The 230,686-nt window shown below is 43.0% G+C and carries 190 protein-coding genes, 1 tRNA gene and 1 pseudogene (2 of these 192 only partly in view); 74 read left to right on the top strand and 118 right to left on the bottom strand.

What is annotated here, in order from left to right:
* The 16 genes from rplE to ABID99_RS01110 all read right to left on the bottom strand — a co-directional run.
* On the bottom strand, nucleotides 1–543 hold the 5' portion of the coding sequence (rplE, locus tag ABID99_RS01185) for a 50S ribosomal protein L5 (RefSeq protein WP_090529254.1). Its footprint begins 21 nt before the window's first position; 543 of the gene's 564 nt are visible here — the first part of the coding sequence; it begins with the start codon at nucleotides 541–543; its stop codon lies off the left edge, out of view.
* On the bottom strand, nucleotides 543–872 hold the full coding sequence (gene rplX / locus ABID99_RS01180) for a 50S ribosomal protein L24 (RefSeq protein ID WP_090529257.1): 330 nt from the start codon (nucleotides 870–872) through the stop codon (nucleotides 543–545). Before rplX ends, rplE begins: the two co-directional genes overlap by 1 nt.
* Nucleotide 873: 1 nt before the next feature.
* Nucleotides 874–1,242, bottom strand: a complete 369-nt coding sequence (gene rplN / locus ABID99_RS01175; RefSeq protein WP_090529260.1) for a 50S ribosomal protein L14 — start codon at nucleotides 1,240–1,242, stop codon at nucleotides 874–876.
* Nucleotide 1,243: 1 nt separating this feature from the next.
* Nucleotides 1,244–1,498, bottom strand: coding sequence for a 30S ribosomal protein S17 (gene rpsQ / locus ABID99_RS01170; RefSeq protein WP_090529263.1), 255 nt, complete (start codon nucleotides 1,496–1,498; stop codon nucleotides 1,244–1,246).
* A gap of 20 nt (nucleotides 1,499–1,518) precedes the next feature.
* Nucleotides 1,519–1,728, bottom strand: coding sequence for a 50S ribosomal protein L29 (gene rpmC / locus ABID99_RS01165; RefSeq protein ID WP_090529266.1), 210 nt, complete (start codon nucleotides 1,726–1,728; stop codon nucleotides 1,519–1,521).
* A gap of 124 nt (nucleotides 1,729–1,852) precedes the next feature.
* A complete protein-coding gene (gene rplP, locus ABID99_RS01160) occupies nucleotides 1,853–2,275 on the bottom strand; it encodes a 50S ribosomal protein L16 (RefSeq protein ID WP_090529269.1) in 423 nt (140 codons plus the stop codon).
* Nucleotides 2,276–2,325: 50 nt separating this feature from the next.
* Nucleotides 2,326–3,198, bottom strand: coding sequence for a 30S ribosomal protein S3 (rpsC, locus tag ABID99_RS01155; protein ID WP_090529273.1), 873 nt, complete (start codon nucleotides 3,196–3,198; stop codon nucleotides 2,326–2,328).
* Between the two features lie 6 nt (nucleotides 3,199–3,204).
* Nucleotides 3,205–3,633: a 50S ribosomal protein L22 gene (rplV, locus tag ABID99_RS01150; RefSeq protein ID WP_090529276.1), complete on the bottom strand. Its 429-nt coding sequence runs from the start codon at nucleotides 3,631–3,633 to the stop codon at nucleotides 3,205–3,207.
* Between the two features lie 6 nt (nucleotides 3,634–3,639).
* The gene (gene rpsS / locus ABID99_RS01145) at nucleotides 3,640–3,906 is read right to left on the bottom strand and encodes a 30S ribosomal protein S19 (RefSeq protein ID WP_022832979.1); all 267 of its coding nucleotides are present in this window, start codon (nucleotides 3,904–3,906) and stop codon (nucleotides 3,640–3,642) included.
* A complete protein-coding gene (rplB, locus tag ABID99_RS01140) occupies nucleotides 3,906–4,733 on the bottom strand; it encodes a 50S ribosomal protein L2 (protein WP_090529279.1) in 828 nt (275 codons plus the stop codon). The genes rpsS and rplB overlap by 1 nt, the downstream gene beginning before the upstream one ends.
* A gap of 8 nt (nucleotides 4,734–4,741) precedes the next feature.
* Nucleotides 4,742–5,032, bottom strand: coding sequence for a 50S ribosomal protein L23 (gene rplW, locus ABID99_RS01135; RefSeq protein ID WP_090529282.1), 291 nt, complete (start codon nucleotides 5,030–5,032; stop codon nucleotides 4,742–4,744).
* A 2-nt stretch (nucleotides 5,033–5,034) separates the two neighbouring features.
* Nucleotides 5,035–5,667, bottom strand: coding sequence for a 50S ribosomal protein L4 (gene rplD, locus ABID99_RS01130; protein ID WP_090529285.1), 633 nt, complete (start codon nucleotides 5,665–5,667; stop codon nucleotides 5,035–5,037).
* A gap of 1 nt (nucleotide 5,668) precedes the next feature.
* Entirely contained in the window at nucleotides 5,669–6,286 is a 618-nt protein-coding gene (rplC, locus tag ABID99_RS01125) for a 50S ribosomal protein L3 (RefSeq protein WP_090529696.1), read from the bottom strand.
* A 459-nt stretch (nucleotides 6,287–6,745) separates the two neighbouring features.
* Nucleotides 6,746–8,212, bottom strand: a complete 1,467-nt coding sequence (locus ABID99_RS01120; protein ID WP_373612616.1) for a hypothetical protein — start codon at nucleotides 8,210–8,212, stop codon at nucleotides 6,746–6,748.
* A 115-nt stretch (nucleotides 8,213–8,327) separates the two neighbouring features.
* Nucleotides 8,328–10,040, bottom strand: coding sequence for a hypothetical protein (locus tag ABID99_RS01115; protein WP_373612615.1), 1,713 nt, complete (start codon nucleotides 10,038–10,040; stop codon nucleotides 8,328–8,330).
* Between the two features lie 715 nt (nucleotides 10,041–10,755).
* On the bottom strand, nucleotides 10,756–10,896 hold the full coding sequence (locus ABID99_RS01110; RefSeq protein ID WP_175490012.1) for a hypothetical protein: 141 nt from the start codon (nucleotides 10,894–10,896) through the stop codon (nucleotides 10,756–10,758).
* 603 nt (nucleotides 10,897–11,499) lie between these two features.
* Between ABID99_RS01110 and ABID99_RS01105 the strand changes: the two genes are divergently transcribed.
* A complete protein-coding gene (locus ABID99_RS01105; RefSeq protein WP_229701648.1) occupies nucleotides 11,500–12,384 on the top strand; it encodes a hypothetical protein in 885 nt (294 codons plus the stop codon).
* 508 nt (nucleotides 12,385–12,892) lie between these two features.
* Here the strand turns inward: ABID99_RS01105 and ABID99_RS01100 are convergent.
* The gene (locus ABID99_RS01100) at nucleotides 12,893–13,348 is read right to left on the bottom strand and encodes a helix-turn-helix domain-containing protein (RefSeq protein ID WP_217633161.1); all 456 of its coding nucleotides are present in this window, start codon (nucleotides 13,346–13,348) and stop codon (nucleotides 12,893–12,895) included.
* A gap of 195 nt (nucleotides 13,349–13,543) precedes the next feature.
* On the opposite strand from ABID99_RS01100, the gene ABID99_RS01095 reads away from it, so the two are divergent.
* Nucleotides 13,544–14,266, top strand: coding sequence for a hypothetical protein (locus ABID99_RS01095; RefSeq protein ID WP_373612614.1), 723 nt, complete (start codon nucleotides 13,544–13,546; stop codon nucleotides 14,264–14,266).
* A 448-nt stretch (nucleotides 14,267–14,714) separates the two neighbouring features.
* Nucleotides 14,715–15,182 carry an SRPBCC domain-containing protein gene (locus tag ABID99_RS01090; protein WP_090529304.1) on the top strand — a complete coding sequence of 156 codons (468 nt, stop codon included), beginning with the start codon at nucleotides 14,715–14,717 and terminating at the stop codon, nucleotides 15,180–15,182.
* A gap of 98 nt (nucleotides 15,183–15,280) precedes the next feature.
* On the opposite strand, the gene ABID99_RS01085 is transcribed toward ABID99_RS01090, so the two are convergent.
* Together ABID99_RS01085 and ABID99_RS01080 are read right to left on the bottom strand one after the other, a co-directional pair.
* Nucleotides 15,281–16,075, bottom strand: coding sequence for a hypothetical protein (locus ABID99_RS01085; RefSeq protein WP_090529307.1), 795 nt, complete (start codon nucleotides 16,073–16,075; stop codon nucleotides 15,281–15,283).
* Between the two features lie 92 nt (nucleotides 16,076–16,167).
* Nucleotides 16,168–17,442 carry an IPT/TIG domain-containing protein gene (locus ABID99_RS01080; protein WP_373612613.1) on the bottom strand — a complete coding sequence of 425 codons (1,275 nt, stop codon included), beginning with the start codon at nucleotides 17,440–17,442 and terminating at the stop codon, nucleotides 16,168–16,170.
* Between the two features lie 332 nt (nucleotides 17,443–17,774).
* On the opposite strand from ABID99_RS01080, the gene ABID99_RS01075 reads away from it, so the two are divergent.
* Nucleotides 17,775–18,332 (top strand): hypothetical protein, encoded by a 558-nt coding sequence (locus tag ABID99_RS01075; protein ID WP_373612612.1) that lies wholly within the window; start codon nucleotides 17,775–17,777, stop codon nucleotides 18,330–18,332.
* Nucleotides 18,333–18,359: 27 nt separating this feature from the next.
* Nucleotides 18,360–18,770, top strand: coding sequence for a hypothetical protein (locus ABID99_RS01070; protein ID WP_373612611.1), 411 nt, complete (start codon nucleotides 18,360–18,362; stop codon nucleotides 18,768–18,770).
* Nucleotides 18,771–19,043: 273 nt separating this feature from the next.
* Here ABID99_RS01070 and ABID99_RS01065 read toward each other — a convergent pair whose 3' ends face one another.
* Nucleotides 19,044–20,303, bottom strand: a complete 1,260-nt coding sequence (locus ABID99_RS01065; RefSeq protein ID WP_091165348.1) for a prephenate dehydrogenase — start codon at nucleotides 20,301–20,303, stop codon at nucleotides 19,044–19,046.
* A gap of 130 nt (nucleotides 20,304–20,433) precedes the next feature.
* On the opposite strand from ABID99_RS01065, the gene ABID99_RS01060 reads away from it, so the two are divergent.
* Both ABID99_RS01060 and ABID99_RS01055 read left to right on the top strand, forming a co-directional pair.
* Nucleotides 20,434–21,180, top strand: a complete 747-nt coding sequence (locus ABID99_RS01060; protein ID WP_373612610.1) for a hypothetical protein — start codon at nucleotides 20,434–20,436, stop codon at nucleotides 21,178–21,180.
* A 155-nt stretch (nucleotides 21,181–21,335) separates the two neighbouring features.
* The gene (locus ABID99_RS01055) at nucleotides 21,336–21,959 is read left to right on the top strand and encodes an NUDIX hydrolase N-terminal domain-containing protein (protein ID WP_373612609.1); all 624 of its coding nucleotides are present in this window, start codon (nucleotides 21,336–21,338) and stop codon (nucleotides 21,957–21,959) included.
* A gap of 69 nt (nucleotides 21,960–22,028) precedes the next feature.
* Here ABID99_RS01055 and ABID99_RS01050 read toward each other — a convergent pair whose 3' ends face one another.
* The 4 genes from ABID99_RS01050 to ABID99_RS01035 form a co-directional block, all read right to left on the bottom strand.
* The gene (locus ABID99_RS01050) at nucleotides 22,029–22,712 is read right to left on the bottom strand and encodes a carboxypeptidase-like regulatory domain-containing protein (protein ID WP_354485880.1); all 684 of its coding nucleotides are present in this window, start codon (nucleotides 22,710–22,712) and stop codon (nucleotides 22,029–22,031) included.
* A gap of 210 nt (nucleotides 22,713–22,922) precedes the next feature.
* Complete coding sequence (locus tag ABID99_RS01045) at nucleotides 22,923–23,906, bottom strand: LiaI-LiaF-like domain-containing protein (RefSeq protein ID WP_373612608.1); 984 nt, start codon at nucleotides 23,904–23,906, stop codon at nucleotides 22,923–22,925.
* A gap of 4 nt (nucleotides 23,907–23,910) precedes the next feature.
* Entirely contained in the window at nucleotides 23,911–24,510 is a 600-nt protein-coding gene (locus ABID99_RS01040; RefSeq protein ID WP_176627919.1) for a PspC domain-containing protein, read from the bottom strand.
* 33 nt (nucleotides 24,511–24,543) lie between these two features.
* Nucleotides 24,544–25,248 carry an SDR family oxidoreductase gene (locus tag ABID99_RS01035; protein WP_373612607.1) on the bottom strand — a complete coding sequence of 235 codons (705 nt, stop codon included), beginning with the start codon at nucleotides 25,246–25,248 and terminating at the stop codon, nucleotides 24,544–24,546.
* Between the two features lie 167 nt (nucleotides 25,249–25,415).
* Between ABID99_RS01035 and ABID99_RS01030 the strand changes: the two genes are divergently transcribed.
* The 5 genes from ABID99_RS01030 (at nucleotide 25,416) to ABID99_RS01010 (ending at nucleotide 30,228) form a co-directional block, all read left to right on the top strand.
* The gene (locus tag ABID99_RS01030) at nucleotides 25,416–26,147 is read left to right on the top strand and encodes an ABC transporter permease (RefSeq protein WP_090529338.1); all 732 of its coding nucleotides are present in this window, start codon (nucleotides 25,416–25,418) and stop codon (nucleotides 26,145–26,147) included.
* Nucleotides 26,144–26,896, top strand: coding sequence for an ABC transporter ATP-binding protein (locus tag ABID99_RS01025; RefSeq protein ID WP_373612606.1), 753 nt, complete (start codon nucleotides 26,144–26,146; stop codon nucleotides 26,894–26,896). Before ABID99_RS01030 ends, ABID99_RS01025 begins: the two co-directional genes overlap by 4 nt.
* Nucleotides 26,897–27,028: 132 nt before the next feature.
* A complete protein-coding gene (locus ABID99_RS01020) occupies nucleotides 27,029–27,919 on the top strand; it encodes a class I SAM-dependent methyltransferase (protein ID WP_354485876.1) in 891 nt (296 codons plus the stop codon).
* 120 nt (nucleotides 27,920–28,039) lie between these two features.
* Nucleotides 28,040–29,113: a DUF4148 domain-containing protein gene (locus ABID99_RS01015; RefSeq protein WP_176627916.1), complete on the top strand. Its 1,074-nt coding sequence runs from the start codon at nucleotides 28,040–28,042 to the stop codon at nucleotides 29,111–29,113.
* Nucleotides 29,114–29,262: 149 nt separating this feature from the next.
* Entirely contained in the window at nucleotides 29,263–30,228 is a 966-nt protein-coding gene (locus tag ABID99_RS01010; RefSeq protein WP_373612605.1) for a Gfo/Idh/MocA family protein, read from the top strand.
* A gap of 173 nt (nucleotides 30,229–30,401) precedes the next feature.
* On the opposite strand, the gene ABID99_RS01005 is transcribed toward ABID99_RS01010, so the two are convergent.
* From ABID99_RS01005 to ABID99_RS00975, 7 genes are all read right to left on the bottom strand, one after another.
* Nucleotides 30,402–31,247, bottom strand: coding sequence for a metallophosphoesterase (locus ABID99_RS01005; RefSeq protein ID WP_176627914.1), 846 nt, complete (start codon nucleotides 31,245–31,247; stop codon nucleotides 30,402–30,404).
* Between the two features lie 95 nt (nucleotides 31,248–31,342).
* On the bottom strand, nucleotides 31,343–31,909 hold the full coding sequence (locus ABID99_RS01000) for a cupin domain-containing protein (RefSeq protein WP_373612604.1): 567 nt from the start codon (nucleotides 31,907–31,909) through the stop codon (nucleotides 31,343–31,345).
* A gap of 370 nt (nucleotides 31,910–32,279) precedes the next feature.
* Nucleotides 32,280–33,101, bottom strand: coding sequence for a glycerophosphodiester phosphodiesterase (locus ABID99_RS00995; RefSeq protein ID WP_373612603.1), 822 nt, complete (start codon nucleotides 33,099–33,101; stop codon nucleotides 32,280–32,282).
* A gap of 6 nt (nucleotides 33,102–33,107) precedes the next feature.
* Entirely contained in the window at nucleotides 33,108–34,205 is a 1,098-nt protein-coding gene (locus ABID99_RS00990; RefSeq protein WP_373612602.1) for an alkaline phosphatase family protein, read from the bottom strand.
* A 65-nt stretch (nucleotides 34,206–34,270) separates the two neighbouring features.
* Complete coding sequence (locus tag ABID99_RS00985; protein WP_176627910.1) at nucleotides 34,271–35,881, bottom strand: SusD/RagB family nutrient-binding outer membrane lipoprotein; 1,611 nt, start codon at nucleotides 35,879–35,881, stop codon at nucleotides 34,271–34,273.
* 17 nt (nucleotides 35,882–35,898) lie between these two features.
* Nucleotides 35,899–39,195, bottom strand: coding sequence for a SusC/RagA family TonB-linked outer membrane protein (locus tag ABID99_RS00980; protein WP_373612601.1), 3,297 nt, complete (start codon nucleotides 39,193–39,195; stop codon nucleotides 35,899–35,901).
* A 177-nt stretch (nucleotides 39,196–39,372) separates the two neighbouring features.
* Nucleotides 39,373–39,957: a phosphonate degradation HD-domain oxygenase gene (locus ABID99_RS00975; protein ID WP_090529368.1), complete on the bottom strand. Its 585-nt coding sequence runs from the start codon at nucleotides 39,955–39,957 to the stop codon at nucleotides 39,373–39,375.
* A 298-nt stretch (nucleotides 39,958–40,255) separates the two neighbouring features.
* On the opposite strand from ABID99_RS00975, the gene ABID99_RS00970 reads away from it, so the two are divergent.
* Nucleotides 40,256–40,834 carry a helix-turn-helix domain-containing protein gene (locus ABID99_RS00970; protein ID WP_090529371.1) on the top strand — a complete coding sequence of 193 codons (579 nt, stop codon included), beginning with the start codon at nucleotides 40,256–40,258 and terminating at the stop codon, nucleotides 40,832–40,834.
* 85 nt (nucleotides 40,835–40,919) lie between these two features.
* On the opposite strand, the gene ABID99_RS00965 is transcribed toward ABID99_RS00970, so the two are convergent.
* Both ABID99_RS00965 and ABID99_RS00960 read right to left on the bottom strand, forming a co-directional pair.
* Nucleotides 40,920–41,675, bottom strand: a complete 756-nt coding sequence (locus ABID99_RS00965) for an AraC family transcriptional regulator (protein ID WP_218117268.1) — start codon at nucleotides 41,673–41,675, stop codon at nucleotides 40,920–40,922.
* A 102-nt stretch (nucleotides 41,676–41,777) separates the two neighbouring features.
* Nucleotides 41,778–42,749 (bottom strand): aldo/keto reductase, encoded by a 972-nt coding sequence (locus tag ABID99_RS00960; protein ID WP_373612600.1) that lies wholly within the window; start codon nucleotides 42,747–42,749, stop codon nucleotides 41,778–41,780.
* Between the two features lie 233 nt (nucleotides 42,750–42,982).
* Between ABID99_RS00960 and ABID99_RS00955 the strand changes: the two genes are divergently transcribed.
* From ABID99_RS00955 to ABID99_RS00925, 7 genes are all read left to right on the top strand, one after another.
* A complete protein-coding gene (locus ABID99_RS00955; RefSeq protein WP_373612599.1) occupies nucleotides 42,983–43,669 on the top strand; it encodes an HAD hydrolase-like protein in 687 nt (228 codons plus the stop codon).
* 4 nt (nucleotides 43,670–43,673) lie between these two features.
* Nucleotides 43,674–45,011: a DUF5690 family protein gene (locus ABID99_RS00950; protein ID WP_373612598.1), complete on the top strand. Its 1,338-nt coding sequence runs from the start codon at nucleotides 43,674–43,676 to the stop codon at nucleotides 45,009–45,011.
* A 53-nt stretch (nucleotides 45,012–45,064) separates the two neighbouring features.
* Nucleotides 45,065–46,201, top strand: coding sequence for a TIGR03364 family FAD-dependent oxidoreductase (locus tag ABID99_RS00945; RefSeq protein ID WP_373612597.1), 1,137 nt, complete (start codon nucleotides 45,065–45,067; stop codon nucleotides 46,199–46,201).
* A gap of 184 nt (nucleotides 46,202–46,385) precedes the next feature.
* Nucleotides 46,386–47,870, top strand: coding sequence for an alkaline phosphatase family protein (locus ABID99_RS00940; protein WP_373612596.1), 1,485 nt, complete (start codon nucleotides 46,386–46,388; stop codon nucleotides 47,868–47,870).
* Nucleotides 47,871–47,919: 49 nt separating this feature from the next.
* Complete coding sequence (locus ABID99_RS00935; RefSeq protein WP_373612595.1) at nucleotides 47,920–48,942, top strand: phospholipase domain-containing protein; 1,023 nt, start codon at nucleotides 47,920–47,922, stop codon at nucleotides 48,940–48,942.
* A 383-nt stretch (nucleotides 48,943–49,325) separates the two neighbouring features.
* Nucleotides 49,326–50,279 carry a GNAT family N-acetyltransferase gene (locus tag ABID99_RS00930; RefSeq protein WP_373612594.1) on the top strand — a complete coding sequence of 318 codons (954 nt, stop codon included), beginning with the start codon at nucleotides 49,326–49,328 and terminating at the stop codon, nucleotides 50,277–50,279.
* Between the two features lie 180 nt (nucleotides 50,280–50,459).
* On the top strand, nucleotides 50,460–51,467 hold the full coding sequence (locus tag ABID99_RS00925; RefSeq protein ID WP_373612593.1) for a hypothetical protein: 1,008 nt from the start codon (nucleotides 50,460–50,462) through the stop codon (nucleotides 51,465–51,467).
* Between the two features lie 171 nt (nucleotides 51,468–51,638).
* Here ABID99_RS00925 and msrA (ABID99_RS00920) read toward each other — a convergent pair whose 3' ends face one another.
* Together msrA (ABID99_RS00920) and msrB are read right to left on the bottom strand one after the other, a co-directional pair.
* Nucleotides 51,639–52,307, bottom strand: coding sequence for a peptide-methionine (S)-S-oxide reductase MsrA (msrA, locus tag ABID99_RS00920; RefSeq protein WP_373612592.1), 669 nt, complete (start codon nucleotides 52,305–52,307; stop codon nucleotides 51,639–51,641).
* Between the two features lie 25 nt (nucleotides 52,308–52,332).
* Nucleotides 52,333–52,827 (bottom strand): peptide-methionine (R)-S-oxide reductase MsrB, encoded by a 495-nt coding sequence (msrB, locus tag ABID99_RS00915; RefSeq protein ID WP_373612591.1) that lies wholly within the window; start codon nucleotides 52,825–52,827, stop codon nucleotides 52,333–52,335.
* 362 nt (nucleotides 52,828–53,189) lie between these two features.
* On the opposite strand from msrB, the gene ABID99_RS00910 reads away from it, so the two are divergent.
* The 7 genes from ABID99_RS00910 to ABID99_RS00880 all read left to right on the top strand — a co-directional run bounded on the left by ABID99_RS00910 (nucleotide 53,190) and on the right by ABID99_RS00880 (nucleotide 60,265).
* Nucleotides 53,190–53,786 carry a sigma-70 family RNA polymerase sigma factor gene (locus ABID99_RS00910; protein ID WP_373612590.1) on the top strand — a complete coding sequence of 199 codons (597 nt, stop codon included), beginning with the start codon at nucleotides 53,190–53,192 and terminating at the stop codon, nucleotides 53,784–53,786.
* Nucleotides 53,787–53,796: 10 nt separating this feature from the next.
* A complete protein-coding gene (locus ABID99_RS00905; protein WP_373612589.1) occupies nucleotides 53,797–54,069 on the top strand; it encodes a hypothetical protein in 273 nt (90 codons plus the stop codon).
* 246 nt (nucleotides 54,070–54,315) lie between these two features.
* Nucleotides 54,316–55,032 (top strand): DUF4397 domain-containing protein, encoded by a 717-nt coding sequence (locus ABID99_RS00900; protein WP_373612588.1) that lies wholly within the window; start codon nucleotides 54,316–54,318, stop codon nucleotides 55,030–55,032.
* 143 nt (nucleotides 55,033–55,175) lie between these two features.
* Nucleotides 55,176–55,994, top strand: a complete 819-nt coding sequence (locus ABID99_RS00895) for a cytidylyltransferase domain-containing protein (protein WP_373612587.1) — start codon at nucleotides 55,176–55,178, stop codon at nucleotides 55,992–55,994.
* Between the two features lie 344 nt (nucleotides 55,995–56,338).
* Nucleotides 56,339–57,427 carry an Ldh family oxidoreductase gene (locus ABID99_RS00890; RefSeq protein ID WP_373615881.1) on the top strand — a complete coding sequence of 363 codons (1,089 nt, stop codon included), beginning with the start codon at nucleotides 56,339–56,341 and terminating at the stop codon, nucleotides 57,425–57,427.
* Between the two features lie 67 nt (nucleotides 57,428–57,494).
* Nucleotides 57,495–59,582 (top strand): DEAD/DEAH box helicase, encoded by a 2,088-nt coding sequence (locus tag ABID99_RS00885; protein ID WP_373612586.1) that lies wholly within the window; start codon nucleotides 57,495–57,497, stop codon nucleotides 59,580–59,582.
* Nucleotides 59,579–60,265, top strand: coding sequence for a DUF2290 domain-containing protein (locus ABID99_RS00880; protein WP_373612585.1), 687 nt, complete (start codon nucleotides 59,579–59,581; stop codon nucleotides 60,263–60,265). The genes ABID99_RS00885 and ABID99_RS00880 overlap by 4 nt, the downstream gene beginning before the upstream one ends.
* 221 nt (nucleotides 60,266–60,486) lie before the next feature.
* On the opposite strand, the gene lepB (ABID99_RS00875) is transcribed toward ABID99_RS00880, so the two are convergent.
* The 7 genes from lepB (ABID99_RS00875) to ABID99_RS00845 all read right to left on the bottom strand — a co-directional run bounded on the left by lepB (ABID99_RS00875) (nucleotide 60,487) and on the right by ABID99_RS00845 (nucleotide 67,967).
* Nucleotides 60,487–61,965, bottom strand: coding sequence for a signal peptidase I (gene lepB / locus ABID99_RS00875; protein ID WP_373612584.1), 1,479 nt, complete (start codon nucleotides 61,963–61,965; stop codon nucleotides 60,487–60,489).
* Nucleotides 61,966–61,987: 22 nt separating this feature from the next.
* Complete coding sequence (gene lepB / locus ABID99_RS00870; RefSeq protein ID WP_373612583.1) at nucleotides 61,988–63,127, bottom strand: signal peptidase I; 1,140 nt, start codon at nucleotides 63,125–63,127, stop codon at nucleotides 61,988–61,990.
* 184 nt (nucleotides 63,128–63,311) lie between these two features.
* Complete coding sequence (gene lepB, locus ABID99_RS00865; RefSeq protein WP_373612582.1) at nucleotides 63,312–64,766, bottom strand: signal peptidase I; 1,455 nt, start codon at nucleotides 64,764–64,766, stop codon at nucleotides 63,312–63,314.
* A gap of 16 nt (nucleotides 64,767–64,782) precedes the next feature.
* A complete protein-coding gene (gene dapB, locus ABID99_RS00860) occupies nucleotides 64,783–65,532 on the bottom strand; it encodes a 4-hydroxy-tetrahydrodipicolinate reductase (protein ID WP_090529435.1) in 750 nt (249 codons plus the stop codon).
* Nucleotides 65,533–65,555: 23 nt separating this feature from the next.
* Entirely contained in the window at nucleotides 65,556–66,233 is a 678-nt protein-coding gene (locus ABID99_RS00855) for a DUF5683 domain-containing protein (RefSeq protein WP_090529438.1), read from the bottom strand.
* A gap of 15 nt (nucleotides 66,234–66,248) precedes the next feature.
* Nucleotides 66,249–67,160 (bottom strand): ParB/RepB/Spo0J family partition protein, encoded by a 912-nt coding sequence (locus ABID99_RS00850; protein WP_188833442.1) that lies wholly within the window; start codon nucleotides 67,158–67,160, stop codon nucleotides 66,249–66,251.
* Nucleotides 67,161–67,163: 3 nt separating this feature from the next.
* Nucleotides 67,164–67,967: a ParA family protein gene (locus tag ABID99_RS00845; RefSeq protein WP_090529444.1), complete on the bottom strand. Its 804-nt coding sequence runs from the start codon at nucleotides 67,965–67,967 to the stop codon at nucleotides 67,164–67,166.
* Nucleotides 67,968–68,266: 299 nt separating this feature from the next.
* On the opposite strand from ABID99_RS00845, the gene ABID99_RS00840 reads away from it, so the two are divergent.
* The gene (locus ABID99_RS00840; protein WP_188833443.1) at nucleotides 68,267–68,788 is read left to right on the top strand and encodes an NADPH-dependent FMN reductase; all 522 of its coding nucleotides are present in this window, start codon (nucleotides 68,267–68,269) and stop codon (nucleotides 68,786–68,788) included.
* Between the two features lie 145 nt (nucleotides 68,789–68,933).
* Here ABID99_RS00840 and ABID99_RS00835 read toward each other — a convergent pair whose 3' ends face one another.
* From ABID99_RS00835 to ABID99_RS00795, 9 genes are all read right to left on the bottom strand, one after another.
* The gene (locus tag ABID99_RS00835; protein ID WP_373612581.1) at nucleotides 68,934–69,860 is read right to left on the bottom strand and encodes a hypothetical protein; all 927 of its coding nucleotides are present in this window, start codon (nucleotides 69,858–69,860) and stop codon (nucleotides 68,934–68,936) included.
* A 109-nt stretch (nucleotides 69,861–69,969) separates the two neighbouring features.
* Nucleotides 69,970–71,160, bottom strand: a complete 1,191-nt coding sequence (locus ABID99_RS00830; protein WP_090529452.1) for a M20 family metallopeptidase — start codon at nucleotides 71,158–71,160, stop codon at nucleotides 69,970–69,972.
* Nucleotides 71,153–71,617, bottom strand: a complete 465-nt coding sequence (locus ABID99_RS00825; RefSeq protein WP_373612580.1) for an SPOR domain-containing protein — start codon at nucleotides 71,615–71,617, stop codon at nucleotides 71,153–71,155. Before ABID99_RS00825 ends, ABID99_RS00830 begins: the two co-directional genes overlap by 8 nt.
* A 128-nt stretch (nucleotides 71,618–71,745) precedes the next feature.
* Nucleotides 71,746–75,057 carry a preprotein translocase subunit SecA gene (gene secA / locus ABID99_RS00820; protein WP_188833446.1) on the bottom strand — a complete coding sequence of 1,104 codons (3,312 nt, stop codon included), beginning with the start codon at nucleotides 75,055–75,057 and terminating at the stop codon, nucleotides 71,746–71,748.
* A gap of 394 nt (nucleotides 75,058–75,451) precedes the next feature.
* Complete coding sequence (locus tag ABID99_RS00815) at nucleotides 75,452–77,845, bottom strand: ABC transporter permease (RefSeq protein WP_373612579.1); 2,394 nt, start codon at nucleotides 77,843–77,845, stop codon at nucleotides 75,452–75,454.
* A gap of 90 nt (nucleotides 77,846–77,935) precedes the next feature.
* Complete coding sequence (locus ABID99_RS00810; protein WP_373612578.1) at nucleotides 77,936–80,296, bottom strand: ABC transporter permease; 2,361 nt, start codon at nucleotides 80,294–80,296, stop codon at nucleotides 77,936–77,938.
* Nucleotides 80,297–80,475: 179 nt separating this feature from the next.
* Nucleotides 80,476–82,851, bottom strand: a complete 2,376-nt coding sequence (locus tag ABID99_RS00805; RefSeq protein ID WP_373612577.1) for an ABC transporter permease — start codon at nucleotides 82,849–82,851, stop codon at nucleotides 80,476–80,478.
* Nucleotides 82,852–82,952: 101 nt separating this feature from the next.
* Entirely contained in the window at nucleotides 82,953–85,382 is a 2,430-nt protein-coding gene (locus ABID99_RS00800; RefSeq protein WP_373612576.1) for an ABC transporter permease, read from the bottom strand.
* A 188-nt stretch (nucleotides 85,383–85,570) separates the two neighbouring features.
* On the bottom strand, nucleotides 85,571–88,354 hold the full coding sequence (locus tag ABID99_RS00795; protein ID WP_255485392.1) for an ABC transporter permease: 2,784 nt from the start codon (nucleotides 88,352–88,354) through the stop codon (nucleotides 85,571–85,573).
* A gap of 472 nt (nucleotides 88,355–88,826) precedes the next feature.
* On the opposite strand from ABID99_RS00795, the gene ABID99_RS00790 reads away from it, so the two are divergent.
* Complete coding sequence (locus ABID99_RS00790) at nucleotides 88,827–91,325, top strand: M1 family aminopeptidase (RefSeq protein WP_373612575.1); 2,499 nt, start codon at nucleotides 88,827–88,829, stop codon at nucleotides 91,323–91,325.
* 184 nt (nucleotides 91,326–91,509) lie between these two features.
* Here the strand turns inward: ABID99_RS00790 and pyrH are convergent, their stop codons facing one another.
* From pyrH to ABID99_RS00755, 7 genes are all read right to left on the bottom strand, one after another.
* Entirely contained in the window at nucleotides 91,510–92,214 is a 705-nt protein-coding gene (gene pyrH / locus ABID99_RS00785; protein WP_373612574.1) for a UMP kinase, read from the bottom strand.
* Between the two features lie 125 nt (nucleotides 92,215–92,339).
* Entirely contained in the window at nucleotides 92,340–93,461 is a 1,122-nt protein-coding gene (gene nagA, locus ABID99_RS00780) for an N-acetylglucosamine-6-phosphate deacetylase (protein WP_373612573.1), read from the bottom strand.
* 157 nt (nucleotides 93,462–93,618) lie between these two features.
* Nucleotides 93,619–94,470: a translation elongation factor Ts gene (gene tsf, locus ABID99_RS00775; RefSeq protein ID WP_091165207.1), complete on the bottom strand. Its 852-nt coding sequence runs from the start codon at nucleotides 94,468–94,470 to the stop codon at nucleotides 93,619–93,621.
* Between the two features lie 172 nt (nucleotides 94,471–94,642).
* A complete protein-coding gene (gene rpsB, locus ABID99_RS00770; protein WP_090529482.1) occupies nucleotides 94,643–95,485 on the bottom strand; it encodes a 30S ribosomal protein S2 in 843 nt (280 codons plus the stop codon).
* A gap of 18 nt (nucleotides 95,486–95,503) precedes the next feature.
* Entirely contained in the window at nucleotides 95,504–95,890 is a 387-nt protein-coding gene (rpsI, locus tag ABID99_RS00765; protein WP_110587286.1) for a 30S ribosomal protein S9, read from the bottom strand.
* A gap of 25 nt (nucleotides 95,891–95,915) precedes the next feature.
* Nucleotides 95,916–96,353, bottom strand: coding sequence for a 50S ribosomal protein L13 (gene rplM / locus ABID99_RS00760; protein WP_090529488.1), 438 nt, complete (start codon nucleotides 96,351–96,353; stop codon nucleotides 95,916–95,918).
* A 535-nt stretch (nucleotides 96,354–96,888) separates the two neighbouring features.
* A complete protein-coding gene (locus ABID99_RS00755; RefSeq protein ID WP_354485804.1) occupies nucleotides 96,889–98,313 on the bottom strand; it encodes a S41 family peptidase in 1,425 nt (474 codons plus the stop codon).
* A gap of 194 nt (nucleotides 98,314–98,507) precedes the next feature.
* On the opposite strand from ABID99_RS00755, the gene ABID99_RS00750 reads away from it, so the two are divergent.
* Nucleotides 98,508–99,764, top strand: a complete 1,257-nt coding sequence (locus ABID99_RS00750) for a BamA/TamA family outer membrane protein (RefSeq protein ID WP_139159990.1) — start codon at nucleotides 98,508–98,510, stop codon at nucleotides 99,762–99,764.
* Between the two features lie 86 nt (nucleotides 99,765–99,850).
* Complete coding sequence (locus tag ABID99_RS00745) at nucleotides 99,851–100,537, top strand: PAS domain S-box protein (RefSeq protein ID WP_090529497.1); 687 nt, start codon at nucleotides 99,851–99,853, stop codon at nucleotides 100,535–100,537.
* Between the two features lie 59 nt (nucleotides 100,538–100,596).
* Here ABID99_RS00745 and ABID99_RS00740 read toward each other — a convergent pair whose 3' ends face one another.
* Nucleotides 100,597–100,995 (bottom strand): hypothetical protein, encoded by a 399-nt coding sequence (locus tag ABID99_RS00740; RefSeq protein WP_090529500.1) that lies wholly within the window; start codon nucleotides 100,993–100,995, stop codon nucleotides 100,597–100,599.
* Between the two features lie 115 nt (nucleotides 100,996–101,110).
* Complete coding sequence (locus ABID99_RS00735; protein WP_090529503.1) at nucleotides 101,111–101,596, bottom strand: ABC transporter ATPase; 486 nt, start codon at nucleotides 101,594–101,596, stop codon at nucleotides 101,111–101,113.
* Nucleotides 101,597–101,641: 45 nt separating this feature from the next.
* Between ABID99_RS00735 and ABID99_RS00730 the strand changes: the two genes are divergently transcribed.
* Entirely contained in the window at nucleotides 101,642–102,124 is a 483-nt protein-coding gene (locus ABID99_RS00730; protein WP_090529506.1) for a hypothetical protein, read from the top strand.
* Here the strand turns inward: ABID99_RS00730 and ABID99_RS00725 are convergent.
* A complete protein-coding gene (locus ABID99_RS00725) occupies nucleotides 102,119–102,916 on the bottom strand; it encodes a (Fe-S)-binding protein (protein ID WP_090529509.1) in 798 nt (265 codons plus the stop codon). The two genes, ABID99_RS00730 and ABID99_RS00725, sit on opposite strands and share 6 nt — an antisense overlap.
* 104 nt (nucleotides 102,917–103,020) lie before the next feature.
* Nucleotides 103,021–104,319: a 4Fe-4S dicluster domain-containing protein gene (locus ABID99_RS00720; RefSeq protein ID WP_373612572.1), complete on the bottom strand. Its 1,299-nt coding sequence runs from the start codon at nucleotides 104,317–104,319 to the stop codon at nucleotides 103,021–103,023.
* 206 nt (nucleotides 104,320–104,525) lie between these two features.
* Between ABID99_RS00720 and ABID99_RS00715 the strand changes: the two genes are divergently transcribed.
* A tRNA-Phe gene (locus ABID99_RS00715) sits at nucleotides 104,526–104,598 on the top strand.
* A gap of 236 nt (nucleotides 104,599–104,834) precedes the next feature.
* On the opposite strand, the gene ABID99_RS00710 is transcribed toward ABID99_RS00715, so the two are convergent.
* Nucleotides 104,835–105,242, bottom strand: a complete 408-nt coding sequence (locus tag ABID99_RS00710) for a winged helix-turn-helix transcriptional regulator (RefSeq protein WP_373612571.1) — start codon at nucleotides 105,240–105,242, stop codon at nucleotides 104,835–104,837.
* Between the two features lie 134 nt (nucleotides 105,243–105,376).
* Here ABID99_RS00710 and ABID99_RS00705 point away from each other — a divergent pair, with 134 nt between their 5' ends.
* The 5 genes from ABID99_RS00705 to ABID99_RS00685 all read left to right on the top strand — a co-directional run bounded on the left by ABID99_RS00705 (nucleotide 105,377) and on the right by ABID99_RS00685 (nucleotide 109,830).
* On the top strand, nucleotides 105,377–106,171 hold the full coding sequence (locus tag ABID99_RS00705; RefSeq protein WP_373612570.1) for an SDR family oxidoreductase: 795 nt from the start codon (nucleotides 105,377–105,379) through the stop codon (nucleotides 106,169–106,171).
* A gap of 20 nt (nucleotides 106,172–106,191) precedes the next feature.
* A complete protein-coding gene (locus ABID99_RS00700) occupies nucleotides 106,192–106,515 on the top strand; it encodes a nuclear transport factor 2 family protein (RefSeq protein WP_373612569.1) in 324 nt (107 codons plus the stop codon).
* A 636-nt stretch (nucleotides 106,516–107,151) separates the two neighbouring features.
* Complete coding sequence (locus tag ABID99_RS00695) at nucleotides 107,152–107,937, top strand: hypothetical protein (RefSeq protein WP_090529557.1); 786 nt, start codon at nucleotides 107,152–107,154, stop codon at nucleotides 107,935–107,937.
* 168 nt (nucleotides 107,938–108,105) lie between these two features.
* Nucleotides 108,106–108,858, top strand: a complete 753-nt coding sequence (locus ABID99_RS00690) for a DoxX family protein (RefSeq protein WP_373612568.1) — start codon at nucleotides 108,106–108,108, stop codon at nucleotides 108,856–108,858.
* Between the two features lie 195 nt (nucleotides 108,859–109,053).
* Nucleotides 109,054–109,830, top strand: coding sequence for a CHAD domain-containing protein (locus ABID99_RS00685; RefSeq protein WP_373612567.1), 777 nt, complete (start codon nucleotides 109,054–109,056; stop codon nucleotides 109,828–109,830).
* A 22-nt stretch (nucleotides 109,831–109,852) separates the two neighbouring features.
* On the opposite strand, the gene ABID99_RS00680 is transcribed toward ABID99_RS00685, so the two are convergent.
* Both ABID99_RS00680 and ABID99_RS00675 read right to left on the bottom strand, forming a co-directional pair.
* Nucleotides 109,853–111,862: a PAS domain S-box protein gene (locus ABID99_RS00680; RefSeq protein ID WP_373612566.1), complete on the bottom strand. Its 2,010-nt coding sequence runs from the start codon at nucleotides 111,860–111,862 to the stop codon at nucleotides 109,853–109,855.
* 214 nt (nucleotides 111,863–112,076) lie between these two features.
* A complete protein-coding gene (locus ABID99_RS00675) occupies nucleotides 112,077–114,800 on the bottom strand; it encodes a substrate-binding domain-containing protein (protein ID WP_373612565.1) in 2,724 nt (907 codons plus the stop codon).
* 419 nt (nucleotides 114,801–115,219) lie between these two features.
* Between ABID99_RS00675 and ABID99_RS00670 the strand changes: the two genes are divergently transcribed.
* The 7 genes from ABID99_RS00670 (at nucleotide 115,220) to ABID99_RS00640 (ending at nucleotide 125,762) form a co-directional block, all read left to right on the top strand.
* A complete protein-coding gene (locus tag ABID99_RS00670; RefSeq protein ID WP_188833460.1) occupies nucleotides 115,220–116,545 on the top strand; it encodes a sugar porter family MFS transporter in 1,326 nt (441 codons plus the stop codon).
* Nucleotides 116,546–116,557: 12 nt separating this feature from the next.
* Nucleotides 116,558–117,469, top strand: coding sequence for a carbohydrate kinase (locus ABID99_RS00665; RefSeq protein ID WP_090529578.1), 912 nt, complete (start codon nucleotides 116,558–116,560; stop codon nucleotides 117,467–117,469).
* A 29-nt stretch (nucleotides 117,470–117,498) separates the two neighbouring features.
* Complete coding sequence (locus tag ABID99_RS00660) at nucleotides 117,499–120,639, top strand: SusC/RagA family TonB-linked outer membrane protein (protein WP_188833461.1); 3,141 nt, start codon at nucleotides 117,499–117,501, stop codon at nucleotides 120,637–120,639.
* Between the two features lie 18 nt (nucleotides 120,640–120,657).
* Nucleotides 120,658–122,364 (top strand): RagB/SusD family nutrient uptake outer membrane protein, encoded by a 1,707-nt coding sequence (locus ABID99_RS00655; RefSeq protein ID WP_373612564.1) that lies wholly within the window; start codon nucleotides 120,658–120,660, stop codon nucleotides 122,362–122,364.
* A 122-nt stretch (nucleotides 122,365–122,486) separates the two neighbouring features.
* Nucleotides 122,487–124,019 (top strand): glycoside hydrolase family 32 protein, encoded by a 1,533-nt coding sequence (locus ABID99_RS00650; RefSeq protein WP_373612563.1) that lies wholly within the window; start codon nucleotides 122,487–122,489, stop codon nucleotides 124,017–124,019.
* Between the two features lie 254 nt (nucleotides 124,020–124,273).
* On the top strand, nucleotides 124,274–125,098 hold the full coding sequence (locus ABID99_RS00645) for a family 16 glycosylhydrolase (RefSeq protein ID WP_373612562.1): 825 nt from the start codon (nucleotides 124,274–124,276) through the stop codon (nucleotides 125,096–125,098).
* Nucleotides 125,099–125,363: 265 nt separating this feature from the next.
* Entirely contained in the window at nucleotides 125,364–125,762 is a 399-nt protein-coding gene (locus tag ABID99_RS00640) for a response regulator (RefSeq protein WP_373612561.1), read from the top strand.
* Between the two features lie 304 nt (nucleotides 125,763–126,066).
* Here the strand turns inward: ABID99_RS00640 and ABID99_RS00635 are convergent, their stop codons facing one another.
* The gene (locus ABID99_RS00635) at nucleotides 126,067–126,747 is read right to left on the bottom strand and encodes a hypothetical protein (RefSeq protein ID WP_373612560.1); all 681 of its coding nucleotides are present in this window, start codon (nucleotides 126,745–126,747) and stop codon (nucleotides 126,067–126,069) included.
* Between the two features lie 439 nt (nucleotides 126,748–127,186).
* On the opposite strand from ABID99_RS00635, the gene ABID99_RS00630 reads away from it, so the two are divergent.
* Together ABID99_RS00630 and ABID99_RS00625 are read left to right on the top strand one after the other, a co-directional pair.
* Nucleotides 127,187–130,507, top strand: a complete 3,321-nt coding sequence (locus ABID99_RS00630) for a SusC/RagA family TonB-linked outer membrane protein (protein WP_373612559.1) — start codon at nucleotides 127,187–127,189, stop codon at nucleotides 130,505–130,507.
* 11 nt (nucleotides 130,508–130,518) lie between these two features.
* Nucleotides 130,519–132,327, top strand: coding sequence for a RagB/SusD family nutrient uptake outer membrane protein (locus tag ABID99_RS00625; RefSeq protein ID WP_373612558.1), 1,809 nt, complete (start codon nucleotides 130,519–130,521; stop codon nucleotides 132,325–132,327).
* Nucleotides 132,328–132,492: 165 nt separating this feature from the next.
* Here the strand turns inward: ABID99_RS00625 and ABID99_RS00620 are convergent, their stop codons facing one another.
* Together ABID99_RS00620 and ABID99_RS00615 are read right to left on the bottom strand one after the other, a co-directional pair.
* A complete protein-coding gene (locus ABID99_RS00620) occupies nucleotides 132,493–134,160 on the bottom strand; it encodes an ArnT family glycosyltransferase (RefSeq protein WP_373612557.1) in 1,668 nt (555 codons plus the stop codon).
* Nucleotides 134,161–134,192: 32 nt separating this feature from the next.
* A complete protein-coding gene (locus ABID99_RS00615) occupies nucleotides 134,193–135,173 on the bottom strand; it encodes a glycosyltransferase (protein WP_373612556.1) in 981 nt (326 codons plus the stop codon).
* Between the two features lie 112 nt (nucleotides 135,174–135,285).
* Between ABID99_RS00615 and ABID99_RS00610 the strand changes: the two genes are divergently transcribed.
* Nucleotides 135,286–136,188: a tetratricopeptide repeat protein gene (locus ABID99_RS00610; protein WP_176627864.1), complete on the top strand. Its 903-nt coding sequence runs from the start codon at nucleotides 135,286–135,288 to the stop codon at nucleotides 136,186–136,188.
* On the opposite strand, the gene ABID99_RS00605 is transcribed toward ABID99_RS00610, so the two are convergent.
* From ABID99_RS00605 to lpdA, 3 genes are all read right to left on the bottom strand, one after another.
* A complete protein-coding gene (locus ABID99_RS00605) occupies nucleotides 136,189–136,629 on the bottom strand; it encodes a sterol desaturase family protein (protein WP_373612555.1) in 441 nt (146 codons plus the stop codon).
* 1 nt (nucleotide 136,630) lies between these two features.
* Nucleotides 136,631–137,251, bottom strand: a complete 621-nt coding sequence (locus ABID99_RS00600) for a TlpA family protein disulfide reductase (protein WP_373612554.1) — start codon at nucleotides 137,249–137,251, stop codon at nucleotides 136,631–136,633.
* Between the two features lie 112 nt (nucleotides 137,252–137,363).
* Complete coding sequence (gene lpdA, locus ABID99_RS00595; RefSeq protein WP_373612553.1) at nucleotides 137,364–138,767, bottom strand: dihydrolipoyl dehydrogenase; 1,404 nt, start codon at nucleotides 138,765–138,767, stop codon at nucleotides 137,364–137,366.
* Nucleotides 138,768–139,043: 276 nt separating this feature from the next.
* Between lpdA and ABID99_RS00590 the strand changes: the two genes are divergently transcribed.
* From ABID99_RS00590 to ABID99_RS00575, 4 genes are all read left to right on the top strand, one after another.
* Complete coding sequence (locus ABID99_RS00590) at nucleotides 139,044–140,900, top strand: CocE/NonD family hydrolase (protein WP_373612552.1); 1,857 nt, start codon at nucleotides 139,044–139,046, stop codon at nucleotides 140,898–140,900.
* Nucleotides 140,901–141,042: 142 nt separating this feature from the next.
* Complete coding sequence (locus ABID99_RS00585; RefSeq protein WP_373612551.1) at nucleotides 141,043–142,713, top strand: M1 family metallopeptidase; 1,671 nt, start codon at nucleotides 141,043–141,045, stop codon at nucleotides 142,711–142,713.
* Between the two features lie 12 nt (nucleotides 142,714–142,725).
* A complete protein-coding gene (locus tag ABID99_RS00580; RefSeq protein ID WP_373612550.1) occupies nucleotides 142,726–144,390 on the top strand; it encodes a M1 family metallopeptidase in 1,665 nt (554 codons plus the stop codon).
* Nucleotides 144,391–144,615: 225 nt separating this feature from the next.
* On the top strand, nucleotides 144,616–145,359 hold the full coding sequence (locus tag ABID99_RS00575) for a head GIN domain-containing protein (protein WP_373612549.1): 744 nt from the start codon (nucleotides 144,616–144,618) through the stop codon (nucleotides 145,357–145,359).
* A 209-nt stretch (nucleotides 145,360–145,568) separates the two neighbouring features.
* On the opposite strand, the gene ABID99_RS00570 is transcribed toward ABID99_RS00575, so the two are convergent.
* A complete protein-coding gene (locus ABID99_RS00570; RefSeq protein ID WP_373612548.1) occupies nucleotides 145,569–145,727 on the bottom strand; it encodes a hypothetical protein in 159 nt (52 codons plus the stop codon).
* A gap of 140 nt (nucleotides 145,728–145,867) precedes the next feature.
* Between ABID99_RS00570 and ABID99_RS00565 the strand changes: the two genes are divergently transcribed.
* Nucleotides 145,868–146,890, top strand: coding sequence for a proline iminopeptidase-family hydrolase (locus ABID99_RS00565; protein WP_373612547.1), 1,023 nt, complete (start codon nucleotides 145,868–145,870; stop codon nucleotides 146,888–146,890).
* Nucleotides 146,891–146,932: 42 nt separating this feature from the next.
* Complete coding sequence (locus ABID99_RS00560; RefSeq protein ID WP_373612546.1) at nucleotides 146,933–147,772, top strand: DUF2911 domain-containing protein; 840 nt, start codon at nucleotides 146,933–146,935, stop codon at nucleotides 147,770–147,772.
* A 216-nt stretch (nucleotides 147,773–147,988) separates the two neighbouring features.
* On the opposite strand, the gene ABID99_RS00555 is transcribed toward ABID99_RS00560, so the two are convergent.
* The 3 genes from ABID99_RS00555 to ABID99_RS00545 form a co-directional block, all read right to left on the bottom strand.
* Nucleotides 147,989–148,714 (bottom strand): DUF2490 domain-containing protein, encoded by a 726-nt coding sequence (locus tag ABID99_RS00555; protein ID WP_090534427.1) that lies wholly within the window; start codon nucleotides 148,712–148,714, stop codon nucleotides 147,989–147,991.
* A 141-nt stretch (nucleotides 148,715–148,855) separates the two neighbouring features.
* On the bottom strand, nucleotides 148,856–149,881 hold the full coding sequence (locus ABID99_RS00550) for a hypothetical protein (protein WP_090534425.1): 1,026 nt from the start codon (nucleotides 149,879–149,881) through the stop codon (nucleotides 148,856–148,858).
* A 10-nt stretch (nucleotides 149,882–149,891) separates the two neighbouring features.
* Nucleotides 149,892–151,613 (bottom strand): ArnT family glycosyltransferase, encoded by a 1,722-nt coding sequence (locus ABID99_RS00545; RefSeq protein WP_373612545.1) that lies wholly within the window; start codon nucleotides 151,611–151,613, stop codon nucleotides 149,892–149,894.
* Nucleotides 151,614–151,763: 150 nt separating this feature from the next.
* Here ABID99_RS00545 and ABID99_RS00540 point away from each other — a divergent pair, with 150 nt between their 5' ends.
* Nucleotides 151,764–152,243, top strand: coding sequence for a DinB family protein (locus ABID99_RS00540; protein ID WP_373612544.1), 480 nt, complete (start codon nucleotides 151,764–151,766; stop codon nucleotides 152,241–152,243).
* Here the strand turns inward: ABID99_RS00540 and ABID99_RS00535 are convergent.
* From ABID99_RS00535 to ABID99_RS00495, 9 genes are all read right to left on the bottom strand, one after another.
* Nucleotides 152,240–153,601 (bottom strand): hypothetical protein, encoded by a 1,362-nt coding sequence (locus ABID99_RS00535; protein ID WP_373612543.1) that lies wholly within the window; start codon nucleotides 153,599–153,601, stop codon nucleotides 152,240–152,242. The two genes, ABID99_RS00540 and ABID99_RS00535, sit on opposite strands and share 4 nt — an antisense overlap.
* Nucleotides 153,586–155,094, bottom strand: coding sequence for an FAD-binding protein (locus tag ABID99_RS00530; RefSeq protein WP_373612542.1), 1,509 nt, complete (start codon nucleotides 155,092–155,094; stop codon nucleotides 153,586–153,588). Before ABID99_RS00530 ends, ABID99_RS00535 begins: the two co-directional genes overlap by 16 nt.
* A gap of 6 nt (nucleotides 155,095–155,100) precedes the next feature.
* Nucleotides 155,101–155,385 (bottom strand): Bor/Iss family lipoprotein, encoded by a 285-nt coding sequence (locus ABID99_RS00525; protein ID WP_143020878.1) that lies wholly within the window; start codon nucleotides 155,383–155,385, stop codon nucleotides 155,101–155,103.
* A 203-nt stretch (nucleotides 155,386–155,588) separates the two neighbouring features.
* Nucleotides 155,589–156,704: a cyclopropane fatty acyl phospholipid synthase gene (gene cfa / locus ABID99_RS00520; protein ID WP_373612541.1), complete on the bottom strand. Its 1,116-nt coding sequence runs from the start codon at nucleotides 156,702–156,704 to the stop codon at nucleotides 155,589–155,591.
* 174 nt (nucleotides 156,705–156,878) lie between these two features.
* Nucleotides 156,879–157,427, bottom strand: coding sequence for a transposase (locus tag ABID99_RS00515; protein WP_354485748.1), 549 nt, complete (start codon nucleotides 157,425–157,427; stop codon nucleotides 156,879–156,881).
* 171 nt (nucleotides 157,428–157,598) lie between these two features.
* Complete coding sequence (gene recA / locus ABID99_RS00510; RefSeq protein ID WP_090534412.1) at nucleotides 157,599–158,621, bottom strand: recombinase RecA; 1,023 nt, start codon at nucleotides 158,619–158,621, stop codon at nucleotides 157,599–157,601.
* 156 nt (nucleotides 158,622–158,777) lie between these two features.
* Nucleotides 158,778–159,536, bottom strand: a complete 759-nt coding sequence (gene nth / locus ABID99_RS00505) for an endonuclease III (RefSeq protein ID WP_373612540.1) — start codon at nucleotides 159,534–159,536, stop codon at nucleotides 158,778–158,780.
* A gap of 246 nt (nucleotides 159,537–159,782) precedes the next feature.
* Nucleotides 159,783–159,977 (bottom strand): hypothetical protein, encoded by a 195-nt coding sequence (locus ABID99_RS00500; RefSeq protein WP_090534406.1) that lies wholly within the window; start codon nucleotides 159,975–159,977, stop codon nucleotides 159,783–159,785.
* A gap of 270 nt (nucleotides 159,978–160,247) precedes the next feature.
* On the bottom strand, nucleotides 160,248–160,832 hold the full coding sequence (locus tag ABID99_RS00495) for an RNA polymerase sigma factor (RefSeq protein WP_090534404.1): 585 nt from the start codon (nucleotides 160,830–160,832) through the stop codon (nucleotides 160,248–160,250).
* 508 nt (nucleotides 160,833–161,340) lie between these two features.
* Here ABID99_RS00495 and uvrA point away from each other — a divergent pair.
* The 4 genes from uvrA to ABID99_RS00475 all read left to right on the top strand — a co-directional run bounded on the left by uvrA (nucleotide 161,341) and on the right by ABID99_RS00475 (nucleotide 167,680).
* On the top strand, nucleotides 161,341–164,229 hold the full coding sequence (uvrA, locus tag ABID99_RS00490) for an excinuclease ABC subunit UvrA (RefSeq protein ID WP_373612539.1): 2,889 nt from the start codon (nucleotides 161,341–161,343) through the stop codon (nucleotides 164,227–164,229).
* A 240-nt stretch (nucleotides 164,230–164,469) separates the two neighbouring features.
* Nucleotides 164,470–165,063, top strand: a complete 594-nt coding sequence (locus ABID99_RS00485) for a glycoside hydrolase family 19 protein (protein WP_354485742.1) — start codon at nucleotides 164,470–164,472, stop codon at nucleotides 165,061–165,063.
* An 89-nt stretch (nucleotides 165,064–165,152) separates the two neighbouring features.
* On the top strand, nucleotides 165,153–165,950 hold the full coding sequence (locus tag ABID99_RS00480) for a Fic family protein (protein WP_090534398.1): 798 nt from the start codon (nucleotides 165,153–165,155) through the stop codon (nucleotides 165,948–165,950).
* An 89-nt stretch (nucleotides 165,951–166,039) separates the two neighbouring features.
* Nucleotides 166,040–167,680 carry an ABC transporter substrate-binding protein gene (locus ABID99_RS00475; RefSeq protein ID WP_373612538.1) on the top strand — a complete coding sequence of 547 codons (1,641 nt, stop codon included), beginning with the start codon at nucleotides 166,040–166,042 and terminating at the stop codon, nucleotides 167,678–167,680.
* Nucleotides 167,681–167,832: 152 nt separating this feature from the next.
* Here ABID99_RS00475 and odhB read toward each other — a convergent pair whose 3' ends face one another.
* From odhB to msrA (ABID99_RS00450), 5 genes are all read right to left on the bottom strand, one after another.
* A complete protein-coding gene (gene odhB, locus ABID99_RS00470; protein ID WP_354485740.1) occupies nucleotides 167,833–169,395 on the bottom strand; it encodes a 2-oxoglutarate dehydrogenase complex dihydrolipoyllysine-residue succinyltransferase in 1,563 nt (520 codons plus the stop codon).
* A gap of 61 nt (nucleotides 169,396–169,456) precedes the next feature.
* Nucleotides 169,457–172,273, bottom strand: coding sequence for a 2-oxoglutarate dehydrogenase E1 component (locus tag ABID99_RS00465; RefSeq protein ID WP_373612537.1), 2,817 nt, complete (start codon nucleotides 172,271–172,273; stop codon nucleotides 169,457–169,459).
* A gap of 172 nt (nucleotides 172,274–172,445) precedes the next feature.
* Nucleotides 172,446–173,747: a DASH family cryptochrome gene (locus ABID99_RS00460; protein WP_373612536.1), complete on the bottom strand. Its 1,302-nt coding sequence runs from the start codon at nucleotides 173,745–173,747 to the stop codon at nucleotides 172,446–172,448.
* Nucleotides 173,748–174,006: 259 nt separating this feature from the next.
* Nucleotides 174,007–174,813: a 5'-nucleotidase, lipoprotein e(P4) family gene (locus ABID99_RS00455; protein ID WP_373612535.1), complete on the bottom strand. Its 807-nt coding sequence runs from the start codon at nucleotides 174,811–174,813 to the stop codon at nucleotides 174,007–174,009.
* 270 nt (nucleotides 174,814–175,083) lie between these two features.
* Nucleotides 175,084–175,629 carry a peptide-methionine (S)-S-oxide reductase MsrA gene (gene msrA / locus ABID99_RS00450; protein WP_373612534.1) on the bottom strand — a complete coding sequence of 182 codons (546 nt, stop codon included), beginning with the start codon at nucleotides 175,627–175,629 and terminating at the stop codon, nucleotides 175,084–175,086.
* A 115-nt stretch (nucleotides 175,630–175,744) separates the two neighbouring features.
* On the opposite strand from msrA (ABID99_RS00450), the gene ABID99_RS00445 reads away from it, so the two are divergent.
* Both ABID99_RS00445 and ABID99_RS00440 read left to right on the top strand, forming a co-directional pair.
* Entirely contained in the window at nucleotides 175,745–176,137 is a 393-nt protein-coding gene (locus tag ABID99_RS00445; RefSeq protein WP_373612533.1) for a DoxX family membrane protein, read from the top strand.
* 11 nt (nucleotides 176,138–176,148) lie between these two features.
* Entirely contained in the window at nucleotides 176,149–176,889 is a 741-nt protein-coding gene (locus ABID99_RS00440) for a hypothetical protein (protein WP_373612532.1), read from the top strand.
* 83 nt (nucleotides 176,890–176,972) lie between these two features.
* Here ABID99_RS00440 and ABID99_RS00435 read toward each other — a convergent pair whose 3' ends face one another.
* Complete coding sequence (locus ABID99_RS00435; protein ID WP_373612531.1) at nucleotides 176,973–177,869, bottom strand: LysR family transcriptional regulator; 897 nt, start codon at nucleotides 177,867–177,869, stop codon at nucleotides 176,973–176,975.
* A 99-nt stretch (nucleotides 177,870–177,968) separates the two neighbouring features.
* Between ABID99_RS00435 and ABID99_RS00430 the strand changes: the two genes are divergently transcribed.
* The 5 genes from ABID99_RS00430 to ABID99_RS00410 all read left to right on the top strand — a co-directional run bounded on the left by ABID99_RS00430 (nucleotide 177,969) and on the right by ABID99_RS00410 (nucleotide 184,579).
* Nucleotides 177,969–178,607 carry an NAD(P)H-dependent oxidoreductase gene (locus ABID99_RS00430; RefSeq protein ID WP_354485731.1) on the top strand — a complete coding sequence of 213 codons (639 nt, stop codon included), beginning with the start codon at nucleotides 177,969–177,971 and terminating at the stop codon, nucleotides 178,605–178,607.
* The gene (locus ABID99_RS00425; RefSeq protein ID WP_090534378.1) at nucleotides 178,573–178,863 is read left to right on the top strand and encodes a putative quinol monooxygenase; all 291 of its coding nucleotides are present in this window, start codon (nucleotides 178,573–178,575) and stop codon (nucleotides 178,861–178,863) included. The genes ABID99_RS00430 and ABID99_RS00425 overlap by 35 nt, the downstream gene beginning before the upstream one ends.
* Before the next feature lie 1,210 nt (nucleotides 178,864–180,073).
* Entirely contained in the window at nucleotides 180,074–182,503 is a 2,430-nt protein-coding gene (gene galB / locus ABID99_RS00420) for a beta-galactosidase GalB (protein ID WP_373612530.1), read from the top strand.
* A 230-nt stretch (nucleotides 182,504–182,733) separates the two neighbouring features.
* The gene (locus ABID99_RS00415) at nucleotides 182,734–183,555 is read left to right on the top strand and encodes an SDR family NAD(P)-dependent oxidoreductase (protein ID WP_373612529.1); all 822 of its coding nucleotides are present in this window, start codon (nucleotides 182,734–182,736) and stop codon (nucleotides 183,553–183,555) included.
* Between the two features lie 133 nt (nucleotides 183,556–183,688).
* On the top strand, nucleotides 183,689–184,579 hold the full coding sequence (locus ABID99_RS00410) for a helix-turn-helix domain-containing protein (RefSeq protein ID WP_373612528.1): 891 nt from the start codon (nucleotides 183,689–183,691) through the stop codon (nucleotides 184,577–184,579).
* 80 nt (nucleotides 184,580–184,659) lie between these two features.
* Here the strand turns inward: ABID99_RS00410 and ABID99_RS00405 are convergent, their stop codons facing one another.
* A complete protein-coding gene (locus ABID99_RS00405) occupies nucleotides 184,660–185,109 on the bottom strand; it encodes a hypothetical protein (protein ID WP_373612527.1) in 450 nt (149 codons plus the stop codon).
* A gap of 149 nt (nucleotides 185,110–185,258) precedes the next feature.
* Between ABID99_RS00405 and ABID99_RS00400 the strand changes: the two genes are divergently transcribed.
* From ABID99_RS00400 to ABID99_RS00390, 3 genes are all read left to right on the top strand, one after another.
* Nucleotides 185,259–187,706: a bifunctional YncE family protein/alkaline phosphatase family protein gene (locus ABID99_RS00400; RefSeq protein WP_373612526.1), complete on the top strand. Its 2,448-nt coding sequence runs from the start codon at nucleotides 185,259–185,261 to the stop codon at nucleotides 187,704–187,706.
* A gap of 111 nt (nucleotides 187,707–187,817) precedes the next feature.
* Nucleotides 187,818–188,687: an aldose 1-epimerase family protein gene (locus ABID99_RS00395; protein WP_229701657.1), complete on the top strand. Its 870-nt coding sequence runs from the start codon at nucleotides 187,818–187,820 to the stop codon at nucleotides 188,685–188,687.
* A gap of 88 nt (nucleotides 188,688–188,775) precedes the next feature.
* Nucleotides 188,776–189,114 (top strand): hypothetical protein, encoded by a 339-nt coding sequence (locus ABID99_RS00390; RefSeq protein WP_090534362.1) that lies wholly within the window; start codon nucleotides 188,776–188,778, stop codon nucleotides 189,112–189,114.
* Between the two features lie 451 nt (nucleotides 189,115–189,565).
* Here the strand turns inward: ABID99_RS00390 and secG are convergent, their stop codons facing one another.
* From secG to ABID99_RS00350, 8 genes and pseudogenes are all read right to left on the bottom strand, one after another.
* On the bottom strand, nucleotides 189,566–189,934 hold the full coding sequence (gene secG / locus ABID99_RS00385; RefSeq protein WP_090534360.1) for a preprotein translocase subunit SecG: 369 nt from the start codon (nucleotides 189,932–189,934) through the stop codon (nucleotides 189,566–189,568).
* Nucleotides 189,935–189,943: 9 nt separating this feature from the next.
* Nucleotides 189,944–191,323 (bottom strand): hypothetical protein, encoded by a 1,380-nt coding sequence (locus ABID99_RS00380; protein ID WP_139160069.1) that lies wholly within the window; start codon nucleotides 191,321–191,323, stop codon nucleotides 189,944–189,946.
* 21 nt (nucleotides 191,324–191,344) lie between these two features.
* Complete coding sequence (locus tag ABID99_RS00375) at nucleotides 191,345–191,869, bottom strand: LptE family protein (protein ID WP_090534357.1); 525 nt, start codon at nucleotides 191,867–191,869, stop codon at nucleotides 191,345–191,347.
* Between the two features lie 5 nt (nucleotides 191,870–191,874).
* Complete coding sequence (locus tag ABID99_RS00370) at nucleotides 191,875–192,888, bottom strand: sigma 54-interacting transcriptional regulator (protein WP_373612525.1); 1,014 nt, start codon at nucleotides 192,886–192,888, stop codon at nucleotides 191,875–191,877.
* A complete protein-coding gene (locus tag ABID99_RS00365) occupies nucleotides 192,848–193,132 on the bottom strand; it encodes a sigma 54-interacting transcriptional regulator (protein ID WP_373612524.1) in 285 nt (94 codons plus the stop codon). Before ABID99_RS00365 ends, ABID99_RS00370 begins: the two co-directional genes overlap by 41 nt.
* A 112-nt stretch (nucleotides 193,133–193,244) precedes the next feature.
* A pseudogene (locus ABID99_RS00360) lies at nucleotides 193,245–193,529 on the bottom strand (four helix bundle protein); the annotation flags it as partial.
* 136 nt (nucleotides 193,530–193,665) lie between these two features.
* Nucleotides 193,666–195,159 carry a MiaB/RimO family radical SAM methylthiotransferase gene (locus tag ABID99_RS00355; RefSeq protein WP_090534351.1) on the bottom strand — a complete coding sequence of 498 codons (1,494 nt, stop codon included), beginning with the start codon at nucleotides 195,157–195,159 and terminating at the stop codon, nucleotides 193,666–193,668.
* Between the two features lie 147 nt (nucleotides 195,160–195,306).
* Nucleotides 195,307–196,164, bottom strand: coding sequence for a hypothetical protein (locus ABID99_RS00350; RefSeq protein WP_090534349.1), 858 nt, complete (start codon nucleotides 196,162–196,164; stop codon nucleotides 195,307–195,309).
* Nucleotides 196,165–196,418: 254 nt separating this feature from the next.
* On the opposite strand from ABID99_RS00350, the gene ABID99_RS00345 reads away from it, so the two are divergent.
* Nucleotides 196,419–198,221, top strand: a complete 1,803-nt coding sequence (locus ABID99_RS00345; protein WP_373612523.1) for a hypothetical protein — start codon at nucleotides 196,419–196,421, stop codon at nucleotides 198,219–198,221.
* Nucleotides 198,222–198,374: 153 nt separating this feature from the next.
* Here ABID99_RS00345 and sprA read toward each other — a convergent pair whose 3' ends face one another.
* The 14 genes from sprA to ABID99_RS00275 form a co-directional block, all read right to left on the bottom strand.
* On the bottom strand, nucleotides 198,375–205,385 hold the full coding sequence (sprA, locus tag ABID99_RS00340) for a cell surface protein SprA (RefSeq protein ID WP_373612522.1): 7,011 nt from the start codon (nucleotides 205,383–205,385) through the stop codon (nucleotides 198,375–198,377).
* A gap of 24 nt (nucleotides 205,386–205,409) precedes the next feature.
* Nucleotides 205,410–205,994, bottom strand: a complete 585-nt coding sequence (gene ruvA / locus ABID99_RS00335; protein ID WP_090534345.1) for a Holliday junction branch migration protein RuvA — start codon at nucleotides 205,992–205,994, stop codon at nucleotides 205,410–205,412.
* A 290-nt stretch (nucleotides 205,995–206,284) separates the two neighbouring features.
* Nucleotides 206,285–208,561 carry an NADP-dependent malic enzyme gene (locus ABID99_RS00330; RefSeq protein ID WP_354485710.1) on the bottom strand — a complete coding sequence of 759 codons (2,277 nt, stop codon included), beginning with the start codon at nucleotides 208,559–208,561 and terminating at the stop codon, nucleotides 206,285–206,287.
* A 146-nt stretch (nucleotides 208,562–208,707) separates the two neighbouring features.
* Nucleotides 208,708–209,076 (bottom strand): iron chaperone, encoded by a 369-nt coding sequence (locus tag ABID99_RS00325; RefSeq protein ID WP_373612521.1) that lies wholly within the window; start codon nucleotides 209,074–209,076, stop codon nucleotides 208,708–208,710.
* A 612-nt stretch (nucleotides 209,077–209,688) separates the two neighbouring features.
* Complete coding sequence (locus tag ABID99_RS00320; protein WP_373612520.1) at nucleotides 209,689–210,963, bottom strand: transglycosylase SLT domain-containing protein; 1,275 nt, start codon at nucleotides 210,961–210,963, stop codon at nucleotides 209,689–209,691.
* 68 nt (nucleotides 210,964–211,031) lie between these two features.
* The gene (gene gatA, locus ABID99_RS00315) at nucleotides 211,032–212,456 is read right to left on the bottom strand and encodes an Asp-tRNA(Asn)/Glu-tRNA(Gln) amidotransferase subunit GatA (RefSeq protein ID WP_373612519.1); all 1,425 of its coding nucleotides are present in this window, start codon (nucleotides 212,454–212,456) and stop codon (nucleotides 211,032–211,034) included.
* Nucleotides 212,457–212,559: 103 nt separating this feature from the next.
* On the bottom strand, nucleotides 212,560–212,733 hold the full coding sequence (locus ABID99_RS00310) for a twin-arginine translocase TatA/TatE family subunit (protein WP_175490113.1): 174 nt from the start codon (nucleotides 212,731–212,733) through the stop codon (nucleotides 212,560–212,562).
* 32 nt (nucleotides 212,734–212,765) lie between these two features.
* Complete coding sequence (locus ABID99_RS00305) at nucleotides 212,766–213,209, bottom strand: twin-arginine translocase TatA/TatE family subunit (protein WP_188833502.1); 444 nt, start codon at nucleotides 213,207–213,209, stop codon at nucleotides 212,766–212,768.
* A 59-nt stretch (nucleotides 213,210–213,268) separates the two neighbouring features.
* The gene (locus tag ABID99_RS00300) at nucleotides 213,269–214,579 is read right to left on the bottom strand and encodes a murein hydrolase activator EnvC (RefSeq protein ID WP_373612518.1); all 1,311 of its coding nucleotides are present in this window, start codon (nucleotides 214,577–214,579) and stop codon (nucleotides 213,269–213,271) included.
* A gap of 16 nt (nucleotides 214,580–214,595) precedes the next feature.
* Nucleotides 214,596–215,381, bottom strand: a complete 786-nt coding sequence (locus ABID99_RS00295) for a DUF4292 domain-containing protein (RefSeq protein ID WP_090534330.1) — start codon at nucleotides 215,379–215,381, stop codon at nucleotides 214,596–214,598.
* Nucleotides 215,359–217,059, bottom strand: coding sequence for a tetratricopeptide repeat protein (locus tag ABID99_RS00290; RefSeq protein ID WP_188833505.1), 1,701 nt, complete (start codon nucleotides 217,057–217,059; stop codon nucleotides 215,359–215,361). Before ABID99_RS00290 ends, ABID99_RS00295 begins: the two co-directional genes overlap by 23 nt.
* A gap of 175 nt (nucleotides 217,060–217,234) precedes the next feature.
* On the bottom strand, nucleotides 217,235–217,666 hold the full coding sequence (gene dut / locus ABID99_RS00285; protein ID WP_090534327.1) for a dUTP diphosphatase: 432 nt from the start codon (nucleotides 217,664–217,666) through the stop codon (nucleotides 217,235–217,237).
* Nucleotides 217,663–219,183: a polysaccharide biosynthesis C-terminal domain-containing protein gene (locus tag ABID99_RS00280; RefSeq protein WP_188833506.1), complete on the bottom strand. Its 1,521-nt coding sequence runs from the start codon at nucleotides 219,181–219,183 to the stop codon at nucleotides 217,663–217,665. Before ABID99_RS00280 ends, dut begins: the two co-directional genes overlap by 4 nt.
* Before the next feature lie 33 nt (nucleotides 219,184–219,216).
* Nucleotides 219,217–219,495 carry an acylphosphatase gene (locus tag ABID99_RS00275; protein ID WP_090534455.1) on the bottom strand — a complete coding sequence of 93 codons (279 nt, stop codon included), beginning with the start codon at nucleotides 219,493–219,495 and terminating at the stop codon, nucleotides 219,217–219,219.
* A 184-nt stretch (nucleotides 219,496–219,679) separates the two neighbouring features.
* On the opposite strand from ABID99_RS00275, the gene ABID99_RS00270 reads away from it, so the two are divergent.
* Complete coding sequence (locus ABID99_RS00270; RefSeq protein ID WP_090534323.1) at nucleotides 219,680–220,201, top strand: YceI family protein; 522 nt, start codon at nucleotides 219,680–219,682, stop codon at nucleotides 220,199–220,201.
* A gap of 276 nt (nucleotides 220,202–220,477) precedes the next feature.
* On the opposite strand, the gene ABID99_RS00265 is transcribed toward ABID99_RS00270, so the two are convergent.
* A complete protein-coding gene (locus ABID99_RS00265) occupies nucleotides 220,478–221,647 on the bottom strand; it encodes an amidohydrolase family protein (protein WP_090534978.1) in 1,170 nt (389 codons plus the stop codon).
* A 155-nt stretch (nucleotides 221,648–221,802) separates the two neighbouring features.
* On the opposite strand from ABID99_RS00265, the gene rlmN reads away from it, so the two are divergent.
* Together rlmN and ABID99_RS00255 are read left to right on the top strand one after the other, a co-directional pair.
* Nucleotides 221,803–222,870, top strand: a complete 1,068-nt coding sequence (gene rlmN, locus ABID99_RS00260; protein WP_090534977.1) for a 23S rRNA (adenine(2503)-C(2))-methyltransferase RlmN — start codon at nucleotides 221,803–221,805, stop codon at nucleotides 222,868–222,870.
* A gap of 23 nt (nucleotides 222,871–222,893) precedes the next feature.
* On the top strand, nucleotides 222,894–223,592 hold the full coding sequence (locus ABID99_RS00255; RefSeq protein WP_090534975.1) for a ComF family protein: 699 nt from the start codon (nucleotides 222,894–222,896) through the stop codon (nucleotides 223,590–223,592).
* Nucleotides 223,593–223,786: 194 nt separating this feature from the next.
* Here ABID99_RS00255 and ABID99_RS00250 read toward each other — a convergent pair whose 3' ends face one another.
* The 4 genes from ABID99_RS00250 to ABID99_RS00235 form a co-directional block, all read right to left on the bottom strand.
* The gene (locus ABID99_RS00250) at nucleotides 223,787–226,915 is read right to left on the bottom strand and encodes a PAS domain S-box protein (RefSeq protein ID WP_373612517.1); all 3,129 of its coding nucleotides are present in this window, start codon (nucleotides 226,913–226,915) and stop codon (nucleotides 223,787–223,789) included.
* Nucleotides 226,916–226,918: 3 nt separating this feature from the next.
* Entirely contained in the window at nucleotides 226,919–228,205 is a 1,287-nt protein-coding gene (glyA, locus tag ABID99_RS00245) for a serine hydroxymethyltransferase (RefSeq protein ID WP_090534972.1), read from the bottom strand.
* Nucleotides 228,206–228,395: 190 nt separating this feature from the next.
* Nucleotides 228,396–228,584, bottom strand: coding sequence for a hypothetical protein (locus ABID99_RS00240; protein ID WP_090534970.1), 189 nt, complete (start codon nucleotides 228,582–228,584; stop codon nucleotides 228,396–228,398).
* Nucleotides 228,585–228,601: 17 nt separating this feature from the next.
* On the bottom strand, nucleotides 228,602–229,348 hold the full coding sequence (locus ABID99_RS00235) for a ScpA family protein (RefSeq protein WP_176627815.1): 747 nt from the start codon (nucleotides 229,346–229,348) through the stop codon (nucleotides 228,602–228,604).
* Between the two features lie 240 nt (nucleotides 229,349–229,588).
* Here ABID99_RS00235 and dxs point away from each other — a divergent pair, with 240 nt between their 5' ends.
* A protein-coding gene (dxs, locus tag ABID99_RS00230; RefSeq protein ID WP_354486429.1) for a 1-deoxy-D-xylulose-5-phosphate synthase crosses the window boundary here: on the top strand, nucleotides 229,589–230,686 show its 5' portion. The gene runs 834 nt beyond the window's last position; only the first 1,098 of its 1,932 coding nucleotides appear in the window; it begins with the start codon at nucleotides 229,589–229,591; its stop codon lies beyond the right edge, outside the window.

Here is a 230,686-nt window from a genome sequence, read left to right as displayed (position 1 = left end):
TTTAAATGGTAAACCAAATTGTTTCAACAACTCCAATGCTTCAACATCGTTTGTTGCGGAGGTTACAAAGGTAATATCCATACCTTGGATTTTATTGATTTTGTCAATATTTATCTCAGGGAAGATAATTTGCTCAGTAATACCTAATGTATAGTTGCCGCGGCCATCAAAACCTTTATCGTTGATGCCTTTGAAGTCACGGATACGTGGCAGGGCTACAGCGATTAAACGATCCAAAAACTCGTACATTGTGTTGTCACGCAGGGTAACACGTACGCCAACCGGCATATTTTTACGCAATTTAAAGTTTGAGATATCTTTTTTAGATTTTGAAGATACTGCTTGCTGACCAGTGATGGTAGTTAACTCGGTGATGGTGTTTTCGATCAATTTCTTGTCGGTAGTTGCACCACCTACACCCTGGTTAATGGCAATTTTCTCCAATTTAGGAACCTGCATTACGCTTTTGTACTGAAATTTATCTTTCAGTGCGGTGCGGATTTCGTCCTTGTATTTTGATTTTAATCTTGGTACGTAAGTCATTACTTAATTTCCTCCCCTGATTTTTTTGCTACCCTTACTAATTTGCCGGCGTCATTTTTTTGACGGCCAACACGGGTTGTATTACCTGTTTTAGGATCAACCAGCATTAGGTTTGAAATATGTATAGCAGCTTCTTGTTTAACAATTCCGCCGTTAGGGTTAGCAGCATTAGGTTTAGTATGTTTTGATACCATATTGGCACCTTCAACAATAGCCCTGTTCTTATCTACCAAAACCTCAACGATTTTGCCTTGTGATCCTTTTGAATCGCCGGCGATAACTTTAACCAGGTCGCCTTTACGGATCTTTAATTTTACTTTCTTTTCCATGTTACAATACCTCCGGTGCTAATGATACAATTTTCATAAATTGTTTCTCGCGCAGTTCCCTTGCAACAGGGCCAAAGATACGTGTACCTCTTGGCTCGTCCTGGTTGTTTAACAACACAGCTGCGTTATCGTCGAAACGGATATATGAACCGTCTTTTCTGCGGATCTCTTTTTTAGTGCGCACAACTACGGCTTTTGATACGGTACCTTTTTTCACGTTACCTGATGGTAAAGCGCTTTTTACGGTAACCACAATTTTATCGCCGATTGATGCATACCTCTTACCGGTACCACCCAATACACGGATCACTAAAACTTCTTTAGCGCCGCTATTGTCGGCTACTGTTAATCTTGATTCCTGTTGTACCATCTTATTTAGCCCTTTCTAAAATTTCAACTAATCGCCAGTTTTTGGTTTTGCTCAGCGGGCGGGTTTCCATGATCAATACTGTATCGCCTACGCCACAGGTATTGTTTTCATCATGAGCCTTGAATTTGGTAGTTTTCTTTACGAATTTACCATAGATAGGGTGTTTCACCTTACGCTCAACGGCCACAACAATAGATTTTTCCATCTTGTTGCTTACTACGAGGCCGGTACGTGTTTTTCTTAAATTTCTTTCCATTTTTACTAATGTTTAAAAAATTAATTCTTTTCAGAAGCGGCCGCCGCTTTACGTTTTGTTAATTCAGTATTTAACTGAGCAATTCCTTTGCGTACTTTGGTTATACGGGACGGGTTCTCAATAGCTGAAACTGCATGAGCAAATTTCAATTTGGTAAGGGTAGCCCTTTCCTCGCTGATCTTAGCAACAATCTCTTCAGTTGATAGGCCCAAAATTTCTGAGTTCTTCATTTTTCTTTGTTATTTGTTGTCTGTTGGTAAGTTTAAACGTTGTATTGTTTTTATTTGAATGGTGAAATTCGGCATCTAACTTCACAACATTAAAACTTTACAACTCTTCAACTAACTCCTCAATTTATGCTTCTACGTAATCCCTACGTACAATAAATTTAGTTTGCACCGGTAATTTCTGTGCTGCAAGGCGTAAAGCCTCTTTAGCAACTTCCAAAGGCACGCCTTCGGCTTCAAAAATGATCCTTCCGGGGCGTACTACCGCAACCCAGTATTCAGGAGCACCTTTACCTTTACCCATACGTACCTCTGCAGGTTTCTTGGTTACAGGTTTGTCAGGGAATATCCTGATCCAAACCTGTCCTTCACGTTTCATAAAACGTGTTACAGCGATACGTGCAGCCTCGATCTGACGGCTGGTGATCCATGCCGCTTCGAGTGATTTAACACCAAAAGATCCGAATGAAAGTTCAGCACCACGGGTGGCTAAACCTTTCATCCTGCCTTTTTGCATCTTTCTGAACTTCGTTCTTTTTGGCTGTAGCATTTTCTTAAGCTTTTATATCGTTATTCGATATTTGTCTTGTACTTTAATTATTATCTCTTACCTGGGCCACCCGGACGGTTTCCACCTTGTCCACCCGGACGGTTTCCACCTTGTCCGCCCGGACGGTTACCACCGCCACGACGATCGCCACCTGGTTTCCTGTCGCCACGACGCTCACCGCCGCGCTCGCCGCCTCTTTCGTTACCACGGCCACCAAAGCCTGGTGCACCGCCCTCTGGCCTGCCACCTTTGCCGCTTGCGCTGCTGGTACCGCCAATGTTTGGAGAAAGATCGCGTTTGCCATAAACCTCGCCTTTGCAGATCCAAACTTTAACACCTATTTTACCATAGGTAGTTAATGCTTCTGCTAATGCGTAGTCAATGTCAGCACGGAAAGTGTGCAAAGGAATCCTGCCTTCTTTATATTGCTCGCTACGTGCCATCTCAGCGCCGCCTAAACGGCCTGAAGTCATTACCTTGATACCTTCGGCACCCATACGCATGGTTGCAGCGATTGTGGTTTTCATGGCACGACGGAAAGAGATACGTGCTTCTAATTGTTTTGCAATGCCTTCTGCAACTAATTGTGCATCAAGCTCAGGACGTTTGATCTCGAAAATGTTGATCTGAACTTCTTTCTTGGTAAGTTTTTTCAACTCTTCTTTGATCTTGTCAACTTCCTGACCGCCTTTACCGATCACAATACCCGGACGGGCAGTGTGGATAGTTACGGTAATGCGTTTTAAAGTACGCTCGATAACTACTTTAGATACACCACCTTTAGCAATACGAGCTGAAAGGTATTTGCGGATTTTTTCGTCTTCAACTAATTTATCGGAGTAGTTGTTGCCACCGAACCAGTTAGAATCCCAACCTCTGATGATTCCTAACCTGTTACCTATTGGATGTGCTTTCTGTCCCATTTCAAATTAATTGTTATCGTTTTTACTATCCACAACAAGTGTTACGTGGTTTGAGCGTTTACGGATACGGTATCCCCTTCCTTGCGGAGCAGGGCGTAACCTTTTTAACTGACGGCCACCGCCTACAGATACTTCCTTAACAAAAAGGTTGCTGTCTTCAACACGTTTGCCTTCGTTTTTTGCTTCCCAGTTTTTGATAGCTGATAACAAAAGTTTCTCTACACGAATAGCAGCTTCTTTGTTAGTAAATTTCAATATGTATAACGCTTTCTCAACGTTTTCACCGCGGATCAAGTCAACCACCAAACGCATTTTGCGTGGTGAAGTTGGGCAGTCCTGTAACTTAGCAACAGAAGCGCCGCCTACAAGAGCTTTCGCAGCTTCTTTTTGTTGCCTGATCAGTACAGACTTTTTAATTTTTGTTGTTGCTTCCATTGCCTGTTATTTTTTCTTTTCTGCGTGTCCGCGGAATGTACGGGTTGGGGCAAACTCTCCCAGCTTGTGTCCAACCATGTTTTCTGTTACGTACACAGGGATAAACTTGTTACCGTTGTGTACTGCGAATGTATGACCAACGAAATCAGGAGAGATCATGGAACGACGTGACCATGTTTTTACAACTGATTTTTTATTTGCATCATTCAGCACCATAACTTTTTTATCTAAGTTATGATCGATGTAAGGTCCTTTTTTTATTGAACGAGCCATTATTTCTTCCTTCTTTCAATGATGTAACGATCCGATGTTTTCTTCTTGTCACGGGTTTTGTAGCCTTTAGCTAATAAACCTTTACGTGAACGTGGGTGACCACCTGAGGCACGGCCTTCACCACCACCCATAGGGTGATCTACCGGGTTCATAGCTACACCACGTACCCTTGGCCTGCGGCCTAACCAGCGTTTGCGGCCGGCTTTACCTAACACAGCGTTTGCTCTTTCGCCATTTGAAACGGTACCGATAGTTGCCAAACAAGTTGACAGGATCATGCGGGTTTCGCCTGAAGGCAATTTGATGATAGCATATTTGCCATCACGTGCTGATAATTGAGCGTAAGTACCGGCGCTGCGGGCAATTACACCACCCTGGCCAGGGTTTAACTCAATGTTGTGAATGATCGAACCAAGAGGGATATTCTTTAATGGTAAGGTATTACCTACTTCGGGAGCTGCTGTTTCGCCTGCTGTTACAATTGTACCAACTGTTAAGCCTTCCGGAGCAATCATGTACCTTTTCTCGCCATCAGCAAAGTGTAGCAGGGCTATACGTGCCGAACGGTTAGGATCGTACTCGATAGTTGCAACTTTTGCCGGGATATCAAACTTATTACGTTTAAAATCAATTAACCTGTATGCTTGTTTATGACCACCACCTAAGTAGCGCATAGTCATTTTACCGCTGTTGTTACGACCGCCCGATCTTTTGTTTGATGCTACAACCAACGATTTTTCAGGAACGTTTGTTGTGATATCTGAATTAGATACATCAACTCTGAAGCGGGTACCCGGGGTAACCGGTTTAAATCTCTTTACTGCCATTTCTATAATTATATATTGCTGTAAAAATCAATTACTTCTCCGTCCTTCAACGTAATGATCGCTTTTTTGTAAGTAGCTGAACGGCCCTGAACGGCGCCTGCCTTAGTATTGCGAGTTTTAAGTTTGCCGACGTATTTCATGGTGTTTACCGCCGTAACGTTTACACCGTACATTGCCTCAATGGCACTCTTGATCTGAATTTTGTTAGCTCTGTGATCAACTTTGAAAGCATAACGGTTAAGCTTGTCAGTTAACTGAGTAACTTTTTCAGTAAGTAGGGGTTGTTTTAAAATTTCCATAATTACTTAGCTAATGCTTCCTCCAAAGTTTTAACAGCACCTGTAGTTAACAACAGCTTGCCTGCGTTTAACACATCATAAGTGTTAAGCTGCTCAACTGAAATTACTTTGCTTTTCTTCAGGTTCCTGCTTGATAAATACACATTGTTATTTTCGGCAGATGCTACTACTAATAATGTTTTTTCATTAGTAACATTCAGATCGGCCTCCAGCTTAATGTAGTTTTTAGTTTTGATGCTATCAAAGCTAAAATCCTCTAACACTAAAATATTGTTATCTTTTGCTTTGTATGATAAAGCTGATTTACGGGCCAGTGATTTAAGCTTTTTGTTTAATTTGAAGCTATAATCGCGTGGTTGCGGACCGAATACACGGCCACCACCGTTAAATAATGGTGATTTAATACCACCGGCACGGGCACCGCCTGTACCTTTTTGTTTGTATAATTTGCGGGTTGAACCTGCAATTTCATTACGCTGTTTTGATTTGTGTGTACCCTGACGCTGGTTAGCAAGAAATTGCTTAACATCAAGATAGATAGCGTGATCATTTGGCTCAATACCGAAAACCGACTCAGGAAGCTGCACCTTGGCACCTGTTTCTTTACCTGATACGTTTAATACGTTAACTTCCATCTTATTTATCCACTATTACGAATGAACCCTTAGCTCCGGGGATGGAACCTTTAACTACTAACAGATTCTGCTCCGCGAAAACCTTAACTACTTCAAGGTTTTGTATTTTAACACGGGCGTTTCCGGTTTGACCTGCCATGCGCATACCTTTAAATACACGTGATGGCCATGATGACGCACCCAAAGAACCTGGCGCACGTAAACGGTTGTGCTGACCGTGAGTTTGCATACCCACGCCGCCAAAACCATGACGTTTTACCACACCCTGAAAACCCTTACCTTTTGAGGTACCTACCACATCAACAAAATCTCCCGCAGCAAAAATATCGACAGTAACGGTGTCGCCTAATGCTTTTTGATCTTCGAAAGTTTTGAATTCAACCAGTTTACGCTTTGGAGCGCTACCGGCTTTCTGGAAGTGTCCTTTTAGAGGGGCAGAAGTGTTTTTTTCCTTTTTGTCGCCATACGCTAACTGAACAGCAGCGTATCCGTCTGTATCCACAGACTTAACTTGTGTTACCACGCAAGGGCCAGCTTCGATTACTGTGCAGGGAATGTTTTTCCCTGTTTCGTCGAAAATGCTGGTCATTCCTACTTTTTTACCAATAATTCCTGACATTTTTTTAATTGTTTTTGTGCCCATCGAAGCAGTAGGGCTTCGTTCAAGGCATATTTCTCCCCCGAAAGGGACGGCAAAGATAGAAACTTTGTATTAATTATCAAATAGTTAGTAAGTTATTTTTTTATAATTTTTGCATCCGCGTTTTAACATATGTTTGAAAGGTATTTGGCTAAGCATTAGCCGGTTTGATTTTTTCACTTTTCACAGCCATTTTGGGAGGTATGTTACAACATCATCCGGTTGACGGCGTAAAACTGAAGATGGGTTGGGAAAATTTTTGAGGATTGGGGCGAACTAAAGAGACGTTTGTAACCATTTTACGACATTAAAACACTCTATATCCCGATGACTGCCAGTTAACAGTGCATCAAGTTAGCTTAATATCACAAAAAACTAACAATCAACAACTTACATTTAAACCCACGCAAGGCTTTTATTCATTCCATACTATGGCAACTATTTTTTTTGAACAAGTGCATTGTCTTGCGCAAACAAGCTGAAGCGTACACCGCCGCGGGTTTCAAAACTGTCTTTTTTTATTAATTGCCTGTTTTTCAATAGTTCAGAAAGTTTCCGGGGTTGATCTTCAACGGAATATGTAAGTACCCACAAACGCTTAACCGCATAGGGAGGATGCGTATTTAAAAGGCCATCCCTATAGATTACATCGAGCCCCTCATTTATAATACCTAAATCTTTATAGTATTTTACCGGTAAGCCTGTTAAGTTACCGGTATAAAGGGCATCGCCTTTTTCAAATTTTTTATTGATGGCTTCAATCCCCCTTTTAATATCATCATGCTGCGTGTAAGGTGGATGGTGTATAAATATAACCCTGGCCATTAATGCCGGAAGCAGTAAAAAGATAAAAACGACGGCTTTTCCAAATCTCAGATGAGATAGCCTGGTGACTAAGAACTCATAGCTAAATACGCACGTAATGACCAGGCCAGGGGTTAAGTACAAATATAAGCGGGTTTCAAATGGATATAATTTAAGCCCGGATAAAACAAGATGGACGCAAACCGGCAGCAATGTTAATATCATGAGATCGTATCTTCTGTACCTAACCAACAGTATGACCCCCAAGCCGAATAATGCCATAATACAGCTCCCGATAAGTTGCCCGAAGTAAAAAAGAAAATAAAAAATGCCGTGAAAACGACCTGCTATCCAGCCCCAAAACGACGAATCAAGGGGCATAAAAGCACCCGCGTTTGACCAGTAACCAACCATTTTATGTTGTGTTGGATGGCTGTAGATAAACACAAAATAATATAAAGCAAAGAAAACACCCCAACACAAATTGGTGATTATAAAATGCCTGCCCAGGGGCCTATTTTCCGATCTCGATTTATAAAACAGGTATACATCAACCGTAAGCAGGATAATCGGTGTGATGTTGGAGAGATATATGCAGATTAAGCCCAGTACCAAAAGCTTATAGTAAAACCCCTTTAATGCTTTCTCTTCAATCAACAGATAATAGAATATGGTAATTACCAGAAGATCGACAATATACTGCTTGGCCTCGCTCGAGTAATAAATTATGGTTTGATTAAAAACAACCAGGCTCAATCCTAAAATAATGCTGTAAATGCTTTTGAAAAGCCTGCTTAGTATCCGGGCAAACAGAGGCAGGAACGCCAAATAGCAGATAAGTGGAAATACCTTAAGCGCATAATCAGATCTGGGCACCAGCGATATAAATGCTTTTTGAATAAGCAGGAACAACACAGGCGCAACCCCATTATAATCAAGAGGCCGGAACAGACCAACAGCATTACGGTGTATTAAATTAAGGGTTAATACAGCTTCATCAAGCCATACGCCCCGGTCGCTTAAAAATTGAATCCCCGCTAATATTATTGCGATTATAAAAAGGGCACTTAAAACAAATCTTTGGGTTAGGTATCTGTTCACTTAAATTTCGTTTAAGGCTTTTTAGATTTGAGTCTAAACTACAAAAGTATTTAGATTTTTCCCCGAAAGCTAACCAACAAAAACCGGCACCGCACCTGTCGCCCGGAACATTACCTTAATTCATAACCACCGAACTTACGGGCACCTCATCGGCATGCGAAAACGAGCGCGTGAAGCCCGCCTTGTAATAAGGCAACTTTTCAGTACGGTTTTGCGCCTTTAAACTTTGGTACATTCCCAGCATCGACCAGCCGTTACCCGGGTTACGTTCCAGGTCTTCGCGGAAAACTTTTTCGGCCTGCGGGTTATAATCGGTTTTGAGCAGGTAGGCCCCGAGAAACTGCCTTGCCGGGATAGGCCACTCGGCAGGCTCCGAGTAAATCATGTTATCTTCTGTTTGCACTGCTTTTTTTAAAGCTGCCATGCCATCATCAAACTTATTGCGGCCAAGTAAAATAGCACCATCCAATATATTTTCGGCAACAGTGGCGCCATCCAGCGCGATATTAAAAGGAATATGCCGCTGTTTTAAAGAGGCATCATCAAGCCTGCCACGCAATAAAGCAAGCTGGGCCACGGCCGAATCCTGCCCGCCCGTATACAGAAATGCCATTCCGCGGGCAAAATGGTATAACACCCGCGCATAAGCCCAGTCGCCATTGGGGCCAACGCTGTCTTTCAGCAGTTCGTGCCATTTACCAAGGCGCATCATGGTAAATACGGGCATCATGTACAGGTATTGCGAATAAGTATCACCTGCCGAAGGTTTTACCGCATTGCGGCAGCGTTGGGCCGCTTCCATCCCCCGCTCGTACATAGCCCCGTTAAAGGCACAAAGTGTTTCGACAGCGTAAAAATGAGAGTTTATTTTTGTGAGCTTTAAATTGGGCGCCAGGGCGGCATAAGTAACAATACATTTTGCTGCTTTTTCATTAACGTCAACACCCTGAAAATACAAACCGTTGCGCTGATAAACATGACTGGCCATATGCACCATATGCCCGATACCGGGGAACAACCTTTTTAAAGCCCCTGCATTGGCCAGCGCGGCGCCGGGGTTACGCGAAGCCTCGGTTAAATGGATATAATAATGCAGCGCCGCCGGGTGCTCCGGATTGGTATTTAAAACGCCTTTGCACAAGGTAACCAGTTCGGCTGTCCAGGGTTTATCGGTACCGTCGGGCGCCCAAAAATCCCAGGGGTGAATGAGCATTACCGCGTCGATATACAGCATCTTAAGGTCGGCATCGGTTGGGTAAGCCTGCATCAGTTTCTTCAGATCCTGTGCATAAGCTTCATTGTCGCTTGCGTTGGTGCCCCCCTGCGGGTAACGAAGGTTCATCGCCGCTATCAAGGCTTTTTCCTTTTCGGGGGCACTGCCGGCAACAGCGTTCATTTGTTTCAAAACAGCAGGCAAACCGGCGGGCGCAACATACGGCCCGCCTGCGTTATAGTAAGGGCCCTGGCTTAAAGCCTGCCCCCAGTAAGCCATGGCAGCCGAGGGGTCAAAGCGCGACGCTTCTTTGAACGACGCGAATGCCTCCTTCATGTGATAGCTGTAATACATAGTTAAGCCCTGGTTAAAATAAAACCGGGCGCTGTCATTATGGGCAGTTATGGCATAATTATGATGCCCCCAGCCGGGCAAGCGCTGTATAAATTTGCCGTTCCCCGCCGTATCTGCATCCTGCACTATACCCGATCCGCACATTACCGGGATTGCCGGTTTTGTTTTGCCCGATACTTTTAATTTTTTTCCCTGGAACGCAAACAAATAGGTAGCGAACAACACCACAGGGAACACAAATAACAGCGATACCTTTTTCATGTTCGACTTTTTAAAATGAGAAACCGGAATACAATTGGCTGGTTACGAAAACCTATACTAATATAAGGTATTATAGGCAGGAATGGATGAGGGAATTGATTTGGGCTGGATAGTATATTTTGTTGAGCTGAAGACAGATAAATGTAAATAAGAAGAAAGGGTGGAATCGTTTATTTAGGAACTCAGGGTTTTAATGAGATATTCAACCCCCTCCTGAAGCAGCTAATGGCGTTGCCTGCGGCCCGGGCTTTCCGCTGCAAATCCTCGCTTTGCCCCGATCACTAATGCCTGCCCAAGCTGTGGGTTTTCCGCTGCAATCCCTAACGTGGTAGGAAGTTTGGTCCCATCGCTGCTGCAAGCGTCCTCGTTTGTAGCCCGCGTTTAGGTTCAATGTAAAGACAGGGATTGACAGGTTGCACCAGAGGTGCAAAAGGTTTGTAGAAATCAAATAAACAGTGTTTTTAGTGTGCCAGAGGTACACAACTCCGGTGTTCCGTACCTCTGGCACGGTTGTGTTCGGTATAATATATTGCTACAACCGGTTCCCCCTTTGGGAATGTTCCATAACTTAATGACATTGCCTTACGGTAGCGGTGAAATTTATATTATTCTTAAATCGTAACCCGTGGCGGTTATTAAAAATGACAGCATTCAACATAAAAACAAAGGACCGGCTTCACCGGTCCTCTGAATAGCATACCAAAGCAAAATTTACTTAAGCGTAAATTACATCCAGTGAAATAGGCACATTCAAGGCTTTGGAGATGATACAATTTGCTTTTGCACCTTCAGCAATTTCTTTAAACTGTTGCTCACTAAGGCCGTCAATAGCAGTGGCTTTCAAGTTTAAAATCATCGCTCCCGCAAGCGTCCTCGCTTGTGGCCCGCGTTCAGGTATACAATGTGAAAAGCCCTCTTACAACTTAGCATGGTGCCCACAAGCGAGGACGCTTGCGGGAGCGGGGGACGCATCACACGCGTCTCTACAAAAAACATTTATTTATTCGTTTTACAACACGCGAAACATTCATTACCGTTGGCTTTAATGTTGTGCAACAGCCACTAAAACCAACGGCAATGATTTTATTAGGATACATAAATAATTCGATTCAATTTTAACAGCTTCATAGCTTACCAGGCTGCTGATCACGGACTCACTCACCTTCCCGTTGATACATGAGTGTCGCGTATATCAATACCATGTATAGATAACTAAGTTGATTGCAATAGATTGGCGAGACTCAATAAGAACACACACACGCGTGCGTCAGCAAATGGATATTATTACACGGGTTCTCAATCCTATTTAAAACCCGAAACGGAATAGTTGCAGGTATTTAAACTACCTTTAGCAGATCTGTTGAAACCACCAAAGCCCTTCAATCAATTAATTGCGTGCATGATAGCTTATTTAAGCAGGCTTTGTTATATTTGACGACTTAATTAACTTAAACATATCATGAACCAAATCTTAAGTTTCGGAGCTGGCCGAAATCCGTCCCTTCTGCTCTCATTTAAAACATTAGCTTTAATAATTTTCTTCAGTACTTTTTCACTGGTAAGCAAAGCTCAAGTTGACACAATTATTTCCAATAACGCCAAAATAGCCTGCAACGTAAAAGAGATCACACCAGATGCAGTTAAGTATTCCTATCCCGGCGAAGACTTACTAAATTCCGTTTATAAAAACACCATACAAAAGATAGTTTTCAAAAGCGGCCGTGTCCAGACTTTTGCAGAAGCTACGTCGTATAAAACCATTAACGGCGTTATGGATTATGATAAAGTTGCTATTACTGCTGTTGAAAGCGAAGTTCGGGGCCTTTATAAACTAACCGATGTAAGTTCAAAAGCTAAAGGAACAACCGTATTCTCCAGCCAGGAAAGAGTAAAAGACAGAGCATATCATAAAATGAAGATTCAAGCGGCCATGTTTGGAGCGAACATCGTTTATCTTACAAATCAACGTACGGAAGGCAATAAATACGGAGGTTATTTTCAAAGCGGTTCTACGGCCGAAACAAATCTAACCGGCGTAGGCTACTCTAATGTTTTACCGGATTATGAAAAGTTTAAACAGCTGATCGGATCTAAAACAGATTTCATTGCTGTAAAAAAATATGAATTAGGCGCCAGTGATACAGATGTATCATTAGATGATATCGAAAAGCCTTTCACACTATCTAATGTTACATTCGATAGCGGAATTGTATTAGTAACTGCTCAATTGAAGGGTGAAAGTAATAACAATGTATTTCAATTAGCAAGCTTTACAGATAGCACGTTTAGCGTTGCTTACAAACACAAAGGAACCGCATATAACATCGAAATAAAAGTTAAGTAGTAATACAGTTTTCAAACGCCAGGCTTACCTCCGCCTGGCGTTTTCTGCATTTAATCAAAAAATTCCTTTTTCCTTACATAATAAAGGCACGTCATGTATGCCGCAACATACGAGTGCCTTATTGATTGATAAGAAATTATTATCATAAGCCAAACCCTCGCCGGCGCACACGTGTCGCGTGCGCCTCGCACGTTAAATTTACGTCATCACCAACTCACAATCTTTCATTTCCGATAATAGTTCAGCTATAAAAAAGACAATACGTCGGATAAGGACACGCTTCCGCCAGCCTAAGGATCGACTACTTTGCTTCTGCGAAGCTGGACGATGTGGTACAGTGCCTAAGCAGGATCATTATTTAGGCCGACAGGTCATCCCCGTTGAGTTCGGGCTTTGGCCTCCCCTTAAAAATAGCTTGCCTGCACCTGGTTCATCTAATTTAATGAAAACTAAACTGCCAATGTCAGAGCAAGGAAAATTTGAAATTTCAGCACAGGATGTTTGATCATTAGGCGCTGGGAAGGTCCGGTTCTATCCTTGATTCCTTCCTTTGCCCGTATATCTCCAAATGTTTAGTCGCCAATGCCGATATAACACCTGCCTTGTCGTTTTTGAGTGCCGCCGTCAATTCCTTTTTGATCTCGGTGTTATTTTCTGAGACTCCCCAAAGGGCCATTTCCATAATGATCGGGATAAGCCCGACACCCCTCTCCGTAAGACAATAGGCCACCCTCGGTTTACCGGGAACCGGGTATTTCATAATGAACCCTTCGTTTTCCAGCATTTTTAACCGATCTGTTAACACATTGGTCGCGATACCCTCAGCCGACTGAATGAACTCTCCAAAGGTATTTTTATTGTTAAGCAGAATGTCACGGATGATGAGCAGCGTCCATTTATCACCGAGAAAGTCAAGGCTGAAGCTGATCGGACAAGCCGAACGTTTCTTTATTTTTTTTATCATATCGTCGTAATCGTCAACAACCATTGCGCTTGCTGATCACAAGCGCAAATTTAAATATAAAACGGGCGATAAAAAAATCAACGAAGAAATTTGCACTTGCAAATAACAAGTAAATATATCTATATTTGCACTTGCAAAAAGCAACTACAAATGCACGTTTAGTTTCTTTAGACAAACAAAGCAAATAACTCATATATGAACGACCTCTTGAAATTTACGATCGACGCCCATGGCGGCTTAGATAACTGGAAAAAATTTAAAAACATATCCGCGCACCTTAAGATTGGCGGTGTCACCTGGGCATTTAAGCAGGTACCGGGTATAATGGATGATATTAATGTCTTGTCAAGCACAACAAAGCAACATGTTTCTTTTTATCCTTTCTTAAAAGAAGATTGGCACAATACGTTTGAAGCACATAAAGTTGCCATCATCGACGACAATGACCTATTGGTTGATCAGCTTTATTTTCCGCGAAACAGTTTTAAGGGATATGTAACAGAAACCCCCTGGTCAAAACTCCAGGTAACTTATTTTAGCGGTTACGCAATGTGGACCTATTTAAATGCGCCATTTTGCCTTGCAGAGCCTGGGTATGAGGTAAAGGAACTGGAACCATGGACTGAAAATGGTGAGGTTTTAAGACGATTGCATGTTACCTTCCCCGAAGACATTGCTACTCATGGCAGGGAACAGGTATTCTATATTGATGAAACAGGCCTTCTCAAGAGACATGATTACAATGTCGAGATCCTTAACAATGCGGCTTCCGTGCATTATATGGCCGATTATACAGAAGTTCAAGGTATAAAGTTTCAAACAAGCAGGCATGTTTACAAGCGGAATGAAGATAATACCGCTTTGGTTCCTGCCCCGCTATTCATTTCCATTGAATTAAGTGATATAAAATTGAGTTAAGCATTGACCATGCTTTATAAGATAAAGCCGGCATTTGCTGGCTTTACCTTTTTAAAACGATTTTTTTCTGATCGCGCTATGTTTACCATATACGAGGCGCAATTAAGATGGCCAGCTCCCGATCCCCCTCGCTGGCGCGTGTGGCCCGCATGCTATTCTACATCATCACAAAACTCACGATCTTTTATTCCGGCAAATGGTTTGAGCTTTCAGCTTAACCTTGTGCTTATTACGCCCCATTCACGCCTGTCGCTGCCCCGCAAGGGTGTCTGTGCCAATACCCTCAATAAAAACACGCGACACACATCGCCCTCAAAATGAAGCAATAAAAAATTTCCAGAAAAAATTGCGTAACTCAAAAGTTACCTATACATTTACGTAACTTTGAAGTTACCCATTTTAACAAGGCCTGTTAAATAACGAATTATTCAACTTAAAGATCAAAAAAATGACAACTACAGATTTCACAACAACCTTATTGGTAAACCACAGCCCTGAAGAAGTTTTTGATGCGTTAAAAAATGTCCGGGGATGGTGGTCAGGCCTGCATTCGGAAATATTTGAAGGCGAGTCGGAAAAACTTGGCGACGAGTTTTCATTCTTTGCCGGCGACGGGGCGCACTACACCAAACAAAAACTTGTTGAATTGGTCCCCAACAAGAAAATAGCCTGGCTGATTACCGATAGCAAGCTAACTTTTACACAAAACCAAACCGAGTGGACCGGCACCAAACTTTGCTTTGAAATTTTTGCAGAGGGCGATGCGACAAAAATTGTATTTACCCACGTTGGACTGGTACCAGAATTTGAATGTTATCACGCCTGCGCACCGGCATGGACACAATACATCCAGGAGCGGTTGCTGAACTGGATAAATACAGCTACGGCAAGCAAAACAATGTCAGCGGCGCAGTAATGCGTGATTTGGTATATCTGTTTTCATATCATTGGCTCGCACATGTGGCAAGCCAATGATATATTTTTTTATACAGTGAGTAAATTTCTACTTCTGTATTATGAAACCATCCACTCACCAGCATACTCAATAAACGCTTTATTTACAAAAGGAAAAACTGTAACGTTTGGAATATGGTTAACTTCCAGCAGGTACCTTTCGCCGTTTTTACCAATAATGTAATCAACGCCCACGGTTTGGAGATTAAAGTGTTTGGCTATAGCCGTGCTATCAAGCAATAGTTCCTGATCTATCTCCATTTCCCATGAACCTTCGTTATGGATTGATTTTAGCCAGGTGTCGCCTGTAAGCCTGATCTGCCAGTTTTTATCACCCACTATCATGATGCGTACAGCTTCGCCATCAATAAATTCTTCAATAACGGATGTTTCTGTACTTGTCCAGTCGCCGTTAAATTTATTTTTATCTTCACCACAATGCCATATGCCCCATTTGGCAACAACTTCTGTTTCTGAATTGTATTCCTGCTCGCCGATAACCATTCCGCGTTTGATGCCCGAAAATTTCGATACCGACAAGGCCCTTACCAAGCCGGGGATGCGTTGGCGCAGATCCATCATGCCAAGCGCATTAGGCAGACATGGCCCGTTCCACATGGCCAATAGCGTAATGAAATCGAGATCATCCTTGTAAATACCATGAAATATCACTTTGTTAACGAGCAAATACTTTCCTGGTATAGATGAACTTTCAACATATAGCTGCCCCTCAATAAGTTTCACCTGGGGTACCAGGTCATAATGCACCATCAGGTAGTTAAAATTTAAACTTTGTTTAAGTGCATTTACTTCGGCTTCTTCCAGGCCAATTACCAGGATGCGTATCTTGTCCATAGCATTACTTTTGTTTATTGAATATTTACTGATCGGCCATCATTCTGGCAGAGTCAATTACGGCTATATAAAACCAATCGTTTCACCCCACCCTAATTAAAGGTGACCTTGCTTATTTTGTGTACCCCGGAGTTCACTATATAAAGATTTCCGGTAGAATCAAAGGCAAGCCCCAAAGGACGATTGGTAGTGGCTGTTCCAAGAGCGCCGTTAACAATGCCATTTGTTGTGTTACCAGAAATAAGGGTTATCACCTGGCCTAATTTATTGAGCATCCTTATCCTGTAGAGATGGTTTTCAAAATCAGCATCGCTAAAAAATATATTACCTTCTGCGTCTGATACCAATGATTGAGGACCGAATATTTGTGCATTTGTTCCCTCGCCATCGGTAAGGCCAAATGCTCCATTACCTATAACAGTACTAACTTCGCCCTCGGGAGTAATTTTACGAATTCGGAAATGATCGGCATCAACTATATAAACATTACCTGTTGGATCGGCAGTTCCTCTGGTCATAACACCAAACCTCGCAGCACTTCCTTTCCCGTCAACATATCCCTGCTCTCTGGTTTTACCACCTGCAATAATTGTAGCAACTCCTGCGGGAGTGACCTTAAACACACAACCGCCACTGCTTAGATAATACAAATTCCCTGCCGCATTAATAGGTAAATCAATTGACTGAGAACCTAATTTTGCAACGGCTCCAGCACCATCTGCTAATCCGGTACTGGTAGCACTACCAGCTAAAACAGATACATTTTTTCCGGGCGATACTTTCAATATCGTGCCTGCAACTGGTATGTATAAATTGCCCTGTTCGTCGGCAGCGAAACCGGTGAAATTACTCACAGAGGTATTAGTGTAATATACCTCTTGCGCACCCGGTTTTATTTCATACACGTTAGTACCGTCGGCACCAAACATACGTCCTGTGCCATCAAACTTAATTTGATCAATATTTATCGCTCCGAGAGATGCAAAATCAGTCATTGATCCTGTTGTAACGGTAAAACCTGTAGCCGACGCCGCCTTTTTTCCGTTACTAAGTAATTCTATTTTACCGGTGACTGCCGTTGCGGGTACCGTTGCTACAATTTGAGTTGCTGTTACCGAATTAATTTTGGCGGCAACACCGTTAAACGTAACCGTGTTGTTAGCTATAGTAGTGTTAAAGTTTGTTCCTGTTATAGTTACAACGGTATTGGGTAAGCCTTTTACAGGGGCAAATGCTGTTATAGTAACCGGCATTTCGGGATTAATGGGTGGCTTGGGTTGCGATTTTGAACAGGAGATGAGCAAAATTGAAAAAACGGATATAACAACGAGGTTTAAAATTGCTTTTACCGGATAAAAATTGTGCATATATAGTTTAGATTGGTTTAGGAAACAAATGTAGCTATTTATCGCCGGAAATAAGGACAGTCAGATAGGTGTCGCGCATAATTGAAATTATTAAGACTGACACCATCCTGTCAGTGTTCCACTTTAAAAGCACCAACCAGTAACGCGTTGATTATCAAAACACATCACTGGTTGAAGTTTAGCGATAGTACAAATCGTCCTAAAATAAGTTAAGCTTTCAGCTTAACCGGCCTTGCTGATCTATGTATACGACAACATTGTGAGTATCAATAACTGATCCCGATGGGAGAAGCAACATTAGTTTATTATATATTTGAGAAACAAATAACCTTATGACAATAAAGTTAAGCGACTTCTTCCCTAAGAAATCAGTAGATGAGCCGGCATTGGAACTTGACGACCCAAGATGGTCAACTTTAGAAGGCGGTTACAGAGGAACATTATATGATGCTTCAATAGCCTTGAAGAAACTTGAACTTGCAGACAATAAACAAACTGTTAACCAAATCTATCAAGAACTATGGAACAAGCTGCACCATCAGGGAGACGTTGGTTTAGCCTCATATTATTCAGTTCCTCATTTGGTCAGAACAGCTAAACAGAAACAAATTGTAGATTATAATATACTTGGGCTGGTTTCGGTGATCGAAATACAAAGGCATAAAGACAATCCACTTTTACCTAATAAATTAAAGCCAAATTATAAGAAAGCTATTGAAGATTTGGCAGAGCTTGCAAAACTTGCTATGAACCAAGATTGGGATTTAGATTTAGCAGCAACAGCATTAACAGCAATTGCATTAGCTAAAGGGCAAGTAAAATTAGCAAATGCTATTCTGAACATGGATAGTGAATATACTATAGATGAGTTCCTTGAATCCTATAGTTAGCCATTTGCTGATATATTCCCTGATACAATGAAGAAAAAACTTTGTGGCTTAGAATTTAATATAGAGAATATAGAGCAGATCATTAACATGGGCGGCCCATGGATTTGCTCTGTATACCTCGAAAACCATTTAATTTCAGACCATTGTGTTATCGACAATATTTTAGAACATCCTTCCTTTGAAAGAGTTTATTTCGTTAAATATCACCGTACCTCAAAATGGAAAGCAGATAACTTCTTTACTTTGAATTACTTTTCGGTTAATGATAATAAGATCTATCAATCAAAACGAAGATTTGAAATGCTCTATCTTAAAAAAATTTTGAATCAGGAAAGCATCGAGATATTCTATGCATTTCATGACAAAAACCAAGATAGAAGAGATGTTTTCGCAGTCTCTGAACAACAATTTGATATAATATCAGAATATTTGAAATGACCTTAGCTTTTCTGAAAGCTTACAACCAATGTCAGTGTTCAATTTTTCAAAAACAGGGTGTTCAACATTTTACGAGCCAAAATTACAACCCATTGATTATCAATACTAATCTGTTCAAAACAGCGAATAGATGATTTTACAGAATTTATAAACAACTGATTATCAACAACAATCAAATTACAAAAAACAACAAGTGTTCACACCTTAAAAAATTGAACACCTGCCAATCAATCCCTAACCTCTAATCTCCAACCTCTAATCACTAATACCAAATTACTCCATCATCAACCTGCGGATCAGCTCCGCGCTCTGGGCTTTGCCCTCTTCAAGCCGGTGGCTAAAGAATGCCTGCGTATCGTTAAAGTGTTTCTTATAACCCTCCATATCCCCATATCCAATAATAGCCGACCATTCCCTCACCGCCGAGTGAAATTCCAGGTCGTCGCCGCGGATGGTTTTATCGTACAGGGCTGTTTCCAGTGATTCTTCCAGCAGCTCTTCGTTCTTAAACAGGTATTCGGCAATACCCAAGCGCAGACGGAAGGGCGGGGTTTGGCAAATAAGGTTATCATACGGGTTAACGCCGAGGTGGTACCAGGCATCAACCATGCTCAGGATACTGAGGTGCGAGTTTGGCTTTTGATGATCGGCATGCTGTGACAGCGAAAACTCCTTCATCACGGTATCATTGAGCATAATAGGCTTGCGGCTCTCGTGAAAAACAAAGTCGCGCGCGCGGTAAAGGCGCTGCTTAAACGCATCGGCTTCTTCCTTGATCATCAGCTTAAACAACTCCGACTCCGATTCGGCATAACGTTTCACCTGCTGGCGGGCATATGGGTTGAGGATAGCCAACCCGGCGTAAACGTGGGCCTTATAGCTGAAGATGCGGAGGGTGGTCAGGATCTTCACATTATCTATCCCCCCAATATATGAAGCGTTTTCCCAGGGGAAAAACCCGGCCGATTTCCAGGCTGTGCCCATGCTCTCAAAACCAACGTGGGTAACGGCCTGGGTATCGGCTACGATGCGGTCGTGCTCGTGGTAGTCGGCAATTTCAACTATATTGCTGCCAATGGCCGTAAACAGGTCGTACATGCGCTGGTAGGCATCGGGTGTTGAGCGGTGCGGGATCAGGATGAGGGTTTGCCCGGCGGGTTCAAACCCCGGGCCGTGCATGCCATGAAAGGTAACTATCTGGGCATCGGCAGGCAGGTGCTTTTCAAAGGTGGCAATCTCCGGGGACTTAACCGAAGTTTGCCCGGCCACTATAGCGCCGTACTTGGTTGAAGGGCCATACTCTGCAACCACACGCTCCATGCTATCGGCCTCAACCGAATAGATGATCAGGTCGTTGATGCGGGCAACATCGCTGCCGTGATCCATTACGGTGATGCCGTGGGGCGTAAGCTCTTCTTCAAGCTTTTCACGGTTGGCAGGCAGATCGCAGCCCGAAACGGTGTAACCGGCCTTTGCGAAAGCCTTTGCGTAAAGGCGGCCCATATCACCTAACCCAATAATACCTATATTCATGCCGCTAATATAACTATGAGTAGGTTAATTACGTACGAAAGCTTATTTTAGCCTCAAAAACGCAGGGTGTATATAATAAAAACCGTAAACATCCTGTTTTGTTAATAGCATATACCTAATTTTACATTTGATGAACAAGCATTTACTACTTACGATAACGGTTTTAATAGCGATGATAACGGGCAGTGTTGCGGCAACTTTTGCACAGGACAGCACCAGGAAGAAAACCGCTGCCTTAAAGCCTAATGCTATTCCGCCCATTGTAAGATCGAGCCCGGCAGCGCTTAAAAATCCGGCTGTAACATCGCAACAACCTGCTAAATCTGCTTATACCCTGCCCAAAATCAGTGCTGCTGCCGATTCGGCCCTGCAAAAAGATAAAAGCCTTAATGGCCAGTACAAATACCTGCTCAGCAAACTATACCACTATCAGCAGCCGCTGGTTGCCGCCCTGTGGAAAAACATGAAGGATACCCTGAACACCGAGCGCCGCCAGCTTAAAGAGGCCCGGGCCAAACTTGCCGAACAGGGTAAAAATGTTGAAAGCCTTAAATCTGACGCAAGCAATAAGGAACAAGCCCTCAACGAATCAAACGCCAAACGCGATGAGATAAGCCTATTAGGCATTCCGTTTACCAAAGCAACATACAACCTGGTAATGTGGGGACTGGTTATTGTATTTGGGGTAGTTGCCGTTATCGTGATAGCCCGCTCGGGTGCACACAGCCGCGAAGCTAAATACCGCATCAAGCTTTACGAAGAGCTTGACGAAGAATACAAAGCCTATAAAGCTAAAGCCAACGAAAAAGAAAAGAAGCTTGCCCGCGAACTTCAAACCGAACGCAATAAGCTTGATGAGCTGTTAGGCAGAGGGTAATGTTTGATTTCGGAATTACACATACTTCATGTCATTGCGAGCGAAGCGTGGCAATCGCATACTATACAGGGCTGATATGCCTTGCTACGATTGCCGCGTCGCGCCATACACACAGGCAGCCCCGCTCCTCGCAATGACATAATTTTATAAACATCATGCCCAACACCAATCTCCTCTCCCTTATAACACAACTACGCTCCATTGCCGATACAGGTCTGCTATACGCCAAAAACGAATACGATATTGAACGTTACCAGGAACTGCAACACCTGAGCACTAAAATGTTTGATGAGGTAAGCGGCTATGGTGCAGAGACCATCAATATGCTATTTCCCCAGGCAACGGATTACCCTACTGCCAAAGTTGACTTGCGTGGCATCCTGCTTTCGCCGGATAATAAGATCCTGCTGGCTAAAGAGAGCGGGGATGGAAAATGGTCGTTACCCGGTGGATGGGGCGATATAGGCTATACACCTAAGGAAACCATAGTAAAAGAGTTTTGGGAGGAAACCGGTTTCCAGGTTACCGCCGACAGGCTGCTGGCCGTATTTGATAAAAAAATGCACCCGCACCCGCCACAGCCTTTTTATGTGTATAAAATGGTTTTCTACTGTAAAGCCATAACCACAGAAATTAATAAAGGCTTTGATGTGCTGGATGTTCAGTATTTTGACATCAACAATCTGCCCCCACTATCGGAAGACCGGATCCTGAAAAGCCAAATCGAACTGCTCTATCAAAAGATCATTACTAACGATATCAGCGTTTGGGCAGATTGATTAATGCTAACTGCGCCAACTCATATCTAACCCAAACTGCTACTGCAACTGTCGCTGCTACTAAAAAAACTACTCTTTCAAATCGGGCAGCGTACGTTTATCAGCCGGCAGTGCCAGATACTTCTTGTACGAATCATTGATATAAACCGCCAACGACGGACCACTGTTACTTTTGATGAACGCGTATGACGGCCTGTAAAGCGTCATGAAATTTTCAAGCTCCCGGCCACGCAACGGAATAATGCTTTGCACGTAGTTCATGGTAAACACTTCGTCTACATGGCGCTCTTCTTCTTCGTGCTTAAAGTATTTTTTTAAACGACGGGCGTCTTTTGCTTCCTTGCTAAACCATGAGGTTGGGGACAGGGGATAAATTTTACTCCGGGTGTATACCTCGGGATATTCTTTATGAGCATCAAAAGTTTCGCGTTTGGCGTTGATGTTAACCTGCTTTAAAGCTATGGTTTGAGCAACCAATTCTATTTTTTTGTTGGTAAAATCGGTAACATATAAGGTATCCGACACATAACCCGGAGAACTGAAAATAAGTGTATGCCCTGTTTCGGTACGGATACTGAAATTACCTTTGCTGTCGGTAATGGTCATTTGCCGGTTTTGGTTATCGCGCACAAAAACATCCCCCATTTTATTGTTTTTACCAAACTCAAAAACAGTGCCTTTTACAACGGTTTGGGCATTTACGGTGCAGGCTAAAAACAGTAATGCGGATAATGCAAGGTATCGGTATTTCATAGTAGATTATTTGTGCTGTAAATTAAACTTATTTTTTGTACCAAAGGTTTTCAATTTAACACTTTTTAACCCCACCCTTGTCTTAAATGACAAAACCCTGAACCAGCATTACCATATGGTGCAAAAAAAACGCTCCATCAAATTGATGGAGCGGATGGCAAGTCATTATTGTTGTATTATGTCCCGGTATCGTTTTACTCAGGATTTAGGTTAATATCGGTTAACTTTAAAATCAGAGATCCCACCACTCATATGGATCAGGATCCTGTTTTTTGCGGCATCAAAGCCATCGGTTTCGTAGTCGTTATCACTCTTTTTACTAAAGCCCTCAAACTCGTTTGATGAGAGGCCGGTATTGGAGGTGATACGGCATGCAGCGCCCTTTGGTACCCTTATAGTAACCTCCGACGCGCCGGTTGAAACCTCTATATTAGTATTGGCAAGAGGGGTTCCAAGCTTAACATCAAACGAGGCTGCACCGCCCTTTAAAGATAAGCTTTTTATTTTAAATTTTGAAAGATCAAAATTTAAATCTGTTGCACCTGTAGTTACGTCAATATCCCAAACCGGATTGGTGTTTAATTTGATGTCGGCCTTATTGTTTTTGCGGTCGTCGGAGTCAAAATGAAAACCTTTATTATTTTTCAAATTAAGGTTAAGCACATATACCGAATCATCCTTACTATGGTTAAAGGTATACTTACCGTAAAGTTCCTTCGTTTGGGCATTGAACAAATCGGCAGTGCTGTCGCTTAAATTATATATGGTACCGCCGCCGCTGATGTTAAGGCGGGCATGTTTAATATCCGCAGTATACTCCTGTTTAAAAGTTTTATCGCCGCCTATTTTAACCACGCCCTGATCGGTGTTGGTAGTATCGGTGTCGTCGTCATCGTCATTGTTATAATCATCGCTGTGGAAGGTCCATGCATTTGGCCAAAAATGGTAGCGTTTGCCAAAGTTGCCAAATACCAGCAATGCAAAGCAGCCTACTACAACCGCCAGCTTGAGAATAGTAGCCAATGGCGACCGGTTGCCTGCAAATACCAGGCTGATACCCCCCATTATTAAAAATATAGGCCATAGATACAGGAGGTTCATCCAGTCGAAATTTATTACGTGGAAGTTATCCAGCAGAAATACCACTCCCAACAATACCAGGATCGCGCCCGGAACAAGTTTATCGCTTCTCATAATATTATATAGTTGGAGGTGTATCTTTTGTTTCAGTTTCTTCTTTTGCAGGTTCGGCTTCCGGAGCGTCTGTTACCTCGTTAGCATGCCAGTTTTGTTTTTCCCATGGCTGTTTTTTTACTCCTGAAATTATCAGGGCAATACCGGCGCCTACCAGCATTACGGGCCAAAGGCTTTCAAAATCCCAGTCGGGCATCAGGTCAAGCTCGTTAAGCAGAAATATCGACCCCAAAAAGATCATCGCCACGCCAAATATTAACCCAACTGTTGAAGCCTGCTTTTTAGGAGGATTTACAAATGGCGGAGGATTAAAAGGCCGGCCGGCAAATTTCGGGTCGTAAAATGGTCCTGATTGTGGAGCACCTGTAAACGGGTTATCCTGCGGAGGTACCCTGTAATCAACGCCGGGGGTAAAGTCAAAGCCTTTCTTGGGCAATACTATCCATAGTACTATATATATAGGTAAGCTAAAGCCTTTTAAAATAAGGGTTACCAAAAATATCGCCCTGATAACTGCCACGTCCGTGCCAAAGTGCTCGGCAAGGCCCGCGCAAACACCGCCTATTACCTTTCGGTGTTCATCGCGATGAAGTTTCTTTTCCATAATTTATGTTCGTTTATGTTTTAAGTTGATTTATCATAACTGGCCCGGCGCAGGTTTGATGATGATTTCGTCGACATTGGCGCCGGGGCTCATCCTGTAAATATTGATGATTGCCGATGCTATGTCTTCGGGCAGCACCATGGTATTTGGGTCAACCACCGCGCCTTTCCATGAATCCGTTAACGTTGATCCCGGAATTACGGCCGTAACTTTTACACCATGCTCCTGCATCTCGAGCCTCATTACTCTTGTTAGACCTAACAACGCATACTTTGTTACACTGTAACTACCCGCTTGTGGCACCGGGTTTATAGCGGCTACCGAACATATATTAAAAAAGTGGCCTTTATGCGCCTTTGCCATAGTTTTGCCAAAATAACGGTACAACTCATAGGCCGGCATCAGGTTGGTATTCATCTGAATTGGAAGGGTATCCTCATTATCATCTAATATACTTGCGGGGATGAACGTGCCCAGGTTATTTACTACTACGTCAATAAAACCAAGTTCAGCTTCTGCTGCAGCTGCAAATTTCAGCAGTTCGGCTTTATTACTGCCATCGGCCTTCATAGCAAAAACCTTTACCCCGGCATCAAATTGTTCAAGCTCATCTTTAAAATTCAATAATTCCTGCTCGTTCCGCGAACAAATTGCCACGTTTAATCCTTCATTAGCAAAAGCAATTGCAATTGAGCGGCCCATGCCTTTAGTTGAACCGGTGATGAGTACGTTTTTCATATTGTTTAAATTAATTTTTATAGTTAGTGAAGCTTTATGGCCGCAATTTACGTAAGCATAATAATTGAACCGCTTATAAAATTGAATTTAAATGACTGGTTTTAACACCTGACCATTTAGGCTTAAAGGTAAAAAGCGTATTTTTAACCGATTTTTTATGCATCTACATGTTTCATAGCTTAGGAAAATATATACTCTTACTGCGTTTAAGTTTCAGGAAACCCGAAAAATTCAGTGTATACTGGGCCGAGATCATGCGTGAGATGGTTTCGGTGGGTATTGGCTCTTTGGGCATTGTTGCTATTATTTCGCTTTTTATTGGCGCGGTAGCTACCATCCAAACGGCTTTCCAGCTTATCAGCGATTTTATCCCCAAAACAGTGGTAGGCGGTATTACCCGCGATTCAACTATCCTGGAGTTTAGCCCAACCATATCGGCACTGGTATTGGCCGGCCGTGTAGGCTCGGCCATGGCATCGCAAATTGGCACGATGCGCGTTACCGAACAGATAGATGCCCTGGAGATTATGGGTGTAAACGCCCCTGGTTATTTGATATCGCCTAAAATCATTTCCGGTGTTACCATGATCCCCTTACTGGTTATTGTTTCTGTAGGTTTAGGATTAACCGGCGGCTATATTGCCTGCTGGGCATCTAATGATGTATCAACCAACGATTATTTGAGAGGACTGACCGACGGATTTAACCCGGTTATTGTCACCGTTTGCGCCGTTAAAGCGATATCGTTTGGCTTCGTAATTACCTCCATATGTTCATACCAGGGCTTTTATGTTAACGGCGGATCACTTGAGGTTGGCCAATCTGCAACACGCGGGGTGGTGTGGAGCTGTATCATGATCCTGTTTTGTGACCTTATCATTTCACGCCTGTTACTATGATCGAAATACAAGACGTATATAAAACCTTCGGCGAAAACGAAGTACTGAAGGGCATCACTGCAATTTTCCATCCCGGAAAAAACAACCTGATCATCGGCGGGTCTGGTTCTGGTAAAACCACCTTGCTTAAATGCATTGTTGGGCTGCATGAACCTACTAAGGGCGATGTGATTTTTGATGGTGAGAATTTTACCAATATGAATTTTGAGCAACGCGTGCCTATCCGTACTCAAATAGGGATGCTTTTTCAGAACTCTGCCCTTTTTGACTCCATGACGGTTGAGCAAAACATTATGTTTCCGCTTAACCTGTTCACCGATCAATCAAAAAGCGAAAAACTTGACCGCGCCAACTTTTGTCTCGAAAGGGTTAACCTTGCCGGCAAAAACAAATTATATCCATCCGAACTATCAGGAGGTATGAAAAAACGTGTGGGTATTGCCCGCGCCATTTCCATGCAACCTAAATATTTGTTTGTTGACGAACCTAACTCGGGCCTTGATCCGGTAACATCTATCCTGATAGATGAACTGATTGCCGAACTTACAGCAGAGTACAGCATTACTACCGTAGTGGTAACCCACGATATGAACTCGGTAATGGGGATTGGCGATCACATCATTTTCCTTCACCAGGGTAAAAAATGGTGGGAAGGATCGAATAAGGAGATAGCCAAAACCGACAACAAAGAGCTCAACGAATTTGTATTTGCCAGTCCGTTTATGCGGGCAGCGAAGGCTACTTTGTAATTGGCAGTTTTCAGTGGCAGTAAGCAGTGTGTGCAGAGTTATCTGCATGTATTTTTATAATAACTATATTTGCAACCAATTTATTGACTGGGGCATGCAAACTGCCAACAGCATACTGCAAACTGAATAAGAATGATCCAATTACTTACCCCAACGCACTGGAAAGATTACGAACTGATTGATTGCGGCGATTTTGAAAAGCTGGAACGCTTTGGGAACACCATACTTATCCGCCCCGAACCCCAGGCGGTTTGGAACAAAACACTGCCCGCTTCTGAGTGGCAGCGCTTACACCATATTAAATTTAAAGGCCGATCGGCAACCACAGGCGAATGGTTGAAAAAAGACCCTAAAACTCCCGACCGCTGGCATATCGAATATAAAAACAAGGAAGCGGCCATTAAGTTCAGGCTGGGACTAACCTCATTTAAACATGTGGGCATCTTCCCGGAGCAGGCTGTAAACTGGGATTATATCAGCCAAAATGTAAAACGCTTTAAAACCCCCGAGCCCAAAGTACTTAACCTGTTTGCCTATACCGGCGGCGCTTCATTAATTGCACGGGCAGCAGGTGCCGATACCACTCACGTTGACTCCATAAAACAAGTAGTTACCTGGGCCAATGAAAACCAGGAGATCTCGGGTTTGAAAGATATTCGATGGGTTGTTGAGGATGCTTTGAAATTTGTTAAACGCGAATTGAAACGCGGTAAAAAATATAACGGTATCATCCTTGACCCGCCAGCTTACGGCAATGGGCCCAACGGCGAAAAATGGAAACTGGAAGATAACATCACCGAAATGATGCGTGATGTAACCCAACTGCTCGACCCTGAAGAGCATTTCCTGATCCTGAACACTTACTCTCTTGGATTTTCATCTGTAATAGTTGAAAACCTCATTAAAAGCTCGTTCCCGCAGGTGCAAAACCTCGAAATTGGCGAGCTTTACCTGCAGGCCACAGCCGGGTCAAAACTACCTTTAGGGGTTTTTGGAAAGTTTCATAAAATTAAAAGTAATTAATTTCCAATATCTATCTTTGGCGGCGACCAAACCAACACAATTGCTGCTTTATAAGTAGCTGGAAATTAAATTAATTAAACACGCCTTACATACACCTGCATTATATTGAAAGTTAAAACAATGAAATTAAAAACGCTTGTACTATCCGCTACATTTGTGGCATCGGCAGCTTTGCTTTTAAACAGCTGCTCACAAAACGGCAGCAATGCCAAAACCGACGGTAAAAAAACCGCAGCTGCAGTTAAAGGTGATTCGGCCCAGGCTGAAACAGCAGATACCTTAAGCGTTAAAAAATCCACCTACCCTCCTATTGATAAAAAGCTGTACGATTCGTTGATGAAATTCAACGCGCATGGTGATACTACAGGCAGGTGGCCAGTAAAAAATACGCCTTATCCAATTGGTGGAGCTATTTTACCATTCAAACGTGTAGTTGCTTATTACGGTAACCTATACTCAAAAAGAATGGGCATTTTGGGCGAATTGCCGCCAAAAGAAATGCTTGCCAAATTAAAAGGCGAAGTAAAACACTGGGAAAAGGCAGATCCTAAAACTCCTGTTCAACCTGCGTTGCATTACATTGCCGTTGTAGCCCAGGGCGATGGCGGTAAAGACGGCAAATTCCGTTATCGTATGCCATTTAAACAGATCGACAGTGTATTGGTACTGGCTAAAAAAGCCCATGCTATTGTATTTTTAGATGTACAGGTAGCTTTAAGCAACATCCGCGCGGAATTACCACTACTTGAAAAATACCTGGAATTGCCACAAGTACATTTTGGTATGGACCCTGAGTTTTCAATGAAAGACGGAACTCACCCAGGTAAAAAGATTGGCACTTATGATGCCGATGACATCAACTACGTATCAGACTATCTTGCCAAAATTGTTAAGAAAAATGGACTGCCGCCAAAAATCCTGATAGTTCACCGCTTTACTAAAAAGATGGTGACCAATTATAAGAGTATCAAATTGCACCCGGAAATTCAACTGGTAATGAACATGGATGGCTGGGGCGAACCTGACCTAAAAACCGGCACTTACCGCTACTTCATTAACCAGGAGCCGGTACAGTTTACAGGCTTTAAATTGTTTTACAAAAACGATATCAAAAAACCACCTCACCACATGTTAACCCCTGAGGAGGTTTTATCAAGATACAAACCATACCCGATTTATATCCAGTATCAATAAGTTGGAAGTCTTAAGTCGAGAGTCTAAGTAGGAAGTTAAAAGTCCTGAGTAGGTAATAATATATTATTTACTCAGGGCTTTTGCATTTAAAGCCATATACTTGAAAAATCAATTTTTGACTTAGAACTCCGAACTTAAGACTTAGAACTATGTTTAAATGGGGCATTATTGGATGCGGGCGTATTGCACACAGATTTATGCAGGGTTTCGCAGTTGTTGATGGCGTTGAACTTGCAGCATCCCATTCGCGTAGAGCTGAAACTGTTGATGCCTTTGTTGCACAATATGGTGGTATAGCTTGTAGAAGTATCGATGAATTACTCGCCAGTGATATCGATGCAGTTTATATAGCTACGCTGCCTGACAGCCATGCCGCCTATAGCATTGCCGCGCTTAAAGCAGGTAAACATGTGCTTTGCGAAAAACCGGTTACCGTAAACCTTGCCGAGTTGGATAATGTACTTGCCGTTGCCAAACATACCGGCTTGCTTTTTATGGAAGGAATGAAACCGCCCTTCTACCCTTTATACAGTAAATTAAAAGAATATATTGCTGATGACCCTATAGGCCCGGTTGGTTATGTGCGTGCAGGATCGGCCGTGGCAGATTGCCCGCCCGGTCATCCAAATTACAATCTTGAACTTGTTGGCGGTAGCCTGATGGGCATAGCCATTTACGAAGCATTTTTAGCACTCGACTGGCTCGGCCCCATGCAGGACATCCAAGCCATGGGCAGGTTTGGTGAAACCGGGATCGACATGTTTGCCATTTTTCAAACCCTGCATCAAAATGGCTACGCCCAATTGTATTGCGGCTTTGATATGCATGGTAAAGGCGACGCATTGATAGTAGGTACGCTGGGGCATATTACCATCCACAAAAACTGGTGGAACCCGGCAAAGGCAACTATTAGTTATCTTGATGGCCGCACGATAGAACTGGATGAACCATTTGTTGGCGGAGGGCTTAATTATGAAATCATCCATTTTTGTGAACTTATAAAACAAGGCAAAACCGAAAGCTTGGTACTGCCTCATGATCTATCCAGGCAGATGATTGCCATGATAGATCAGGCAAGGGAGCAAATAGGGTTAAAGTATCCGGTGGAAAAGTAGAATCTATAATAAACTTTGCTGGCGCAAGTTTTGTGCGATAGCCGGAGCACGGCTAACTTGTGCCTTCTACGTCATGCAAAGGGACAAAGCAGGAAAAGCACAAGTCAGCCATCCACATACCCAGGGCTCAAGACTTTCGCTAAAAATACTCCATAATAAATCCGAAATTCTATTTACAGTTTAGCTGAGTTTAGCACCGGGTTTTGGCTTGCGTTTACCTGGTAGGTGTAGATAGCATTTTGCTCATCAACTTCAACTATGCGATAGCCTTTGTAGTCAGTACCCCAGTCACCGCCTATATGCGAATCAAAAAAATGTGGGAGTTTATCGGTATAACGTACGCCATCTAACAAATGATCATGCCCATGAAAAACAGCTTTAACGTTGGGATAAGCATGCAGCAATTGGATAGTTTCAGGGCAATCGACAAATACATCATTCTTAACCCATTTGGTAGGCGGGATGTGCAGTATCACAAAAACTATCTTTTTATCTGCAAGTTTGTCTAATGAAGCTTTCAGAAAAGCATTATTGGGGCATGTATAAACGCCTTTTGTATCAGCGGTGTGAGCCAGTACAAAACCTATATCGCCAAACTCTACCGTGTATTTATCCTCATAACCAAAGGCATTCTTCCAAACTGTGGCATCCGCAAAATCATGATTGCCGGGGATGGTATGGTAGGGGACATTTAATTTATCAAGGTATTTTGTTTTGATCTCCGGGAGCAGGTCCGGGCGATTGTGTACCAGGTCGCCGTTCACGATAACAAAATCAAGGTGGTTTTTGCTATGATCCTCGTTTAGCCATTTAATCATGTTGCCGGTGTGTAAAGCAAAGTCAGTTTCCGGCTGCCCGTAGTGAATATCAGATGCTAAAGCAAACCTTAATTTTAGTTTGGTTTTAGTGGCACGGCTATACCGGTTATTTTCGGCAGCAAAACTGTTAACAGCAGGTAAAAGACTTAAAGCGGCAACACCTGTTAAGGCAGTGCCAAAAAATTCGCGGCGCGAGGTCATAGGCTATTATTTTACGGCAAAGGTAGGCTTGGGGTGTTAAATGAAAATTAAGAAAACATCGAATTTGACGTGTATTGTAATATACCGTAAGAAGTTTACTCCAGTTTTAACGGCGGACCCACTATTTGCATATCATGGTCGTTAAAAATTTGGGCGAGTTCCTGTTTTGTTGGTTCATGATCCAATGCTTGCATTGTTACAAAAAAATCTTCAAGCTTACCAGCAGGTTGAAACGTAACCGTCATTTTTCCTTTTTCAGATACTTGTGTCCATGCATGTGGTACATTTCGGGGTAAAAAAACACTATCGCCTGTACTCAAATGGAACTTATCTTCACCAACCTGGAAGTAGTAGGCGCCATCTAAAACATAAAATATCTCGTCTTGCAAGGGATGCACATGCAATGGAGTACCCCGGCCTTGCGATAAACTTGTTTGTTCAAAAATAGCCAGGTCTCCGTCGGTATCACTGCCAGATACTTTCACATCCATTATATTTGAATTGACCCCTTTTAATTTAATATGCCCATGTATGCGGCCCTCTCCCGCACCTATTTTAAATCCTTTGTTTACCCGCATAAATCTCTTTACATCTATAGAAAAGGACGTTAAAGGCATTGCAGCAAAAGCTAACATGGCAGTAATGAAATTATTTCTTTTCATGGCAAAGCGGTTTTACATTGGTTTATAAAAAGAAACCCGTTAATATCTTACCTCATTGATATAAAAGTAGTTATAATTATTCAGTTACGCTAATCCTACGTATTCTTACGTAATCGGGGTACCGTTTTAGTTGATATATATATTCCGAGGGCTTTAATATTGCCTGCAACCTTTACCGGTTAGATGGGCATACCGAAAGGTCGCGGCGCGAGGTCATAGGATATTATTTCATTTGCAAACGTTGCTCTGTTATGGTAAATGACAGTTAAGAAACTATCTGAATCAGAATTTTCAAAATGCTTGAATTTTCAGAATTAAACACATCACATTCCGGACATTCTTAAATTCTGAAAATTCTGATTCAGACAATTTACCTCAACCCCTTTTCTTTTAAAAACTTCACCAAAGCGGCAGGATGGTCTGTTTGTAAACCTTTTAAACCTGCTACAAGGGCTTTGTTCCAATCCGCAGGGCCTTCACCTACACTTTGGATATCAGGCCAAACCGGGATGTGGTATTCTCCGGCCAAGGCCACCATATCAGCAGTGTATTGGTTATAAGATCCGTCAAGAATATCGGGGTGATACTGATCAATGAAGCTTTTCATGCCGGCAGTATTTTTAACACTATCGGGCAGGCTCAGCATCAGCGGCATTTTGGGGGCAGCTTTTCGCCAGCCTGTAAACTGAGCCGCGCTGTTGATATAAACCAATATCTGTTTTTCCATGCCATATTCTTTGATCGTTTGGTAAGCCTGTTCGGGGTCTGCAGCCTTAAAATCAAGGTAGATCCCTATCCGGTTTTTACACAATTGCAGGATCTGCTTAAAGGTTGGGATCCGAAATACCTCTTTGCTTGCAGTGTCCTTGCTTTTTACCTTTAACTGCAATAGCTCCGCAAGTGTAAAATCCTTCAGTTGGCCTTTGCCATCAGTCATGCGGTTAATGCTGCCATCATGCATGCTTACCAGCTCACCATCTTTGGTGGTACGCAGGTCTATCTCTACATAATCCGCCTCATTTTTTATTGCCTCCTTATACGCTTCAAGCGTGTTCTCCGGATAAATGACGTGATCGCCGCGGTGGGCAGCGACTATAAACTTATGCCTTGAAACAGGAGCCGGGTTGGCCTGCCACCCATCACCGGGTAGCAGCCATAGTAAACCCAAAATTGTTAATAGTTGAAAACGCATCGTTATTTATTTTTTACCTGTAACACTACTTATCGCATCCCCCACCTCATGACCTGCCGCGGCCTTAAAATTAAAGCCCAATAAATTGGCTATGGTTTGAGCCAGCTGCTTATGATAAGTTGTTTCACCTTGTTTCATTTCGCCCGAGGCAGGCGTATCCGGACCGATAACTGCAAACCAGGTTTGCTCTGAATGCAACACGTCCGACCCATGGTCATGCCATTTCTTCATCGGCTCATCTCCCCTGCCGTGGTCACAGGTGATGATCAGGGTAGTTTTGTTTTTATATGCCGGTTCTGATTGGATATAATCCCAAAGTTGTTTTATAAAGCCATCTTCCTGTTTAATGCGATCAAGGTAAAATTTATAATTGCCTGCATGGGCCATATCATCCGGTTCATCAAACGATACATATAAAGCACGCGGCTTGTATTGCACCATGTAATTTTTGGCAAACTCAAATGTCAGGAAGTCGATGCGGGTTGAATCGCTGATATAACGCGGTGCTTCCAATTGCAGTTCATTCAAGTATTTCAGGCGGTTGTTCATACCAGGAACATCCAGAGGCATAAAACCGGCGTTAACTAAAATACCGGCACGTTTCGGGCTTAAGATCTGCGAAAAACGTTCCCACGATGCAAATGCGGCTACCTTGTTTTCAAAACCTTTTTGCTTATTCAGAAATTCAAGCAGGTTCATGTTGGGGTTATAGATCCCATCGTTGGTATTCATGCGCTTATCCGGGAACCCAGTAAATATTTCATTATATCCCGGGTATGAAAAATGATAGGGGTTGGCTACTTCATCTTTACTCCCCAGATCGCGGTTTCCGTAAAGCTGACCTTTTTCAACCAAAGTACTCCAAAAGAAGGGCATCAGCAGTTTACGACGGTCAGCGGGTGCGTCGGCCCAGAAATTTTTACGCACCTCATTTTTATCATGCGTATCATTTGAATTGATGATGGCCGAATCGGCACCACGGAAAACCTCCTGCCAGCGTAAACCATCGATGGTGACAATAACTACATTTTGAGTTTTGCGCGTTTGCGCAAAGAGGGGGGTAAAAGATGCTGAAAACAGCATCACTAAGATCAGCTTTTTCATAGGTTGTGTTTAATCAATAAAGGCCCCAAACTAAGGGGCCTTTATATAGTGTTATTTACGGTTTGTTATTTAAGCAACCACATGATGCCATTGATATCATCACTGCCGCCAAACTGGCTTGTTAACGCCGCTTTGTAATTTGTAGCGTTAACAGTACGCTCTGACTGCGGATATTCAAAACGTGTAGGGATACGGCTGCTATTACCCGTCCCCGGCCCGGTAGTGAATGCAGGTACACCTGTACGACGATAAGTGAAATATGACTCAAGGCCTGAGTGACGGAACAACGCGAGATATTTTTGCTGTAATATTTGTGTAAGACCTGTTGCACCGTCGGCATATTTTACAGCAGGTTGCGCATAGTAGGTTGTCCAGTTAACAGTAACCGGGAACACATCATAGCTCGACTGATCGGCTGGACCTTTGGTTGCGCCCGGTCTGTAAAAGTATGCCGAAAATATACTTGAACCGGCAACTGTTGGGATACCATAATACTGGTACGATGCCTGGATACCATTAATATAATAGGTTTCGGCATTGCCTGTTGCCCAGCCGCGGTTAATACCTTCGGCAATATTGAACATCAATTCAGGGTAGCCTATCTGGATACTTGGCTCGCCTATATAAGTTGAATAAAAGTGTTTACGGTTAATGAACGAGTAGCGCTGTAAGGTTGCATTGTTATACATCACACCAAGGTCAAGACCCGGATCGGCACCTACAAATGAATCAAAACTTGTTGGGCTTTGTTTCAGCGTATCAACCAAATAACGTGAAGGCTCTGCAGTTACAAAAACCCTTGGATCTTTAAATTTAGTAAGCAAACCGATATAAGTTGCCGATGAGTTTTGCCTTGATCCGTTTTGACCAAAGTTATCCGGGTTTTGAGGATAGTAGTTACTCGGCGCTACAAATTTATATTGCAGGTTATCGTCATTGCTGGTCATCAGCGGGTATTTAGTTGGATTACCAACAATAGCGGCAAATTGTGCTTTTACATCAATATCAGCTGTTTTTTTACTTAATGCAAGTAATAACCTGATGTGGAAACTGTTTACAGTTTTTTGCCACTTTGTAAGATCATTACCAAAGTAGATATCGTTTGACAAAGCGGCACCAACCCCTGTACCGCCCGAATTTGGATCGGCAATCAGTTTGGTTAAGTCGGCATTAGCGGCTTCAAGCCATGCTAAACATTGTACCATTACATCTTTCTGCGCATCATATTTGGGAGTAAGGTTATCCAGGCCTTTCAACGCATCGGTCATTGGAATATCACCTTCTTCGAGGCTCATTTTGCTGAAGAAGTAAGCCCTGAAAAATTTACCCATAGCTTCATACGGGTTAACGGCAGCGCCACCGGTTGCTGCAGCACGCTGCTCCATTACTACTACGTTTTTTAACGTGTTGTAATAGTTATCGCCACCGTCGGCAAAGGCATCATAACGGTTATTGCCATAATAATCGTAGTTATAAAGGTAATATTGCGAATAGATCTCATTGCTTGATTGTGGCAAATCAGCCATCTTATTAAGGATCCCGTTGAATAATAATGATGCCGGCACAACGCTTGGTACATTATTATTTTTGGTAAGGTCCTCAAAACTTTTCTTACATCCGGTTACTGTTAGCAAAGCAAACGCCGGCAGTATTAAAATTCTAAATATCTTTTTCATAATCATCGTATGTTTTATTAGAATGATACATTTAAGTTAAAACCATAGCTACGTACTGTAGGCGACTGCAATACAGTTGAAGAAGTAGCATAGTTATACTGATCTAAATCCACATCCTTGAAGCGTTTGTCTCCGTAGAAGTATAGCAGGTTACGGCCATAAACCGATACCGATGCTTTTTTGATGAATGATTTATCAAGCCATGCTTTAGGGAAATCATAACCAAGGGTTACTTCACGAAGTTTTGAGAAGGTTTTGCTCATCAGGTTTGACTCGTCGACATTGTAATATTTACTTACATAGTCTTGAACCAATACTGTTTTGCCGTTAGGAGCATATTGCAAAGCACCGTAGTTAATAATTTTACCGGTAGCAGGGTCATAGTTTATAGCAGCACCGTTTGATACAGTTACACCTTGGCCCACATAGCTGCCGTTATAGCCTGCTTTGCCAAAGTTTTGCCAGTCTTTATAACGGGCATCACCCAAAGCACCTGTAGCGGTTTCGATGTTTGCACCGCCACGCATGGTTTTGTTGTGCATGTAGTCGATGATCACGCCACCAACCGAACCGTCAAACTGGAAACCGAAATTGATGTTTTTGTAATGCAGTTTGTTGGCAAAGCTCCATTGGTATTTAGCATTTTCGTTACCCAAATACTGGGCAACAGGTAATGCTAATGGTTTACCGGCGGCATCGTTGATGATTTGGCCCTGCGGGGTTCTTGCAAAAGCAGTTCCATATAGTTTGTCGGTACGGTCTCCTTTTTTGAAGAATGTTTTGTAAGCGTCCTGACCCGGAGGCAACTCTTCATAAACGTCTTTAAAGGTAGCTACGTTAACTAAAACATTCCAGCTAAAACCGCCAAGATTTTTGATAGGGGTGCCTTCTAATGAAAACTCATAACCGGTTTTCCTGGTTTTTAAAGCGTTAAGATATAAAGTGGTGTAACCAGTAGCCGTTGAAATTGAGTTAGCTAAAATTTGCGGACCGTCAATATATTGGAAAGTAGTAGCTGATAAACCTAAACGATTTTGTAAGAATTTGATATCGAAACCTTCTTCGTAGTTAACGCGAGTTGAAGTTTTGATATTTGGCTGATACAAAAAGTCAGATGCAGAAGCTGCCGGTTGGCTGTTATAGGGTTTACTGGTTAAGTAGAACGGGTTAAGCTGATAACTTGGGCCGTTATAAGGCGAGTTATAAGTACTGCCGTAACCAAGCGGATTTAAGAATAACGGGTTTGAATTTGGATTGCTGGTAGTTGTTGAACCGCCATAAACCGAAATAGCGTTAAATGGGGCAGGGCCAATTGTTGAACTTGAAGCATCGGCTTTTACTGTTGAGTAAGATGCCCTTGCTTTTAAGAATGAGATAACCTCGGGCAGTTTAACGTAATCAGAGATCACTGTAGCTGCCGATACACTTGGATAGTAATAAGTAGTTACGTTTTGAAAAGCCGACGATTTATCAATACGGCCGGTGCTTGATAAGGTAGCATATTTACCAAATGTAGCGTCAATTGAGTAGTAACCGCTTAACACACGTTCGGCTGATGAGAAGTTGGTTGACTGTACAGCGTTTTTCGAGTTACTGAAAGCGTAAACTTCCGGCACGTTCAAATAATCTGTTGATGTCCAGCTGGAGTTGTAGTTGAAGCTACGCAGGTTTGAACCAACTAAACCTGATAAGTTCACGAAGTTTTTGATCGTGTAGTTGTAGTTAACAAATAACTCGGTGTTGTTATCAAACAGGTTACGACGGTCTTCGCGGTAATCGCCCTGGTTACCTTCACGGCCATAAGGGTGGGCCGAAAATGGAAGGTCTTCAGTACGAAGGATGTTATACGTATCAATTTGTGAGCGCAAAGTAACATTTAAGTTATCGTTGATTTTGAAGTTACCTGACAAGTAACCGTAAACGTCGTTTTTGTAATGGCCGCGGGTCCATTTTTGAGTTAACAGGTAAGGGTTATGGTAACGGGTGTACTCGGCAAATACCGATTGTACGCCTTCTTTACCTGGCTGCCAAATAGCTTTGATATCCGGTGCGTTGATATTCCAGTCGGCACCTGTCCATACAGCAATGTTATAGATAATACTGTTAGGGCCGTATTGCACATCTGGAAAGTTATCAGTTGATTGCCTGTTAAAATCAACGTTCGCTTCAAATTTCCAACGCTTTGTAGGAGTGAACTGAGCGTAAAAGTTAGCATTGGCTATATCAAGGTATTGAGAAGGGATATAGCTTGTCTGGTGCTGTTGTGAAACTGAAAAACGGGTTACATAAGTATCACCAACCGAACCTAATGATATGTTATTGTTGGTTTGGTAACCGGTTTTCAAAAAGTTTTTCAGGTTGTCTTTACCACGTGCAACCCATGGAGTGCCCTGGCGCACGCCGTTAACAACCGGGCTGTCATATTGCGGGATTAACTGACCTGCAAAGTAAGGGCCCCAAACGTCGTAATCGCTGTCCACACCACCTGGTGCACCACCTTTACCATCAACAAAGGTATAAAAAGTGTTTTCACCCGGACCAAACAAGCTTTGGGTACGAGGGAAAGCAAGGAAGCCCGTATTCATTACCGTACTGCTGTTAATATCAACTGTCAAGCCTTTTTTGTTTTTCTCGCCTTTCTTAGTGGTAATTAAAATCGCACCGTTTTGTGCACGGCTACCATATAGTGCGGCTGCAGACGGGCCTTTTAACACTGTATAGGTCTCGATATCATCAGGGCTGATGTTATAGGTATCAGTATTAATAGGAAAACCGTCAACAACATATAATGTAACCGAGTTACCCCTGATCAATACAGATGGGTTACCCAAAAGTTCGGCCGAAGGGCCTACTGATAAACCGGCCACTTTACCTGTTAAACCTGTAATAGGGTTAGGGTCGCGGGCCATGGTAACATCGGCACCGTTTACTGATTGGGTTGAGTAACCGATACGCCTGGTTTCTTTCTTTACACCAAGGGCTGTCACAACAACCTCATTTAAAGCCTTGCTATCGCCAATCATAGTTACGTTTATGGTTGTTTTGTTATCAACTACAACGTAAACCGGCGCGTAACCTACAAATGAGTAAATGAGTGTTTGACCGGCAGTTGCCGTAATACTGTAACGGCCATCAATATCGGTAACAGTGCCTTTATTTTGTTCTTTAATTCTTACGCTTACGCCCGGCAGGGGCAAGTGTTTGTCATCGGTAACAGTACCGCTTATTTTGGTTTGTCCGAATAAAATAGATGGAGCTACGCAAAATAACAAAACCGTTATTACGGTTTTTAATCTCTGGTAAATCTTGTTCATCTGCTAAAGTTTAAGGGTGAAATAGTTAAATTTTTCATACAGCAATACTAAACTTTGTTTATTATTAGTAAACCAACTTAGTATTAAGCTATACTTAACTTGATGTTCACCCTGTGTTAAGCAGGTGATTTTTATAACAGGCAGATTATAAATTAATCACAAAAACTTAATATGATATTATTCATTTACCACTTGCAGATGCGCCAGGGCAATTGCTTTTAAATGATCAAGGTTATTTACGGGTACATGCATTTCCTTGGCCATGTCGTCCCAGTACCGCAGTCTGATGATAAGTTCAGCATCCTGGTTTAATTCAAATTCTGCAGCTTCGGCCGCAGTCATCACGCCTCCCTGAAATTCGAGGGTGGCTTTACTGGCATCCGACAGGCGATTATAGTATTCGGGATATTTATAAGTAAGATATCTTTTGGCAATTACATGGCCCTGCACCAGGTTGGCAACCCGTTCAGAAAACCCACGCTCCAACAGGTAATCGGCACCCAGGCGCTCATGGTCAACATTGCCCATGCCATCCATACTTCCTGCTTCTTCAGCATCAGCACAAAGATGCCCTATATCATGAAAAAACGCGGCAAGTACAACCTCATCGTCATAGCCCTCAGCCTCCGCAAGCGAAGCTGCCTGCGACATATGCTCCAGTTGAGAAACAGGCTCCCCTATATAATCGGCATCGCCAAATTTTTCGTATAAAGAAAACACTTCATCAACCACAGCGTTCGGATTATATTGAGATGGTGCCATGCAATTAAAATTTTTAGGTGCAAATAAACAGCATGCAGATTAGGTAATTATTAAATATTCATGAAATATATCAATCAGAACCCATATTTAACATTAAATTTTAATACAACAGGGCCGCTTATCTTGCTAAAGATAGGCAATTTCAAAACGCACGTATTGTTATTGAAACTTAACTAATACAACAATATTATATAAATATCCGTTAACATTTACACTATACTGTTCAAAGCGTAACAAAAAAATCATTTTGGATAAATAGCCTGATTAATTACTTTGCGCACCAAATAACCTGCTATAGATGGAAGAAGACATACTGATACAGATCAGTAACCGGATAAAAGAACGCCGCCGGGAAAAAAATATAACCGTACAGGAACTTGCTATAAGGGCTAACGTAAGTAAAGGCCTGATATCCCAAATTGAAAACAGCCGTACCATTCCATCGCTTATCGTACTGATAGATATTATTAAAGCACTGGAGATAGATTTGAACGAGTTTTTTAAAGATATGCGTTCAAAAAGCGATCATCTCCCAGTTTTGGTAAAGCGCAAACACGAATACGATCATTTTGAAAAAGAACATGCCGATGGTTTTCATTACCAGCGCATCTTTACACAATCAATAAGTCAAAGTACTGTTGATATCGTAATATTGGAGCTTGAACCCGATGCCTCCCGTCCGCTTGTTGAAACCGAAGCATTTGAATATAAGTATATCCTATCCGGCCAGGTTGCTTACCGGTTTAATGACGATACCGTAACCCTTAACCAGGGCGACAGCATGCTCTTTGACGGGCGCATCCCCCACACTCCAAAAAACATGGGCGATACCACGGCGAGCATGCTGGTGGTATACTTTTTTGAAGAGAAGAAGTAGTTTAGTGAATGGTTGATTGGGTTGATTAAGTGAGTGGTGAATTGGATATAGAATAATACACTTTTATCAACAGAAAAAACTCCGGTTAGTGCGTCCACTCGGTAGGTGCTTTGCCAAATTCTTTTTTAAACGAATGGGAAAAATGGGCCAGGCTTTCAAATCCTAAATCGAGGTAAATTTCAGATGGTTTACGGTTTTTGTTTTCGATGAGGTGGCGCGCCTCCGCAAGTCGCCTGGTTTGCAGCCAATGTCGGGGCGAAGTATCAAAAGTTTTTTGGAAATCACGTTTAAATCCCGCAAGGCTCCGGCCGGTAAGTTGCGCGAATTTCTCGACAGGTACGTTAAAATGAAAATTGCTGAGCATAAATTTTTCCAGGTCGATTTTATGAGGCTCCGAAAAATCGAACAGGAAATCTTTAAGCTCGGGCATAGTATGTAGTAATAAGTGTACGGCTTCCCTTACTTTCAGCATGCCCAGTTGTTTGGTTATTTTTTCGTTGGGATGGTGTACATAAGGAATCACAGATTGAAAAAAGCCCCGCAGAAATTCACTTTCGGGGATTTTGATATTGGGCTGACCGGTGTATTTCCGTCCCGGCTCTATCTGTTCTTCCAGGGCAAGCTGCCGCAGCATATCTTCTTTCAGGCAAATGATGATAGTTTGATAGTCACCGCCATCAACGGGCATTTTGACGAGTTCGCCCAATTGATTTTTACGGATCAGCATCATTTCGCCGCCCTTCATCGAAATTTTTTGATTTGCGGTTTCGATGCTGAATTGCCCTGAAACCTGTAATACCAGGGTGCTATGCTCAAAAAAACCTACCTTTTCCTTTCTCATCCTCGAGAAAAAAGAATAAAAGATTACGCCTGGAATTATTTCGGTTGGATTGGTCACTATGTAAATATATAAAACAGGAGGGGCTTATGCAGCCCCGTCCATTTATCGTTGCAGGTATGTACCACCTAATATTGCCCCCTGGGCAAAAGCGGTGTTGAGTGTATTCATTTCCTCAGCACTAAATTCAATTTGCATGGCCTGTATATTTTCCGGCAGGCGCGATCTGCGGCTCATGCTTACCAGCGGCATAATGTTATCGCCCTGAGCGTTTACCCATGCAATGGCAAGTTGGGTAGGCGTGTAGCCTTTGTCGCCGGCCATTTGTTTTAGTACTTCAACTTTTTCAAGGTTCTTCACCAGGTTTTCTCCCTGGAAACGTGAAAAGTGATTATGATAGCTATCTGCCGGAAGCGGCGCTTTCATATCGCCCGTAAGTAAACCTTCGGCGGTATTGGCAAATGCTACTACGCCAATGCCCAGTTCTTTAGCAGTAGGCAGCAGATCGTTTTCAATTTGCCTGTCAGCTAATGAGTAGCCTATTTCCAGCGCGGCTACCGGGTGTATGCTGTTGGCTTTGCGTAACTGATCGGCTGTAATTTCAGAAACACCAAGGTGGCGTACTTTACCTTCCTTAATCAGATCTGCAACGGTACCTATCACATCCTCCACCGGTACGCTGTTATCCAGGCGGCATGGCTGATACAGGTCGATAGTATCGATACCTAATCGCACTAACGAATAATTGATGAAGTTTTTAATAGCTATAGGGCGAAGGTCTAAGCCAAGCCATTGCCCATTATAAAAGATAGCGCCAAATTTTACGCTGATAAACGCGTCATCCCTGCGGCCTTTAATGGCCTTGCCTACCAATAACTCATTATGACCGGCGCCATAAAAATCGCCGGTGTTTAAAAAGTTAATGCCACTATCTAAAGCTGCCTGTATGGTAGCGATACTTTCGTTTTCATCATTGGCCTTGCTACCCCAAACTGATGACATGCGCATACAACCCAGGCCCAGTTTTGAAACCAGCGGACCGTTTTTGCCCAAGTTTATTTTCGTTATGTTCTCCATAGTTGATATTTAATTTAAAACAAAGATCAGGTATCTTGTTCATGGGTAAATTTCTTGCACGGCTCAATTTACTTGTCTGTATGGCTCAAATTTTTACGATAACTCTTTGTAAAACTCGCACACAAACTATGGGAACAAAATCGACCATTTACCACCTTAACCAAACCTTAACACTAACTTAGTTTAATTTTAATAAAATAAGTTTAGTATTGCTAAACATTATAAATGTTGTTATGAGTATAAAATTAGTGGTATTTGACATAGCCGGCACCACGGTTAAAGACGATCATGAAGTTAGCAAAGCTTTCAGGGCTGCCATGCAAAAGTCCGGTTATGAAGTTGGACTGGAAAAAATAGATCCGCTGATGGGGTATGAAAAAACCCTCGCTATCCGCAAAATGCTTACTGAACACGAGACTGATCAATCAGTTATTACGGACGAGCTGGTAACCACTATCCACAAAGAATTTGTGCAGCAAATGATTAACTTTTACCAGTTTGAGCCGGGTATTGAGCCGTTGCCAAACGTAGAGGAAACGTTTGCTAAACTGCATGAGCAGGGCGTTAAAGTTGGTATCAATACCGGCTTCTCGCGCGATATTGCTGATACCATTGTTAACCGCCTGCAATGGCAGGAAAAAGGGCTGATCGATTACGTTGTTGGATCGGACGAAGTTGAACTTGGTCGCCCGCACCCCTTTATGATCCAAAAAATGATGCTTGAGGCCGGCATAATTGATGCTTTGGAAGTTGCTAAAGTGGGGGATACCGAGGTTGATGTACGCGAAGGGCAAAACACCGGCTGCAAATACACTATAGGTGTAACCACTGGTATTTTTACCCGTGCCGAGCTGGAAACCTATGATCCTACCCATATTATTGACGATATTGCACAAGTAGTTGAGATCATAAACCAATAGTATAATGAGGCTGATTGAAAGTTTACGTGCAAAAGTAGCCCAATTGCCTTATACACTGATTTCAGTTTTGGCAGCGGTTTCAGCCTTCGGAACGTATACATCCATGTATGCCTTTCGTAAGGCATTTGCAGCGGCAACTTTCACAGGTCATGAGTATTTTCATGTTGATTATAAAGTTTGGCTGGTTATAGCTCAGGTTATAGGCTATATGAGCAGCAAATTTTACGGCATAAAATTTATAGCCGAAGTTAACAGCAAAACCCGCGCCCGTTATATTTTAACCCTTATCGGGATTGCCTGGGCGGCGCTGCTGGCCTTTGCTTTTGTACCGGCCCCATGGAATATCGTGTTTCTTTTTATCAACGGTTTCCCGCTTGGCCTTATCTGGGGACTGGTTTTTGGTTATTTGGAAGGCCGCCGCTCAACAGAGTTCATGGCCTCGGTATTATCCATCAGCCTCATTTTTGCGTCGGGTTTTGTAAAAACAACCGGACGAACTTTAATAACCGGTTTCCATGTAAACGAATACTATATGCCATTTTTAACAGGGGCGGTGTTTGTGTTGCCGCTTTTATTTTTTGTAGGTTGTATGGAGCTTATCCCTGCCCCTACCGCCGAAGATAAACGTCTGCGTTCGGAACGTACACCGATGAATGCAGCAGAGCGTAAACAATTCGTCATCCGTTTCTTGCCGGGTATTATCCTCACGCTCATTGTTTATGTATTACTCACCATTATGCGCGATGTGCGCGACAATTTTGAAGTAGAGATCTGGGCCAGCCTGGGCATTAAGGATAACAGCATCTTTACTACTACCGATATTAAAATTTCGCTGGTGGTTTTAGTCGCCATGAGTTTACTGATCCTTGTACGAAAAAACCTTCGTGCTTTTAGTATCATCCATTTAATGATCATTGCCGGTTGCGCGCTGGTAGGTATATCAACCATCCTGTTTACCCTTAAAATGGTAAGCCCAACCTTATGGATGACCTTGGTAGGCCTTGGCTTATACATGGGCTACGTTCCCTACAATGCTATATTTTTTGAGCGGATGATAGCATCGTTCCACTATAAAAGCAACGTGGGCTTTATCATGTACATGGCCGATTCGATGGGCTACCTTGGCAGTGTTAGTGTTTTGCTGGTAAAAGAACTTGGTCGCCCCTCAATAAGCTGGGGTGCCTTTTTCCGGGAAGGCGCAATGACGGTAGCCATTGTTGGTGGAATTTGCGGTATTTTATCGCTCATTTACTTTTTGCAAAGCGCTGCCCGTGATAAAAAAAAGATAATTGCAGATGAAACTGATGAGCAACAAACGCTAACTTTCAATCCAGCCAATTAAATCAATTGAGGTTTGAACAATTCAAACCAGTGAACTAATGAACTATTGAACTAATGAACAACAATAAAAGTGCAATAATCATAGGCGCAGGCATTGTAGGCTTGGCTACGGCCCGCGCTTTGGCCATTCGCGGCTATAAGGTAACGGTATTTGAGCGCAATGAACGCGCGGTGGGCGCTTCCATCCGTAACTTTGGTATGGTATGGCCGATAGGCCAGGCTACAGGGCCAATGTTTGAGCGCGCCATGCTATCAAAAAGCATTTGGAAAAAAATTTGTACCGAGGCTAAGATCTGGCATAATGAGGTTGGTTCGCTACACCTTGCTTATCACGATGATGAACTGCAGGTAATTGAAGAGTATGTAGATGTAAACAAGCAATACCGTGATTGCGCTGTGCTAACTCCAGGCGAAGCTGTTTCAAAATCGCCGGCAATCAATACCGATGGATTGAAAGGCGCCCTGTGGAGCGGTGAGGAAATGATTGTTGAATCGCGGGTAGCCATCGGGCAGGTGGCAGCTTACCTCGCCGAAAAATTCGGTGTCGAATTTCACTGGAACACCGCTATCAGCCGCATTGAACATCCAAAGGTAAGTTCAGGCACCCAAAGCTGGGAAGCCGACGAGATCTATATTTGCAGCGGCGCCGATTTTGAAACGCTTTATCCTGAACTATTCGCGCAAACACAGATCACCAAATGCAAACTCCAAATGATGCGTCTTGTTACTCAACCTGATGAATGGCGCATTGGACCTTCACTATGCGGTGGTTTATCCATGATCCATTACCCGGGTTTCCAGGCCGCAGCTTCATTGCCTGCTTTGCGTAAACGCTATGAAGAACAGTATGCTACCCACCTGAAATGGGGCATCCATGTTATGGTATCACAAAACGGCAGCGGCGAGCTTACCATAGGCGATTCGCACGAATATGGTTTGGTTCATGACCCGTTTGATAAGGAATTTATTAATAATTTGATAATTGAATACTTACATACATTCGCCAATTTTAAAGATTGGAAAATGCTGCAGTCATGGCACGGCATCTATCCTAAAATGACCAACGGCGCGTATGAGCTTATCGTTGACATTGAGCCCGGGGTAACCCTCATCAATGGCCTCGGCGGTAACGGCATGACCCTGTCATTTGGCTTGTGCGAGCAGGAGATCGCCAGGCGGAAGGACGGTTAGTTTTTTAGACCATAGTCCATGGATTGAAAAAACTGCATATCTTGGTTTTTCAATAAGCCAACCATGGCTTATTGGCTATACTATTGACAAAAACAATAACCAGGTCTATGAACTTTCGACCATAGACTAAAAACAAAAAACCATGGTCTATGGACACTATCGACCATGGACTAAAAATAAAACTATGTCTGATTCAAGGAGAGATTTTCTTAAAAAAGCAGCCCTGTTAACCGGTGCAGCCGGCCTCGCCAGCATTTTACCCGAATCTATTCAAAAAGCAATGGCCATTAACCCGGCACCGGGCAGCACTTACCTGGATGCAGAGCACATTGTGATCCTGATGCAGGAAAACCGCTCGTTTGACCATACTTACGGGATGCTTAAGGGAGTACGTGGTTACAACGACCCACGCGCTATCGATCTGCCTAACAAAAATAAGGTTTGGCTGCAATCGAACAAAAAAGGCGAAACCTATGCTCCATTCCACCTTGACATCAAAAATACCAAAGCAACCTGGATGAGCTCATTGCCGCATTCATGGAGCAACCAGGTTAATGCACGTAACGATGGCAAGTTTGATCAATGGCTTAACGTTAAACGCAACGGCATTAAGGAATATTCTAACATGCCTTTAACCATGGGTTTCCACAACCGCGAGGATATCCCGTTTTACTATGCACTTGCCGATGCCTTTACCGTTTGCGATCAAAACTTTTGCTCATCCCTGACAGGTACAAACCCAAACCGGTTGTATTTCTGGAGTGGTACTATCCGTGCCGAACAGCATGAAAACTCCCTTGCACACGTTTGGAACGATGATATGGATTATGGTACCCTGAACTGGGCTACCTTCCCCGAGCGATTGGAAGATCATAATATATCATGGAAACATTACCAAAATGAAATTGCCATTGATACCGGCTTACAGGGTGAAGAAGATCCATGGTTATCAAACTTCCAGGATAATCCACTGGAGTTTTTTGGTCAGTACAATATTAAACTGTACGATAAACATATCGCCCACCTGCAAAAAAGATCAACAGCTTTACCTGATGAGATAACTGCCCTTGAAAAACAAATTGCTGCTTTGCCGGCCGGCGATGCACATATAGATCATTTACAAAAGCAACTTAAACAAAAACAACGCGACCTGGACAACATCAAAAAGGATATGGCAAACCTTGATCCGGGGAAATTTGCAAGCCTGTCGCAGCGCGAAAAAAACCTTCACCAGAAAGGTTTCGTAACCAATACCAATGATCCGCACTATCGTACTTTAAGTCCGCTGAAATATAATGACGAAGGCACCGAACGCGAAGTTTTAGTACCTAAAGGCGATGTTTTGCACCAGTTCCGTGCGGATGTTAAAAGCGGTCAATTACCAACCGTAAGCTGGCTATCGGCGCCCGAGCATTTTTCTGACCATCCAAGCTCGGCCTGGTACGGTGCATGGTATGTATCTGAAGTGCTGGACATCCTTACCCAAAATCCCGAAGTTTGGAAAAAGACTGTTTTCATTTTAGCTTATGATGAAAATGATGGTTACTTTGACCACGTCCCTCCTTTCACCGCGCCTAATCCGCATAAACCGGGGACCGGCAAGGTATCAGCAGGTATCGACCCAAGCGTTGAATTCGTTACTTTAGAACAGGAAAAAAGCGCGCAATAACTTCCCGGAAGTATTTGATCGTGAAAGCCCTATCGGTTTAGGCTTCCGTGTGCCGTTGGTAATTGCTTCACCATGGAGCCGCGGCGGCTGGGTAAATTCGGAAGTGTTTGACCATACTTCAACCCTGCAATTTTTAGAGAACTTTTTAAGCCACAAAACCGGTAAAAAAGTAACCGAACCTAATATCAGCCAATGGCGCCGTACAGTTTGCGGTGATCTTTCAAGCGTTTTCCGTCCATATAATGGCGAGAAGATCGAGAATCCGGAATTTGTTGCAAGGGAAGCATTTTTGGAGAGTATTCATAAAGCTCAATTCAAAAAACTCCCTTCGGACTATAAGCTGCTGACTCCCGATGAAATTGCGCAGATCAATAAAGATCCGCATTCATCCCCATATATGCCCCAACAGGAAAAAGGCATTAAACCTTCATCGGCACTGCCCTACCAGCTTTATGCCGATGGTAAATTAAGCGCTGATAAAAAATCGTTTGAGATCAAATTTACTGCGAGTAACAAAGCCTTTGGTGCAAAAGCGTTGGGCTCACCATTTAACGTATATGCTCCCGGCAAATATGCTACGATGAATGATCCGCAGAAAATGGAAGACCTGCGTACCTGGGCCTATACCGTTAAAGCCGGCGATACCCTGGCAGATGTATGGCCGCTGCATGAATTTGAAAACGGCGAATATCATTTACGCACCTATGGCCCTAACGGCTTTTTCCGCGAGTACCGGGGTAATACTGCCGATCCGCTGGTTGATGTTGTTTGCGAATACGAGCAGGTTGCCGGTAAGTTAACAGGTAACATCTCCCTGAAAATAACAAATCATACAAGTAAGGCCCAAACTATTACGGTAACAGATCATGGCTACAAAACTCCCGATCATAAAGTTGCTGTAAAGGCAGGCTCAGGCGCAACCATTGCATTAACCTTAAGCAAAAGCCATAACTGGTATGATTTCAGTACAAAAGTTGACGGCTTTGATAAATTCGGTAAACGCTTTGCAGGTCGGGTTGAAACAGGTAAATCAAGCTTCAGCGATCCGTCAATGGGAAAAGCATTAGCATAATATTTAAACTTACTAAAAAGTAAAAAAGCCAGACTGCTCAGTCTGGCTTTTTGCATTTTAAGCCTTCCATTTCTTTTTGGATCTTGAAAGCTGTTAAAAATAAAAAAATGTAGAGGCGCATAATTGTGTCTCCCGGAGGACAAGTCGATTTAAAAGTGCTCCAATCGCCGTAAATTGCAAGCGGGAGACGTAATTATGCGGCTCTACAATCGAAAAAAATTTAAACAATCTTTCAGAAACGGTTCAGATAAAACTTCTTTTAATCGCCAGTAGCTCCGGTTTTATGAATTGCCGATGACATTGATTTTGTAACCCACTATTGCACTTTTTAAAACAACATTATACATTCGCGTAATCAGTTACATAATTAGTTACTTATTAACATGGAGTTTTTTAATAAAGTGGGTAAGATGGCCATAGGTAGCAGGTTGAGGATGCTTACCGAAACTATCAGCGAAGACGCGGCACGCATTTACAAGTTATATGATATCGACTTTCAGCCTAAATGGTTCCCGGTTTTTTATGTATTGCAGGATGGCGGCGAATTTACAATTACCTCAATAGCCAGGGAGATTGGTCACTCCCACCCTTCTGTAAGTAAGATTATTGCCGAAATGGTGAAGAACGGTTTTGTTATTGAGAAAAAGGATAAGGCTGATGGCAGGCGCAACATGGTAAGCCTGTCGGCTAAAGGGCTTGAGGTTGGAAAAAAAATCCAGGACCAGTATGCAGATGTGACTAATGCCGTTGAAGAACTTTTAGCCCAGGCGAATCATGACCTATGGAAAGCCATTGAAGAATGGGAATACCTGCTGGAACAAAAATCATTGCTGCGCAGGGTACAGGCTCATCAAAAAATAAGGGAGAGCAACAAAGTACACATCGTGCCTTATGAACCTCAATATGCCGGGGCTTTTAAAGCATTGAACGAAGAATGGATTTCCAAATACTTTGTGATGGAAGAGGCCGATTATAAGGCCCTTGATAACGCCGACAGTTACATTATTAACAACGGCGGCCATATCCTGGTCGCGCTTTATAATAACGAACCCGTTGGCGTATGTGCTTTACTGAAAATGGACGATCCTGATTATGACTATGAGCTTGCTAAAATGGCCGTTTCGCCAAAGGCGCAGGGAAAAAATATAGGCTTTTTGCTCGGACAGGCTATTATTGAAAAGGCCAAAGCGCTTGGCAGCCATAAACTTTACCTGGAGAGTAACACTATTTTAAAGCCGGCCATCAGCCTGTATCATAAATTGGGCTTTGTTAAGGTAGCAGGCAGGCCTTCACCATACGAACGGGCCAATATTCAGATGGAACTTGAGTTGAAATGAAAAGCCAGTTAGCGGGTTTATTACTTCCCTCAATAGATATATTAACTATTGTATAACAATTGTGAATAAATTCAACAAACAGTTTATAGTATTTTTTGTTTCTTGCAATTGAAACTTAAACACTATATCTATATGAAACATAAAAAACTCCTGCTCCCTACCCTAATATACCTATTATCTTTGAAAAACTTCAAAAAACATCTTATCATTTGTCTGGGTATCTGCCTATTTTGCAGCACTGCTGTACAAGCCCAGTTTGGCGGTTTTGGGAAAGCCATATTGGATAAAGGAGCCGATATGGTATCGGGCGGTAGCCTTAATAAATTGCTGAAACAACCGCAGGCCATTACCACCAGTTTTAATGACGTTAACAAGACAGGCTCCAAACCACCATCGTTTATGGAAGGGCAGGTAGCCGAGCCTTTATACCTTTTGCCAAAAGCCCCCGGGGGCGGCTTTAAGCTTTGCGCCGGTTTTTATGAAATGACCAGCAAAAGCTATTGTCTGCATGCGGGTACCCGTGGCCCCAGTACAGGCGACGGGTATATGCTTGCACCGGTGCTGGGGCCAAAGCGCGATGTGGTGATACTGATATTAAAACATGCTGAAACTCATCCCGAGGTTGACCAGCATAGCATCCAGATATTATTATGGTCGATTATTGCACGCACCAGGTTTGTTGATATGGGGGCCGATATTAAGCTTACCGCGACCAGGCTGCTATCAGCTAATGAACTGTTAATGCTGGAAGGCGGTGCGCTGGGTGTATTGCCCGCCAGTGTAATGGATAAAGCCAAAAGCCAATTGCCGCCTGCGGTTCAAAGTGTTTTTGAGGCTGAAAACAATATCCGCCGATTAGCTGCCTCTGGTAATTCATCTTACGAAGAGATGGAAAAGTATGCCATGTTAGCCGGTTTGGCTCCGGCGCCTGATCCGGCGGTACCGTCAGGCATATGGTCATTACACCCTGATGGATATTACATCCGGTTTTATCCGCATAGCTATTCAAAAACCACTGTACAGATCTACGTACCGAAAGAACTCCTCAGCACAAAACCCGGTTTGGTTTACGACGGGCCTAATGGCATTGCCTGTCCGGCCAATGTAGGTTCGCAGCGCCTGGCTCAAACCAATGAACCGCTAAATCCTGATTATAATCAAAAATTAAAAACGATCTGTAATCAATAGATAGGGGAAAGGTTAAAGGGAAAAGGCGAAAGGTTTTGTTACTTTTCGCCTTTTTTTGCTGGTGACCAACGCTTTATTCTTAAACAACCGGCGGATGAAAATACTTCCCTGATGGTTACCCGCAATAACGTGGTGTAGAGACAACAGAACAGTCAAATACAACATTTACACTTAATTCAGATCTTTATGCTGAAACTCGGGTTTCAACAAGCTATTCATGGCCTTACGCAGCTTTATTACTTTAGGTACTGAAACATGGCTGATATATGGGCTATTCATATGCTGCCTGTAATACCCCTGGTGATAATTTTCGGCCGGATATAATACTTTAAACGGAACAACCTGTGTAACAATAGGGCTGCTGTAATGATGTGTAGCGTTAACTTTAGCTATTACGCTTTCCAAAGTTTTCTTTTCTTCAGGTGTCCGGTAAAATGCTACCGAGCGGTAATCGTCGCCTACATCAGGACCCTGCCTGTCTACAGTGGTTGGGTCGTGTGCATAAAAGAAAGCTTCGGCTAAAGCAGCGTAACTTATTTCGGCCGGGTTATAGTAAACCTGTACAGATTCGGCATGACCGGTATTTTTACCGCAAACATCCTCGTACGATGGATTTTTAGTTGTGCCGCCGGCATACCCGGCTACTACTTTATTAACACCCTTCAATTCATACAAACCTTCCGAAAGACTCCAGAAACAACCACCGGCAAAAGTGGCAACCTTTTCGCCCGCCTTTGGGGCAGGCAGGCTTGCAAAACCGTTTCCGCCGGTCTGCGCATCGGCACAGCCAAACAATATCAGCAGGCCAAGCAGGCATATATTTAACTTTTTTGTTAACATGATATTTTTAATTTAAATAGTTTAATTATTTAGCCGGAATAAACTTAAAAGCATATGAGTCCATGCAATAGCGCTTGCCCGTAGGTGCAGGCCCATCATCAAAAACATGGCCGAGGTGCAAACCGGTGCTGGCTTCAACTACCTCTTCGCGCACCATCCCATATGATGTATCCTTTACAATTTTGATCGCTTTTGGATCAATTGGTTTAAAAAAACTGGGCCAGCCTGTACCAGATTCAAACTTGGCATCCGAACTAAATAATGGTTTCCCGGTAGCAGCGCTTACGTATATCCCTTTTTCATGGTTATTCCAGTAAGGATTGTGGTAAGGCTGCTCCGTTCCTTTATTCACCAATATTTCATAGGCTTCCGGCGTTAATACCTGTTTCCAGTAACTGGCGGGTTTGGCCTGGGGATAGGTTTTGGTGTCAACAGTTCTATCGCCATGCGGAGTGCTTTGACTGCACGCGTTAAGGGCCAATAATATCAATGGGATAATAAACAAATTTATCTTTTTCATACGCTCTTTGTCGTAGATATACGAAGAACCTTACAGGCAGGTGAAAGTTATTCAGTCATTTAATTGTCTGAATTTATTATAGATAGCGCTGCCCTAAACTGCGTATTAAATACCCTACGTAAAAACACGTCATATAACTCTTTTTATTGTAGATCGGCTATCCTTATTTGCAACCCGGGAGAACGCACATAGTCCGTTGTTACCTTTCAACAATAACTCCAATAGCCGCCAAATTTTCGGTCCGGAAAAAATAAAAAACCTCGTAAGGATTCCCTCTCCTGCCCGACTAATGCACAAATCAAAACATCAATTTAATATGGGCTATAAACTTTTACACAAACCATTACCCACCAAATTGAGTTATGCAAACCCAAAACAGCACCAATCTTAACCATGATAAAAGCACCGGGCCCCGTGTCTGGGTAGCGCGACATGCCGACTATCTTTACAGCTATGCCCTTGCCCGCGTTAACGATGGCGAGTTAGCCCACGATCTTGTACAGGAAACCTTTTTAGCTGCGCTCGAACGTTTAAAAAAATTTGAGGGTAAAAGCACCGAACGTACATGGCTTACCGCCATACTCAAAAACAAGATTATTGATATTTACCGCAAAAAAGCATCCGCTTTTGTTAAAAAACCTGCGGTAACATTCGCCGAATATGAAACAGACGATTTTTTTGAACCTGATGCCCATAACTGGAAACCAGATCACCGCCCCGCAGAATTTGGTATTGAGCAAACCGACCACCTTGAAAGCAAAGAATTTGAGCTGATACTGCAACGATGTTTAAAAAAAATGCCATCGCTCTGGCTCTCGGTTTTTACGATGAAACACCTCGATGATGAGCCCGCCGATACCATCTGCAACCACCTTAGAATATCACCTTCCCACTTTTGGGTAATTATTCACCGCTCCAAATTAAGCCTGAGAGAGTGCCTTCAAAAAAATTGGATTTAAACTATAGAATATGGACGAATTAACCAAAATAGCCTACAATTGCAAAAAGGCTACTTACCTGATCGAGAAGCAGCATATAGGAGAGATCACCCTGCGCGAAAAACTGGAATTAAAGATCCACCTGGCAGGGTGCCGCGTTTGCAGGATATTTCAGCAACAAAGTACCGCCATTAATCGCATGATCAAAAACATGTTCCATCAACCTGTTGCCGGAAACATCAAGCTTGATGACAAATTTAAAGATGAACTACAGCACCTGATTGATAAACAACTGGAAAAGTAAGCGCTATAGATAAAATTATACTTAATAATCCGCTTTATAACAAATATTCAGTAGTTACATAATTATTGATACGCTTTAAGCCTTATGCATTGTGCTTTTAGCTTTTATGTAAAACATTATACTAAAACAAAAACACAAACGTATTTATGCTAATCACACCGGGGTTAAAATTTTTAATCCAAAGTAGCGTAATGCCTGCTGGTTACGTAAAGTTAAAATATCAGTTTACTACCAATATTTTATTTTATGAAAACAGTTCAGCAAAAATTAACAAGGCGGGCAGGCATTATCGGGATGGTGTGTTTGCTGGCAGCAACACTCAGCTCGTGTTTAAAAGATCACAACAACTACGTTCAGCCGCCGGTGGCACTTGTTTCGGTCATCAATGCCTCACCCGATTCTGATCCGGTTGATTTTTATCTTGAGCCCAACAGGGCGAACAATTTTCCAATTCGTTACGGTCATGGTATAGATTATATTAATGCCTACCCAGGTAAAAGAACAGCAACCTTTTATGTTTCGGGCACAAAGCAAAAAGTTGCAGACGATACCATCACCCTCGTAGCTAAAAAACTTTACTCGGTATACCTTGCCAACACAGCAGGTAAACGCGATGTAATTTTTGTTGCCGATTCTATTATTCAGCCGGCCGCCGGGATGGCCAGTATCCGTTTGGCAAACCTCAGCGCCGATGCCGGTACGGTTGACCTGGTTACTTCAAAAGATTCGGTTCTGGCATCAAACAAAGCATACAAGCAGGTATCTGATTTTGTGACTATTAAAGGCAATGTTACCTACACGCTTAACATTCGTCAAAAAGGCACTACTACGGTATTAGCCAGCCTTACTAACGTTAACCTTCGGGCGGGTTCTGTATATACCGTGTGGCTGCAGGGTATTAAAGCAGCAACCGACGATAAAAAACTAAGTGCAGATATTCAAACCAACGTTTACTATTATTAAATAACCTATACCTGTGTTGTAAGGCCCGGCCATTGTGCCGGGTTTTATTTTTTGTAGATCAACCTACAGGTTAACAATTTCATAATATAAACTTCGCCATATTTAAACCTTACCATTATACATTTAACCCGGTTAATGTTTTTTTGATAAACCTCAAATTTCCGGAAAAGATGGATGAGCGTGTAGTGATCATTGTGCCGGCCCGCATGGCATCAAGTCGTTTATATGGCAAGGTAATGCTGCCAATATTGGGTAAAAGTTTACTGGCCCGCATGGTTGAGCGGTTGGATATGATCCAGCACCAGGCCAGCATTGTCATTGCCACCTCGGAAGGTGCCGGAGATGATGTTATAGCAAGAGAGGCCGAAAACCTTAACATTCCCTGCTATCGCGGCAGCCTTGGCAACTTGTTGGACAGGCATTACCAGGCGGCCAAATTTTTCAACGCCGATGTAGTGGTAAAAATCCCTTCCGACTGCCCGCTGATCGATCCGCGGATCATTGATAACGTGCTTGAATATTTTTTCAGCAACAGGCAAAAGTTTGATTATGTAAGCAACCTGTACCCGGCCACTTATCCCGATGGCAACGACGTAGAAGTGATGACCCTGGCCTGCCTCAAACAAGCCTGGGAAAATGCCGGTCGCCCTCATGATCTGGAGCATACCTCGCCCTACATCTATGAAAATCCGCTTATTTTTAACATCGGCAACGTAACCTGGGAAACCGGCCTGGATTATTCTATGTCGCATCGTTTTGCGCTTGATCACCCCGAGGATTTTTATTTCATCGAGCGCGTATTTAAAGAGTTGTACCCGGTTTGCAACCGTTTTTCATGCCAGGATATCCTTAACCTGCTGAAACTAAAACCCGAGATCTACGAAATAAACGCCCGCTATAACAGCACCAACTGGTACAACAAACACCTGAGCGAAGTAAAGCCCGAGTTTGCGATGGCTTGAGGGTAGAGATTAGAGGCTGGTGATTGGAGATTAGCAGAAGTCCGTCTATCTCTCTCTTTTGGCGCAAGTGTTGTGTGGCTGCCTGTGGAATATGGCTCACTTGTGCCTAACTTCAAAAGTTTTTTTACTAATTATGGCGTTACCTTCGGCCCGGGCTATCCGCTCATACTACACAGGGCCTTAGCCACTTGGCCGGTATCCGCTTCTATCCCTAACGCAAATTTAACATCAGATATTACCATTAGGAAACCGATATCAGGCAAACCTCAAATCAAGTGTATATAAGGTACCTTATCAGCGAAATCAACGTAATCATTTTAAAAATCAACGGTTATCTTTGCCGTATGCTGATATCGCCATCCACCCTACGCACATTTACCGAAAACATATTCAAAGCTATTGGCTGCAGCCATGAACATGCGGTTTTAGCAGCCGACGTGTTGCTTAAATCAGATCTCCGTGGTATCGACTCGCATGGCGTGGCCCGCCTGAGCGGCTATGTACGCCTGTGGGAGAAGAAACGCATTAATCCTACGCCCAACATCCGGATAGTGCATGAAACGCCAACAACAGCCACGGTAGATGGCGATGCAGGACTTGGTTTAGTAGTAGCTCCGTTTGCCATGGAGGTGGCCATTAAAAAAGCTGAGCTATACGGCTCGGGTTGGGTATCAGTACGTAACTCCAACCATTTTGGTATTGCCGGTTATCATGCGTTAATGGCTGTAGAGAAAGACATGATCGGCTTTGCCATGACCAATGCCAGTCCACTGGTTGCTCCTACCTTTTCTAATGAACGGCTTTTAGGTACCAACCCCATGTGTTATGCTTTTCCGGCAGGAAAATATCCCCCGGTAATTGTTGATATGGCAACTTCAGCAGCAGCCAACGGAAAACTGGAAATAGCTCAGCGCTTAGGCAAGCAGGTTCCCGCAGGCTGGATCCAGGATAAAGAAGGCAATTATACTACCGATCCGCATGCGCTAAAGACCGGCGGCTCTCTCCTACCCCTCGGCAGCGACCGCGACCATGGCAGTCATAAAGGCTTTGGTTTAAGTGCAACAGTTGATATATTATCCGCGGTACTATCGGGAGCCAATTACGGTCCATGGGTACCGCCGTTCGTGGCCTTTCTTGATCCGCCGAATGATCCCGTTGGCGCGGGTATAGGGCATTTTTTAGGCGCGATGCGCGTTGATGGCTTTCGACCGATAGATGAGTTTAAAGATCATTTAGATAACTGGATAGAACGGTTTAAATCTTCAAGTACGGTTGATCCTGATCAAAAAGTAATTATTCCAGGTGAGCCCGAACTGGAAGCAGAAGCCGACAGGATAGCCAACGGCATACCATTAGTTGATGCCGTTGTAGAAGATTTGAATAAACTGGCAGAGCGGTTTGGAATATCTTCTCTCAAAACAAATCTTATTTAAGGCTTGGATACTATATCCCTCAAGTAGATATTTTTTATTTATATTTCAGTACTCTATAAAATTACAAATGGAAAAAAACATCAATGAAACTATACTTAATCAAGATCCTAGTGCAAAAGGCTTAATAGAATTGATTGAGAGTATCAAGGAAATTGATCTATCAGCAGCTTCAATCTATCATCATTTTCCATTTTATGTCGATGAAACATTTGAAGGCAGTCTCAATGTGAACTTACTGTTTATAGATAAAAATTTCGGGATACTGATTTTCAAATGCGTAGAAGCAATTGATAATAGAGATAATAATCAAATTATTGCACTGAATAACGACCTCTCTGTTTTAGACAGCTTAATATACTCTAAGCTTATAAAGGTAATGAGTTTACAAGCCAAAAGACGGGAACTAAAAGTAAATGCTACAACATTAGTTTATATTCATAATCCCAAATTAGACATAGAGTATAATGATCTAAACTTCGATGTATTTAGTACGAGGGCTGAACTAATTGAAATTATTTCAACCAATGCGAAAACGCCACTTACAGAGGGTGAGTTCAAAGAGTTAAAAGCAACAATTGAGGGATCGAGGGGTATTGTGAATCCTAAAGATAGACCAGCTAAAACAGCAAATTCCAAAGGAGCCATATTAAGTAGAATTGAATCTGAGATTTGGAATTTTGACTTAGAGCAAAAAAGAGCAGCGTTATTTACTATTGACGGGCCCCAACGAATTAGAGGACTTGCTGGATCAGGCAAAACTGTAATTTTAGCAAGAAAGGTTGCTCAAATTCATATTCAAGAGCCGGACGCGCATATCCTTTATACCTATTATACCAAAGCTTTATATGATATCGTAAAGCGATATATAACTAAATTTTATAGACAGTTTAGTGAAAAAGATCCTAATTGGGATAAAATACATATACTACATGCTTGGGGAGGCAAAGCGCTAGAGGGTGTTTATTCAAATGCCTGTAAAGCAAATAATATTATGCCTATCAATTTGTCTACTGCCAAATCTATTAAGCCGTCCGATCCCTTCGATTTTGTATGCGAGGATTTAGTTAAAATGAATTTAAAAATACAGTATGACTATTCCATTTTAGATGAAGCTCAGGATTTCCCTCCAAACTTCTACCGCCTTTGCAGAAAACTTACAAAAAAAAACAAGGTCGTTTGGGCATATGATGATTTCCAAAATATTTTGAATGTTAATATCCAAAACGAAAAAGAAACTTTTGGTAAAGATTCCGCAGGGAATTATAACATTGAATTTAAAGGAGATGACGCCCTACAAGATATTGTATTACACAAATGCTACAGAAATCCAAAAGATGCACTTGTTTGTGCGTTTGCTTTAGGACTAGGAATATACAACGATAGTAATGTTATTGTCCAAAGGTTAGAAAGTAACGAGCACTGGGAAAGCTTAGGCTTCATAGTTGAAGATGGAGATTCGAAAGCTGGAAGTAACATGACGATAAGTAGACCCGATGAAAACAGTCCATTACTTAAAAATAGTTTATTGAATGTAGACAGTGTAAAGATGCATTGCTTCAATAGTCTTAATCAAGAATGTGAAAACGTAGCTGACGCTATACTGACAGACATAGAAGACGGTCTATTTGCCGAAGACATAGCGGTAATCTGTTTAGATAATCGAAATACTAAGTCTTATTTTAGCATAATTTCTGAAAGATTAGAACAAGGGGGAGTTAATAGTTTTAATCTAATGAGTGCTCCAAATGACAATACTACCTTTAAGGTTAAAGATCACGTTACACTAACTAGTATCTACAAAGCTAAAGGAAATGAAACCGGCTCTGTCTATATAATTGGTGTTGATTCAGTTTTTGATAATAAAGATTCCATTAACGAGCGTAATAAGCTATTCACAGCAATCACTAGAAGTCACGCATGGGTAACAATCACCGGCATAGGCAAATCTGCTGAACTATGTAAAATAGAAATAGATAAGCTGATAGCAAATAAAATGAAATTAATTTTTAAACAGCCGAGTGAAGAAGAGGTTGTCACAATACGTCAAGATATCGCCAAAAAAGATAATAAAATCAATGCTATAGCCGAAGAAATAAATAAACTAGGATTGTCCAAAGAAGATTTATTAAAAAGATTATTTAATGAGAAATCATGAATCTAGCACCTTTTCAACTTTCTATAGGTGATTCTATCACATTATTAAAAGAGTTAAAGCTTTTTAAGGACAAAGGCGTTAAGCAATTATTTAAAGATGGAGTTTCCGACGACTTTAAAAAAACAAGTTTGTCCGGAAACTATCTTAAAACATATCAATCCGCTGTCCACAACCTAGATTATGATATACTTTTAGTGGATGACTCCTTATTTCAATTAGAAATCGACGAAGGTGGGGCAAGGTTTGCTTATTTTCAGTCACCGTTAGATTACATATCTTATCAAGATTATATTTTAAAAAATTTTGAAGAGTATACAGAAGAATATGAGAGTCATTTTATGCTAGAATATGAACAATTTAGAAGTGAGCAAAATATAAACTCAAGTGCAATAACAATACGCTACGACTTAGATATGCCTAATTATAGCCCCAATATCCACGCGGTTTCTCATTATCATATTGGAAATCAGAACAATGTCCGTATTCCCTGTGACAAGGTAATCAATCCATTAAATTTTGTATTATTTACAATTAAACATGTTTATTATTATGAATGGAAAAATGCTATTGAAAATGAGAACGCTGTTCTAAATGAGATTTTAAATTCATCAAAACAAGGGTGTTCGGCCGTAAATAATACCAATTGGATCGATAAAGAAAAAAGGGAGTTTTTCCTAACATAAGGTAAGGTACAATTCCCACTACCGCGGGTTTAGCGCAGCGTAACTCGTGGGGACTATGATGTAAGCTTTTAGCTTACGGAAATTCAGCTGAAAGCTGAAACTATGATACACCACGGGCTGAAAGCCCGCGGCAGTGAGAGTAGAATAAAAAAAGCACAAGGCCTGTTTTGCTTCTCAAAACAGGCCTTTTACTTTAGTTCCCCCTTCAGGGGTTTAGGGGGCTAATGGATCAGATTAAACAACCTGCTCCAGCGGATCTTATGAATGAACGAAGCGTTATCATCCATGCTCATCCAAATGAACAGTGCTTTACCCACAATATGATCTTCAGGAACAAAGCCCCAGAAACGTGAATCTTCCGAGTTATGACGGTTATCGCCCATCATAAAATAGTAGTTGAGTTTAAAGGTATAGCTATCAGCTTTTTTTCCATTGATGAGGATGTCTTTACCGTTCACTTCAACCTTGTTGCCTTCATATACGGCAATCGCACGACCGTAGATCGGGAAGGTTAAACTATCCAGCTTTACTGTCCAGCCCTTTTTAGGTACAATGACAGGGCCGAAATTGTCTACATTCCACTTATAGTCGGGAGTGTTAGCTCCTATTTTGTAGTTGGAGAAAATGGCAGGATAAACCGGGTTCATCGGATCGGACGCCCCCGGCGGAGTTAACCGCGGAGTAACTGACCTGATGTTTGAATATCCCCTCAGTGCCTTTACCGATTCCTCGGTAGTATTGGTAATAAACTCAGTGTTATTTACCGATGAAATATCCGACAAATGCAAATCTGTTGCTATCTGCGGGTTAAGCTCGTTTCCATCTGTTTTAACATCATAGGTGATCTCGCCTTTTGGTGGTGTAACAGCAGCTTTCCCATTTATAAATACCTGGGCCTTAACTACACTCAGCGTATCGCCCGGGGTACCCTGGCAGCGTTTGATATAGTTTTCGCGTTTATCAACCGGCCTGAAATAAGGCGAATCGGCATCCATAGGATAATTGAACACTACCACATCACCTTTTTTAATATCACTTAAACCCGGCAGACGATAGTACGGCAGTTCGATACCATCCCAATAGGCTTTGGTATTGATAAGCGGCATGGTATGGTGTGCGAAAGGGAATGCAACAGGCGTCATGGGTAAACGCGCTCCATAGTTCACTTTGCTTACAAACAGGTAATCGCCAATAAGCAATGAACTCTCCATGGAAGCACTGGGGATCACATAAGCCTCGATAAACAGCGTGCGGATCAGTGTGGCAGCAATTACCGCAAAAATGATGGCATCAGCCCACTCACGTGCCTGGGTTTTCTTAAGTGCCCGCTTGTACTTCTCCCTGAATTCCGGGCTTGCAGATTGGCCCAAATATTTGGTATCCTTATCAAAACCCCATTTTGGGAAATAGATGAACTGCAGCACAATGCCGGCGCAATGCTCTGCAAACGTGAACTTACCGTATGATTTAATAAAATCGATAGTTATACCCAAGGCAACAAGAAAGCCCAAACCGGGTATCAGCAATAATATAAACCACCAGCCCGGCCTGCCGCTCAGTTTGATCATGATGTATAAATTGTACAAGGGCACTATAGCTTCCCAACCCGGCCGGCCGGCTTTTTCGAATAATTTCCATAAGCCTATATAAGGCAATATGATTAAAACAATAAATGTTATTACAAATCCTAAAACGTTCACTTTGGTGTTTTTATATTTTCAATTAATGTATGCCTCTGAACAACCGGTTCCACCTTATTTTATTAAAGAAGCTGGCTGTACTGTCAATACTCATCCAGGTAAATAAAGCTTTGCCTACTACGTGATCTTCCGGAACAAAACCCCAAAAGCGCGAGTCTTCCGAATTATGACGATTATCCCCCATCATAAAATAGTAGTTAAGCTTAAAGGTATAAGTATCGGCTTTTTTTCCGTTAATCATGATATCCTTACCCACAACATTTACTTTATTATTTTCATAAATCTCAATAGCGCGGCCATAAACCGGGAAAGTCAGGCTGTCCAATTTAACTGTCCAGCCTTTTTTAGGGATAATGATTGGGCCGTAGTTGTCAACATTCCATTTAAAGTCAGGAAAATTAGGTGTGATCTTATAACGCGGGTACTTGGCAGGATAAACCGGGTTCAGCGGATCGCTGGTGCCTCTTAGTGTTACCGCCGGCACAATTGATTTTACATTTGAATAAGTTTTCAAAGTAGCTGCCGATTCCTTAGACATCATCATTTCATAACGGTTGCCGGTATTGCCCCTGATATCTATCTTAAGCTCGTTCAAAATAGCCGGGTTAAATTCCTGCCCATTGGTTTCAACAAAATAACCTTCCTTTCCCCTTTCCGGATTTGGAGCGGCTTTACCGTTAATATAAACCTGCGCGTTAACTACGCTTAAGGTATCCCCGGGAGTACCCTGGCAGCGTTTGATAATGTTTTCGCGCTTATCCACCGGCCTGAAATAAGGAGAATCGGCCTCTATCGGCGCGTTAAAAACCACGATATCCTGCTTCTTTATATCACTTAGTCCTGGCAGGCGGTAATAAGGCAATTTTATCCCCCCCCAATAGGCCTGAGTGCCCCAGGGAGTGGTGTGGTGCATAAAAGGAAACGAAACAGGCGTTATTGGCATCCTTGCGCCATAGTTAACCTTGCTCACAAACAGGTAGTCGCCAATTAAAAGCGAGTTTTCCATCGAACCGCTGGGGATAACGTAGGCTTCGATAAACAGCGTACGGATAAGGGTGGCGGCTATTACTGCAAATATGATAGCATCGCCCCATTCACGAAGCGCACTTTTTTTCTTTTTTACTTTAGTTGTATCTTTCTTTTTCCAGAATTTCCAGTTCATATGATGTATCGAATGTGCAAATGTGCAGATTTTTTAATGTTTATATTTTATGTATAAGATATATGTTACACGTTATATGTTACGCTCCCTCATATTAATTATAGATTCCTATTATTAGGGCACAAATTGATAATTATTTAATCCCTCATCTGCACATCCGGAATTTGCACATCTGCATATTTCTCTAATTAATCCTTCTAAATACCCTGTCCCATCTTATTTTACAAAATGAAGGCGAATTGGCATCCCAGCTCATCCATACCAATACGGCTTTACCTACAATATGGTCTTCGGGCACAAAGCCCCAAAAACGCGAATCTTCAGAGTTATGCCGGTTATCGCCCATCATCCAATAGTAATCCATTTTAAAGGTATAACTATCGGCCTTGCTCCCATTAATAAAAACTCCGTTCCCTTTAACCTGCACTTTATTATTTTCATACACCTCAATGGCCCGGCGATAAAAAGGCATGGTCATGCTATCCAGCTTTACCGTCCAGCCTCTTCGCGGAATAATAATTGGCCCCAGGTTATCCTCGTTCCACCTAAAGCGCGGATCATGCGGAAAAACCTCATGATCATACACCCCTCTTAACTTAATATCGGGCTTCACCGCCTGGATATAGGGATATGTTTTTAGCTTTTCGGCCGATTGTGCAGTCATATTCGCTGTAAAATCAACCGAGGTAAACTGTTGAATATCCGACAGATGAAGGTTATATCGCGTATGGGGGCCAAAACCTCCTCCCGAACCATTTGTACGTACCCGGTATTCCATTTCCCCGTTGGGTGGGGCGGCTATCAAACGGTTATTTACGTATACCTGGCCGTACTCCAGCTTTATGGTATCGCCGGGCGTGCCCTGGCACCGTTTGATATAATTTTCCTGCTTATCTACAGGGCGGTAAAACGGCGAATCGGCATCCATTGGATAGTTAAACACTACTGCATCACCCTTTTTCACTTCGCTGAAACCCGGCAGCCGATAGTAGGGCAGCTTAATACCATCCCAATAGGCTTTAGTACCGGTGAGCGGCATAGTATGATGTGCAAAGGGAAATGCTATGGGGGTAATGGGCAGGCGGGCACCGTAATTGATCTTGCTCACAAATAAAAAATCGCCTACCATTAGTGAGCTCTCCATAGATGACGAAGGGATGGTGAAAGCCTCGAGGAAAAGCCCGCGAATAACCGTTGCCGCTATTATAGCGAAAAGGATAGCTTCCGTCCATTCCCTTAATGGGGATTTACCAAGGTCACGGTATTTTTCCCTGAAATCGTCACTTGCCGATGGACCAACGTACCGGGTATTTTTATCAAAGCCCCATTTGGGGATAAAAATAAATGGCAACAGCACCGACACGGTAATTTGCCCGATGCCCACCTTGCCAAACGATTTAATGAAGTCAATGAGGATACCGATACTTATAATAAAGTTTATGCCCGGTATTAAAAGCAACAATAGCAACCAGAGCGGCCGCTGGCTTAGCTTGAGCATAACATACAGGTGATACACCGGGATCAGCGCTTCCCAGCCCGGGCGACCGGCTTTTTCAAAAAGTTTCCAGTATCCGGCCAGTATTAAAATCAATAGCGGGCCTGTAATGATATAAAACCCTATATAGCCCGCTATTGCCATTTATATTAAAAAGCTATTAGCTGTTAAAATCAAACATGGCTTCAACAGAGTAAAAACCCTTTTTATCGTGCAGCCACTCGGCAGCCAGTACGGCGCCTAACGCAAACCCATTACGGTTATGGGCAGTATGCTTAAATTCGATGCTATCCACTTCCGAATCATAAATAACAGTATGTGTACCCGGCACACTGTCAATCCTTAATGATTCTATAAGCAATTGGTTAGGTGCAACATTCGCATCGTCATCGCTGTCGTCGGTAGTTAATACATTAATCCACTCATTTTTGGTATCGGTGTTGTTAATGATGCCTTCGGCGATGGTTATTGCCGTACCGCTTGGCGAATCCATTTTTTGGGTATGGTGGATCTCTTCAACCTGTACTTCGTAATAAGGGTACTTGTTCATGACTTTAGCCAGCAGCTTATTCACGTAAAAAAATACGTTAACGCCAACGCTGAAGTTTGAAGCCCACAATAATGATTTATTCCCCTCAATACATTGCTGTTTTACTTCCGGTAATTTCTCGTACCAGCCTGTAGTACCAATAACAACAGGTACATTGGCATTAAAGCAATGCTCAATATTTGATAATACGGATGCCGGGGTAGTAAATTCAATTACCACATCTGCTTTTTGCAGGTTTTCGGGTGTAAGGTCATGGAGGGTTTCATGATCAATGGTAAGTACAATTTCATGCTTGCGGCTAAGGGCTATCTTTTCGATGATTTTGCCCATTTTTCCGTAGCCAAGTAACGCTATCTTCATTTCAGGTATTATGGTTTTCCTTATTAAAACGTAAAGGTAACTTTTATACCCGGAATATAAGCATTATTAGCACCCTGCGCATAAACCGGCTGATTAATTATACCCGGGGCTACTTTGAACGACAAATTATTATCCACCGTGTATGAGTGGATGAACTTGGCATCGATATAAGCATCAATAGCCTGGATACCCCATACAGCTAAAAAGCCCAGTATGCTCAAATCACGGTTACGCCTTGAATTTTCACGGGCATCGCTCAAGTTGGCATCGGGCACGTCTTTATAAAGGTTATATTCTGTATAATAAGGGTCGCCGGGATTAGGAGGAGTACCCTGGCGGTATCTTGATAATGTTAAATATTCTTTGTAATAATGCTGGTTATATATAATGGCCGAGGTTAGCAAACCTAAACCTCCGTAAATTAACGGCACTTTCCACCATCTGTGGTTGTAAACCTGGCCCCAACCAGGTATCATCAATGAATGCATTACTGCTTTATGCGGGATGTGGGTACTATCGGGATGATAGATCTTTTCTTTGGCAGGATCAATCTTTGGAGCAAATGAACCCGACGGGGTTTTAACAGGATGCTTTACTTTCAGCGTATCACTTTTTTTACTCCCCGTACTATCAACTACCTGAGCTTGTGCGGCAGAAATAAAAAAAGCTGATACGGCTAAAAAAAACAGGAATTTATACATTTTTTAAATTAACAATTACCAATCAAGCATTTCAAGGATGCGGCCAAGATCATCTTCCGAAAGGAAAGGGATCTCGATAACACCGCTTCCGCGGCTGCCAACTTTTAGTTTTACCCTTGTACTAAATTTTGAAGCCAGGTCATCCTGGATCTTTTGCAACTGATATGATACCGGCTCCGGCTGTTTGCCTTCCTTTTTTACCGGCGACTTTTGCATCTCTCTTACCAGTTCTTCAACCTTACGAACGGATAAACCTTCCTTTATAATATGCTGATGTATAAATAATTGTTTGGCAGGATCGGTTAGCGTTAAAATAGCTTTGGCATGCCCCATTGAAAGCTCGCCATCACGAATGGAGGCCTGGATAACCGGCGGCAACCTTAACAAACGAAGGTAGTTGGTCACTGTTGAGCGGTTTTTGCTTACTCTATCGCCCAGTTCTTCCTGCTTCAGGTTACATTCCTCAATCATGCGCTGAAAACTCAGGGCAACCTCAATTGCATTCAGGTTTTCGCGCTGAATGTTTTCAATAAGTGCCATTTCCAGCATTTGCTGATCATTGGCAGTACGCACATAAGCCGGGATCTGGGTTAGGCCAGCCAGCTTTGATGCCCGAAAACGACGCTCGCCTGATATCAGCTGATATTTATGTGCCCCTATTTTCCTGAGCGTTATCGGCTGAATTAAACCCTGCAGTTTGATCGACTCTGAAAGCTCGGCCAGTGCCTGCTCATCAAAATCGGTACGTGGCTGAAACGGGTTAACCTCAATTTCGGCCAGTTTTATTTCATTAACCGAGCCAAGGTCATTTACCTCGGCCGGGTTTGCTGTTTCCCTGTTTCTGTTTTGGTATGGTTGTACGTTAGGCGTGTCGTTTAATAGCGCACTCAGTCCCTTTCCCAGGGCATTTCTCTTTTCACCACTCATTTACTATACTGTTGCTGTAGCTGTTGCCTGTTCACCCTTAACCAATCCGTTTTTTTCCAGAATTTCGCGGGCAAGGTTTAAATAATTTATTGCACCCTTACAGGTAGCATCATGCATAATTACCGATACGCCAAAGCTCGGGGCCTCGCTTAAACGGGTATTACGCTGTATAATGGTATCAAAAACCATGTCTTCAAAATGGGTCCTAACTTCATCAACCACCTGATTGCTCAAACGCAAACGCACATCGTACATGGTTAACAAAATACCTTCAATCTCCAGTTGCGGGTTAAGGCGCGATTGAACTATTTTAATGGTATTTAACAATTTGCCCAAACCTTCCAACGCGAAATACTCGCACTGTACCGGTACAATTACCGAATCGGCAGCGGTTAAAGCGTTAATGGTGATCAAACCTAATGACGGTGAACAATCAATAATAATAAAATCATATTCATCCCTCACTTTTTCAAATACCTGTTTCATTTTAAACTCACGGCCGGTTAAATTGATCATTTCAATTTCGGCACCTACCAGGTCAATATGTGCGGGTAATAAATCAAGATTGGGAGTTTCAGTTTTCTGAATGGCCTCATGAGGGTCAACCTCATTGATGATACATTCATAGATACTGTTTTTTATATTGCGGGGATCGAAACCGATGCCCGAAGTTGAATTAGCCTGCGGGTCGGCGTCAACCAACAAGGTTTTATAATCTAATACAGCTAAACTTGCAGCCAGATTTATAGATGATGTAGTTTTCCCTACGCCGCCTTTCTGGTTGGCTAAAGCAATAATTTTACTCATTCTATAGTTTAAAAAAATTTATAGTTCTGTGATTTATAACAACGTTAAATAGAAACAGAAATTTCTACTTTCGTAAAGTTTTTATCCGGTGATAAAGATACGGAATTAAATAATGTAGAATTCCACAGCTTTTGCCTATTTACAAACAATATTGATCAAATTAGTAAATTATCAGTGCGGCAATTAATAAATATTATTACTTAACCATATTTATTACTAAACCATTCATTAACAAAATATTACAAATTATTCAACAACGATATTACTAATCAGATCAGTCAGCAATTTACTAATAATAAATGATAACCATAATATCGTCAACCAACAGACCGGGAAGCTCAACGCTCAAACTTGCTAACGTTTATCAGCAAAAACTGCAGGAAAAGGGTGTTGAAGCAGGCATCTTATCACTTGCTCAGCTGCCTCCAAACGTTATTGAAACCGACCTCTACAACAAACGCAGCGCCGCATTTGAGCCTATCCAGCAAATAGTTACCAATACGGATAAATTCATATTCCTTATCCCCGAATATAACGGCAGCTTTCCGGGTGTACTTAAGGTTTTCATTGATGCGTGTAGCTTCCCCGAAAGTTTTTATGATAAAAAAGCGGCGCTGATAGGCTTATCATCGGGCAAATATGGTAATATCCGAGGGGTCGACCATTTTACCGGCGTTTGCCATTACCTGCACCTCAACATTATGGCGCTTAAATTACATATAGCGGCCATACACAAAGAGTTTGATGAAGAAGGGAACCTGTTTAAGCCCGATACCATAAAATTTGTAAACGAGCAGATAGAAAAGATCATTAAGTTTTAACCTGTTTGATTTCACCGATTGATGGCTTAGTTTAGTCCAAGATTCAGGGCGGCAGTCAGAGATCAGTTTTTCATCCTATAAACTGTATGATTTACCTCTTGCTATGCCCTGCTCCCGCCCGGGTGTTGGGCTAAGATAAAGATGCTTACTCCCTCTTATAATCCTTATGCACAATCAAGAAACTCGCACGCTCTTCCTTATGAAAGGGAATATTCCAATTACCCTGGTAGGTAATTTTTGTAGGTAGCGGTTCGCCCTGGAAATTATTAAGCTCGATGTCCATCTGCACATTAAAATCAAAGAACATGTTGCTGAACTTCATATCGATATAGCGGCCAAGGATCTGAAAGGTACGCTCATCAAAAATGGTGGTCATTTCCTTGATCATGGTATCGCTGTCGGATGTGCTCGGCTTGCACCTCACCTTAAAGCGGTAAACAGGAATGGTGTCGAGGTACTTACCACGCGCAAATTCGTAATAATAATACTGGCGCATATCATTAGAGAAAATTTCCGTTTTGCTGCTGATGAAAGGAATCCCGCTTACCTTACGGCCCGGCGTAAAGATCAGCGTTTTGAGTTTGCTTTTGTATGATTCATTTTTACCTCCCGATCCCGGCAGGGCATCCCCTTTAGTAAAATCAGAGTTATAGGCGTTCATGAAAATAAAATCGAACATCTCAACCGTATACAACTGGTACTTGCCGTTCTTTTTGTAAACATCACCGCTGTCCTTTTTAGCAACGTATTCTATTTTATGTTTACCGGCTGCGTTGCTGTGGAGTATTTTACGGTAGATGCGCCCGTTTACCCGGTTCTTGCTGTCGTAAGTAAAAATTCGGTTTTCGGCAGTAAAGCCAAAGCCTTTCATATTCTGGAAGGCCTTATAAAAGCCTGTATCGGCCAATACGGCATCTATGAAATCCTGCGCATTGAGTTTATGTGAGCGGATATCAACCAATGAATCGATAACAATAGTACGGATAGTATCAGGGTTAAAGCGATTGATTTGCTGAGCTTTGGTGAAAAGGCTTGCGCCTGTAAGGATAAGGATCAGGAGTAGTTTTTTCATTGATTGCTTTTTACAGCATGTCATTGCGAGCGTAGCGCGGCAATCGCATGCAATACAGAGCGGATCTGCAAAGTTCGCGATTGCTTCGTACCTCGCAATGACATGGTTTTTAGTTGCCGAGTTGCTTTACCGCCAAATAAGCCATCAAACCGGTACTTATTTTAAATGCATCTTCTTCCACATCAAAAGTAGGTGTATGCACAGATGAAGTTATTCCCCGGGCTTCGTTACGGGTGCCGAGGCGATAGAAACAGCTGCTGGCAGCCTGCGAGTAATAAGCAAAATCTTCGGCAGCCATCCAGATGTCCAGGTCGAGCACGTTTTCTTTCCCCAGGTAAGCTTCGGCATGGCCGCGGGTGGCATGGGTTAATTTTTCTTCGTTGATCAGGAACGGATAACCGCGCATGATATTGAAATCGCAGCTTCCGCCCATGCTTTCGGCAATGCCTTCGGCCATTTTTTTCATGCGTTTGTGAGCTTCCTCGCGCCATTTCTCATCCATGGTGCGGAAAGTACCTTCCAAATAAACCTCGTTAGGGATCACGTTGGTAGCCCCATTGGCTATAACCTTACCAAATGATAATACCGACGGACTTTTAGGATCGGCAAAACGGCTCACTACCTGTTGTAGCGCGGTTAATATATGTGCGGTGATGATAACCGGATCGATATTTTGCTGCGGCTGAGCACCGTGACCGCCTTTACCTTTAACAGTAACATAAAGTTCATCAGTTGAGGCCATATATTTACCTGCACGGAAACCAACTTTACCGGCATCAATCAAAGGCATTACATGCTGGCCCAATACGGCAGCCGGTTTGGGGTTTTCCAAAACGCCCTCTTTAATCATGAGGCTTGCACCGCCGGGCAGTTTTTCTTCGGCCGGCTGAAAGATCAACTTAACGGTGCCAGCAAACTGGCTTTTCAATTCGGTTAATATTTTAGCTGTACCTAATAATGATGAGGTATGCGCATCATGGCCGCAGGCATGCATCACGCCCGGGTTTTGCGATTTATACGGAACATCATTGGCTTCCAATATTGGAAGCGCATCCATATCGGCACGCAATGCAACCACATTGCCGGCGTCAGACGGTTTTTCGCCTTTAATGAGGGCTACCAAACCTGTATCGGCCATCTTATGGTATTCCAGGCCAAGCTCTTCAAGCTTATTGGCTACAAACACCGAGGTTTGCAGTTCATGAAACGAAAGCTCGGGGTTGGCATGCAGGTGGCGGCGGTTAGCCACAACCTCATTGAATATTTTTGCGGATAATTCCTGTATTTGCTCTTTAATCATTATTAGGATCCGTTTTAGGGAGATTTATTTTTTCGGAAATGATCAATATGCTTGAAAACGATGAGCGCAGCTCTTGTACCAGTTTTTCTGCTTCGAGCCGGGTACGGAAATCGCCTGCTTTCACTTTAAAGTTGGGCTCGCGATAGCTGATGTAAGTACGCAGTTCGGGATATTGCTGCTGCAACCGGTTTTGCGCATTGTAGGCATCCTTGCGGTTTGATCCACTGAAGAATTGTACCCGGTAACCGTAGGATGAATAACCGGCGGCATCGGTACCTGCTGTACTGTTCAGCGTAAATCTTTTAGCTATCAGGCTGTCAACCAGCGGGTCTTTGATCACTTCAACCTTGCCGCGGGTTTGTGCAAAGCTTTGGGTTGATGCAAGTAGTAATAAAACAAAAAAGCAGTATCTGATAACGGCTGATTTAGCTTGATGATCAAATACTGCTTTTTTCATTCTTTTTATTTTTTAATAAATGTTGTCATGCCGAACTTGTTTCGGCACCCCACGAGCATGGTTGGCATCATGCTGGCAACTTATCCTATGAGATCCCGAAACAAGTTCGGGATGACATTTTCAAAGGCTTAATTCTGCCCTACGCCGTGGCAGTTTTTGTATTTTTTACCGCTACCGCAAGGGCAAGGGTCATTACGGCCAATTTTGTTTTCAACCCTTACCGGGGTGATCTTTTGCGGCTCCTGCGGAAAATCATCCATAGGCACACCGTTACTTTCGCTCACTACTTCGGCCTTGGTGGTTTTCATTTTGCGCAAGTCAAGCTTTGGCTCAGGCCTTGCTTCCCTTACCTCTTCGGCCTGTTGCTGAACCGGGATCCCGCCGCGGAACAGGAAGCTTACAATTTCCTTGTTCACGTTAGCCAGCATCCCCCTGAACAGTTCAAACGCCTCAAACTTGTAAACCAACAGCGGGTCCTTTTGTTCGTAAACCGCGTTTTGTACTGATTGTTTTAACTCGTCCATTTCGCGCAGGTGCTCTTTCCATGCATCGTCGATCAGGTACAGGGTAACGTTTTTCTCGAAAGATTTAAATACCTCGTGACCGTGATTTTCAACCGCCTTTTTAAGCGGAACGGCTACCTGGATACCGTGAATACCATCGCTGAACGGAACAACAATGTTTTCAACATACTGACCGCGGGTTTCATAAACGTCTTTAATAACCGGATAGGCCTGTTGTGCAACTGCTTCCTGTTTACGTTTATAAAAGTCCATTACCGTTTGGAAGGTCAGATCAGTTAATGCCGGAATTGTTTTTGCAGTAAATTCGTCAGCGCTAAGCTCAATATCAACCGAGAACAAGCGGATCACTTCTAAGGTAAAGCCTTCGTAGTTGGCACTTTCTTTATATTCGGTAACAATGTCCTCAACCACATCAAAAATGGTGTTGCTCAGGTCAACATCCAAACGCTCACCAAACAGGGCGTTTTTACGTTTGGTGTAGATCACCGTACGCTGTGAGTTCATCACATCGTCATATTCCAGCAAACGTTTACGAATGCCGAAGTTGTTTTCTTCCACTTTTTTCTGTGCGCGCTCAATTGATTTGGAGATCATAGAGTGCTGGATCACCTCGCCTTCTTCAATGCCCATACGTACCATCAGGCTTGAAATCCGCTCTGATCCGAATAAACGCATCAGGTTATCCTCTAACGATACGAAGAACTGTGAAGAACCTGGGTCACCCTGACGACCAGAACGACCGCGCAACTGCCTGTCGACACGGCGTGATTCGTGACGCTCGGTACCCACAATGGCTAAACCACCGGCTTCTTTAACGCCAGGGCCTAATTTAATATCCGTACCACGACCAGCCATGTTGGTAGCAATGGTGACAGTGCCGGCTTTACCAGCTTCAGCCACAATATCGGCTTCTTTCTGGTGCATTTTGGCATTCAGTACGTTATGTTTGATACCGCGCAACTTAAGCATACGGCTTAATAATTCAGAAATTTCAACCGATGTTGTGCCAACCAGTACCGGGCGGCCAGCCTGGGTAAGGCTAACAATTTCTTCGGCTACCGCGTTGTATTTTTCACGTACAGTGCGGTAAACTAAATCCTGTTTGTCTTCGCGGGTGATGGCGGAGTTAGTTGGAATTTCAACCACATCCAGTTTATAGATCTCCCAAAACTCGCCTGCTTCGGTAACAGCGGTACCAGTCATGCCGCAAAGCTTATGGTACATCCTGAAGTAGTTTTGCAGGGTAATGGTTGCAAAAGTTTGGGTAGCATCCTCAACTTTTACGTTTTCTTTAGCCTCAATAGCCTGGTGTAAGCCATCAGAGTAACGGCGGCCGTCCAATACACGACCGGTTTGCTCGTCAACTATCTTTACCTTTCCTTCGTCAAGAATATATTCGGTATCTTTTTCAAAAAGGGTATAAGCTTTCAGTAACTGGTTAACCGAATGGATACGTTCAGATTTGATGGAGAAGTCACGCATCAATTCGTCTTTACGGGCAATCTTTTCTTCAGCGCTTAAGGTTGATTTTTCGATCTCGGCAATTTCGGTACCTACATCAGGCATCACAAAAAAGTGAGGATCTTCGCCGGATGCGGTGATCAGCTCGATACCTTTTTCAGAAAGTTCAACCTGGTTATTTTTCTCGTCAATAACGAAGAATAATTCAGAGTCAACCTTAGGCATTTCCTTGCCCTGATCCTGCATGTAGTGATTTTCTACTTTTTGCAGGATGGTACGGTTACCGCCTTCACTCAAAAATTTAATTAATGCTTTGCTTTTTGGCAAACCGCGGAAAGCACGTAACAAAGCTAAACCACCACCATCAACATCGGTATTACCGTCGTTAATAGCTTTTTTAGCTTCGTTCAATACGCCGTTAACGTAGTTTTTTTGCGCATTAACCAAACGCTCGATGCGTGGTTTCAACTCGTAAAATTCATGCTCATCGCCACGTGGGATAGGGCCTGATATAATTAAAGGTGTACGGGCATCGTCAATTAAAACGGAGTCAACCTCATCCACCATGGCATAATGCAATTTGCGTTGTACCAGCTCTTCCGGGCTGCGTGTCATATTGTCACGCAGGTAATCGAAACCAAATTCGTTGTTGGTACCAAAAGTAATATCGGCCAAATAAGCGGCACGGCGCTGCTCAGAGTTTGGTTCATGTTTGTCGATGCAATCAACAGATAAACCGTGGAATTCATACAACGGGCCCATCCACTCACTATCTCGTCGGGCCAGGTAATCGTTCACCGTTACGATGTGAACGCCTTGTCCGGCTAAAGCGTTAAGATATGCAGGCAGCGTGGCTACCAGCGTTTTACCTTCGCCCGTTGCCATCTCCGATATTTTACCCTGGTGCAATACGGTACCACCGATAAGCTGCACATCATAATGAACCATGTTCCAGGTAACCTCGTTACCCGCTGCTATCCATGTGCTGCTATGAAAAGCTTTATCGCCTTTAATAGTAACGTTTGGTTTGCGGGCAGCCAGCGTGCGGTCAAACTCGGTAGCGGTAACTTCTAATGAACTATTGGCAGCCAGGCGGCTTGCTGTTTCTTTAACTACAGCAAATGCCTCGGGCAATATATTCATCAATATGTCTTCAAGCTCTTTATTACGGTCTTTTTCAAGCTTATCAAGCTGAGTATAAAGCTCAACTTTTTCGGCTACATCCATATCAAGCTCGTTTTCTGTACGATCTTTAATGGCTTGTATTTCACTGTCGATACCAGAAAGGCCTTCGGCAATGGTTTCTTTAAAATATATGGTCTTAGCCCTAAGCTCATCATTACTCAGGGAGCCAAGCTTAGCATATTCAGCCTTAATTTTCTCAACTATAGGCTGTATACTTTTTACATCCCGTTCTGATTTGCTTCCGAAAAGCTTACTGATAAAATTTAACATATTATTTTATTATGATACAACCCGGCTCAACAATTGCGCCATAGCAACCGTTAGAGCCAAATTGACAGGCAAATGTAAGATTTTGTGCCGAATGCCGAAAGGATAATGCTTTAAACCGTTATGCGGGGATGCAAGATTGACATTACGGTGTTTTATTGTTATTGTCTGAATCTGAATTTGCAAAATTAGAGGATTTACATAATGATGCCTGAACCAAATTATAGATTTATAAAGCGGAATGTACAAAGCATAAAGCTTAAAACTTTATAGCAGGATACTTAGCAAATCCGATAAACCCCTTAATTCGTTTAATTCATGTTCAGAAAGCCCCACCCCGTTGTCGTAAGGGCACGGCAACGGGGTAAAAACTGGCCTTTAGTCTTAATCACTCACCCTATTCTGTTTTCAAACTTTTTACCGGATTCATTGAAGCTGCTTTTATACTTTGATAACTTACCGTGAGCAGCGTTATAGCGATGGCTCCTATTGCGGTGAGGCCAAATATCCACCATGATAAATCGGCCCGGTATTTATAATCCTGCAGCCAGCCCTGCATAAAGTAATAAGCTGTTGGTATGGCTATCAATAATGATACCGATACCAGGAGCACAAATTCCTTCGACATTAATTGCCATAGGCTAAATATTGAAGCACCCAGCACTTTGCGTACACCAATCTCCTTAGTGCGTTGTTCGGCCATGAATGATGCCATGCCAAACAAGCCCATGCAGCTTATAAAAATGGCAAGCAGCGTAAAGAAGCCGGCGAGTTTGCCTATGCGCTCTTCGTTGGTGAATTTACGGGCATACTCTTCGTCGGTAAACTTATATTCAAAAGGAGTACCTGGCGCATATCTTTTAAACATGGCTTCAATTTCGGCCAACGCGTCGTGCGCGCTCATTTTAGGGTTCAGGCGGATATCAAGCAGGCTAAAATCATTTTTATCCAACAAGAATAACGATGGCTTAACCGGCTCATATGGCGACGACATCACCATATCTTTGATTACACCTATGATCTTAAACTTTTTAAACCAATCTACCGTTTCGCCAACCGGGTGTTTAAAGTTCATGAACCTGGCGGCCGACTCATTGACGATAATACCCAGCGAATCGGCAAGGTTATTCTTTTCAAAATCACGCCCGTCAACAATTTTCCACTGGGCTACTTTTCCAAACTCGGGGCTAATAGTTATTGTACCAAAATCATCCTGTAAGCCCGCTGGCTTATCCCGCCAGTTAAGGCCGCTGTTATTTGAATAAACGCCTGTAAGCGGACTGCCAGACTCAGCCATTTCAATAATTGCGCCGGATTTAAGCAGATCGGTCCTTACCGCTTCAAAATGCTTGTGGATCTCGTTCGTGCGCATGTCCATCTGCACAAGGCCCGTGCGCTCATACCCAATAGGCCTGTTCTTGGTAAACTGCACCTGCCTGAAAACAATGGTGGTACCGATGATTAGTGTAACCGAAACGGTAAACTGCACTACAACAAGAACCTTACGTGGTATAGCGGCAAAGCGTCCGGCCTTAAAAGTACCTTTAAGCACCTTAACCGGTTGAAACGACGACAGGTAAAAAGCAGGGTAGCTTCCCGCTATTAAGCCTGTAAAGATGCTGAAACCTAAACCCATCAACCAAAATACAACATTGCCCCAAAGCACATGCATTGTTTTATCGGCAACGGTATTAAACCAGGGCAATGTAAGCTGTACCAGCAATATAGAAACTCCAAAAGCAAACACGGCGATCATGAGCGATTCAATAAAAAACTGGCTGATAAGCTGGCTCCTTAACGAACCTACCGTTTTGCGGATCCCTACTTCCTTGGCCCGTTTCTCACTCCGGGCGGTACTCAGGTTCATGAAATTGATGCAGGCCAGCAGCAGCACAAACACACCGATGATGCCAAACATCCATACAAATTTGATATCGCCGCCGGTATTAAACCCACCTTTAAACTCCGAGGACAGGTGCCATTTGCTCATGGGATGTAAGAAAACCGCAGCCTTAAAACTCACGCCCACATTATCGCCCTGGGCTTTAAGACCATCAAGTTTTATATTCCTGATCTCTGCCGATACCTTATCCAGATTGGCACCCGGTTTTAGCTGAGCGAAGATTTGCCAGGAATTATTGCCCCAGCGCGTACGGGCATTTTTTAACCAGGGCATTGTGGTCATGTACAGATCCCATGGGGCAACAAAACCAAGATCCCGGAAATTGCTGTTATGCGGTATATCCTCATACACTCCCGTTACCTTGACATTCCACTCATTATCAATTTTAATGGTCTTGAGCATCGGGTCGGCATCGCCAAAAAGCGCTTTAGCCAGTGACGCAGAAAGCATAATAGATGAAGGATCTGCCAGGCCCGAATGTGTGCCTTTCAGCATTTTGAGGCTAAGCAGGTCAGGTGCTTCGGCCTGCATGTAGTTCCCTTGTTTGGTAAGCTTTTTATCACCATAAGCCATAATATGCGTATCCGTCCAGGTTGAAAGCACTACATATTTAAAGTCATGCTTAAAATCATCCCGGAGTTTATACCCGAGCGGCATAGGCATGGCTGTTTGTGCATCTGTAACACCATTAAAGGTTTGATTTTGCCACACCTGCACAATACGGTCATAATTGTCAAAACTCTTATTGTACGATAACTCATCCCAGATCCACAGGCCAATAAGCATAGCTACCGCCATACCTACCGACAGGCCTGTAATATTGATAAACGTATGCGCCTTGTTCTTAACAAGGTTTCGCCACGCAACGGTTAAATAGTTTTTAAACATTTACGCCTCCTAACCTCCCCAAAGGGGAGGGATCTTTAATTTGATTATTAATTTATTAGCCCTCTCCTTTGGAGAGGGTTGGGTGAGGTCTTACTCACTCCTCAAATTCTTCACCGGGTTGGCCAGCGCCGCTTTTATGGCGTGGTAGCTAACCGTTAATAAAGTGATTACCACGGCGCCAACTCCCGATGCCGCGAAGATCCACCAGGTTATGGTCGACCGGTATTCATACTTATGCAGCCAGTTGTTCATATAATAGTATGTTGCCGGAATAGCTATAAAGAGCGATATGGTAACTAAAACCACAAACTCTGTCGAAAGTAACCGCCACAGGTTGGCTACCGACGCTCCCAATACTTTGCGCACCCCTATCTCCTTGATGCGTTGTTCGGCAACAAATGAAGCCAGGCCGAATAAGCCAAGGCACGATATAAATATAGCCAACACCGCAAATATGGTAGCGAGGTTCCCGATCCGCTGTTCGTCCGAAAACTTGCTCGCGTATTCGTCATCATTAAATTTAAAATCAAACGGGCTGCCGGGGTTATATTTTTTGAACACCGGTTCTATCTTTTTTAAAGCCTCCTGCATGGGCATGGTTGGTTTAACCCTCAGCGTTATGAAATTAACCCAGCCCGGTAACATCATAAAAACCGTAGCTACGGTTTTTTTGTAAGGCGATTCCATCACCATATCCTTCACCACGCCCGTAACAACATGATCCTGCTTGTTCCACCGGATCACTTTACCTACCGGGTTTTTAATACCGCTCATTTTCACTGCCGATTCGTTGAGGATAAAGGCACCGGTATCCGTTGGGAAGTTTCTTGAAAAATCGCGGCCCTGGATAATTTTCCAGCCTACAGTATGCCCAAAATCATAAGTTATAGCAACGGTACCAAAAGTGGGGTCGAAGCCTGCGGGCTTGCCCTCCCAATCGAACCCACCATTATTTGCCCAAATCTCTGTAGTAGTACTGTTTGATTCGGCCATATCCTCAACCGCGCCGGTTTGGATCAGGTCGTTACGCATGGTTTCATAATGGCCGTAAATCTCAGGGGTCTTCATCTCGAAAGAAAGTAAGCCCGCGCGTGAATAACCAACCGGCCTGTCTTTAGCATACTGGATTTGCCTGAACACAACTATAGTACCGATAATCAGCGCTATGGATACCGTAAACTGCACAACAACCAAAACCTTACGCGGCAGAGACGCAAAACGGCCGACCTTGAAAGTGCCCTTTAAAACCTTCACCGGCTCAAATGATGAAAGGTAAAATGCCGGATAACTGCCTGCTATGACGCCTGTAAATAAGGTAAAACCCAAAGCCAGGAGCCAAAACCAAACATTGCCAAATGGCATATTTATTTGTTTATCAGCAATATGATTAAATGATGGCAGCGCAACCAAAACTATACCCAGTGTAACTACCAGCGCCAAACAGGCAAATATTACCGATTCGCTCAAAAACTGATTGATGAGCTGTGAGCGCATGGAGCCGATAGACTTTCTGATCCCCACTTCCTTAGCACGTTTCTCACTTCGGGCGGTACTCAGGTTCATGAAATTGATACAGGCCAGTAACAATACAAATACCCCGATAATACCAAACAGCCAAACCATTTCAATAAGTCCACCAACAGGTTTGCTGTTTTTAAAATCGCTGTACAGGTGCCATTTGCTCATGGGGTGCACCTGTATACTTTCATCATTCATCTTGAAATGTGGCTTGGTAATGTTTCTGATCTTAGCCGATACTTTATCAAAATCCACATTATCGGCCAGCTGAACAAACAATGAGCAGCCATGATTGTCCCATGCTCCCGTTTGCGTGCCCCACCAGTTGTTTTTATTAAAAAAGGGCATCAGGAACTTTGTTTCATAAAATGAAGTATTGCGTGGCAGGTCTTCATATACGCCGATAACTTTTAAGTTTGTTTTATTATCAGCTTTGATAGTTTTATTGACCGGGTCGGCATTGCCAAACAGCGCTTTGGCAATTGATTGAGATATAACTATTGATGAAGGATCCCTAAACTCGGTATAACTGCCTTTTACCATTTTCAATGCAAGCATGGCCGGCAAATCACCCTCGGCCCAGGCCCCAATTTGTGATATCTTTTTATCACCTACCGAAAGAATATGCGCCCCACCCCAAAAAAGCGAAGTATGTTTAAAATCGCTGGCATACTTAGTGCGCAATTCGGCACTCAGCGGCACCACGGTCGATCGAAAAGTAGGCGTTTCTCCATTTGCCGTTTGTGTAACCATGATCTGCCCCATGCGGTTGTAGGTGCTATGGTACTTATCAAACGATAGTTCGTCCCAGATCCAAAGACCGATAAGCATGGCCACTGCCATCCCCACCGATAAACCCGCAATGTTAATAAAGGCATGCACCTTGTTTTTAACAATATTACGGAACGCGATTTTGATGTAATTCTTTAACATGATTATAGTTCATTGGTTCACTTGTTCATTAGTTCATTGGTGCCTATCATTTAGTCATTGCCGGAGGATAACCGCATGCTAAGCAAATAGGCTCTGTATAGTATGCGGTTGCTTCATCGCTCTTCACAATGAGATAAAATATTATTTCTTAACTCCGAAATCGAACATCCGAAATCAAATTATTCCGACCTCAAACTTTTTATCGGGTTGATCAGCGCTGCTTTAATACTTTGGAAACTTACAGTTGCCAGCGCTATCAAAATAATTAACGTGCCCGATAGTCCAAACATCCACCATTGTACCTGTGTACGGTAAGCATAACCCTGCAGCCATTTTGAAGCAGCATACCAGGCTATTGGTGAAGCAATAAGTAAGGCGATTACTACCAGTAACATAAACTCCGACGATAAAAGCCTGAACAACGAGCCTACACTCGCGCCCAGTACCTTGCGGATGCCTATCTCCTTTACGCGCTGCTCGGCTGTGAACATGGCTAAACCAAGCAAGCCAAGACATGATATAAAGATGGCTAAAAAGGCAAATGCATCTGATAGCTTACCAATTACCTGCTCGTTCTGGTACAACTTCTGGTATTCCTCATCCGAAAAATTATAATTGAACGGGAAGGCCGGATTTAGCTGTTTGCACAACTTTTCCATGCTGGCCAGCGCTTCGCGGGTTTTGCCGGGCTGCGTACGTAACAGGATACTGCCATAGTTTTCGTTTTCGGCACATCTTAACACCAATGGCTTAATTTCTTCATGCATGGAGTTAAAATGAAAATCTTTGATTACACCTACAATTTTGCCATGTTTGCCCCAAAAAGTCAGCGGCTGGCCTATTGGGTTTTTATACCCTATCCTTTTCAGCGCGGCTTCGTTAAGGATATAGCCAACAGAATCCGTCGGGAAGTCTTTCGAAAAATCGCGACCCTGCAATACTTTGATCTTCATAGTTTTCACAAAATCGTATCCTACCGATGCCTGGGTGAACTGGATATTAACATTGGGATCCTTACCTATCCAGTCAACACCGCCAGTTCCATTCTGGATATTGGTTGGCGTATTAGTGATCCGCGTAATTGATTGCACCCCGGGCATTCTCAAAGCCTCTTGCTTAACAGTGCTGTATTTGGCTGTCAAATCACCTTCAAGCGGAATATAAACCAGGTTTTCGCGGTCATAACCCAAATTTTTCGATTGGATAAAATTCATCTGTCCCGATATGACTATAGTACCGGTAATCAGCACAACTGATAGTACAAACTGAAACACCACCAGCCCTTTACGGAACAAAGTGGTACCGGTATCAAGCTTCAGCGCTCCTTTGAGCACTTTAACCGGATTGAACGACGACAGGAATAAAGCCGGATAACTCCCCGATACTAAACCGGTTATCAGCGTAATTACCCCAAGTTTGAACCAAAAAGCAGCATCATAAAAGGGCAATTCAATTTGCTTTTGGGTTACCTCGTTAAAAAACGGCAACAACAGTACAAGCAATATCAGGGAAACCAAAACCGAAAGTGCGGTAATGAGCATCGACTCGGCAATGAACTGGCCTATTAAAGCCGAACGCACGGCACCTACTACCTTGCGTACCCCAATCTCTTTAGCCCGTTTAACCGAGCGGGCTGTAGTTAAGTTCATGAAGTTGATACAGGCTATCAACAAAATAAACACCGCCACTATGCTGAAAATACGTACATATTCAATACGCCCTCCTACAATTTTTCCATCTTCAAAATTGCCCCGCAGGTAAGTATCGCTATAACGCATCATCCCCAGGTCGATGATAAAAGTTGATGTTTTACGGTTTGTACCATTATAAGAATCTAAAAAATGAGGGATCTTTTTGGCAAACTTCACCGGGTCGGCATCCGGGCGAAGCATAATAACAGCGGCTGGCCCCTGGTTGCCCCAGTCGCGCGCCCAGGTGTTTTCATCCAAAAAGTTATACCAGTTCATCACAAAATCAAACTTTTGCGAGCTGTTATTCGGCATGTCCTCATATACAGCAGTAACTGTAAAATCTTTAGCGTTTTCATAGCGGATTGTTTTACCAATGGCTGCCTCCGCGCTGCCAAAAAAACGGTTAGCCATTTTACGCGAGATGGACAAGCTCTTTGGGGTATTTAATGCAGTTTTGGCCGAACCCTGAAGCAGTTTATAACTAAAGATGTTAAAATAATCTTCGCCGGCGGAGGTACCGCCAATCTTTAATATTGTATCGCCTACCTGGAAGGTATTCCATTGGTCGAAACCCATATTTGCACCGTACTGTACTTCCGGGAATACTTTTTTTATCTCTTCGGTAGTACGGCCCGGAGTATTGTAACTACCATGCAGCTTATGGTCGTATTTTTGTAACTCATAAACTGCATAGATCCGTGACCCATTTTTAAACCACGAATCCATATCCAGCTCATTCTGCACCCAAAGCATGATCAGCAGGCTGCACACCAAACCTACCGAAAGCCCCGCAGCATTAATAAAGGCATGCGTTTTATTACGCAGCAAATTACGCCAGGCTACTTTTAAATAGTTTTTCATCATATGCTTAGTTCATTTACTTTATATCATTGGGTCATCAGGTCATTAAGTCATTTTTAACTCAATGACCTGATGACGCGAAGCAAATGACTTAATGACTTTCGTCACTCCGCCTTCAGGCTCTTCACCGGGTTCATCCGTGCAGCTTTTATGGCTTGCGTGCTTACGGTTAACAGGGCTATTATCATAGCCAGCATACCGGCAAGGGCAAACATCCACCAGCTTATCGTTACTCGGTATTCAAATGCCTGCAGCCATTTGCTCATGCCCCACCATGCTATTGGCGTGGATATTACAAGGGCTATCAATACAAGCTTTACAAAATCTTTTGATAATAACTGCACAATACCCGTTACGCTGGCGCCAAGCACCTTACGTACACCTATTTCCTTACTGCGCTGTTCGGCACTGAAAGCTGCCAAGCCAAACAGGCCAAGGCAGGATATCACTATCGCCATCAGCGTAAAGGCATTAATAATTTGCGACAAGGTAACTTCAGTTTCATACTGCTTTTGCACCTCGGTATCTAAGAAAGAATATTCAAAAGGTGCGTCGGCTATGTCTTTACGCCACAGCGCTTCCATTTTGCCCAGCAGCGATTTATAGTTTTTGCTATCTGTTGATACCACCATCACATTAAACTGTCGCGGATCATTACGGTAAACCAGCATAAACGGCTTTACTTCCATATGCAGGGAGTTGTAATTAAAGTCCTTCATTACCCCGGCCACTTCAACAAAGGTTACCGGGTCCGGATCATATTGGGTATACAATCGTGTACCCGGAGCAGTCTGCGGGTTTAGTCCCAGGCGCTTACATAAGGTTTCATTAATGAGTACCCGGGTAGTATCCCCTATCCGGAAGTCCCGGCCGGCAATTATTTTAATGCCGTTCGCTTTGGCAAAAAACTCATCAGTATTAATATTTTGTGCATCAGTTGCAGTGGTCATATTGCCTCCTGCAGTGTAAACTCCGTGATCATGCGGTACAAACTGGCTCAGGTAATTATCGGCATCGCTTACGGTTTTAACTTCGGCCAGCTGCCTTAAATCATTTGCAAAATTCTTCATTTTGCCCTGCGTGGTATTGGTATAAAAATTAAAGATGAGCTTTTGATTTTGGTCGAAGCCGAGGTCTTTATTTTTTACGAAATTGAGCTGACTGTAGATCACGATAATACCTGTTATAAGTACTATCGACAGCACAAACTGAAACACTACCAATGATTTACGGATTCCTGCTGCCGAAATATGACTGGTAAAATTCCCTTTGATCACCTTGATAGCCTTAAACGCCGACAAGTAAAATGCAGGATAGCTTCCGGCTACAAAACCGGTAACCACAACTATGCCCGTCAGCATTAGCCAAAGCCTGTAATTGCTAAAAAACGATAAATGAATATCGGTATGGGTTACCTGGTTTAAATATGGCAGCAGCAATATGAGTAATGGCAATGCGATGGCTACGCCCATAAGCGTCAGCATAAACGATTCGCCTAAAAACTGCTTCATCAAATCGCCCTGGCCCGCGCCTATTACTTTGCGTACACCTACTTCTTTGGCACGTTTTGATGCACGCGCTGTTGAAAGGTTCATGAAATTGATACAAGCCACTACCTGTATCAGTACAGCCACCAGTATCATAATGTACAGGAATCCAGGATCAAGTGTTTTGGTTAGCTCATGCTCATGCCCTGGCGTTGTATGAATGGTAGTTACAGGCTGCAGGTGCAGCGCCTTTTTCATGCCGATGGCCTTCAGTTGGTCGGCACCATATTTATTTAAAAAGTCAGGAAGCTTTTTTTCCAGGGCTGCCGCACTGGCATTAGGGCGCAGCTTTACATAGGCATACAAAAAATTATTACCGGCCCATGCGGTATTTTGCCGTACGTACTGACCTAAGCCGCCACTGTTCATAGCCATAAACATACTCACTTTGATATGCGACTGACCGGCGCTTTCGTCAACCACCCCCGTAACCTTAAAATCGTGTTTGCCGAATGAATTATCGATAGAGATCATTTTCCCTATAGGATCCTCGCTGCCGAAAAGTTTATCGGCTACCGGCTTCATTAATACAAGGCTGTAAGGCTCGGCCAGTACTTTATTGGCATTACCACTAACAAAATGAAAGTTAAACACATCAAAAAAAGTAGAATCGACATAAGCCGCATTCTGTTGATAAAATGATTTTTCTTTGTAGCGTAACAGATGCTGTTTAGCTCCAAAACCTTCGGTTGTTACCAGCCGGGTAAACTGCAAAACCTCGCCAAAATCATTTTTCATGGCCGGCGCTATTGGCGGCGAGCTTGCCGCGCCATCATGCTTATCACCCGTGAGCTCAAGCGTTGTGGTAATACGGTACAGGTCTTTAACATCTTTGTGTTGCTTATCATAACTGTACTGATCCTGCACATAAAGCAAAATATAAAGGCAACACAGTGTACCTGTAGCCAATCCCACTATATTAATTAAACTAAAGGTTTTGTTTTTCAACAAAAACCGCCATGCCGTTTTTAAATAACTTTTAATCATTTTATTAGTTCATTTGTTCAATGGTTCATTATAGTGCTTTCAAACATGTCATTGCGAGCGTAGCGTGGCAATCGCACGGAAGCATCGCCGCTCTGTATAACATGCGATTGCTTCGTCGTCCCTCCTCGCAATGACATATTTTATATTCCAAAATCAACCTAACCTCTAATCTCCAACCTCTAACCGCTCTACTCCGCTTTCAAGCTCTTTACCGGGTTCATTAACGCGGCTTTAATGCTTTGATAGCTTACCGTAGCAAGGGCTATCATAATTGCGGCCACCCCCGCCAGCGCAAACATCCACCAGCTAAGCTGTACGCGATAGGTAAAATCCTGCAGCCATTGGGTCATTGCATAATAGGCTATAGGCGTTGCTATCACAATGGCAATAAATACCAGTTTTACAAAATTCATGGATAACATTGCAGTGATATTGCCAATAGTAGCGCCTAATACCTTGCGGATCCCTATTTCCTTGCTGCGCTGCTCGGCCATGAAAGCAGCCAGGGCAAACAGACCGAGACAAGCAATCATGATAGCCAGTACCGCAAAACTTGTGAAAATACGCCCCATACGCTGTACATCGGCATACATGCTGGCAAAACGCTCGTCCATAAAAGTGTATCTAATGGGCTGGTTTGGTGCAAACTGTTTCCAGGTTGCAGTGATTTGGTCGAGCGCTTTTTTTACATCACCGGCTTTTATTTTTACCGATACTATCGATTCGCTTGAGCTTAAATGCATCACCAATGGCTCGATACCGTCGCGCATCGAGTTAAAATTAAAATCCTGCACCACGCCGATAATTGTTTTACCCGGGCCATAGTTAACTATCTTTTTCCCTATCGGATTTTTAAGTCCGAGTTTGTTGGCCATCATTTGGTTAATGATCACCGCCTGCGAGTCGGCTTTCATATCGGGAATAAAGTCGCGGCCAGCCACCAGTTTAATGCCCAGTGTTTTGAGATAATCATGATCCACATCCCAAAACTGACCACCTACAGTAGGATCTATTTTTTCTCTTCCCTCAATAAAAAATTGGTTGCCATTACGCTTAGTGCCCGAAACCGGTAAAAAATCGCTGATTGATGCACTTTTAACTGTGGATAGTTTCAGCAATTCGCTTTTAAATGGTTTCACCTGATTATCAAGCGTATTGGTACCTTGTATCATCACCACCTGATCTTTCTCAAAACCTACTTTTTTGTTAAGCAGGTATTGCATCTGGTTATAAATAACTACCGTGCTGATGATGAGGATAATAGATGTAGCAAACTGGAAAACCACCAGCACATTACGCAATACCGAACTTTTACTTCCGGTGCTTAAATTGCCTTTAAGCACTTCGGCTGGTTTAAAGCCCGAGAGGTAAAACGCAGGATAAATGCCCGCCACAATGCCAATTAAGAATGCCGCCGCCAGCACTACCGGTACTAACCACCAAACCACCCACGGCATAGTAAGCGATTTGGACGCCAGCGTATTAAAATATGGCAATAGTACCCAGGCCAGGATCAGGCCTAATACAAACGAGAAAAAGCTATACAATAATGATTCGGCCAAAAACTGCCTGATCAAACCACTTCGCTGCGAGCCAACTACTTTACGTAACCCAACCTCTTTGGCCCTGTTAGCCGATTTGGCTGTAGAAAGGTTAATAAAATTGATACAGGCAATCACCAAAATAAAACCGGCCACCGCGCCAAACAACCACACGAAACGGATATCCCCGTGCGACATGCCATCATGAATATCGTACGAGCGTAAATTGATATCCTGTACATTTTGAACCACTAAATTAAAAATGCTCATTACCCTGCTGGCGCGTTTATCGCCATTATGTGTCATGCTGGGGATGTAATAATTTTTCAGGATGCCATCATTTACCTTTTTATTAAACTGTGCTATGTTGGTGCCGGGTTTCAGCGCCATGTATATATGATAATTATTGGCATCCCAGGTTGCCTGTTCGCCATTCCAGAACTCAACACCGGCAAGGGTGATAAAGAACTTAAAATCGTGCAGATGCGAATTACCGGGGATATCCTGCATTACCGCGGCTATTTTAAAAGGTTTAGTTTTGTTATTGTTTAGGTACATTACCTTACCTACCGGGTTTTGACCGGGGAAGTATTTATCTGCCTTGCTTTTTGAAATCACCATACTCAATGGCTCACTCAAGGCATGTTTTGAATCGCCGTAAACCATGGGCAGGTTCAAAATATCTATCAGGCCCTGATCTGCATAGGCAAAACCTTCTTCGTGGGTATTATCAGCCTGGTCTGCACGCTTTAACTCATTGGCGCCGGCACCCCAAAAAAGTGAATTTGGCATTAAACGACCTGATTTCTCTACTTCCGGATAGTCCTGTTTAATCACTTTGGCCATCACCGAAGGCCAATCAACACCTTTTTCATCTACCGAGCCATCGTGGTAATGCCCAAGCAAACGGTAAACATTAGCGGCATTAGGGTAGCTTTTATCAAAGCTTAACTCATCGCGAATATACAGAGCAATTAGCAGGCAGGCCGCAATACTAAACGCAAAGCCGCCGATTTTAATAGCAGCATACATTTTTTGCTTGCGCAATTGCCTTAAAGCGACTTTTAAATAATTTTTGATCATGGCAGTGCTATTTAAAAAGGGGCTATGTTGTTTTAATTTTTCCGTACTGTTATAATTAGCCTGCATGGTTTTCTCCGGTTTAACCGGAGAGGGCGTTTCAACTGCAACCGCTGGTTGTCCTGTACCCTCCATATCTTTGATCTTTGCCTGGATCTTACCAAACAAAACCGAACCGTCACTCTTTGGCTTTTCCTCTCCATCATCCCACCATTTCGACATTAACCTTAGCTGGCTATGCAGCTCCGGGTTTTCGGCCAGCAAAGCGTTTAGCTCCTGCAACTCCTTTTCCGAAGCTTCATTAGCCAATTTCTTTGAAGCCAGGCTCCAAATGTGGTCATCCAAGTTCATCTCTCAAACGGGCGTTAGTTTATCAAAGGCAGTGCGCAACTGTTATTTTCGAATAAAACATGTGCCATTTATACAAATATCTACATATCAAATACTTACACAAAAACACCCGTTATTACTGTACGAAAGCGTACATCTGGTGTCCGGTTTTAAGCAAGGTCATTCCTTAGCCTGAGCAGGCATGATAACACCAGCCACAACTGAACAGCTTTAACCAATCATTGGTGTTACCCCCCTCTTTAATTAAAAAGCTTATTTTCAATTATTTATTCAATAAAAACACGAATTGTGTTAACCCTGTTAACCCCCAAGCCATCCGGTTTAAACTCACAATTTCTCTACTCTCCCGTAACATAATCCTATCCCGTGCGTCATAGGTGATTTACGCACAAAACATTTTGGCTGGCAGGGTGTATATTTGAAAATTAACTATCCTTAACAGCTTGTAAAAAGCAAACTTTTTGTACTACATATGACTGATCGCAAACTAATTACAAAACTCATGCTGTCGTGTGTGCTTACCACAGCTATGGCAACCGCTTACGGACAGCAAACCCCTCCACCCGAAAACCCGGCCCTGAAAATATACCGGGCTGCACCAACCAAAGTTAACGACCTTATCCACACCAAACTGGATGTTCGTTTTGATTACAAAAAACGTTACCTGTATGGCAAAGAATGGGTTACTTTAAAGCCTCATTTTTACCCAACCGATAGCTTAAGGCTTGATGCCAAAGGCATGGACCTTAAAAACATCTCGGTAGTAAAAAATGGGAAAAACGTTCCGTTGAAATTTACATACCAGGACAGCCTTTCGGTAGCCATTAAACTGGATAAGGTTTATCACAATAATGAAAGCTATACCATTTACATTGATTACACCGCGAAGCCTAATGAACTGAAAGAAAAAGGCAGTGCAGCCATCAACGATGCAAAAGGTTTATATTTCATCAACCCCGACGGCACCGAAAAAGATAAGCCAACCCAGATCTGGACACAGGGTGAAACTGAAAGCTCATCGGCCTGGTTCCCTACCATTGATAAGCCAAGCCAAAAAACTACCGAGGAGATCACGATGACCGTACCGGCAAAGTATGTAACGTTGTCAAACGGTAAACTAACGGCTCAAAAAACAAACGCCGACGGCACTCGTACCGATACCTGGAAACAGGAGCTTCCACACTCACCATACTTGTTTATGATGGCCGTTGGCGATTTCAAGATCTATAAAGACAAATGGAAAGATAAAGAAGTAAGCTATTACCTTGAGTCTAAATACGCCCCTTACGCCAAAGAGATCTTCGGCTTTACCCCGGAAGCTATCGACTTTTATTCAAAAACCTTGGGTGTTGATTTTCCATGGGTTAAATACTCGCAAATTGTAGTACGCGACTACGTAAGCGGCGCTATGGAAAATACCTCGGCTACCTTACACGGCGATTACGTACAGGCTACCCACCGCGAACTGATAGACGCCAACTTTAGCAATGGCCGCAGCACTATTGTGCACGAGCTGTTTCATCAATGGTTTGGCGATTATGTTACTGCCGAAAGTTGGAGCAACCTTACCGTAAACGAATCGTTTGCCAACTTCAGCGAAACCATCTGGGCCGAACATAAATATGGCAAGGACGAAGCTGATGCGCATAACTATGCAGATATGCAAAGCTATCTCCGTTCGCAGGGAGCCAGTACTAAAAACCTGGTGCGTTTTTATTATGCCGATAAAGAGGACGTTTTTGACGCTGTAACCTACCAAAAAGGTGGCCGCATCCTGAACATGCTCCGCAATTATTTAGGCGATGCTGCATTTTATAAAGGACTTAACATCTATCTGAAAACTAACGCCTTCAAAAACGGTGAAGCCCAGCAATTACGTTTAGCATTTGAGGAGGCTAGCGGCCAGGACCTTAACTGGTATTTTAACCAATGGTATTATGGCGCCGGTCACCCGATACTGAACATCAGCTACAAATGGGACGAAGCAACCAAAACCGAAACCGTTTACCTGAAACAAACGCAAGACGGCCAAACCTTTAAACTGCCAATGGCCATTGACATTTACCAGGGCGGTAAAAAAGTACGCCATAAAGAATGGATGAATGATAAGGTAGATTCTATCAGCTACCAACTGGCCGGCAAACCGGATCTGGTGAATGTTGATGCCGATAAAATCCTGCTCACCAAGAAAACAGACAATAAAACAATTGAAGAGTTTTCATTCCAATATTTTAATGCTCCTAATTACCTTGACCGTTACGAGGCTATAGAAGCTGCTGCATCAGATCAAACCCGTCCGCAAGCACAAAAAATCCTGATCGCGGCTTTAAAGGATAAGTATTATGGACTGCGCATCAAAACCATCAGGGCATTAAACCTCACTAAAGATGATGTGCGCAATGCGGCCCAGCCAATATTGATCGCATTAGCCCAAACCGATAATAACACGCTTGTAAAAGCAGCTGCTATCACTGCATTAGGCAAATTGAAAGCAAGCGGTAACATGACCTTGTTTACCCAATCCATGTCAAGCGAATCATATGCTGTGCAGGGCGCTGCCTTAAACGCCATAGCACAACTTGACCCGGCCAAAGCGTTAAGCTTAGCCAAAGGCCTTGAAAAAGACAACAAAGGCGCGTTAACTGCCGCTATCATGACTTTATATACTACTAATGGTAATGATGCCGAATGGCCATTTGTTTACCATGCGTTTACCGAAGCAGGAATTCAGGAAAAATTCAATTCCCTTAAAAACTTTGCTGATATGACGGCTAAAGTTAATAAGCCCGAATATGCACGGCAGGGTATTGGCCAGTTGAAAGAGGCAGGTATTAAATTTAAGGTTTACGGTGCAGCGCCATTTATAGTTACCCAACTGGAAGGCATAAAAGCCGCACGCACTGCCATGAAAGATGACGCATCGGCAAAAGAAGCTGATGATGCCATCAAAGCAGTTAATGATGCTAAATAACAAGTAAGCATCTAAAAATAAAAGGACGCCTTTTTACCGGGCGTCCTTTTATTTTTAGCTAAAGCGATGTGATTGAGCTGAAAGCTTAAGGCCTAAAGCCAAAAGCTTTTTGACTGTTAGCATTATTAGCTTTGAGCTTTTTGCGTTCGGCCTTAAGCTTTGAGCCTTCTGCTTTTAGCTTAAATTACTTTACCAGCGTGCCAATAGCCTCGCCTTTGGCAATTTTCATGAAGTTGCCTTCCTTGTTCATATCAAATACAATAATAGGCAGCTTATTTTCCTGGCAAAGGGTGATGGCAGTCATATCCATTACGTTAAGGCCTTTATCATATACTTCCTGGAAGGTGATTTCGTCGTAACGGGTTGCACTTGGGTCTTTCTCCGGGTCGGCAGTGTAGATCCCGTCAACGCGGGTACCTTTCAATACCACATCAGCTTTAATTTCAATGGCGCGCAATGAAGCGGCAGTATCAGTAGTAAAGTAAGGGTTACCTGTACCGGCACCGAAGATCACGATCTTGCCCATTTCCAGGTGGTGCATAGCACGGCGACGGATGTAAGGCTCACAGATCTGTTCCATCTTAATGGCCGATTGCAGACGGGTTTCCACACCAATGCTTTCTAAAGCATTTTGCAGCGCCATACAGTTAATCACCGTTGCAAGCATACCCATATAATCGGCCTGCGCACGTTCCATACCCGATTTTTCAGCACTTAATCCCCTGAAAATATTACCGCCTCCAACAACTACCGCAATCTCGATACCGGCATCATAAACGTTTTTAATGTCATGAGCATACTGCAAAACCTGGTTGTTATCAATACCATATTGCCTTGCGCCCATCAGCGATTCGCCCGAAAGTTTCAGTAATATTCTTTTGTATTTCATTTGGTGTGATTTGCTAATAATAGAAAAAGATGAAACCTGCTTTTGTTTATATCAAGAATTGATAAAGCTCTGTTCATACGGGAGTAGTTCGCCAAAAATAGCGAATAAATTTCAGTGTTAAAATTTTATGTTGTCTTTGTTAAAAAATCACCTTTTAGTATAGTCCCAAGCACTTCAAAATCAGCGTTAAAAATAACAAGGTCGGCATCAAAGCCTTTCTCTATTTTACCCTTTTTTGTTTGCGATGCTAACTCGGCGGGATATAATGAAGCCATATTTACGGCCTCAGCCAGGTCAATACCGGCCAATTTAACGCAATTTTCAACTGCTTTAAGCATGGTAAGGTTTGAACCTGATAAAGTACCGTCGGGCATGGTATACCTGTCGCCCCTTAGTTCATGTTGATAAGCTCCTTCTTTGGTTGAAGTAACGGCATCAGTGATCAGGAAAAGTTTGTCACCCAGTTCGCGTTTAGCTAAACGTACCATTGCAAAATCAACATGGATACCATCGACTACAATACTGGTATATGGCTTTTCCTCAAAAATTGCAGGGATATAGCCAGGTTCGCGATGGTGCATAGATGGCATGGCGTTAAACAAATGCGTTACTGCCTGCACCGGTTTCTTTAAAAATGATTTGCCTTCGGCATAGGTAGCATTACTATGGCCGGATGATATGATAACACCCTGCTCATATAAATAATCTATCACCTCCTGATCCTGCAGTTCGGGCGCAATGGTGATCATCTTGATAACACCATCAGCTTTTTCAAGCCAGCCTTTAACCTCAGTCAAAGTAGCCTTTTTGATAAACTTTTCGGGGTGAGCGCCCTTTTTGGTTGGATTTAAATACGGCCCCTCCAGGTGCAATCCCCAGAAAGCCCCCCTGCTTTTTTGACTATAGATCTTAGCCGCTTCAATACCAGTTTCCACAATTTCATTGGTATTGGTGCCGATAGTAGCAAACACGCCAATGGTGCCCTGGTTCAGCAGGTCATTCTCCAATTGTTCAAGCGCCTCAACGGTAGGTGTACCGGCAAAAAGCTTACCGCCGCTGCCGTAGATTTGCAGATCGATAAATCCCGGGGCAAGGTATGCGCCGTTCAGGTTTTTCTTTACCGCATCTGTCGGGATGGCACTTTCATTAATAATATCGGTAATAGTGCCGTTTGAAATTAAAACGGCTTTACCTTCGGCAATAGTACCGGTGGAGATGAGTTTGAGGTTGTGGAGGGCGATAGGCATGTTTCTTCGTTTTACGTCATTGCGAGGTACGAAGCAATCGCGAACTCTACAGAGTGGCTCTGCATATCGGGGATTGCTTCGTACCTCGCAATGACGGGGTTGATTAAAAACAACAGGGCAAAAAAAATCCCCCGATTTTCATCGGGGGATAATATGATTAAGCTCCTAAAGCTACCCGCTTGAAGGCGGTTACTGTAAGGCCTTTTTCAACCGAGTCAAGGAATTGTGAAATGCTCTTAGACGAATCTTTCACAAACTCCTGGTTTAACAGGGTTGAGTCTTTGTAGAATTTATTCAGTTTACCTGCAGCAATTTTTTCAACCATTGCTTCTGGTTTACCTTCTGCACGGATCTGCTCTTTAGCAATTTCAAGCTCACGCTCAATTACTGAAGCGTCAACGCCATCTTTATCCAAAGCGATAGGATTCATAGCAGCAATTTGCATAGCTACGTCTTTACCGGCTTCTTCTGCACCTGCGCCATCAGCGCTTAAAGCTACCAATACACCTAAACGGAAGTTACCGTGGATGTAAGCAACAACCTTTTCGCCGTTAACAACTTCATATTTAGATACACCGATTTTTTCGCCGATTTTGCCGGTTTTTTCGATGATCGCATCACCGATTTTAACGCGGGCAGTTTCAACGTCGATTTCAAGGGCGTAAAGCTCTTCAATTGAAGCTGGTTTTGCTTCAACAGCTTTGTTAGCAATTTCATTTGCAAAAGCGATGAACTCAGCGTTTTTAGCTACGAAGTCAGTTTCGCAGTTAAGCTCGATGATAACACCGGTTTTAAAATCTTCAGAAGTACGTGCAATAACAACACCTTCGTTTGATTCCCTGTCCTGACGGCTTGCTGCAACTTTAGCACCTTTTTTCCTTAAAAAATCGATAGCTGCTTCAAAATCACCGTTAGTTTCGGTTAATGCTTTTTTGCAATCCATCATACCGGCACCGGTTTGCTGGCGCAGTTTGTTTACGTCGGCTGCAGAAATTTGTACTGTAGACATGTTTTTTTGAGTTTTAAGATTTTTTATATCGGATTACAAGTTACCGTAATGGTATTATGCTATTGTAACCTGCAACTATTTTTAATATTAAAAATCCTCCCTGATGCTTTTAACGGAATCAGGGAGGCTTTAAATATTTGTTCCTTGTTCCCCCTTCAGGGGGTTAGGGGGCTTATTCTTCTGTTTCAGCAGCCGGAGCTTCAGCTTCGCCTTCAGCAGCTACTTCAGCAACTTTACGGGTTCTTTTACCGCCTTCGTTAACTTCAGGAGCATCAGCTTTAGCTTTTGCAGCTACTGCTTCTTTTTCAGCTTCGTCTTCTTTCTCGCGTTTGCGCTCATCTAAACCTTCTTCGATAGCTTTGATGATGATGCTGGTGATCAAAGAGATTGATTTTGTAGCGTCGTCATTCGCAGGGATCGGGAAGTCGATGTTTGAAGGGTCAGAGTTGGTATCAACCATAGCAAATGTAGGGATGTTCAACTTTAATGCTTCTGAAACCGCGATATGCTCTTTCTTAACGTCGATCAGGAATAAAGCAGCCGGCAAACGGTTCAAGTCAGAGATACCACCTAAAAGGGTTTCTAATTTGATACGCTCACGCTGAATCATCAGACGCTCTTTTTTAGAAAGGTTGCTGTAAGTACCGTCTTTAGTCAATTTATCGATGTTTGACATCTTTTTGATTGACTTACGTACAGTAGCAAAGTTAGTTAACATACCACCTAACCAACGCTCGGTGATGTATGGCATGTTTACGCTTTTTGCATAATCAGCAACGATATCTTTCGCTTGTTTCTTTGTAGCTACGAATAATACCTTACGGCCTGATTTTACAATTTGTTTTATAGCTGCAGCAGCTTCTTCAACCTTAGTTAAGGTTTTATTTAAATCGATAATGTGGATACCGTTACGCTCCATGAAAATGTACTGTGACATTTTCGGATCCCATTTGCGGGTAAGGTGACCAAAGTGTACACCAGCGTCCAGTAAATCCTGATAAGTTGTTCTTGCCATTTTGTTGTCCTCCTTTGATTAACGTTTACTGAATTGGAATCTCTTACGTGCTTTCCTGCGACCTGGTTTTTTACGCTCAACCATACGGTCATCGCGGGTCATTAAGCCTTTAGCACGTAATGCCGGTTTCTTTTCAGCATCAAGTTCAACAATAGCTTTAGCGATAGCTAAACGAACAGCTTCTGCCTGTCCCTTTACACCACCACCTGCAACATTAGCTTTAACATCAAATTTTCCGGTGCTACCAGAAACCTCAGTGCTCTGAGTAACGATGTATTGCAATGGCAAAGTAGGGAAATACTCTTTGTAATCTTTACCGTTAACGATGATCGCACCATTTCCTTCTGTAAGGTAGATGCGGGCAACGGCTGTTTTTCTTCTGCCTGAAGTGTTAGTTGTTGGCATTTTTTTTCTCCTTAAAAATTAAAAATTAAATGGCTGTTGGGTTTTGCGCTGCATGAGGATGCTCAGCACCTGCATATACATGCAAATTGCCGAATAATGCTTTACCCAAACGATTTTTAGGTAACATACCACGTACCGCTTTCTCGATGATGCGGGTTGGATGTTTCGCCAATAACTCCTTAGGAGAAATAAAACGCTGACCACCTGGATATCCAGTGTAACGAACATAAACTTTGTCGCTTAGTTTGTTGCCGGTCAGTTTTACCTTGTCTGCGTTGATAACGATCACATTATCACCACAGTCTACGTTTGGGGTGAAATCAGGCTTGGTTTTACCACGGATGATCATTGCGATCTTCGTAGACAAGCGCCCCAAAATCTCGCCTTCGGCGTCAACAACAACCCATTGTTTGTTAACGGTTTTTTTGTTGGCTGAGACAGTTTTGTAACTTAACGTATTCACTTGCTTTAAATTAAATTGTTTAAACGTTTATTATACCCCGTATTTTCGGGACTGCAAAGATAGGGTTAATTATCTTATTAGCAAATAGATTTTAAGGAAAAGATTGCGACTGGACTGATGGAGTGTCTGAACCGGAATTTAAGGGGGGGGGCGAAGATTGTCAGGATTTTATTTTGTCTGAACCCGAACTTGTTGAATTTTCGGAATAGTCAAAATTTTAGGAATTCGAAAAAATTCAATAATTCGTTTAATTCGAGTTCAGACAACTACCAGAATCCGATAAACCCGGTTCAGAAAAAATCTGTGTAATCAAAAATCAATCGGTGTAATCCCAATAAAAAAATCCGACATCCAACATCCGAAATCTCAAATCAAAATAATGGTGTTGCCTGCGGCCCGGGCTATACGTTTATACGCCTGCAGGCATTACGCGCATGGCCGATATCCACTTCTATCCCTAACACAGAAAACACATCCGGAATGCTATATGAGTATGATGCTTTACCTTCTTAAATCTACTAAATCAGTTCTCCAATTATTTAGCTAAAGCAAAGTCCAATACCTCATCAGCAGGTGTTAGCGGGTTATCCTTTACCATAAAGTCTGGCATTACCGGGTGTTGATCATTAGTATTGCCGCTGGCCCTGATAAATTGCTTGGTTGAAGTAGTAAACGTAAATCCGGTATTGGGCAGTTTTAAAAAAATCAGCTCACCATAATCATTGGCCGGCTCGCCTGATGGTTCACCGATCAATGTAGCCAGCTTATAATCCTGAATGGTATTGGCCAGCATGTTGGCACTTGAAAACGTATGCGGGCCAATCAGCACCAAAACGTTCCCTTTGAATAACAAATCATTAAATGTTGGCCGATCAGGCATATCACCGCTATTTGATATAGTAGTACCATTAATGGCATTAAAATAATAAGCCATCTTTTGTGGCCCTTCTCCTTTTAACTTTTCATTAAGCTGATCTTTGTACTCCTGGCTTACTTTCCACTTTACACCTCCTGCCATCCGGAAAGGCTTATCGGTAATATAGCCTAATAACATTTCGGCTAATGCCGAATTACCTCCCCCATTTTTTCGCAAATCGATGATCAGCACCTTGGCTTGTTTGTTTTTAATGGAAGTAAAGCACGAATCTAAAAACCGTTTAAATACAGCCGGTTCAGCTGTAAGTGTATTCAATGCTAAATAAGCTTTATCCGTATTCAAAAAATCAAATTGATGATCTGCAATTGGTTTAATCTTAGGCAGGTCTTTCGCTCTTGCAGCAATATTACTTCTGAAATCTGCCCATGAAACCGGGTTTACTACTGCACTATCTACATGGTTGTTGCGCAGGTAACGGATATGCCATGGCCCGTTTACTCCATACAGATGCAAATACACGATGAGGTTACGACAGATATCAAGAGCTTTATATTGCGGCAGACCGCCCGCATAACCACCCAGCTTACCCATCAATTTCTCTATAGTAATTCCATTGATGCTGATGATGGCATCGCCCGGCTTTAGTTTATCTTCCGCGGAAACATCAAGTCTCACAATAAACCCTGTACCGTTAAACTCTCTTATCAGTACCGGAAATAAAAGATTTCCCCCTGTCTTTAATTCGCTAACTAACGATTCGGGGTAGTTAAACACACTATGCCCTTCATTCAATGCGCCTATCAGCCCTGCCATAATTGGCCACGCCTCTTTCGCTGTCATACCATCGTGCAGGCTGGCAAGCACCCTATCAGTGAGCCGCGAATAGGAAGCCTTACTTATGCTGTGATACATATCAGGATGCACGTCGGCAACCGTGGCAACCAGGTATTTTACATCTTCTGCTAACTGATGTTTTGAGTAGTGTTTTTCTGTAGCAACAGTGTCGCGTTTTTTTGCAGATAAGCCAACAACAGGCAACACCATCATTAGTAATAAGAGTAAAGGCAGCTTCATATCAAACATGATGCACAAAATAGCAAATTGGTTGCAAGCAGCTTCTTAATTGCTTGTAATTAGTCATTGGTCAGACGGCCGGCACTTATGGAATTTTTATTTTGTAATAAGTTTTTTACATTCAGATGATATAAATATATTAGCAGGAACACTAATTAATTCCTGAATAATTGGCTCCCGCTGCTTACCGGCTTACCTTAACCTTGATTGTACTTTTAAGTACCTGCAAGTTGTTTGCCCAAACCCTGGCCGATCCGGTTGATTCGTTACAAACACAGGTAGACGCCAATGGAATCTTAGCTTCCATATTCAGCGGCAAAAGCAGCAAACCTGCCGCAGCTACCGAACAGCTACGAAATCGTACCTATTGGTCGGTATTACCATCGGCAGCTTACAACCCAAGCGTGGGTTTTGCCGTTGGGGTTATCTCATCAGGAGGAAAATACTTTGGTGATCCTTCAACTACAACACTTTCGGTAATTAATGCCGGCTTTTACCTGTCAACAAGCGGGCTCTCTACTTTTGAGTTTAAACAAAACGCTTTTTCGGCTCAAAACAAGTGGAACCTGCAGGGCACTGTACAAATAGGGAAAACCGTTGCCATGGACAACGGCCTCGGCACCGGCAGGCGCAGTTTTGGTGAAGGCAGCTTTTTCATGAACAATACCCACTTTGAAAACAATCCGGATGCCTTCCCTATCCGTTATGTATACATCAAAGCCAATGAGCGCATCTACCGTAAACTGGCACATCATATATATGTAGGTGCCGGGTTAAGCTTTAATTATTACAGCCATATAGATGATGACCGCAAGGATATCCCCATATCAAAAACTCATAACTACCGCTATAGTATCCGTAACGGCTTTCCTGTTAACTCGTACCAGGCTAATGGCTTGTTGTTCAATTTCCAGTTCAATAACCGCGACCAGCCTAACCGCCCGTTCAGGGGTATTTATGCCGATATAGTTTTTCGGAGCAACCAAACCTGGCTGGGAAGCAACCGCAATGCCATGCAGGTAAAGTTTGAGTTCAGGAAGTACTGGAGCCTGTCATCAACTCACCCCGAACATGTTTTTGCGTTGTGGCACTGGTCAAACTATTTATTAAGCGGGGCACTGCCCTACCTTGAACTGCCCGGCACCGGCAGCGATGCTTATGGCCGCATTGGCAGAGCATTTATTATAGGTAGGTTTAAAGGCATGTCGTTTGTATACAATGAGGCCGAATACCGCTTTCCGCTAACAAGCAATAAGTTGCTCAGCGGTGTTGCCTTTGTCAATGCCGAAACGGCTAACAACCAGCAACGCATAAAACTATTCAGGTATTGGGAGCCCGGTGGCGGAGTGGGCTTGCGACTGTTGTTTAATAAATACACGCGCTCTAATCTATGTATTGATTATGCCAGGGGAACTTATGGTTCAAGTGGGTTCTTTTTGGGACTTAACGAGGTATTTTAACTATAAGCAGGCTACGATGATGGTTATACCGTTATAATTGGTGTCATTTTTGTGCTGAAATTGCCTGAACAAGCAATCTACCATAAATGCGCACTCCGTTAACCTCACAACTACTCGGCGACCTGATTGAAAAAGGCTACGAATATGTATTGGTAAAGATCAACCTGAACCAACAGCAAGATGAGGCTGTCGACATAACACTTGTACCAATAAAAGAAAAACCGGAATTAAATAAATTACCAACAGGCTTTGAAACTTTTTACCGCATCACCCGCGAGCCCATGCAACTGGTTTGTGGTGTCGACAATACCAGTATTTTCATCGAATATCAAACCTTTGGTGACACTATAACCAGCCAGGACCTTTTCGACGACACTTATTTTAGGATGAGCGAGGAATTTTTCAGGCAGGTGTTGGACAGCCTGGAAGATTACGCCGTGATCACTACAGATAAAAATGGTGACGTTAACAGCTGGAATACCGGTGCCCAAAAAGTGCTTGGCTACACCGAACAGGAAGTATTAGGCCTAAGCGCCCGGATTTTTTTTACTCCCGAAGATATTGCCGAAGGTAAACCCGAAGCCGAATTAAAAAAAGCGCTGAGCCGGGGCAGAGCTATCGATGAGCGTTATCATGTACGCAAGGACGGCACACGCTTTTGGGGCAGCGGGCTGGTTTTCCCGCTGTTTGATGAACAGCACAATCATCGTGGTTTCACTAAAATCATGCGTAATCAACGGGAAGAACAGCGATCAAAAGAGCTTGGCATATAATACAAAAGAGGTGCTCAAATGAGCACCTCTTTTGTATTATATCTTTTCAGGAAAAAGGATTAAGCATTATAGCTTACACCGTGATCTTCTTCTACCTGTGGGTTAATGAATGGTGAACCTTTGGTAAAGCAACCTACAATTAAAAGGTAAGCACCAAAAATCAATTGCGGAGCTACCAATTTATCAGAAAAAGCATAAACCCATGGTGAACAAAATAAAAATGATCCCATAATTACATCACCGACATTATGCATAACCATCGGAAATTGCTTAATAAAGCCCATTTCGTTTTTAGCGAAGATAGCCATGATCAACTGTAACCAACCAATGATCAAAGGCAGGAACAAAGCAGCACCGCCAACATGAAGTGTATCAAACGTCCATAATGATGAAATCATTAACAGGGCTACAACGTAGTTTAAAAATCCGTAAGTTTTTGTTGAGATGAAGCCTTTCATTTTTAGCTTATTTATAAAGTATCAGTAAAATGATTTATATCTAAATTTTGTGCCAAAGGTAAACATTTGCACGGCTTAAGCACAGTAAATTTAAAAAAATTGAATTGCGTGGCAATCAATTAGCTACGAGGTCACGAAACAGCTGAATATGCCAGCTATCTTTAAACGGCACCTCCCATTTAGTTTCAAGCTCGGTTAAATTTTGCACCAGGTTGTTGTAAACAACCGTTTCCTTATTGATGCTACCATCTTTCAGCTTAGCCTCAAAATCATGGCGTGGCAGTGAGAGCACTTCCTCTCCTTCGCGATAAGCCAAATTGAACCTGTCGAAAAGATTGATGCCTAAATGTTGCTGCACCTGCTGCATAAAATGAACCGATTTATCAATAGAACAGCCGCTGGCGCCTGCCTGGCTTTCATCAACTATCAAAATAAAAAAACGGTTGTACCTAACCTCACCTTTGGCTTTCAGCTGGTTGTTGTGGGCTGTCCAGTTGGTGGTAAACTTGTTCAGCTCGGGCTGTATCTGCTGCACTTCCAGATCGGTTAATTTCCTGTCCGACTGATAGATCCAAACTCTTGACTGTGGAGAAAATTTCATTTCCAAAAATATCAATTTATTAACTTCGGGTTACATTTTGTTGTCATGAAAATATCAATTCTGCCATCAATTGGAAAAACCGCGCTCATTACATCAATTTTAGCCCTTAGTGCGCTAAATTACGGTTTTAAAGCCGGAATGAGCGAACAGGAATGGTTAAACTGGAGTAATAAGTGCCTTAGCACCTCGTTTAACCCCGCGCCTGATATCAACCTTAAAAAGTGGGAGATTGCCCTTACCAACGACTATTTTTTACGTTTAAGGAAAACTTATCAACAGGGCAAGCAGGAATATTTTTCTTTCAACTTGCACCGTTTAACCAATGTTGATTACGTGGGCAGCGACACTACAGGCACAGTAAAATTCAATACCCAAACCGATGATATCATTGTGCAAACCTATGAGGATCCCAATGGCAATATCGACTCAATGGCCACTACATTTGATTTACCGGTACATAACATGAGCTCCACCAAATTTGACAGTCTGAAGAGCGCGTTGCATTATTTCAGGACAAAAGGTTTATAAACCATTAGCCCTAACCGTGATCTCGGCAATATCCAGCACCTTTATCTCCTGTTCCTTATCCTGATTTTTTACGCCATCAGTAAGCATTGTCATACAAAACGGACAGGCGGCGGCTACCACCTGTGCTTTGACTTCTATAACATCGGCAATCCGCTCTATATTGATATCCTTTTTGCCTGGTTCAGGTTCCTTAAACATTTGCGCGCCGCCCGCACCACAGCACAGCCCGTTTGATTTGCAGCGTTTCATTTCCACCAATTCGGTATCCAGGATCTCTAACGCCGCGCGCGGAGCCTCGTAAACATCATTTCCCCGTCCCAAATAACAGGGGTCATGATAAGTGATCCTTTTCCCCTTAAAACTTTCGCCACCTTCGGCTTTCAGCTTACCGGCATCAATCAACTGTTGAATAAGTTGCGTGTGATGGATCACCTCATAATTGCCGCCCAGGCCGGGATACTCATTTTTTATGGTATTAAAACAATGCGGGCAACCGGTGACTATTTTTTTGATATTATAACCGTCAAGCACCTGGATATTCATTATGGCCTGCATCTGAAACAGGAATTCATTTCCCGCACGTTTGGCAGGGTCGCCGGTGCAATTTTCTTCTGTACCTAACACTGCATAGCTAATACCCACATGCTGCAATATCTTACAGATATCGCGGGTAATTTTCCGGGCACGCTCATCAAAGCTACCGGCACATCCTACCCAAAACAAAATTTCAGGCTCCTTACCCTGTGCAGCCATTTCGGCCATGGTTGGGATGGCCAATGGTTCATTGTTCATAGCTCATGGTTTTATTTATGGTCGATAGTCCATGGACCATTGTTAATTATTTTTATTTCCCTTCACAGCCATGATCTATAAACCATTAACTATGATCTGTAAAACTATTCCTCCGCCCAGTTAAATCTGTCGGCCTGGCTGTACTTCCATGGGGCGCCGTTGTTTTCTACGTTACCGAACATATTATTTAAACTTGCCGGGGCCTGCGATTCTTCCATTACAATATAACGGCGCATTTCTGTTATGATCTCCAGCGGATTGATGTTCACCGGGCAAGCTTCCACACAGGCATTGCAACTGGTACAAGCCCAGAGCTCTTCGCGGGTAATGTAATTGTCAAGCAATGATTTATCATCCTGATGGTCTTTACCGTGCTTATCAATGTTATTGCCGACTTCCGTAATCCGGTCGCGGGTATCCATCATGATCTTGCGCGGCGACAGCAGTTTGCCGGTAATGTTAGCCGGGCAAACCGAGGTGCACCTGCCGCATTCGGTGCAGGTATATGCCTCCATCAGGTTTTTCCAGGTAAGGTCGGTTACATCCTTTGCACCAAAACGGGCGGGATCGCCATTATTTTCGGGAACGAATGATGGATCGAGCATGGCTTTGACCTCATTAGTAACCGATGCCATATTGGTAAATTTCCCTTTAGGGTTCAAGTTTGAATAGTACGTATTGGGGAAAGCCAACAGGATATGAAAATGCTTTGAATATGGCAGGTAATTTAAGAAACACAAGATTCCAACAATATGAAACCACCAGCAAACACGCTCGGTAATTACCAATGCCGAAACGCTACCAGGCAGTAACGGCGCCAGCAATGAACTCACCGGAAAGCTTCCGGCTGTAACGTAATGACCAAAATGCAGTAATTGTAATTTATAATCGGCCGCATTCATGGTCAGGAAAGCGGTCATGAGCAATATTTCAGTAATGAGGATGTAATTCGCATCGGATTTTGGCCATTGAGTCATTTCTGTCCCAGTAAAGCGTTTCAGATGCACAACATTGCGCCTGCACAGGAAAACGATACATGCCGTAAGTACCAGTACTGCAAGCATCTCGAAACCGCCTATTAAAAAACCATACAAACCACCAAGAGGATGTGAAAAGATGCGGTGCGAGCCAAAGATCCCATCAATCATGATCTCCAGCACTTCAAGATTGATGATAATAAAACCAATATAAATAAAAAAGTGCATTACCGCCGCTACGGGGCGTTTAACCATTTTTGTTTGCCCAAGGGCAATTTTGGCCATTACTTTCCAGCGCAGGGCCGGCTGGTCGTTACGCTCCGTGTCTTTACCCAGCAAAATATTGCGCCTGATTTTAGACACGTTCTTGCCAAAGAAGTAAACGGCAACCGCCAGGATGATAATAAATATAAGCTGAGCAATCATTATGCGTGCATAGTATTTTTCTCAAAGTTAAATGAATTGTTTAAAGGGCGAAATGTTTTGGGATTGAAAAAATATTTGAAAATTAATTAGCTGATTACCTGCACAATTATTTAAAACCAGCAGGCGAGCAGAAACTTTTTTCAAAAAAAAGTTTTCAAACATAAAAAAAAGGCTACATTTGCACTCCCCAAACACGGGAACGGTTTGGTACCATAGCTCAGATGGTAGAGCAAAGGACTGAAAATCCTTGTGTCACTGGTTCGATCCCAGTTGGTACCACAGCTTAAAGCTTCTTAGTTAATTCTAAGAGGCTTTTTTTACTTTAAAGTGGCTGTAGATTATTTAATGCGCATTTTCCAATCTCGCTAATAAGCATAACAGTCCGAAGTCGGAGACGTTCGGGCAGCGCACATTCCCTTTTTCTTATACTGAAACTCTACCGGCAGCGGGTATGTACGGCTTTTAATGTGGTAAATGTTATAAGAAGGCTGCAAGGATTGCGATCCTCTTTTATTTTAAACCGAGATCCTCGGGTTAGGCCGATGTTCTCCGGTGTTAGCTGACGATGGTTCGTTGTGCTTTAAAATTACCCTGCGCAGCCGTTCCTGATGTTCGTCACCCCAAAGGCCAATAGAACGAATAAGCGGGATCAGCGTTTTTCCGAATTCCGTCAATTCATACTCCACCTTTGGTGGCATCACCGGATAAATAGTTTTAGTCACCATTTCATGATCCTCCAGTTCCTTCAACTGCACATTCAGTACCCGTCTCGTCACGTCAGGAATCTTCCGCTGCAGTTCACTCGGTCTTAAGTAGCCTTCATGGATGAACCACAAAATGCGGATCTTCCATTTGCCATACAGCACTTCACCAACCAGGTCAAGGCCGCAATTAAGTGAGGGAGTGATCTTTTTTACATACATTAACACAAATATACGTTCGCATCACGACGTGCGCAATACGGATAAATTTATCCCTATCGGATTCGTAAGCCCGTAATTGTATGGCATTCTGGCACTGTCGAGATTTGTACAATCAAAAACAACATTAAAAAATCATGATACAACAAATCAATTACAGCAATGAACTATCTGGCAAAATTGCCCTGGTAACAGGAGGTACAAAAAGCACCGGAAGAGCGATCTCCGAAAGGCTGTTGCAAGCTGGCGCAACGGTGATTATAACTGCAAGGAATGCTCCTGAAAAGGAAAACAGCAGCCTACATTTTATCCCTTCCGATCTAAGCAAGGCAGAAGATGCGCAAAAAGTGATCAGCGAAGTGCTGTCAACTTATGGCAGGCTCGATATTCTAATAAATAACCTCGGTGATTCATCGACACCTGCCGGTGGCTTTTCAGCATTGAGTGATGAGGATTGGCTATCAACCCTGCAAGCTAATCTACTTGCTCCTGTGAGGCTCGACAGGGGATTTTTACCGCAAATGATAGATCGAAGAAGCGGTGTTATTATTCACATAGCTTCCATCCAAGGCATATTACCGCTATATGATTCAACCTTGCCATACGCAGCTTCAAAAGCAGGATTGATCAACTATAGCAAAAGCTTATCTAAAGAAGTTACGCCAAAAGGTATCCGCGTGCTAACTGTTTCGCCTGGATGGATAAATACATCGGCATCCATAGCCTGGCTGGGCGAGATCGCGAGAAATGCAAATAGTACTGTAGAAGAAGCTCAGCAAGGTGTGATGGATGCATTGGGTGGAATACCTTACGGCAGGCCCGCTGAACCGGAAGAAGTAGCCGAACTGGTTGGTTTTTTGGTTTCGCCAAGAGCCAAATACTTAACAGGAACAAATTTCGTCATCGACGGCGGAACGGTGCCGACAATTTAAAAATCAAACAAATAAAAATCATGGAATTACCACAATTAGTAGCCAAATTTGTAGAGACGCAGAACACTTACAACAGCGGGGCCTACGCTGAATGTTTCACCGGGAACGCTATCGTTCATGACGAGGGCAAGACCCACACCGGCAAAGCAGAAATCCGGCAATGGATCGAAGAAGCGAATGAGAAATATAAGTCGGTGATGAAACCTCTCCGATATGAGGAATCCGGCTCAAACGGAGTATTAACCGCGGAGGTTTCAGGAACGTTTCCTGGCAGCCCAATCGTGCTGAAATTTTATTTAGGACTTAAGGACGGTCTTATCGATTCATTAAATGTGACCGAATAATTCAATTCCGATTGGCAGCATTGGTAAATATTATTAGAAAACCGCCTATCTTACATATGGAGGTTTTCTTAATTGCAAAGACAAAAATTAGCTTTCACTGGCTTAACATGGTCAAGGGTAACGGAATTGCCAGTTTGACATTTCGGAATTAGGTGGTCAACGCCTCCGTATTCTCCATTTGTGCTATCTTGACGCAAGAAATTTGAACAGTTTTCATTTTAGGTCTAAATTTGCTAATTTATGTAAATCGTAAAGGAAATAGTGGGTTATAATTAAAGCCTGCACTACAGCAATAAGAAGGTCATTTTTCGATAAGGAAATGACCTTTTTTTGCATTTAAAGGCATCTTTTCTCTCCGACTAATTATTGATTCACATTCTCATTGCTCCATATCTAATTAAACGGCCATACTTCTTTTTAAAAAATTCATTAACAAGCTTTTAATAATTCACTAACAAATTGTTTATGATATATATTATTTGTAAGTTTATGTAACCAATTGCATTATTTATGGTGATAAAATTTTAGGCATTATTTTGTCTTTACCTGGCTCTTTTACCAAGAAGTTGTCGCCCGCCAAATAAAAACCACTGCCAGACGAAATAAAGCCTTATATCATATTAAACCTTAAGCATTATGAATAAGATTTTAGTTTTCGCAGCTTTATTTAGCTTCTTGATCTTTGGATGCAAGAAAAAAGAGAAGTCGTCCGAGGCAGGCCTTTCGGGTGTATATGAACTTGAAAAACAAGTGCTTGATCGAGGAGGCAAAGACTCTGTTATTAAACGAACGCAAATTAAAATCTACACAGATCATAACTATTTATACGCCAGTATCGTTCCTGATTCATCTGTTGGGTTTGGTGTGGGCACTTATACACTCGACTCTGCTAACCGACTTAAGGAACATAGTATTTACACCAGCAGAGCGCTCGACTCATCCCTAACGTATAATCTTGAGGTTACAAAAAAACCGGATGGTTATACCCAAGTCATCCCCGACTTTGCCACGGTAAAAGGTGTAAAATATGCATTGAAGGAAGAATATAAAAAATTCCCGTCAGCGGATAGCTCAGTGCTTGACGGCTTGTGGAAAATGGAAAGAACCTATACAATAAAAGGCAAAGACACAATCTCAACTGACGTAACGCAGTATAAAATATTCTGGGAAGGGCATTTTATTTTCGTCCACAGGCTTGCTCAAAATAAGGAAAAAACCATCTTTAAAAATGGGTTTGGCACCGGGGTATTTACTTTTAGTAATGATACGCTTAGGGAAGAAGAGCAAATATCAAACTACCGGCTTCTTCAGGGTAATAAATTTACCGTTAAAGTTACGATGAATGGCCATGACGAATATACCCAGGTGATTAATAGTGCCACAAATGGCCAATCTATAGAAATCTACAAGCGAGTCAAATAAAAATTCTTTATTTAACCTTGTGGCGCTGGCTCACTCCCTGTTGGTACCACAGAAAAAGAAATCCTCTAAGTTAACGCTAAGAGGATTTTTTGCTTCTTGCAAATATCAATCTATTTTCAATAACTTTGTATTTCAAAGTGCTTTTATGAACATAAATTACAGGTAAACATGCCGATTTCTACCACACTCGACCAATTGCATTACCAGGCAAAAGGAAATAAATGGATGCAGCTTTTTGCTACTTTTAACAGGATAATGCTGGCGGCTGGTTTTTTTATTGCCGGTAGTGTTAAAATTATGGGGGAGCGGTTCGCCAGCGGTTTGTCGACCAATCAACCGATGGGCCATTATTTAGAAGCGTTGCACCATACAGGTTATTATTACACTTTTATTGGTGTTCTGCAGGTTGCAGCAGCTATCCTGTTATTGATTCCCCGTACCCGGCTCCTCGGGGCGTTAATCTATTTTCCGATTATACTGAACATCTGCATACTGGCCTACGCCGTCAGGTTTGAAGGCACCCGCATCACCACCTTAATGGTACTTGCCAACTTATATTTGCTGGGGTGGGATTATGACCGTTTAAAATTCATTTTGCCATTCAAGCAAAAAAACAGCCATACAACGCAACCTGAAATACGAAATAACAAGTTTCCGTTCGTGTTTTTTGGAGGCGTTTTTGCAACAATAGCCGCAGTAATAGCAATTAACCAGTTCGTATATGATATCCGACCGGGCAATTCATTAATGGAATGCAATAATGGATGTGCTGGAAATGCCAAACCGGAGGCTTGTAAAGTTTTTTGCGACTGCGTACACAACCAGGGCAAACCACTGGACAGTTGCCTGGCCCAATATGATAAAGCTCCGGGTAAAACTATCCAGACATCGGGCACAGGCAATTCAAAACATAGCAGGTGAGCAATGATTGTTATTTCTATCATTGCCTCACCAAGTATCCCATGCTGTTGTACGGCCGGTGATTTGTATGTAATAATATTGGGTTAATTAGATCCTTTTTTTGGACCAGAGTTGTCGCTTTAGCCGTATTTTTGAATATGTGGCACCCTTTTTTGAGGATATCAGCAAGGCTTCAACAACAATATGCCAACCGGTATGAAAAAGAAAACGGAAAAGAAGTATATAATTAAAATATGGCGAACCATGAAACGCCATCTCCGCTCTTTTGTCAAAAATGACGAACAGGAAGATTTGCATCGTTTTCGCACCGGGGTAAAAAAACTGCGGGCGCTTTTGATCTTAGGAGACAGCGCGGCAAAAGATCCTGTGCTGGAGAAATGCTTCAAACCTGTTCGTAAGATATTTAAGCATGCCGGCGAAATCAGGAATGCCTATATAAACCAGGAACTGGGCAGAGCAGTTGGTGAAAACACAGATTTTATCCGGGAGCAACAGCGGATTATGAAAATCACCACCCGGGCATTTAACGCCGATAAGGATCAGCACAGCGCCTGGCTCCGAAAAACACGACGCAAACTGCTGAAGCAGATCAGGCCGATCAGTAAACATCATCTTTCCTTATATTACAGGCAACAACTGGAAATCATTGCTACAGCTTTAAACCCTCCCCGTTTTAATGAGGAATTACATACCTGCCGTAAACAACTGAAGGTACTGCTTTATAATTACCCCCTGGCCGGCCCGGAGCTGGACCTTCCTTTTAATGGAACTTATCTTGACCAGGTGCAGGCAGCCATCGGCGACTGGCATGACAATGAACTAGCCATTGCACTTATTTCAACTACTGCGGATCCCCGGAACAGCAAAGAGATACTCAAAGGACTGAAGAAGCAGGCCGCCGTGCTTAAAAAACAACTTACCAGGTTCACCCGGAATTTCCGCGCACAGGCAAGCTCATCGGCCGCAATTTAATCAGAAGGGAAAAACTATAATTTCAAAACCTTTCTTCTCCGTTTTTATGGAGGCCGCCATTAATACTATTTCGTTTCTTTAGCGGTAACACGAAGGAAAAAGTCGATCCCTTCCGAGGTTCACTTTCTACCCAAATGCGGCCCCCATGCCGTTCAATGATCTCTTTGGTAATGTATAACCCTAAGCCCAGGCCAGTTATGCTCCTGTTTACATCTTTTGCACGATAAAACTGGCTGAATATGTGGCTGATATTTTCCTCATTGATGCCCATACCGTAATCTTTAACAGATACCTGGACTTCCGTTTCTGACTTTTTTACTGATACTTCGATTTTATCAGATTCCGGCGAATATTTGATCGCGTTGGTGACCAGGTTGGTCAATACCTGCTCCAGCCTCATTTTATCCCCTTCTAAAATCATTTCTGCGTTTTCGTCAAAATAAATTTCATGTGATGTATAGGCTTCCCGAATAGCTTCAAGGTTTTCTTTGATAAGCGCTGTAAAATCAAATTCTTCAAAATAAAACTGCAATTTTCCGGATTGTATTTTTGAGATATCAAACAAATCATTGATCAGGGCATTCAGTTTTTTTAACTGGGTTATAGCCTTCGCAACAAATGGCCTGTTTACATCAATTACTTTTCGTTCCAGCAGTTGTAAAAAACCGCTCATAGAAGTGAGGGGCGTTTTCAATTCATGGGAGGCCAAAGCAATAAATTCATCTTTTTTTTGGCTCAGCTCTTTTACTTCCGTAAACAGCCTGGAATTATCGAGTGCCACTGCCGCCTGAGAAGCCAGGCTAACCACAAAGTCTTCATGCTCTTGCAAGAAAACACCGGCTTCCGGGTGGCCAAAGAATAAGCCACCAATAACATTGCCTGAACTGCTTATAACCGGCACGGCCAGGTAGCTTACTACCGGCAGATGCCCCTCGGGCATTCCAAAATGCGGTGCATTTTGTCCATACCTGGGATCTTTCGTTATATCATCTACCCTTAGTACGCCTTCCCCGCTAAATGTGCGATGGAAAACTGCCGTATTCCGAGGCACTCCGAAATTTTCAAATGCCTCTTTTGGCGCGCCCGACAAAGAGTACAACATATAGGCTTCGCCGTCCTGATTGATGGTATTATAAAAAAATGCGCCAAAAGCGGCACCGGTAATCTGTGTAGTGGCATCCGTTACTTTTTGCAGGATAGATTCGGTATCAAGTTTCTCTGAAATGGCTTTCCCTATAGTATTCAGGATCTTCAGTTTTGCCGCCTGGTGTCGGATGGCCGTTTCGGCTTTCTTTGCGGCTGTAATATCCCTGGCAATCTTTGATGCACCAATAATAGTTCCATGTCGGTCCTTTACCGGTGAAACTGTAAGGGATATATCAATGGCGCTTCCATTTTTGTGCAGCCTAACTGTTTGGAAATGATCAACTTTATTACCGTTCCTGATGTTTTCAATGATAACATCTTCTTCGGAAAGCCTGTCGCGAGGAATAAGAATAGATATATGTTTACCGATAGTCTCTCTTTCCTGGTAACCAAATATCTTTTCGGCACCACCGTTCCAGGTAGTGATAATCCCGTTAAGGGTTTTGCTAATAATGGCATCATCAGAATTTTCAACAATTGCAGCCAGCATGCCTCGCTTCTCTTCTGTCTCTTTTTCGTGGGTCACATCACGCATAATGTGAGATGCTCCAATTACTTCCCCCTGTTCATCCCTTATTGGCGAAATAGTAAGTGATACCGGAAAATCAATCTGTAGCTTACTGCTGCGGACAGTATATAAGTGATTTATTCTTTCACCTGACCATACACGTTCAAGAATAGCCAGTTGTTCCTGACGGACGCTTTCGGGGATCAGGGTAAGGATGTTCTGCCCTAAAAACACCGGGGCCGGGCAGCCAAACATTTTTTCAGCAGCCGGATTACAATTTAAAATAATATAGTCAAGATCGTGGCTCAATACCGCATCTTCCATTCCCTCAAAAATGGCAGTTAAGGTGAAGAGGTCAGGTAATAAGTTGTTTTTCATGAAAAGCTATCTTCTTTTGCCCTGTCAGTGAATATCCGGTTTTATTTAGATGTGTGGTTTATACATCTTATCCAATCATTGAAAACTCAACAGGCTGTTTCGATGCAGGAATAACAGGGATTGGCAAAAAAAGTTTTAAGCACCGTGCATGCGATGTTACTTTGTTATACAATAGCTAACGTTTATTCCTTCGTTAATTATCAGAAAATAAAACTTATGAATGCTGTTGCTTGCGTTTGTACTCGCTTGGCGTACAGCCATATTTTGCTTTAAAAACCGTGGAGAAATAATTTGGTGTAGAGAAACCCACCATATAGGTTATTTCAGATATCGGATACCCTTCATTCATTAACAAATATTTCGCTTTTTTTAGCCGGCGGTTTAATATGTAATCGGAGATGCTGCAGCCAAGCAACGCTTTAACCTTTCGGTAAAGCTGGATCCTTGAAACCCCTATCAGTTTACATATTTCATCAACGCTAAAGTTTTCATTCGCTAAATTCTGTTCTACAATACCGGCAAAATCATTCAGGAATTTTTTGTCGAGGGCTTTTGAGACAGGCACAGTTGATTTACTTACATCACTGGTAAAATGTTCTTTGAGTGTTGCCCGGCTTTTGATCAAATTCTTCACGGTAGCGAGTAAATAATCAAAGTTAAACGGCTTAACAATGTAGGCATCGGCCATGCAGGTAATCCCATCTATCTGTTGTTCAACACTGCCTTGTGCCGTTAAAAGAATTACAGGAATGTGCGAAGTACGGACATCAGTTTTCAGTTTTACTGTTAAAGTTTTGCCAGACATCCCCGGTAATACCACATCAGATATGATCAGGTCCGGGACACGCTCAAAGGTTTCATTTAATCCGCTTGTGCCATTATCCGCTGTAAATATCTCATAAGTAACTCCCAGTTTTTCACTCAGGTAGCTCAGCAGGTCTTTATTGTCTTCGATGATCAATATGGATTGCTCCCTGGGCGTGCCGAATATTTGCCCTTCATCCGTTAATGTAACAGGTGCTGCCAGGTCTGTAACATAAATTTTTGCCCGCTCTTCAATACCTGTTTGTTTTGCATTAGCGTGCTCCTGTGCAGTTTGGTCAAAATGACTATTTCCCAACAGCAGGTTAATGGTAAAAGTAGTTCCTTCCCATTTTTTACTCCTAACTTCTATACTGCCATGATGCAGGGACACAATTTCTTTTGACAGCGCGAGCCCTAATCCAGATCCTCCTGAAGAGCTGTTTTCCGCCTGGTAAAACTGCTCAAATACATGGGTAGTGTCCTGCGGCTCCATACCGATCCCGTTATCCTGGATGGCAATATCAACAGAATTGTCATCTCTATTTTTGAAACTAACCTGGATACGGCCATTGTCGTTGGTAAATTTCAGCGCGTTAGCTATGATGTTAAAAAACACCTTATCTAACAGGTTAACATCATACCAAACAATTATCTGTTGCTCATCGCTTACCAGGCTCAGACTGATGTTACGCTTCTGGGCATTTTCCTGAAAGCTGGTGATGATCTCCCTGGCAAATTCAACAATATTATTGGGTGATACATTGATCTGTTGTTTATCATATTCTATTTTACGGTACTCGATTAATTGGTTAACCAGGCGCAGCAAACGGTATACATTTTTATGGATCAGTTTCAGACTTTTCCCTGCAACCAGGTTTAACTTTTCATTACTCATCATATCTTCTACTGGCGAGAGGATAAGCGTGAGCGGCGTACGGAATTCGTGAGAAATATTAGTGAAAAATTGCAATTTAGCCTCCGTAGCTACTTCAGCCTTTGCCGACATCTCGATCAACTGGTTACGCTGCTGCAGAATTTCATTATTTTTAACCTCCAGGCTTTTGTTGATCTTCCGGTTTTCCATGAGCCAGTAAAACGCAAGACCGCCAAAAACGATAGCTAACACCAGCGACATTACAATTACGTTTAAAACCAATTGCTGGCTGTTGTACACCTCACGCTGCTCGGTCAATAATGATCGTTGTCTTTCAATATCTTTCTGCTGACTGCTGATCTTGCTCCATTGCATTTTCATTAGCTGTACATTGGCAGAGTCAATAACAACCGACTGTAGCAGGTTTTCCCTGGCAAACGACTCTTTATTCAGGATCCTGAAAGCGGTCATAATTGCTTCTTTACCCCCGGTAGGATATAGCATACTGGCATTGATAGTTTTTGAAGCAACCATTTGCAGGCCACCTCCATGCCCGGGCAAGGCGTCAACACCTAACACTTTGATGCTATGAATTTTAAATTTGTCAAGCACCTCTCTCGTTCCGAGGGCCATTACGTCGTTATGTGCAAATATTACATCTGCATTTTTTATAACAGGTGCAATCCTGGTCAATTGCTTTTTAGCGCTATCCTTTAACCAATCGCCATATATCCTGTCGGTTATATTAATATCAGTGTATTTCCTTAACCCGTCAGAAAAGCCGCGGTCCCTTTCAATAGCCGGAGACGAGCCGGGCAGCCCCATAACTTCTACAACATTCCCCCTTCCCTTTAAAAGAGCACCTGCATATTCACCCGCCATTTTACCTATCTGGTAATTATCCGCACCAACATAAGCTGTATATAAAGCTGATGATGTTTTACGGTCGATCACAATTACCGGGATACCTTTATTGTACGTTTGTTCCACTATCCCGGTGAGGGGCTGCGCTTCATTGGGTGATATGATCAGCAAATCGACACCATCATCCAGCATTTTTTTCACCTGTTCAACCTGCTTGCTGCTGTTACCGTCCGCATCGGCATAAATAAACTGGGCGTCGGGGTGTAATGAAAGTTCCATCCTCATTTCATCAAGCATCGTGCGACGCCAGAGATCAGAACCAATACATTGCGAAAACCCTATCGTATACTGTGATGTTTTATCAGCCCGCTTACAACCGGCAGCAATAAGCATCATAAAACCGATCAGTAGGATACCGGTCCGTATGTTTTTTGCATGCCACTTATTAAGCAAGGTCATAAGCTCAGATTATTTGGAAGAAAAAGGTAATAAAACAGGGTTAATTATTGGTTTATTTTTTCCCTTTTAGGATTAAACAAAGTAAAGATATCTATAAACGTTCCTGAAAAACAAATTTATAGGGCCGGGCAACCTACCTCACAACCGGAGTGATGTAACCAAATTGAAAGTAACAGGTAACATAAACGAATATTTCAATTTCAAATTTCGCATTTTTTATTTTATCTAACTGAAAACCAACAAGATAAAACAAGATTGATTTTTATACTTTATTGATACAAAATCAATAACCCTCACATGGCCCATTACCCTACTTTGGCCTCAATAAATCCAATATAACACCTTTTATAATTATTATGAGAAAACACTCCGTCCTGGCCTGGTCCATGGTCGTGGCCCTTGGTGGCTTCCTTTTCGGGTTTGATACCGCTGTAATATCGGGCGCTGAAAAATCTATCCAGCAATTCTGGCACCTATCCGTAGTGGAGCATGGGTTCACGATTTCTATCGCACTAATAGGAACAGTCATCGGGTCATTGTTAGGAGCCCGGCCTTCAGATCTGTTTGGCCGTAAAAACACGCTTTACTTTGTAGCTGCGGCGTATTTACTATCATCATTGGGCACTGCACTGGCCGATAGCTGGTATGTATTTCTGGTTTTCAGGTTACTGGGCGGTCTTGGTGTTGGTATCTCATCAGTTACAGCACCTATCTATATTTCAGAAGTTTCACCTGCTGACCGCCGGGGCAGGCTGGTGGGCCTGTTTCAGTTTAACGTGGTGCTGGGCATTCTGATATCATATCTGTCCAACTACCTTATCAGCCAGGTTGGCGAAACTTCATGGCGATGGATGCTTGGCGTACAGGCTTTCCCTTCGGCTCTGTTTTTAATACTGATCTACTTTATACCTGAAAGCCCGCGCTGGCTTATTCTTAAAAAGGGCGAAATGGAAAAGGCCCTCGGGATCTTACGGATCATTAATCCGCTTAACTGTGAACAGGAGCTGGCATCTATCAAACACTCAACTTTAAATGATACTGCTTCCGGCGGCAACCTCTTCTCGGGTCAATATAAAACACCTATAATATTAGCTGTGCTGTTCGCCTTTTTCAACCAGGTTTCGGGTATCAATGCTATTATTTATTATGCACCCCGCATATTTGAAATGGCAGGCCTTGGAGCCCATTCATCGTTATTGTCAACAGTGGGCCTTGGGGCAATCAACTTTGTGTTCACCCTTGCTGCTATTAATATTATTGATAAAGTAGGCCGCCGGATCCTGATGCTTATTGGCTCGGTTGGCCTTATCATTTCCCTGTTCCTGGTAGCCTATACCTTTTACTCGGGGCACATGAGTGGCTTTGCCGTTCCCGCTTATATGATGCTGTTCATTGCATTCTTTGCGTTCTCGCAGGGTGCCGTTATCTGGGTATTTATTTCGGAGATCTTTCCAAACCAGGTACGTGCAAAGGGCCAAACATTAGGCAGTTCAACCCATTGGATCATGGCAGCATTGATCGCTTTCTCCTTTCCGTATTTCGCCGAAAAACTTGGCGGCACAATAACATTTTCCTTTTTCGGCACCATGATGATATGCCAGTTAATTTTTGTGTGGAGGTTGATGCCCGAAACCAAAGGCAGATCGCTGGAGCAAATTGAAACTAACATGGTAATGCATTAATCAGGATCAGCTATGATGAACTTACATACAAATACCTTGACACCGGCCGTTTGCTATGGCGAAATACTTTGGGATGTTTTGCCGGATGGCCCTCAACCCGGCGGAGCATTGCTCAATGTATCATACCATCTTAATAAACTGGGCATGCCTGCCAGCCTGGTAAGCAAAATAGGTAATGATGCCGATGGCCAGAAACTTGAAAACCTGCTCGATAACTGGGGCATAAAAAAACACCTGCTGCAAACAGATACCGAACACCCAACCAGCCAGGTGATAGCCAAAATGAATAATGGCAACGAGGTATCCTACGAGATTATTTTTCCTGTAGCCTGGGATTTTATTAATGACAGCGAGCACATCAAAACACAGATCAGGCCTTCAACCTATTTCGTTTTCGGTAGCCTTGCGTCAAGGAACAACGTATCGCGCAACACCTTGTTTGAGCTGCTGGAAAGCGATGCTATCAAAGTATTCGACATTAATTTGAGGCCGCCCTTTATAAGCCGTGACCTGCTGGCCGATCTGCTGCACAAAGCCAACATCGTAAAATTTAACCAGGCCGAGCTTGAGATGGTGCAGGGCCTGTTCAGAGGTTCATTCTGGAAGGAATCGGAACAGATCAAATTTATCCAGGATCATTTTAACGTCCCTGAGATCATAGTTACCAAAGGCGAATTCGGCGCTTCTTATTATAAAGAAGATAAAGCCTATCACATTGCCGGGCGTGAGGTGAAAGTAAGGGATACCATAGGCAGCGGCGATTCCTTTTTAGCGGCATTCATAGCCAACCATTACCGTGGCGAATCACCAGAAATTTTATTAAAAAATGCAATAGCGATGGGCGGTTTTATTGCAACAAAGAAAGGAGGTTGTCCGGATTATAAAATCAAAGAATACCAAGACTTTATAAACAAGATGTTTTAATCAAACCAATTACTCTTAAACAAAAATCAATGAGAAAATTATTACTTATTTGTTCTTTCCTTATACTGCTCATAAGTGAAGGATATGCGCAATCCCGTACCATTACCGGGACTGTGTTAGATAACTCCTCGAAACCTATAGACGGAGTTACTATAGTGGTTGTTGAAACCCAAAAATCAACACTATCAGATGCAAACGGAAAGTTCAGTATCGCCGTAAAAAACGGTCAGTCGGTGCGGTTTTCTTATGTAGGTGCCAAACCAATACTGGTTACTATCACTGCGGATACCAAAACACTTGACGTAGTATTTAAAGACGCGGAAAACAAGCTGAATGAAGTAGTTGTAACCGGTTACACTTCTGAAAGAAAGAAAGATTTAACAGGCGCGGTTGCGGTTGTTGATTTAGCGCCGGTAAAAAACAATAGTTCGGGAAATACCATGCAGGCATTACAGGGCCGGGTTGCGGGTTTATATATTGAAAAAGATGGCTCGGCCAATGGTGCAACCAGCAGGATCCTGATTAGGGGGGCCAATACTTTGGGCAACAATAACCCGCTGTATATTATTGATGGGATCCCTACCACCAGGCCAGAGGTATTTCAAAACCTGTCGCCTTCAAATATTGCATCAGTTCAGGTATTAAAAGATGCCTCATCCGAATCAATTTATGGTTCACGCGCGTCTAACGGCGTTGTCATCGTTACCACAAAAAACGGCGGCAACACCGAGGGTAAGGTACAGTTCCAGTTCAATAACAGTACTTCAATCCAGTCCGAAAAATCGTTACGGTTTAAAATGCTGAACTCGGTAGACAGAGGTAGGGCCTTGTGGCAAGCTTCAGTTAACGACGGGCAGGACCCCGCCGCGGGTTATGGAGAGATCTATAACTTTGATTGGAATAATAATTTCAGTAACCCTGTTTTAAACAGCGTTACGCCTAAACCGTTTGTAGGCGGCGACCCCAACACTCCCGCCGGCGATACCGACTGGCAAAGCGTATTATATAAAACAGCTTTTGTCTACAATAATGATTTTACGGCTTCGGTAGGTAATAAAAACTCTTCTATCCAAATAAATTTTGGAAACATCAAAAACACCGGCCTTGTGCGCTTTACCAAATACGGACGTACCACCGGTAGCATTAATGCCATAACGCGGCCTTTTGATGGCAAAGTTACCTTCGGCGTCAATATAAAAATCACCAACTCAAACGAAACCCTTACCACAACGGACCTGGGTGGCGCTACTACTCCATTCCTGGCGGTTACGTTGGCACCAACCATCCCGGTGTATCAAAAAGATGGTGTAACCTACGCCGGCGAATCAGGGGCTGGCTACTCTGACAGAAACAACCCACTGCACATGCAGGACCTGGCAAAATGGAATAACGCCAACAGGTTAAACACTTTTGGTAACGTATTTTTAGAGGTACAACCCATTAAGAATTTATACTTCCGGTCAAATTATGGCGCCGATAATGCAGACTACCTGAGCAAGGTGATTACGCCAACTTTTTCGGAAGGTGCATTAAACCGCACCACCAACAGCCTGTTCTTTGATCAGAATCATTACCTGAGCACCACGCTTTCTAACACCTTGAGGTACAGCTATGATTTGAATAGCAAGCATCATTTTAAAATATTAGTTGGTACAGAGTATATTAAAACCTTTACTGATTTTCAAACAACCTTAAAACAGGGATATACCATCCAAACAGAAGATTATTTTACGTTGGACGCCGGCACAGGAAATACCATTGTTACCGGCAGGTCAATAGGTAATAGCCTATTTTCGCAATTCGGTCGTTTTGATTACAATTATGCAGGCAAATATTTAGTGTCGGCTACCGTTCGGCGCGACGGTTCATCAAGGTTCGGTACCAACAACCAATATGGTATTTTCCCTTCCGCCTCAATCGGCTGGAAAATAGACCAGGAAAACTTCCTGAAAAACAGCAGTATATTCTCTGAGCTTAAATTAAGGGCCGGCGTAGGCCGGGTAGGTAACCAGGAAATTGGCGACCTGTCACGTTACTTGCTTTATAACACACGATACGGCACCACCCAAAACCAACTTACGCCAGGCTTTTGGGAACAATATATGAACGTTGGTACCGCATATTCATTATCCGGCGCCAATACAGGAGCGCTGCCATCAGGCTTCGTTCAGACCCAGGCAGCAAACCCTGCTCTTAAATGGGAAACAACCGACGAACTAAACACGGGGTTGGACTTTGCTATATTAAACGGCAAAATCTCGGGTTCATTCGATTATTTTACCCGGAAAACCACCGGCATCCTGATTACTCCTCCGGTTGCATCCGCACTGGGCGAAGGACAATCTAAAACCGTTAACGGTGCATCAAAAACCAATAGAGGCTGGGAGTTTTTAGTAACGTACCACGGCCAACGGTCAGGAGATTTTAATTACAATGTGACTTTAAACTTCTCTCATTTCAGGGATAAGATCACCGATTTACCGGAGAACGTTAGACCAGCTTACCCGGGCAATATAGACAATACCATCATAGGGCATTCACAGTTTGATATATTTGGTTACAAAACCAATGGACTTTTCCAATCACAGGCCGAAGTTGATGCTGCCCCAACGCAAATCGGCGCCGGTCCTGGCAGGATCCGCTATGTAGACATCAATCACGATGGAAAAATTGATGCCAACGATCAAACATGGATAGGTACTACTTTACCGGCTTTAGAGTACGGCGCAAGAATTGATCTCACCTATAAAAAATTCGACCTCTCCATATTCGGATCAGGTGTTGCCGGCCGAAAGGGGTTTGACGTATATACCCTGTTTAACAATTTGATGCACAGCCGCGAAAACGTTGGCCCCGGCGTATTTGATGGCTGGACACCGCAGCATACCAACACCAATGTACCAGCATTAACGTTAAAAGACAATAACAACGAAGGCCGTACTTCCGATTACTTCATTGTAAACACCTCTTATTTCAAATTAAGGAACCTTCAACTTGGATATACCATTTTACCTAAAGCTGTATTTACCAGGTTAAGGGTGTTTGCCATGGCCGAAAACATCTTTACTGTAAAAAGCAGCAAGTACCTGAGCCCCGATCCTGAGCGGATTGACCTCAACCCTATCCCAATTCCACGGATCTTCAGCTTTGGCGTCAATGCATCATTTTAACGAAAAAAATCATTCAATATGAAATCGAAAATATTAGTAACAACTATTTTATCGGGGCTAATAATTTTTAGTTCCTGTAAAAAAGCATTAGATTATACTCCAAAGGGTGTATTATCTCCTTCAGATTTAAAATCACCGGCCGCCGTTGAAGGTTTGGTAACCGCGGCCTATGCAGCTATTGGAAACGGTGATATGATAGGGCCTATATACAGCGACTGGGCTTATGGCAGCGTCCGTTCAGATGACGCTTATAAGGGCGGCGGCGGTACAGGCGATGTTGGCGAAGTTGACGCTTTGGAACATTACAACCTGGTAACGCCCTCGATGGATTCGTTTGTGTCACGCACCTGGAAAAATTTGTTTAAATCTATCTCAAGGGCAAATGTGGCAATTAGGGCAGTTAACTCCCTTTCGGATGCTGAATTCCCAAACAAAAAGATCCGTTTGGCCGAATTGAGGTTTTTGCGGGCACATAGCTATTTTACCATGAAATTGCTATACAAAAACATCCCTATTTTTGATGAAACCGCAACTCCTGCCGACATTCTGAAGGTTTCAAACACTTTATCAAACGAAGATTCATGGAATAAAATTGCCGATGATTTTCAATATGCAGTTGATAATTTGCCGGCTAAACAACCTGAATTAGCGAGGGCCAATAAAGTAAATGCACAGGCTTATTTAGCTAAATTAAGATTGTACCAGGCCTATGAGCAGGATGATAAACACCATGTAATCAATATCAATAAAACAAGGCTACAGGAAGTTGTTACGCTTACACAAGCGGTGATAGCATCTGGCAAATACTCGCTAAGCCCGGATATTGCTGATAACTTTTTACCCGAAACAGAGAACGGGCCCGAATCAGTATTCGCCATACAATTTACTATCAATGATGGTACTACCGCCGGGCGTTTAAATTTTGAAGACGGCTTAAACTATCCGCACGGGGCACCTCAATACGGCTGTTGCGGGTTCCATGCTGCAAGTCAGAATTTAGTTAATGCCTATACAACTGATGCCAATGGTTTACCTAACTTTGATACGTTCAATAACAGCATAGCCGATCTGTCGAAAGTTACTGTCGACACCAGGTTAGACCATACTGTTGGTATAGACGGGCATCCGTACAAATATGATAACACCAAACCATTCAGCAATAGCTGGGTGCGCGACCCGGGAGTTTATGGCAACTTTCATACCATGCGTAACCAGCAGTTAGCTACAAGCGCATCTTATTTTAAACTGGGACCATTTATGGGCTCGGCAAAAAATTATGATATCATCAGGTATGATGACGTTTTATTAATGCAGGCCGAAGCTTATATTGAGTTAGGGCAACAGGCAAGTGCACTGCCATTAATTAATCAAATAAGAAACAGGGCAGCAGCCAGTACAGGGCGACTTAAAAAGCTGGATGGAACTTTCCCTTCATCCTACAATATAAAACCCTATGGCCCGGCAAACTGGACACAGGACTATGCCCGCAAGGCTTTACAATGGGAAAGGCGATTGGAATTTGCTACCGAAGGGGTACGTTTCTTTGATTTAGTTAGATGGGGGATTGCAGAAAAAACTTTAAACGACTACATTAATGTAGAAAAAGTTAGGAGGCCATTTTTAGCAACGGCTAAATTTACCGCTGGAAGAGATGAATACCTCCCGATTCCGCAATCGGAGATTACGTTCACCAACGGTTTATATAAACAAAACCCTGGCTATTAAACTATAATTAACCAACGGAAACCTGGCCTGAATTATTAGGCCGGGATTCCCTTTTTTATACCAGAAGTACCGTAAGTTTTTGCATACCCTGCCAAATATATAACCTATTAAAAGCTTAAATTATGAAAACAAAATGCGGCGCATTTATATTGCCCCTCCTTATTGCCTTAAATTATATTTGTAAGGCCCAGGATTCCTCCCCAAAACCTTATGCGGATGAACATCGTCCCCAGGCACACTTTTCACCAGCCCAACATTGGATGAATGATCCAAACGGTATGGTTTATTATAACCATACTTATCATTTATTTTTCCAGTATTATCCTAAAGACATTGTATGGGGACCAATGCACTGGGGGCATGCGGAAAGTAAAGACCTAATCCACTGGAAACAGTTACCTATCGCATTGTATCCGGATGGCCTTGGTTATATCTTTTCTGGTAGTGCTGTTGTCGATTCCAATAATACAACCGGTTTTGGTAAAAATGGCAAAATACCCCTGGTGGCCATATTCACCCATCATGACCCTAAAGGAGAAAAAGAGGGTACCGATAAATTTCAAAACCAAAGCCTTGCCTATAGCCTGGATGGCGGCAGCACATGGACTAAATACAGCGGCAACCCGGTTTTGAAAAACCCCGGAGTCCGGGATTTCCGCGACCCCAAAGTGATGTGGTATGCCCCGGAGAAAAAATGGGTAATGACCCTTGCAACGCAAGATCATATCTCCTTCTATTCGGCCCCTGACCTGAAAAACTGGAAAAAAGAAAGCGAGTTCGGCATCAAGGCAGGTGCACACGGTGGCGTATGGGAATGCCCTGATCTGTTCCCACTAAAAATGAACGGAAAAACCTACTGGATCCTGATCGTAAACCTTAACCCCGGCGGGCCTAACGGCGGTTCAGCAACGCAATATTTTGTAGGAAATTTTGATGGGAATAAGTTTAGCCCGCTTGATTCAAATACCAGGTGGCTTGACTACGGTCCCGACGAATATGCAGGCATTACCTGGAGCAATACCGGCAGCCGTAAAATATTTTTAGGGTGGATGAGTAACTGGCAATATGCTAATCAGGTGCCCACAAAGGCCTGGCGTAATGCCGTAACCATTCCACGTGAGCTTAGCCTGAAACAAAGCAAAGGCCAAATTTTACTGGTATCCAAACCTGTGGCTGAACTAAAAAACATTGAAGAAAAAACAATTTCGTTAAAGCAGCCCGTGTTTAACAGGTCTCTTCTTGATCTTGGTTCAAAAATTAATAAGCTCAAAAGCCGGTACGTTTTAAAATTGAGTTTTGCTACCTTAAAAGATTATAGCATCAGGCTATCAAACACTAAAGGTGAAGAACTGCTTATTGGTTACGACCCTGCCAAAGATGAATACTATATAGATCGTACCAAAGCCGGAAAAATGGATTTCCAAAAGAATTTCTCCGGCCGTTTTACCGCACCGCGGCAAAGCGCTGCTAAAAATTCAGATCTCATTTTAGTAGTCGACAAATCATCAGTAGAGTTATTTGCCGACGGAGGCTTAACCACCATGACTGCAATCTATTTCCCAACCGAAGATTTCAACAACCTTGCAGTTAAAACCACCGGAAAATTAGCCATTAATAATATCAGCATTTCCGGGTTGAAATCTATCTGGAAATAACCGGCGACAGTAAGCTCTGAAAGGTTGTTTTCATCCCGAAAGCAACCTTTTTCATTTCCGGGCATTTCGGGGCACTCTCTCCAATCGCTTTATCGTATCGTTATATTATAATATTAATATATAATAACCCCCATAAATTCCAGTTTTGCCCCCTATCCATGGGATTTTAAGTATGTTAATTTGTGTCACCAATTAACCAGTACTCTCATTAACTATCGAGAGAAGCACACCTATTAACCTAAAAAATCTTTATTATGAAAAATTTAACTTTTGTTTTAATTGCATTTATTGTGATTACATCGTTTTTTGCATGTAGAAAAGATAATGCAGCTACCGCCAACTCCGCCGCAAATACTTCAGCCAGTCATCTTGCAACCAATACGGTATCATGGGTAAATGTTATTCCTTCTACCTCCTTTAGCTCGTACAGCACTTATTGGAATGACCTGTATCCCTGGGGATCTGATCATAATGGATCTGCCCGTATGCGCTCTCAAAATATTTCAGTTTCCGGAGGTGTGCTTACACTAACCAGTGCGCCCAGCGGCAGCGTTGGCAACAGCAATAAAGATCCATATTTACCGATCCATTATTATTCCGGGACGGTTTATGCCAAGACCGTACCTGTAGTAACCGACTCCTGGCCTAAGTGGCATTTTAAAGGTGAATTTCAGTGCGAATCACAAACTGGCACATGGCCTGCCTTTTGGGTTACAGGAGCTGACTCATGGCCACCAGAAAGCGATTTTATGGAATTTAAAGGAAGTGCAACCTGCTGGACAAATACCTACAAAAATGCAAGCGGAGGCTGGTCGAGTGTGGGTACAACTATTTCCAGCCCCGGAAACTGGCACACTTATTCGGTTTATATGACCAAGACGAATGCGACCGACGTATCCATCGAATACTGGATAGATGGTTCTTTAAAAAGCACCCAAACCGGCGCTAACTTTGTTGGGAAAAACCTGAATATCATTATTGATTACCAAATGGAAGGGTCGTCAGGATCACCCGGTCCTACCGGAACCACTTATATGCGCGCAAGGAATGTAATTGTTGAAAAAAGCGCTACGTTATAGCTTTAACCAAATTATAAGCTTGCTTCTCCGGTACCGATGATATTCCTGGTTCATTAAAACTAAAAAGGGTATGTATGCGCAAAAGCGAAATACGTGCCCTTTTAGCTATTACTTTCAAAAATAGCCCCATAGATAATTTATAAATAAATTAATCAATACTACAATAACTTTCCCTAACTGCAGATTGAGCGTAGTAATACTATCCATTTTTTTTAAAAGCGGATAATATATCTTAACTTATGCAACAATATCATAATTACCAATTATGTTCCGATTACTCTTTATAGATGACAGTAAACTTGACCATATTATACTGGATAAGCTTATTGCAGGAATTGAAGATTTTAACCCCGTATCACATAGTTACGATGGTGAAGATGCGTTAAAATCATTGATAGACAACCCGGCGGACTGCCCGGATGTTATTTTTCTGGACATTAGAATGCCCAGGTTTGATGGCTGGGATTTCCTTGAAGGTTTTGTGGATCTGCAATCCATACTGCCGGTTAAACCACTGCTCTATGTATTTTCGTCGTCAATTGACCCAACCGACAAGGAGCGGGCACTCAGCTATGATTTTGTCACCGGCTTTTTTAGCAAACCGGTTTCACGGCCGGTGCTTGAACAAGTATTAACGGCCTGTATTGAGCGCTCGAAAACATAAGGATGATTACCCATTTCACAGGTGTTCAATTTTTAAAAGTGTGAACACTTTGTATTTTTCGCCAAAAAAATAGTGCTAATAATCAACAACTTACATTTGGTTTAAAATACATCAAATCGTGTTTTGAACAAACTATTGTTGATAATCAAGCTATTACAAAATAGCATTTCCAAAAGTTGAACAGCTGCTTTTTAAAAAATTGAACACTGCCAAGATCTTGTCACTTTGTATCGCCGGTGCAAGGTTGAGCCATGCTTAGTATTATAATAAAAGGGTTAGGTTTTTCATAAACTCAGCATATCTTTTATTTGTTGGGTTTCCACCAATCATTGGGAAGCAGCAAAACATCTTTACTACTCGCAGCCATTGATTCATTAAAAAATGATACCAACGAAGTATCGGTCGGAATTTCATCGCCCACTTTATAAACATTTTTTAGATTTTCAAAGTAATCCCCCCGAATGTATGATATCGAAGCAGGTATAATATTTTCTTCCTTGGCATCATACCACTCCGGCTTATCTACCGAGAAGATCCTATTGGTTTTGCGATCAACAATGAAAATACCAGCTGAACTGTATAAAAATTTTCTCTTAAACGTGGAGTCTTTAATGAGTGATTTGCTACGTATATCAAACACGTAAAGATAAGCCCTGATACCTTTCCCTAAGTCTTCACATGTGGTAAGAAAAGCATGGTTATTAAAGATAAGACTCTTGTGTCTTTTAAAGGAATTTCCCTTTATTTCATATATCCCACTGTACACATGGCTTAAATCTATATTCAAGTCCTCTGGGATAAGGAACTTTAAAGTGTCGAATGTTAGATATTTATTGTTTTCGACCAAAGATAGCCTCATTAATGAATCAGCATTAATCTCTGTTGGTGATGACGTAACATCTCGACTGGCAGTTGGCTTACGTTGGCACGAAGACAAGAAGCAAACGCATATTAGTAGGTATCCAAGGATGACTTTAGTATTCATATCTCAAATATTAGTGATTGTTTTGAAGGTCTGATTTCCATATAAACTCTGCCCATTTACCAAGAACATCAACAGTAATATCATTACCAGCAATACAGTCATCTCAGCAGGCCAGTTTCTATCCAAATTATTAAAAAAAACTGTTGTCGCACTGGCATAATCAAAAAATGTCGCCATTTTCCCACCTGGTATTAAACTATATTGGGTGTTATGCTTTATAGCCCCCCAATTTATTGCATAACCAAATTTCCGGGCAATAACCAATCCTAAATCACCACCCCTCTTGCAATCCTCCCCCCCTTAAATTCTGTAAAGCTCCCTGCCAAAAAAAGAATCTCATTCATTAATGAGTATAATAAAATCCTGCGTGTGTCTTTATGGTGATTGAGCGGATAGCGCCGATCATTACACTAAGTCATAAACCTAAAATTTAAGAACTATGAGTTTTTTTTACCAAAAAAAGTATTCGGCAAGGTGCCTTTTAGTTTTTTTGCTGCTGGTAGGCATGGGCTATCATGCTGCGGCGCAAAGCCGCCAAATCAGCGGTACTGTCACAGATTCAACCTCCAGGGAACCCCTGCCTGGTGTAACTGTGCAGGTTATTGGCACTACCAATGGCGTTCAAACTGATGTAAACGGCAAGTACAAATTAACCGTTAATCCCGGAGCAAAGTTATCTTTCGCTTTTTTGGGTTATAACACGCGTAAAGTAACTGTTGGCGATGACCCTGTTATTAACATTCAGTTATCAGGCAAAAGAAGCGATCTGGAAGAGGTTGTAGTAGTTGCTTACGGTACACAAAAGAAACCGTCGGTGGTAGGCGCTATTGCCACGGTGAGCTCAAAAGTTTTTGAAGATCGCGGGCCAACCAATAACCCTATTGCCAATTTACAGGGCCAGGTTCCGGGCATGGTGGTAACCAGGAGCTCGGCGCAACCGGGTCGCGAAAACTGGAACTTCCAGATCCGCGGTGCAACCTCCGTCAACGGACAGGATCCCTTGGTCATTTTGGATGGGGTTGCCCTTAACAATAACAACGAGCTAAACTCTATTAATCCAAATGATATCGACAATATCTCAGTTTTGAAGGATGGCTCGGCTTCGATATATGGTGCACGCGCTGCTTATGGTGTTGTACTGATCACTACCAAAAAAGGTAAAGCGGGTAAAATGGTGATCCAGTATGACCCTTCTGTGTCTCAGAAATTGTTAGGCCTTCAGCCCAAGATGACCAACATTGATCAGTGGGCAAATGGCCTGCTTCAGGCCCGAACAAATGATAATTATGGAGTAGCGCCAACAACCGACCTTTGGTACCAACTGGCCAACTTCGCGCTGGCCAATAAAGGCACGGTGGTACTGGCATCGCAGATTCCCGGAAACACCACCGGAGGTATCACTGCAAATTCGTTTTATAACGGCTTGCCTGTACCGGCATTCCTCGATGTAAAGGAACTCGACTTTATCGATGTATCACTACAACAGTACATATGGGGAAGGGCTACTTCAACACAACACAATTTTTCGGTATCAGGCGGAACAGAAAAAAACACCTATCGTGTTTCGTTAGGGTATTTAAATGACGGCAGCCAGCTCCGGATAGGCAATAACGGTAATCAACGCTATAACCTCAGACTTAATAACAGCTACAGATTCAGCGATAAAGTGCAACTGGAAACCAATATTTCGCTTGAGCAAAACAACATCCAGCAGCCAACCATGTACACTTCCGGAAGTTACAGTGCGCTTGGAAACGGATTTCAGATCGGTTTGCCTATGTTCACGCAATCTGGCCGGCCATACCAGTGGGGAGGTGTAACAAGCCCCGCGGGACTATTAAGAGATGGGGGCGACAACCTGGAAAACAACAGCCGGGCACTGTTAAACTCAACGCTTACCTATAATTTCATGAAGCACCTTACCTTTACCGGAACAGCGGGATATAACGTTTGGTGGCAGGATGACCGTGTGCAAACCAAAACAGTTCGCCTTTATTCATACGATGATAAATACCTGACCGGGACTACCGCGCCGGCAGGTGGTACTTCGGGAGGGAGCCAAAACTATTTCCGTGCTAATATCAACGATAAATATTATAACCTGATAGGACGTGTTACCTATGCCAATACTTTCAACCGTGTACATGATGTATCGTTAATGATCGGCAGCTCCTACGAAAGGGATGAGTATGACATGTTTAACACCCGTACCTACAATTTGGGCAGCGATGATGTGCCTTCTTTAAATTTGGGCCTGAGCAGTTCGTTGGCCGGTTTTGTAACCAACGACGAACAGCGCAACCACTACGCCCTGGGTTCATACTTTGCAAGAGCTACCTACGCATATAAAGGCAAATATCTGTTTGAAGGAACCGGCCGGTATGATGGTTCTTCAAAATTTATTGCAGATAAACGCTGGAAACCATTTTACAGCCTCATGGGCGGCTGGCGCTTAGGCGAAGAAAGCTTCATCAAGAAAACAAATATTTTTAGCGAGTTAAAGCTACGGGCCTCTTACGCTACGTCGGGCAGCCAGGGTGGCATCGGCCTTTATGATTACCTGCAATCGCTTAATGTCGGCAATAGCAATACCCTTTTAGGTTCAGCGCTCGCAACCGCCACTACCACCACCGGAAACCTGGTTTCGCTTAACAGGACCTGGGAAACTGTTATTAAACGGAACATTGGTATTGATTTCGGTTTGCTAAACGGCCGCTTAAACGGAACTTTTGAAGTGTTCCGTAATCAGAATAAAAACATGCTGGTGAGTGTTACCTATCCGGCCGTTTTGGGTATCGGTGCTCCCCAGTCAAATAACGGCGACCTGAAAACCTGGGGATGGGAAGGGCAATTAACCTGGAGAGACCACGTTGGGCAGGTAACTTACAGTATTTCGGGTAATATTACCAACAGCCAAAACAAATTGGTATATTTTAACGGCGTTCCGGCATTAGGTGCAGGTTATAACGCTACTGTTGAGGGGTATCCGCTTGGATCATATTTCGGCCTTAAATACGGAGGCCGTTTCCAGACACAGGCACAGGTTGATACCTATAACTCCACTTATTATGCCCCCGGCGGTGTGATCAATACTATTGGCATCCCTGTAGCTACCCCTTTAACCAACCTGCCGGGTCAAAACTCAGGCTTACGTCCGGGAGATAATTATTTTGTTGATGCTAACGGCGATGGTAAACTTACTACAGGTACATCGGCAAAAGACATGGGCGACCTTGTTTATTTAGGCAGCGACATTCCGCGCTATACTTTTGGGTTGACATTAAGCCTGCAATGGAAAGGTTTTGATTTCACAAGCATTTTTCAAGGGGTAGGTAAACGGACAATCTTCAGGGCCAATGGTAGTGCAAATAACTGGCGCGTACCTTTTGCCGCCGTTTATCAGGCGCAAACCACCCAATGGGTTGGTAAAACCTGGACCCCTGAAAATACAAATGCCTATTACCCTAACCTGCATAGCAATGGAATCAATGGTTACAACTACCAGATTTCGAGCTGGTCTGTTGAAAACGGCGCTTATGTACGCCTGAAAAACCTTGTTATCGGTTATACCTTACCAAAATCGTTAACAGAGCGCACCAAAGCTATCAGCCGTTTAAGGTTCTACATTTCGGGAAGCGACCTGTGGGAATACAGCAAAATTCATGATGGCTGGGATCCTGAAATGACCAGGACCACTGCAGGCAACGAGCGTTATCCATTTTACAGGTATGTAACCGTAGGCGCAAACATTACTTTTTAATTGAAATGATTATGAAAAATATTTACCGGAGGATCTTCAGTATCCTTTCAATAATTATTGTTACAGGCTTGTTCGCCTGCAACAAGTCACTTAACCTTAAACCACAGGACCAGCTATCGGATGCGGCATATTTTAAGTCGGCCAGTGATTTTAAAACATTTGCTAACCAATATTATGGTTATCTCCGTAATTTCAACAATTCGTTTGCAGATAACCCTCATTATGACGGGCGTGCCGATGTATTTGGCGGAGGTGGCGTGTATGGCGCAGGTATCAATACAGTACCGGCAAGTGATTCGTACTGGAATAATAATTACTCCCGGATCAGGAATTGCAATTATTTACTTGAAAAGGCCGCCACTTTCCCCGATCAGGCCAGCATCAGCCAGTTTGTTGCCGAAGCCAAATTTTTCAGGGCTTACTGCTACTTTGAATTACTGCAATTGTATGGCGGGGTTCCGCTGATCACCAAAACGCTAAACCTTGATTCGCCCGAACTTTATGGAACCAGGGCATCACGCGATCAGATAGTTGATCAGATTGTTGCCGATCTGGAAGCAGCCATACCAAATCTGCCTGCATCCATCTTAGCCAATTCTGCAGATTTTGGCCGGGTGAGCAAACCTGCCGCGCAAGCGTTTTTAGGAAGGGTTGCACTTTATGAAGGCACATGGCAAAAATTCAGAAACGGTGATGCTGCCCGTTATAATATGCTGCTCGATAAATCGGCCACGGCTTCCAACGCGGTGATAACCAGCAATCAATTTGCACTTTTCGGTACCCCGGCTTCAAATGCCCTGGGCGGTAATAGTACCATATTGGGCGACTCTGCGCAGAAATACCTTTTTATCCTCGAAAATCCAAAATCAAACCCGGCTTCCGTTACCAAAACTGCTAATCATGAGTACCTTTTATCGTACCGTTATGACGATGTGAGCAAAACAATCGGAACAAATATCAGCCGGCAGGGAACGCAGATTGGGCCTCAGCATAAATACGTGAACGCATTTTTATGCCAGGATGGATTGCCTATTGAGAAATCGCTCCTGTTCCAGGGTTTTGAAAGTTACGGATCGGAATTTATAAACCGCGATAATCGTTTAAAGTATACTATCCAGGTTAACAATATGTACTACTGGTACGGTAACGCCAATTACCGGGTAACCTGGCTAAATGACGCCGCTGATATTGCTTTATCTATGGGAAAAGTTGTTAAGATTGGCGGTTATACCAATCAAAAATGGGTAACCGAACGCAACTGTCCGGATACCAAAGAGTCGGAAGATTACCCGGTGATCCGCTATGCCGAAGTATTGCTAAACTATGCAGAAGCGGTTTATGAACGTGACGGTGCCATAACAGATGCCGATCTCAACAAATCGCTCAACCTGGTACGTCTGCGTGTTAATAAAAATATGCCGCCATTAACCAATGGTTTCGCAGGTGAAAACGGATTGGATCTGCGTACGGAGATCAGGAGGGAACGCTTTATTGAACTTTATTATGAAAACTTCAGGTTTGACGATATCAAGCGCTGGCATAGTGCCGCTACCGACCTGGTTAGCAACACCGGCGGTACCGCCTATGGAAACATCAGTGCTTTTGTAAGCCCGTGGCCGGTAGGTATTAAATTTAAAGGTACGCAGGCCGATGTTGGACCAAACCCTTTAAAGCCTGCTCCTACCAACGCGTTAGATGCCAACGGTCAGCTGATCCTTGACAATACAGCGCGCAATTTTTCGGAAAAAAATTATTTATATCCGATCCCGGCACAACAAATTACCCTTAATCCCGCGTTAACACAAAATCCGGGCTGGTAAATTTATTTAAAACAATCAAAAGGCTGCCCCAGGGACAGCCTTTTGATTGTTATGTGTTATCACCCTATAATTACAAACCTGGCCTAAATAGTTGCTCCCGTCAAGACGTTTAAACAAAAAGGTAGTTGTTAATTTGGGCATTGCCAATTTATAGCGGGCATTGCTCTACCTGATCCTGATCAGATAAAATTGATCCAAAGTGGTACTCCTCTTCTTTTTGATGATAAAGGGCAAGCTCAGATTTTCATGAGGAAAATCATGGAAAGCTTTTATTATAGTATAAGCAATCCCTTTGTCTTTTAATTCGGCTACCGCTTTTTCATCGGCTACTATAATCCGGCTTTTCAGACTGTCTGTTTTTAGAATATCATCAACGTTACTATAGGTCGCTTCGCCTTTGTAATAAAAATCGAAGGTATTTGATAAAACCGCGGCACTTACTTTTTGCCGCGGGTAATTTTGATTGAGGTATTCGGCGGCCGAAAGATCCCCGCGGTAATCAACAATAATAGGATAAGCTACGGTCACCAGGTAGGCATTCACTAAAACAGACACGGCGCAGGTAAATAAAAACACAGGCTGATAAATTGGTGTTGGCTTTTTGTAAATGTAGATGGACAACCCAATAAACCCTGCAATCAACAAAACAAAGACAGGCCAGCATTCGGGCGCGAAAATGAAATTAAGCGCAATAACAGCAATCAATAAAAGCCCTGTCATGATATATTGAGCCATCTTGAAAAACTTTAACCCGGCGCCAGCTTTTAATGAACTAATAAAAACCGCGGTTATAATAGCAAAAAACGGGAACAGGATATTAGTGTAAAATGGCAGCTGAAATTTGGAAGCTGAAAAAATCAGCAGCATTAATACGCTTCCCGAGATACACAGATATTCGGGCTGGGTTATGCGTTTAATCATTTTCCTGACGGTAGCATATAGTGCATAGAACAGAAGAATAGCCCATGGCGCGAAAGCCCACAGCAGGGTATGAACAAAAAATAGTTTGTCGCCGTGTGTATTCGTAATGTAACCGTTATTGTTGAAACGCCCGAACTGGCTGTCCCACAAGAACCAGTGGATACCGGAAATCCCGGTGCGACCGAAAACAACTTTTTCGGGGTGAAGATCAAACTGGGTATACACTGAATAAATTTCGGGTAAAGTAAATATCACCACCAATATAAACGAGAGCAGCCATTTCCAGTGGAACACGCCTTTGATATTTCCTTGAAATAAATAATCGCCGATGATAGCCGCCCCTATCGGGATGAGCAGATAGATGCCTTTAGTCATCACTGCGCAGGCAGTAAATATGCATGCCAGCAGCACATGGGCCATGCTGAACCGTTCTTTTACCTTATAAAAGTGATAAACAGCGCCCATCAGCAAGCCCATAATATAAGGCTCGGCACGTACATCCGTATTTGACATTACGCTGTGTTGAGCGGTAAGCAGGATCAGGATAGCGATAATAGCTGTTTCATCGCCATAAAACTTTTTGGCAAGCTTGTAAGTGTACGCCACCGACATGAAAAAGAACAGCAGGGCGGGCAATTTATAAGCAAAAGTATTGATGCCGAAAATCTTAAAACTGATAGCGATAATCCAGAAGGGGAAATGCGGTTTATCCAGCCAGTCGGCACCGTGATACATCAGATCGGTAAAGTTATTGCTTTGTGCCATGCTCCGGGCCAGGGCCGAATACAACGCCCCATCATCAGTAAAGAATTTGATGCCGATACCGGCTACATTAAGCACGATAGCTAATAACAGCACAATAAAATAAGGCCGTTTTTGCGATGAAAAAATTGAAGCTGCTGTACTCTCCACTAAAAATATTTATGCCCAAAAATAGCTGAATTTTAATTATTCCAGGGCAGGTATTTGGGTTGATCATGGTTGATCAGTTCGGGCTTGACTGAATTTAACACCTGACCGTTCAAAACCCGTTCGTACAGGGCTAAATATTCCTTTGCCATCTTGCCGATACTGAAATTATCGGCAGCATATTGATGGCAATATTGTTTATTAAAACTTTCAACGTTTTTAAGTCCGGTAGCCAATTCTGTTTTACTTGCCGATAACATACCAACTTCCGTAGGTACGAGCTCGGGCAGCGAGCCGTAAGGTGTACCGAAAACCGGGCAGCCGAAATAAAGACTTTCAACAATAGCTATCCCAAATGGCTCATGCCACAGCACCGGGAAAAGCAGGGCTTTTGAACTGTTCATTACAACTGACTTCGCTTCATCGCCCACCATCCCTTTGAAACGGACATTTAAGTTGGGTGTAAAGCGTAATCCCATTTTCAGGTTGAGGCGGGTACCTCCAAGTACCACCAGTTTATTACCACTCATGGTAGCTACATCGATGGCCCCTTTTACATTTTTAATCCGCCAGGCTGCCTTAGCCAGAAAATGGGTATGGGTGCGCTTATTATCGAGCATAGGTTCTTGATAATCGGCAGTGTCTATCGCGTTATGCACAAAAACTGTTGAGCCGTGCCTTTGTGCATGATTGGCCGACACAAATACCGAGTTAACATCTAATTGCAAACCACCAGGGTTATTATGAACAGTTACGATATATGGCTTTTTAGTAAAACCACTCACCTGGAACTGGAAATGAACCACATCAATATCATCGGGCACCTGTTGGTTTATGTCAACAGCCGGATCGTAGATCAACACCCTCGCAAATGGACAGCTTGAGCCTGCACCTACCAGATAAATAATTTGATGCCCCAATCGGTTCAGCTCGCGGCCAAGCCACCAGATGATACGCTCGGTACCGCCATATTTAGTAGCAGGAATTGGGGTGTTGTTTACGATGAGGATATTCATAGATGTTGGAGGCAAAGGTAATAATCTGCGTATTCTATTTCAGCCTTTAACAAAATGCATTAATAGTTTTAAGAGATTTGTATATTCACTCAAAAATCTATTTCCTGTCACAATGAAACTTAAGTTAACATTTCTATCGATAGCTGTTACCTGCTTTATTCAGCCAATTTTTGCCCAAAACTACATGGCCGATTTTAAGGCTCTTGTTGCTAAAGATGATACCGCCGCTGCATTTAAAATATTACAAGCCTGGCAAAAGACCGGTATAAATGATCCTGATTTTTATATAGCCAGCTATAATTATTATGCCAAAAAGGGGCTAACCGAAGTACTCAGCCTTCAAAAAGACCAGCCGGCGGGTCAAAGTTTTCAGCTTACCGATAGTACGGGCAAAGTTGCCGGCTATCTTGGTGGTGGCCAAACTTCTTATAATTTAATTTATCTGAATAAGGGGTTCGAATATATTGATACCGGCATAGGTAAATTTCCGGCGCGACTGGACATGCGTTTCGGCAAAGTTTATCTGCTCGGCAAAATTGAAAACTACAAAGCTTTTTCAGAAGAAATTATCAAGGCTGTTAACTACGGCCAAACTATCGGTTTTAAATGGATCTGGAGTGGGGGCAAACCAGTTGAAGATCCGGAAAATTTTATGCTTAGCAATATTCAAACTTATATCATCCAATTAAATAACGCCGGCGATCAAAACATGGATTATATCCGTGATATTTCCCTGGCCATTTTGAAATACAAGCCAAATAATGTTGTCAGTCTTTCCGATCTCTCTATCAGTTATCTTACCAAAAAGGACTACCCTCGCGCGTTGGAGACATTGCTGAAAGCCGAAAAACTGGCACCGCATGACTACATCGTTTTAAATAACATTGCCTATTGTTACGAATTGCAAGGAAATAAACCCAATGCACTCAAATACTATCAGCTTGTGAAACAATATGGCAACGATGAAGCAAAAGCAAGCGCAGATAAAAAGATAGCCGAGCTCAATAAAAAATAGTCATTTCCTAAACCACTTTCTGCTCGCCACCAACAACCCAAACTCTTCCGATGGATATTTCTCCGTCGACTTATGATGAATTTTATGCGCCCGGCGGATGCCGGCCAAATAACGATTATCACTTTTAAAAGCTTTGAAACGATTATGGATAAACCAGTCGTGGAAAATGAAATAAATGATACCGTAGATGCTGATACCAGTACCAATCCAAAACCGGTAGTCCAGAGTTAAATGCCCTATCCATATCAGCCATAAAGCAAAACCAGCGAAGCCTACGCTGAACAAGTCGTTCAATTCAAACCGACCATGCCTTTGTTGATGATGTGTTTTATGTATAAACCACAAAGGTCCGTGGAAAAGATATTTGTGCATAGCCCAGGAGATGAGTTCCATTAGTGCAATGGTTGATAATACAATTCCTGTGTTTGCTAATAGATTCATATTAGTTAGCTGCAATACTCCGGGCTATCAGGTTTTCCATCTTTTGGGTATTGATTTCTTCATGTTCGCCATATCCCGTTTTTTTGAAGATCAATTTTCCCTGTTTGTTAAAAATAAAAACTGTTGGATATCCCTTGAAACCAAACTGCCTGTCGGGGCATTTGGTTTTATCATCGGGCGTATATTTCGCTAATACCTTGCCCGTATAGATCTTTTCGTTACAACCCGGTATAAAGTATACAGGCAATTTAAAATCGTCCCGCATACTGTAATGTTTATACAGGTTAACAAAGTTAGTCATCGATTTATCCTGTGTTATAAACCGCTTAACTATCCCGCTATCGGTTTGGCATAGGGTTATGAAACAAAATTTTTTATTGTCTTTATATTGGGCGTAAAGCTTGTGCAGCATGCCCATTTCACGAAAACAAGGCGGACAGGGCACAAACCAGCAATCAATAAACAGCACTTTATTTTGGCCTAATTGCTTTAGCGTGGTATGCTTTCCGTTGATGTCGTAAACCTCAATATCAGGTATTGATTTAATTTTTTTGGTTTGCGCATGAACTACACAGCCAAGCAAAATAAAAAATGCGAATAAGGAGCAGGTTATTACTTTCATAGCCGAAGTATTTACCGCTAACTTAAAATTAAAAAAGCGGCTATCAAATGATAACCGCCTTTAAATATTTGAAATTAAAAATCCGACATCGAAAATCCGATATCCGAAATTATTAAATATGTATCGCCCTGTTTTCAGTGGCAGCCAAACATGCTTCACGCATCGCTTCGGTATAGGTTGGGTGGGCATGGCTCATGCGCGAAATATCTTCGGCACTTGCACGGTACTCCATCGCCACAACAGCTTCGGCTATCATATCGGCAGCACGCGGACCAATCATGTGTACACCTAAAATTTCGTCGGTAGTGGCATCGGCCAATACTTTTACAAAACCATCCAGGTCACCGCTGGCACGGGCACGACCACTTGCTTTGAACGGGAACGAACCGGTTTTGTATTTAACACCGGCTGCTTTCAGCTGCTCTTCTGTTTGACCAACAGCTGCAACTTCTGGCCAGGTATAAACCACGCCCGGGATCAGGTTGTAATCAATATGCGGTTTTTGGCCGGCAATAATTTCGGCAACCAGCGTACCTTCATCTTCAGCTTTGTGAGCAAGCATGGCACCTTTAATCACATCACCAATGGCGTAAACACCTTTAACTTTGGTTTCCAGGTGTTCATCAACCGTAATTTTACGACCGCGTTCTTCAACGGTAATACCGATATTCTCTAAACCTAAACCATCGGTGTAAGCTATACGACCAACAGCTACCAGGCAGTAATCGCCTTTTAATTCCAGCTTTTCGCCTTTTGGGGTATCACAGCTAACGGTTACTTCTTTACCTTTTACTGTGGCACCTGTAACTTTATGGCCCAGGTAAAATTCCATACCCAGTTTGGTCAGTACTTTTTGTAATTCGCGGCCAAGGCCCTTATCCATAGTTGGAATAATGCCATCCATAAATTCAATTACAGATACTTTGGCGCCTAAACGGGCATAAACCGAACCCAGTTCCAAACCGATAACGCCGCCACCGATCAACACCAGGTGTTTAGGCACTTCGCTCAGGCTTAATGCTTCGGTTGATGTAACAATGCGTTTTTTATCGATAGGCAAAAATGGCAATGCCGATGGTTTTGAACCAGTAGCGATGATCACGTTTTTACCGGTGATCTCAGTAACAGTACCATCGTTCTTTTTAACAGTGATGGTGTTTTTATCTTTAAATGATCCTACACCAAAATGAGTGTCGATCTTGTTTTTCTTCATCAGGTAGCTGATACCGCTGGTATTCGCATCAACAACTTCCTGCTTGCGTTTAATCATCTGTCCAAAATCTATCGAAAGATCTTTAAGGTTGATGCCATGGGTTTTAAAAGCATGGGCGGCATTGTGGTAATGCTCAGATGAATCCAACAGTGCCTTCGACGGGATACAGCCTACATTAAGGCAGGTACCGCCAAGGGTATTATACTTTTCAACAATTGCGGTTTTTAAACCAAGCTGGGCACAGCGGATAGCGGCTACATAACCACCGGGGCCCGAACCTATAACTATAACATCATATTGCATAGTAGTGTGTATTTTATGGTGGGCAAAGTTAAGGATTATTGTCTGAACCTGAATTTATCGAATTAAGGAATTATCAGAATACCAGGCAAATTCAATAAATTCATTTAATTCAGACAAAATCGCGACAATCCTTTAATCCCATAAATCATGGTTCAGATTTATCCCATACCAACCACATTTTATCCCATTTTGTAACAGAACCATTGATAAATCGGTTTATCGTTAACTCTTTATTAAATTTAACCCAATTTAACCCAATTTAACACGACTGATCTTATGAAGAAAATTAACTTATTTTTTGTGCTGGTATTGCTATATACCGGCGTTAATGCTCAAAGCAACTATGTAAAGGAGCATTTTACCAAAAAAGAGGTGTACATCACCATGCGCGATGGTGTAAAACTGTTCACCTCTATTTATACCCCAAAGGATGCTTCATCGCAAAATAAGTACCCGATGATGATGATGCGTACCTGCTACAGCATCGCCCCTTACGGCGAGGACAAATATCCGGCAAGGCTTGGCCCGTCTGAAATTATGATGAAAGAGGGCTATATTTTTGTTTACCAGGACGTACGCGGCCGTTGGAAAAGCGAAGGCACCTGGACCAACATGACGCCGGTTGTCGATAACAAAAAAAGCAAAAAAGATGTTGACGAAGGCTCCGACACTTATGACACTATCGACTGGCTGGTTAAAAACGTAGCCAACAACAATGGCAAGGTTGGCCAGTATGGTATCTCGTACCCTGGTTTTTATACCGCAGCCGGTATCCTCTCCAACCATCCGGCGCTAAAGGCCTCATCACCGCAGGCACCTATTTCCGATTTCTTTTTTGACGATTTTCATCACAACGGCGCTTTCATTGAGGGGTACTTTTTCACCTTCCCGGTATTTGGTGTTCAAAAAACTGATACAACCAGCAAAGCCTGGTACACCATGCTTAAACCCGATAGCAAAGATGGTTACCAGTATTTATTAGATCTTGGCCCGCTAAAAAATGCCGATAAATTTTATCATGATAACTTCTTCTGGCAGGAAACTATCAATCATCCTAACTACGATGAGTTTTGGCAAAAACGCGGTTTGCTGAAACATTACGGCAAAGTAAAACCTGCGGTGATGCTGGTTGGCGGCTGGTTTGACGCCGAAGATCTAACCGGTCCGCTGGCTATTTATAAAACCATCAACAAAACCGATCCAAATGCATATAATACCATAGTAATGGGACCATTCGGTCACGGCCGCTGGTCGCGCGAAACAGGGCATACCATGCATAGCAATGTTTACTTTGGTGATAGCGTGGCTACATTCTATCAAAAAAATATTGAAGCCAAATTCTTTAACCACTTTTTGAAAGGTAAGGGCGATAAAAATTCCGGCTTACCAAATGCTTACATGTTTAATACTGGTAAAAAGGAATGGGCAACATTTGATAAATGGCCTGCCGCCAATGCTGTACATGAAAAAATGTTTTTAGGTGCCGATGGTAAACTTGTAAATACCCAGCCTGCAACCGCAGGCTCTGTTTCATACATCAGCGATCCGCTTAAACCGGTTCCTTATACCGAGGACAATACCACTACCATGGGCTTTACGCCGCACAATTACATGAGCGAAGATCAGCGTTTTGCAGGCCGCCGCCCGGATGTGCTGGTTTACCAGAGCGAAGTATTAAACGATGATGTTACCCTTGGCGGCGAGATCATGGCGCACCTGAAAATAGCCACCACTGGTACCGATGCCGATTTTGTTGTTAAACTGATTGACGTTTATCCGCCTGATGAACCCAACAACTCATACATGCCCAATAAAAACATTATCCTGAGCAATTACTGGCAAATGGTACGTTCGGAAGTAATGCCGGCACGTTTCTGTAACAGCTTTGAAAAACCGGAAGCACTGGTAGCTAATCAGAAAACCGATGTGAATTTCCGCCTGCAGGATGTGCTGCACACCTTCAAAAAAGGTCACCGTATCATGATCCAGGTACAAAGCACCTGGTTCCCGATAGTGGCACGTAATCCGCAAAAATTCGTGGAAAACCCGTATAAAGCAGACGAAAGCGATTACATCAAGGCTACCGAAACCGTTTATAACGACAGTTACATTGATGTACAGGTGCTGAAGTAGAGATTAGAGGTTGGAGATAAGAGATTAGTCTTTCTCCATTTACCTTAAACACTTGGCCGGACCGTCCAATCCGGCCAAGTGTTTAAGGTAAATAAGCTTTAACTTAGTTTTATAGATCCTTTAACCTGACACAATTAAGCGCATGAAAATAAAACAACTATATTTTGCAGCATTCGCCTTACTCGGCGTAGCAACAATTGCCCAACCGGCAAGGGCGCAGCTCCTGAAGGAAAAAGAGCAATTCACTCATGCCGATTCGCTGCGCGGAATGCTCACGCCTTTGCGCACTTGTTACGATATCAACTATTACCATCTTGATGTTAAAATTGATATCGACAAAAAGTTTATCAGCGGCAGCAATCAATTTAAATTCACGGCTACACAGGATTTTAATAAACTGCAATTCGATCTGTTTGCCAATCTCAATGTCGCCAAAGTTGTTTACAAGGGCAAAGAGCTTGCTTTCACCCGCGATGGCAACGCTGCGTTCCTCAACTTTCCACAAACCATAACTAATGGCAGTAAAGATGAGTTTACCGTTTATTATTCGGGCAATCCGACCATTGCCAAAAACGCGCCCTGGGATGGGGGACTGGTATTTAAAAAAGATTCATTAGGCAAACCCTTTGTGGCAACCGCCTGCGAAGGGATTGGCGCCAGTATCTGGTGGCCTAATAAAGACCAGCTGGCCGATGAGGTGGACAGCATGATGATCAGCATCAGTGTGCCAAAAGGTCTGAAAGATGTATCGAACGGCCGCCTGCGTAAGGTGACGCAGCTTAAGGATGGCTATACCCGGTTCGACTGGTTTGTGGCCAACCCGATCAACAATTACGATGTTGCTGCCAACATTGCCGATTATACTCATTTTGAAGACACCTACATGGGCGAAAAAGGCAAGCTTACGCTCGATTATTGGGTTTTGCCAACCAGTCTGGAAAAAGCAAAAAAACAATTTTTCGCCAATGTTAAGCCTATGTTGAAAGCCTTCGAGCACTGGTTTGGCCCATACCCTTTTTATGAAGATGGCTATAAACTGGTTGAAACCCCGCACCTGGGCATGGAGCACCAGGGAGCTGTAGCCTATGGCAATCACTTCATGAATGGTTATATGGGCTATGACTTATCGGGCACTGGATGGGGCAGCAAATGGGATTACATCATCGTGCACGAAAGCGGGCACGAATGGTTTGGCAATAATATAACCGATAAAGACCTTGCCGATATGTGGGTCCACGAAAGCTTTACCTGTTATTCCGAATCACTTTTTGTGGAGGATAACTGGGGTAAAAAAGCCGGACAGGAATATAACTACGGTTTAAGGCTCACCATTAATAATGACGGCCCTATAGTTGGCGTTTACAATGTAAACAAAGAAGGCTCGGGCGATATGTACTCCAAAGGCGCTATTTTCCTGAACATGATCCGCACTGTTATTAATGATGATGAAAAATGGCGCGGCATCCTGCGCGGGCTTAACAAAACTTTTTATCATAAAACAGTTACCTATGACGATGTGGTGGACTTCATCAACCAACAATCGGGCATGGACCTTTCGCCTGTTTTTGAGCAATACCTGCATTACCGCAGCCTTCCGGTGCTTGAATTTACCAGCCATGAAAACAAGCTTTACTGCCGCTGGATAGCCGAAGCCAAAGATTTCAATATGCCCATCAGGGTACGTGTAAAGGGCGGCGAATACAAATTCATCACCCCAACAAAACAAATGAGCCCGGTTGAAATTGCAGGCGCCACCAAAGACAATATTGAAATTGATTATTTAAACTACTACGTGGGTGCGCTCATGGATTAACCCTCAACATACATGAAAAATAAGTTCTTAAATATTTTTGCTGTCGCTTTAGGCCTTACCGTAGCTGGCATAGCGCCAACTCAGGCACAATTAGGCACCAACAGGCAAACATTTACCCGTGCCGATTCGCTTCGGGGCAGCTTAACGCCGCTGCGCACCTGTTATGATATTAACTATTATCACCTGGATGTGAAGTTTGATATCGATAAAAAATTCATCAGCGGCAGCAACCTGTTCAAATTCACGGCTACTCAAAATTTCACCAAACTGCAGTTTGATCTGTTTTCCAATTTAAAATTAGAGAAAGTGGTGTATGAGGGCGCCGAAATCCCCTTTACACGCGAGTTTAATGCGGTGTTTGTTACCTTCCCTAAAACCATAAAAAAAGGCAGTAAGGACGAGTTTATTGTTTATTATTCCGGTAACCCAACTATTGCAAAACGTGCGCCATGGGATGGCGGCGTGGTTTATACTGCAGACTCATTGGGCAAACCATGGGTGGCAACAGCATGCCAGGGCATTGGCGCCAGTATTTGGTGGCCTACAAAAGATCATCAATACGATGAGGTAGACAGCGCCCTGATCAGTATCAGCGCACCTAATGGTTTAAAAGATGTGTCCAACGGCAGATTACGCAAAGTAACCGACTTAAATAACGGCTATACCCGCTTCGATTGGTTTGTGGCTAACCCTATCAACAATTATGACATAGAAGCCAATATTGGCGATTATGCTCACTTTGAAGGCACCTACCAGGGCGAAAAAGGTCCGCTTACGCTTGATTATTGGCCTTTAAGTTACAACGTTGATAAAGCTAAAAAACAATGGGAGCTTGACGCGCCGCGAATGCTTAAATCATTCGAATACTGGTTTGGCCCCTACCCTTTTTATGAAGATGGTTATAAACTGGTTGAAACTCCGCACCTGGGCATGGAACACCAAAGCGGTACCGCCTATGGTAACCATTACAAAAACGGTTATCTCGGTCGCGACCTTTCAGGCACCGGCTGGGGCCTAAAATGGGATTTCATCGTGGTACACGAAAGCGGCCATGAATGGTTTGGCAATAACATCACCTCAAAAGATGTGGCCGATATGTGGATCCATGAAAGCTTCACCAATTATTCCGAATCGCTGTTCATTGAAACCTATTACGGTAAACAAGCCGGGCAGGAATACGTGAACGGAACCCGTAAAAATATCCGTAACGACAAACCAATTGTAGGGCCGTATGGTGTAAACATGGAAGGTTCAGGTGATATGTATTATAAAGGCGGCAACCTGTTAAACATGGTGCGCACCATTATCAATAATGATGACAAATGGCGCAGCATCCTCCGCGGGCTTAACAAAACCTTCTACCATAAAACCGTTACCTATGACGATATTGTAGGCTATATCTGCAAACAGGCAGGCATGAACCTTGCTCCCGTATTTGACCAGTACCTGCATTATAAAGATATTCCAACCCTGCAGTTTGTAACTAAAGACGGCAAGCTTTATTCCAAATGGATTGCCAATGCCGAAGGTTTCAACATGCCGGTAAAGGTGCGTGTAAAAGGCGGCGGGTATATCTTTATTAAACCAACCACGCAATTTACCCCTGTTAAGATTGACGGTATTACGAAGGACAATGTGGAAGTGGATACGTTTAATTATTATATTAAGGTTGATTAGGTAAGTGGTTGATTCTTACCCCTGACAAAATAAAAAACAGGTGTCATGCTGAGCCTGTCGAAGCATCGCGGGTAGGGCCTCTGCGCGCGAGTCTTCGACAGGCTCAGACTGACAGGCCTTATTTAACCAACCACTCACCCCCTCCCTCCACAAAAAAATCAAATCCCGTGCAACTTTCCTCACCCTGCCGGCGTCTAATTTGAAAACGAAACTAAAACAACCGTCATGAAATCGATCTCAAAAATATTATTAGCTGTAGCATTGGCAGCAGGAACAACTGGTTACAGCACTGCAAAACCATCGCACCCAATTGTTAAACATGCCGATCAAACCACACAAGACCGTCATTTATCAGGCTTCAGCGCTATTGACCTGGCAGGTTCTTTTGATGTCTACTTTACACAAGGCTCAAACGAATCGGTAAAAGTTGAAGCGCCTTCAGATGTTATCGACAAGATCATTACCGAAGTGCAGGGCGGTGTACTGAAGATCTACAGTAAAAAAGGCACCAACTGGGATAACTGGAGCTTTGGCCGCAGCCGCAAAATGATTGTTCATGTTGTTGCTAAAGATATGACCAGCATTAACGTTGCCGGCTCCGGCGATGTTTATTTTAGAGAAGGCATCACCACCACGTCATTAAAATTAAAAGTTGTTGGCTCGGGCGATATGCTGGGCAAAGTGAATGCTAAAAACCTGGACAGCAGCATTTCAGGCTCTGGTGATATGAAACTTTCGGGCCGTGCCGATAATTCAAGGGTGAATGTGGTAGGCTCCGGTGATTTTACCGCCCGCGACCTGATCACCATTAACACCGAAGTGCATATAGCCGGTTCGGGCGATGCCACCATCAACGCCAGCAACAAAATTGAAGCATCTGTAAGCGGCTCAGGCGACGTGCATTATACCGGCGGTGCTAAAAATATTTCAAGCTCAAAAGCAGGTAGCGGAGATATTGAAAGGATATAAGAGCCCTGCCTAAGATAGGAACCTATTAACATATATTGCAGCGTCATTATAAGGTACGAAGACAACCGACCGAAGGGAGCTCATTAATACCTATAGAAAACAAATTATAGTTATTAATAATCCCCGATTTGCAGGTTCGCCCTGTATAGTTCGCGATTGTTTCGTACCTTATAATGACATAATAATAAGTTGTTGATTATTAAGTATGTTTATTGAGCCTGTTTTATAACATGGGCGTTGCCTGCGGCCCGGGCTTTCCGTTGCAAGTCCTCGCCTTTCCTGCCCGCAACCCCTCTGCGCGCTCCGGGCTTTACACTGCAATCCCTAACGCGGCCCACGCGCAACTCCGCTAAAATATTATTTTTCATGTCATCACTTTTTTTTCAGGGCTTCCCTGATGGTTACTTGCAATGACACTTTTTATTTTACAGTATTTGTGAAGCTAATTTAGTTCGCTTCTTATTATCTTTATCTAAGATAATCTCCTCCACCATTCCTATCGCTAACCATGAAAAAGCTATTCTTCATCCTGATTGCTGCCTGCTTTTGCGCATGCAACAATCCGTCAAAACCAGGGGCGGATACCGCAGCTGAATCATCAAACACTCCCTACGAAATAAAAACCGGCGGTAACAAGCTCATTAAAGTTGCTGGTAAATATAACGTATGGACGAAAAAAGTTGGCGACGGTAAAATAAAAGTGCTGCTACTGCATGGCGGTCCGGGTTTTTCGCACGACTATATGGAATGCTTTGAAGATTTTTTGCCGAAGGAGGGCATTGAGTTTTATTATTATGATCAGCTTGGCTGTGGGAATTCGGATGCTCCTGCCGATACCTCATTATGGAACATTCCACGTTATGTTGAAGAGGTTGAAGAAGTGCGTAAAGGATTAGGGCTTGATAATTTTTACATACTCGGGCATTCATGGGGCGGTATGCTGGCTATGGAATACCTGCACAAATACCAGTCGCACGTTAAGGGGGCGGTATTATCAAACATGACAGCCGGTATTAAAGGCTATGTTGCTTATGCCGCCGAATTGAAGAAAAAGTTTTTTACGCCGCGTGATATCACTGTATTTGATTCGTTAGACAGGCTTAAACAATACGACTCGCCTCAATACAACGACCTGTTGATGAATAAACTATATACCCAGGTGATCTGCAGGCTTCCATTAGAGAGCTGGCCCGAACCTTTATGGCGTGCCTTTAAAAAAGCTAATCATACCATATACATACAAATGCAGGGTGTTGACGAGTTTCACGTAACCGGCAATTTTAAAGGATGGGAATTTTGGGACAAACTCCCGGATATAAAAACGCCTACCCTTGTTTTAGGCGGTGTACACGATGAAATGAACCCCGAAGACATGAAAAAGGAAGGTCGCCTGCTGCCCAACAGCCGCACTTACCTGTGCCCTAACGGCAGCCACATGAGTATGTATGATGATCAGCAAAACTATTTCAAAAATCTCATTGCCTTTTTAAAAGATGTTGACGCGGGTACATTCACTGCGGATAAAAAGTAGCACACCAATTATTAATCTTATATAACCACCACACACTTAATCATGAAAAAGTTATTTACCTGTATCATCACGATGATGATCTTTACTGCGGTAAATGTTTATGCGCAGTTAACGCCGCAACCCAGTTCAACACAAAGTATTGTGCAGGATTTCGGCCTCGGCAAAATTAGTCTGGTTTACTCGCGTCCGGATGTAAGAGGCCGTAAAATATTTGGAGGCATGGAACCTTACGGAAAAGTTTGGCGCACAGGGGCCAATTCGGCCACGGTAATTAAATTTACTGACGAGGTAAGTATGGAGGGCAACAAGATCCCGGCGGGCGAGTATGGCCTGTTTAGCATCCCCGGCGAAAACGAGTGGACCATCATCCTCAGCAAACAACCTAAACAATGGGGCGCGTATAACTATAAAGAAGCTGATGATTTTTTGCGTTTTAAAGTAAAAACAGAACACCTTAAGGCATTAACAGAAACCATGACCCTCGCATTCAGCAATGTAGCGGCAACTACCTGCGATTTGCAGATGATGTGGGAGCACAGCGGCTTCACCATCCACATGACCACCGATATCGATACCAAGGTGATGGCCCGAATTGACTCGGCCATGAATACAGATAAAAAGCCATACTATGAAGCTTTGATCTATTACTACAACAATAATAAAGATATGGACAAGGCCTTAGCCTGGGCTACCGAATTGGAAAAAGATAAAAACTTTCCGCCATTTGTGCCTAAATTGTGGAAAGCACGAATTTTATTAAGAAAAGGTGATAAAGCTGCAGCCATAGCAACAGCCCAGGAAGGTGTAAAAATGGCTACTGAGATGAAAACGGATGAATATGTACGTTTAAATAACGAACTAATAGCACAAGCGAAGAAGTAATTTTTGATCCATTTATCGTTGTTAAACAAAAGACCTTGCCAGTGATATTGGCAAGGTCTTTTGTTTAACAAATCCAAAAAAAGGACGGGTTTGCGCGATTCCCCTCTTGAGAGGGGCGAAGGAGTGTGTTTCTGCTTTGATAAATCTACAGCAGAAACACACCCCTGCTACCGCTCATTCCTCCGCGCCCCCTCTCAAGAGGGGAATTTTTTGGTCTTAAAACCTCGTGTAAAAAGCCAGCTGCGCTACATGGTTTACCACATAAGCATCGGCTTGTTTAATGTATTGATTCAGATATCCCGCTTCTGCGTCAAAAGCTTTGCTAAAGCGGTAGCCAACTGCAACGTAAGCACGGTTTTGATCAAAGAAGTGTTTGTTTACTTTGTTTTTGTTTTGCACGTTTACAAAGGCCTCGTTTTGCAGGGCGAGGAAAGCACCTTCTGTAAACACGTCCGAGTCAGGCTTCATCGGGATCACCGCGCGGGCAAAATACCTGAAACGCTGGGCAAAATACCGATCATTTTTATTAGCGGCAGTATTCCCTAAAAAACGCTGCTCTAACCTAAAACGGTGTGCCAATTGCACATGCTTGGTAAGCTTATGGGTATATGTGTACTGCTGCCAGATACGGTGTTCCGGGCGAAATGTTGTTTCGTTACTCGGAGTGCGGCCATAGGTAGCTATGTATGCATAACCCAAGGCCCCTACCTTGTTTTTGGCAAAATAATAATTAGCCGAGGGACGAAGCAGGATATGCTTTAGGTAACTTACCTCATCATGCGAGCGCAACTGCCCGTCGAACGAATAGCCCCAATGTTCGGATAATTTTTGGCTATGAAAAATAGCCGCCCAGCCCGAAAACTGGTTGTCTTGTGCCAGCAGCCTTGCAGGTGCCGCCAGCAGTAATACTGCAAAAATTAATAGTTGTTTTTTTAATTGCATGGATGATATATATGTGTTATAAAGGTTAACATTTACTGTAGAGACGCATTACATGCGTCTCTTTTTGCGACAGAAATTTGCAGGATCTGTCATTTTATTTAAGGCAAAGACGCATGTAATGCGTCTCTACACCTAACTTCACTAATCTTTAAACCTTACCAAAGTCTGTCGGCCCAGGTCAACCGTTACCCTGAAGGCTTCCTGGTTGCTGCTGTAGCCCGGTGTTTGGTGCAGGCTTAATATAAATTGCCCTTTTACACGCTTGTATAAAAACGGCGTGTAAATAATATCAAGCCGGTTGTAGGTCTTCTTTTCAAAAAAGGCATCACCATAAATAATATGGCTGCCCTGGCCTTTGTAAAATTCATCAAACAAGGCAAAACGTTTCCAGCTTAAATAGGCATTGGCTACAAAGCCGGCAGGTTTATGAAAACCATCAACACCCCTAACCCGCTCAAACGACATCATGCCGCCTGCCTCAATAGATAACGAATCTAAAATGGTTTTATGACTTAAGTCTAAACCTAATCTTATTTGTCCGCCACCATTGTCCTGGATATGATCATTAGGCAGCAATACCTCGGCTCCTGCATCATGCATCAGCAAAAAATAGTGCGATACATAAAAGGGGCCGGTTAAGCTTGGCCGATATTTGCCCGAAAAGCCGAACAGAAACTGCTCGCGGTCGGTAACGGTTTGGCGGCTTACCCAATCAATCCAGGCAGTTTCGGTAAAGTGGGCATTATGAAAACGCGTAAGCAAACCCTCAACATTGGGGCGATAGTAGCGCAAAGTATCGTTCAGTAGAGCCCGTGGATAATCGTCCAGCAAACCTTCGCGCGGGAAAGCACCGGCATTGAACAGCCAGTTTTTACCGGTAAAGCTGTAATAGGCAACGGGGTTAACTTTTAAAAAGTATGGTTTTGCACCAAACTCATGAATGCCGTTAACCCCTACAATAAAGTGGTTCACGCTGTCGATATTCAAACCCAGGTCAAGCGCGGTACGCACGCCCGAATAGGTGCGTGAGCGGGCAACAAAATCTTTGTACTCCCGGTTATCCATAAAACCTAAGCCGTTAAAATGGATATCAAGGCTACCCTGTGCAAGGGCAGCAGTAGTGGTTATGATCGAAAAAAAGACAAAAAGGTATATCCGTTTAAACATAGTCGATTTATTATTTTACTGTAATGTTGATGCTCTTACTGTTACGTCCGCCAAAAAATGGTTCGGTACGCAATGAAAAAATGAGTTGATATCTGCCAGGCTGCTCCGGTGCTGTTACATTAAATTTAAAATGAGTGCTTTCGCCCGGCTTTAGGGCAATGTTATGGAATGAATCATCTGCCTTTTGATTGGTGATTTGATCAGTCTTTTTAAAGAAACAGGCTTCAAAAAATACAGGGTGCTTTTGATTTTTATTACTGAAATCAATGGCGAATGGATAAGGATTTTTAACCGTAAGGTCGAAATCTATTTTTTGCCCCGGACTAACGGCTTCTTTGGGAGCAAGTGTTTCAAATTCAACCCGCTGATAAGTGCGCGTATCGTCGACCCAACCGCCATACCATTTACCGGCAAATACATTAATGGAATCGGTTGTTACCCCAGGCAGCCAGACATCCAGTACATAATAAGTTTTTTTATGCTGAATGCTATCTTCTATAGGCCAGATATCATACTGGGTACGGCGATAATGGCGTGAATCATAGGCAAGCCCATGAGTTGTATTATTATAAAAATTGTATTTGGACGGGTCCTGAAAACCCTCATAAAATATCACATAATTATTGCCTGCCTTTTTCTGGATCTGATGCGCCCAATTCTTAAAGCCGAAAAAGCTTTTCATGGCATCAATCTTTAACAAGAACGGAGGCCCCCAGATAATACAGATACGCACAAGCAAAATCAGGCTGACGTTTATGACAGCCAAACGATTAAACCAGGCTGGCTTGCCCCCCGGACTGGCAAAACTGATAAGTACCAGCATACTTAGCGGTACGTAAGCGATAAGCGTCCAATGGAGTTGTACCTCACCTTTAAAAGAGGTAAGAAAAAAGAATGCTAAAATACCCACGCTGTTCACGAGCAGGGTGCGGGTGAAAACATCTTGTATCTTGGTTGTAAACCCTTTATAAAAAAGGAACCAGCCAATCAGCGGCCCGGCCATTATCAACTGCCCCAATGGATATAAATAGGTATTATCCAACTGGTAATCATCGGCCGAACGCTCGCTAAGGTGATAGCTTATTGAAGGATAATCGTGGTTTACCTGCCACAGGATATGCGGTGCATACAAAGCAAGCGCCAGCAGCACAATTCCGTAAAAAGACCCTCGCTTAAGCAATTTTACATTAGATACAAGCGTGAAAGCAACCAACAAAATGCCATGGTACTTGCTATACAGCAGGCAGGCTATCACCACGCCCAATATAATGGCCAGTTTTAAGCTGTCCTGTTCAATATATTGCTGATAAAAATACAGGAACAGCACCGTGAAAAACAGCAAAGGGGCATCAGGGGTGGTGGTAAAACCATAAATATGGAATACAAAGATGCCCGAAACCACCAGTATAAAGTTGATGGCATCAACCCTATAGCGCTTTAGCATCATCCACATCAGGTATAAAGATGCGGTGGTGCTCATCACTGTAAAGAGCCTCGCTCCAAATTCATTATGTATGAGGCTGTAACCTGCTTTAATGAAAACGGCCACCATAGGCGGATGGTCATAATACCCCCAGTCTAAAAAACGCGAATAAACCCAGTAGTAGGCCTCATCCGCATGGATCTCCAGAGTAAATGCCTGTACGGCATTTAGCAAAGCCCACAACAGTAAAAAATAAATTATTGGCTTGTTATATTTTACCGGCGCGCTATTTAAAGAGGTATCCTGCATTAAAATGGATGAGTAAATGACTGGGCAAAGGTATGATAAAAGATATAAGCCATAAAACGTTGGCAGCAGCGATGTGATAATTTGACGAAAAACATACCACAATCTTCATAATTTAGCGTGGCTGTAATGCCTTAACCCTTCCTATATAAAATGAAACAAGAATTTGAAGTTATCAAAAAACCGCGCCTGATGTTGTTAAACGTTGTTAAAGATCTTAGCCCCGAACAACTTAACCACATCCCCGCAGGGTTTAATAACAACCTGATCTGGAACCTGGCGCATATGATTTCCGGACAACAAGGTATTTGCTATACACGTGCAGGCGTACCTATTGTGGTTGATGATAAATACTATACCCCCTACCGCCCCGAAACAAAGCCGCAGAGCTTTATTAATGCTGATGACATAGCCGAAATTAAAGAGCTGCTTATTTCAACCCTTGATAAAATGGAGGAAGATTACCAAATGGGTATTTTCTCAAACTACCAACCGATGACCACCCGTTATGGTGTTACCTTGAGCAATATAGAAGAAGCAATCCGCTTTGTGCCATTTCATGATGGTTTGCATGTTGGTTATATCATGGCTTTGAAAAGAGCGGTTTTGGAGGAAATGAGTAAGCTGGTTTAGTAAACAATTTTACTAAACGGGATCCCTACCGTTAACCCGATTGCTGTTTTATTGTAAGGCAGTCGGGTATTTTTTAAGGAATTATTCATGTCCTGAAGCAAAAGTTGTGCTTCAAAATTTACGGCCGGGACTCCTTTTTTATCGATCAATACAATAGGGATGCCGATAATAGAATTGAGCGCCTTATAAGTTCCCCAGTTTTTTTCGATGCGGAAACTAATGCCAACATGTGAGGTTCCGGGGATATACACCAACTTACCTGCCGCGAGGGGTGTTATAAAGTTTTTATATTGGCCTATGTACCGGTCGCCTTTATTTATGGTGACGGTATTTGTTCCATCCACTCCCTGTGCTCCTGTTACATCAGCACTAAATAAGGACCCGCTTTGTACCGCGTTATTCACAAAACCTTTACCGGCAAAAGTTAAAAAGAACCTGCCCAATTTGGGGCTTTCCCAGAAACGGGTATGACTAATAAATAATTCGAGCGGATAATTGTAGTATCGGTTAACCCGTGCATTCACATCATTGCTCACCATAAATTTTTGTGGTATAACCGGGATATAAACGCCCAGGCTTGTCCAGTTATCGGTTATCAGGTTATAATTGCCTGTATTGACCAATCGCTCTGATTGCTGTTCAGAAAATTGTTGGAGATAATCAGCCCGGAGAGAGGCGTAAAAAGTTTTCCGAAGTTTGGCTTTAACCTCTGTTAGATTCTGTCCGGGTACCTCCTCCTGTTTCAAAAGATTAAGAGATTGCTCAAACTCTTCGGCTTTTTTGTTGATACTTTGAGCGATTGTATTTACCATTAATGCCCGGGCTGCATCCATCTCCTTTTTGAAATCGCCATTGGCTGTATAATATGTTTTCGGCTTTCCCATCCAGGTTTTTTGAATGGTAAAACCCAGTTGATTATCATAATACCTGTTAGCACTTTTTTCCGAATATGCGTTGGCGATATTTACCCTTGCTCCTGCTACAACAAATGATCTTACCCAATCATCGCTATCAATGGGCTGATGAAAATTGTGATTGATGCTGATCATCCCTTCGGCGGCATTGATATTAACATAGTTTTTATAGAGGGAAAGATCTTCGTTACCCGAGAGATAAGAACTCACTTTATTTGACAGGAAAATGTTCATCGCCTTGTTGGAGATCAGCATCCCCTGGCCAGTGCTGTTAGTATAGTTGGTTACTTTGCTGTTTATCGCTTTTATCTCATTGATGATCTGTGCAGTGGTTTGAGCTTTAGATTGCAAGAAGCCTGAACAGAAAAATAACAACCCACTTACTATGATTTTAAGCCACACTGCATAGTTTCTCCGGTTAATATATGTTAGGCCAGCCCCCATTGCTGCGTAATTTGATTGGTAAAAACTTTCTGGCAGTCGGCATTGAGCAGGGTTTTCCGGGCGTTGATCCACCGGGTGGCTGCATCGCCATACATTCTTTGGATGCGTTGCGGTGTAATTTCGTTGGCTTTGCCCCAATGAAATGTAAAGGGGATATTTTCATGCTCAAGCATCAGCCAAACCTGGGTATAAAAGTTATAAGCTTTGTCTGATAGCGGTGCATCCAACTCCATAATACAGGTATGTTCAAACCGGGTAAAGCCCAATGTGGCTTTGGTTTGCTTAACAAACCTGAATGAAAATACACCGCTGAAAGGGCCGATATCTTTATTGATCTTCAACATCAAATCGGCAACCCTTGGCGAAAGCTCTGCCGGGAAACCAATGGCAGAACTCAACAGCTTGCCTCTTAACGTAGTATTGCTAAAAATTTCGCCCAGCGTACCAAAATGAGGATCAGTATTAGTTGTCATGCTGATATTTAACACCTTGGTAACTACAACCGGAACCAAAGCAGGTACGGCATCAGTAATAGTACCTATAAAACTGGCAGCGTCATCCCCCGGACCGATCCCTGCCGCATTATCAACCGGCGGTTGATAGTTGGTGCGATATGGCCGCTTATACATAGTGGTTACAAATGCGCCTTTGTCCAGATCGTACGGATTAAGTAACACCGAAAAATGACACGGGCGCTCGCTACCGCATGGCAGCTTATCGGTATCGCTAAAATCAAGTGTTGCCATCATACCCTGAAGTTCGGCATCATAAGGTAACCGTTGCACATAAGTTTCTAACAAAAACAGGGGTTCTGTTTCCATTAGTACGCCGTGGATAATACCGAAGCTCCCAAAACTTACCAATGCGGCATTAAAAAGTTCATCATCCTGTACCAGCTCGGTTTGCAACAGATCCATAAACCGTTGCGCCACAACAGGAGCCGATGCCCTTTCCAGCCAGATATGCCTGTCAGGACTTACTACAATATGGAGCCCTACTACAAAATCTGGCGTGGCACCAAAATCAAACGCCGAGCCATGAGTTCCTGTACTCACTGCACCAGCTATAGTTTGCCCATTACTGGCACCGGAAGTTTTAAGTGACAAGCCCCTGTTTTTCAAAAATGCGCCGAGTTCCCAAATACCGTTGCCACTTTGTGCAAAAAGCAGGTGGTCTTTGTTGCCAGTGTAAGCAGGGTTTACGGCTGTATCGGCAACAGTAAACCTGGTGTTAAGGGGTTTTGTATCCAGCATTACACCATCTTTAACCGTTGCTATTTTTGTCCACGACCAGCCTGCGCCTAATGATCGTAATGGGGTACCGGTCTCAATAGCTTCTTTAATCAGGTTTTGAAGCCCTTTGGTAGCGTCATTATAACCTTCAAGGGCATCAAGATTGTCTTCGTTGCCTAATTCATACAGATCTTTAATTTGCTCGGTAAAAGTTTCGTGCCGGTTTTCCCAACTGCTGACTCCTGTTTTAATAACTTTCATAGCCGCTTATTTGATTACGCCATCTTTGGCGCAAGGTTTACCGCATTTCCACTCTACCCTTGCAGGGCTCCAGATACCTAAGGTTACAACAGTAAGCAAGGAATAACCGAAATTATTCTTCACCGTAACTTCGGCCATACCATTGGAGCCAAGGGAATCACATATAGGAGTAACGATTCGCTTGGGGCTTTGGATAGCCCCCCAAAAAAAGAAGTTTACATTCTGGTGCGATACCTCTGACCCAGCCTGCGCCTTTGTTTCGACACGGGCCGTGTAACAACTGCACAGCATTAATGAGATTAAAACAGAAGGGATAAGCTTCCTATAAAAATACAGGGGCCTGTTCAAACGTGATGGCAACATATTGTAAGTATTTGGGAAATTTCCTAAAATACAATAAAGTAAATCCAAATACTTGATTTTCAATCAAGTAAAAACACGTTTATTGAATACGTACTTTTACGTCATTTATTTGATAATGAAAAAGAAGGGGCTTATCTTATTGATTTGTACAATCCCAGATGCTTTGGTTTGGTTAAAACAATATGCCATAAATGGTTTTTTCTTGAGCGGAAGGATGCAGCGCTTGCACTAAGATAGTAGCGCCACATGCGGTAAAAGGTATCACCATATTTAACGCTAAGCTGCGGCCAGCTTTGCTCAAAGTTTTTACGCCATTCCATACAGGTTCGGTCGTAATATACGCCGAAGTTATGCCAATCCTCCAAAATAAATAAGCCCTGCCATGCCGTTGAGAGCTGTGCTGCAGATGGCAGCATCCCATTCGGAAATATGTATTTTGCAATCCAGGGATCTGTAACTTTAGTAGAGTAATTACCGCCTATGGTATGAAGCAGGCAAATGCCATCGTCTGCTAAATTTTCGTTCACCCTTTCCATAAAGATGCGATAATTACGATAGCCAACATGTTCAAGCATCCCGACAGAAACTATCCTGTCAAACTTTTCATGTACATCGCGATAATCCTGCACCCTGATCTCCACAGGTAAACCTTTGTTAATCTCCTTTGCAATAATGGCCTGCTCTTCTGAAAGGGTTACACCTGTTCCTTTTACGCCATACTTTTCGGCTGCATATTGAAGAAGACCGCCCCATCCGCAGCCTATATCAAGCAAGCTCATGCCGGGTTCCAATTTTAGTTTGCGGCAAATCAGATCAAGCTTAGCTTCCTGGGCCTCATCCAATGTTTGTGCCGTTTCCCAATAGGCACAGGAGTATATCATCCGCTTATCAAGCATCAACTCAAAAAGGTCGTTGCCAATATCATAATGCTTGTGTGCAACCTCTTTTGCCTTTGATTTGGTTTGCTGATTACTAAATTTTGCCTTGAGAAAGTATTTAAGCGTATTTAAGTCGCGCGGGATCATTTTATCAACCCGGTGATACTGGACGCGGAAAAAAAATTCGTCAAGCGCTTCACAATCCCACCAGCCTTCCATGTAGGCTTCCCCAAAACCTAAAGACCCTCCTGCCAGCAGGCGATCATACAATTTAGGATTGTGTACCTGTAAGTCCCATGAGTTATTGCCGTTCACGGTAATACCACCTGAAGCAAACATATTTGTAACAATCTCTTTTGATGATCCCATAGCTTTTTCCGGTTTATGCGGTGATAAAGATATTCTTTTTGCGGAAAAACGGGAACAATTGCTAATATAGTACTGCCGCGGGTTGAGTGCGGTTTGCACTGCTACCGCGGGTTTAGCGCAGCGTAACCCGTGGTATAGCATGATTTAAGCTTCCAGCTTAAATCATGCTATAAATCAACACATCAATTCAATATCAATCAAACCTTTATCATCCGCATAATCCCTGGCACTACTATAAAGAAAATGTTCTGGCTTATCAACCCAACCTGCAATAACAGGATTATTATGCAGGTAATCGAGTTTTTGATCAATCATTTTATCACCAAACAATTCTATAGGATGGTTCCCTGCCTGCCAAAATTGAAAATGCTCGTTGCCCGGATTATTCCGGCCTTCGCGTTCAAAGAACCAAAGCAACCAATCGCGCCTGCTTTCCTGTAAGTTTTCCTGAATCGCTTTTAAAATGGTTTTGGAAGTATGCCTTTTAATGTCCCTTAAAATATCCTGCATTGGCTTATCATTTGTTCCAATAATTAAATGCACATGATTGCTCATGATAACCCATGCGTATAATTTAAGACCTTTGTTTTTGATACAGTATTTGAGGCTTTCAACAAGGATATCCCTGTATTCAATTCTTGTAAATACATCTATCCATTTAACAACGGTAAAAGTTACAAAATAAGGAAACTCCTGGTTGTGGAATTTATAGTTGCGGCTCATAGATTTAGATTAGGTTGTTAGTATTATTTAAGCTGAAAGCTTAAATGGTATTACACCACGGGTTACGCTGCGCTAAACCCGCGGCAGCTTTACAAAAAAAGCCCCCTTACAGGAGGCTTTCTTATATATTCATTAAATCACTTTAAAGATTAATATATAGTATAATCACGATTAAACTTCTTCCATGCTTTCGCCGGTTACTGTTTCTTTGATCTTATTTTCCAATTCTTCCTGTAGCTCAGGGTTATCAAGGATTAGTTGTTTAACAGCATCGCGGCCCTGGCCTAAACGGGTTTCACCATAACTAAACCATGAACCTGCTTTTTTAATAATGTTGTATTCAACACCCAGGTCAATGATCTCACCGGCCTTTGAAATACCTTCGCCAAACATGATATCAAACTCGGCAACACGGAACGGGGGGGCAACTTTATTCTTAACAATCTTAACCTTTACGCGGTTACCGGAAACCTCATCGGTGTCTTTAATTTGGGAGATACGGCGTACATCCAAACGTACCGAAGCGTAGAACTTCAACGCGTTACCACCGGTAGTAGTCTCAGGGTTACCAAACATAACACCGATCTTATCGCGCAGCTGGTTAATAAAGATACAGCAGCATCCTGTTTTGCTGATAGTGCCGGTTAGCTTACGTAATGCCTGTGACATTAAACGTGCATGCAGGCCCATTTTTGAATCGCCCATTTCGCCTTCTATCTCGGCTTTAGGAACCAATGCCGCAACAGAGTCGATAACCAAAATATCAATAGCGCCCGAACGGATCAGGTTATCGGCAATTTCCAGTGCCTGTTCACCATTATCAGGCTGGGAGATCAGCAGGTTTTCAACATCCACGCCTAATTTCTTGGCATAAAAACGATCGAAAGCGTGCTCCGCATCAATAAAGGCGGCAATACCACCGTTCTTTTGCGATTCGGCAATGGCATGGATAGCCAAAGTTGTTTTACCTGATGATTCAGGTCCGTAGATCTCAATGATCCTTCCTTTAGGCAAACCGTTAACCCCCAAAGCAATATCAAGCCCCAATGAGCCGGTTGATATTACTTCAGTTTGTTCAACTACGGATTCGCCCAATTTCATGATGGTACCTTTACCGTATGATTTTTCCAGCTTATCTAATGTAAGCTGTAATGCCTTCAATTTATCAGCGCTATTTTTATCTATGTTAGCCATCGTATTAATTTCTTCAACAAATATAATTACATTTTTTAAAATTACTAATTTTTTTAGTAATTTATTTTTATAGTGAATGGTCCATTAAATGAGTAGTTGATTAGGTTAGTATTGGCGAAGATAACCAACTATTCACTTAATCAACTACCCACCTAATCAACCTTTATCCACACTCCGCTTCTTCAATTCCTTACCTATAATATTAAGGGCCTTTTTCTTTTTAGCTTCTTTGGCCTTCTTAAGTTTTGCAGCTTCAAGCCTTTGCAGCGCGGCTTCTGTATTATTGCGCTCATAATAGCGGCAAAACCACGTAAGCGGACAAATATCGCATTTAGGGCTGCGCGCCAAACAAATATACCGCCCATGCAATATAAGCCAGTGATGTGCAACACCTATATATTCTTTAGGGATATTTTGGACCAGCTGTTTTTCAACCGCAAGTGGGGTACTGGCATTATTGGTTAAGCCAATGCGGTTGGCCACCCTAAAAACATGTGTATCAACAGCCATGGCTGGTTCTTCAAAAATAACCGAAGCGATCACATTGGCTGTTTTGCGGCCTACACCTGGTAATTTTTGCAGATTTTCTATCCCCGAAGGTATTTCGCCGTTAAAAACTTCCACGAGCATTTTGCCCATGCCTACCAAATGTTTGGCTTTATTATTAGGATAACTTACAGACCGGATATATGCAAAAACTTCGTCGGATGTTGCGGCAGCCAGGTCTTGCGGAGTTGGAAAACGCTCAAACAGTGCCGGCGTTACCTGGTTAATCCGTTTATCAGTACACTGTGCCGATAGTATAACGGCCACCAATAACTGAAATGGGTTATTATAGTGCAGCTCAGTAACCGGGTTAGGCTGGTTTTTAGAAAAATAATCAACAAAATGGCGATAGCGTTCGGCTTTTAACATTTTTAGTTCATGGTTGATAGTTCATGGATCATGGCTCAAGCACCCAGCTTAACGCAATGGCGATCCTGTCCAAAAGTATAGATATTCACAACAATAAAAAACCATGAACTATGATCCATCAACCATAAGCCATCTTAAAATAGAAAGGTTCATAAATCACTTATTGGGTTTTGGTTTTTCGATTCGCATCGGTAACCTTTTCAACAATCATGATCTATGAACCAGTGGGGGAATCCGCAATAAATACTAACGTAAGCTTTTTGAATAATCCAGGATCTGGTGTATGGTTTGCACTTTGGGTTTCCTGATCAGCAGGTCCAAATCAGCACGAATTGAATTGTAAAAAATCACTTCGTCGGCGTCCAGATTTTCTTGTGCGTTCCTGTTCATTTCAGCTTCGTTAGCTAATGCATTTAACGTTTTTGTAAAGGTTTCATCCATAAGCTTATTTTACTATAATTTTTATATGGTTTATAACGGTGGCTTAAAGATAATATTTTGTTAAATGAAAATTAAATGAAATTTTTATTTAAAGAAATTAGCTGCCGGAAGCTATGAATTACGTTATTGCAACAGTAAATAACTTTATATCAGCAACTAATGAAACAATATCAGAATTTTATACAAAAAATAAGGTTAGAATATTATTATCCAGTTTAACCTAAACAATAATATTCTAACCTTTTATTGCTAAACTCTTATACTGAAAAACTAATTTTTCAGGCTAAGCTCTTTGCTCTGCATCATTTTGCGGAGGTTATTAAGGGCATAGCGCATACGGCCAAGGGCGGTATTGATACTAACATCGGTAATATCGGCAATCTCTTTAAAACTCATATCACCAAAGTGGCGCATAATAAGCACCTCCTTTTGTTCGGATGGAAGCAGCTGGATCAGTGCTTTAAGATCTTTATGGGTTTGATCCCTAACCATCTTGTCCTCGGTACTTTCGTCATAATTACCAAGCACTTCAAAAATATCGAAATCATCGCCATTGCTGATCATAGGCGCACGTTTTTCACGGCGAAAATGGTCAATCACCAGGTTATGTGCAATACGGGTTACCCAGGGCAAAAATTTACCTTCTTCATTATATTTACCGGCTTTAAGGGTGTTTATCACCTTTATAAATGCATCCTGAAAAATATCTTCGGCAAGGTATTCGTCTTTTACCAGCAAGTAAATAGAAGTATATATTTTTGATTGGTAACGCCTTATCAATTCTACTAAACCGGCTTCGTCGCCGGCTACATATAGATGGATTAGATCCTGATCACTCTTCAATTGAAAATCCATAGAAAGTACTACTTAAAACTTAATTTTTAGTTAAAACCTTTTAAAGTAAAGTATATTCTATAGCGTGCTCCTTAGGGGTTAAAGATTTGTTCGCTCAAATAAAATAAATTATTGGCAAAAAAACAAATAAAATTTTTTTTTTTGCGTCCTACTTTACTATTAATCGGCATAATTACCTGTAAAACCATCATTTATTTGGTACGCTTCCATTAGACTTATTTTTAATACCGAAGGTTTAATCATTCGCCAAAATAAATTTTTTAAAAAGTAGTTGTTAAAACAACATTAAGTTTTAAAAAGTCAGCAAACTGTAAACTCCAATATTTCACGTAGTTTAATCCAATAAACAATCAAAACTCATTTGGATTCTGCTAAATTTTTTAGGATTTTTGCATTCGCAAAAAGTTCATGGTTAATAGATCATGGTTCATGGTATAAATTTTGCCACTAACCTGCAAAGCGTACTACTATGATCCATCAACCATCAACTATGAACTAATTCAATAGAATGAGTAAAGAAGCAGCAAAAGATCCGCAAAAGCATATTATTATAAAAGGCGCAAGGGTGCACAACCTTAAAAACCTTGATGTGGCTATTCCCAAAAACAAACTGGTGGTAGTTACCGGCATGTCGGGTTCGGGCAAATCATCACTCGCTTTCGATACTTTGTACGCCGAAGGCCAGCGCCGCTATGTGGAAAGCCTTTCATCATACGCCCGCCAGTTTTTGGGCCGAATGAACAAGCCCGATGTTGATTATATTAAAGGCATTGCACCGGCCATAGCTATTGAGCAAAAGGTAATTACCTCAAACCCACGTTCAACTGTTGGTACATCAACCGAGATCTACGATTATTTAAAACTGCTTTTTTCACGTATCGGTAAAACGATATCGCCCATATCAGGCAATATCGTAAAAAAAGACTCAGTGACCGATGTGGTTAACTTTGTGCTTTCATTGCCTAACGAAACCCAGGTAACCATTCTTGCTCCATTGCACCCGCACAACAACCGGAGCCTTAAAGAAGAGCTTGCAGTATTGATGCAAAAAGGTTTTGTTCGTGTTGAATACAATGGCAAACTTTCGCGTATCGAATCTTTATTAGAGGATGAAACAGTAGAGAACGTTCCTTTAATGGCGGCTGAACCAACAGTCGAGATCAAAAAAACAAAGACAAAAAAAGCCGCTGCAGAAACTACCGAAATTGATGAGCAAATTGCAGTACGCATAGTTGTTGACCGCGTTACCAAAAATGAGGAAGACGAAACCATTAGCCGTTTAGGCGACTCCATACAAACTGCTTTTTTTGAAGGCAAGGGCGATTGTTTTGTTCGTTTCCAGGAACCTGACAACGATACCGAGCATGAGCGCTTTTTTTGCGACCGTTTTGAGTTAGACGGATTGAAGTTTGAAGAGCCTACGCCAAACTTCTTCAGCTTTAATAATCCCTACGGCGCTTGTAAAAAATGCGAAGGTTACGGCAAGGTGATCGGTATTGATGAAGACCTGGTTATCCCGGATAAAAGCAAATCCATTTATGAGGGGGCCATTGCCCCCTGGCGCGGCGAAAAAATGCGCGAATGGAACGATGCGCTGGTAAGACATGCCTTAAAGTTCGACTTCCCTATCCACCGTCAATACAATCAACTAACTGAAAAAGAGCAGCGCCTGCTCTGGACCGGCAATAAGTTTTTTCGTGGTCTTGACGAGTTTTTCAAGGAAATGGAAGAACAAACGTATAAGATCCAGTACCGTGTTTTGCTGTCGCGATACAGGGGCAAAACTACCTGCCCGGAATGTAAGGGCAGCCGTTTACGAATGGATGCCTCTTACGTAAAGATCAATGAAAAGTCGATAACCGATGTGGTACTGATGCCGCTGGATAAAACCTTTGAATTTTTTAAATCGCTTGAGCTCAGTGAAACTGAGGCCAAAATCGGCAAACGCTTGCTGATGGAAATAACCAACCGCCTCGGCTTTTTAAATGATGTGGGCTTGAGCTATTTAACGCTCAATCGTTTATCAAATACACTATCAGGTGGTGAGTCGCAGCGTATCAACCTCGCTACGTCATTGGGCAGCAGCCTGGTAGGTTCCGTGTATGTTTTGGATGAGCCAAGCATCGGTTTGCACCCGCGCGATACCCAAAGGCTGATCACCGTATTAAAATCCCTCCGCGATGTGGGCAACACCGTATTGGTTGTTGAGCATGAGGAAGAGATCATGAAAGCTGCCGACCATATTATTGATATTGGCCCGGAGGCTGGTACCCATGGCGGAGAGCTGATTTTTACCGGTACCTATAACGAAATTATAAAAGACGATAAAAGCCTAACCGGCAAATACCTGAGCGGCAGGGAAGAAATAGCTATCCCTGCAAGCCGCCGCAAATGGCATGATTTTATTGAAATAAAAGGCGCGCGCGAAAATAACCTGAAACACGTTACCGCCAAATTTCCATTGGGCGTGCTTACTGTTGTTACCGGTGTATCCGGCTCGGGTAAAACCAGTTTGGTAAAACGCATCCTTGCCCCGGCCGTTCAAAAGGCATTGGGCAATTATTCGGGCGAACAAACAGGCTCGTATGATGCCATTGATGGCGATTACAGCAAAATTGAACAGGTTGAACTGGTTGACCAAAACCCGATAGGCCGTTCATCGCGCTCAAACCCGGTTACTTATGTTAAGGCCTGGGATGAGATCCGCAACCTGTACGCCGCTCAGCCGGCAGCAAAAGCCGCCGGGCTAAAACCTTCGGCATTTTCATTTAATGTTGAGGGAGGCCGCTGCGATGTTTGCCAGGGCGAAGGAGAAGTTAAGATAGAGATGCAATTTATGGCAGATATCTTTCTTACCTGCGAAACCTGCGGGGGACATCGCTTTAAGCAGCATATTTTAGATATCCAATACAAAGAAAAAAACGTATCGGAGATCCTGAACATGACCATTGACGAGGCTGTTGAGTTTTTTGCCAAAGAGCCTAAAATTATTGCCAAGATAAAGCCATTAGTTGACGTTGGTTTGGGATATGTTCAGTTAGGCCAGTCGTCCAATACCCTATCAGGGGGCGAAGCCCAGCGCATTAAACTTGCTTCATTCCTTGTGAAAGGCAACAACACCAATAAAACATTGTTTATTTTTGACGAACCTACTACCGGTTTGCACTTTGCTGATATTAAAAAACTGCTGAAATCGTTTGATGCCCTGCTTGATCATGGCAATACCATCATTGTTATTGAGCATAACATGGATGTGATCAAATGTGCAGACTGGGTTATCGATATTGGCCCGGAAGGTGGCGACCGCGGTGGTAAAGTAGTATTTGAGGGCGTTCCTGAAGACCTTCTAAAACAAAAAGACAGCTATACGGGCAAGTTTTTAAAAGAGCGGTTTTAATTTAAAGTGCCCGCATAATAAAACGGGCACTTTAAAATTTGCTTTATAAACATATTCCTACTTTAGGCCTTTTCAACCAATGCCGGAATTGGCTTGAAAATCCTGGCCCAACTCTTTGAATATCAGCCTTGGTATTCCAAACGTGAATATTTATATTTACCTAAATCTTCCATACCTTTTTAATCTGAAACATCCGTTTACAGCAATTAATTTTATTACTAATACCTAAATTTCATTATCATGCCAGGTACAAAAGAATTTTATGACACTATCCGTGCGTCTGTATTTAAAGGCCACATTTCACAAAGCCAGATTGATGGTATCGAAGCCATTTTAAAGGCCGCAGCTGATGCCGGCGTTACCGATCAGCGTAAGGTAGCCTACATGTTAGGCACCGTTTACCATGAATGCGCAGGCACTATGCAGCCGATAAATGAATTTGGCAAGGGTAAAGGTCATCCCTATGGCGAAAAATTTAAAATGGGCGGGGGGCCTGGTCACCGTATCCCTTATACAACGCCCGATCAGCTTTATTATGGCCGCGGTTTTGTACAATTAACCTGGTACGAGAACTATGACGCCATGGGCAAGCATTTACATCTCGACCTGCTTAACCATCCCGAATTGGCGCTTCAACCTGATATAGCCGCCAACATCATGATTGAAGGTATGACAAAAGGCATGTTTACCGGCGTTGGCTTAGGCAAATATTTTGACGCCACCCATGCCGACTGGATCAACGCCCGCCGTATTATTAACGGGAATGATCACGATGTGCTGATAGCAGGTTATGCCAAACATTTTTATAAGGGATTGACCGGTATTGATGCGTAGTAAAATTAAATTCAGTTGCCAGGTTTACCGGTGCCAGGCAACTGAACCACTATGTAAAAACTTATAAGTATTTTCGCGTTGTTGAAACGATGGAAATAGTTAACCTGATAAAGAAATACAACGATCTTGGCATAGCTGATGTGATTGACCACAACCGGTTTAACCTCATTTCTATTGACCATCACTCTACACGGATTGAAGGCTCAACATTGACAGAGGTAGAAACACAAGTGCTGATCACCGAAGGGCGCACGCCCAACGGCAAGCCGTTGGAAGACAGCTTGATGGTAACAGATCATCACGCGGCCCTCCTTTTTACAATTGAAAATGCAAAAGTAAAAAGAGCATTGTCAGTATCTCTTTTGCAGGAAATCAATGCTTTGGTGATGAAGAATACCGGCAAAGTATACAATACTATGCTGGGTACCGTGGATTCCCGAACCGGAGCATTTCGGAAAGGCAACGTCACTGCAGGTATTTCCTATTTCCCCAATTTTGATAAAGTGGAACGCCTGACAAATGACCTGGTAAAAAAGCTCAATGAATCCATCAGCTCCCCCTTATCTGTTGTTGAACAGCTGAATCTTTCCTTTGATGCACATTTCAATCTTGTCAGCATACATCCTTATTATGATGGCAATGGGCGCACTTCGCGATTATTAATGAACTACATTCAGGCATATTATAATCTTCCATTGGCAATAGTGCGGAGTGAAAATAAAGTAGCCTATATCCAGGCGCTGATTGATACCCGCGAACAGAAAAATATTGAAGTATTTCGTGAATTCATGGCAGGTGAATATTCTTTTTTGCTCAATCAGGAAATTGAAAAGTTTGAAGAAATGAAAAAGCCATCAAAAGGAACTGGTTTTACTTTTCTATTTTAATTTTAGCCATCGCCGGCAATCAATCATCCCCGCGTAATAATCAGCTATTCATTCACACAGCTAACGCAACATTTAATATATTAGCTTAAATGAATAAGCTGATCACTTACCTTTTTGTATTATTCTCCATTCAGCTTTGTTCCTGCCATACGGATACTTCTCCCGATCAGCACAAAACCGTTTTTAATATCAATCTGGAAGAAGGCCTTACCTCGCTTGATCCTGCCTTTTGCCGTAATCATTATACCATTTGGATGGACAACCAGCTTTATAACGGCCTGGTACAGATCAACGATAGTTTAAAAACCATTCCCTGTATTGCTAAAAGCTGGGAAACATCAGCTGATGGTTTATTATATACCTTCCATCTGCGTAATGATGTATATTTTCATGACGATCCTCATTTTGCAAACGGTACAGGTCGAAAGGCAGTGGCCTCAGATTTTGCCTATAGCTTCGGTCGTTTGATCGATCCTAAAGTTGCTTCATCCGGCTCATGGATCTTCAGTGATAAGGTAAAGGGCAAAAGCGCCTTCATGGCACCTAATGACAGTACTTTCCAGATCAGGCTTAAGCAGCCTTTCGCTCCCTTTTTAAGCTTACTCACGGCACAATATTGTTCTGTAGTACCCAAAGAAGTGGTTGAGTTTTATGGCAAGGACTTCAGGAGCCACCCGGTAGGTACCGGCCCCTTCAGGTTTAAATACTGGAAAGAAGGCGAAGTACTGGTGTTTTTAAAAAACGAGCATTACTGGGAAAAAGACGAAAAAGGCAACCGCCTCCCCTACCTGGATGCCATCCGTTCTACCTTTATTGCTGATAAGCAGACTTCGTTTCTGGAGTTTGTAAAAAAGAATATCGATTTTTTGAATGATATCGACGGCAGCTATCGCGATGACATCCTCACCAAAGCAGGCAAGGTAACGCAAAAATATAAAGGTAAATTTATACTCAATACCGCTCCTTACCTGAACACCATTTACCTGGGCATGCTGGTGGATACCACTTTGCCCATTGTAAAAAAATCCCCTTTAAAAATACTCAAGATCAGGCAGGCCATCAACTACGCCATCGACCGCGAAAAGATGATCAAATACCTCCGCAACAGTATGGGTACACCGGGCTACGGAGGTTTTGTGCCCGAAGGCATGCCAGGCTTTAACGGCACGGGCGTAAAAGGCTACACTTACGATCCTGAAAAAGCGCGCTGCCTGCTCCGAGACGCCGGTTATCCCAATGGTAAAAACATGCCCGAAATTACCCTGGCTACCACCGTTGGTTACCGCAGTTTAATTGAGTATGTACAAGGCCAATTGGAACGCATTGGTATAAAAACAAATGTAGAGATAACCCAGGGTGCCAGCCTGCGCGAACTGATCTCAAAAAACGGCATCAACTTTTTTTACGGCTCCTGGATAGCCGATTATCCCGATGCCGAAAACTATCTTTCTGTATTTTACTCCAAAAACAAAATCCCTTTCGGCCCAAATTACACCGGGTTCAACAACAAAAGGTTTGATGAGCTTTTTGAGCAAACCTACCAGGTAAAAGATGACGAAAAACGCTTCGCCCTCTACCGCCAGATGGATAATCTGATGATGGAGCAATCACCCATTGTAGTATTATACTACGATAAACTGGTAAATCTGTATCAAAACAACATTAGTGGCTATAGCCTTAATGGTCAAAATTTATTGGTACTTAAAAAGGTGGTGAAGAGGTCCTTTTAGAGATTAGAGGTTGGAGATCGGAGGTTAGGCTTACAAGTCGTTCAACTGCTTATTATCCCCCACTCATGGTTTGATTCTGATAAAATATCAGGCATAAAAAAATCCCGGAAGGGAAAACCAACCGGGATCTCTTTTATAAAGTTTTCGCAGGGTTATACACCTAACAACAACCTTGCAGGATCTTCAAGCAATTGTTTAACCCTTACCAGGAAGCTTACTGATTCGCGGCCGTCAATAATGCGGTGATCATATGACAGGGCAAGGTACATCATCGGGCGGATCACAACCTGGCCGTTTACTGCCACCGGGCGCTCAATGATATTATGCATACCTAAAATGGCCGATTGAGGCGCATTGATGATCGGCGTCGATAACATCGAACCAAATACACCACCATTGGTAATGGTAAATGTGCCGCCGGTCATTTCAGGGATGGTCAGTTTGTTTTCGCGGGCTTTACCGGCAAGTACCACAATGGCTTTCTCAATTTCGGCAAGGCTCATGCTATCCGCATTGCGGATAACCGGAACAACCAAACCCTTAGGGGCAGAAACAGCGATGGAGATATCAGCAAAATTGCTGTACACGATCTCTTCACCCTCAATACGTGCACCTACAGCCGGCCAGTCTTTCAAAGCCTCGGTAACCGCTTTGGTAAAGAACGACATGAAGCCTAAGCCAACGCCATGTTTCTCTTTGAATTTATCTTTGTATTTACCGCGTAATTCCATGATCGGCTGCATATCAACCTCGTTAAAGGTGGTAAGCATTGCCGTTTCATTTTTAACCGATACTAAACGCTTAGCAACGGTTTTACGCAACGAAGTCATTTTCTCGCGTTTCTCGTCCCTGGCACCGCTTGCTACAACAGGAGCAGCAGTTTGGGCAGCCGGAGCAGGAGCGGCAGGTTTAGCTGCAGGAGCTTGCGCGCCAAGGGCATCACCTTTAGTAATACGGCCGTCAACACCTGAACCTGATACTGATTTTGGATCAACACCTTTTTCGGCTAATATCTTGGCGGCAGCCGGTGATGGCGTACCTGATGCATAAGTTTTAGCACTTTCGGCAGCTGCACCACCACGTGGCGATTCATCGGTAGCGCTAACTACAGCCGGGGTTACCGGGGTAACTGCAGGCTGCGAAGCACCGGCACCTTCAATAGTACAAACCACAGCACCGATAGCTAATACATCACCTTCTTTAGCTATCGTTTTTAATGTACCTGCTTTTTCGGCAGTAAGTTCAAACGTAGCTTTATCTGATTCCAGCTCGGCAATGGCTTCATCCATAGCAACAGCGTCGCCGTCTTTCTTAATCCACCGGGATAATGTAACCTCCGTGATAGATTCACCTACCGGTGGTACTTTAATTTCGACAGATGCTGATGCGGCAGCCGGGGCAGCAGCAACAGGGGCCGGAGCAGGAGCGTTCGCTACCACTTCAGGCTGTGGCTGTGCTACAGGAGCAGCAACTTCAGCGCCTCCGTCTTCAATATTGGCAACAACAGCGCCAATTGGTAGTACATCGCCTTCATTGGCAACGATTTTTAAAGTACCGGCTTTTTCGGCAGTAAGCTCAAAAGTAGCCTTGTCTGACTCAAGTTCGGCAATAACCTCGTCCATTTCAACGTGGTCGCCGTCTTTCTTTTTCCAGCTCGAAAGGGTCACTTCTGTAATTGATTCGCCTACGGTAGGCACCTTAATCGCTAAGCTCATATTGTAGTATTGTAGATTTTATATTTTTTAATGGATTATATCAGGATGCTTAATTGACGGATCAATCAGCTCCGGCATCAGCCATTTTTTTTGTTGTTTTTTTAACCGATTCTTTAACCGCTTTACCGGCAGGGGCTTCAAACGCTTTCGATACAATATATAACTGCTGAGCGGCATGCTGTTTAGCAAAGCCGGTAGCAGTACTGCTGCCTTCTATCCTTGAAATAACGCTCAGGTTAATCACCTTATCATTATGGAATTTACGGCAAATGTAAGGCCATGCGCCCATGTTTTCAGGTTCTTCCTGTACCCAGATAAACTCTGCCTTTTCATATTTGGCTTTGATCTTCAGAATTTGGGTAACCGGAGTTGGGTAAAGCTGCTCTACACGTACAATAGCCACATCCTTACGGTTATCGGCCTGTTGTTTGTCCAACAGGTCATAATAAACTTTACCTGTACACAGCAATACGCGTTTTACCTTTTTAGGGTCAACATAAGTATCGTCTATCAACTCGTGGAACTTACCGTTGGTAAAATCTTCGAGCGGCGAAACACATTTAGGACTGCGTAACAAACTTTTTGGTGTAAAGATGATCAAAGGCTTGCGGAAATCGCGGTGCATCTGGCGTCTTAAAATATGGAAGAAGTTTGCAGGTGTAGTACAGTTGGCAATTTGAATATTATCATCAGCACAAAGCTCCAAAAAGCGTTCAACACGTGCAGATGAGTGCTCAGGGCCCTGACCTTCATAACCGTGAGGCAACAACATTACCAAACCGTTACCACGTTGCCATTTAGTTTCGGCGCTGGCGATGTACTGGTCAACAATGATCTGGGCTCCGTTAAAGAAGTCGCCAAACTGAGCTTCCCAAATAGTGAGGTTATTAGGATTTGCAAGAGCGTAGCCATATTCAAAACCTAACACACCATACTCAGATAACAAAGAGTTATAAATACTCAGCTTAGCCTCAGTGTTAATGGTAGCAAGCGGTGTAAATTCATCTTCCGAATCAACCAGCGTCAACACCGCATGACGGTGCGAAAAGGTACCGCGTTTTACGTCCTCACCACTTAGTCTGATCGGGTAGCCTTCTTTTAGCAGTGTGCCATAAGCAAGCAATTCGCCCATTGCCCAGTCAAACACCTTGGTTTTGTTAACCATAGCGCTGCGGTCTTCAAAAAGTTTTTCAATTTTCTTGAAGAACTCTTTGTTTGGCGGTAAAACAGTGATCTTGTTACCTATCTCTAAAATGGTTTCTTCGGCCACTGAAGTGTCAATAGCTTTTACCAGTTCTTTGTGGCTTGCCAGGTGTAATCCGCTCCAGGCACCTTCAAACATGGCAATGGTATCGGTAAACCTTTCTTCAGATTTTACCTCATCCAGTTTTTGCTGTAACTCATCTTTGAAGGCTTTCTCAATAGATTTTAAGAATTCGGCATCAATACTTCCTTCATCAATCAGTTTCTGGTTGTAAATTTTAAGCGGGTTGGGGTGCGCGTCGATAGCCTTGTATAACAGCGGCTGGGTGAATTTAGGTTCATCAGCTTCGTTGTGGCCATAGCGGCGGTAGCAAAGGATATCGATAAATACATCCTCATTAAATACCTGCCTGTATTCCATAGCCAGGTTTACTACATATGCCAAAGCTTCAACATCATCGCCATTTACGTGGAAAACCGGCGAAAGCACAGTTTTAGCAACGTCGGTACAATAAGTACTTGAACGGGCATCTTTATAGTTGGTGGTAAAACCTATCTGGTTGTTGATAACCAGGTGAATGGTGCCGCCTGTGCGGTAGCCATCCAATTTTTCCATTTGTAAAACTTCATATACTATACCCTGGCCTGCAATTGAAGCATCGCCATGGATCAGGATCGGAGCGATCTTTGAATGATCGCCGCCATATTTAAAGTCGATCTTTGAACGGGTGATCCCTTCCACAACCGGATCAACGGCCTCCAGGTGCGAAGGGTTAGGGCAAAGGCTCAGGTGAACTTTTTTACCGCTCTTGGTTAGCACGTCGGTTGAAAAACCCAGGTGGTATTTCACGTCGCCCCCAAAAGGTGATTCAGAATCGTAGTTTTTACCTTCAAACTCAGAGAATACCTCTTTATAGGTTTTCTCCATGATATTGGTTAATACGTTCAAACGCCCACGGTGCGCCATGCCGATGATAAACTCTTCGATGCCCAGATCAGCGCCTTTTTTAATTACCGAATCCATTGAAGGGATCAGTGCCTCGGCACCTTCCAGTGAAAAACGTTTTTGACCAAGGAATTTGGTGCCTAAAAAGTTTTCAAATGTTACGGCTTCATTCAGCTTATTAAGCATCTCCTTCTTTTCATCAAGGGTGAAAGAAGGAGTATTGCGATGGCCCTCCATCCGCTCTTCAAACCATTTTATTTTAATGGGATTGCGGATGTATTTATATTCCGTACCTATTGAACGGCAGTAAGTATCCTCAAGTAACTGGCGGATATCGCGCAATTTGGCGGCACCTAAACCAACTTCAACACCGGCATTAAAAACGGTATCAAGGTCGGCTTCGCTCAAGCCAAAAGTTTCAAGCTCCTTGCCTGGGTAATAATGGCGGCGTTCGCGAACGGGGTTTGTTTTTGCAAACAAATGCCCGCGTGAGCGGTAACCATCTATCATGTTTAATACGTTAATTTCCTTCAAGAAATGTTCAGGAGTAGCTTGACCAACTGCAGCAGGTGCAATTGCCCCGGCAGCATCGGTATCTTTACCAAAATCAAATCCTTCAAAGAATTTTTGCCATCCAAAATCAACCGATTCCGGCTCCTGTTTGTACTGTTCGTATAGGGAAGATATGTAGGCAGCGTTTCCGCTATTTATATAATTGAGACGATCCATGTGAAACTGATCTTTAAAACGGTACAAAAGTAATGATATACCGTTATATACTTCATAATTAATTGTAAAGAAATTTAGCCATTATTAGGCTTATTTTACCCATTGGGGTGAAAACTCAAATTATGGCGTGTTGTTTTGAAACGGGTATAAAATATTTTGATACAGATAATATTTAGGCGCTAACCAAATCCCCGGCTTCATCAATGGATGATGGCTGCCAGGTATTCACAAAGTCGGTTTTGGCTTCGAGCTCTTTGGGCAGCTTGGTAACTATAGCGTATTTGCTTTCCTTAGCATCGTTAACACCGGCAATAAAGGCCCAGTTACCCCAATTGCTCGCAGGCGAATAATCAATAAGCTTTTCTTCAAAATAAGCAGCCCCCTGTACCCAGTCGGCTTTGAGGGTGTTTACTAAATAGCCCGCTACTACCTGCCGGTTTTGATTACTGATATAGCCTGTAGCATTAAGTTCATGCATTGCTGCATCAATAAGGGGAACTCCTGTTTCACCGTTTTTCCATTTTTGGAGCAACAGGTCGGCGTCCGGTGCAAGATCGGCGCCCTGAGCTTCGTCTTTAGCTTTGATAAATTTTTGGCCATGTTTTTTAAACATAAACCTGAAGTAATCGCGCCAAAGCAATTCAAGCTGTAACAGGTTACCATTACTGCCATATTTCTGAACTTCCCAGTAAACCTGCCTCGGCGAGATACATCCTATCGAGATCCAGGGAGAAAGTTTTGAAGAGCAATCAGAGCCGTTACGCCCATTTTTTTGTTTCAGCAGCTGGTCTGCATTGGCAAAACACTTATGCATTTGTACCAAAGCCGCTGTTTCGCCCCCCTGAAAATATTCGGTAGCGCGCATATCGTCAACAGGCTCATTTAAACCTAATTGTTGCAAGGTTGGCAATTCGCCGGCATCGGTAATTTCCGGAACACTGATATGATCGGGTTTGGGTACGCATGGGCGAACATTACTGTCACGTTCCACCTTCTTTTTAAAAACTGCGAAACTGTCAGGAATATCTTTAATCGGGAAAGGAAGATCTTCCTTATGATACATGGTATGACCGATGAAATGCTTGAGGTTAAGCCTCATTTTCCATAGTGCAGTTTCAACCTGTTCGGAGATATTGGTTTCCTCGTAGGCTACCTCACGGTGATGATAAACTTCATTTACCTGGTATTCCTGGGCAAGCTGCGGGATCACATCGGCAGGGTTACCAATGCGGATGATCAATTCGGCACCAAAACCCTGTAAATTTTTTCGGAGATCAGCAACGGCCTCTAACAGGAACCTCGCCCTGAAATTCCCTGTTTTTGAAGCGCCGCTTTCGGTATGCTGAAAATAATAAGGATCAAAACAATAAACCGGCAGTATTTTATCAGCCTTGCGTACAGCTTCTAACAAAATTTCGTTATCATTTATGCGCAAGTCATTTCTAAACCAAACCAGAATAGTTCTATCACTCATAGTTAAACAGGGGTTAACTGAATAATAATAATGCAGTATGCAAATTTGCAATTTATTTGCGCTTCATGCACATTTTACCGCAAGATTATGACATCACCCAAACATTCAATTATTTTATTAAACTAAATAAAATGCTTTTAGCTATATAAAATAATTAAACCCACAGCGGGATCAGCGTGTAAATATACGTAAATACAGGCAATTAAGTTATATACCTGCCAGGCGGCTATCCCCGGTCAATCGTTACAGATCGGGAACTCTATTGATCGGCTTTGATCTTCGCCCTGATCACCGAATCTTTTTGGGCAGGGCTAAGCTTGTAATTAAACCGGAAAAGTGCCCCCTCAAAATCACCATATGAAGGATTGGGAATAACAATATACCTTTTGCCAAATTCCGCTTGCAGCTTTTGTGTAGTAGCCGTCCTGCTTTCTTCGGCCGGGTGATTATCATACAGCAGGTCAAAATCGGGCAGGTTATCGCCGCAAAGCAGCAGGATGTTATGTGTTTTTAAAACATTAAGACGGCGCGCTTCCTTGCTCGACGAAGTGGTTTTCAACTGCAGGTGTTCGTCATCCGCATTAGGCAATCCAAACAACTGCAGATTTTTTAACGTACTTGCCCGCTCATTTTCATTACGGTTGGTGATATAAAATATGGTGATCCCTTTTGATGCAGCGTACTTAAAAAAAGCAGGTGCGCCCGGCACGGTATCAGCAAGGGCTTTGTCGGTCCATTGTTTCCAGGTGGCATCGCTGTAATCTAAGTTCTGCAAGGCGCGATGAGCATCATAGGGGCTATTATCCAGCACGGTTTCGTCAATATCGGTAACAATGGCCAGGGGTTTATCACCGGGGTTCTTAATCCCTTCATCAACCCTGAGTTTAGCTACGTTATAGGCCTGAAAGCATAATGCTTTGTACTCCGCTGCCCGCTGCTGCCATAATGAAGTCCAGATCTTACCATCGTTGGTAATGCTGGAATTAGGATTGGCCGTTTTTTTAACGGACGAGCAGGCGCTGAATAACAACAGGCCAGATAGTAGATAGCTATAGCTTTTTTTCATATGGGTTGATTAAAATGGGCTGACATGCTGAGTGTTTAAATCCTGGGCTCTGAAGGCGAAATGACATCTCCACATCCGTCATGCTGAACTTGTTTCAGCACCCCACTTGCTAAGTATACTTCATGCGGCTTGTCCTGTGGGGTCCCGAAACAAGTTCGGGATGACGCCCTTTTTTAACATATCATGAGCAACTTATCTTAGCACCTCACACATCCATCGGGGACTTAGCAAGTGGGATCCCGAAATAAATTGGGGATGACCACCGTGTGCTTATAACAGCTCCGGCTTTATTTTATCCTTAAACTCCTTGGCAAATTTATTGAGTTTTGGCTGGATAACAAACGCGCAGTACGACTTGTTAGGATTATCGTTGAAATAATTCTGGTGGTAATCTTCGGCGCTGTAAAATGTACTTGCCGGCGTGATTTCGGTTACGATAGGATCGTCAAAAACCTGCTCATTTGTAAGCGTTTTGATCATCGCTTCCGAAGCCTGCTTTTGTTCATCTGTATAATAAAATATAGCCGAGCGGTATTGTGTGCCCACGTCATTGCCCTGGCGGTTAAGTGTTGTTGGATTATGGGTTTTAAAGAAAACCAATAACAATTCATCAAACGAGATCAGGTCGGCATCATACTCCAGGTGAATCACTTCGGCGTGACCGGTAGCGCCTGTACAAACCTGCTCATAGGTTGGGTTTAAAACTTTGCCGCCCATATAACCCGAGGTTACTGATGTTACACCTTTAAGCGATTGGAAAACGGCTTCGGTGCACCAAAAGCAACCGTTGCCGAAAGTTATTTTTTGAATGTTCATATGTCCTGTTTTATCAAAAGTAATGCCTGTTTAAATAGTTAGCTATGAGGCGGATTTGAATATGTCAATTAAATTACTAAACTTAGTGTTTAACCTTATATTAAACCTATTAATTATGAAAATTGCAGTATTAATTGCCCGCGTTTTGCTGGGCCTGGTCTTCGTGGTGTTTGGTTTAAACTTCTTTTTCCAGTTTCTGCATATGGCCCAACCGCCCATGAGCGATAAGGCACAGGCATTTAGCGGCGGGTTATTTGGTTCAGGTTATTTTTTTCAATACATGAAGGTAATTGAAATAACCAGCGGCCTGTTTTTAATTATCAACCGGTATACGGCACTGTTTGTGTTATTGCTGCTGCCTATTGCACTTAATATATTCCTGTTCCATGCCATTTTGGCACCGGCCGGTTTGCCAATTGGTGCAGCAGTTATAGTTTTAGAGGTATTTTTGCTGTTTGCCTATCGCAAGTATTATGCGAGTATTTTTACGGCCACGCCAACGGTATAAATACCTGCCTTATGAACAAATGCGCCTTAGTTATTACTATCCTTACGCTTTCATTCAATCATGCATTTGCTCAGGATGAACTGAAAACATACGAAGCAAAAGCAACCGCGAGAGACACCAAAATATATCATCTTGTATCCATCGATGGTAAAAACCAAACGGTGAAGATTGTTCCCGACTATGCAAACCACGTGCTTAAAATGATTTGCTTCAAGGATATTATTACAATAGATGATTTTTGGGGAGAACCTCCTGACATTAGGTTATTGAATAAAAACTTTATTGAGATTAACTATGCAGTAAGAGGCGGATCGGGGGTTGGGTTAGGAAATACACTGATCATCTGCGTGGATGGCCAACATCTCTACAAGGCCATGCATGTTTTAAGATATCTTACCGGAGAATCCGGCGAACAACAGGAAGAATATCGCATTAAATTGCGTTTGGTTGGCAACAGTGTTAACAACTGCAAATTAAAAGTCAGTGTACATGATTTTGTTGATTCAAAACCTCGCCCTAAAGAAAACTATGCCTATGACAATAACACAGTTTTAGCCTTCGACACGCAGCAAAATGTCTTTTACAGCGTTAAGCAAGACATATACGATCACTTTATCACCGCAAAAAACAAGACCAAACAAAAAGTTGCAGGTAATTTCCCTATGATTATTTTAGGTAAGGAAACTTATTACTTTATAAAGGGCAGATGGTATACGGGTGGGCTTAGCAAAGACATGTTTGAGTTTCAATAATCACATGGTCTTCTTTTGCCACGGCGGCCAGAGGCGCCCCGATAGTTGCCACTCGTCGGAGGCGAGCGGCGGCGATTAGAGGCTTACACCATCTCCCGCTCAAAAATTTCCTGGATCATAGCCACCTGCTCCGCATAAATGGATTTTTTGCGGGTGCCGAAGTACAAGGTGTTCTCAATTAAATTATATCCTTCCCAAAGCAATTTGATATTGCCGCTGTCCCGCTCCTTTCTTGAAAGAAAATCAGGGATCACTGCAATTCCTTTGCCGTTGCTCAGGCAACGCAGAATTGACCCCATGTTTGGCACAATGAAATTAGGCTTAAAATCAGGTCGTTTGCCAAAGTTGATATGCCAGAAGCGCCGCAGGTGTTCCATATCGCCAGATGAGCCGTACCAGGTTTGGGCTTTAAGCCAGGCCTGGATCCGGTTAAGGTCTTTAGTTTTCAATAGTTCATTAAACTCGTCGGTGGGTGTTTGGGCCCCGGCCAGCACCACTATCCGCTCTTTAAAAAAGGGTTTATATTCCAACCCTTTGTAATCACCTTTATGGGGTGTTACGATCATGTCCAGGATGCCATTGTCTAGGTCGGCCAGCATTTCGGGGTATTCGCCAAATTTAATGATCACATTAAAAGGCAATGTGGGCAGGTAGGATTCAAGCGTAAACTGAAAAGTTTCAAAGCACATCCCTATACTTATGGTTGGTATATCTTTTTCGGTGCTTTTATGAAAATGCCGCTCGGCATCTTCCAGCTTGCTGATTGATTCCTGAATATAATTGTACAGGATCTTCCCCCGCTCTGTGGATACCATTTTACGCGAAGTACGGTCGAACAATTTGTAGCCCACATAGCTTTCCAATGAGCTCAAATGCAGGCTCACGCCCGGCTGCGAAATAAACAGCGCTTCGGCCGCCCCGGTTAGCGACCCGGTTTCATAGATCGCCTTAAACGTACGGAACCATTCAAAATTTACCATAGCTTATCTATTATAATTATGATACAAATGTATAAATTATACTATTTTAATAATTAATTAAGCCGGTGTAATTTTGATGAAAATTAAAACAGAAAATAAATGACAAACATATTTGTAATAAACGGAGGGCAGATCTTCGGTCACTCCGGCGGAAGATTTAACAAAACTTTATTGGATACTACCGTGCAGTATTTTACCGCTCATCCTGATTTTGAAGTTCGTTCAACCGACGTAAATAACGCTTACGATCCGATGCAGGAAGCCGAAAACTATAAATGGGCCGATGTGATCATTTACCACACCCCGGTTTGGTGGTTCCAGGTACCGCATGCCTTTAAAAAATATATCGACGAAGTTTTTACCGCCGGGTATCAAAACGGCATTTACCGCAGCGATGGCCGCACCGCCGAAAACCCCGGTATTAATTACGGCACAGGCGGCTTAATGCAGGGCAAAAAATACATGCTTACCACCTCGTGGAATGCACCGGTTACCGCTTTCACCTTACCCGGCGAGTTTTTTAACGAACGCAGTGTTGACGAAGGCCCCCTGTTTGGCTTTCACCGCATGAACGCTTTTACCGGTATGCAGGCTTTAGAAAGTATCCACTTTTATGATGTAATGAAAAACGCTAACATTGAGGAGAACCTGCAACGCTACCACGAACATTTAAACAAGCTATTTACCCAAAACAACCCAAGCCATGAAAATTTACTTAACAGCCTTAGTGAAGTGTAAGGCCGGCACCACTGCCCAAATGAAAGATTTTTTGGATAAGCTGGTAGCAGCGTCCCGCCAGGAAGAAGCCTGCCTGCAATACGAGCTATACCAATCAACAACTGACGAAACCCAGTTTATTTTTCACGAAACCTGGGCCAGCCAGGAAGGGCTTGATCAGCATGTTAAGCAGGAGCATTTCCAACTGTTCAGTAAGCAGATTGTTGATATTATAGATGGGCCGCTTGGGATATATAAAACCGATAAGGTTCATTAAAATTGATAGTTAACAAAACGCCCCCGGTAGAAACCGGGGGCGTTTTGTTATTTGCCGCAGGTTTTATTGCAATCGCCCGAGGCTTTGCATGATTTGCTGCAGTTGTCTAAACACGTTGGCCGGGTGCATGACTTTGCGCATTTGGTGCAATGGTTCATTTTGTTATTGCAGCAAGGCGTATTAGCAAACGAAATATTAAATATGGTAAACAGCATCACAGTGGTGATGAAAAGAAACTTTTTCATGATTTTTAATTTGAATTTTTAATAAAAAGATACACTATTGAAAACAGGCAGATGTCTTTTTATCAAGCTTTCGGAGGGTTCCAGCAGGTGTTTGCGTAATCGGATAAATTGCCTGCGAGGTAAAGCAAAGGAGCATTGCTACTAATAATAACGGCAACAGGTCCGGCCTTGACAGGTTCAACTTTTAAAAAGCAGCAATTATTACATGATAGCAAAGTCACGCACGTGCCACCGTCACATCCTTTTTGACCGCCATGCTGTTTCTGCGGCATATGATCCATATGACGACAGCACTCTTTCGACATGTTATTCACAGGCGCCGCTTTCCCCGGTATTACGGAAATGAGCACCATAAAAATTAACATGATAAAGGCGATTGCTTTCATTGAATCTTGAAACGGAATGTTAGAGAAAATAGTATTAAACACTAAGAAGCTGTTTAAAAATTATATAAAAGCCGTCATTGCGAGGCACGAAGCAATCCCCAAAATACAGAGCCGATATGTAGAGCCTCTGTAAAGTTCGCCATTGCTTCGTACCTTATAATGACGTGATTGTAAGTTATTGATTATCAAGTATATTTTTTCTTGATAGATTTTATAACATGGGCGTTGCCTGCGGCCCGGGCTTTCCGTTGCAAGTCCTCGCCTTTCCTGCCCGCAACCCCTTTGCGCGCTCCGGGCTTTACACTGCAATCCCTAACGCGGCCCACGCGCAACACCGTTAAAATATATTTTACATATCATTACATTTTTTTTTCAGGGTTTCCCTGATAGATACTCGCAATGAGGTGGCGATATAGTAGTCTCATTTAATCGTTTTTAAACAGTTTCTGAGATGCCATTTAATATTTTAAAAATAATTTAGCATAAAGCGATTCCCCGGTTAATTTATACTATTCCTTTGCTTTTGGCCTATTATTTATAATTTAGTGTCGAAAATACATTTAATCCCAAAACGATATTATGTCATCAATGAAATCAAACGGGGCAAAGGTTTGTAAATATGCGCTGTTGGCTATCCTAATGCTGGCTACGCTAAAGCCCTTTGCCCAAATCCGCCAAAAGCTCGATTTTGATAAAAGCTGGCGCTTTAACCTCGGCGCTGTCGAAAACGGCGAAAAAACAACGCTGAACGACAGCAAATGGCGTGTGCTCAATTTGCCGCATGACTGGAGTATTGAAGGTAAATTTTCAAAAGATAACCCGGCCACACCTGAAGGCGGCGCCCTGCCCGGCGGCATTGGCTGGTACCGTAAAACTTTTACTGTTCCGGCTACATCAAAAGGCAAGCTGGTTTATATTGATTTTGATGGCGTATATCAAAAAAGTGATGTATGGATCAACGGCCATCACCTTGGTTTCCGGCCAAACGGGTATATCTCTTTCAGGTATGAACTTACTCCTTACTTAAATTTCGGCGGTAATAACGTTATCGCTGTTAAAGTTGATAACTCGGTGCAGCCAAATTCGCGCTGGTACTCAGGTTCGGGCATTTACCGCCATGTGTGGTTGGTTACTACCAACAAAACCGCTATCGATCATTGGGGTACTTATGTAACTACGAGCGATATCAGCGATGCGTCTGCCAAAGTAAATGTACAGGTACAACTGCATAATGACCAGTCATCGCCGCAGGTGCTTATCAGCACCAAACTTTATGACGCGGCCGGTAAACAGGTAGCCGCCGCGGGCGAAGCTACATCGGCAGCGCAAAATAAAAATGAGCCTTTAACGGTAACCAATACCCTTACGGTAAAAAACCCGGTGCTTTGGTCGGTAGAGAACCCGTACTTATATAAAGCCGTTACCCAGCTTATTGAAGGCAAAAAAGTAGTTGATGAATATACCACCACCGTAGGGATCCGCTATTTTAATTTTGATGCCGATAAAGGTTTCAGCCTGAACGGGAAGCCGATGAAGATTTTAGGTGTTTGTAATCACCATGACCTTGGCAGCCTTGGCGCAGCTATTAACAACCGTGCATTGGAGCGTCAGTTGCAGATGCTCAAAGCGATGGGCTGTAATGGCATCCGCACCTCGCACAACCCTCCGGCTCCCGAACTGCTCGACCTTTGCGATAAAATGGGTTTTATTGTGATGGATGAGGCCTTTGATTGCTGGGAATGGAAAAAGGCTACTTACGATTATCACCTGTACTTTAAAGAATGGCATAAACGCGACCTGGAAGACCAAATCAAACGCGACCGCAATCACCCAAGCATCATGATCTGGAGTATCGGCAACGAAATCCCGCAACAGGCGGATACCAGCGCGTTACGCATAGCGCCTGAGTTAGCGGCTATTGTTCACAGCCTCGATAAAACCCGTCCGCTCACTACGGCTAATGACCGTCCGGATAGCACCAACAAAATTATAAAATCGGGTGCTATTGATTTGGTTGGTTATAACTATCACCAGTTTGATTACGCTAAGTTTCATGACCGTTACCCGGGTAAAAAGTTTATTGCTACTGAAACTACTTCGGGTTTGGAAACGCGTGGTTATTATGAAATGCCTTCGGATAGCATCAGGGTTTGGCCGCCAAGCTATGATAAACCTTTTGTAAGGGAAGGCAACAATGTTTCGGCATATGACAACACCCGACCACCATGGGGATCAACACATGAAATGACCTGGAAAGTGATGAAAAAGTACGACTTCCTTTCGGGCATGTTCATCTGGACGGGCTTTGACTATTTGGGCGAACCAACTCCATATTCATGGCCATCGCGCAGCTCATACTTCGGTATTATTGACCTGGCCGGCTTCCCTAAAGATGTATATTATATGTACCAAAGCGAGTGGACCAATAAAAATGTGCTCCACATTTTCCCGCACTGGAACTGGCAGCCTGGTAAAATGATCGACATCTGGGCATACTATAACAATGCCGATGAGGTTGAACTTTACCTGAACGGGAAATCATTAGGCATCCAAAAGAAAACCGGCGACGACCTGCACGTAATGTGGCGGGTAAAATACGAGCCCGGAACGCTGAAAGCTATATCACGCAAAAACGGCAAAGCCGTGTTAACCCGCGAGATCCATACCGCCGGGGCTCCTGCAAAAATCGAACTGACTGCCGACCGTTCGCAGATCAAAGCCGATGGTCAGGACCTGTCATTTATCACCGTAAAAATATTGGATAAAGACGGCAACGTTGTACCTGATGCTGATAACAAGGTAAACTTTAAGATTGCCGGCGAGGGCTCCATTGCCAGCGTTGACAACGGCGATCCGGTTAGCCATGATCCGTTTAAAGCTGATTACCGCAAGGCATTTCATGGTCTGGCCTTAGCCATTGTGCAAGCAAAAGAAAAAGCCGGCATAATAACTTTAACCGCCTCGGCTGATGGTTTGAAAAGTGCTACACTGGTACTGAAAAGTAAATAACATCAACCCGGCCCTCTCCTTTGGAGAGGGAGTTTGAAGCAAAAACCCGTCTCCCGTTGACGGGTTTTTGCTTTTTACATACCATAATCTCTGCCGATATTTACGCTTAATGACACTCTCATTACCAATCACAAGCCCCCGCGTAAAAATGTATCATTGTTCCCCACTTCTGTATAAATCGCCCTGTGTTTGCCCTGTTAATTTTGTGCTATCATTTAAAAACAACAAAAATGGCAAAGACAATTTTCATTACCGGCGCATCACGTGGTTTCGGTAAATTATGGGCCGAGGCATTACTGCAAAGAGGCGATAAAGTAGTAGCAACCGCTCGTAACCTGAGCGCTTTGGATGACCTGGTAAATAAATATGGCGACAATATTTTACCGCTGCAACTGGATGTTAATGACCGCGCGGCAGATTTCGCGGCCATCAGCAAAGCAAAAGAACACTTCGGCAGTATTGACGTGCTGATCAACAATGCAGGCTACGGTTTATTCGGCAGCATTGAAGAAACTACCGAGCAGGAAGCCCGCGAGCAGATGGAAACCAACTTTTTTGGCTTACTATGGTTATCACAGGCAGTGTTACCTGTAATGCGAGAACAAGGCTACGGCCATATTATCCAGCTTTCGAGCGTGCTTGGCCTCGTTACTTTACCTGTGCTGGGCTTATATAATGCCTCTAAATTTGCGGTAGAAGGTTTAAGTGAAACCCTGGCCGCCGAAGTAAAAGGCTTTGGAATAAACGTTTCCCTGATTGAACCTAACGGCTTTGCAACTGATTGGGCTGGCGCTTCTGCCGCGCAAACCGTGGCAATGCCCGAATATGACGCGGTAAGGGCAGCTTTCCAGGCTGGTTTAAATGACACCGATATTTTCGGTGTACCGGAAGCTACTACAGATGCTGTGCTGAAACTGATTGACACCGAAAACCCTCCGTTGCGGTTATTCCTGGGTAAACACGCGTATCCATGGGTTAAACAAACTTATGAAGGCCGTGCTGCCGAGTGGGATAGCTGGAACGAGGTAGCTGCCGCTGCGCACGGTAAATAATATTATAGTTCCTGTTAATAATCAGACCATAGCTTTGGGCTTTAAGCGTTCTGCTTTCGGCTTCTATATAAATGGTATTATTTGATATAATCTACGCCGCAATTCGGCGTAGATTTGTTTAACTTTATTCATCATGCAGCATTTTAAAAGTTTGGCCGATATGCACCGCTCCAACGGTTTCCCGATGCCGGAGAACCCGCTATTCAGCTTGTACAGGTGTACCCACACCTGTGGGTTTGGCGAAAGAGAGTTTACATCTGATTTTTACATGATCGGGTTTAAAAAACTTAAGGCAGGCCAGATCATGTATGGCCGCACAAAATATGATCATGATAATGGCAGCATGATGTTCATCAAACCCCGGCAGGTGATCCAGTTTAATAGTGTGGAGTACGATGAGGATGCGTTTATCATGTTCATCCACGAGGATTTTCTGAACGGCCACTTTCTGCATAACGAAATCAGCAAATATGCTTTTTTTGATTATGAAGCCAACGAAGCGCTGCACCTTTCGCCATCGGAAGAGCAGATCATGTGGGACCTTTATTACAAGATAGAAGCCGAATATCACAATAACACCGATGAATATAGCCGCGATATTATGCTTACACATATTGATTCTATCCTGAAATACTCGCAACGGTTTTACAAACGCCAGTTTATTAACCGTACAGAGCTTTCGGGTAAAACAGTATCAAAATTTAATGAAGTGTTAGCAGCTTATTTTACCAACGGCTTATTGCTAACCCAGGGACTGCCCTCTGTTAACGCGCTGGCCTCACAACTTAATTTATCACCTCGTTACCTAAGTGATATGCTTAAGCAGGAAACAGGAAAAACTGCTATTGAACTGATCCATATTTACCTTATAAACGAGGCAAAAAACCGTCTTAAAAGTGATTACCAAAACGTTTCTGAAATAGCATACGAACTTGGCTTTGAGAACCTTCCATATTTTTCACGGCTGTTTAAAAAAGAAACAGGTATCAGCCCTAACCAGTTTAAAAAACAGTTGCTTAACTAACGGCCGGATACGCTTATTGTATGCTGACCAAAGGCTAAATCATGCGTCACGAAAGATTTGTTTTTTAGTTTATTGCTAAACTATGTTAATTGCGCATTTAGCAGCGAAGTTCTGATCAGGTTTAGGGTTTTCTTTTCTGATGCTGAATCTTTTTCAGCAGACAAAACCGTATAGGTGATAACCGCAATCGTTTTTTCAGGCTTTATCAATCGCCAGGTGATAAGCATAATCATTACACCATTATCTTCCGATTCTTTATAAGCAGGTCCTGCCAAAATTGTTCCATGCACGGTGGTTGCATAAGGCAAACCGGCAATCAAAAGTTTTAAATTTTCGTCTTCATTAATTCCTTCCGGAGGAATTGCCTCCATAATATTAAAACGAAGGCTACTTTTCGATTTCGGATCAAAGCAAGCTTCCTGATCTTCTCCTTCAGATTCATACTGCCAATGCGCAGGAAGGGCAATAATCAAGTTTTTATATTGATGTATTATGAGTGGTATTTGCTTCTTTCTGAATAAATTAAACATAGCAGAAACTATTTGTTCAAATTCAAGTTTACTAAAATAGCAATTTTAAATTCTGTAGAAAATCTGTAGATATAAAGTTGTATTAAGTTTCTGTTAACAAGCCTTTCGGAATAAAACGATTTTGTAATTTTGGCTACAATCGTTTTCTTATGAAACTAAAACTCATCGCCGGCATTGTTCTTTTATGTGCGGCTTTACAATCCTTCGCTCAAACTCCGGGAAAAATTGAACAAACAGGGCAGGTATTATTGCCCAACGGCTGGAAGCTTAGTCCCGCAGGCAGGTCTTTACCGCTCGGTGATCTGCCGTTAAACATGCAGCTTTCCGTGTCGGGTAAATTATTAGCTGTTACCAACAACGGCCAAAGCACCCAGTCGGTACAGCTCATCGACCCTAAAAATGAAAAACTGCTTGATGAAGTAGTGGTTAAAAAATCATGGTACGGACTTGCTTTCAGCCGTGATGAAAAAAAACTATATGCATCGGGCGGTAATGACAACTGGATCCTGGTATTCAACATCGCCGGTAACAAATTGGGCACCCCGGATACCATCAAATTAGCACCGAATGCCTGGCCCAAAAATAAGGTTTGCCCTACCGGCATGGTAACTAACAAAAGTAACAGCCGCCTGTATTCGGTGACAAAGGAAGACAGCACTCTTTATATTATCGATGCTGATAAAAAAGACATTCTGAAACAGGTAAAACTCCCTGCTGAAGCTTACAGCTGCATTTTATCGCCCGATGAAAAAACGCTGTACATCTCTTTATGGGGTGGTGATATGCTTGGCTTTTATAACATAGCTACGCAAACGCTCAGCACCATTAAAACCAGCAGCCATCCTAACGAACTGCTTTTAGATAAGAAAGGGAAATTCCTGTATGTGGCCGATGCTAATGACAATGCCGTATCTGTAGTAAATACAGCTACACACAAGATAATAGAAACCATCTCTACCGCGCTTTATCCTACCCGCCTCACCGGTTCAACCAGCAATGGCCTGGCCTTATCGCCAAACGGAAAAACGCTTTATATAGCCAACGCGGATAACAATTGCCTTGCTTTATTTGATGTTACTATGCCGGGCAGTAGCAAAAGCAAGGGCTTTATCCCGGTAGGCTGGTACCCAACCAACGTAAAAGTATTGGGCAATAAAATCCTGGTATCAAACGGCAAAGGGTTTTCATCAATGGCCAATCCTAAAGGGCCGCAGCCGGTTAAAAAAACCGATAACAGCGGTTACAAGCAAGGGGCCATCAACAGCCGGGAGCAATACATAGGTGGCCTGTTTAAAGGTACGCTGTCATTTATCAACAGCCCGTCTGATGCCGAACTGAAAACTTACACCAAACAAGTTTACGCCAATACACCGTTTACAGCTAAAGTTGAAAAAACAGCCAAGGGAGAAGAAGGCAATCCCATTCCGCGGCGCCTGGGCGAAAAGTCGCCTATTAAATATGTGTTCTATATTATTAAAGAAAACCGCACTTACGACCAGGTTTTAGGCGATATGCCGCAAGGGAACGGCGACACTTCGTTGTGCATCTTCGGCAATAAAGTAACGCCTAACCATCACGCTATTGCCAATGAATTTGTACTACTTGATAACTTTTACGTTGATGCGGAGGTAAGTGCCGACGGCCACAACTGGAGCATGGCTGCTTATGCTACCGATTTTGTAGAAAAAACATGGCCAACCAGTTACGGAAGCCGCGGTGGAAATTATGATTTTGAAGGTACCCGCAAAGCCGCCTATCCGCGCGATGGCTTTATATGGGATTATTGCAAACGCGCTGGTGTAAGCTATCGTACTTACGGCGAGTTTGTGAGCGATGGCAACCCCGGCAAAGCAAACTTAAAATCGCTGGAAGGGCATTTTTGTATCAAGTCGCCCGGCTTTGACCTGAATGTGAAAGATGTTAAAAGGACTGAGATCTGGGCCCATGACTTTGATTCGTTACTAACTGTAAACGCGGTGCCGCATTTTAACACCGTGCGCATTTCAAACGACCATACCAGCGGGCAGCGCAAAGGCGCTATATCGCCTATCGCCGCCGTGGCCGATAATGATCTTGCCATAGGCCAGTTCATCGAACATTTATCCCACAGTTCGATCTGGAAAGAGTCGGTGGTTTTTATTTTGGAAGATGACGCCCAAAACGGCCCCGACCATATTGATGCCCACCGTTCACCGGTGTTTGTGGCCGGTCCGTATGTAAAACGCAACGCTGTGATCCACGGCATGTACTCAACCTCGGGTGTTTTACGTACCATCGAGCTTATTTTAGGCTTGCCTCCAATGAGCCAGTATGATGCAGCCGCTATGCCGCTATTTGATTGTTTCACCAGCAAGCCCGACCTTACACCATATACTGCCAAGCCGGCACAGGTTGATTTGGAACAGCGGAATATAGCGGTAAACGAGAGCAGCAAACGCTCGGAACTGTTTAATTTTGCCAGGGAAGACGCCGCACCCGATATCGACCTGAATGAAGTGGTTTGGAAGTACGTAAAAGGCGAAGCATCGGTTATGCCTGCACCAAAAAGGAGCGCTTTTGTAATTTTAGAACCTAAAAAAGAACGGGATGATGATTGATTTGTTAACTTCGTTGAACCGGAAGTTGTCCAATTAACGAATTCTTAATACATTGGTTTAAGGCCCGGTTTATGATTTATAAAGCCGGGCTTTTACATTAATTATACACCTATGATCACTCATTTAGAAAACGACCACATTAAAGTAGCTATCGACACCAAAGGCGCTCAACTGAGTTCATTTATCAATAAAGCTACAGGTATTGAACATATGTGGCAGGCTGATGAAAAAATATGGCCATGGCATGCCCCCAATCTTTTCCCGGTAGTAGGCGGCCTCATTAACAATGAACTTTTGGTTGATGGTGAAAAGTTTGCCATGTCGCGCCATGGTTTTGCAAGGCAGTCGGAATTTTTCTTATTAGAGTCGGATGAGACATCGGCAAGCTATTCGTTACCAAATTGCGAAAACACCTTAAAGGTTTATCCTTTTAAATTTGATTTCCAGATCCTTTATCACCTTATTGATAACGCGCTTAGGATTACCTATAAAGTGATCAACCTCGATAAAAAATCCATATATTTTTCTGTTGGCGGGCACCCGGCATTTAATGTTCCTTTTAACAAAGGCGAAAACTATGAGGACTATTACCTGGAGTTTGAAACTGAAGAACATTTTAACACTCACCTTTTATCAAAAGATGGCTTTTTTAACGGCATAACCCATCCTGTGCCAACTCCCAACAAAAAACTTTACTTAACCCGCGACCTGTTTAAGGATGACGCGCTTGTTTTTAAAGATCTAAAATCGCGCATGGTAACTATTAAAAGCGATAAACATGATCAAACCTTAGCGCTTGAATTTCCTCATTTTAATTATCTTGGTTTATGGGCCAAACCGGGGGCTGATTTTGTTTGCATAGAACCATGGCTTGGCTGCGCCGATACCGAAGGCAAACACGTTGACATTAAGGATAAAGAAGCTATCCAAAAATTAAGCGTGGGACATGTTTTTGAATCAGCTTATTTTGTTTGCTTGTAACATTTGGGTTACAATAATTTTATACTTCGGTAAAACATTTTTCACACTTTTTCTCTTTCATAGAAAGAATCACTTAAATATTAAAACTATGAAAACTAAAGTTTATTTATTAGCCCTCACCATGCTGCTGTCATTTACAGCGTTGAACACCTTTGCTGCTGATAGCCACGCGCTTACCCCACTAAGCAAGGAAGAAATAGCAACCATGACAACCGAGCAAAAACAAGCCCGTGTTGAGGAGATCAAGGCCCGTGTAAATGAGATCAAAGCAATGGATAAATCGGAGCTTACCAAAGCTGAACGTAAGGAATTGCGTACCGAATTAAAATCAATGAAAAAAGAAGCCAATGCCCTTGGCGGCGGCGGTATTTACCTTTCTGTTGGTGCAATTATCATCATCATTTTGGTATTGATCCTGATATTATAATTTGAATCGTCTTGTATAAAAAACGCCTCCGACTAAAATCGGGGGCGTTTTCTTTATGTCTGTTCAGGGCCTTTCAGAAATTTAAGTTACCCTATAAAACTAATGCTCATTTGGCTATTACCAATTGAGTAATCAGCTGAGCTGGGTTCAGATAAAGTAGAATGCTATTTCTGCAAACATTTTCTCCCTCCGGGAAGACTTTTACGATTTAATAAACATATATTAATTGCTTATGGACGGGTGCACCAGAGGTGCAAAAGGTTTGTAGCATGAAAAATAGAAGTATCCTTGCCCCAGAGGGGCAAAACAACACGCCTTGCCGATTAAACGACAAACAATTTTGTGGATTAACTTAAATCTCTGAAAGCCCCGGATGGGACAGAAATTCCTGGAAAAAGAAAAAGCCCCTGAATATATCCAGAGGCCTTCTATATCTTGATTAAATACCTTATTATTTTTTGCTGCTGTCGGCTTTAGGAGCTGCCGGTGTAGCAGACGGTGTTAATGCCGGAGTTGATGAAGGAAGCGCGTTGCTTGGTTTTGAAGCTTTTTCAATTTGCTCACGCAGCGCAGGATTGTCTGCATTGTTTGATGAGCCGCCTTTTACAGCAACGTTAATAGCCAATGACAATACCATAAGGGTGATAGCTAACGCCCAGGTACCTTTTTCTAAAAAGTCGCCGGTTTTTTGTACGCCCATTAATTGTGATGAGCTTGAAAAATTTGATGCCAAACCACCGCCTTTAGGGTTTTGGATAAGTACGATAAGCCCTAACAGAGCGCATACAATTACGGTAACAATGATTAAAACGATATACATTTCTTTATATTAATTAGTTTTCTTCTCTAACTCCTCAATTTGGCTTGCAAAGTAACGGCTTTTTTCCGGGAATTTCAACATCAATTTTTTGTAAGTTGCAATAGCTTTGTGATATAACATCTGGTCGATGTAAATCTGGGCTAATGTTTCACTTACCAGGTCATTTCTGTCTTCCGAGCTCTTCTTTGCTTTGTTCTCATTATCGAGCTTATCAATTGATGGCGGCCTGATCTGGGGCTCCTCCTTAATAAATTTCTCAATAATGATATCTTCTTTTCTTTTTATCTCCGGCACATCGGGCTGAGGGGTTTTCTCCAGCTCCTCCAGAGATTGCGAATGGAAGATATTTTCATAATACTGATGCTGCAGTGCATCCGCTGTTTGGCTATCAGGCGCTACAGGTTTTTTTGGCTGTGCAACCGTTTCAATATTATAAGGCTGATAAGTTGATGCATATTCCTTACGGGTTTTATCTAACCACCACATAAAGGTATAAGGCATTTTCTCGTCGTTGTACTTTGATAAAACCTCCTGCTGTTCAGCAGCTTCAATTTCTGCCGGCTGCGGAGCCGACTCCTGCGATATCGCCTTATCATCATTCCTTGTGTCAACGACCGAGTTATCAAACAAAAAATAATCCGTGGATGCGATATTGCCGATTATCCATTTTTCAGTTACATCGTCCCTTACGTCTTTAGCTTCTTCAACGGCAACCGGCGCCTCATCGGCCACCTCTGTTTTATCGTTTATCGCTGCTTCCGCATTAACATTAGCAGCAACGGGTTCATTCACATTAGCCTGGCCTATACTTATATTCTCGATCCCAACAATTTCATCGTAAACCTCATCATCTATATCGTGGGTTGATGAAACTGATTCCCCGTTGGGCTCAGTTGCAACTGCTCCCGGATCAGCAAACTCCATTACTGGTTCTGTATCTGCAATTTCAGGCTCAGGATCATCGATATTGATAAAATTGAAACTACTTTTATCCTGATCTGTGTCTGCGGTTAAATCTTCGGAGAACGGTGGCAGTGTATCAGCCAGGTCATCAACAGCGGGACCGATATTAAAATAGTTTTCGGAGGCCGGTGTATTATTTACCGGAACAACATCAAGCAGGTTAATTACCTGTGATGAATTTACCGGAGAAAGGCCTTCGGGCTCCTGAATTAATTTATGCAGTAAAACGGGTTTGTAATAAACGGCCGCGCGCTGTATATCCTTATTGGTACCGGCATGGGCAAGCAAAGCACGCAAAATACCGCTTTGCGGGTAGGCATCAACCAGTTGTTGCAGGTTATAACCATAAAAAGAACCTGTTTCGGCCGGGTTAGCCAACAGTTCATCTAATATTTCGTATTGCCTGCTGTTCAAATATTGATCCACGTGGTTGAAAATACAAATTGCCTACCAATTAGAAAAGGCCGCGTTAAAAATATCATCAATTAATTGCTTATTAATTTGCCGTATCAGGTTCTGTTCCTGCGAAGAAATGTCCCCACGGTAGTCAGCAAACTTAGTAAAACTTTGCTCAAAACTAAGCTTTTTATCTGCCGGAGTTTTCGCGGCATCAAATGAAAATTTAACACGAACGGTAATAGTTAGCCTGTTAGCATCAGCAATTGGGGCCACATTATTTGCGGTAGCCTGAATAGATGCCGGAGCAATAGAATAACCGGTAATAGCACCCGACATGGTTGCGTCGGCCTCGCCGCGGACTAAGCTTAGGCTGGTTTGTGTACGGATCCTCTCTTTTAACGATTCGGTGAAAGTTTGGCTTAGGTTATTTACCACCAGCGGGGCGTTATTTTCAAAAAACTGCACATTGATGGTCTTCAAACCGGGAGGGATTGATTGATTTTTGAGCGTGTAACATGATTGGCATATAAGTATCAGCACACACACTGAAATAATCCCCAAAAGTTTTTTCATCAATTTTATAAGTTTAGTTCTTTTATTTTCCTGTATAACGTACGCTCAGAAATCCCCAGTTCATTAGCGGCAAGTTTGCGTTTACCCTTATGTTTTTTCAAAGCTTTGCGGATCAGGTCTGATTCCTTTTCAATCAGCGATAATGATTCCTCTACTTCTTCGGCATCATGTGTTATATTAAAACCGTCGATAGTGCTGCTATTACTGCTGGTGTTTGTAACGGTATTAACGGGTTGTTGTAAAGTAAATTGTGGTTCGTTATTACCATGCAGCTCAATATCGCGGTAAAGCTGATTTAAGGTTTGCGGATTATTAGCATAATGGGGCGAAACACCGCCATGCTCAATAATATCAGCCACCAGTTTTTTCAACTCTACCATATCCCGCTTCATATCAAACAATACTTTATAGAGGATGTCACGTTCAGAAAAATCTTCTTTAGGCTGATTGTCCAAACGCATTGGCAGGTTACGCGCGCCGGCCTCGTGCGGGATATAGGTAAGCAGCGTTTGGGCAGTGATGATCCTGTCGCGCTCAAGTACGGCCAATTGTTCGGCCATGTTTTTCAACTGCCTTACATTACCCGGCCACGAATAGTTGGTTAATACCTGCTGCGCTTCTTCATCAAGCTGGATGGGCGGCGTACGGTATTTGTCGGTAAAATCAGCCGTAAACTTGCGGAACAGCAGAAACACGTCTTCTTTCCTGTCGCGCAATGGCGGAATCTTCAAAGGTACCGTGTTTAAACGATAGTAAAGGTCCTCTCGGAATTTGCCGTTCTTCACCGCCTCATACACATCAACATTTGTGGCTGCGATGACACGCACATTTGTTTTTTCAACTTTTGATGAACCTACTTTGATATATTGTCCCGATTCGAGCACCCGCAGCAAACGGGCCTGGGTACCCAGCGGCATTTCAGCAATCTCATCTAAAAATATGGTACCACCGTTTACGGTTTCAAAATAACCTTTACGCTCACCAACGGGCGCCTGTATAGGCTCCCTTTTCGTGACCAAAAAGTTCCGAATCGATAGTACCTTCAGGTATGGCGCCGCAGTTAACGGCAATAAAAGGCCCATGCTTGCGCGGGCTCATCTGGTGTATGATGTGCGAAAAAACCTCCTTACCACTACCACTCTCGCCGGTAATTAATACCGAGATATCAGTAGGTGCAACCTGGTTTGCTATAGTTATAGCCCGGTTAAGCAATGGCGAATTGCCAATGATCCCGAAGCGTTGTTTTATTTCCTGTACTTCCATTTTAAAAAAGATTCAAGAAGTCAAGAGTCAGGAAGCAAGATTTGAGCGAAGATTATCCTTATCTCAAATTAGCTCCTTAAATACATCTTGTCTTTTATTTTAGGCAATGCTTTCATTCATCATCGGAGTTCAAAATGTACTCCCTAAAAGAGAATATCATTTTTTGAACTTCAACAACAAGGTCTAAACACTCCTTTAATTTATCTTTAGAGCCGTAGCCCCTTCTTTCACATATTAATAATTGGGTCTCCACTTCAAACGATGAAGTAAGAGACGTTGTTAAGAACTCGGCAAAATGCGCCTTAGTTCTCTTGCCTGAACCTTCCGCTATGTTAGACGGAACTGAACAGGAACATCTGTTTAATTGGTCAATCAGGTTATATCTTTCCTCGATAGGTAATGCTTTACAATAGTCCTAAGTTAAATCAGTAAGGTCCATTGATTTTTGCCAAATCTTCAAGCTCTTAAAATTATGCCTCATCGTTACTTAGCTTTATTCTCTTTCTTGATTCCTGACTCTTAACTTCCTTTGTCTATACCACTTTCCCTATCAACGTGGCCGTAGTGCTGCGTTCAATCAATACGTTTACATAATGCCCCGGCTTGTAATTTTCACCAACCGGGAAAATCACCATCGCGTTTTGATCGCTGCGGCCGCAATAGTCTTTGTCTGATTTTTTGGAGAAACCTTCTATCAGTACACGTTCTACCCGGCCAATGCGGGCCTGCATTCTGTAAAAAGAATATTCCTGTTGCTTGGCTACAATTTCGGTTAAGCGTTTTTGTTTTACCTCTTCCGGTATGTCATCGGCATAGCGTTTTGCCGCTAAGGTACCCGGCCTTTCGCTGTATTTAAACATGTAGGCAAAATCATACTTTACGTAATCCATCATGCTTACGGTATCCTTGTGCTCCTCATCTGTTTCGCTGCAAAAACCGGTGATCACATCGGTTGAAATTGCACAATCCGGAATGATACGACGGATAGCGTCGATCCTATTGATGTACCATTCACGGTCATAAGTGCGGTTCATCAGGTCAAGAATACGGCTGTTACCCGATTGTACCGGCAGGTGGATATAATTACAGATATTATCGTATTTATTGATGGCATACAACACCTCATCGGTAATATCCTTTGGATGTGAGGTTGAAAACCTAACCCGCAGATCAGGATCGATCAGTGCAACCATTTCCAACAGGTTAGCGAAGTTTACCCCTCCAACCTCCCCCAAGGGAAGGCTTTTGTCATTTTCAACGCCTGCTTCAATTTGCCCTTCTAAAGCCCTCTCCTTTGGAGAGGGTTGGGGAGAGGTCCATTTATATGAATCTACATTCTGCCCTAATAAAGTAACCTCACGATAACCTCTGTCAAACAGGTCGCGGCATTCGGCAACTATCGATAAAGGGTCTCGGCTGCGCTCGCGGCCACGGGTAAAGGGTACCACGCAAAACGAGCACATGTTGTCGCACCCGCGCATAATGGATACAAATGCATTGATACCATTGCTGTTTAAGCGTACCGGGCTGATATCGGCATAAGTTTCCTCACGGGAGAGCAGCACGTTAACTGCCTTTTGACCATCATCTACCTGGTTAATGAGGTTCGGCAGATCGCGGTACGCATCCGGACCAACCACAACATCAACTAATTTTTCTTCTTCCAGGAATTTTGATTTCAGGCGTTCGGCCATACAGCCCAATACACCTACTACCAGGCCCGGATTTTTCACCTTGGCAACGGTAAACTCTTTTAAACGGTTGCGTACGCGTTGTTCGGCATTTTCGCGGATAGAACAGGTGTTGATGAAAATAACATCGGCTACGCTATAGTCGGCAGTGGTTTCAAAACCGCTTTCGGCCAATATCGATGCAACTATCTCACTGTCAGAAAAATTCATGGCACAGCCGTAGCTTTCAATATAAAGCTTGCGGCCATTATTTTTAGCTGTTTCGGCTTTTAACATTAGCGCCTCACCCTGCCTGCTCTCATCATGTGTTTTATCCGGAATAAGCAAATCCATCATTTATATAAAAAATTAGTTTGCAAAAATAAACAAAATTTAAATACCTAAATGACATATTGTCAGTATTAAATAAAATCTCATTTATTTCAAAAAAAAACGGGTAACACTTTCGCATTACCCGTTTATCCTATTCAAATAAGCCGTCACTTACTGCGTTAAAGCTACAGTGGTGGTATTATTGATTTGCCAGATAGCTGCACCGGGCGTAGGGAAGCTAACACCCTTGGTGCTACCTTTAACACCATTGTCCTGACCAAAATAGTAAAGCGGATGCCCTTTGTACACCAGTTGTGTTTGTCCGAATACGGTTATCACATCAAAGTCGGCTTTATTTAAAATAGAAGGAACACTTTGAACCGCCGTTACCGCATCGATTGGCCAGTTAGCATCATGTGCCGCCACACCTGTGCTAAATTTATTTGTCTTAAACGTATCCTTGCTAAACAGGTACAAAGTACGGCCATTGGCATCTGTGATATATTGTGAATTTTCAGTACCGGCGATACCTTTGCTTGTGTATTGGTTACCATCATGCCCTATCAGTTGAGCGTAGGAAACCATAACTGTATAATCCGGCTTGGCTATAAACCATGATTTGCCAACACCATCGCCGTTAACATCGGTAACAGCCACGTCTTTTGCATAATAATATAAAGGCCAGCCTTTATAGGTAGTTTGCTTATTCCCGTCGGCATTGGTGATAACGCCGAAGTCGGCAGCTGCCAGGCCGGTACCTATAGATGGGTTTTCTTTATAAAAGGCAGGCCAGGCTACAGCGCATCCTCCGGTACAAGTTGAAACGTTGGCCGCATCATCAGAGAACAGGTACAACGCACGACCGTTATTGTCTGTTATGATGCTACCAAAAGTTGCGTTTGAGGTAAGCTGTACGCCGGTAACAGCTTTAGGTGTGGTCGGGTTGTTGTCGTGATTTTTTTTGCACGATGCTGCTAATAAAGTTAAAACAATTGAGCCTGTCAGGGCTAAGTACATTTTTGTTTTCATCGGGAGTCTATTAGTGTTAAAAAAAGGTTTTTATATAGACATAACGCCCTGAAATCCCCGAGGGTTGCTTAACAGTTAAACAAAACCACAATATCAGTTAATCAACAACATGCAAACTACTACAGGCACCTTCAAAAACAATGAATTAAGTATGAGTTTTTATAAAAAAACAGCTTACCCGCCCATCAACTGTAACAAAAGTTACTAACTTGCTGTTAAAGCATAAAACACAGGTAAAAAGTAACAACCGGTAAATGGCACTCAATTTTTTAAAGCACCAGTGGCAAAAAAGAACGTTCAAATTTGTGCTGATACCGGTTATAGTGATATTGCTGCTGGCTGTAGTAGTAAACAGGTATTGGTCGCCCATTTTGGCCGCCAAAGTAAAGGATGTGGTATTAAGCAGCAGTGATAGCCTTTACAAAGCAGATTTCTCGGATGCCGAGCTGCATATCCTTCAGGGCAAAATTATTATTTACAATATAACCCTTAAGCCCGACACGACAGTTTATAATCAAAAAAAGCGTTTACGCCTGGCCCCCAATACACTGGTTGAGCTTAAGGTAAAACGGCTGGTGCTTAACCATGTGCATCCATTTAAGCTCTATTTTCAAAAAAAGCTTAATATTGGGCAAATCATCCTGAATGAGCCGCGCCTGAATGTAAGCTACCAGCTAAACCATACCAAAGATACTGTTGTTAAAGATCGCCGTACGGCCTGGCAGCGAATTTCCAAAAGCTTGAAATCGATCCATATCGGAAGCATCCTGCTCAATGATGTTAACCTGAACTATGAAGATTACTCGGGCAACAAGGTGGCCATTTCCAAACTTAAAGAACTAAACTTAAGTGCAAACGACCTGCTCATTGATTCGGCTACGCAATATGATAAATCGCGCCTGCTTTATTGCAAAGATATTATCACCGAATTGAACAATTACACCGGAGAAACACCAAGCGGCCTGTACACTTATAAGATCAGGCATCTTAAACTTTCCACCCTCACATCACGCCTAAATATCGAAGGGCTTGCTATGCAGCCAACTAAATCGGATGTTTTTTTTGATAAAAGCAAGAAAGACCGGCTGGGCTTACTGGCCGATTCTGTGCAGCTAAACAATTTTGACTACTTAAATTATCACAAATACCGCACTGTTTCTGCTTCAAGCCTAACCATGACAAATGGCAAGATAACGGCTTTCACCAACCCGGGTAAGAAACCAGATCCCACAACAGATAAGGTTAAAACGTTCCCCAATATGATGATCAAGAAATTAAATCTTGATTTAAGGATCGATACCATGAAAATCCGGCACGTTGATGTGATCTATAACGAGTTCAATAAAAAATCTCAAAAAACAGGTACCGTTACATTTAACAATACCAGCGGGCATATTTATAATATTACCAACAATCCATCGGCCATAGCCAAAAACAACATTACCCTTGTTGATCTGACAACCTATTTTATGAACCGCGGCCGACTCGATGTGCAATTGAAATTTAATTTAAGCGATGAAGATGCTGCTTTCAGTTATAAAGGCACATTAGGATCAATGGAATTTGGGAGGCTAAATCCAGCTACCATGCCTTTGGCTATGGTAAAAATGACATCGGGCAGCGTAAAAAAATTCAACTTTGATATCCAGGCCAACAGCAAAGTATTTAAAGGCAAGGTTGATTTTTTATATAACGATTTAAAGGTGGTGCTACTAAAAGCCGATACGGTTAATGATCGTTTCAAAAGGAAATCAATCATGTCGATATATGCCAACCTGTTTGTGATCAGGCGCAGTAATCCTGATGATAAGGGGAAGCTCACTTCGTCATTAGTGATCTATAAACGTCCTAAAGATTCACCATTTTTTAAAACTATCTGGAAAACCCTGCTTACAGGCATAAAACCATGTGTCGGCCTTGATGAAGAAAGCCAAAAAGCCACTAAAAACCGCATTGACGAACACCTCAAAAACAAGGAAGAACGGTTAAAAAACAAGGCACAACGCCAGAAAAGAAAAGCAGAGCGAAAAAAGCTAATGGACCAGGGGAAGTTTTGATAAGGTATGAAAATAACATCTCCACCACGTCATTGCGAGGTACGAAGTAATCCCCGACGGGCAGAGTAGCTATGCAAGCAGCCCTGTAAAGTTCGCGATTGCTTCGTACCTCGCAATGACGTTTCTTTATCAGGTCCCGTATTTCATTCAATTTTACTGCAGCAACAACTTCAAATTAATCCCAAAATTGGTAAATGATGTATTAAACGTTTGCGAAGTATAGGGCTTGGTAAGGTTTGAATCATAAAATAAATTCAGGTTAAAACGCTGGTTGATCACATAATCAACAGATGGCCTTACGGTAATATTTTGCGCCCCCGATGAGATCTCAGCCGATTCAACGTCGGCACGGTAAATGAGCGTTTTATTATCGCGCAATGAAAAATCGAGCTTAAAGTTCACGTCCTTATGCTGGATGCCTTCAAACCAGCCAAACGGAAAATGGAAATCTTTGGTGTGGTAACCAAAACCAAAAACAATGATCTTTTCGTTTTGCTGCGCCAACTGGCTGTTAAGCATACTTAAGCTGAGCGAACGGCTTTGGCGATATTCGGCATTGGCCGTCATGCTGTTTTTGAAACGTACGCTTGCGCCCAGCAAAGGCACAAACTGCTCAAAAATGGTAACCTGCGAAAACTGGTACAACGGCAGGAAATCATTATTTAAATCGCGCGAAGTGGCAGCGCCGTTGGCCTCGCGGTATTGCAGCAGTGAGGTAAAGCCGCTTACATTATATGATGAACGGTAACCATGGCTCAGATCAAACGAGTCAAAAATATCCTGGAACCAGGAGATCTTACCTAAGCCATTGTACGTTACCTGCCAGTTAGGAATAGGAATTTTTGGGAATTGCGACAGGTTACTGCCCGAAGCATTTTTACCTGCATATGCTGCCAGAAACGCCGGCACCAGCACATTTTGCGAATTTGGCCCGTAACCATCGGCATAACCATCAACAAGCCCGGCTGAATTTGGATTGGTACGCCCTAATCTTTGCGATATTACGGCGCGGGCATCCAAAAATTTCTGGAAAGTAGATGATACATTGTTAATTCCCTTTGCCGATTCAAAGGCGGTGCCAATGGTGAGGAACGATACACTATAATTACCTGATGTAACGGGGCTTAATGTTTCGATACTATTGCTTGATGCCAGGTATTTGAAATTAGCCTGGTAGTTATGGTCCTGGGTTTTAAAGGCGCTAAGCTCAATCCGCAGATCTTTAAATGGTTCTATAATACCCCTGAAGTGCATATCCTCATTTAACGATGTGGTATACAACTGATTTTGCAGGGTATCGGTGGTGATCCAGCCGCTAGCTACAGCCCTGGCCCGGATATCTGCCTGGCTACCTAATAAAAAGCCTAACCCGGGTGCATTACCATCTGCACCAAAAAAGCCCGACTGCGGTAAGTATCCAGGTAAAAACGTTCCCTGGGTACGGGTATAGGTTGCGCTCAGGTTTTTAATGCTGGTTAGCAGGCCTATCAGGATATTGCTCTTTTTATTGGGATTATTCGCCTTACGGATAAAAGGGAACTTGTTATACAGCGACACCATATTCAAGGTTGGATTAAGCTGGATTGCCCTTGAGTTTTGAATACTGTTACCAACATCATAAGCGGTACTATTGATAGCAAACAGCGGCTGCGTTTGCCAATTAAAGTGTGTACTGTAACGGGCTACTGCCGATATCCAATCCAATCCCGGAATTTTGTTAATAGGTACCGTATAATTAAAGTTGATAGTGTGGTTATAGTTGGTTGTACGGCCCAGCTTTTTCAGGTTATCCCAAAGGGTATCGCGCTTTAAACCATTGATCCGACCGGCGGGTTCATCCACAACCGAAAGATTGGTAGCGTCAATATCCATTTGTAATGATTTTGACAGGTTCCAGCCTATGCCGTATACACGGGTTATGTTGAAATACTTATTGAATGTTGTCGTCGGGATAGGGATATAATTATTGGGGTCATTATCGCGCAGGGTATTCTCCGAATAAAAGCGGTTAAAATTGATACTGAAATTCAATCGCGACGGCAGCAGGCTAAAGTTCAAATCGCGGAACAGGGCCAGCATATTGCTTTTGATGATCTTGGCAAATGGGCTGTAGTATTTGGGCTGATTGGTGTAGTTATAAGCGAGTGTGAGATTATAGGTTTTCTCCACGTCATTCTGCGTCACAAAATCATGGTGATTGTATTCCGTGTAGGCATAAGTGGCATTAAAGTTTTCGATATCCCAAATATGGTTAAGGGCATTTTGGTTTGTACGCGCCTTATGTACGTTGGTAAAGTTGATGCTTTTGCGGGTGGTAATATCAATAGCCGCGTTCCTGATAGAGTCGCGCTCTTTAGTGCTGGTTGCCGCCGCCAGCGATGCCTTCAGCTCAACATCCGGCGCTCCGGGATCATATTGCGGCATGCTCCTTTGTGATGACAAATTGATGTATGCCGGGATATGGATGCCGCTTTTATCCGGAAAAAACTTACCAAGCTCAACATTGGCCGATACGTCATAGGTTTGATCATCACTCTGGCTCCGGTCATTCAGCCTTGAATCAAGGGTACCGAAACCAATAGTTGTTTTACTGCCCGATACGGTAATATCGGCAAAGTCGGCAAGCTTGGCATCAATCCTCGCGGTAGCGGCCCATCCCCCGCGCTGGTCAAAATCGGTAAGGCGCAGCTCGTCATACCAAACAGTTCCTGATTTATCCAACCCATCATCGGGCAAAACATTTGTGCCTTTATATGGATTGCGCACGCCAAGCATAATGGTACGCAGCTTGCTTAAATCGGGCTGGCCCTTAATATAAACTACCTTATCGCCCTCGGTGTATTTAAAAAGCTGGTTGTAGGCCACGTTGGAGTGATTACGTGCAAGCTTGGCCCGGATCAGCAAATCAAGCTCCAGGTCCATTTCATTAACATCCGGCCATATTGCTCCTGCGTCGCTGGTACCCGGCTGGGTTATTTTTAAAGGCAATTCGTACTCATAATAGTTATCCTGGTAATCAACCCCGAGGCGGATAAACGCGTTCAGGTCATTATCCTTCAAATAATCACCTTCGGCATGGATAAACATTTGCATGCGTTTGTATTTGCGCAGGTCATTATAAAAAGTACGAAAGGCAGCCCTTGAATATCCGTCGCGCAGGCTTTTTATATTAAGAGACAGCGATTGCTCGTTGAGTTTGGTATTGGTTTGCAGGTTATTGTAATTACGCTGGCGGTTAATACCAGGCGGCACCACATAAGGTATAGGCGTGCGGTTACCGTTCTCTTCAATATTTACAGCCTGCACGTCGATGGTCGAATTATCTATCGGCGGGTTTTGGATAGCCGGATCGGCAATAACATTCAGCGGATTTTTTTCGGTATTGAAAGCACGCCACTCGCCGCGCACCAGTTCCAGGGTCGCAAAACGAAGCACGGCGGTATCAGCAAAGTTGGTCATGAACATCCTCATAAAACGGATCGCCTTAAAATCCTGGATGTTGCCCACTTTTGATTGATAATCTGAGATTGGGATCCGGAACTGGTACCAGTTAACTGCCTGGGTTGTACCGTTAGGCAGTTTCACTTGTGCGGTAACTTTATCGCTGATATAGTTTTGACCAACAACCATATCGGCCGGCCGCATAGATACCTTGTATTGGAAGTATGAGTCTTCCTGGCTCATGTTGTTGTCGCGGTTAATATCCTCACCATCGGGCAGCGAAGTTGAGGCTGAATTTTGAATGCCGAGTTCGGCCTGTGACTGCTGCGCCGTTTTCGAGTTACCGTCGGTACCGTTGTATTTGCTATAACGTTCAAGGATGCCGGCGCGGGCCTGGTCCAGCGCGGGGCCCTGGTAATACTGATAATCATCGGATGAAGGGTCGGCAGCAATGGCAGTCGCGGCCTGCGCGTTCAGTTGTCCTTTTATCTGCTGAACAACCGGGGCAAATTTGGTTTGTTCATCCTGGTCGTTCATGCCGTCCAAACCAACATCCTGCAGTTTACGGGCATCGGGGTTGTTATCAAAAGCATTAATCACCGGCTGTAGTTTAGACACCCGCCCCCAGCTGGTTTCATCCACCTTGGTCAGGTCGCCGTCAACAGGCAAACCATTTTCCAGGCTTTTACGCCCGTCCTTTAAAATATCTTCCGATAGCGAACCTAAGTTAAAGTACAAGTCGCCACCAGCCGAGTTTGGTTTGTATATGAATGGATCAAGCATCCAAAACTCGATGTAGGATACGTTCAACGATTCAAAATCATTTGTTTCCAGCTTCCTGAACATACCGCCCCAGCGTGTTTTAGGGTTTTGCAAGGTACCGTCGGGATTAATACCTGTGGTAGCATAGTTGTACGGCCCACGGATACTTGGATAAAAAGCCATGTTGAGCGTAGCCAGGCTAATCGGCTGCCCGGTAGCCGACTGCTTGTAAGGGAAAACTTCCTGCTCAATCACCTGCCTTACATAATGGTTGGAAAGCTCGCTTCTTGATATAGGGATGGAACCTGTATTGGTATAAAATATAGGGTCGATATTATAAAAAGCCAGCCGGGCACGGTTATAGCCATAGCTCAGGTTATCAAACAAAGCCGATTCGCCAAACAATTGCGGCGTTCCTGAAATTTGCCAGCTGTTAGCTCCTTTAATATCTATTACCGATTGACTGTTTTCAAAATCGTCAAGATAAGATGTGCCGTGTTTGGAGCCTGCAAAATTCAATGCACCGGGACTGCCTGGCATCAGTTTGGCAAACTCGCCATAAAAGTTAATGGACGATGGCACTTTGGTATGGATGCCGGGGATCTTATCAACCAGCCTGGTTAAAAACCGGGAGTTTGAACTGTAATTGGCATCAAACCCCCAAATGGTATTGGAGATGGATTCTTCGCCGGCAATTTCATTTTGGGTGATAGGCTGTTCGGTAAGGTGCATCAAAGTAGCACCCAACTGAAGCTTATCGCTGGCATGATAATCAAGCCTGGTACCGTATAATGACTTTTGCTGCACGCCGAACAATTCATTATTCTCCAGCTTTACGGTAATAGGCTGACCGGAAGATAACAGTGCCTGGTTCAGGATCCTGATCCGCCCGGCATTGTAGTCAACCGTATAATCGTTCCCTTCCTGCAACTTCACGGTACCCGCGGTTACGTTCACCGATCCCTGCGGAATGTTAACTGCATTTAGTTGATACTCTGAACCACCTGTTGAGGTATAAGTTCCCTTGATTACATACCTGTTTAATGCCGGGAAATATTGCTGTGCGATGGTTTTGGTTGAGTCATACAATGGCTGATAAACGTATCGTTTAACCAGGTCGGTCTCGCCCGGGGTAAATTTGGATGCCAGGTCCGAACCAAAAGGCTCCACCACCGGGAACGAGATTCGCCCGTTTTGCGAATCGATGGTGATTCCTTCTAAAAAGTCAAAGTAGCCATCCGGCTTTTTATCGCTTTGCTGGTTGAGGTTATCAAGTCCTGCTACCTGGAGCCACAGCTTACCTTTTAGGTTTTGCCCCTCTTCCATTACCGTTTTTTCGATCCCCGTTTTATCATCAAGGCGGGTAACAGTTAACTTAAAATTGGTAGGGGCTATCTGAAAAGCACCGAGGGAGTAAATGTTTTTCATCATCAAATCCCAGGTAGGCAGGTTGGTTTTCAATAACTCGCCTTTCAGCAATTTCACAAAAAGCACATTAGGCGTATTTGGGTTAACGGCAACATCGCTGCTAAATTCACCCACCTGGTATTGCACACCATTAACAGTATACTGGTAAGCAACCGCCAGTACCTCATCATTATTTAAGGGATAATTTAGGGAGATGTAACCTAACTGCGGGTGCAGGGTATACTCCTTATCAGTAAGCTTGCGGGCGTAAGTTAGTTTTGAATAGTTATCCGTATTGCCCGATCCCTGGAAAAAGCTGGCCACATCATTGGAGTTGGTGAGCCTTGCATTTTGCGGCAAAACAGATAACAGATTGTTTGATTGCTGGGCAAAACCCGGCCCTTTAAAACCCGCGGGCAGGGCACTGCCGCCGCCCACAATCCTTGTTTTATTGTATGGGTTATTTTCCCCAAGGTCGATGAAGGCCAATATATCGCGCGAATCGGTAGTTACGTTGGTACGATTGGTTGTCCAAACCTCAATTTTAGTAATGTTTACATTGGAGCTGATGATCGGGATATTGGCCAGCGCCCTATTATAATTATTCCTGAAATATTGCGACAGGAAGAAGTGTTTGTTGGCCTCATAATCGGCAGGCGTCAACCTAAACTCACCTTGTTGCGAGCCATTGGTAATGGTGATGGTTTTTGACTGTGAGCGTTGCTGCGAAAAGATACTTGTAACATCCAGCCGCCCGAATTTCAGCTTGGTTTTAACGCCAAAAAGCGCCTGACTACCGGTGATCAGCGTGGTATTAAGCGGCATACTAACCGTACCGGCCTCAATTTTCTGAATGATCTCGTCGGGCGAGCCTGTATAATCCAGCTTTATCTGGTTTTCAAACTGGAACTGCGCGTCGGTGTTGTAATTGGTGGTGATTTTTAACTTATCGCCTATGTTACCGGTTACGTTGAGTTGGATGCGCTGATCAAAATTAAAGTTAAACTGGCTGCGCTGACGGGTGTTAAACAGCGGGTTTTGATTTTTATTTATTTGCCCGGCCATGATCATCTCTGCTGATCCTTGCGGACGGATATCAATCACCGAGCTACCAAAGATCTGCTCAAACGTACGGCTCCTGACCTTTATAGGCGGTATAAACCCCGGCTGCTGCGAATCATAGGCATAATTATCTGCCAGTTGCTGAAAATAGCCCCGTTGGACCGATCGTTCTTTAAGTTTTAAATATTGCTCAAACGTAAGATACTGCGGGGGGCGGTAAAGCAAATTACCTACCCTTTCGTATAAAATATAACGGTTTGTGGCCGGATCATATTCAATGGTACGTACCAGGCCTGCCGGGTCGGTATTGAAAATACCTTCCCTCATCCGCTGGCTTCGTGGCGCGGTCAGGTTTATTGGTGCATTTGATTTGGTTGTATCATTTTTAGCCGAAGGCGAAGGCTTTTGTTGTGCATACACATTTCCCAGCCCCCCGAACACCACAATGAACAACACACTTATAAGTGTCTTATAAGTAAATACTTTGATCAAAAGTTAGTAGATATTTATCCGTAATTATAGCGTTTTTAACGCGAACTTAATTAGTTCTTCAACCGTTAATTCGCCATTATTTTTCTTGATCTCCTGGTCTAATACCTTTTCGGCAACGTTACGCGCAAAGCCCAGCATTACTAATGCTGATAGTGCTTCATCCTTAACCGTCTGGCTCACCGGCACAACAGTTAAGGTATCGGGGCCTTCCTTACGCAGCTTATCCTGCAGCTCCAAAATGATCCGCTGGGCCGATTTTGGCCCTATTCCTTTTATCCGCTGGATTAATGAAACATTACCGGTCACAATAGCCGCCTGGATCTCGGCCGGGCTTATGGACGATAACATCATCCTTGCCGTATTTGGCCCGATACCCGAAATGGAGATCAAATGTAAGAACAACCTGCGCTCGCCTTCTGTAGCAAAGCCGTAAAGCGTGTGCGCGTCCTCTTTTACGTGTAACCATGCAAAGAGTTTACATTTTTCGTCGTCACTAATGCCCGAATAGGTATTTACCGAAATATTAATATGATACCCTACCCCTCCCGCATCTATAACCACATACGACGGGCTTTTAAACATTAGTTTCCCACTAATATAATCATACATATATTATTACTTTATTAAGATTATTAAACAATGATGTTAATGGCAAACAGCCTTTACAGTGATTATCCAAAGATAAAATTCCGGCGTCATTATGTTCATATAATGACAAACAAAAAGCTGCGTTATACTCGCCTTAAAAGATAAAGACGCTAAGCATTTAAATACCAGCGTCTTTAGCCCCCTCTAAATCTCCCCCGGTAGGGGAGACTTTATGGAGATTTCTTAAAAGCCCTCCCTTCCGGGGAGGGTTTGGGTGGGGCTTACCGGGGGAGATTTAGAGGGGGCTTGGCTTATTTGGCTGCAGCTTTTGCCTGCGCATCAACCACCGCAATGGTAACCATATTTACAATTTCTCGTACCGAACTGCCTAACTGCAGCACATGCACGGGTTTCTTTAAGCCAACCAATATCGGTCCAACTGCTTCGGCACCGCCTATTTCCTGCAAAAGTTTATAGGCAATATTGCCCGACTCCAGGTTAGGGAAAATCAGCGTATTGGCCGGTTTACCATTGAGTGTTGAGAACGGGAAGTTATCATCAAGCAAATCAGCGTTAAGCGCAAAGTTGGCCTGCATATCGCCGTCGACAACCATATCAGGATATTTTTCATGCAGTATCGCTACTGTTTCCCTGGTTTTTTCTGGTATCTCCCCTTCGTTCGACCCAAAGTTGGAGTATGATAACACAGCCACCCTCGGGCTGATGTTAAACTGCTTTACCGAGCGTTCAATCAGCACGGTAATATCAACCAAATCATTCACACACGGGTTTACGTTCACCGTAGTATCACCAAAAAATACAGGGCCTTTAGCGGTGATCATCATATACATGCCCGCAACACGGTTCACACCTTCTTCAGTACCGATAATTTGCAGGGCCGGTTTTACTGTGGTTACATAGTTTTTGGTTAAACCCGAGATCAGCGCATCGGCCCGGCCAAATTGTACCATACAAGCGCCGTAGTAGTTGCGGTCTACCAATTGCTTTTTAGCCTCATACAGGGTAATCCCCCTGCGCTGGCGTTTGTTATACAGAAACTCGGTATACTCATCCATATGCTCGCAGCCTTCCCGCGGATCAATGATATGAACATCGCCCAAATCAAGGTCATTATCATGGATGATCTTTTTGATCCTGTCAATATTGCCCAGCAAAATAGGGGTGGCAATACCTTCCTCTTTCACTATCTGTGCCGATCTTAAGATCTTATAATTATCAGCCTCGGCAAATACAACGCGCTTAGGGTTCTGTTTTGCTTTAGCGGTAAGGTTCCGCAGCAGCTTATCATTAGTACCCAGGCGCACCCTCAGCTCCTCTGCATACGCATCCCAATCGGTGATCACCTTACGGGCTACACCTGAAGCTATGGCTGCTTTTGCCACCGCCATGGATACCTCGGTGATCAACCTTTGGTCCATTGGTTTAGGGATGATGTAATCCTTACCAAATTTCAGGTTAGTAAGGTTATAAGCGAGGTTAACGGCTTCGGGAACCGGTTTTTTAGCCATTTCGGCAATGGCGTGCGTGGCGGCAATTTTCATTTCCTCGTTAATAGCAGTAGCCCTAACGTCAAGCGCCCCGCGGAAGATGTAAGGAAAACCAAGCACGTTATTTACCTGGTTAGGAAAATCGGAACGGCCGGTTGCCATAATAATATCATCGCGTGTGCCGGCTGCAAGGTCATAATCAATTTCGGGCACCGGGTTGGCCATAGCAAAAACAATGGGCTTTTTAGCCATGGTTTTCAGCATATCGGGGGTTACCACATTACCTGCCGAAAGGCCGACAAATACGTCGGCATTTTTCATGGCATCGGCCAGTGTTTTAACATCTGTACGGGCAGTAGCAAACTCCATCCTGATATCGTCAAGGTCGGTGCGTTCCTGGTTTAGTACACCATTGATATCAAACATCACCAGGTTCTCTTTTTTAACCCCTAATGACAGGTACATTTTTGAACAGGATACCGCGGCGGCGCCCGCACCGTTAACTACCATCTTTATCTTATCCAGTTTTTTTCCCTGGATTTCGCAGGCGTTCATCAAAGCCGCGCCGGATATAATGGCGGTACCATGCTGATCATCATGCATTACGGGAATATTCATTTCGGCTTTTAGCCTGCGCTCAATTTCAAAGCAGGTTGGGGCCGAAATATCTTCCAGGTTCACACCACCAAATGTAGGCTCAAGCGCTTTTACAATGTTTACAAAATCATCAACACTTTTAGCATTCAGCTCAAGATCAAACACGTCAATATCCGCATAGATCTTGAACAGCAGGCCCTTGCCCTCCATTACAGGCTTGCTGGCCTCAGGGCCGATGTTGCCCAAGCCAAGTACGGCAGTACCGTTACTGATCACAGCTACCAGATTGCCTTTGGCGGTATATTTATAAACATCTTCGGTATTGTCAGCAATCTTTAAACATGGCTCAGCCACACCGGGCGAGTAAGCCATGGTTAAGTCGCGCTGCGAATTTGTTGGTTTGGTAGGTACAACTTGTATCTTTCCGGGACGGCCTTGCGAGTGGTAATTCAGCGCATCCTGTTTTCGGTTAGTTTTATTCATTTTTTTCAAATTGAAGCGCCCAAAATTACAATTCTTTTTATGGAACAAACATAAAAAAGCCCCTTTTTGCGATTATGTTAAAAAGAGGATAAAATATGGTTAAAGTTTTGATAAGATGTGTTTAAAAGAACGGATTTGGCAATGTTCTATTTTTTCTTCTTTGCCTTCTCTATATTTTTCTGAACCCTGAACTTTACAATTTTGGTGATCAGATCGAGGGGCATAGGCTCATCAAGCGGAAACTGAACCGAGCCTTTGGCTCCCTTATAACCCGACAATTCTTCTTTAAATTCTTCCAAACCCTGCGGTGCGGGATAAAACCCGATATGATTCTTAAAACCGCCGAAGTGCACTAAATTGCCATTGAGCACAAAGGTAGGAATAGCATATTTGATAGCTTCCCCGGCATCTGGGGCAGCGGCTTTGATGGTTTCGCGCACCTGTTGCAGTTTCTGTTGTACATCATCCGGGAAACCGGCAATATATTCATCAATATTTTCTTTTGGCTTTTCCATAGCAATATTTTTGTCCGGAAGTCCGAAAGTCCGCATAAGTCCGAAAGATTTTCACGGAAAGACTTTTTATCTATAAAAATACAAATGTTTTTTTATGTCCGAAAGTCGGAAAGTCCGGAAGTCCGAAAGATTCTTATACTATCATCTCTTGCGCTCGTTTGCAACGAGTGCTTAATATGGTTTGGCGATTGCATCGCCAGTCGCGTTATAAACGCTAACCCAAGATAAGCACTCGTTGCAAACGAGCGCAAGTTAAAACGGCTAAGTTACTTTGCCCCGGCGGCCAGAGGCCGCTTGATAATCGCCACTCGCCAGGATGCGAGCGGCGGCGAGGGGGTTAACAGGGTTAACACTTTTCGCAATTTGTCAATATAAAATATTGATAATAAGATATATAATAAAAACAGGGGTTACACTAACAATCCGCTAAAAGTACTTTGTTTGCGGTCGCTGTACCACTGTAGCCATTAACCGGGCGGCGATTGAAGAACTTACAATAGTATAAAAGACAAATCCGAAAGCTGGATCTCAACTTTCGGACTTGCGGACATCGGACTTCCCGACAAAAAATACTTTCGGACTTCCGGACTGCGGACTTCCCGACTAAAAAAATTAATTCTTTGAATACCCGCCGTCATCCTGCACGTTGGCAGCAACTTCCCCTGCCGATACCCTTAGCGTCGCCCCCACAGGCGCCCGGTTAGTTTTAAGATGGTTCCAAACTTTCAGATCGGAAACCTCACAACCAAACATATCAGCTATAGACGCAAGCGTTTCGCCTCTCTTCACTTTATGATGAGTAGGGATTTTGCGTTCAGACTTAGCCGGTGTATATTGAACGGCGGCGTAAACAGCGGGCTTAGCAGCAGGTTTCACCGGTGTATCAACACCATTTAACACATTGTATAATGCCGCGTAATTATCTTTTGCTGTTTGCGGAATGATAAGCCTGCGTGGCGCCTTAGCGCTGCCATTAACCACCGCCATCCTGTATGATGGATTAAGGATCGTGATCTCTCTTAAACTAACATCAAGCGCCTGGGCAACATTACTTAACGGAACAACTCTTTTAACCATCACCGTATCGGTACGGGTAGAGAAATTGCAGGCCTGTGCAACGATGTTATGTTTATTAAAATAGTGCATTACATAATTCATGGCGATGAAAGCCGGCACATAACCACGGGTTTCAACAGGCAGGTACTGGCGGATGCTCCAGAAATCGGTTACGTCACCTGCTTTTTCAACGGCGCGTTCCACATTGCTTTTACCACAATTATAGGAGGCGATGGCCAGCAGCCAGTCGCCAAATTCCTGGTACGCGTCTTTCAGATAGGCAGCCGCGGCATAGCTCGATTGGATAGGGTCACGGCGTTCATCAACATAGTTATCCATGTTTAAGCCATAAGTTTTTGCTGTGGTACCCATAAACTGCCAAAGACCTGTGGCCCCTACCCTTGATACTGCGTTTGGATCAAGCTTTGATTCAACAATCGACAGGAATTTTATTTCTTCGGGGATCCCCGCTTCGCGGAAAGCCTTTTCGTAAATGGGGAAGTAGTATTTGGTTAAGCCTGCAACCTGGCCCATTTCATCGCGGTTATGCATATACAGGTCGATATAAGCCTGTACATATTCATTATAATCCAACTGGATATCCTTTCGGATGGAATCTAACCTGCGCTTGTACAAACCGCCGTATGTACTTAACGGCAACGACTGATTAAGCACCGGTAAAATAGTAGTGTCGGCGTTTACAATATCGGGGTTAAATTTGGTTACCCGGTTTATTTGCTTAATTGACTTTGCCGAATTGGTTGTGTTTGTTTCGGCTTGTAAAACTTGGAGTGATAAGAGGCAAATGGTCAGCGTAAATAATCTCTTCATTTATTCAGGGATTTGATTAATTTATAATGCCCAAAGCATCAGCATTTTACTAAAATATCATTTTTTTATTACAGATCGAGAAAATATTTGGCAAAATCTAACAGTTGCTGTTCGCCAAAGTGCTTTGTTAATAACTGTAAACCTAACGGCAAACCGTTGCTGTTATTGCCCGTAGGTATTGATATGGCCGGCACGCCGGTTAATGAGGCTTGTACGGTAAAAATATCAGAAAGATACATTACCACCGGATCTTTCTCTTCCTTACCTATGTTAAAGGCCGGTTCGGGTGCGGTAGGCACCAGTATAAAATCATACTCTTCCAGTATCTGGTTTGTTTTTTCCTGTATCAGCCTGCGTACCTTTTGTGCTTTCGCGTAGTAAGCATCGTAATAACCCGCGCTCAAAACAAAAGTCCCCAGCATAATACGGCGCTTTACTTCCTTACCAAAACCTTCAGAACGGGAACGTTTATAAGTAGACTGTAAATCTGTAGCCAGCGGACTGCGATAACCGTAATGCACACCGTCGTACCTTGCCAGGTTTGATGAGGCTTCGGCCATGGCCAGGATATAATAGGTTGGTACCAGGTATTCCAGCAGTTCAAAAGCTATCGGGGTAACTGTGTGCCCATCGGCACGCAGCTTATCGATGTATTGTACAAGGTTGTCTTTTACTTCGGTGTCAACACCCGGGCTTGATATGGCTTCCTGCAGGTAAGCTATCTTCTTTTTTTCCGGCTTTTGAAGATTAGTATATGATGCAGGTGGCGGAGTTTGTGATAACGTACTGTCATATTCATCCGGACCTGCGAGTACTTCCAGCAATAATGCAGCGTCTTCTACCGATTTAGTGATAGGGCCAACCTGGTCAAACGAGGAAGCATAGGCGATAATACCGTGCCTTGAAATTGTTCCGTATGTTGGCTTTAAACCTACAACACCGCAAAATGAAGCCGGCTGCCTTACCGAACCACCCGTATCCGTACCTAAAGCGGCATGGCACATCCCTGCTTGTACGGCCACAGCCGAACCGCCCGACGAACCGCCTGCAACTTTAGTTTCATCGGCATGGTTTTTTACCGGGCCAAAGTATGATGATTCGTTGGTGGCGCCCATGGCAAATTCATCGCAGTTACAGCGCCCAATGATCACCGCGTCTTCGGCCAGCAGGCGTTCAACCACGGTTGATGAAAAGATGGAAGTGAAACCGGTTAAGATTTTTGAGGAGGCACTAACCTGGTGCCCTTTATAGCAGATATTATCTTTAATGCCGACAACCATACCGGCTAATTTGCCGCCGGTGCCATTCTTTATTTTGTTGTCAACGTTTTTTGCAGCAATCAGCGCTTCATCGGCAAACACTTCATTAAAAGCGTTTAAATGAGCATTTTTTTCAATTTCAAGCAAATAGCCCTTTACAAGACCTTCAACAGTAATTTCTGCACGTTCCAACCCGCTCTTTATTTCGGTTAAAGAGGAATAAATATTAGCCATGGGGCTAAAATAAAAAACTTATCCGTTGAAATAAGAAATAAATCAACAGATAAGTTCATATACTCGATAAAAATGGCATTAAAACCTAATCCCTGTTAGGGTATTAAGCTTTTTTTTCTTCAGATGAAGAAGATGAGCCGTCGCTGTTTTGCGCGTCTTTAAATTCCTTAACGCCTTTCCCTAAGCCTCTCATTAATTCAGGTATTTTTTTACCGCCGAATAATAAAAGTATCGCAATGATGATCAGAATAATTTCTGGTGCGCCTAATCCACCCATGATTTTAAGTTTTATGTATGATTAATATTATATTATGATTTGTATTCTTCTTCTTTTTCGGTATCCAGATGGCTACCGGTAATGGTCTTATCTAAATTGATATGACTTTGGTGTTCCGGCTCAGCCGGGGTATTTACATGATAATCACTGATCGCGATTGTATTTGGAACAGTATTTTCAACAACCGGCTTTTCGTGCTCAGCTGCAGCTTCCGGAGCTTCTGAAGCTTTTTCATCTAAAAGCGGTTTTTCTTCTTCTACTTTAGGTGCAGGTTTCTTTTCCTCGTAATTATTGATCTGGTTATTGATCTCACGTTTAACATCTTCAGAGGCATCTTTAAAGTCGCGGATCCCTTTACCCAGGCTCCGTGCCAGGCCGGGCAGTTTTTCGCCGCCAAATAGCATCAATGCTGCAAAAAGTATCAGTACCATCTCGCCCGTACCAATATTTAAAAATAACAAAACTGAACTTAACATAGCATTCTGTTTAAGGATACAAATATATACAATTAAAATTTCTTATAGTTCATAACTAATTAGTTAGGCGCAAGCCAGATCTTGGGGTTAACCGGTGTTGTTCCTTTATAAATTTCAAAGTGCGCCTCCGTTTCTCCTGTCGATGGATCAGTTGCCACCGTGCCGATAGCTTGTTTAGTGCTCACTTTTTGCCCACGCGCAACAGTTACCGACCGTAAATTACTATAAGCTGTAAAATACTCCCCATGCAATATAATTACCAAATAGGTCCCGCTCACATCCCCCACTTTTACAACCGTACCATCAAATACAGCCCTTACGGTGCTGCCCTGGTTAGTACGGATATCAACACCTGTACTTTCACTCCTGATACCTTCGGGCGTGGTATAGGTACCAAAACCCTGGGTAATTATCCCGTTGGATACCGGCCATGGCAAACCACCGCGATTACCCAAAAAGTCGTTCGACAGCTTAGCGGCCTCGGGTGTGGCATTCAATACACTTGATGTACTGCGCGCGGCAGCCGGCTTAGCCGGAGCCGGTGCAACAGGCGCGGGCTTATTTTCGGCCTTTGCTTTGGCTGCGGCCAGTCTTGCAGCTTCTTCAGCCCTGCGTCTTTCTTCTTCAGCAGCCCTGCGCCTGGCCTCTTCAATTTCCCTGCGGATAGCTTCGTTAATAGCGCGGTTTGTTTTTACTATCTTAGCCTGCAGATCTTTTTGCTGTTTCTTCAGGATCCCCTCATGCTGTGACAGATCGCTTACTACTTTAACCTGGTTATTACGTTCATTACCCAGTGTTTCTTTTTCTTTTTGCTGATCCTTTAAAAGATCATTCTTTTCGTCCTTGGTCCGGTCAAGCTCATTAATTTTAACATGCAGCTCCTTCTGTGTACCTTGTATATAGGCGGCCTGCCGCTCACGGTAGGTACCAAACTGCTGTAAATATTTTAAACGCTTATAGGCCTGGTTAAAGTCTTTTGATGCAAAAAGGAACATCATTTTATTATATGCACTCTGATTGCGGTATGCAAACAGGATCATAGCCGCGTATTCCTTTTTAAGCTGATCTAATTGCGACTGTAAACTACGTACGTTATTACTACTCTCAGAGATTTGGTTATCCAATAATCTTACTTCAGAGTTGATATTTTCTATTTTTTCCTGTCTCAGGTTTATCTGTGCCTTGAGTATGCTTAGCTGCTTTAATGAAGCCTTTTTATTGTTTAAAGTTTCCTGGTAATCTTGATTTAATTGTTCAAGCTCTTTATTCAGCTGTGCTTTACGACGTTTCAGTTCGTCACTGCTTTGCGCGTGTACATTAACTGCTGCCAGTACCAATAATAAAAAGAAAACTGCTTTTAAAAACTTCATTAAATAAACATATTAATTATTTGCCAGGCTCGTACCCGTCAGGAATGCTGAACGGATAGTTTTGCTGTACTTCAAAATCGGCCTTAGTATAATGCAAATTAACTTGTATTTTTTTATCTTTTACTACTGATGCGATATCTATTTGTGCTGGCAATACCCTGTTTGTCGCTTCGATAAAGGTATTATTGGTAACCTGTAATGATTGCGCCTGGCGCTGGTTATCTAAATTGGTTTGCGTAACCTTATTATCCGGCCCCAGTATCAGCTTGTAAACCAGATCATTCAGGGTACCGCTCAAGGTTGTGTTGCCATCGGCATGATCAATAGTGGCTTGCTCATTAACCAGCTCGGGCACGGCGTTGCCAATCAGCAACGACTCGAGTGTTTTATAATTAACCTCTTTGCTGGCGTAAGTATATATATAGCTAAACGGCTTTTTAATGTAAACGCTTTGCAAGCGGTTAATGATCATAATGCTGTCGGGCGTTATAACGGCGCGGGCAGCTTCAATGCCTAATACTGCTGTGATGGAAACCCAGATCCTTTTATCTTTTGCTATCCTGATATTCAGGGTAACATCATTGCTGTTATTATTGATGCTAAGCTTGGTTTTTGCCTTGCCCGCAAATGTTGTAAAATTTACCTGGTTTGCCCTTATGGCTGCCAGTTTGCCGGCAATATCACTCGTCCTTGCGGTCGAATCTGCCTTACGGGTAACCAAAACTTGTTTACGCGCTTTACAGCTTACCATTACCAGCAGGCAGCAAGCTATAAGTAAACTATTCGCTATATTTTTTTTCATTTATCTTACGATCTAAAACTGGTGACTGCTCACCAAAGCCTTTCGCCTTTTTCCAGTTAGTTACGGCAGCATCGGTATTCCCAAGGAAAAACAATATATCGCCATAATGTTCATACTTAACCCCGCTGTTGTCTTTATCATGCGTCAGGGCTTTCTCCATCCATTCTTTGGCCTGGGCATATTTTTTTTGTTTAAACAGGATCCAGGCATAAGTATCTTCAAACGATGCTGTATTAGGCTGCAGCTCATTGGAATGTGCCGACATTGCTGCCGCCTTTTCCAATTGCTCATTCCTTAACGATAAATAATACGCATAATTGTTTAAAGTGAATGCATTATCCGGATTGTAGGTTAAAGCTTTCTCATAACTCTCGTCAGAACTTTTAATATTCTTCAACTCATGATAGCAATCGCCCAATAATGAAAAACTTAACGAAAGTAGCTCCTTATCCTGAAGTTCTAATGAAGTGGCGTTTTTAAGATAACCAACCGCCTTATTGTTATCCTTTTTTTGTGCCCAGGCAACACCGACAAGATAATTCATCCAGGCCTGGTTCGGGAATAATGACAATGCGTTTTCACCATCTTTAATAGCGGCATCAAGGTCATTGTCGCCTAAATCCAGGCGCACCAGCTGTTCCTGAACATTGTACACCTGGTTATTAAGCTGGGCCGATTTTTTAAGTACCGGCTTTGCCTCTTTATATTTGGTATTCTGGATCAGCATATCGCCGTAAATAGCATAAGCCCTGGCATCGTTAGGATGGGCAACGGTCAGGATCCGACTTAATTCAAGCGCGCTGGCTTTTGCATTAGCCTCCGGAAACTTAGGAAAGTATCCGGATATAATATTAATTTTTTGATCGATGCCGATATCCGGAATGGCAAATCCCTGGGTAAGCTCATTAAAGCTGGCTTCGTTGTTCTTTTTATCGCGATAGATATCGGCCAGCGCAAAGTGCACCAAACCATTTCGCGGATCAAGCTTTTCAGCTTGCTGCAATACTTTAAGCGCCTTATCGGCAAACCCGTTCGAATTATAAACTTCGCCAAGGGCCAGGTAATAACGGATCTCCCCGGGATTAGCGGCTATCTCTTTTTCCAGTTCGGAAGTGGCCTGGTCAATTTTGCCCTGCTTTAAATAGATCTTTTGACGATTGGCTAAAAGATCATCACTCGGACCATTCAGTTTTTCAATCTCGTCATACACCTTAAGGGCATCATCGTACCTTTTCAGGATGGTGAAAGCATTGGCCTTGTCAAAATAATACGCTGATTTATCCGGGTTAAGCCTGATCAACTGGTTAAAAACATTTTCAAGCTTATCAATGGTATTGGTTTTTTCATAGCTATCGGCCAGTGCCGCCCAATACCATTCGTTATCCTTATTTATTGCTACAGCCTGCTCCAGGAGGGGTTCAGAAGCTGCAAAATCATTTTGCTGCCTTTTAAGGTTGGCCAGCTCATATAAGGAAGCATCATTTGCAGGGTCGGCCTGTAAAACGCGCTCAAACATTTCGGTAGCAAGTTTATAGTTCTCCACCGTTTTTTCGCGCAGGGCCGAAAAGAAAAGCTGCTTAACCATAGCGCTGTCCTGGTAGCTCATCACCTTACCTGCCGATGTCAGTGTTTTATTATCGCCGTTCTTTTTATGCTGAGCCTGAGAATTTAGCGGCAAGATGGCAAGAGGCAAGAATAAAGAAGCAAGAAAAGGTGCAGAAAACAGGTGTGTTTTCCGTATACTTTCTAATTTAATATTGCTTTTACCAATCTTCATTCGTCTTGTTTCCTGACTCTAATGGTCTTGACTATATTTCTTTCTTGCTTCCTGACTCTTATAGTCCTGACTCTAATTACTTCCCTGTATGCCCGTAGCCGCCTTCGCCCCTTTGGGTTTCGTTCAGTACTTCTACCTGCTCCCAGTTAACACGCTCGTGTTTGGCAACTACCATCTGGGCTATCCTGTCGCCGGTATTGACCTCAAAATCCTCTGTCGAGAAATTGATCAGCAACACCTTGATCTCACCGCGATAATCGGCATCAATGGTTCCCGGCGAATTAACAATACCAATACCATGCTTAAATGCCAGGCCGCTTCTTGGGCGGATTTGCGCTTCGAAACCCTCGGGCAATTCAATATATAAACCTGTTGGAATGAGTTTACGTTCCATTGGTTTAAGCACTACCGTTGTTTCTACATCGGCACGCAGGTCCATGCCTGCCGCATGAGCAGTTTCATAAGCCGGTAAACTATTTTTTGATTTGTTAATTATGCGGATGATCATCGTTTAAATATAGCTTTTAACTCCTTGCGTTCAAAGTAATACGCCCCGGCCGCAAATAAAAGTAAAAGCCCGTTACCAACAAAAATATTACGTTTAAATACCGTGAACGACAGAAAAACAAACAATACCGAGACAATTATATACGCGAGGTTCTTTTTTAGGTTATACGGGATGGGGTAATTTTTTTGCCCCCACAGGTACGAGAGCACCATCATGGTAGCATAGGCCACAAACGAGATCCACGCCGAAGCCATATAGCTGTATTTAGGAATGAGCAGCCAGTTTAAAATAACGGTTAATACCGCTCCTATCCCAGATATATATAAGCCATACCGGGTTTGGTCAGACAATTTATACCACACCGAAAGATTCATATAAATACCAAGGCTCAGATAACCGAACAATAAAGGCGGTACAACGCCAAGGCCCTGCCAAAACGGATTGTAAACTATATGATGTTTCACCTCATGCGTTTCTTTTCCTACTATAACAGTAGCCAGTATATCAACATTGGCAATGAGTGCTACACATATAACGGCCACCATAATTACAAAGTAGGTCATGATGCGGGCATAAGTTTCGCCCGAGTTTTTGTTTTTTGCATGGCTGAAGAAAAACGGTTCGGCGCCTAACCTGAAGGCCTGCACGAAAATACTCAGGAATAATGCAATCTTGGCGCAGGTGCCATAAATGCCCACATGCGTATCGGCAATACTTTGGGGCAGCATTTGCTTCAGCATCACTTTATCCAATGACTCATTAATGATGAACGATATATTGGCTATCAATATAGGCCAGCTGTATGCAAACATTTCGCTTAACATGGCACCGTCAAACTTCAGCTTCATTTGCAATATCTCGGGCAATAGCAATAATATGGTAAGCCCGCTTGCTATTGCGTTAGCTAAAAATACATATCCTACCCAATTGGGCCTGTACCAACCTGCCATCCACGCTCCGGATGGCAAATGGTGATTTATTATAAACGGAACGCCGAACAGAAAAAACAAATTGAGCATCAATACAAGGCCGATGTTTGAGCATTTGATAATGGCGTATTTTATGGGGCGGCCTTCTGCCCTGATACGGGCAAAAGGGATTACGCAAAAAGCATCAAGCACTAAAATTACAAGGAAGCACTTTACGTAAAAAGTATAGTCGGCATGATCTTTAGTGACGCCGGCCTGCATGTAATTGACAATAGGATTTAAAAATAGCACACAAAAAACCAGGAATATTACTGATACCATTATAACAACACCAAACGCGTTATTATAAACCTGCTGTTTGTTATCCGACCGTTTTTGCAGGTACCTGAAATAGGTAGTTTCCATACCAAAAGCCAAAATGGCGTTAATGATAGAAGCACTTCCATATACCGATGTAAAAACGCCATTAGCACTTACCGGCAGGGTACGCGTATAAATTGGCGTTAAAACAAAGTAGATCATCCGGGAAATGATAGTACTCAGACCATATATAGCAGTTTGCCCGGCGAATTTTTTTATAGTAGACAATGGAGATATTCGATTTAATGAGTTTGTGTTTAATTACAAACGCCTTTTAACAACCTCAAAATTACGATAGTTTTTCAATTCGCCTTCATGGCTTTCAACGGCATTTACCTCTGCATCCTGAGGGCCCTCGTTACACCATTCAAGAAACATATCAAGAAATGTGTCATCAGCCTCGGCTTCGATATACACATCACCGTTGGGCTCATTCAATACAAAACCGCGTACACCAAGCTGATCGGCAACCGCTTTGGTTGATTTACGGTAAAAAACACCCTGCACTTTGCCTTTAACTGTAATATTGAGATGTTTGATCATTAGATTTGACAGGTATTAAATTAAGAGCTGAAAGCGGAATGCTCAAAGCTTAAAGCTAACAACCCTACTGGTGCAAAGGTAACTTTTTTCCGGCTAAGCAACCTGTTTTACTTAACAAGCGTAATTACTACAAAACGCATTACATTTTATTTTGATTGATATAACTCTAAAAATCTATTTTATGAAAAAAATTATTTTTTCTGCCCTGATCATTGCTTTTACAGCCTTTTCGGCATTCGCTATTTTTGGCAACTGGAAAGTGAAAGGCGATGAAGCCCAGGTAACTTTTGAAGGCCACAGGGTAAGCGGTTCATTCGGCGGTTTAAAGGCCGATATCACATTTGATAAAGACCATCCCGAACAAGCTAAAATTTCGGCAACTATTGATGTTACAACCGCAGCCACGGGCTTTTTTATTAAAACCAGCCACGTAAAATCGGCCCTGGGCGCCGACGATTATCCAACCATCAGGTTCGAATCAACCTCGGTGTCAAAAAGCGGTAACGGTTACGTAGCCAGCGGAAAGCTAACAATGAAAGGCAAAACCAATCCCGAAGCCATCCATTTTACGTTTGATGAAAAAGGCAGCGAGGGTGTGTTTAAAGGCGATTTTAAAGTACAACCTCCCAAATATGGTATCGACAGAAGCGGCACACCGCCCGAAGTTACAATTCATTTGACAGTGCCGGTAAGTAAAGGATGATATCTGCACGAATCCCTGTATAGCTTACTTATAATTTAATCGAATTACACGAATGTTTCCTTTACGTTATTCGTGTAATTCGATCTGATTCGTGAAAATTAGTGTCAATTTATATCAGTTTCTTTACTTTGGTTTCGGGGGCGATCTTAAACCCGAGTAAAGGACGATATCTGCACCAATCCTTGTATAAATTGCTTATAATTTAATCGAATTACACGAATGTTTCCTTTACGTTATTCGTGTAATTCGATCTGATTCGTGAAAATTAGTGTCAATTTATATCAGTTTCTTTACTTTGGTTTCGGGGGTGATCTTAAACCCATCAAGGCCGCTAATCAGGTTCAGGCCCGGGGTTTTGCCTGCTTCAAGCGTACCTTTTTCATCGTCGATACCCAGGTATTCGGCTCCATTACGGGTACCCCATTCAACCAGGCGCGGTAAGCTTATAGAAGGGAACTTTTGTTGAATAGCACGCATCTCGCTCAGTAAGCATAATTTGCTGTTTGATGCAAGGCTATCGGTACCAAGGGTAATATTAAAACCCTGGTCAACAAAAAGATCAATTTTAGGTAAACGCCCCTCAATATAAAGGTTTGCATTAGGGCAAAAGCACCAGTTTATCTTCCTGTCAAACCGCTTGATGAAGTAAATATCCTTCAGGTTGGTACAGGTATTATGTACCAGCAAAACCTTTTGCTTGTTAGAGAGCAGCGGGATAATAGATTGTACCGAGTTACGGGCCTGCGGCTTGAAATAGGATATATCCATACCAAAATGCTCGTACAACTCTAAAAAAGCACCAAGTTTATACCGGTAAAATTTGTTCTCATCCTCACACTCCTGGTTATGGATACTGAGCAGGTTCTCATCGTTGGCATCGCTGTGCTTTTTAATCAGCTTAAATAGCTCTTTTGATACCGAATACGGTGCATGCGGGGTTATAGAACACGAGCCGGGCTTAAATTCACTAAGCAGGGCCAGCGCTTTTTCAAAAACTTCAGCAGCCTTTTCGGGCAAAAAACCAAAAGTTTCAACAAAGGTATGATAGTATAATTTGCTTTGTTTTTTCATCGCAACACTATTATTAGTATTGGAGATATCACCAACGGCTACAATACCGTTATCATACATTTCCTGATCGGCCTTAGCTATGGCATCAAGAACCTCCTGCTGATCGGTATTGCGTAAGGATTGAACGTCTTTTATAAAATTTACCAGGCCGCCTTTGGGCTTTACTTTATCTTTTAAATGAGAAAGTTCGGTATGGCAATGCGTATTGATAAATCCCGGGCAAATAACACCGCTTACCTGCTGTATTTGCCCGCCAGGGGACTTGGTATTATCGGTAACAGCTATGATCTTCCCCTGATCATCAACAGTAACTATTCCATTTTTAATCGGATCGGCATAAACAGGAAAAACGTAATCGGCTCTAAAACTTTTCATTAAAATTTAAACTTAGTATCGTAACACATAACGTTTTTCAAAACAATCTGTCCTGCAAAATAAGTACAATTAACTTTTAGTTATTGTTTTTTATTAGCCAAAAAGAATGACTTTAAAAAAAGATAGATTTTTTTAAATTTAAGTACTTTTGCACTGTGAACAATACAAAAGATAAAATTGACATCCGCAGCCTGAGCCTGAATGCTTTACAGGAGCATTTCATCCGTATGGATGAAAAAGGCTTCAGGGCAAAACAGGTGTATGAATGGCTTTGGAAAAAATCTTGCTTTTCTTTCAACGAGATGAGCAATATTTCAAAAGAACTCCGTGCTAAACTGGATGCGAATTTTGTAATTAATAATGTAAAAATTAATTCTTCACAGGTTAGTGCTGATAAAACTATAAAAAATTCTTTTATTTTACACGACAACCACTTAATTGAGGGCGTTTTAATTCCAACTCCCGGCCGTATGACAGCCTGTGTATCATCGCAGGTGGGTTGCAGCCTTACCTGTAAATTTTGTGCCACCGGTTATATGGAGCGCAAAAGGAACCTCAACCCCGATGAAATTTACGACCAGGTAGTTTTAATTGATCGGCAAGCCCGCGAAAACTACAATCAGCCTTTATCAAACATTGTTTACATGGGTATGGGCGAGCCATTGCTTAACTATGCCAACATGATGAAGTCGATAGAGCGCATTACCTCCGAGGATGGGCTTAATATGGCTGCCAAACGCATTACCGTATCAACAGCCGGCATTGCCAAAATGATCAAAAAACTGGGCGACGACCAGGTAAAATTTAACCTTGCCCTTTCCCTTCACGCGGCAAACGACGAAAAACGGAATACTATTATGCCCATCAACGAGCAAAACTCGTTAAAGGCCCTGGCCGAGGCATTAAAATATTACTACGCCAAAACCAAAAACCCGGTGACCTACGAGTACATTATTTTTGATGGTGTGAACGATGGTATCCAGGACGCTATGGAGCTGGCTAAATTTTGCAAACACCTGCCCTGCAAGGTCAACATCATTGAATACAATCCTATTGCTTTTGCCAGCTACATCAACGCCGGCGAGGATAAAGTTGAAGCATTTGCCGATTACCTCACCAAACAAGGTATTAACACGCACCTCCGCCGCAGCCGCGGCAAGGATATTGACGCTGCCTGCGGTCAGCTTGCCATCAAAGAAAAAGATAAACTGGCCGAAGTTTAAAAAATCCGTATTAAATTGAGGGCATGAAATTACTGCGTGCCTACCTTTCAGATTTTGCCGCCCTGCTGTTCCCGGAGCTTTGCCCGGCCTGCCAGGCAAGCTTGGTAGCAGGTGAGCATATCATTTGCAGCGATTGCCGCTTCAATTTACCTTTTACCAATTTTCATCAGCAGCCTGCTAATATTGTAGCCCAGCAATTTTGGGGTAAAATTAATGTTGAAGCCGCCTACGCGCTCTATTATTTTCATAAAGGAGGAAAGATCCAAAACCTGATGCACCATTTTAAATACAAAGGCATGCACCAGATCGGTAATCTGCTTGGAGCCATAGCAGGGGCACAGCTGGCCGCAAATGATGTTTTTAACACTGCTGATGTAATTGTTCCCGTTCCGCTCCATAAACGCCGCCTGCGCGAACGCGGTTATAACCAAAGCGCCTGCTTTGCTCATGGCCTTGCCGAAAAATTAAAGGCAATTGTTGATGAGCACAGCCTGGTACGTACGGTGGCCACTAAAACGCAAACCCAACGGTCGCGCTTTGCCCGGTTTGAAAATATGCAGCATGTATTCGCGGTTAAAGATGCGGCTGCACTTGAAGGTAAGCACGTTTTGCTGGTCGACGATATAGTAACTACCGGCTCAACACTTGAAGCCTGCGGCGGGGAGTTATTGAAAGTACCGGGATTGAAGTTGAGTATAGCTACAATAGCTTATGCGGTGTAGGAACATAATTGAGTAGAATTATGCTAATCATGTCATTGCGAGGGGCAACATGGGAATGAGCCAGGGGTGCGACATGGCAATCGCATACTATACAGGGCGGTCATGCTTACGTGCGATTGCCGCGCTATCGCTCGCAATGACATACGGGAGTTAAACAAACTCACCTCTAATCTTCAGTCTCTAATCACTAAACCCTACTGCTGCTGATACCTGCTTAGTTTATCATAAAGCACCCTCGGGTCAAAGGGTTTAAGGATGTAGTCATTCATTCCGGCATCGTTAATCTCGCCCATTTGGTTGCTGAGCATAGAGGCCGTAAGGGCAATGATCGGTAACTGCTGAAAATAAGTTTCTGTTTTAGCGCGGATAATGCCTGTAGCTTCCAAACCGCCCATTTCGGGCATGTGGATATCCATCAGCACTACGTTGTAGTTGCGGTTGGTTTCAACCTTTTCAATAGCTTCAATGCCGTTTTCGGCAAAATCAGCGCTGGCACCCCATTTCTTTAATATCTTATTAATGAGCAGGCGGTTAATCTGGTTGTCATCAACTACTAAAACATTTATTTTAAGTCCTTCTTCCACGTTATTACTATTTCTGTTTGACTGGTAATCTCCTTTTTTAAAGCCTATGGTAAACCAAAATGTTGATCCCTGTCCAGGTACGCTGTCAACATTTATGCGCGAGTCATGCAGTTCAATTAACCGCTTGCTGATAGCGAGGCCAAGGCCGGTACCGCCAAACTTGCGTGTAGTATCCAGTTCGGCCTGCTTAAACTGCTCAAATATAGTACCCAGTTTATTTGCAGCTATGCCTATGCCGGTATCAATTACTGCAAACCTGATGCGCACATCCTGTTCTGATTGCTGTATTACTTTCAGATCGATGGTAACTCCGCCTTTTTCGGTAAATTTAATGGCATTACCAACAAGGTTTAGTAATATCTGGATCAGCCGGGTACGGTCGCCCAAAATCACCTTGGGTATGGCCTCATCAATGCTTTTGCTAATATATATATTTTTTTCGGCGGCTTTATACTGCATGGAGCTTGTTATGCTTTGAACAAGTTCGGTTAAATCAACCCGCTCCTTCTCCAGCTCAACATTCCCGGTTTCGATCTTGGCAAAATCAAGCACATCGTTGATCAGTGTCATCAGGTTTTCGGCCGAGAATTTCAGAATATTAAGGTTTTCCTTTTGCCCATCAAGCGGATCATCCTCCAGCAACAAATGCGACATACCAATTACGGCATTCAGCGGCGTACGGATCTCGTGGCTCATTACCGATATGAACATATCTTTGGCGCGGCTCAGCTGTATGGCTTCCTCGCGGGCATTGATCAGTTCAATTTCAGCCTTCTTTTTAGCAGTTATATCAATGATAACCTCTATATATTTATCAACCTCGCCTTTGCTGTTAATGATCACCGAATTAATGACCGAGATCCACAAAGGCTGCCTGTCTTTCCGGTAAACCAGCAGGTCAACCTCAAATGATTGTTTATTGCGGGATAACTCCCGTGCCTTTTGGATAATAGATACGTCGGTAAGCTCCCCTTTCAGCACATCGCCAAGATGATTGTCTTTTACATCAAGCAAAGTATAGCCGGTTATTTGCTCAAAGGCTTTATTGACCCACTCAACCTTACCATCGCTGTTATTAATTACCACGCCACTGGCAGTACTGCTGGCCACTAATGAAAGCATGGTTACCTGCTCTTCGGTTTTCTTACGTTCGGTGATGTCAACCATGACAGCTATCTGCCTTTCAACACTACCTGTTTCATTAAATAAAGGGCTATTTGACAGAAAGATCCAAATTGGGGTTTTGTCCTTTTTATAAACTTTTATTTCAACTTCATATCCCCGTTTTTCCTCTACAGCTTTCACTGCCGCGTTAAACACATTAAGGTCGGTATCTTCGCCAACCAGCATAGTGCCAAACATTTTACCACGCATTTCGTCAAGCGTATAACCTGTTATACTCTCCAGGGCTTCATTCATCCAGACCACCTCGCCCGTATTACTGCGGATCAGGATACCGCTTGGCGATTTGCGGGCCGCGAAGGACAGGATCTCCAGCTCCTGTTCTATCTTTTTACGCTGGGTTATATCAATAATAACCCTGATAAATTTATCTGTTTGCCCGGCGCTGTCGCGAATCACCGAGTTAAATACCGAGATCCATACCGGTTCACCATCTTTTTTATCAATCAGCAGGTCTACTTCGTAGGATACCTGGTTGCGGATGGCTTCATCCAGCCGTTTTATCGCTTCGGCATCCAGCGGTACGCCTTTAAGCACATCGCGCAAACGCCGGTTCTCCACATCAGCCTGACTGTAACCCGTTATCTGCTCAAAAGCTTCATTGGTCCATATTACCTCATCGGCGGCGTTGCTGATCACTACACCACTGGTAACTTTACTTGCAACCAATGATAGTAATGCCAGTTCATTGGCCACCTTTTTCTGATAGCTGATATCGCGCCCGCTGGCAAACCATTTATCACTTTTAAAAGTTACCGACCAGCTAATGCATTTAATATCGCCCGATGGTGTTATTATATTTGCTTCTATTTCAAAATGGCGTTGCTGCCTGCCTAATCCGTTTTTCAGGACCGACAGCGATTTTGCCTGTTCTTCTTCGAGGAAAAAACTCCAGATGGGTTTGCCGATAACCTCAGTAGCTAAATAACCCAAAACCGGTTTGGCAGAGCGGTTAATTTGCTCGATTTTGAAATCCCTGTCCATGATACAGTGAATATCCGGCGAGCTGTCAAAAAGATCATGAAATTCCTGGTGGCTTTTCAAATTTCGCTCCAGTTCAAGCTTCTGTTTCCGGAGCAGCAGGTGCGACATGACCTCATCGGCCAGCGTACGGAGCGCATCACGCTGTTCGGCTGTGAGCTTACGCGGCTTTGTATCAATCACGCATAATGAGCCAAGTCTGTGGCCGTCCGGATCAATCAATGGGGCACCGGCATAAAAGCGTACGCCCATTTCATTGGCTATGGGGTTATCCTTAAATTCCTCGTCCTCTTTAGAATCGGTTATTTCAAGAAGCGCGTTGGATTGGATTGTGCGGTTGCAAAAAGCGTCGGCGCGGGGTGTTTCCCCCACGTCGACGCCGTATGTTGATTTAAACCATTGCCTTTCGGCATCAAGCAGCGATATCAGCGCCGCCGGTACCTGGCATATGTAGGAGGCTAAACGCGTAATAGCGTCGTACTCCTTTTCGGGCATGGTATCCAAAACATTGTATGATTTAAGCGCGGCTAAGCGCTTATCTTCTATACTTAATGGATCTTCCTGCCTTAGTGTCATTTTTTACTCTGAGTCCTTATCTCTGTACAACGGGAAGTCGTACATTAACTTGTGAACCCTTTTACGGATTTTCTTGATAGAATGTTCATTTTCAGGATCAGAAATTACGGCATCTATCAATTCAACAATATGCTCCATATGTTTTTCCTTCATTCCGCGGGTGGTGATAGCCGCAGTGCCTACACGGATGCCTGAGGTTACAAATGGCGATTTATCATCATATGGCACCATGTTTTTATTCACGGTGATATCGGCAGTTACCAAAGCATTTTCGGCAGCTTTACCTGTAATATTTTTATTACGAAGATCGATCAGCATTAAGTGGTTATCCGTACCGCCAGATATGATCTGATAGCCCAGCTTCACAAATGCTTCGGCCATAGCGTCGGCATTCTTCTTAACCTGCACAATATATTTCATATAGTTTTCGCTCAAAGCCTCACCAAAAGCAACTGCTTTAGCGGCAATGATATGCTCCAACGGACCACCCTGTGTACCAGGGAATACGGCCATATCCAATAATGACGACATCATCCTGATTTCGCCTTTAGGGGTTTTGATACCAAATGGGTTTTCAAAATCCTTACCCATCATAATTAAACCACCACGCGGACCACGTAAAGTTTTGTGGGTAGTAGTAGTAACAATGTGGCAATGCGGAAGCGGATCGGTCAATAAACCGCGGGCGATTAAACCTGCAGGGTGCGAGATATCGGCCAATACCAGCGCACCAACTTCATCAGCTACCTTCCGGATAAACTCATAATCCCAATCGCGTGAGTAAGCCGAAGCGCCTGCAATGATCAGTTTCGGTTTTTCGCGCAGGGCTACCTCTTTAAGCTGGTCATAATCAACCAGGCCGGTTTCTTTTTTAACCCCATAAAAATGAGGTTCATACAATTTGCCCGAAAAGTTAACAGGCGAACCGTGTGTTAAGTGACCACCATGTGAAAGGTCAAAACCTAATATTTTATCGCCCGGCTGCAATACAGCAAGCATAACTGCCGCGTTTGCCTGTGCACCAGAATGCGGTTGTACGTTAACCCACTCGGCGTTAAACAATTGCTTGGCGCGTTCAATAGCTATGGTTTCAATTTCGTCAACTACCTGGCAGCCGCCGTAATAGCGTTTGCCCGGTAAACCTTCGGCATATTTGTTGGTTGCAACAGAACCTGCAGCTTCCATAACCTGCCTGCTTACAAAATTCTCAGATGCTATAAGCTCAATGCCTTCTTCCTGGCGTTGCTGCTCTTCATCCAATAGCTTAAATATCAGTTTGTCTCTTTTCATTGTGTGTTTTTAACGGCGCTAAGTTACACAATTGATATAGATTTGAGATGTGAGATATGAGATTTGAGATACCGCAATGTTAAATTTTACTCAATAAAAAGTAAACATAATATTATTTGCCGCCCAGGTGTTTACAGCGAATAAATCGTCAGACCTAAACGCATAATTATTCTTTGAATCTCAAACAACTTCACCTATTGAGAAATCTGGATTTTATTTTTTCCATCACTTTATCATGTGCAATGCCCTCACCCCGATCAAGTTGTTCTTCGGCTTTTTGAATAGCCTGCTTAATTCCTTTTGGAACATCAGTCCAAAAATCAGCCTCCGATAAACTAACCGATGGCCTCCTCTTTTTTAAAACACTTGGCTGTCTCATATCACAAATCTAATGTCTCATATCTCTTTTGGCGAAATCCAAAAGTTATTATAACCCAATCCAATCTGGATATCTATCAGCTCCTGTTGCAACATTTCAAGCACCGCCAAAAAGTTATATACAAAATGAACTTTGTTTTCAGATTCTTTGGCGATTGCTTTAAAATCGAGCATTTTATTGATCTTGAGCAGATCGGCAACTGCCTTCTTTTGTTTTTCAATGGTGTAGGGATACTGTACTACCGTGTGTTTCACCTCCTCGCTGCGCCTGGTGAAATTGCGGATCATCCGCTCATAAACAACCATAAGGCGGTAAAGGGTTAATTCGGATAACTCTTCGCCGGGGACGGCTACTTTTTCAACTTGTTCGAGGTCATGTTTGATATTGCCGCGCTTTTCCTGTTTAAATCGCTCATCTTCCATAGGCCTGATCTCTTCACACACCTCTTTAAACTTTTTATACTCGATGAGTTTCCTGATCAGGTTTTCTTTGGTGTCCGGGTCATCGCCGGCCTCTTCGGTGCCATAACGCGGCAACAGCATTTTGGCCTTAATGCGCATAAGTGTTGCAGCCACGAAAATAAATTCGCTGGCAATTTCCATATTGAGGCTGCTCATCTGGTGCAGGAAGTGCAAAAAATCATCGGCAATTTTGGCTATCGGGATATCGTGGATATCCAGCTCATCACGCTCAATGAAAAACAGCAGCAGGTCAAACGGGCCTTCAAACTGGGGTAACCTAATGGCAAAACTATCGTCGGTCATAAAATCCGGTCAAAAATAAACATTTCGGCCGGATTCATCGCAGTAAGAATTAAGCTGCAAAGCACAGACTTTCAGGTTTAAAAACAAACAATCCACTGCTTCTGTTGATCATCATAATATGCCTTAACCAAACTGTCTTGTTTGGCATATCCTGTTTGTTAAGTAATTTAATATCTTTATATACCCTGAATGTAACAATAAATAGTTTATTTTGCAGGTTAAATATCCTTACGAATGTCAATGCAGGTACCGGCCGGGAATTTATTACAAAAAATAAATTATCCATCTGATTTAAAGCTACTTAATGAAACAGAGCTTGAACAGGTATGCAAGGAACTACGCCAGTATATTATTGACGTAGTATCAGTTAATGGCGGGCACTTTGCCGCCAGCCTGGGTGTGGTTGAACTTACCGTAGCGCTACAATACGTACTTAATACGCCATACGATCAGTTAGTTTGGGATGTTGGGCACCAGGCTTACGGCCATAAAATACTTACCGGCCGCCGTGATGAGTTTCACACCAACCGTATTCATGGAGGCATCAGCGGCTTCCCAAAACGTTCGGAAAGCATATATGATACTTTTGGTGTAGGCCATTCATCAACTTCTATATCTGCCGCATTGGGCATGGCTGTTGCCTCTCATTATAAAGGCGAAACAGACAGGCAGCATGTAGCCGTAATTGGCGACGGCTCGATGACCGCAGGCATGGCCTTTGAAGCACTTAACCATGCCGGCATTGAAAACTCCAATCTGCTGGTGATTTTGAATGACAATAACATGGCCATCGATCCTAACGTTGGTGCATTGAAAGAATACCTGACCGACATCACCACGTCAAAGCCATACAACCGCTTCAGGGACGATATTGCCCACGTACTGGCCAAACTATCATCCATTGGCCCGGATGCCTTTAAAGTAGCCCAAAAACTCGAAAAAAGCATTAAAGGTACCCTGCTTAAACGCAGCAACTTTTTTGAAGCGCTTAAGTTCCGTTATTTTGGCCCTATTGACGGGCATGATGTTAATCATCTGATAAAAGTTTTAAAGGACCTGCGCGATATTCCGGGACCTAAATTACTGCACTGTATCACGGTGAAAGGTAAAGGCTATGCCCTTGCCGAAAAAGACCAGACCAAGTGGCATGCTCCGGGCTTGTTTGACAAGATCACCGGCGAAATCAAAAAAACTAAATACGACAAGCCTCAGCCTCCTAAATACCAGGATGTGTTTGGGCATAGTATCATTGAACTGGCCGAGCAAAACCCTAAGATCATGGGTATTACGCCGGCGATGCCATCAGGTTGTTCATTAAACCTGATGATGAAGGCCATG

Source organism: Mucilaginibacter sp. OAE612 (assembly GCF_041806395.1).
Taxonomy (GTDB): domain Bacteria; phylum Bacteroidota; class Bacteroidia; order Sphingobacteriales; family Sphingobacteriaceae; genus Mucilaginibacter; species Mucilaginibacter rubeus.
Note: the sequence above shows the minus strand (reverse complement) of the source record. Positions and strands in the feature narration are given on the sequence as shown.

What these genes read in the sequence shown, in the direction of transcription:
- ABID99_RS00670 (WP_188833460.1), top strand. Translation starts at nt 115,220, where the DNA reads ATGAGAAAACACTCCGTCCTGGCCTGGTCCATGGTCGTGGCCCTTGGT.
- ABID99_RS00700 (WP_373612569.1), top strand. Translation starts at nt 106,192, where the DNA reads ATGGAATTACCACAATTAGTAGCCAAATTTGTAGAGACGCAGAACACT.
- ABID99_RS01090 (WP_090529304.1), top strand. Translation starts at nt 14,715, where the DNA reads ATGACAACTACAGATTTCACAACAACCTTATTGGTAAACCACAGCCCT.
- ABID99_RS01065 (WP_091165348.1), bottom strand. Translation starts at nt 20,303, where the DNA reads ATGAATATAGGTATTATTGGGTTAGGTGATATGGGCCGCCTTTACGCA.
- ABID99_RS00685 (WP_373612567.1), top strand. Translation starts at nt 109,054, where the DNA reads ATGAAAAAGAAAACGGAAAAGAAGTATATAATTAAAATATGGCGAACC.
- ABID99_RS00240 (WP_090534970.1), bottom strand. Translation starts at nt 228,584, where the DNA reads ATGAGACAGCCAAGTGTTTTAAAAAAGAGGAGGCCATCGGTTAGTTTA.
- ABID99_RS00705 (WP_373612570.1), top strand. Translation starts at nt 105,377, where the DNA reads ATGATACAACAAATCAATTACAGCAATGAACTATCTGGCAAAATTGCC.
- ABID99_RS00375 (WP_090534357.1), bottom strand. Translation starts at nt 191,869, where the DNA reads ATGAAAAAACTTTTGGGGATTATTTCAGTGTGTGTGCTGATACTTATA.
- ABID99_RS00570 (WP_373612548.1), bottom strand. Translation starts at nt 145,727, where the DNA reads ATGAAAAATAATATTTTAGCGGAGTTGCGCGTGGGCCGCGTTAGGGAT.
- msrB (WP_373612591.1), bottom strand. Translation starts at nt 52,827, where the DNA reads ATGAAAAAGATAAATTTGTTTATTATCCCATTGATATTATTGGCCCTT.
- ABID99_RS00580 (WP_373612550.1), top strand. Translation starts at nt 142,726, where the DNA reads ATGAAAAATAAGTTCTTAAATATTTTTGCTGTCGCTTTAGGCCTTACC.
- ABID99_RS00355 (WP_090534351.1), bottom strand. Translation starts at nt 195,159, where the DNA reads ATGATGGATTTGCTTATTCCGGATAAAACACATGATGAGAGCAGGCAG.
- ABID99_RS00410 (WP_373612528.1), top strand. Translation starts at nt 183,689, where the DNA reads ATGCAGCATTTTAAAAGTTTGGCCGATATGCACCGCTCCAACGGTTTC.
- ABID99_RS00645 (WP_373612562.1), top strand. Translation starts at nt 124,274, where the DNA reads ATGAAAAATTTAACTTTTGTTTTAATTGCATTTATTGTGATTACATCG.
- ABID99_RS00840 (WP_188833443.1), top strand. Translation starts at nt 68,267, where the DNA reads ATGATAACCATAATATCGTCAACCAACAGACCGGGAAGCTCAACGCTC.
- ABID99_RS00460 (WP_373612536.1), bottom strand. Translation starts at nt 173,747, where the DNA reads ATGAGTGATAGAACTATTCTGGTTTGGTTTAGAAATGACTTGCGCATA.
- ABID99_RS00250 (WP_373612517.1), bottom strand. Translation starts at nt 226,915, where the DNA reads ATGACACTAAGGCAGGAAGATCCATTAAGTATAGAAGATAAGCGCTTA.
- ABID99_RS00885 (WP_373612586.1), top strand. Translation starts at nt 57,495, where the DNA reads ATGGAAAAAAACATCAATGAAACTATACTTAATCAAGATCCTAGTGCA.
- ABID99_RS00655 (WP_373612564.1), top strand. Translation starts at nt 120,658, where the DNA reads ATGAAATCGAAAATATTAGTAACAACTATTTTATCGGGGCTAATAATT.
- ABID99_RS00980 (WP_373612601.1), bottom strand. Translation starts at nt 39,195, where the DNA reads ATGAACAAGATTTACCAGAGATTAAAAACCGTAATAACGGTTTTGTTA.
- ABID99_RS00295 (WP_090534330.1), bottom strand. Translation starts at nt 215,381, where the DNA reads ATGAAAAAAAATATAGCGAATAGTTTACTTATAGCTTGCTGCCTGCTG.
- ABID99_RS01010 (WP_373612605.1), top strand. Translation starts at nt 29,263, where the DNA reads ATGTTTAAATGGGGCATTATTGGATGCGGGCGTATTGCACACAGATTT.
- rplC (WP_090529696.1), bottom strand. Translation starts at nt 6,286, where the DNA reads ATGTCAGGAATTATTGGTAAAAAAGTAGGAATGACCAGCATTTTCGAC.
- ABID99_RS00405 (WP_373612527.1), bottom strand. Translation starts at nt 185,109, where the DNA reads ATGTTTAATTTATTCAGAAAGAAGCAAATACCACTCATAATACATCAA.
- ABID99_RS00270 (WP_090534323.1), top strand. Translation starts at nt 219,680, where the DNA reads ATGAAAAAAATTATTTTTTCTGCCCTGATCATTGCTTTTACAGCCTTT.
- ABID99_RS00305 (WP_188833502.1), bottom strand. Translation starts at nt 213,209, where the DNA reads ATGTTAAGTTCAGTTTTGTTATTTTTAAATATTGGTACGGGCGAGATG.
- ABID99_RS01075 (WP_373612612.1), top strand. Translation starts at nt 17,775, where the DNA reads ATGACAATAAAGTTAAGCGACTTCTTCCCTAAGAAATCAGTAGATGAG.
- ABID99_RS01015 (WP_176627916.1), top strand. Translation starts at nt 28,040, where the DNA reads ATGAAATTAAAAACGCTTGTACTATCCGCTACATTTGTGGCATCGGCA.
- ABID99_RS00550 (WP_090534425.1), bottom strand. Translation starts at nt 149,881, where the DNA reads ATGTTTAAACGGATATACCTTTTTGTCTTTTTTTCGATCATAACCACT.
- ABID99_RS00940 (WP_373612596.1), top strand. Translation starts at nt 46,386, where the DNA reads ATGTCTGATTCAAGGAGAGATTTTCTTAAAAAAGCAGCCCTGTTAACC.
- dapB (WP_090529435.1), bottom strand. Translation starts at nt 65,532, where the DNA reads ATGAAGATAGCGTTACTTGGCTACGGAAAAATGGGCAAAATCATCGAA.
- ABID99_RS00675 (WP_373612565.1), bottom strand. Translation starts at nt 114,800, where the DNA reads ATGATGCTTATTGCTGCCGGTTGTAAGCGGGCTGATAAAACATCACAG.
- ABID99_RS00435 (WP_373612531.1), bottom strand. Translation starts at nt 177,869, where the DNA reads ATGGTAAATTTTGAATGGTTCCGTACGTTTAAGGCGATCTATGAAACC.
- rplN (WP_090529260.1), bottom strand. Translation starts at nt 1,242, where the DNA reads ATGGTACAACAGGAATCAAGATTAACAGTAGCCGACAATAGCGGCGCT.
- ABID99_RS00755 (WP_354485804.1), bottom strand. Translation starts at nt 98,313, where the DNA reads ATGTTTGATATGAAGCTGCCTTTACTCTTATTACTAATGATGGTGTTG.
- rplV (WP_090529276.1), bottom strand. Translation starts at nt 3,633, where the DNA reads ATGGAAGCAACAACAAAAATTAAAAAGTCTGTACTGATCAGGCAACAA.
- ABID99_RS00740 (WP_090529500.1), bottom strand. Translation starts at nt 100,995, where the DNA reads ATGAAAGGCTTCATCTCAACAAAAACTTACGGATTTTTAAACTACGTT.
- ABID99_RS00800 (WP_373612576.1), bottom strand. Translation starts at nt 85,382, where the DNA reads ATGATTAAAAGTTATTTAAAAACGGCATGGCGGTTTTTGTTGAAAAAC.
- ABID99_RS00310 (WP_175490113.1), bottom strand. Translation starts at nt 212,733, where the DNA reads ATGGGTGGATTAGGCGCACCAGAAATTATTCTGATCATCATTGCGATA.
- ABID99_RS00695 (WP_090529557.1), top strand. Translation starts at nt 107,152, where the DNA reads ATGAATAAGATTTTAGTTTTCGCAGCTTTATTTAGCTTCTTGATCTTT.
- ABID99_RS01020 (WP_354485876.1), top strand. Translation starts at nt 27,029, where the DNA reads ATGATCCAATTACTTACCCCAACGCACTGGAAAGATTACGAACTGATT.
- ABID99_RS00525 (WP_143020878.1), bottom strand. Translation starts at nt 155,385, where the DNA reads ATGCTGTGCAGTTGTTACACGGCCCGTGTCGAAACAAAGGCGCAGGCT.
- ABID99_RS01085 (WP_090529307.1), bottom strand. Translation starts at nt 16,075, where the DNA reads ATGGACAAGATACGCATCCTGGTAATTGGCCTGGAAGAAGCCGAAGTA.
- ABID99_RS00575 (WP_373612549.1), top strand. Translation starts at nt 144,616, where the DNA reads ATGAAATCGATCTCAAAAATATTATTAGCTGTAGCATTGGCAGCAGGA.
- ABID99_RS00880 (WP_373612585.1), top strand. Translation starts at nt 59,579, where the DNA reads ATGAATCTAGCACCTTTTCAACTTTCTATAGGTGATTCTATCACATTA.
- msrA (WP_373612592.1), bottom strand. Translation starts at nt 52,307, where the DNA reads ATGTTAACAAAAAAGTTAAATATATGCCTGCTTGGCCTGCTGATATTG.
- ABID99_RS00320 (WP_373612520.1), bottom strand. Translation starts at nt 210,963, where the DNA reads ATGAAGAGATTATTTACGCTGACCATTTGCCTCTTATCACTCCAAGTT.
- ABID99_RS00910 (WP_373612590.1), top strand. Translation starts at nt 53,190, where the DNA reads ATGCAAACCCAAAACAGCACCAATCTTAACCATGATAAAAGCACCGGG.
- ABID99_RS00445 (WP_373612533.1), top strand. Translation starts at nt 175,745, where the DNA reads ATGAAAATTGCAGTATTAATTGCCCGCGTTTTGCTGGGCCTGGTCTTC.
- ABID99_RS00950 (WP_373612598.1), top strand. Translation starts at nt 43,674, where the DNA reads ATGAGGCTGATTGAAAGTTTACGTGCAAAAGTAGCCCAATTGCCTTAT.
- ABID99_RS00440 (WP_373612532.1), top strand. Translation starts at nt 176,149, where the DNA reads ATGAACAAATGCGCCTTAGTTATTACTATCCTTACGCTTTCATTCAAT.
- ABID99_RS01040 (WP_176627919.1), bottom strand. Translation starts at nt 24,510, where the DNA reads ATGGAAAAGAAACTTCATCGCGATGAACACCGAAAGGTAATAGGCGGT.
- ABID99_RS01055 (WP_373612609.1), top strand. Translation starts at nt 21,336, where the DNA reads ATGCCCAACACCAATCTCCTCTCCCTTATAACACAACTACGCTCCATT.
- ABID99_RS00830 (WP_090529452.1), bottom strand. Translation starts at nt 71,160, where the DNA reads ATGATTAAAGAGCAAATACAGGAATTATCCGCAAAAATATTCAATGAG.
- ABID99_RS00975 (WP_090529368.1), bottom strand. Translation starts at nt 39,957, where the DNA reads ATGGCACCATCTCAATATAATCCGAACGCTGTGGTTGATGAAGTGTTT.
- rpsS (WP_022832979.1), bottom strand. Translation starts at nt 3,906, where the DNA reads ATGGCTCGTTCAATAAAAAAAGGACCTTACATCGATCATAACTTAGAT.
- ABID99_RS00725 (WP_090529509.1), bottom strand. Translation starts at nt 102,916, where the DNA reads ATGAACAATGAACCATTGGCCATCCCAACCATGGCCGAAATGGCTGCA.
- ABID99_RS01045 (WP_373612608.1), bottom strand. Translation starts at nt 23,906, where the DNA reads ATGAGAAGCGATAAACTTGTTCCGGGCGCGATCCTGGTATTGTTGGGA.
- ABID99_RS01095 (WP_373612614.1), top strand. Translation starts at nt 13,544, where the DNA reads ATGAACGACCTCTTGAAATTTACGATCGACGCCCATGGCGGCTTAGAT.
- ABID99_RS00515 (WP_354485748.1), bottom strand. Translation starts at nt 157,427, where the DNA reads ATGAGCCGCAACTATAAATTCCACAACCAGGAGTTTCCTTATTTTGTA.
- ABID99_RS00795 (WP_255485392.1), bottom strand. Translation starts at nt 88,354, where the DNA reads ATGAACTTGGATGACCACATTTGGAGCCTGGCTTCAAAGAAATTGGCT.
- ABID99_RS01110 (WP_175490012.1), bottom strand. Translation starts at nt 10,896, where the DNA reads ATGATTTTAAACTTGAAAGCCACTGCTATTGACGGCCTTAGTGAGCAA.
- ABID99_RS01115 (WP_373612615.1), bottom strand. Translation starts at nt 10,040, where the DNA reads ATGAAAAAGGTATCGCTGTTATTTGTGTTCCCTGTGGTGTTGTTCGCT.
- ABID99_RS00735 (WP_090529503.1), bottom strand. Translation starts at nt 101,596, where the DNA reads ATGAAATTTTCTCCACAGTCAAGAGTTTGGATCTATCAGTCGGACAGG.
- ABID99_RS00720 (WP_373612572.1), bottom strand. Translation starts at nt 104,319, where the DNA reads ATGATTGCTCAGCTTATATTTATTATCATCCTGGCGGTTGCCGTTTAC.
- galB (WP_373612530.1), top strand. Translation starts at nt 180,074, where the DNA reads ATGTCATCAATGAAATCAAACGGGGCAAAGGTTTGTAAATATGCGCTG.
- ABID99_RS00730 (WP_090529506.1), top strand. Translation starts at nt 101,642, where the DNA reads ATGAAAATATCAATTCTGCCATCAATTGGAAAAACCGCGCTCATTACA.
- ABID99_RS00345 (WP_373612523.1), top strand. Translation starts at nt 196,419, where the DNA reads ATGGCACTCAATTTTTTAAAGCACCAGTGGCAAAAAAGAACGTTCAAA.
- ABID99_RS00805 (WP_373612577.1), bottom strand. Translation starts at nt 82,851, where the DNA reads ATGATGAAAAACTATTTAAAAGTAGCCTGGCGTAATTTGCTGCGTAAT.
- dut (WP_090534327.1), bottom strand. Translation starts at nt 217,666, where the DNA reads ATGATCATCCGCATAATTAACAAATCAAAAAATAGTTTACCGGCTTAT.
- ABID99_RS00850 (WP_188833442.1), bottom strand. Translation starts at nt 67,160, where the DNA reads ATGAGTGGTGAAAAGAGAAATGCCCTGGGAAAGGGACTGAGTGCGCTA.
- ABID99_RS01030 (WP_090529338.1), top strand. Translation starts at nt 25,416, where the DNA reads ATGTTTCATAGCTTAGGAAAATATATACTCTTACTGCGTTTAAGTTTC.
- ABID99_RS00660 (WP_188833461.1), top strand. Translation starts at nt 117,499, where the DNA reads ATGAGAAAATTATTACTTATTTGTTCTTTCCTTATACTGCTCATAAGT.
- glyA (WP_090534972.1), bottom strand. Translation starts at nt 228,205, where the DNA reads ATGAAAAGAGACAAACTGATATTTAAGCTATTGGATGAAGAGCAGCAA.
- odhB (WP_354485740.1), bottom strand. Translation starts at nt 169,395, where the DNA reads ATGAGCTTAGCGATTAAGGTGCCTACCGTAGGCGAATCAATTACAGAA.
- ABID99_RS00640 (WP_373612561.1), top strand. Translation starts at nt 125,364, where the DNA reads ATGTTCCGATTACTCTTTATAGATGACAGTAAACTTGACCATATTATA.
- ABID99_RS00465 (WP_373612537.1), bottom strand. Translation starts at nt 172,273, where the DNA reads ATGGATCGTCTCAATTATATAAATAGCGGAAACGCTGCCTACATATCT.
- ABID99_RS00530 (WP_373612542.1), bottom strand. Translation starts at nt 155,094, where the DNA reads ATGAAAGTTATTAAAACAGGAGTCAGCAGTTGGGAAAACCGGCACGAA.
- rplX (WP_090529257.1), bottom strand. Translation starts at nt 872, where the DNA reads ATGGAAAAGAAAGTAAAATTAAAGATCCGTAAAGGCGACCTGGTTAAA.
- ABID99_RS00790 (WP_373612575.1), top strand. Translation starts at nt 88,827, where the DNA reads ATGACTGATCGCAAACTAATTACAAAACTCATGCTGTCGTGTGTGCTT.
- rplP (WP_090529269.1), bottom strand. Translation starts at nt 2,275, where the DNA reads ATGCTACAGCCAAAAAGAACGAAGTTCAGAAAGATGCAAAAAGGCAGG.
- rplB (WP_090529279.1), bottom strand. Translation starts at nt 4,733, where the DNA reads ATGGCAGTAAAGAGATTTAAACCGGTTACCCCGGGTACCCGCTTCAGA.
- ABID99_RS00390 (WP_090534362.1), top strand. Translation starts at nt 188,776, where the DNA reads ATGAAAACTAAAGTTTATTTATTAGCCCTCACCATGCTGCTGTCATTT.
- ABID99_RS00485 (WP_354485742.1), top strand. Translation starts at nt 164,470, where the DNA reads ATGCCAGGTACAAAAGAATTTTATGACACTATCCGTGCGTCTGTATTT.
- ABID99_RS00630 (WP_373612559.1), top strand. Translation starts at nt 127,187, where the DNA reads ATGAGTTTTTTTTACCAAAAAAAGTATTCGGCAAGGTGCCTTTTAGTT.
- ABID99_RS00255 (WP_090534975.1), top strand. Translation starts at nt 222,894, where the DNA reads ATGAAATTACTGCGTGCCTACCTTTCAGATTTTGCCGCCCTGCTGTTC.
- ABID99_RS00945 (WP_373612597.1), top strand. Translation starts at nt 45,065, where the DNA reads ATGAACAACAATAAAAGTGCAATAATCATAGGCGCAGGCATTGTAGGC.
- ABID99_RS01035 (WP_373612607.1), bottom strand. Translation starts at nt 25,248, where the DNA reads ATGAAAAACGTACTCATCACCGGTTCAACTAAAGGCATGGGCCGCTCA.
- cfa (WP_373612541.1), bottom strand. Translation starts at nt 156,704, where the DNA reads ATGGGATCATCAAAAGAGATTGTTACAAATATGTTTGCTTCAGGTGGT.
- recA (WP_090534412.1), bottom strand. Translation starts at nt 158,621, where the DNA reads ATGGCTAACATAGATAAAAATAGCGCTGATAAATTGAAGGCATTACAG.
- ABID99_RS00415 (WP_373612529.1), top strand. Translation starts at nt 182,734, where the DNA reads ATGGCAAAGACAATTTTCATTACCGGCGCATCACGTGGTTTCGGTAAA.
- ABID99_RS01000 (WP_373612604.1), bottom strand. Translation starts at nt 31,909, where the DNA reads ATGAAAAGAAATAATTTCATTACTGCCATGTTAGCTTTTGCTGCAATG.
- ABID99_RS00650 (WP_373612563.1), top strand. Translation starts at nt 122,487, where the DNA reads ATGAAAACAAAATGCGGCGCATTTATATTGCCCCTCCTTATTGCCTTA.
- ABID99_RS00400 (WP_373612526.1), top strand. Translation starts at nt 185,259, where the DNA reads ATGAAACTAAAACTCATCGCCGGCATTGTTCTTTTATGTGCGGCTTTA.
- ABID99_RS00845 (WP_090529444.1), bottom strand. Translation starts at nt 67,967, where the DNA reads ATGAGTAAAATTATTGCTTTAGCCAACCAGAAAGGCGGCGTAGGGAAA.
- ABID99_RS00480 (WP_090534398.1), top strand. Translation starts at nt 165,153, where the DNA reads ATGGAAATAGTTAACCTGATAAAGAAATACAACGATCTTGGCATAGCT.
- ruvA (WP_090534345.1), bottom strand. Translation starts at nt 205,994, where the DNA reads ATGTATGATTATATTAGTGGGAAACTAATGTTTAAAAGCCCGTCGTAT.
- ABID99_RS00635 (WP_373612560.1), bottom strand. Translation starts at nt 126,747, where the DNA reads ATGAATACTAAAGTCATCCTTGGATACCTACTAATATGCGTTTGCTTC.
- ABID99_RS00625 (WP_373612558.1), top strand. Translation starts at nt 130,519, where the DNA reads ATGAAAAATATTTACCGGAGGATCTTCAGTATCCTTTCAATAATTATT.
- ABID99_RS00990 (WP_373612602.1), bottom strand. Translation starts at nt 34,205, where the DNA reads ATGAAAAAGCTGATCTTAGTGATGCTGTTTTCAGCATCTTTTACCCCC.
- ABID99_RS00995 (WP_373612603.1), bottom strand. Translation starts at nt 33,101, where the DNA reads ATGCGTTTTCAACTATTAACAATTTTGGGTTTACTATGGCTGCTACCC.
- ABID99_RS00825 (WP_373612580.1), bottom strand. Translation starts at nt 71,617, where the DNA reads ATGAAAAAAGCAGTATTTGATCATCAAGCTAAATCAGCCGTTATCAGA.
- ABID99_RS00680 (WP_373612566.1), bottom strand. Translation starts at nt 111,862, where the DNA reads ATGAAAAACAACTTATTACCTGACCTCTTCACCTTAACTGCCATTTTT.
- nagA (WP_373612573.1), bottom strand. Translation starts at nt 93,461, where the DNA reads ATGCCTATCGCCCTCCACAACCTCAAACTCATCTCCACCGGTACTATT.
- ABID99_RS00815 (WP_373612579.1), bottom strand. Translation starts at nt 77,845, where the DNA reads ATGTTTAAAAACTATTTAACCGTTGCGTGGCGAAACCTTGTTAAGAAC.
- lepB (WP_373612582.1), bottom strand. Translation starts at nt 64,766, where the DNA reads ATGGCAATAGCGGGCTATATAGGGTTTTATATCATTACAGGCCCGCTA.
- ABID99_RS00560 (WP_373612546.1), top strand. Translation starts at nt 146,933, where the DNA reads ATGAAAAAGTTATTTACCTGTATCATCACGATGATGATCTTTACTGCG.
- ABID99_RS00585 (WP_373612551.1), top strand. Translation starts at nt 141,043, where the DNA reads ATGAAAATAAAACAACTATATTTTGCAGCATTCGCCTTACTCGGCGTA.
- ABID99_RS00300 (WP_373612518.1), bottom strand. Translation starts at nt 214,579, where the DNA reads ATGAAGTTTTTAAAAGCAGTTTTCTTTTTATTATTGGTACTGGCAGCA.
- ABID99_RS00615 (WP_373612556.1), bottom strand. Translation starts at nt 135,173, where the DNA reads ATGAATATCCTCATCGTAAACAACACCCCAATTCCTGCTACTAAATAT.
- ABID99_RS00395 (WP_229701657.1), top strand. Translation starts at nt 187,818, where the DNA reads ATGATCACTCATTTAGAAAACGACCACATTAAAGTAGCTATCGACACC.
- ABID99_RS00425 (WP_090534378.1), top strand. Translation starts at nt 178,573, where the DNA reads ATGAAAATTTACTTAACAGCCTTAGTGAAGTGTAAGGCCGGCACCACT.
- ABID99_RS00890 (WP_373615881.1), top strand. Translation starts at nt 56,339, where the DNA reads ATGCTGATATCGCCATCCACCCTACGCACATTTACCGAAAACATATTC.
- ABID99_RS00535 (WP_373612543.1), bottom strand. Translation starts at nt 153,601, where the DNA reads ATGGGGGCTGGCCTAACATATATTAACCGGAGAAACTATGCAGTGTGG.
- ABID99_RS01025 (WP_373612606.1), top strand. Translation starts at nt 26,144, where the DNA reads ATGATCGAAATACAAGACGTATATAAAACCTTCGGCGAAAACGAAGTA.
- rpsQ (WP_090529263.1), bottom strand. Translation starts at nt 1,498, where the DNA reads ATGGAAAGAAATTTAAGAAAAACACGTACCGGCCTCGTAGTAAGCAAC.
- ABID99_RS00430 (WP_354485731.1), top strand. Translation starts at nt 177,969, where the DNA reads ATGACAAACATATTTGTAATAAACGGAGGGCAGATCTTCGGTCACTCC.
- rpmC (WP_090529266.1), bottom strand. Translation starts at nt 1,728, where the DNA reads ATGAAGAACTCAGAAATTTTGGGCCTATCAACTGAAGAGATTGTTGCT.
- ABID99_RS00665 (WP_090529578.1), top strand. Translation starts at nt 116,558, where the DNA reads ATGATGAACTTACATACAAATACCTTGACACCGGCCGTTTGCTATGGC.
- ABID99_RS00905 (WP_373612589.1), top strand. Translation starts at nt 53,797, where the DNA reads ATGGACGAATTAACCAAAATAGCCTACAATTGCAAAAAGGCTACTTAC.
- ABID99_RS01070 (WP_373612611.1), top strand. Translation starts at nt 18,360, where the DNA reads ATGAAGAAAAAACTTTGTGGCTTAGAATTTAATATAGAGAATATAGAG.
- ABID99_RS01050 (WP_354485880.1), bottom strand. Translation starts at nt 22,712, where the DNA reads ATGAAATACCGATACCTTGCATTATCCGCATTACTGTTTTTAGCCTGC.
- ABID99_RS00365 (WP_373612524.1), bottom strand. Translation starts at nt 193,132, where the DNA reads ATGGAAGTACAGGAAATAAAACAACGCTTCGGGATCATTGGCAATTCG.
- ABID99_RS00265 (WP_090534978.1), bottom strand. Translation starts at nt 221,647, where the DNA reads ATGAAAAGTTTTAGAGCCGATTACGTTTTTCCTGTTTATGCCGATCCG.
- ABID99_RS00690 (WP_373612568.1), top strand. Translation starts at nt 108,106, where the DNA reads ATGCCGATTTCTACCACACTCGACCAATTGCATTACCAGGCAAAAGGA.
- ABID99_RS00325 (WP_373612521.1), bottom strand. Translation starts at nt 209,076, where the DNA reads ATGGAAAAGCCAAAAGAAAATATTGATGAATATATTGCCGGTTTCCCG.
- ABID99_RS00710 (WP_373612571.1), bottom strand. Translation starts at nt 105,242, where the DNA reads ATGTATGTAAAAAAGATCACTCCCTCACTTAATTGCGGCCTTGACCTG.
- ABID99_RS00350 (WP_090534349.1), bottom strand. Translation starts at nt 196,164, where the DNA reads ATGAAAACAAAAATGTACTTAGCCCTGACAGGCTCAATTGTTTTAACT.
- ABID99_RS00565 (WP_373612547.1), top strand. Translation starts at nt 145,868, where the DNA reads ATGAAAAAGCTATTCTTCATCCTGATTGCTGCCTGCTTTTGCGCATGC.
- ABID99_RS00235 (WP_176627815.1), bottom strand. Translation starts at nt 229,348, where the DNA reads ATGACCGACGATAGTTTTGCCATTAGGTTACCCCAGTTTGAAGGCCCG.
- ABID99_RS00605 (WP_373612555.1), bottom strand. Translation starts at nt 136,629, where the DNA reads ATGAATCTATTAGCAAACACAGGAATTGTATTATCAACCATTGCACTA.
- rpsB (WP_090529482.1), bottom strand. Translation starts at nt 95,485, where the DNA reads ATGGCAAGAACAACTTATCAGGATTTACTGGACGCTGGTGTACACTTT.
- ABID99_RS00545 (WP_373612545.1), bottom strand. Translation starts at nt 151,613, where the DNA reads ATGCAGGATACCTCTTTAAATAGCGCGCCGGTAAAATATAACAAGCCA.
- rpsI (WP_110587286.1), bottom strand. Translation starts at nt 95,890, where the DNA reads ATGCCAACAACTAACACTTCAGGCAGAAGAAAAACAGCCGTTGCCCGC.
- ABID99_RS00960 (WP_373612600.1), bottom strand. Translation starts at nt 42,749, where the DNA reads ATGGAGAACATAACGAAAATAAACTTGGGCAAAAACGGTCCGCTGGTT.
- ABID99_RS00475 (WP_373612538.1), top strand. Translation starts at nt 166,040, where the DNA reads ATGAATAAGCTGATCACTTACCTTTTTGTATTATTCTCCATTCAGCTT.
- secA (WP_188833446.1), bottom strand. Translation starts at nt 75,057, where the DNA reads ATGTTAAATTTTATCAGTAAGCTTTTCGGAAGCAAATCAGAACGGGAT.
- ABID99_RS00555 (WP_090534427.1), bottom strand. Translation starts at nt 148,714, where the DNA reads ATGCAATTAAAAAAACAACTATTAATTTTTGCAGTATTACTGCTGGCG.
- ABID99_RS00330 (WP_354485710.1), bottom strand. Translation starts at nt 208,561, where the DNA reads ATGAATAAAACTAACCGAAAACAGGATGCGCTGAATTACCACTCGCAA.
- lepB (WP_373612583.1), bottom strand. Translation starts at nt 63,127, where the DNA reads ATGAACTGGAAATTCTGGAAAAAGAAAGATACAACTAAAGTAAAAAAG.
- ABID99_RS00600 (WP_373612554.1), bottom strand. Translation starts at nt 137,251, where the DNA reads ATGAAAGTAATAACCTGCTCCTTATTCGCATTTTTTATTTTGCTTGGC.
- ABID99_RS00810 (WP_373612578.1), bottom strand. Translation starts at nt 80,296, where the DNA reads ATGTTAAAGAATTACATCAAAATCGCGTTCCGTAATATTGTTAAAAAC.
- ABID99_RS00900 (WP_373612588.1), top strand. Translation starts at nt 54,316, where the DNA reads ATGAAAACAGTTCAGCAAAAATTAACAAGGCGGGCAGGCATTATCGGG.
- tsf (WP_091165207.1), bottom strand. Translation starts at nt 94,470, where the DNA reads ATGTCTACAGTACAAATTTCTGCAGCCGACGTAAACAAACTGCGCCAG.
- nth (WP_373612540.1), bottom strand. Translation starts at nt 159,536, where the DNA reads ATGTTAAAAGCCGAACGCTATCGCCATTTTGTTGATTATTTTTCTAAA.
- ABID99_RS01105 (WP_229701648.1), top strand. Translation starts at nt 11,500, where the DNA reads ATGAACCAAATCTTAAGTTTCGGAGCTGGCCGAAATCCGTCCCTTCTG.
- ABID99_RS00455 (WP_373612535.1), bottom strand. Translation starts at nt 174,813, where the DNA reads ATGAAAAAAAGCTATAGCTATCTACTATCTGGCCTGTTGTTATTCAGC.
- msrA (WP_373612534.1), bottom strand. Translation starts at nt 175,629, where the DNA reads ATGAACATTCAAAAAATAACTTTCGGCAACGGTTGCTTTTGGTGCACC.
- ABID99_RS00985 (WP_176627910.1), bottom strand. Translation starts at nt 35,881, where the DNA reads ATGAAAAAGATATTTAGAATTTTAATACTGCCGGCGTTTGCTTTGCTA.
- ABID99_RS00540 (WP_373612544.1), top strand. Translation starts at nt 151,764, where the DNA reads ATGAAACAAGAATTTGAAGTTATCAAAAAACCGCGCCTGATGTTGTTA.
- rplW (WP_090529282.1), bottom strand. Translation starts at nt 5,032, where the DNA reads ATGGAAATTTTAAAACAACCCCTACTTACTGAAAAAGTTACTCAGTTA.
- ABID99_RS01060 (WP_373612610.1), top strand. Translation starts at nt 20,434, where the DNA reads ATGAACAAGCATTTACTACTTACGATAACGGTTTTAATAGCGATGATA.
- pyrH (WP_373612574.1), bottom strand. Translation starts at nt 92,214, where the DNA reads ATGAAATACAAAAGAATATTACTGAAACTTTCGGGCGAATCGCTGATG.
- ABID99_RS00835 (WP_373612581.1), bottom strand. Translation starts at nt 69,860, where the DNA reads ATGAAAAAACTACTCCTGATCCTTATCCTTACAGGCGCAAGCCTTTTC.
- ABID99_RS01100 (WP_217633161.1), bottom strand. Translation starts at nt 13,348, where the DNA reads ATGATAAAAAAAATAAAGAAACGTTCGGCTTGTCCGATCAGCTTCAGC.
- rpsC (WP_090529273.1), bottom strand. Translation starts at nt 3,198, where the DNA reads ATGGGACAGAAAGCACATCCAATAGGTAACAGGTTAGGAATCATCAGA.
- ABID99_RS00745 (WP_090529497.1), top strand. Translation starts at nt 99,851, where the DNA reads ATGCGCACTCCGTTAACCTCACAACTACTCGGCGACCTGATTGAAAAA.
- rplD (WP_090529285.1), bottom strand. Translation starts at nt 5,667, where the DNA reads ATGGAAGTTAACGTATTAAACGTATCAGGTAAAGAAACAGGTGCCAAG.
- ABID99_RS00970 (WP_090529371.1), top strand. Translation starts at nt 40,256, where the DNA reads ATGGAAGAAGACATACTGATACAGATCAGTAACCGGATAAAAGAACGC.
- gatA (WP_373612519.1), bottom strand. Translation starts at nt 212,456, where the DNA reads ATGGCTAATATTTATTCCTCTTTAACCGAAATAAAGAGCGGGTTGGAA.
- ABID99_RS00610 (WP_176627864.1), top strand. Translation starts at nt 135,286, where the DNA reads ATGAAACTTAAGTTAACATTTCTATCGATAGCTGTTACCTGCTTTATT.
- secG (WP_090534360.1), bottom strand. Translation starts at nt 189,934, where the DNA reads ATGTATATCGTTTTAATCATTGTTACCGTAATTGTATGCGCTCTGTTA.
- ABID99_RS00855 (WP_090529438.1), bottom strand. Translation starts at nt 66,233, where the DNA reads ATGTATAAATTCCTGTTTTTTTTAGCCGTATCAGCTTTTTTTATTTCT.
- ABID99_RS01080 (WP_373612613.1), bottom strand. Translation starts at nt 17,442, where the DNA reads ATGCACAATTTTTATCCGGTAAAAGCAATTTTAAACCTCGTTGTTATA.
- uvrA (WP_373612539.1), top strand. Translation starts at nt 161,341, where the DNA reads ATGAGTAAAGAAGCAGCAAAAGATCCGCAAAAGCATATTATTATAAAA.
- ABID99_RS00590 (WP_373612552.1), top strand. Translation starts at nt 139,044, where the DNA reads ATGAAGAAAATTAACTTATTTTTTGTGCTGGTATTGCTATATACCGGC.
- ABID99_RS00955 (WP_373612599.1), top strand. Translation starts at nt 42,983, where the DNA reads ATGAGTATAAAATTAGTGGTATTTGACATAGCCGGCACCACGGTTAAA.
- ABID99_RS00495 (WP_090534404.1), bottom strand. Translation starts at nt 160,832, where the DNA reads ATGGATTTTCAATTGAAGAGTGATCAGGATCTAATCCATCTATATGTA.
- ABID99_RS00965 (WP_218117268.1), bottom strand. Translation starts at nt 41,675, where the DNA reads ATGAGAAAGGAAAAGGTAGGTTTTTTTGAGCATAGCACCCTGGTATTA.
- ABID99_RS00500 (WP_090534406.1), bottom strand. Translation starts at nt 159,977, where the DNA reads ATGGATGAAACCTTTACAAAAACGTTAAATGCATTAGCTAACGAAGCT.
- ABID99_RS00930 (WP_373612594.1), top strand. Translation starts at nt 49,326, where the DNA reads ATGGAGTTTTTTAATAAAGTGGGTAAGATGGCCATAGGTAGCAGGTTG.
- ABID99_RS01005 (WP_176627914.1), bottom strand. Translation starts at nt 31,247, where the DNA reads ATGACCTCGCGCCGCGAATTTTTTGGCACTGCCTTAACAGGTGTTGCC.
- lpdA (WP_373612553.1), bottom strand. Translation starts at nt 138,767, where the DNA reads ATGCAATATGATGTTATAGTTATAGGTTCGGGCCCCGGTGGTTATGTA.